A 225,438-nucleotide genomic window follows, 5' to 3' on the forward strand; every position below is an offset into this window, starting at 1 on the left:
GGGCGACGACTCCTCCGCCGACCCGTCCGCCAAGCTGACCGAGCTCGCCACCGGCACGCACACCCTGCGCGTCGCCGCCGACGGCCCGGACCGGCAGAAGATCTCGCTTCTGGAGAACGCGGCCGAGTACAGCCTCATCCACAACGGCAAGGACATCTGGGGCTACGACAGCCAGTCGAACTCGGTCTACCACTCGACCGCCTCCGACAGCGCGGCCGAGCACAAGAAGGAAGACGTCCCCGCCACGCCCAAGGACCTCACCGAGGACGCCCTGAAGGCGGTCGACGACACCACCTCCGTGACCGTCGAGGGGACCGCGCAGGTAGCCGGCCGGGATGCGTACCGGCTGGTCATCAAGCCGAAGCAGTCCGGGTCGACCGTCGGCCAGATCACCGTGGCCGTGGACTCGAAGACCGGGCTGCCGCTGAAGTTCACGCTCACCCCGTCGAGCGGCGGCGCCGCCGTGATCGACGCCGGTTTCACCCAGGTCAGCTTCGCCAAGCCGGCCGCCTCCACCTTCGACTTCAAGGTGCCCAAGGGCGCCAAGGTCACCGAGGACGACCAGGCCGACCACGCCGACGGCCACTTCGACGGCGGGCTGAAGGGCGACGACAAGAGCGGCAAGCCCGACGAGGACCTCGCCAAGGGCCTCGACGGTCTGAACGTCATCGGCAAGGGCTGGAACTCCATCGCCACCTTCGACACCGGCGGCCAGGGCGTCCCGTCCGGCTCCGACGTCGGCGGCGACTTCGGCGGCTTCCTCGACTCCCTCGGCGACAAGGTCACCGGCAAGTTCGGCTCGGGCACGGTCTTCAAGACCCGCCTGATCAACGCCCTGATCACCGACGACGGCAAGGTCTACGTCGGCGCGGTGAACAAGGACGCGCTGGTGAAGGCGGCGAACGCGGGCTAGCCGGGAATGCTCGCCGGCTGGGAACCTTGCGCGGTGGCCATACGTAATCACTGTACGTAGTCGCCGCACGAGGTCGTACGAGCACGAATCGAGGGAGCCGATGGACGAGCCGTCCGCCACGGAGCCGGAAACGGGAGGCGCCGCCGGGCAGGCCGGTGACGAGAGCGTCATCGCCACCCGCGCGCTCACCAAGCGCTACCGCGGCGGGCAGCTCGCCGTCGACGGCCTCGACCTGACCGTCCCGGCGGGCAGCGTCTTCGGCTTCCTCGGTCCGAACGGCTCCGGCAAGACCACCACCATCCGCATGCTGATGGGCCTCATCGAGCCCACGTCGGGCACGGCCCGTGTGCTCGGCAGCCCCATGCCCCGCGCCACCCGCACCGTCCTCCCGCACGTCGGGGCCCTCATCGAGGGCCCCGCGCTGTACGGCTTCCTCTCCGGCCGCGACAACCTCCTGCGCTACGACGCCGCAGACCCGACGGCCGACCCGCGCACCCGGCGCACCCGCGTCGCGGCGGCGCTGGACCGGGTGGGCCTGACGGCGGCGGCCGGCAAGAAGGCGAAGGCGTACTCGCTGGGCATGAAGCAGCGGCTCGGCCTCGCGGCCGCGCTGCTCCAGCCGCGCAAGCTGCTCGTGCTCGACGAGCCGACCAACGGCCTCGACCCGCAGGGCATGCGCGAAATCCGCTCCCTGGTCCGGGAGTTGGCGTCCGACGGCACCACCGTCTTCCTCTCCTCCCACCTCCTCGACGAGATCGAGCAGGTCTGCACACACGCGGCAGTGATGACCCAGGGCCGCCTGATCACCCAGGGCGCGGTGGCCGACCTGGCGGCGGGAGCGCGCGGCCGGCTGGTCGTCACCACACCCGACACCGGCGACGCGGCCCGCGTGCTGAAGGAACAGGGCGCCGGTGACGTCGTGGTCGCCGACGACCGGGTGACCGCCGAGCCCCCGGACCGCGACCTGGCCGAGGTGAACGCCGCGTTGGTGACGGCCGGCGTCCGCGTCCGCGGCTTCGGCGTCGAACGGGCCTCCCTGGAGGACGCGTTCGTGGCACTGACGGGGGAGGGCTTCGATGTCGCAGGCTGAAGCGGTCGTGACCGAGGTGCGCGCACCGAGTCCGCTGTGGACCTTCGGACTCTTCCGCAGCGAACTGGTCACCACGTTCCGCCGCTGGCGCACCCTCGCCCTCCTCGCCGTACTCGCGGCCGTCCCCGTCCTGGTCGGCATCGCAGTCAAGATCGAGACGAGCGACGGTTCGTCGGCCGGCCCCGGTCGCGGCGGAGGAGGCGGCCCGGCCTTCATCTCGCAGATCACCAACAACGGCCTGTTCCTGGTTTTCACCGCGCTGGCCGCGACGCTCCCGTTCTTCCTGCCGATGGCGATCGGCGTCATCGCGGGCGACGCGATCGCCGGCGAGGCGAACTCGGGCACCCTCCGCTACCTGCTGGTCGCCCCCGCGGGCCGCACCCGCCTCCTGCTCACCAAGTACGCGACCACGATGACCTTCTGCCTGGTCGCCACGCTCGTGGTGGCGGTCTCGGCACTGACGGTCGGCGCCATCCTCTTCCCACTGGGCGACCTCACGACGATCTCCGGCACACAGATCAGCTTCGCCGAGGGCCTGGGCCGGGCCCTGCTGATCGCGCTGATCGTCGCCGCGTCCCTGATAGGCGTAGCCGCCCTGGGCCTCTTCATCTCCACGCTCACCAGCAGCGGCATAGCGGCGATGGCGACGACCGTAGGGCTGCTGATCACCATCCAGATCCTGGACCAGATCCCCCAACTCCACGCGATACAGCCCTACTTCTTCTCCCACTACTGGCTGTCCTTCGCCGACCTGATGCGCGACCCGGTCTACTGGGACGACCTGGTGAAGAACCTCGAACTCCAGGCCCTGTACGCGGCGGTGTTCGGCTCGGCGGCCTGGGCGCGCTTCACGACGAAGGACATCACGGCATAGCCCTCGTCCTGCCTCAGCCGATTTCGTGGGGGAAGCGGGCGAGCGGGGCCTCCTGCGCGAAGAACGTCTTGGCGCGGGCCAGCGCCGCGGTGTCGTTCAGGACGTCACCACGCCTGCTGCCGTTGCCGAGCAGGACTCCGCCGAAGCGCATCTTCAGATAGGCGGCCGAGTTGCTCAGGGTGCCGGTCAGCGGGTCGGCGACCGAGAACTCGGTGTCGGCCAGGGCCGCCACGCCCCAGAGCGTGCGACCGGCCATGGCCGCCTTGAAGTCGATGCCGGGGGTGCGCAGCCAGCCCGACCAGTAGTCCAGGTAGCGCTTGGTGAGACCGGACACCGAGTACCAGTACAGCGGGGAGGCGATCACGATGTCGGTGGCAGCCAGCGTGGCGTCGAGAAGCAGCGCCGGGGTGCTTCCGCCGGGCGGGAGCACATGGTCGCTGTCGCGCCGCAGATCCATGAAGTCGGGCAGCGGGTGCTCGGCCAGACTGATCCACTGCTGTTCCACGTCCGAGGGCAACTGATCGGCGGCCTCGCGGGCGAGCAGCTCGGTGTTGCCTTCGGCACGGCTGCTGCCCAGGACGAACAGGAAGCGGCGGGTCATGGCGTCTCCAGGGTGATGGGCGTACGACGATTACTCGCCCATGCATTATATGCGTGCGCAATTACTTGTCCATGGTGCGCCGACTCGCCGAGCGGTGGTGAAGAGCTCTACGGGTTCTGCGGGGGCCTTACTTGTGCCGCGTCGCGGCCCCGGTGAGGCGGGCCAGTGGTTCCGTCTCCCGTGGTGGCGTTCCGCTCAGGTCGCCGAGGCGCCAGTCGGGCACCCACGGCACGCGGTACACGTCGACCAGCGACTCGATCAGCCGGACCTGCTTCTCGAGCGGCCGCGGCAGCCGCCCCGGCGCGTCCGCGACGAGCACGACGGCGTCGAGGTCGAGCCCGGGCGGCACCTCCCCGAGCCGGAAGACCTCCAGGGCGCGCAGCACGGCCGCCAGTCCGGACGCGTGCGTACGGGCGACGAGCAGTACGGACCGCGGATCGTCGGGGCCGGGCCAGTCGCGGCCGCAGTCGTGACCGCCGTAGACCGCGGCGAGCGTCGAGACGCCGGCGCCGCCGTGAGTGCCGACCCAGGAGTAGCGCCGGGCGGTGGCGGCTGCGTGGGCGGGTTCCTGCGGTCCCGGTTCCGGTACGGCGACCGGCCCCCGGATCCAGATCTCCGGCCCCTGCTGCTCGTCCGTCCGCATGCCCGCTCTCCTCCCTCGTCAGGGCCTCGCGCCCACCGATCCGCACGGTGCCGGTAGGGTCACGCGACGGTGGCGAAGTCCTGGGACGAGTCTGTGACGCCACGGTGACCCGAGGACCGGGAGCGACCGGAGAGACTCAACAGTACGTGCAAGAACGGATCTTGGCGCCGGGGGAGCGGAAACCCGACGGCGGGAGGGAGCACCATGGAACCCGAACGCGCAATCCGCTCGACTCCCGACGCATCCGAGTGAGGGAACCGATGTCTCGACTCAGCCGCGAGAAGAAGCGGGAACAGGAGCGCGCCGCGCGCTCGGCGGCCCTCGTGGCGGCACCGATCGACGTCCGTGTCCCCGCGGACGACGCGGCCGGTGCGGTCGGCGCGTGGATCGGCGGGGTACCGGTCACCGCGGCGGCCGGCGAGGAGATCCAGCAGGCCGTCCTGAACCACCTGCACCGCATCGTGCTCGCCACCGGCCACCCCGTGCAGGTCACGGTCCACGACGAGCGGATCGGCTTCGTCCTGCACCTTCAGGTGGACGCGGACGGGGCCAGCAGTTTCACGGGGGAGCCCGTACGGATGGCTCCGCCGAGGGAGGCGGGCGAGCCGGGTCGGCCGGGGGAGCCGAGGGCCGCGTCGGGCCCACCGCCTGCGCCGCCCGCACTGTCGCCGCCACCGGCACCGTCCGAGCCCTCCCCGTCGCCCGCGCCGGCTGTCTCACCCGCGTCGTCCACGGCACCCTCAACACCCCCACCGCCAGGGGCGGTTCCGGTACCGCCTGCCGAGCCGCAGGCCCCCGCAGCCGCCGTGGAACCGGGGCAGCCCGAGCAGCCGCCCAAGCGTGACAAGCCGACGCATGTCCTCCGCGCGGCGTCGGAACCCGTCCGCGAGACGGCCCCGACCTTCCCCCTTCGTGCGGTGACCGAGCCGCAGCCGCTCGGCGAGAACGTTCCGACGTTCCCCCTGCGGGCCGTTCCCGAGCCGTCGGGCGGTGCTGCGGAAGGGGTCTCGCCGACCTTCGCATTGCGGCAGGTGCCGGAGCCGGCCGAGGACAGGGCCCCCGGCACGGTCGCGGCACCGAAGGGCGAGTTCGGCCCGCCTCCGCCGATGGACGCGGTGCCGCAGCACCGTCCCGAACCCCAGGACGCCCGCCCGCACACCACTGAGCCTCAGGACTCCCGTCCGTACGGCTCCGTACCCGAAGACGCCCGTCCGCAGAGCCCCGCACCAGAAGACGCCCGCCCCCACAGCTCTGCACTTCGCCCGGAACCCGCACCCAACCGTTCCACCAGCCACCCCCTCCTCACCGTCCCCCCGGACCCGGCCCTCGACCCCGACCCCAAACCCACGCCCGCCCGCGGCTTCGACGCCGTGGCCGAAGCCGTGCTCGGTGACGAACCGCCGGTGGCGCCCGCCTTCCTCGCGGAGCCGATGGCGCAGATCAACGAGGCCGTGAAGGCAGGGCGGATCGAGACGGCGGCGGGGCTGGCCGAGAGCACGGTCGGGGAGGCGTCTGCGGCGCTCGGCCCCGAGCACCCCGAGGTGCTGCGGCTGCGTGAACTCACCGCGTACATCGCCTACTTGGCGGGGGACCCGATCCGTTCGTTCCGGCTCTCCCTCGACCTCGCGCAGATCCGCCGCCGCGCCCGGGACGCGGAGGCGGCCTACGGGAACGTCCAGAGCGCGGCCTCCGCCTGGCGCGCCGTGCGCGACCCGCAGCAGGGCCTGGACCTGGGCCGCGAACTGATCGGCCTGTGGACCGAACTCACCGCCGAGGACGGCCCGGCCGCCGACGACATCGAGCAGCTGGAGTCGGCCCGCGCCCGCATGGGCCGACTCACGGAACGCGCCCGCAAGTCGGCCCAGCCGCCGCCGAGTTGACCCAGCGGAATTGAACGGGCCCTAGGAGGACAGCTCCCACACCGCATGCGCGACCGCGTCGCTGTTGCGGTCCAGGGCGGTGTCGTTGATGTTGGCGGTCGTGTCGCAGGACGAGTGGTAGCAGCGGTCGAAGGACTGCCCCGACGTACCGCCCCACTTGGCCGCCTGGGCCGCCGTCTTGACGTAGTCGGCGCCGCTGAACAGGCCGCCGACGGGGACGCCCGCGTTCTTGAACGGTGCGTGGTCGGAGCGGCCGTCGCCCTCGGTCTCGGGCTCGGTGGAGATGCCGAGCCCGGTGAAGTAGTCCTTGAACGTCTTCTCGATCGCGGGGTCGTCGTCGTAGACGAAGTAGCCGGGGTTCGGCGAGCCGATCATGTCGAAGTTCAGATAGCCGCTGATCTTCGAACGGTTGGCGGTGGAGAGGTTGTTGACGTAGTACCGCGAGCCGACCATCCCCAGCTCCTCCGCGCCCCACCAGGCGAACCGGAGGTGCTTGGTGGGCTGGTAGCCGGCCCGCGAAACGGCGAGCGCGGTCTCCAGAATGGCGGCCGAGCCGGAGCCGTTGTCGTTGATGCCGGCACCGGCGGTGACGCTGTCCAGATGGGAACCGGCCATGACGACCTGGTTGGTGTCGCCGCCCGGCCAGTCGGCCACCAGGTTGTAGCCGGTGCGGCCGGAGGACGTGAACTGCTGGACGGTGGTGGTGAACCCGGCGGCGTCCAGCTTGGCCTTCACATAGTCGAGCGAGGCCTTGTAACCGGCGCGGCCGTGCGCACGGTTGCCGCCGTTGGCGGTGGCGATGGACTGCAGCTGGGCGAGGTGGGCCTTGACGTTCGCCACGGGGATGTCGGGCGCGGCGGCCACCGGCGCGGGTGCCGCGCCGGCTATGGATCCTCCGGTCAGGAGCATGACAGCAGAGACGCCGATGGCGACGGCACCGGTGGCCGCCGTACGCCCGGAAACGGAGAGCTTCATGTGGGGGGCTCCGAATTCCTTAGAGTGAATTGGTCCCCGGATGGTGAAGCCTTTACTAACTCTGCGTCAAGAGCGCTATCAGGACAGCGAGTTCGCATTGCGGATCAACCCGGCCCACGGGACCGGGCGCCGCGGGCCTACTGCACGCAGAACTCGTTCCCCTCCGGATCCGCCATGACCACCCACTCCCCGCCCTGCTCCTTGACCCGCCGCAGCACGCTCGCCCCCAGCCCCTCCAGCCGTTCGACCTCGCCGTCCCGCCGCCCCTCGCCGGGGTGCAGATCGAGGTGGAGCCGGTTCTTGACGGTCTTCGCCTCCGGCACCCGCTGGAACAGCAGCCGCCGCCCCAGGCCGGTGCCGCTGTCCTTGTCGTACGGGTCGTCCGGATGCCGTACGGCGATCAGGTCCCGGAAGGCCGGGCGGCCGTGGAACTCGACGGTCGCCGCGGTCGGCAGGGCGCCGAGCTGCAGCAGCCGTTCGACGAGGGCGCTGTTGTCCTCGACCTCGTACCCGAGCGCGGCACCCCAGAAGTCGGCCTGGGCATGCGGATCGGCGGAGTCGATGACGAGCTTCCAGTGGACGGGTGTGGGTGCGGGAGTCTGCGTCATGGACCACTTATAGCTGCCGGCACTGACATCTCGGCCTGTCCGGCGCTCACGTCTCGACGCAGGCCGAGTACTTCCAGCCCGTCCGGGGGAGTTTGAGGACGAGGCCGATCGGGGGTCCGAGGGCGGGTGCCCCCAGGTCAGACGTCCACTGCGGCAGACGCCGACGCAGAAACCGGCAGCACCTCGATCCGGCGGCCGAGCCTGCGCGCAGCGCGCCACGCATCCCACGTGAGCAGGCACAACGCCGCCCACACCAAGGCGAACCCGGCCCACCGCTCCACCGGCATCGACTCGTGGAAGTAGGCGACCCCGAGCAGGAACTGGAACACCGGCGCCAGATACTGCAGCAACCCCAGCGTCGACAACGGCACCCGGATCGCCGCCGCCCCGAAGCAGACCAGCGGCAGCGCGGTCACCACCCCGGTCGCGGCGAGCAGCGCCCCGTGCCCCGCGCCCTCGGTCGTGAACGTCGACTCGCCCCGCGAGGTCAGCCACAGCAGATAGCCGACGGCCGGCAGGAACTGGATCGCGGTCTCCGCGGCCAGCGACTCGATCCCGCCGAGGTTGACCTTCTTCTTCACCAGCCCGTACGTGGCGAACGAGAAGGCGAGCGTGAGGGAGATCCACGGCGGCTGCCCGTACCCGACGGTCAGCACGACCACCGCCGCGAACCCGGTCCCGACCGCCACCCACTGCACGGGCCGCAGCCGCTCCTTGAGGACCAGCACGCCGATCGCGATGGTGACCAGCGGGTTGATGAAGTAGCCGAGCGAGGCCTCGACGACGTGCCCGCTGTTCACGGACCAGATGTACACGCCCCAGTTGACGGTGATCACCGCCGCGGCGACCGCGACCAGCCCCAGCCTGCGTGGCTGCCGCAGCAGCTCGCCGGCCCAGGCCCAGCGGCGTATCACCACCAGCGCGACGCCCACGAAGACGAGCGACCAGGCCATCCGGTGGGCGAGGATCTCGACCGCTCCGGCGGGCTTCAGCAGGGGCCAGAAAAGGGGGACGAGACCCCACATCCCGTATGCCGCGAAGCCGTTCAGCAGACCTATGTGCCGCTCGCCCCTCGACTTCCCGGTCACGGGCCTCCTCCTCGCCTCGTCGCGCACACGTGCCAGGCAGAAGGTAACGCCGAGCACCCCCGCCTGTCATGTCCGTATCGGCATACGGTCATGACAGGCGGGGGTGGTGCTCCCGAGGCCCGGCGGGGGAGTCCGGCGCTCGGGGCCCGTGGGGGGTGTCAGCCCTTGACGGCCACCGCGATCGCGTCGGCGAGCGGCGTGGTCGGACGGCCGGTCAGACGGGACAGATCGCCGGTGGAGACCACCAGCTCGCCCTTCTCGATGGAGGCGTCGACGCCCGCGAGGACGGCCGCGAGCGGACCCGGCAGCCCGGCGCCGGTCAGGATTCCGGTGTAGGCCTCGACGGAGACGGGGCTGTAGGCGATCTCCTTGCCGGTCGCCTTGCTGACCTCGGCCGCGTACTCGGCGAAGCTCCACGCCTCGTCGCCGCCCAGCTCGTACGTCTTGTTCTCGTGGCCCTCGCCGGTCAGGACGGCGACGGCGGCGGCCGCGTAGTCGGCGCGCGAGGCGGAGGAGACCCGGCCGTCGCCGGCGGCGCCGACGACGGCGTTGTGCTCCAGCACGGGGGCCAGGTTCTCGGTGTAGTTCTCGTGGTACCAGCCGTTGCGCAGCAGCGCGTACGGCAGGCCGGAGGCGAGGAGCGCCTCCTCGGTGCCGCGGTGGTCGTCGGCGAGCGCGGCCGTCAGGCTGCCCGGGGCGCTGGTGTAGGCGAGCAGCGCGACACCGGCCGCCTTGGCGGCCTCGATGACCACCTTGTGCTGGCCGACGCGGCCCTTGTCGAACTCGTTGCCCGAGATGAGCAGGACCTTGTCGCCGGCCGAGAAGAGGCTGCCGAAGCTCTCGGGGGTGTTGTAGTCGGCAACGGCGATCTTCACGCCGCGTGCGGCGAAGTCGGCGGCCTTCGCCTCGTCGCGCACGACCGCGGTGATCTGGTCGGCCGGGACCTTCTCCAGCAGCTGTTCCACTACGTGACGGCCGAGGTGTCCGGTGGCGCCGGTGACGACGATGCTCATGGTTGCGAACTCCTTGTGGGGTGCGGTTGCCACTAACCCTAGGGGCTGCGCTAACTCTTCGAAAGTACCCACTTTGAAGTAAGGTACTGACGCGACGGTAAGTGCCCGGGACGCATGCGGTGGGCGCTCACCGGGCACACGAGTGTCAGGGCGCCGATCGGCATGAGCGGCATGTCCTTCCATGCGCCCCCTCTCCGCCTCCCGCGCCGCCTCACGGCACCGGGCACGCTGGAAGCGGGGTGTCATGCCCTGCCGTGCGCCGGTCCGTGCCACCGGCGGCCGACGCGCGGTCACCTGATCCAGGGGGATTCCTCGAGATGGCTTTACGGCGGAACACGGCCGCGCGAAGTATCGGTTCTGCAGTGGCGGCGGGGCTGGCACTCATGCGGGTGTCCTTCGCCCGGGGCGCCGACCGCCGACGGCTGGAACAGCTGCTGACCGAGCTGGTGCAGCAGCTGGCGCTGATGACCGAGGAGATCCACCGGGCGAACCTGACCCAGTACTACCGCCTCATCGCGGACCAGAACGACCGCAAGCTGGACGACCCCACCCTGGCCGAGGCGTCGAGCACGCTGGGCGGCCTTTCCGATGCCCGGCGGCGACAGATGATCTTCGCCAACCAGCAGTACGGCTCCCTGGTGCTCGCCCACCGGGTCGGAGTGATCGGCTGGGACGAACTCCTCGGCCATCTCAGGGTGTTGTGCATCAACTCGGTCTTCGCCGAGTACTGGGACCGGACCGTGGACCACCGGCGGAGCCTGCCCCCGGACTCGGTGGAGGCGAAGATCGGCGCGACCGTCGACGTGATGATGGAGGAGCTGGCCGAGGAGCCGGACGAGTGGTGGGTGGTGGGTTCCGTGCCCGGGTCCGAGCCGGAGCCCGAGCCCCCGGCGCACGGCTGAGGGCGCATGCCGCATCTGTACTCCAGTGAGTGAGTGTGAGCACGGGCCGCTCGGGTGATGCTCTCGGCGTTGACTGTGACTCCGGGAGGGGACGCTCAGTTGCCTGACGATTCCATGGCCGTCCGGATAAGTCGCCGCCTCGGCGATCCACCCCGCAAAAGAGGCAGTCTCACCTCCGAGACCTGCCCGGACATCTTCGAGTTGACCGACGGCAGCTTCGCCGTCATCGGCACCGAAGCCACCGCCGCCCTCGATCCGCACCTCCCCCCTGACGCAGCCCGGGCCGACTACGAGCGCATCGTCGTCATCACCCGCGAGACCCTCATCCGCGCCAAGAAGGACATCCCCGACGTGTGACACCCATGCGCGGGGCCCGGACGCCGTACCGCATCCGGGCCCCGCGCAGACAGCGGACCGAGGTCAGCCGACGACCGTCCAGGTGTCTCCGCCCGCCAGCAGCGCCCCCAGGTCGCCCTTGCCGTTCTGCTCGATCGCCGCGTCGAGCTGGTCGGCCATCTGCGTGTCGTAGACGGGCCGGTCGACGGAGCGCAGCACGCCGATCGGCGTGTGGTGCAGCGTGTCCGGGTCGGCCAGGCGGGACAGCGCGAAGGCCGTGGTCGGCGACGCGGAGTGGGCGTCGTGGACCAGAATCCGAGACTCGTTGTCCGCGGTCACGTCGACCACCTTCAGGTCACCGGTGACCGCATCCCGTACGACACCGCGCGAACCGTCCGCCCCGAAGCGGATCGGCTGCCCGTGCTCGAGGCGGATCACCGCCTCCTCCGCCTGCTGCTTGTCCTTGAGGGCCTCGAAGGCGCCGTCGTTGAAGATGTTGCAGTTCTGGTAGATCTCGATCAGCGCCGTGCCCGGATGGGCCGCGGCCTGGCGCAGCACCTCCGTCAGGTGCTTGCGGTCGGAGTCGATCGTCCGCGCCACGAAGGAGGCCTCCGCGCCGATCGCCAGCGACACCGGGTTGAAGGGCGCGTCCAGCGACCCCATCGGCGTCGACTTCGTGATCTTGCCGACCTCGGAGGTGGGCGAGTACTGGCCCTTGGTGAGGCCGTAGATCCGGTTGTTGAAGAGGAGGATCTTCAGGTTCACGTTCCGGCGCAGGGCGTGGATCAGGTGGTTGCCGCCGATGGACAGCGCGTCACCGTCACCGGTGACGACCCACACGGACAGATCGCGCCTGCTGGACGCCAGGCCGGTGGCGATGGCGGGCGCACGGCCGTGGATGGAGTGCATGCCGTACGTGTTCATGTAGTACGGGAAGCGGGACGAGCAGCCGATGCCCGAGACGAAGACGATGTTCTCCTTGGCCAGACCGAGCTCGGGCATGAAGCCCTGGACGGCGGCGAGGATCGCGTAGTCACCGCAGCCGGGGCACCAGCGCACTTCCTGGTCGGACTTGAAGTCCTTCATGGACTGGCGGGCCTCGGCCTTGGGAACGAGCGAAAGCGCCTCGATCGTGCCCGTGCCTTCCGTGGACGTCTCAGCCATCGATGGCCTCCTTGAGAGCCGTGGCGAGCTGCTCAGCCTTGAACGGCATGCCGTTCACCTGGTTGTACGAGTGGGCGTCGACCAGGTACTTCGCCCGGATCAGCGTGGCGAGCTGACCGAGGTTCATCTCGGGAATCACCACTTTGTCGTAACGCTTCAACACCGTGCCGAGATTCCGCGGGAACGGGTTGAGGTGACGCAGATGCGCCTGCGCGATGGACTCCCCGGCCGCGCGCAGCCGCCGTACCGCCGCCGTGATCGGTCCGTACGTCGAGCCCCAGCCGAGCACCAGCGTGCGCGCCTCGTGCGGATCGTCGACCTCCAGATCCGGTACGTCGATGCCGTCGATCTTGGCCTGGCGGGTGCGGACCATGAAGTCGTGGTTGGCGGGGGCGTACGAGATGTTGCCCGTGCCGTCCTCCTTCTCGATGCCGCCGATGCGGTGCTCGAGACCGGGCGTGCCGGGGATGGCCCAGGGGCGGGCGAGGGTCTGCGGGTCGCGCTTGTACGGCCAGAAGACCTCGGTGCCGTCCTCGAGGGTGTGGTTCGGTCCCTGCGCGAACTGCACGGTCAGGTCCGGGAGTTCGTCCAGTTCCGGGATGCGCCAGGGCTCCGAGCCGTTGGCCAGGTAGCCGTCGGAGAGCAGCATCACCGGGGTGCGGTACGTGAGTGCGATGCGCGCCGCCTCCATGGCCGCGTCGAAGCAGTCGGCCGGCGTCCTGGGCGCGATCACCGGGACCGGGGCCTCGCCGTTGCGGCCGAACATGGCCTGCAGCAGGTCGGCCTGCTCGGTCTTGGTGGGCAGACCGGTGGAGGGCCCACCGCGCTGGATGTCGATCACGAGGAGCGGCAGCTCCAACGACACCGCCAGCCCGATGGTCTCGCTCTTGAGCGCCACACCCGGACCGGACGTCGTCGTGATGCCGAGCGAGCCGCCGAAGGCCGCGCCCAGTGCGGCGCCGATCCCGGCGATCTCGTCCTCCGCCTGGAAGGTCCGTACGCCGAAGTTCTTGTGCTTGCTCAGCTCATGCAGGATGTCCGAGGCCGGAGTGATCGGATACGACCCCAGGAACAGCGGCAGATCGGCCTGGCGCGAGGCCGCGATCAGGCCGTACGCGAGAGCCAGGTTCCCGGAGATGTTGCGGTAGGTCCCCGGCGGGAAGGCGGTGGCGGCCGGCGCGACCTCGTAGGAGACCGCGAAGTCCTCGGTCGTCTCGCCGAAGTTCCAGCCCGCGCGGAAGGCGGCGAGGTTGGCCTCGGCGATCTGCGGCTTCTTCGCGAACTTGGTCCGCAGGAACTTCTCGGTGCCCTCGGTCGGCCGGTGGTACATCCAGCTCAGCAGCCCCAGCGCGAACATGTTCTTGCTGCGCTCGGCCTCCTTGCGGGAGAGATCGAACTCCTTGAGCGCCTCGACCGTCAGCGTGGTCAGCGGCACCTCGTGGAGGCTGTACCCGTCGAGCGAGCCGTCCTCCAGGGGCGAGGCGGCGTAACCGACCTTCTGCATCGCCCGTTTGGTGAACTCGTCCGTGTTGACGATGATCTCCGCGCCGCGCGGCAGATCGGCGATGTTGGCCTTCAGAGCGGCGGGGTTCATGGCGACCAGCACGTTCGGGGCGTCGCCCGGAGTGAGGATGTCGTGGTCGGCGAAGTGCAGCTGGAAGGAGGAGACACCCGGCAGGGTTCCGGCAGGTGCGCGGATCTCGGCGGGGAAGTTCGGAAGGGTGGAGAGGTCGTTTCCGAAGGACGCCGTCTCGGAGGTGAAGCGGTCACCGGTGAGCTGCATACCGTCACCGGAGTCCCCCGCGAACCGGATGATCACCCGGTCCAGCCGACGTACGTCCTTCGTTCCCGCCGGCTTGCGCTGCTCTCCCACGACGGTTTCTTCGGCCTGTTCCGCTGCCCTGCTGACCTGGCTGGTCACTGAACTGGACCTCCCTCGAGGCGGCTGTCTGGGACCGGCCTTCCCGCAGGCCTTCCCAGGATCAACCCTACGTCCGTTAGGGTCGCCTTCCCTCGGCCATTCGCATGATGGACACGGATTTGAGACGGTGCGACGCCCTGAATTGTCATGATTTCTCGCCCCCCGGCGCTTCCTTTGAAGACGCTCCCCGCAATTCTTCGGTTCTAGGGCTGGACGGACGCTGGACTGACGACTGAGTGAGTGGCTGTTGACTCAGTGTCAGCCCGTCACGAGTTCAGATAGGTGAGGACCGCGAGAACCCGCCGGTGATCCCCGTCACTCTGGGAGAGTCCGAGCTTCAGGAAGATGTTGCTGACGTGCTTCTCGACGGCGCCGTCGCTGACGACCAGCTGCCGGGCGATCGCCGAGTTCGTCCGCCCCTCGGCCATCAGCCCCAGGACCTCCCGCTCCCGCGGGGTGAGTCCCGCGAGCACGTCCTGCTTACGGCTGCGTCCGAGCAGCTGAGCGACGACCTCCGGGTCCAGTGCGGTGCCGCCCCGGGCCACCCGCACCACCGCGTCCACGAACTCACGCACCTCGGCTACCCGGTCCTTGAGCAGATAGCCGACGCCATGGCTGGACCCGGCCAGTAGTTCGGTGGCGTAGCGCTCCTCCACGTACTGCGACAGCACGAGCACACCGAGTCCGGGATGCGCCTTCCGCAGCTGTACGGCGGCCCGCACCCCCTCGTCGGTGTGCGTCGGTGGCATCCGCACGTCCGCCACCACCACGTCCGGCAGCTCGCCCTGCCCGTCCAGCTCCGTGATGGTCTTGATCAGCGCGTCCCCGTCGCCGACCCCGGCGACGACCTCGTGCCCGCGGTCGGTCAACAGCCGGGTCAGCCCCTCCCTGAGCAGCACTGAATCCTCGGCAATGACCACCCGCACCCTGTCCTCCACGATCTCCGGTCCCCCCAGCCCGACGCCACATGCCAGTAGTCCAGCATTCCAGCATTCGGACCGCACTGCGCCCGGCAGACGCGAATCAACGGGAACACGTGCACTGCACGACGGGTTTCGGCCGCGCGAGCGGCAACACGGTGCAACGCCGGTCGGGCATTCTCAGCCCGTCCGGCGCTGCGCCACGGAAGAACCCGGCGCTCAGCCGAGCGCCCGCTCTCCCCGCCACGGCAGCTCCGCGGTCACCCGCGTAGGCCCGCCGACCGGCGAGTCCACCACCAGGATCCCGTCCACCGCGTCCAACCGCTCGGCAAGCCCGCCGAGCCCGGACCCGGCGGAGGCATCCGCGCCGCCCACCCCGTTGTCCATGACCTGCACCATCAGCCGGTTCTCCACCCGCCACACGTCCACCGCCGCCCAGGTGGCCCGCGAGTGCTTGCTGATGTTCTGCAGCAGCTCCGACACCGTGAAGTAGGCGATCCCCTCGATGGCCGGCGCCGGCCGCTCGGCCAGGTCCACCTCCACCTGCACCGGCACGGTGCACCGTGAGGCCACGGCCGACAGCGCCGCATCCAGCCCCCGGTCCGTCAGCACCGCCGGATGAATCCCGCGCGCAAGGTCCCGCAGCTCCTGCAGCGCCGTCTTCACCTCGCCGTGTGCCTCGTCCACCATCCGCGCCGCCGCCTGCGGATCCTCCGTCAGCTTCTCCTTAGCCAGCCCCAGATCCATGGCCAGCGCCACCAGCCGCGCCTGCGCCCCGTCGTGCAGATCCCGCTCGATCCGCCGCAGGTCCGCAGCAGCCGTGTCCACCACGACCCCTCGGTCGGACTCCAGCTCCACCACCCGCGCGGACAGCCGGGACGGCCCGAGCAGCCCGTGCACCATCAGCCGGTCCACCATCGTCAGCGCCCGCACGATCCACGGTGTGGCCAGCGTGAACAACAGCCCCACCAACGCCGTCACGGTGATCTCGAAGGGGTTGTCGAGGTAGATGCTGTGGCTCCCGTCGCCGTACAGCTGAAGCCCGCCCTGACCGCCGTACATCGGGAAGAGCCAGAACCACAGCGGATACGTCAGCAGCGCCCACCCGTACGCCCAGAAGTTCACGGCGACCACGAACGACAGCACCGACCAGGGGAACTGCAGCACCGCGTACAGCAGCGTCCGCCACGACGTGCCGCTCTTGAGCACGGCCCCCATCCAGGCCATCACGCCGGACTTCTTCATCCGCAGCGGCTCGGGCTCGGCGACCTCCAGCCCCAGCAGCGCCCGCGCCCGCGCCCGCTCCAGCGCCCCGAACCCGCGGCAGCCGGCCAGCCCCGCCGCCAGCACCGGAATCCCGAGGAACGTCACCAGCAGGCCCGCCCCGAGCGACACCATCGTGACCGCGTACACGAAGAGCATGATGCCGATGGGCAGGCTGAGCAGCACATATCCGAACTCGCGCCAGCTGCGCGCCTCGAACGGCGCCCGCAGCCCGGCGGGCAGCCGGTGCCGCCGCTGCTCGTCGAGGCCGAGTCCACCGTCGTACCCGTACCCCTGTCCGTACTCCGTGGCCATCGGCGTCGTCCGTTCTACTCGTCCACTCACCCTGCTCGGCGGGGCTGTCCTGCCGTACCTCCACACTGCTGCGCCGCAGGTCCACGGACCATGGAGTCCGTCGGAGTCTTGGAAGGGGGGTTTTCCCTACCCCTCGCCGGCCGGGCGGTCCCGCCAGGGCAGTTCCGCCGTGACGACCGTCGGTCCGCCCTGCGGGGACTCGATGACGAACAGGCCGTCGACGGCGTCCAGCCGGTCGGCGAGGCCCTGCATGCCGGTGCCGCCGTCGAGGCGCGCGCCTCCGCGGCCGTCGTCCTCGACCTGGATGAGCAGCCGGCTGTTCGCCCGCCACACCTCCACGGACGCGGTCTTCGCCGCGCTGTGCTTGCTGATGTTCTGCAGCAGCTCGGAGACGGTGAAGTAGGCGATGCCCTCGATGGCCGCGGCGGGCCTTGTGCCGAGGTCGACCGTCACCTTCACGGGCACGGTGCAGCGCGAGGCGACCGCGGACAGCGCGGCATCCAGCCCCCGGTCCGTGAGTACGGCGGGATGGATGCCGCGCGCCAGGTCCCGCAGCTCCTGCAGTGCGAGCTTCACCTCGCCGTGCGCCTCCGCGACCATCTCCGCCGCCGTGTCGGGGTCCTCCAGCAGCTTCTCCTTGGCCAGGCCCAGCCCCATCGCCAGATTGACCAGGCGGGCCTGCGCCCCGTCGTGCAGATCGCGCTCGATGCGCCGCAGATCGGCGTTGGCCGTGTCGACCACGACTCCCCGGTCCGACTCCAGCTCCGCGATACGCCGCTCCAGCTCGTCGGAGGGCGACAGCAGCCCGCGCACCATCGCCCGGTCGGCGTTGGCGAGGCCCCGCGCGATGAACGGCAGCACCGGCCACAGCACGAACAGCGAGGTCAGCGTGATGGTGAAGGTGAGGACGCCCCAGGGCAGCCGCATGAAGTCGTACAGCACCGTCCGCCAGGCCACCGGGTCCTTCAGCGTCATCCACAGCCGCTGCAGGTACCCGGTCGTGTGTCTGGGCAACGGGCTCGGCTCGTCGATCTTCACCCCGAGCAGCGCCCTGGCCCGCTTCCGCTCCATCCGGCCCAGCAGCCGTGCGCCGAGCAGCCCGAGTGCGAGCAGCGGGAAGCCGATCACCGTGACGGCCAGCCAGAACCCGGTGAACATCACCGTCACGACATAGATGAACCCGAGCAGCGACACCGGGAGGTTCGCCAGGAGATGCGCGATCTCCTTCCAGGTGTGCTTGTCGTAGGCGAAACGGGCGGGCGGCAGGCTGTCGCCGTCCCCTTCCGGGGCCCGAGCCGGGCGCGAGAGTCGTTCGGTCATATGGGCTAGCGTGCCGCGCGCCGGGCGGCTGCGCCATGAGGTCGTCCGCCTCCGTGCACTGGGGAAAACCCCACCCCCGGATCTCGAGGACATCTCAAGCCGTGACGGGCTGCTTACCGTCCCTTTATCAGGGCCTAGACTCCCGTGCGTACAGATCGTCGAACAGCAGCGAAGGGACGGACGTGCGGGAATTGACCGTCGTCGATCCGACCGTCGTCGTCGCGGCGGACTACTTCCGGTCCTACTCGGTCGTCGGACTGCTCGCCGTCGTCGGCGTGCTCTTCGTCGCGGTCGCCTTCGGGGCCGGCCGCCTGCTGCGCCCGGTGGTCCCCACCCCCGAGAAGCTCCTGACGTACGAGTGCGGAGTCGACCCCGTCGGCGAGGGCTGGGCCCACACCCAGGTCCGCTACTACGTCTACGCCTTCCTCTACGTCATCTTCGCCGTCGACTCGATCTTCCTGTTCCCCTGGGCGACGGTCTTCGCCGCCCCCGGATACGGCGCGACGACCCTCGTGGAGATGTTCATCTTCCTCGGCTTCCTGGCCGTCGGCCTGCTCTACGCATACAAGAAGGGCGTCCTGGCATGGACGTGACCCCTGAGCCCGTGATGCTGCCGGAGCCGAAGAGGCTGGGAGCGCTGGCCCGCCTGGCCCCGGAGCCAATGAAGGTCATCCTGAACTGGGGCCGCAGGTACTCCCTCTGGGTCTTCAACTTCGGCCTCGCCTGCTGCGCGATCGAGTTCATCGCCGCGTCGATGGCCCGCCACGACTTCATCCGCCTCGGCGTCATCCCCTTCGCCCCGGGCCCGCGCCAGGCCGACCTGATGGTCGTCTCCGGCACGGTCACCGACAAGATGGCCCCGGCGGTCAAGCGCCTGTACGAGCAGATGCCCGAGCCCAAGTACGTCATCTCCTTCGGCGCCTGCTCCAACTGCGGCGGCCCCTACTGGGACTCCTACTCCGTCACCAAGGGCGTCGACCAGATCATCCCGGTCGATGTGTACGTCCCCGGCTGCCCGCCCCGCCCCGAGGCCCTGCTCCAGGGAATCCTCAAGCTCCAGGAGAAGATCGCCCGCGAGTCGCTGGGGGAGCGGTACGGCAACGGGACGGCACGCCCCTCGGCCGCCGCCCTGCAGAGCGGCCTGGTGCAGCCCCCGGCAGCCGGGTCCCCTTCGGAGGAGGGGCGATGAGCGGGAACGTCGGCTGGCTGCCGGCCCCCGCCGAGGAGCTGTTCGGTACGGAGGCCACGGCCGAGGAGTCGTACGAGGTCCTGACGGTCGACGTCCCGCCGGCGACCTGGCTCGAGGCACTGCGCGTGGCCCGTGACCAGCTGGGCTGCACCTACTTCGACTGGCTCAGCGCGGTCGACGAACCGGGCACGGGCTTCCGCGTCTCGGCCCACGTGGTGTCCCTGTCCCCCCTCCACCGCCTCCTGGTCCGCACGACCGTCCCGCACGAGGCCCCGACGCTCGCCTCGGCCGTCGACGTCTACGCCGGCGCCGCCTGGCACGAACGCGAGACCCACGAAATGTTCGGCGTCGACTTCGAGGGCCACCCGTCCCTGGACCACCTGCTGCTCCCGGAGACCTTCGAGGGTCACCCCCTCCGCAAGGACTTCGTCCTGGCCGCCCGAGTCGCCAAGGCCTGGCCCGGCGCCAAGGAGCCGGGCGAGTCCGACCACGGCGGCCCCAAGCGCCGCCAAATGCTCCCCCCGGGCGTCCCCGACCCGAACGAGTGGGGCCCCCTGAAGGGCCAACTTCCCCCGGCCCCGGCCCGCCCTGCCCGCGGTGCGGGCCGGGCTGCGGGGGAGCGGCCGGTGCGTGGCGCGGGAGAGCGGCCGGTGCGGCGAGCTCGCTCGGCTGCGGAGGGGTCGGCCAGCCAGGGGACGGCCACGCCGGGAGCGGCTGAGGGCGCGACGTCTGCTGAGGGCGCGACCGGGGCTCGGCGTGCACGTTCGGCGGCGGAAGGCTCGGTGAGCCAGGGGCCGGCGACGCCCGCGTCGGGTGAGGGCGCGGCCGGTCCGCGGCGGGCTCGTTCGGCGGCGGAAGGGTCGGTGAGTCAGGCGGCGGCGGCGCCTCCGGGAGCTGGTGAGGCTCCGGCCGGGCCGCGCCGGGCTCGTACGGCGGCGGAGGGGTCGGCCAGTCAGGCGGCGGCGCCTTCGACCGAGGGTGCCTCGGCCGGACCTGCTGCAGCGGAGGCCGCCGGTACCCCGGCGGAGGGGCCGACCGACCAGAAGCCGGGCGCCACCGGCGGTGCCGCTGCGCCGCGACGCGCACGCAGCGCCGGCGAAGGCTCGGCCTCGCAGCGCGCCCGGACCCCGGCGGCAGAGGGCACGGCGCCCAAACCCGCCGCCGCGCCCCGCAGTTCGGATGCCCCCTGGCACCACGCCCGCCCGGCGTTCGACGAGCCGGAGGCGAAGCCGAGCCCGCAGACGGCGCCGGGTGCGGAGACGATGCCGAGCGCAGAGGGGGAGTCGGGTTCCGGTGCGAAGTCGGGCCCGGAGTCGGAGCGGCAGCCCACGGCTGAGCCGAGCAGGGCCGCCGAGCCGGTCGCGGAACCAGCGCGTGAAGCCGAGCCCTCTCCGGAGCAGCCGTCCGCCGGTGCCGGTGCCGGTGCCGGTGCCGATGCCGGTGCCGAGACCGACGCTGGCTCGGGTGAGTCCCAGGCGCGCCCCGGTGAACCGTCCTCCGAAGGGTCCTCCTCCGAGGAGCCGCCTACCGAGGAGCCGCCTACCGAGGAGCACCCGCCGGAGACGCCCGCATCTGAGGAGTCCCCCCAAGCCACCCCCGACGACCCGCCCGCCGAACCCCCGACCCCGAACCCCGACAAGCCCTCAGGAGGCCCGCAGTGAACGGCGCGCTGGACGTCGCCCTGCGACTCCTGGTCGTGTTCGTCGTCTTCCTCACCTTCCCCCTGATCGTCGGCCAGACCGAGCACAAGGTCATGGCCCACATGCAGGGACGTCTCGGCCCGATGTACGCCGGCGGCTTCCACGGCTGGGCCCAACTCGTCGCCGACGGTGTGAAGTTCGCGCAGAAGGAAGACGTAGTCCCGGCGGGTGCGGACCGGCGCATCTTCCAGCTCGCCCCGGCCGTCGCCCTCCTCCCGTACCTCCTCGTCCTCCTGGCCATCCCCATCGGCCCCGGCGAGGGCGCGGTCGGCCAGGTCCTGGACGCCGGCATCTTCTTCGTCCTGGCGGTGATGGGCGTTGGCGTCCTCGGCTCACTCATGGCCGGCTGGGCCTCGGCCAACAAGTTCTCCCTCCTCGGCGGCCTCCGCACCGCCGCGCAGCTCCTGGCCTACGAACTCCCGATGCTCCTCGCCGCCGCCTCGGTGGCGATGGCCGCCGGGACGGTGTCGATTCCCGGCATCCTCGACGCCTTCCACTGGTGGTGGCTGCCCTGGCAGATCGTCGGCGCGGTCGTCTTCTTCGTCGCCGGCCTTGCCGAACTCCAGCGCCCTCCCTTCGACATGCCGGTCGCCGACTCGGAGATCATCTTCGGCGCCTACACCGAGTACACCGGCCTCCGCTTCGCCCTGTTCCTCCTTGCCGAGTACGCCGGAATCATCGTCCTGTGCGGCCTGACCACCGTCCTCTTCCTCGGCGGCTGGCACGGCCCGTGGGGTGCCGACGGCCTCGGCTGGGTCTGGACCCTGCTGAAGACGGCCGTCCTCGCCTTCGTCGTCATCTGGCTCCGCGTGACCTATCCCCGACTGCGCGAGGACCAGCTCCAGAAACTCTCCTGGACCCTCCTCGTCCCCCTTTCTCTCGCTCAGATCGCCCTCACCGGCATCGTCAAGGTGGTGATCCAGTAGCCATGGCCGAGCCTCTCCCGCCCACGCGACCCCGCATCCCCGGTTCCGGTCTGGCCAAGGGCCTGGCCGTCACCCTCCGCACGATGACGAGGAAGACCGTCACCGAGCAGTACCCCGACGTCCAGCCCGACCTCCCACCCCGCACCCGCGGTGTCATCGGCCTGTTCGAGGAGAACTGCACGGTCTGCATGCTCTGCGCCCGGGAGTGCCCGGACTGGTGCATCTACATCGACTCCCACAAGGAGACGGTCCCGGCAGTGACCCCTGGCGGCCGCGATCGCAGCCGTAACGTCCTCGACCGCTTCGCCATCGACTTCTCCCTGTGCATGTACTGCGGTATCTGCATCGAGGTCTGTCCTTTCGACGCCCTGTTCTGGTCCCCGGAGTTCGAGTACGCCGAGACCGACATCCGTGAACTCACCCACGAGCGCGACAAGCTCCGCGAGTGGATGTGGACGGTCCCGGCCCCGCCCGCCCTCGACCCCGCCGCGGAGGAACCGAAGGAGATCGCCGCCGCCCGCAAGACCGCCGAGAAGCTTGCGGCGGCGCAGGCCGAGCCGACCGAGCCTCCGGCCGGACCGACCGCACCCGAGGGAGGCGCGTCGTGACTCTCGCCGCCGCTGCCGCGACGTCGGCGCACGCCGCACTGACCACGGCCGCCCCCGAAACCCACGGCTTCCTCTCCCCGACCGGCGTCGAGATCGCCTTCCTCCTCGTCGGCCTGGCAACCTTCGGTGCCGCCCTGGTCACCGTCACCACCCGGCAGCTGGTGCACGCCGCCCTGTGGCTGGTGGTCACCCTCGGCGGCCTCGCCGTCGAGTACCTCCTGCTCACCGCCGAGTTCATTGCCTGGGTCCAGGTCCTCATCTATGTCGGTTCCGTCGTCGTCCTCCTTCTGTTCGGTCTGATGCTCACCAAGGCCCCCATCGGCCGCTCCCCGGACGCCGACTCCGGCAACCGCTGGGCCGCCCTGACCGTGGCCGTCGCCGCGGCCGCCGCCCTGGTCTGGGTTGTCGTAGACGCCTTCCGCACGACCTGGATCGACCTGGACGGCCCGGCTGCCGGCTCCACCGAGGCCACCGGAGCGAGCCTCTTCCAGAACTGGGTCCTCCCCTTCGAGGCGCTCTCCGTCCTCCTCCTCGCGGCCCTGGTCGGCGCGATCGTCCTGTCCCGCAAGGCGAAGGCGGAGTCGAGCTCTCCCCCTGTGAACTCCCGAGCCACGACCGGTGGTTCCCCATCCGCCCCGGATTCCCGTAATCACCCGATCGAGGGAAACAAGCCGGTCGAGGGAACTCAGGCCGAGCAGGAAGGCGCCCGCTGATGCACCTCGCCTATCCCGCCGTCCTGTCCGCCCTCCTCTTCTGCACGGGCCTGTACGGAGTCCTCGCCCGCCGCAACGCGATCCTCGTCCTCATGTCGGTCGAGCTGATGCTCAACGCCGTCAACCTGAACCTGGTCGCCTTCGACGTCTGGCTCAGCAAGGCCGCCCAGGAGACGCTGCACTCCGGCCAGGCCCTGACCCTGTTCACCATCGCCATCGCCGCCGCCGAGATCGGCATCGGCCTGGCGATCGTCCTCGCCGTCTACCGCAACCGCGGCACCTCGGACATCGACAAGCTCCGCGACACCGCCGAGGGACACGAGACCGACGACCCCGACAGCGACGCCCTCACGGCCGGGCCGGCCGACGGGGCCGGGAAGGCTGAGGCCACCGCGTGACCACGACCACCCTCGCCGTCCTCGTCCCGCTCCTGCCCTTCCTGGGAGCGGCCGCCGGCCTGCTCCTGGGCCGCAGTGCCCCCGGCTTCGTCCGCCCGCTCGCCGTCCTGCCGGCCCTCACCTCCCTCGTGCTGGCCGTGCTGGTCGCCGTACGCCAGGGCGGCAACCAGGCCATCGATGCCCACACCGAGCTCACACCCACCGGCTCGGTACCGATCGAACTCGCCCTGTACATCGACGGCTTCGCCGCCCTCGTCGCCGTCCTGGTCGGCGTCGTCGCCTCCTGCGTGCAGATCTACTCGACGGGCTACCTGCGCGACGACCCGCGCTACCCCTCGTACGCCGCTCTCGTCTCCCTGTTCACCTCCGCGATGCTGCTCGTCGTCTACTCCGGCGACCTGATCGTGCTGCTGGTCGGCTGGGAGATCATGGGCATCTGCTCGTACTTCCTGGTCGGCCACTACTGGGAGACCCCGGAGGCCCGCGCCGCCTCCATCAAGGCCTTCCTGGTGACCAAGCTCGGTGACGTCCCCTTCCTGATCGGCCTGTTCGCCCTCGCCACCGATGCCGGGTCCTTCCAGATCACCAAGGTCCTCGGCACCGTCGCGAGCGGCGGACTCGACCACCCGACGCTGATCGCCCTGCTGCTCCTGGCAGGCGTGGCGGGCAAGTCGGCGCAGTTCCCGCTGCACACCTGGCTTCCCGACGCGATGGCGGGCCCAACGCCCGTCTCCGCGCTGATCCACGCCGCGACGATGGTCGCCGCCGGTGTCTACTTCATCGCCCGTCTCCTCCCGGTCTTCGAGGCTTCCCAGGCCGCGATGGTCGTCCTCGCCGTCATGGCCGCCGTCACGATGCTCGGCTCGGGGCTCGCCGCGCTCGCCCAGGACGACATCAAGCGCGTCCTCGCCTACTCGACGATCGGGCAACTCGGCTACATGACCGGCGCCCTCGCCGTCGGTGACCGCGGAGCCGCCGTCTTCCACCTCCTGTCCCACGGCGCCTTCAAGGCGCTGCTGTTCCTCGCGGCCGGCGTGATCATCCACGCCGCCGGCACCAACTCGCTGGCCGCCATGTCCCGTATGCAGGGCCTGCGCGACCGCGTCCCCGACGCCTACTGGACGATGACCGTGGCGCTCCTCGCGCTCGCCGCGATCCCACCCTTCAGCGGCTTCTTCTCCAAGGAGACCGTCCTCGGCGCCGCCGAACACGTCACCTCCGGCCACACCGAGCACGCCCCCGGCGCTGCCGGCTGGGTCGTCCTCGTCGCCGGAATGCTCACGGCCCTGCTCACCGCGGCGTACGCGATGCGCCTGTGGCTGCTGGCCTTCCACGGCCGGGGCGCAGAGGCCCCCGACCACGGTCGCCAACCGCTCACCATGACCGCCGTGTTGTGGGTGCTCGCGGTCCCGTCCCTCGCCCTGGGCGGCTTCGCCTTCCGCGTGCTGCCCGACTGGTTCGACGGCCGTGACCTCACCCCGACCCTGACGACGTCCGTCCTCGGCACGGGCATGGCCCTGGTCGGCGGCATCGTCACCTACGCTGCCTGGCGGCACACCACCGCCCTCGCGGCCCGCGTCCCCCTGGGTGCGGTCGCGGCCCACCCCGAGGGCGACGCCGCCCAGGTCGAGGCCGAGGCCATCGCCAGCCACGCGCCCGCGTACGGGGGAGTGGCCTACGCACCCGACCCGGCCGACCCCGGACGGCTGCTGCTCGGCCCGCTGCACCGGCACGCGGCCGTCGGCTTCCACCTCGACGCCGTGTACGCGGCCCTCTTCGTCCGCCCGGTCCAGGCCGGAGCAAGTCTCGTCCGGTTCCTGGACCGCGAGGTCGTCGAGACCTACGTACGCGGTGCGGGCGCCCTCCCCCGCCTGCTGGGGGCGGCCGTACGCCGCGCCCAGACCGGCAATGTGCAGACCTATGTGAGCGCGCTGCTCGCCGGCACCGTCGTCCTGGCGGTCGCCGCCCTCCTCGTCGCCACGGGAGCGTGAGCAGGCGTGATCGATATCAACGAGTCCGTGATGCAGTTCCTTCTGGCATTCGTCGTCGTCGGCCCGCTCCTCGGTGCCGCCGCCGCTCTCCTGCCCGCCCCGCCCGGACTGAAGGGGAAGTCGCCCGAGCAGGCCGTGCTCCGCCACGGCGTGACCGTGACCGGCGCGGTCCTCATCGCCGCGATCGCCCTCGGGCTCGGCTTCGACCACGACCACCCGTCGAAGATGCAGGCCACGACCGACATCAGCTGGATCCCCGCACTCGACGTGCGGATCCACCTCGGCATCGACGGCATCTCCCTCCCCCTTCTGGTCCTGACCGCGCTGCTGACCTTCCTCTGCGCGCTCTACTCGTACTTCAAGATGCCTGCGGGCCCGACCCCGAAGGCCTTCGTCGCACTGCTGCTGGTTCTCGAGTCCGGAACCCTCGCGAGCTTCGCCGTCCTCGACCTGCTGCTGTTCTTCCTCGCCTTCGAGATGGTCCTCATCCCGATGTACTTCCTCATCGCCCGCTGGGGCGGCGAGGGCAGGACCCAGGCCGCCTGGCGATTCATCCTCTACACGCTGCTCGGTTCGGTCGTCATGCTGCTCGGCCTGCTCCTGATCGGGATCAAGGCCGGCACATTCGACATGGTGGCACTCGCCACTGACAACGGCCGGTCGCTGACCGCATCCGTGCAGGTCATCGCCGTTCTGGCGATCGGGATCGGGCTCGCTGTCAAGACGCCGATGTGGCCGCTGCACAGCTGGCTGCCCGACGCCCACACCGCCGCGCCGACCGTCGGCTCGGTTCTGTTGGCCGGTGTCCTGCTGAAGATGGGTACGTATGGATTCGTCCGGATCCTCCTCCCCATCGCGCCGGACGGCTTCCGTACCTTCGCGCCCTACCTCGCCGCCTTCGCGGTCGTCGGGATCATCTACGGATCCCTGGCCTGCCTGGCCCTCGCCAAGCAGGGCGCGAAGGGTGACCTCAAGCGCCTCATCGCCTACTCCTCCGTCGGCCACATGGGCTTCGTCCTGCTCGGCATCGCGACCATGACCCCGACCGGCGTGAACGGCGCCTTGTTCGCCAACATCGCCCACGGCCTCATCACCGGCCTCCTCTTCTTCCTGGTCGGCGCGCTCAAGGACCGCACTGGCACGACCGACCTCGACACACTCGCCGAGGAGACCGGCGCCGCCCTCTACGGCAAGGCTCCGCGCCTCGGCGGCCTGCTCGCCTTCGGCGCGGTCGCCTCGCTCGGCCTGCCGGGCCTCGCAGGGTTCTGGGGCGAAATGCTGGCCCTGTTCGGCGCGTTCAAGCCCGCCGCCGACCTCAGCCGTCCGGCGTTCCTCACCTTCATGTCGATCGCCGCCTTCGGCACCCTCCTCACGGCCGCGTACATGCTCGTCGTGGTCCGCCGCGTCTGCATGGGCTCCGTATCGCAGGAAGCACCACAGCTCGCCGACGTCCACACATACGAGTTCGCGGCCTGGACCCCGCTCGTCGCCCTCACCGTCGTAGCAGGCCTGTGGCCGAAGGCTCTCCTCGGTCTGACCGACCCGGCCGTGCAGCAGCTCCTCGCAGGAGGCACCCGATGAGCTCCCTGGCCCAGCCGCTGGCCGAGAACCTCGTCCAGTCCGTCGACTGGCTCGCCATCGCGCCGCCCACCCTCGTCGCGGTCGTCGGACTCGTCGTCCTCGTCGCCGACCTGTTCGTCAGCGACACCAAGAAGGCTCTCCTCGGCTGGGCGTCGGTCGTCGGCCTCGCTGCCTCCGTGCTCCTGCTGCTGCCGCTCTTGGACGGCGACCGCAGCACCTTCTGCGTGAACGGCACGCACGCGTGCAGCTACACCGCGGACCGTTTCACCCTGGTCATCCAGTTCCTGGTCCTCGGCGGTGCCCTCCTCGCCGCCCTCCTGTCGGTGACAGCCCTGAAGGACGCCGACAAACAACTCCCCGAAGGGGAGTACTGGTTCCTCCTGCTCTCCTCCGCGGCCGGCGCCGCCCTCCTGCCCGCCTCCCGCGACCTGGCGACCCTGATCGTCGCCCTGGAGGTCGCCTCCCTGCCGGCCTTCGCCCTCGTCGGCATCCGGCACGGCGACAAGAAGTCCTCCGAAGCGGCCCTGAAGTTCTTCCTGTCGTCGGTCACCGCGACCGCCGTCAGCCTCATGGGCATCAGCTTCGTGTACGCCTCCACCGGCACCCTCTACCTCACCCAGGTCGCCGACCGCATCCAGCACGTCGACGGCCAACTCCACACCCTCGCTCAGACCGGTGTCGTCCTCACCCTGGTCGGCTTCGCTTTCAAGACAGCCGCCGTACCCTTCCACTTCTGGGTTCCCGACACCTACGTAGGAGCTCCGCTCCCGATCGCCGCCTACCTCTCGGTCGTCGGCAAGGCGGTCGGCTTCTCCGGCCTCATCCTCGTCACGGTCGTCGCCTTCCCGTCGTACGCCGACGTCTGGGGCCCGGCGCTCGCGGCGCTGGCCGCGCTCACCATGACCGTCGGCAACGTCGGCGCCCTGCGCCAGCAGGCCACGCGCGCGTACAGCGCGGTACGACTGCTCGCCTGGTCGTCGGTCGGCCAGGCCGGCTACCTCCTCGTACCGATCGCCGCAGCCGCCTACTCCGACAACGCCGAGCACTCCATCGGCTCCACGGTCGCCTACGCCCTCATGTACGCGGCCGTGAACCTCGGAGCCTTCGCGGTGGCCGCACTCGTGGGCCGCACCAATTCCGCGAACCGCATCACGGACTACCGCGGCCTCTACGCGAGGAACCCCCTGGCAGCCCTGCTGCTGGCCTTCTTCCTGCTCTGCCTGGCGGGACTCCCGCCGGGCATCATCGGCCTCTTCGCCAAGGTCACCGTGTTCTCGGCGGCGGTCGACGCGGGACTCGGCTGGCTGGCCGTGGTCATGGCCGCCAACGTCGTCATCGCGCTGTTCTACTACCTCCAGTGGACGGCACTGCTGTTCCGCGCCCCCGAGGGCGAGCCCGTCAAGCACTACCTCCCAGCCCCCCTCACCGCGGCGATCACCCTCACCGGAGTCATCGGCATCGCCCTCTCCGGAGCGCCCCAGCTGGTCCTGCACTTCGCAGACACAGCCCTTTTCTGAGCCGCCGTCGGCCGCCCGGGCCCGCCATCACCCGGTCGGCCCATGCACGTGGCCGTACGCACAAGGGAACTAGTGGCCCTCGCCTGGCGTTGACCAGTACGGGAGGGTCCACTGGACGTGACACCACGGCACCAGTGGCATCGGAGACGACAAGCAAGATCCGCAAGCAAAGGGTTCCCCTGCTGCACGACTTGGAGGGCGTACCGTGCACCGCCGGCACAACGGGCTAAGGACCGCAGTTCTCCTCGGAGGACTGTCTGCCCTCATCATCGTCATCGGCAGCTTCTTCGGCCGAATGGGGCTCGTCGTAGCGGTTGTGATCGCCCTGGGCACGAACGCGTACGCGTACTGGAACAGCGACAAGCTGGCGCTACGCGCGATGCGTGCCCGCCCGGTCAGCGAGTTCGAGGCACCGGTCCTCTACCGCATGGTCCGCGACCTCTCCACCCAGGCCCGCCAGCCCATGCCGCGCCTGTACATCTCCCCGACGGAAGCACCGAACGCCTTCGCAACGGGCCGCAACCCGCGCAACGCGGCGGTGTGCTGCACGGAAGGCATCCTGCACATCCTGGACGAGCGCGAACTGCGTGGTGTCATCGGCCACGAGCTCAGTCACGTCTACAACCGCGACATCCTCATCTCGTCGGTCGCCGGTGCCCTCGCCTCCGTGATCATGTTCCTGGTCAACTTCGCCTGGCTGATCCCGATCGGCCGCTCCGACGACGATGACGGCCCCGGCATCCTCGGCATGCTCCTCATCATGATCCTGGGCCCGCTCGCGGCCACCCTCATCCAACTGGCCATCAGCCGCTCCAGAGAGTACGAGGCCGACGCGTCCGGCGCGCAGCTGACCGGCGACCCCCTCGCGCTCGCCAGTGCCCTGCGCAAGCTCGAAGCCGGCACCAAGCAGCTCCCGTTGCCGCCCGAGCCGCGCATCGAGACCGCGAGCCATATGATGATCGCGAACCCCTTCCGCCCTGGCCAGGGACTCTCCAAGATGTTCTCGACGCATCCGCCGATGGCGGAGCGCATTGCCCGGCTCGAGAAGATGGCAGGTCGCCCCCAGTGAAAACCATTCTGAACGTCATTTGGCTCGTCCTGAGCGGCTTCTGGCTGTTCCTCGGGTACCTGGCCGCCGGCATCGTGCTCTGCATCACCATCATCGGCATCCCATTCGGCATTGCGGCTTTCCGCATCGGCGTCTACGCCCTGTGGCCCTTCGGGTACACGACGGTCGAGCGCCGCGACGCCGGCGCGCCCTCCTGCATCGGCAACGTTCTGTGGCTGGTCCTGGCGGGCTGGTGGCTGGCGCTCACACACATCGTCACCGGCCTCGCCCTGTGCATCACGATCATCGGTATCCCGTTCGGCATCGCCAACTTCAAGCTGATCCCGGTCTCGCTGCTGCCGCTCGGACGCGAAATCGTGCGCACGGACGAGCCGTTCGCGACGCGCTGACCGACCGAGCGGACGAAAGGCGGGGCAGCCTGTCCGGCCCTCACATCCGGCTCACCGCGGCCTCCGGAGCCCGGAGGTTTTCCACAACCCGGCGGTAGTCCACAGGCCGGCCCGATTGTCAGTGCCACCTTGCATCATGAATCCATGACCGAGAACGAGCAGTTGCTGGCACGGGTGACAGCCAAGGCGCACAACACCCGCCCCTGGGGCTGGACTTCCCTCCCCGAGCCCGTCGACGCGGCCACCCTGGCCCGCGCCGAGGCCGCCCTGGGCTTCGTCCTGCCCCCGCTGCTCGCCGACCTCTACCTGCACGTCGGAGACGGCGGATTCGGCCCGGAGTACGGCCTGTTGCCTCTGCTCGACAGCCCGCCCGCCGGTGAGCCCGCCGCCGTAGTGCAGTACCTCGCCAACCGCGAGAGCGGCCGCAGGGATCCCGACTGGCCCTGGCCCGAAGGCGTCCTGCCGATATCCCACTGGGGCTGCGCCATGTACGCGTGCGTGGACTGCCGCTCCCCGAAAGCGACGGTCCTGCTCTTCGAACCCAACCCCGGTGACCCCGACCGGGCCTGGTTCGTGGACACCCCCGGTCTCGCGGACTGGCTGCGCGCCTGGCTCGAGGGCACGGGCTGGTACGACGAGATGGACGACGACTTCCAGATGGCCCCGTGGACCGACTTCCGCATACGTACGACCGAGGCACGGGCCTCCTGACAGCGCGGCTCAGCTCGTACGGCTGCGTGGACAGCGGCACTACTTCGGCGCCGTGGGCCAGTCGCTTGCAGAGGACGCCGAACCCTGTGCGCGCGTCGCCTCCTCGCGCGCCCTACGCCCCTTGCCGCTCGGCCACCCACCGCCGTACGCCGTACGCGACCACGCCCACCGCCAGCACACCCGCCCCCACGACAACCGAAATCCCCGGTAGCGAGAACGCCAGCACCACGCACCCGGCCAGTCCCACCACCGGCAGCACTCGCGTCGCCGGAGCCGGGCTCAGTGTCCAGGCCGAGGCGTTGGCCACCGCGTAGTACGCCAGCACACCGAAGGAGGAGAACCCGATCGCGCCCCGTACGTCCACCGTGGCGGCCAGGGCGGCGACCACCGCACCCACGGCCAGCTCGGCCCGGTGCGGTACCTGGAAACGCGGATGCACGGTTGACAAGGCGTGGGGCAGATGCCGGTCCCGGGCCATGGCCAGCGTCGTCCGCGAGACACCAAGAATCAGGGCGAGCAGCGAACCCAGCGCGGCCACGGCGGCCCCGACGCGGACCACCGGTGCCAGCCCCGGCACCCCCGCAGCCCGCACCGCGTCGGCCAGCGGAGCGCTCGCGTGCCCGAGACCGTCGGCTCCCAGTACGGAAAGGACAGCCACCGCCACACACACGTACACCGTCAGCGCGATGCCCAGGGCCAGCGGGATCGCGCGGGGGATGGTGCGCGCCGGATCCCGTACCTCCTCGCCGAGGGTCGCGATGCGCGCGTACCCGGCGAACGCGAAGAACAGCAGCCCGCCCGCCTGCAGCACCCCTCCCACGCCGCCCGAGGCACCGACGTCCAGCCGTCCGGCGTCGGACGCCCCGGACCCCAGACACACGACCACCACGGAAGCGAGGACAGCCAGCACCACTGCCACGATCGCCCGCGTCAGCCAGGCGGACTTCTGGATGCCGCCGTAGTTCACCGCGGTCAGTGCCACCACGGCCGCGACGGCCACGGCGTGCGCCTGCCCGGGCCAGACGTACGCGCCCACAGTGAGCGCCATCGCCGCACAGGAGGCCGTCTTCCCGACCACGAACGACCAACCCGCGAGATAACCCCAGAACTCCCCGAGCCGCTCGCGCCCGTACACATACGTTCCGCCCGAGGCCGGATACAGCGCGGCCAGCCGGGCCGACGCCGTGGCGTTGCAGTAGGCGACCACGGCGGCGACCGCGAGGCCGAGCAGAAGCCCGGACCCGGCCGCACGTGCCGCGGGCCCCAGGGCGGCGAAGATCCCGGCCCCGACCATCGAGCCGAGTCCGACGATCACAGCGTCCCCGACCCCCAGGGTGCGACGGAGCTCGGAGGCAGGACCGGAGCGTGTCATGTCCCGCACCCTACTGATCAGTGCAACCGAGGAGTGCCACCGTGACGTCCTGTTCATCGACAGAACACCACAAGCGTGCGACGCACAGCGGATCTTGACCGAATTCACACTGTCCGGAAAGTGCAGGCACAGTGCGGAAGGGCAGGTTCACGGCATGACCATCATCAGCTGGATCATCCTGGGGCTGTTGGCCGGAGCCATCGCCAAGTTCCTGCTGCCGGGCCGCGACCCGGGCGGCTTCATCGGAACGACGCTCATCGGCGTCGCGGGCGCGTTCATCGGCGGCTGGATATCGGCCCGCTGGCTGGACCACCCGATCACCAAGAACTTCTACGACGGCGCGACATGGGCCGCGGCGATCGGAGGCTCGCTCGTCCTCCTGGTCGCCTACCGCATCCTGTTCGGCAACTCGCGCAACTGAGCACGACCGAGCACGCCCCCGGACCGCAGCCAGCAGGCGAGAAGGGTGGGCACCCACCAGGTGCCCACCCTTCCTCGTGGTCGCTGATCAGCGACTCCGAATCAGCTGCTCACCGGTAGTTCACGAACTGCAGCGCGAAGTCGAAGTCCTTGCCCTTCAGGAGGGCGATGACCGCCTGCAGGTCGTCACGGCTCTTCGAGCTGACGCGCAGCTCGTCGCCCTGCACCTGGGCCTTGATGCCCTTCGGGCCCTCGTCGCGGATGATCTTCGCCACCTTCTTCGCGTTCTCCTGGGAGATGCCCTCCTCGATCGACGCGAAGATCTTGTACTCCTTGCCCGAAAGCTGGGGCTCGCCCGCGTCCAGCGCCTTCAGCGAGATCCCGCGCTTGATCAGCTTGGACTGGAAGACGTCGAGGACGGCCTTGACCCTGTCCTCGGAGTTCGCCTCCATCAGGATCTTGTCACCGGACCACGAGATCGAGGCACCCACGCCCTTGAAGTCGTAGCGCTGCGAGATCTCCTTGGCGGCCTGGTTGAGGGCGTTGTCGACCTCCTGCCGCTCGACCTTCGAGACGATGTCGAAACTGGAGTCGGCCATGTCCTGTGGCTCCTTGTATCGGTGCGTAATGGGGGTGCGTACGGGTCCGTATCGGCGTACGTGGGGGCGGGCGCCGAGCCCGGCGTGGTCCCGGGCCGCATCCGGACAAGCCTAGCCACCCGCGGTCCTCCGGGCGCAGATCAATCGGGTGGCGAAGCACCCCTCGGCATCGGGTATTGTTTACGTCGTTGCCAGGGAGCACCGCCGAAGAGCGGTTCGACCGGCAGCAACCCCGGCGGTGTGCCCGAGCGGCCAAAGGGAGCAGACTGTAAATCTGCCGGCTCAGCCTTCCCAGGTTCGAATCCTGGCGCCGCCACGCTGAGAGAGACCCCCTCCATTCTGCGGAAACGCAGAGCGGAGGGGGTCTCTTCGTGTATGCGGGCGGTCTCCCCGCAGTGCTCATCTCCGAAGCCCCATCTCCCAACGTACGGAAGGTCTTTGATCATGCGCCGTTACGTTCTCACCGGCACGCCCGGTGCGGGTAAGACGTCGATTCTGCGGTGTCTGGGTGAGCTTGGTTACGGGGTCGTCGAAGAGGCGGCGACCGCTGTCATCGCGCGGGAGCAGGCCCGAGGTGTGGACGCGCCGTGGACGCGGGCGTCGTTCGTCGACGAGATCGTCGAGCTGCAGAGGCGGCGGCAGCTGGAAGCCCCCGTCACCGGTTCCGTTCAGGTGTTTGACCGGTCGCCTGTCTGCACGTACGCGCTCGCGCGTTATCTGGGGCGACCGGTGTCCACGGCGCTGGCCGCGGAGATCGAGCGGATCGTAAGCGAGAAGATCTACGAGCGTCAGGTGCTCTTCGTCCGCAATCTCGGGTTCTGCGAGCCCACCAGCGCCCGGCGGATCAGTTTCCAGGAGTCGCTGGTATTCGAGCGGATCCACGAAGAGAGCTACCACGCGTTCGGCTACGAGCTGATCGACATCCCCGTCGGCGATCTCGCTCAACGCGTTGCCGCGGTCGGCTCGGCGATTGCGCGGCCCGATCTTTGAACGGTCCGGGCCGACTTTGAACGCCCCGAGCCAGCTTGAACGCCCCGAGCCGGTTCCCGCCGACGCCACCCAGGGGACGTACCGCCATGCAGAGCAGCTACGCAGAGCAGCTCCCCAGAGCACATACGCCCCGGGTGCCCCAACGCCGAACTACTCCCCGCTATGCACAAGTTCGACGTCGTGCTCGTCCACCCCGCCCCCCGACACGGAAACGGTCGCCGCCCGCGGCGGATACCCGGTCGCGATGACCGTGTACGCGCCGCTGTCCAGGTCGGAGAAGGCGTACGCGCCGTCGGGGCCGGTCCTGGTCGTGGCGACCACGTTGCCCGCGGCGTCGATCAGGGTCACCCGGGCGTCGCTCAGCGGGGCGCCCGCTCCGCGTACCGTGCCCCGGACATGGGCGCCGGGCCGGAGTTCGACCTCGATGCGCGTGGTTCCGGCGCCGCCTATCTCGACGGGCAGGGCCAGCGGGCGGTGCTTGGGGGAGTTGACGGCGAGCGTGACCGTCCCCGGCACCAGGTCGGTGACGACGAACTCGCCCAGCACATCGGTCCGTCCGGTCGCCAGCACCTCCCCGCGCACGTCCGTCACGATCACCACGGCCTCGGCGACCGGCGCTCCGCTGTCCGCGGACCGCACCAGACCGGCGAGGCCGCTGGTGCCGCTGAGCAGGACGTCGTACGAGACCGGACCGTCGGCGACGACGAGCGTCGAGGCCTGCGGCTGGCAGCCGTCGGCGGAGGCGATCAGGACGTACGAACCGTTGGCGGGCGCCTCGACGCCGTAGGAGCCGTCGGCCCGTGAGACGGACCGGCTCAGTTGCCTGCCGCCGAGTGAGATGAGCGTGACCGCGGCCCCGGCCACGGGGACACGCTCCGCCCCGAAGACATGACCGCTCACCGGGATTCCGCCGCCGACGGAACCGCCCATGCCGGCCGGCTCGGCAGCCGTGACTGAAGCCGACACCGCCGCACGCTCCCGCGCAGCTCCGTCGGATCCCGCACCCGCGACTGCCGGGGCCGACGTTCCCCGCCCCTCCCCGCTCACACCCGCAGACGGCTCCCCAGCGGCAGCCCCCTCCACGGCCCCGGCGGGCTCCGCCGCCCCCGCCACCCGATGCCGCGGAATGAACGACGCGACGACAAAGGCAAGCAGCGCCGCCCCGCCGCCAATGGCAAGCACGGTCTTGAAGCCGTTCTCCGAAGGGAGGGAGACCCCGCCGAGGCTCGTGGTCATCTGCGACAGGATGACGCCGGCGACCGCGCTGGCGGTCGACGTACCGATGGACCGCATCAGGGTGTTGAGGCTGTTGGCCGCACCCGACTGCGACGGCGGCACGGCGCCCATGATGAGGGCCGGCATCGCGCCGTACGTGAAGCCGCTACCGGAACCGATGACGCAGGACACCAGCACGAACTGCCAGACCTCGGACATCAGCAGGATGTTCAGCCCATAGCCCGCGGCCACGATGAGCGAGCCGAGCATCAGGCTGGCCTTCGGGCCCTTGGCCTTGGAGAGGGCCGCGGAGACTGGGGCGACGGCCATCATCACCAGGCCGGACGGGGCCATGACCAGACCAGCGGTGAGCAGCGACTTGCCCAGACCGTAGCCGGTCGCTTCAGGCAACTGCAGGAGCTGCGGAAGCACCAGGGACATCGCGAACATGCCGAAGCCGAGGGCGATCGAGGCGAGGTTGGTGACCAGCACCTGGCGGCGGGCGGTCGTGCGCAGGTCGACCAGCGGCTGTTCGGTGCGCAGCTCGAACCAGCCCCACAGCAGCAGGATCACGACGGATGCCCCGAACAGACCGAGCGTGGTGCCGCTGTCCCAACCCCAGTCGCCGCCCTTGGAGATGGGCAGGAGAAGGCAGACCAGTCCGGCTGCCATCCCGAGCCCGCCGACGACGTCGAAGCGGCCGCCCGTCCTCACCTTGGACTCGGGCACCACGGACACAACCAGCAGCAGTGCTACGACGCCCATCCCGGCCGAGCTCCAGAACAGCACGTGCCAGGCGAAGTTGTCGGCGATGAGGGCGGCGGCGGGCAGGCCCAACGCCGCTCCCACGCCGAGCGAGGCGCTCATCATCGCGGTGGCCGAACCGAGCCGTTCGGCGGGCAGTTCGTCCCGCATGATGCTGATGCCGAGCGGGATCACACCACCGGCCATGCCCTGCAGCACCCGTCCGACGATCATCGGGGTGAGCGAGTCGCTGAGGGCGGCGGTCACCGACCCCGCGATCAGCAGGACCAGGCTGGTCAGGAGCATGCGGCGCTTGCCGTACATGTCGCCGAGCCGCCCCATCATCGGGACGGCCACGGCGGCGGCGAGCAGCGTGGCGGTGACGGCCCAGGCGGTGTCGGACGCCGGGGCGTTCAGAAGCTTCGGCAGCTCCGGGACGATCGGGATCACCAGGGTCTGCATCAGCGAGACCACGATCCCGCCGAAGGCCAGAACCGCCACGACGGCATTGGCCCGCGGCGCTGCGGACACCGCCTCGTCGTCGTCGGCGGGTCGGGGAAGTGCGTGGGACATCGGTCGGCCTCCGTGGGCATGGGGCATCGGGTGTGCGCGACATCCTCAAGTTAAGTCAGTTGATTGACTTAAGCAAGGTCGATCGGCGTGCGCCCGGTCGGATTTCGTAGGGGCACAGTGAAGACTTCGGGACGCCGGGGTATGTACGACGACATGGGACGGATCGACTACCTCCACGACCCCGACGCCCCGCCCGCCAACTCGGTGGTGCCCGCCGTCGTGGCGTTCGTGCAGAACGAGGGGGGGCAGGTGCTCATGGTCCGCCGCTCCGACAACGGTCGCTGGGCACTGCCCGGAGGCGGCCACGAGGTGGGGGAGTTCATCGCCGACACCGTGGTGCGCGAGATCTGGGAGGAGACCGGCATCAAGGCCGAGGTCCTCGGCCTCACCGGGATCTACACCGATCCCGGCCATGTCATGCGGTACGACGACGGCGAGGTCCGCCAGCAGTTCAGCATCTGCTTCCGCGCGCGCCCCGCCGGCGGCGAACTCCGCCCGAGCAGCGAAACGCCCCAGGTCCGCTGGGTGGCCCCGACCGACCTGCCCGAACTGGACATCCACCCGACGATGCGCCTGAGGATCGACCACGCGATGGACCGGACGCGGACATCCCCCTACATCGGCTGACTGCGGGTCTCACACTTTCGCCCGGGGCACACTGACCCCATGTCCACTCGCCGCAGACGCTGCCCCGAATGCCGTCGCGAGATCGCCGTCGTCGCCGGACGCTTCGCCCGGCACGACCCGCCCGGCGCGCGCGAGAACGGCATGCTCGTCTCCTGTCCCGGCTCGCGCCGCCAAGCCCAACTCGATGCCGCCCAGCCGTCGTTGGACGGGTATGTCGTCCCCGAGATCCCCGGCCAACTGCCCCTGTTCTAGGAACGGCCCGACCGCCTCTACGGTTCCCGTGGACGCTCCCGCACATCCATCCGCGTCACCAGCCCGTCCCCGCCGAACCGGTACACGTGCTCGACCGTCTCCTCCGCCCACTGATCACCGGACGCGTCCCGCACCCCGGGCCGTACGGTCGCCGCCACGCCCTCACCGTCCTCGTGGAGCCGCACCCCCTCCAGCCGTACGAGAGGATGCCCGGCCGCGAACTGCCGTGCCCAGTAGGCGCGTACCGCCTCGCGGCCGTGCAGCCGGACCCCGTCCAGGACGTTCGGCCAGTCCACGTCCGGTGCCAGACACAGCAGTACGAAGGTGTCGCGCTCGTCGGTGGAGAAGGCCTCGTACATCCGCCGCAGCAGGGCCTCCTGCGCGGCCGGAACCCCCTCTCCGGCCACCCTCAGTTCCCGGCCACGGACTTGACCGCCACCGACACCGGCGTCGACCCGCCGACCAGCTCCAGGGTCAGGCCGGCCGTCGCCGTCGTGTCCACCAACTCCGCGAGTACGGCGGCCACGTCGTCGCGGGGAATCGCACCGCGGCCGGTGTGGGCCTCCAGCCGTACGAGGCCCGTGCCGACGTCGTTCGTCAGCATGCCGGGGCGCAGGATCGTCGCGTCCAGGGCGTCCAGCCGCAGCACGTGCGCATCGGCCTCGCCCTTCGCACGCAGGTACACGTCGAAGATGTCGTCCCCCTGGTGCGCGGGATCGGCGCCCATCGACGAGACGACCACATGTCGTCGTACGCCCGCTCGAACTGCCGCGTCGGCGAACAGAATCGCCGCTCCCTTGTCCACGGTGTCCTTGCGGGCCGCCCCGCTGCCCGGACCCGCACCCGCGGCGAAGACCGCCGCGTCCGCGCCCTGCAGATGCGCCGCGACCTCCTCGACCGAGGACGACTCCAGATCCAGCAGGACCGGTTCGGCACCGGCCTCCCGCAGATCGTCGCCCTGTTCGGCGTGACGGATGATTCCCGCGACCTCGTCCCCGCGCGCGGCGAGCAGTCGCTCCAGCCGCAGCGCGATCTGACCATGACCACCAGCGATGACAATGCGCATGTTTCCGACCGTACGCCCGGACGGCCGCATCCGCCGCACGACTTGAGCCACGCATCAGGGCGCACAGGCACAGTGCTTGCACCGGGCGTGCGCCTCGGGGGCACCACTCTCCCGGCGTGTGCGCCCCGCGCACGAGCTACTGCCGCGCCCCGCTCATCTTTCGTCCTTCACGACAGCTCTCCCCGCCCCTGCCGAGGGAGCCCCAGCTCCGCCGCCGCGGCCGAGTTGCAGTACTCCCGTACCGCGCTCGTCCGCGCCACCACCCGGCCCCGGTGCACGACGATCCGGCTGTACGCCAGGGACAGCGCCCCCGCGAGCCGGTCCCCGCGTACCGCGAGCAGTTCGGCCGGGAAGCCCGCCTCCACCCGTACCTCGGGCAGGCCGAGTGCCGCTCGGGCCGATGTGCTCACCGCGTCGTAGGCGTCCTCGGGCCGCAATCCGTACCGGGAGGCCAGCAGGTAGGCCGCCTCGAGGGGGTCGCCGCGGCCGACCGGGTTGGACACGTCGCGCAGGGCGCCACTGCCCGCGGCCACCCGCACGCCGGCCGCCCGCAGCAGCCGTACCGGAGCCGTGTCGGACCGGTCGGTGGCACCGCAGCCGCCCTGGGGGAGGCACACCACCGTCACCCCGGCTGCCGCGAGTTGGTCGGCGGTGCGGTGGGCCGTCGCGGCGGGCAGCCGGCCGAGGCCGCCGCACGGACCGAGCGTCACCCCGGGGCGCAGTCCGCCGGCCATCGCGGCGATGCGGGCGAGACGGGCCGGGTCGGCGGCGTCGGTGTGCAGGTCGACGGGGCAGCCGTGTTCGGAGGCGACCTCCAGGACCGCCTCCACGTACCCCGTCGGATCGGGGTCCAGATCCGGGCAGCCGCCCACCACGGACGCGCCCATCTTCACCGCGTCCCGCAGCATCGCGAGCCCGTCCGCCCCGGCCACACCGGTCAGCACCCGCGGCATCGCCACCGCGGTCAGCTCCGTCAGCCCGCGCAGCGCACGCCGCGCCTGCAGTACGGCGACCAGCGCGCCCAGCCCCTGGACGTCGCCCACGCGCACGTGTGCCCGCAGCGCGGTCGCCCCGTGCCCCAGCTGCAGCAGCGCCGCCTCCGTGGCCCGGCGCTGCACGTCCGGGGGGTCGTAGGAGGCCGGGCCGTCGCCGTCCGCCGACAGCGCGGTGTCCCCGTGCGCGTGCGGTTCGGCCGGAGCCGGCAGCAGCAGATAGCCGCTGAGGTCCACGCGCGTGCCGCAGCCCGCCACTCCGCCCGCCGCCAGGCTGCCGGCCGTGCCGACCGCCTCGATGCGCCCCCTGCCGAGCCGTACGTCCACGGTCCTGCCGTCGGTCAGGTGCGCCCCGCACAGCAGCAGAGCTGCCGGGTCACCCGCCTGTCCCGAGGAACCGGACGAACCCGAGGAGCCGGACGAGGACGACGAGTGGGGCGGCTGCGGCTGGCTGTCGGGCATCGCGCTCCAGGGGCTCGGGCGTGGCTGCGCAGGGGACGCAAGATCACGCAGAGTGAGTCGAGCCTAGGCTGGCGATCCCTCCGTGTCGGGGAGGAGCGCAATAGTCGTACCGGTGTGGTCCGTCGTACGGAAGAGGCCTCGGCGACTCCTGGGAGAGCCGGGCGACGGGCCGGAACCAGGGCCGCGACGGACCGTGGAACAGGCCGGGACGGGGGCCGCGAAACGGATTTGGGTGAACGGCGGCCGAGCGTGTAATGTCTTCATCGCTCGCCCCAATAGCTCAGTCGGCAGAGCGTCTCCATGGTAAGGAGAAGGTCTACGGTTCGATTCCGTATTGGGGCTCTGGTGTGTGAGGTTCCCGTCGTAAGGCGGGAACGGATCGCATCACAGCGGTGTAGCTCAGTCGGTAGAGCAAGCGGCTCATAATCGCTGTGTCACCGGTTCAAGTCCGGTCACCGCTACTGACAGTAGCCGATTGTGGGGTCGGTCCTTCGATCGGCTACTCTTCTATGCGTTAAACCGTCCTATCCGTTCGTCAAGGAGCACTCACGTGGCTGCCACCGACGTCCGCCCGAAGATCACGCTGGCCTGCGTGGAGTGCAAGGAGCGGAACTACATCACCAAGAAGAACCGGCGTAACAACCCGGACCGACTGGAGATGAAGAAGCACTGCCCGCGTTGCAACGCGCACACCGCGCACCGCGAGACGCGATAAATCAGGCTCGTACGCGAGGCCGCCCCCACTAGTCGGGGGGCGGCCTCGCGTCGTTTCGGCCCCGGTTACCGACCGGTTCCGGCCGATTACAGGCCACCCGGAGCAGACAGACCAGGCAGACATCAGGAGGTGCCGAGCCATGGCGCTCGACCAGTCCTTCGTGGGGCGGAGCTACCCGCCCACCGAGCCCTACGAGGTGGGCCGCGAGAAGATCCGTGAGTTCGCCGAGGCGGTGGGGGACCCCAACCCGGCGTACACGGACCCGGAGGCCGCCAAGGCACTCGGCCACCCCGATGTGATCGCCCCGCCGACCTTCGTGTTCTCGATCACCTTCAGGGCCGCGGGACAGGTCGTCCAGGACCCGCAACTCGGCCTGGACTACAGCCGCGTCGTGCACGGCGACCAGAAGTTCGCCTACGTCCGTCCGGTGCGCGCCGGCGACCGGCTCACCGTCACCTCGACCATCGAGGCCATCAAGTCCCTGGCGGGCAACGACATCCTGGACATCCGCGGCGAGGTCCACGACGAGGCGGGCGAGCACGTCGTGACCGCCTGGACGAAGCTGGTCGCGCGTGCGGCAGAGGAGGCGTGAGAAACCGATGACGGCGAAGATCGCATACGACGACGTCGAGGTCGGCACCGAACTGCCCGCCCGGACCTTCCCCGTGACGCGCGCCACGCTCGTCCAGTACGCGGGCGCCTCCGGGGACTTCAACCCGATCCACTGGAACGAGAAGTTCGCCAAGGAGGTCGGGCTGCCGGACGTCATCGCGCACGGCATGTTCACCATGGCCGAGGCGATCCGGGTGGTCACCGACTGGACCGGCGACCCGGGCGCGGTCGTCGAGTACGGCGTCCGCTTCACCAAGCCCGTAGTCGTCCCGAACGACGACCAGGGCGCCGTGATCGAGGTCAGCGCCAAGGTGGCCGCCAAGCTCGAAGACAACACGGTCCGCGTGGACCTCACGGCAACCAGCGCCGGCCAGAAGGTGCTGGGCATGTCGCGGGCGGTCGTACGACTGGGCTGAGAGCCGTAAAGGCCGGATGTAAGGGGCGCTCGCCGATGCGGGCGCCCCTTACTCGTAACTCATACGGCCGTCCCCGTCCCCAGACGGCAGCACCCACCCCTTGACGTAGTTAGTGATTGAGTACTAACTTACTCGCATGGCCAGGATGAGCGCAGAAGAGAGGCGCGAGAGCGTCATTCGTGCGGCGACCGAAGAGTTCGCCCGCGGCGGGTACTACGGCACGTCGACCGAGTCGATCGCCAAGCGCGTCGGTGTCTCGCAGCCGTACCTCTTCCGGCTCTTCCCGGGCAAGAAGGCACTCTTCCTCGAGGTGACCAAGCGGTGCACGGAGGACATCCTCCGCACCTTCGAGGAGGCCGCCAAGGGGCTGGAGGGCGAGGAGGCCCTGCACTCCATGGCGAACGCGTACACCAAGCTCATCGTCGAACGCCCCGAGCGGCTGCTGATGCAGATGCAGATGTACGTCACCGTGGGCGCCGCCGAGCAGGCCGGTGACCACGAGCTCGGCGAGGAGGTCCGCGCCGGCTGGATGCGGCTGTGGGACACGGTCCATCTGCCGCTCGGTGCCGACATCGACGAGACGACGACGTTCATGGCGTACGGGATGCTCATCAACTGCCTGGTGGCGATGGGCTTTCCTCCCGAGCACCGGGTCTGGGAAGGGCTCTACCCCGAAGCGCGGCTCAAGGGTCGGCTGGAGGCGTAGCCCACCAAATAAAAGGCACGGAAAATCGCCTTTTCATGATCGCGAAAGTTAGTCATCAATAACTAACCTGCAAACGGAACGATCACCCTCTGGGGGAGCGATGTCACAGCAGACAGCACGTCGCGGGGGAACAGTCTGGGCCCTCGTCATCACCAGCGTCGCCGGATTCATGGCGGCCCTCGACAACCTGGTCGTCACCACGGCCCTGCCCTCCATCCGCAAGGACCTCGGCGGAGCCCTGGGCGACCTGGAATGGACGGTCAGCGCCTACACCCTGACCTTCGCAGTCCTCCTGATGTTCGGCGCGGCACTGGGCGACCGCTTCGGCCGCCGCCGCCTCTTCCTCGTAGGCCTCACCGTCTTCACCGGCGCCTCCGCCGCCGCGGCCATGGCGACAGGCATCAACAGCCTCATCGCAGCCCGCGCGGTCCAAGGCGTAGGCGCGGCGATCATGATGCCTCTCACCCTCACCCTGCTGACCGCAGCCGTACCGGCCGCGAAGCGCGGAATGGCATACGGCATCTGGGGCGCGGTCAACGGCCTCGCGGTGGCCTCCGGCCCCCTGATCGGCGGCAGCCTCACCGAGCACGTCTCCTGGCACTGGATCTTCTGGCTGAACGTCCCGCTCGGCATCGCCCTGCTGCCCCTGGCCCGCCTGCGCCTCGCCGAGTCCCACGGCACCGGCGCCCCGCTCGACATCCCCGGCACCCTGCTCGCCAGCGGCGGCCTCTTCGGAATCGTCTACGGCCTGGTCCGCGGCCCCGCCGACGGCTGGAGCGCCTCCCTGGTCCTGACCGGCCTGTTCGCCGGAGCGGCACTGCTCGTCGGCTTCGTCCTCTACAGCACCCGCGCCAAGAACCCCATGCTGCCGATGCGGCTGTTCCGCTCCAGGGCCTTCTCCGGCATCAACGCAGCGAGCCTGCTGATGTTCTTGGGGATGTTCGGCTCGATCTTCCTCCTGAGCCAGTTCATGCAGGGCGTCCTCGGCTACTCGCCCACCGAGGCGGGCCTGCGGATGCTGCCCTGGACCGGCATGCCGATGCTCGTCGCCCCGATCGCCGGCATCCTGTCCGACCGCATAGGCGGCCGCCCCGTAGTGGCCACCGGCCTCTTCCTCCAGGCCGCCGGCCTCGGCTGGATGGCCACCGTGGTAGCCCCCGGCGTCTCCTACGCCGCCCAGCTCCCCGGCCTGATCATCAGCGGCATCGGCATGGCCCTGTACTTCGCCCCCGCCGCCAACCTGGTCATGTCCAGCGTCCTGCCCAAGGAACAGGGCATAGCCTCCGGCGCCAACAACGCACTGCGCGAGGTCGGCGGCGCGCTCGGCATCGCCATCATGTCGTCGATCTTCGCGGCCCAGGGCGGCTACGAGTCCGCACAGACCTTCGTGGACGGCCTCCAGCCCGCCCTGGTCACCGGCTCGGCAGTGGTCGCCCTCGCAGCAGTGGCCGCCGTCCTGATCCCGAGGAGGCGCGCTGCGCAGACAGCGACATCGCAGTCGGCCGATGAGGCAACGCCGGCACTGGAGCCGATCGCAGGCTGACCCACGACGAACGGTCCCGTCCGAAAGGGCGGGGCCGTTTTCCTGTACCCCTGCGCGCGCACCCGCGCCAGCGGGGTGCCGCCTTTCTTTGGGACGGGAGCCGCCCCACCGACCCGACGGCCCGCAGACTCAGCGGGTGGACGCACCCGCAGCCGCCAACGGCGGAAAGGGGACGTGCCGGGGGGTGTCCGCCCGCAGCGGCCGGCGTCACGACACAGCACAGCCCAGGCCACCAGCACCGCCGGACCGAGGACGGACACCCCCCGGCGCGGCCCCGACCCCAGACACACCGGCAGGCGCGACGCGCACCCCCACCCACCCGCCGCAGGCCGCCGCAGGCATCCGCACCCCGCGCCGGCGGCGTCTCGTACTCTTGAGCCCGTGCAGGAACGACACGACGCCCCCCTCGCCCCCCTGACCACCTTCCGCCTGGGCGGCCCAGCAACCCGCCTGATCACCGCCACCACCGACGCAGAGGTGATCGCAGCCGTAAGCGAGGCCGACGCCACCGGCACCCCCCTCCTCCTGATCGGCGGCGGCTCGAACCTGGTCATCGGCGACAAGGGCTTCGCCGGCACCGCACTCGTCATCGCCACCAAGGGCTTCGAACTCGACGGCACAAACCTGGAGCTCGCCGCCGGCGAGGTATGGACCGACGTCGTCGCCCGCACCGTAGAGGCAGGCCTCGCCGGCATCGAATGCCTCGCCGGCATTCCCGGCTCGGCCGGCGCAACCCCCATCCAGAACGTGGGCGCGTACGGCCAGGAGGTCTCCTCCACCATCACCGAAGTGATCGCATACGACCGCACCACCCACCAAACGGTCACCATCCCGAACGCCGACTGCGCCTTCTCGTACCGCCACAGCCGCTTCAAGGCCGACCCCGACCGCTACGTCGTCCTGCGCGTCCGCTTCGAGCTGGAGGACGCGGCCGGCCTCTCCGGCCCCATCAAGTACGCCGAAACGGCCCGAGCCCTCGGCGTGGAACCCGGCGACCGAGTCCCCCTCACCGCCGCCCGCGAGACCGTCCTCAAGCTCCGCTCCGGCAAGGGCATGGTCCTGGACCCCGAGGACCACGACACCTGGTCGGCAGGCTCGTTCTTCACCAACCCGATCCTCACCGACGCCGACTTCACCGCGTTCCGCGCGCGCGTGAAGCAGAAGCTCGACGCCGACACGGAACCCCCCGCCTACCCCGCAGGCGACGGCCGCACCAAGACCTCCGCGGCCTGGCTGATCGACAAGGCAGGCTTCACCAAGGGCTACGGCACCGGCCCGGCCCGCATCTCCACCAAGCACACCCTGGCCCTCACCAACAGGGGCAACGCCACCACCGAGGACCTCCTCACCCTCGCCCGCGAGGTCGTCGCAGGCGTCCACGAGACCTTCGGAATCACGCTGGTCAACGAACCGGTGACGGTCGGAGTGAGCCTGTAAGGGCGCCTCAGTAGGCCACACCCACCCCCTGCTTCACCGTCCCCGCATCGTCGAGCGCCGCCAGCATCGCGTGTGCCACATCCGCGCGGGCGATGAAGCGGCCATCAGGCGGGAAGCCCCCGACGACCGTGCGGTAGGTGCCGGTGAGCGGCTTGTTCTGCAGACGCGGCGGCCGGACGGACGTCCAGTCCGTGCCACTGCGCGCCAGCTCGGCCTCCATCTCCCGCAGATCCGCGTAGACGTCCCTGAGGAGCGCGGAGACGATGCCGCGCGCGGCACGGTCGACCAACTTCGCGCCCTCCGGCTCGGGGCCGACGGGCCCGGCACTGACCACGACCAGCCGCCGCACGCCCTCCGCCTCCATCGCGCCCAGCACGACACGGGTCAGCCGGGCAGCCACCCCGGCGTCCTTGCGGCTGCGGGCGCCGAGCCCGGACAGGACGGCGTCCCGGCCCGCCACCGCACCCCGCACCGCCTTCGGGTCGGTCAGGTCGGCGCGGCACACCTCCAGCGCGTCGCCGGTGACGCCGAGCCGAGCCGGATCGCGGACCACGGCGGTCACCCGGTGGCCGGCGCCGAGCGCCTGACGCACGATCTCCCGGCCGATACCGCCGGTGGCGCCGAAAACGGTGAGGTTCATGAGTACCCCCGCACTCGAGATAGGTGGGTGAGTATTCACTCACCCCTGCCTCCTCCTAGAGTGGGTATTCACTCACCCACCCGTCAAGTCTGATTGGACCTGCCATGGACCCGAAGCCGGCCCGTGTCCGCATCCTCGATGCCGCTCACGAGCTGATGCTCACCGTCGGGCTGGCGAAGGCGACCACCAAGGAGATCGCCAAGGCGGCCGGCTGCTCGGAAGCCGCGCTCTACAAGTACTTCGCGAGCAAGGAGGAGTTGTTCATCCAGGTGCTCTCGGAACGCCTGCCCCGGCTGACTCCGCTGCTCAGCAGCCTCGCCGCCGAGCCCGGCCGGGCCACGCCGGAGGAGAACCTCACCGAGATCGCCCGCCAGGCCGCCCTCTTCTACGAGCAGAGCTTCCCGATCGCCGCCTCGCTCTACGCCGAGACCCAACTCAAAAGGCGCCACGACGACGCGATGCGGCAGATGGGAACGGGACCGCACAAGCCGATCCAGGGCCTGGACACATACCTGCGGGCCGAGCAGTCACTCGGCCGGATCAGCCCGGACGCGGACACCTTCGCAGCCGCGTCACTCCTGCTCGGCGCCTGCGCGCAACGGGCGTTCGCCTACGACGCCACGGAGACCGGCACCAGACCGCCCGTGGACGAGTTCGCCACCCGCCTCGCCCGCACCCTGCTGAGCGGAATCTCCGTTGCCGACCACACCGCGGGCCCCCGACCCTGATGCCATGAGGCATCGCACATGCGCCTGAGACTGCACGAGTTCCGTCCCAGAACAGGCCCGTACGAACACCGGGTCGTCCAGCCCCGGCACCCCCTGCGCCACACCTCCCTGACCGCTCCCGACCCCATCGGCCTGCTGCTGGGCGACCACGACGGCCTGAACACCCTCGCCGGACTGTTCTCCTTCGCCGCCCACTCCCGCCACACGCTCGTCCATGTGCCGCTGCGCGACGGAGTCCCGCCGGACGAGGGCTGGGGCGAGCGGGTCGACCTCGTGCTGGCCCACCACACCCTCGGTCTGCGCCCCAGCCGGTGGCCCGAACTGCGCCGGAAGCTACGCCGGGCCACCCCACTGACCGCCCGCACCGACGAGGCACGCACCGCCCGCGACGCGGCCTCCTGGCGCGAGCGGCAGAAGCGGGCCGACGGCCGGGACGACCTGCGACACGCCACCCACGCCCGCACCTTCTTCCTCTTCGGCACGCGCGAGGTGTTCGCCGAGACCGCCATGGACTTCGCCCGCGCGGCGGGCTGGGGGCCGCGTCAGAAGCGCGTCGCCGAAGGCCACTCGGCGCTGATGGCGGGACTGCCACTGATCCAGCCGCCCGGCGGCGGACACCCCGTCGAGGTGCTGATCTGCTTCAAGCCCCACCCGCCGTACGCCCACTTCAGGCGACCGGGCCGCTGAGCCACTCGTCGATCCTCGCCAGCAGCTTCGCGCTCACGTCCTCCGGCGCCGCCGAAGCCCGCACCGACTGCCGCGCCAGTTCCGCCAACTCCTCGTCGGTGAAGCCGTGATGGCGGCGGGCGATGTCGTACTGGGCGGCCAGCCGGGACCCGAAGAGCAGCGGGTCGTCGGCGCCCAGGGCCATCGGCACACCGGCCTCGTACAAGGTCCGAAGCGGCACGTCCTCGGGCTTCTCGTACACACCCAGAGCCACATTCGAGGCAGGACACACCTCGCACGTCACCCCCCGCTCCGCCAGCCGCTTCAGCAGCCGCGGATCCTCCGCCGCCCGCACACCGTGCCCGATCCGGTTCGCGTCCAGGTCGTCGAGACAGTCCCGCACCGACGAGGGCCCGGTCAGCTCGCCACCGTGCGGAGCCGACAGCAGCCCGCCCTCCCGCGCGATGTGGAACGCACGGTCGAAGTCCCTTGCCATACCCCGGCGTTCGTCATTGGACAGCCCGAAGCCGACCACACCCCGGTCCGCGTACCGCACCGCCAGCCGCGCCAGCGTCCGCGCGTCCAGAGGGTGCTTCATCCGGTTCGCGGCGACCAGCACCCGCATGCCGAGCCCCGTGTCGCGCGACGTGGTCTCCACGGCATCCAGGATGATCTCCAGCGCCGGGATCAACCCACCCAGCCGAGGCGCGTACGACGTCGGATCGACCTGGATCTCCAGCCACCCCGAGCCGTCGCGCACATCCTCCTCCGCGGCCTCCCGCACCAGCCGCTGGATGTCCTCGGGCTGCCTGAGGCACGAGCGCGCCGCGTCGTACAGCCGCTGGAACCGGAACCAGCCCCGCTCGTCCGTAGCCCGCAGCTTCGGCGGCTCACCGCTGGTCAACGCCTCGGTCAACGCATCGGGCAGCCGTACCCCGTATTTGTCGGCCAGCTCCAGCACGGTGGTGGGCCGCATCGACCCGGTGAAGTGCAGATGCAGATGGGCCTTCGGCAGCTCAGAGACATCACGTACACGCTCCATCCCAGGATCCTGCCGTACGTCCCAGCCGTCCCGGTAGCGGATTCCCCGTACGTGGTCTTGCTCGCACGAAAAAACGGGCCACCCCGTGTGAGGTGGCCCGTTCGGTGCGGCGAGATCAGTCCTGCGCCTCCGCCAGCAGCTTCTGGATCCGGCTGACGCCTTCGACGAGATCCTCGTCACCCAGGGCGTACGACAGCCGCAGATAGCCCGGCGTGCCGAAGGCCTCGCCCGGGACGACCGCGACCTCGGACTCCTCCAGGATCAGCGCGGCCAGCTCGACCGTGTCCTGCGGGCGCTTCCCGCGGATCTCCTTGCCGAGCAGGCCCTTGACCGAGGGGTACGCGTAGAAGGCGCCCTCGGGCTCCGGGCAGACGACGCCGTCGATCTCGTTGAGCATGCGGACGATCGTCTTGCGGCGGCGGTCGAAGGCCTCGCGCATCTTCGCCACGGCGTCCAGGTCACCCGACACCGCAGCCAGCGCCGCGACCTGTGCGACGTTCGACACGTTCGACGTGGCGTGCGACTGCAGGTTCGTCGCGGCCTTGACCACGTCCTTCGGACCGATGACCCAGCCCACGCGCCAGCCGGTCATGGCGTACGTCTTCGCGACACCGTTGACGACGACGCACTTGTCGCGCAGCTCGGGCAGCAGCGCGGGCAGGGACACGGAGACCGCGTCGCCGTAGACCAGGTGCTCGTAGATCTCGTCGGTCAGCACCCACAGGCCGTGCTCGACGGCCCAGCGGCCGATCGCCTCGGTCTCGGCCTCGGAGTACACCGCGCCGGTCGGGTTCGAGGGGGAGACGAAGAGGACGACCTTCGTCTTCTCCGTACGGGCGGCCTCCAGCTGCTCCACGGAGACGCGGTAGCCGGTGGTCTCGTCCGCGACGACATCCACCGGGACACCGCCGGCCAGGCGGATCGACTCCGGGTACGTCGTCCAGTACGGCGCCGGGACGATGACCTCGTCGCCCGGGTCGAGGATCGCGGCGAAGGCCTCGTAGATGGCCTGCTTGCCGCCGTTGGTGACCAGGATCTGCGAGACGTCGGGTTCCCAGCCGGAGTCGCGCAGCGTCTTCGCGGCGATCGCGGACTTCAGCTCGGGCAGACCACCGGCCGGCGTGTACCGGTGGTACTTCGGGTTCTTGCAGGCCTCGATCGCGGCCTCGACGATGTAGTCGGGCGTCGGGAAGTCGGGCTCACCGGCGCCGAAGCCGATCACCGGACGCCCGGCGGCCTTGAGGGCCTTGGCCTTGGCGTCCACGGCGAGGGTGGCGGACTCGGAGATCGCGCCGACTCGGGCGGAGACCCGGCGCTCGGTGGGAGGGGTTGCAGCGCTCATGGACCCCATCGTTTCAGACCGGAAACGACCCCGGCACGCGGGTTTCACAGACTGAACAGCTGTGGGTCGGTCATTGAACAGGAGTCCGGATCCGGGCGATGGCCTGGTGATCTTCCGCCGGTTTCCGGGCGATCTTCCGCCGCCAAGGCCCCTACGGGGGCTTTCTGTTCGACGAGGCGCCCCGGACCACGTACACTCTCACCTCGTTGGCCTTCAGCAGCCGCACCGCAGGCGGTGCACACCGAGCACTCGGTCGGATGCGGTACGTTGGGGGACACACCAAAGGGTCGTAGCTCAATTGGTAGAGCACCGGTCTCCAAAACCGGCGGTTGGGGGTTCAAGTCCCTCCGGCCCTGCTACACACACCTTCGCCAGGATGTGTGCGCATGTACGTACAGCAATGCACCGCCGTGCGGCTCAGACCGGGCGCGGCACGGCCACGACCCGGGAACAGGTGAGGACGAATGGCGGACGCCGTGGGCTCCATCGACACGCCTGATGCCCAGGACGAGGCGCAGGAGACGAAGAAGAAGGCCCGCAAGGGCGGCAAGCGGGCCAAGAAGGGCCCGTTCAAGAGGCTTGCCCTCTTCTACCGCCAGGTCATCGCCGAGCTCCGCAAGGTCGTCTGGCCCACGCGTAACCAGCTGACGACTTACACAACCGTGGTGATTGTCTTCGTCGTCATCATGATTGCCCTGGTGACCGTGATTGACTATGGACTCAGCCACGCCGCCAAGTACGTCTTCGGCTGAGCCGACTGCGAAGGGCGCCGTGGTTACCGGCGCCCCTTTCGCATGTTCCACCCCTATGTATCCAGGAAGAAGCAGCCACCGTGTCTGACACGAACCTGAACGACGACGCCCTCGAGCCGGACGAGTCCGTGGACGACGAACTCGACATCGTCGAGGGCGCGGACGAGCAGGACGAGTTCGAGGCTGCGGAGGCCGAGGCGGGCGAGCCCGCCGAGGAAGAGGCCGTCCACGTCGTGGACGAGGACGTCGAGGAAGCCGACGCCGAGGAAGCCGTCGAGGAGGAGACCGAGCCGGTCGACCCCGTCCAGGCCCTCCGCGAGGAGCTGCGCACTCTGCCCGGCGAGTGGTACGTCATCCACACCTACGCCGGCTACGAGAACCGCGTGAAGACCAACCTGGAGCAGCGCGCCGTCTCGCTGAACGTCGAGGACTACATCTTCCAGGCCGAGGTGCCGCAGGAAGAGGTCGTCCAGATCAAGAACGGCGACCGCAAGACGATCAAGCAGAACAAGCTCCCGGGCTACGTCCTCGTCCGTATGGACCTGACGAACGAGTCCTGGGGCGTCGTCCGCAACACCCCCGGCGTCACCGGCTTCGTGGGCAACGCCTACGACCCGTACCCGCTGACCCTGGACGAGATCGTCAAGATGCTCGCCCCGGAGGCCGAGGAGAAGGCCGCCCGCGAGGCCGCCGAGGCCGAGGGCAAGCCCGCCCCGCAGCGCAAGGTCGAGGTCCAGGTGCTGGACTTCGAGGTCGGCGACTCGGTCACCGTCACCGACGGCCCGTTCGCCACGCTCCAGGCGACCATCAACGAGATCAACCCCGACTCGAAGAAGGTCAAGGGCCTGGTGGAGATCTTCGGCCGCGAGACGCCGGTCGAGCTCTCCTTCGACCAGATCCAGAAGAACTAGTTCTTCCTGGACCATCACGTCCGAGCAGGTCAGAGGGGCTGTCAGAAGCCCGTCTGACCTGCTCGATTTTTGGCCGCGCATCTATACCCGTTATCGTTGTGCGGTATGCCTTCATCTGGGACGCGACCCGGGTGGGGGTAGACCCGAATCGAAAGGACCCGGAGAGCAATGCCTCCCAAGAAGAAGAAGGTCACGGGGCTCATCAAGCTCCAGATCCAGGCCGGCGCCGCGAACCCGGCCCCGCCGGTCGGCCCCGCGCTGGGTCAGCACGGCGTCAACATCATGGAGTTCTGCAAGGCGTACAACGCCGCGACCGAGTCGCAGCGTGGCTGGGTGATCCCGGTGGAGATCACGGTCTACGAGGACCGCTCCTTCACCTTCATCACCAAGACGCCGCCGGCCGCCAAGATGATCCTCAAGGCCGCGGGCATCGAGAAGGGCTCCGGCGAGCCGCACAAGACCAAGGTCGCCAAGATCACCCAGGCGCAGGTCCGCGAGATCGCCCAGACCAAGCTCCCCGACCTCAACGCCAACGACCTGGACGCCGCCGCGAAGATCATCGCCGGCACCGCGCGTTCCATGGGCGTCACGGTCGAGGGCTGAGCCCCAACTCCCCGCAGAAAAAGCAGTAGTGGCAGGGCCTGCTCGGCCCGCACCACGACTCCTAAGAATCCACAGGAGCAGTAGTGAGCAAGCGCAGCAAGTCTCTCCGCGCTGCGGACGCCAAGGTCGACCGGGAGAAGCTCTACGCCCCGCTCGAGGCCGTCCGTCTCGCCAAGGAGACCTCCACGACCAAGTTCGACGGCACCGTCGAGGTCGCCTTCCGTCTGGGTGTCGACCCGCGCAAGGCCGACCAGATGGTCCGTGGCACCGTGAACCTTCCGCACGGCACCGGTAAGACCGCCCGGGTCCTGGTCTTCGCGACCGGCGACCGTGCCGAGGCCGCGCGTGCCGCGGGCGCCGACATCGTCGGCGCCGACGAGCTGATCGACGAGGTCTCGAAGGGCCGCCTGGACTTCGACGCCGTCGTCGCCACCCCGGACCTCATGGGCAAGGTCGGCCGCCTCGGCCGTGTGCTCGGTCCCCGTGGTCTCATGCCGAACCCCAAGACCGGCACCGTGACCCCGGACGTGACGAAGGCCGTCAACGACATCAAGGGCGGCAAGATCGAGTTCCGCGTCGACAAGCACTCGAACCTGCACTTCATCATCGGCAAGACGTCCTTCGACGACGACAAGCTGGTGGAGAACTACGGCGCCGCGCTGGAGGAGATCCTCCGTCTGAAGCCGTCCGCCGCCAAGGGTCGCTACATCAAGAAGGCCGCGGTCAGCACCACCATGGGCCCCGGCATCCCGGTCGACCCGAACCGCACCCGCAACCTCCTCGTCGAGGAGGACCCGGCCGCCGTCTGAGCCGAGCGCTCACCCCGGTAGCCGCGTCAGCGACGCGTCAATACGAAGGCGGGCCCTGCAACCTCCGGGTTGCGGGGCCCGTCTTTGTTGCGTGCGGGTTTTCTCGTACGGCTGTCAGTGCCCTGCGTTAGCGTGCGGGCACAGCAATCGCATAGGGGTGGGACGAATGAAGTGCACGACGGTGCGGCGCGTGATCCTCTCGATAGCGGCGGTGACCGCGCTGTCCGGGGTGGCGGCCTGCAACTCCTCGGACTCCGGGGGCTCCGGCAAGGACGACAAGGCCTCCGGCAAGGGCGCGACGCACCTGAGCCCCATCGCGGCACTGCGCACCGCCGAGAAGTCCACCGACGGCGCGGACTCGGCCAAGGTCGAGTCCACGACGACCATGGGCTCCCTGATGTCCATGACGGCCGACGGCGCGCTCGGCTGGGCCGACGGTCTCACCGGCAACCTGACCATCACCTACACCGGCGGCACCATGGCCGACACCATGAAGCAGCTCGGCACCACGTCGATGCAGGCCCGCTATCTGCCGGACGCCTACTACGCGAAGATGGGCGAGAAGTTCGCCGAGCAGGCGGGCGGCAAGCACTGGATCCGGTACGGCTACGACGACCTCGCCGACCTCGGCGGCAGCTCCGGCGCCTACCTCAAGGACCAGATGCAGAACACGACCCCGAACCAGTCGGTGAAGCTCCTGCTGGCCTCCGGGGACGTCAAGAAGGTCGGCACCGAGAAGGTGCGCGGCGTGAACACCACGCACTACTCGGGCACGGTGGACGTCGCCGACCTGGCCGGCAAGAACTCCAACCTCACCGCGAGCCAGCTCGCCGGCCTGAAGAAGCAGCTGACCCAGGCGGGCGTCAGCACGGAGACCGTCGACATCTGGGTCGACGACCAGGACCTGCTGGTCAAGAAGGTCGAGAAGGGCGAGATGTCGGCCGGCGAGTACACCCAGACCGCGTACTACAGCGACTACGGCGTGAAGGTCTCCGCGACCAAGCCGCCGGCGAGCGACACCGAGGACTTCAAGGAACTGCTGAAGAAGCAGGGCGGGACCGGAACGACGTCCTGACGCTCATGACCTTTCCAGTACGTGCATACGTGCCGCGCCGGGCAGCGGGTGCAGCGGGCGCCGTCCTGCTCCTCGCCGCCGGCGCGGTCGGCTGCGGGGGCGGTGCGGAGCAGTCCTCGGCCGAGTCGGCCGCCGCTGCCGTGGCCCGGGCCGCGAAGAAGACGCAGGCCGTCACCTCCGTGCACTACCGGCTCAGCGGCCGGATCCCGGAGCAGGGGCGGGTCGAGGCCGAGGCGTCGGTCGGTACGAAACCGGCGGTGGCGCGGCTGACGACGTCCACCATCGGCGGCGACCACCCCACCGTCTCCGAACTCCGCCTGGTCGACGGGGTGTTGTACCAGCGCCAGAGCGAGAACGGCGTGGCCCAGCAGGTGCACGGCAGGCACTGGGCCGGCTTCGGCGAAAGCGCCGGTTTCACCGCGGGCGGTGGCCTGAGGATGGACACCGGCGGACTGCGCGACCAGGTCGGGCACAACCCGGCCCGGGACGCCGCCTTCCTGGCCGCCTCCGACGACGTGCGGCAGGCCGGCACCGAGAAGGTCGACGGCGTCGCCACCACGCACTACACGGGGACGGCGAAGCTCGACGACCTCCGCTCCGCCCTGGAGAGCAAGGAGAAGAAAGGGCTCCTCCAGTACGACAATCTGGGCGTCGACGAGCTCACGCTCGACGTCTGGATCGACGGCGAAGACCACGTCAAGCGGCTGCGCACGCAGGGCTTCGGCCGCCACGGGCAGCTGGACCTCACCGTCACCTTCCTCGACTTCGGCAGGCCGGTGACGGTCCGCGCACCGGCCGAGGACGACACGGTGGACCTGAGCAAGCCGTCGAAGCAGGGCCGCGGCTGAGCACCGTACGACCGGATTTGCTTGACGGCGATCCGGTCACGTACCCTCCTGGAGAAGCCAAAGACCGCTGGTCGTTGCCGTGTGCTCGTGAGAGGGCGCGGTGGCCGAAGGATCCGCTGAAATCCGCGGACGACCCGCGCAGGTGATTGTGGAAGTGCTCCCGGAGTTCGCTGCCCAACAGCGTGCGAGTCCCGGTCGAGCTACGCCCCGAGCGCCTGCGCCGGGGCGTTTCGTTTGTCCCAGCCCCTTCCGAGCGGTCGTCATCACCCGGAAGGAGGCCGACGCTCATGGCAAGGCCCGACAAGGCTGCCGCGGTGGCCGAGCTCGCGGAGCAGTTCCGTAGCTCGAACGCCGCCGTGCTGACCGAGTACCGGGGTCTCACCGTGGCGCAGCTCAAGACGCTGCGTCGTTCGCTCGGTGAGAACGCCCAGTACGCCGTGGTGAAGAACACGCTGACCAAGATTGCGGCCAACGAGGCCGGGATCTCGACGCTCGACGACCTGTTCAACGGTCCGACGGCGGTCGCCTTCGTCACCGGTGACCCGGTGGAGTCGGCGAAGGGTCTTCGTGACTTCGCCAAGGACAACCCGAACCTCGTCATCAAGGGCGGTGTCCTTGACGGCAAGGCGCTGTCCGCCGACGAGATCAAGAAGCTTGCGGACCTCGAGTCCCGCGAGGTTCTGCTCGCCAAGCTGGCGGGCGCCCTGAAGGGCAAGCAGACGCAGGCTGCTCAGGTCTTCCAGGCGCTCCCGTCGAAGCTCGTCCGCACCGTGGACGCGCTTCGCGCCAAGCAGGACGAGCAGGGCGGTGCCGAGTAATTCGGCTCGCGAAATGACCGCCGCCTGAGGCAGTACGCCTGAGGCAACGGTCGTAGCGGGCCGAACGTACGCCCGCCAGACATGTACAGACGGCACCAGCCGAATTAGTGGAAGGAAAGCCATCGTGGCTCTCACCCAGGACGAACTGCTCGCCGAGTTCGAGGGCATGACCCTCATCCAGCTCTCCGAGTTCGTGAAGGCGTTCGAGGAGAAGTTCGACGTCACCGCCGCCGCTGCGGTCGCCGTTGCCGGCCCGGCCGGCCCGGCCGCCCCGGCCGAGGCTGCCGAGGAGAAGGACGAGTTCGACGTCATCCTCACCGGCGCCGGCGACAAGAAGATCCAGGTCATCAAGGTCGTGCGTGAGCTGACCTCCCTGGGTCTGAAGGAGGCCAAGGACCTCGTGGACGGCGCCCCGAAGCCCGTTCTCGAGAAGGTCGCCAAGGACGCCGCCGAGAAGGCCGCCGAGTCCCTCAAGGGTGCCGGCGCCTCCGTCGAGGTCAAGTAAGACCTCGCAGGCCCGAGAGGCCTGTAACGCCTAAGCGCTGAAGAGCGATCATCCATTCGGGTGGTCGCTCTTCGGCGTTCCCGGGCGTCGGGTGGCGGCTGCCTTGCAGGCGGGGGTGCGCGGAGTATGGTGATCTTCGTCGTGTCTCCAAGCGCCCCAGGTGACATGTGGTTTGGGCCATGGGGGCCTTGACGAACCGCACGCAGCGCGCAATTCTCAGGACGCGTCGTCACAGGATCCGAATCCGAGGCATGGATCGGCGACGAAGAGGGCAGTATCAACGTGCATCGAGGGCAGGCATGCCAAGGGCGTTGAGGACAACGAGGTACTCAGAAAATCGGGGCTGGACATCAGTGTGCCAAGTGGCTACACTGACCCTTTGCGCTGCCTGTTAGCTGTCCCCTGCCCGTCACCAGGGGCATGCCCTCACTTGAGCACCGACGATCAGATGAGCCCTGACCAGGCCTTTCGGCCAAATCGGGGAGTCTGTCTCTGTGCACGGGAGAGGGACCGGTACGCGCGTAGTGAGTCCGAGCCCTCGGAAGGACCCCCTCTTGGCCGCCTCGCGCACTGCCTCGACCGCGAATACGAACAACGGCGCCAGCACCGCCCCGCTGCGCATCTCCTTTGCAAAGATCAAGGAGCCTCTCGAGGTTCCCAACCTGCTCGCGCTGCAGACCGAGAGCTTTGACTGGCTGCTCGGCAACACCGCCTGGCAGAGTCGGGTCGAGGAGGCTCTGGAGTCCGGTCAGGACGTCCCCACCAAGTCCGGTCTGGAGGAGATCTTCGAGGAGATCTCTCCGATCGAGGACTTCTCCGGGTCGATGTCGCTGACGTTCCGCGACCACCGTTTCGAGCCGCCGAAGAACAGCATCGACGAGTGCAAGGAGCGCGACTTCACGTACGCCGCTCCGCTCTTCGTGACGGCTGAGTTCACCAACAACGAGACCGGCGAGATCAAGTCCCAGACGGTCTTCATGGGCGACTTCCCGCTCATGACGAACAAGGGCACCTTCGTCATCAACGGCACCGAGCGTGTCGTGGTGTCGCAGCTCGTCCGTTCGCCCGGTGTCTACTTCGACTCCTCCATCGACAAGACGTCCGACAAGGACATCTTCTCCGCCAAGATCATCCCGTCCCGGGGTGCCTGGCTGGAGATGGAGATCGACAAGCGCGACATGGTCGGTGTCCGCATCGACCGCAAGCGCAAGCAGTCCGTCACCGTTCTCCTGAAGGCTCTCGGCTGGACGACCGAGCAGATCCTCGAGGAGTTCGGCGAGTACGAGTCGATGCGCGCCACCCTGGAGAAGGACCACACCCAGGGCCAGGACGACGCGCTGCTCGACATCTACCGCAAGCTGCGTCCGGGCGAGCCCCCCACGCGTGAGGCCGCGCAGACGCTGCTGGAGAACCTGTACTTCAACCCGAAGCGCTACGACCTCGCCAAGGTCGGCCGCTACAAGGTCAACAAGAAGCTGGGTGCGGACGCTCCGCTGGACGCGGGCATCCTGACCGTCGAGGACGTCATCTCGACGATCAAGTACCTGGTCAAGCTGCACGCCGGCGAGACCGAGACGACGGGCGACAGCGGCGGCACGATCGTCGTCGAGACCGACGACATCGACCACTTCGGCAACCGTCGTCTGCGCAGCGTCGGCGAGCTCATCCAGAACCAGGTCCGCACGGGTCTGGCTCGTATGGAGCGCGTCGTCCGCGAGCGCATGACGACTCAGGACGTCGAGGCGATCACGCCGCAGACCCTGATCAACATCCGGCCGGTCGTCGCCTCCATCAAGGAGTTCTTCGGCACCAGCCAGCTGTCGCAGTTCATGGACCAGAACAACCCGCTGTCGGGTCTCACCCACAAGCGCCGTCTGTCGGCTCTTGGTCCGGGTGGTCTCTCCCGTGAGCGGGCCGGCTTCGAGGTCCGTGACGTGCACCCGTCTCACTACGGCCGTATGTGCCCGATTGAGACCCCTGAAGGCCCGAACATCGGTCTGATCGGTTCGCTCGCCTCCTACGGCCGCGTCAACGCGTTCGGTTTCGTGGAGACGCCGTACCGCAAGGTCGTCGACGGTCAGGTCACCGACGAGGTCGACTACCTGACGGCCGACGAAGAGGACCGATTCGTCATCGCGCAGGCCAACGCCACGCTCAACGACGACCTGCGGTTCGCCGAGAACCGCGTGCTCGTCCGCCGCCGTGGTGGCGAGGTCGACTACGTCGCCGGTGACGACGTGGACTACATGGACGTCTCGCCGCGCCAGATGGTGTCGGTCGCGACCGCCATGATCCCGTTCCTCGAGCACGACGACGCCAACCGTGCCCTCATGGGCGCGAACATGATGCGTCAGGCCGTGCCGCTCATCAAGTCCGAGGCCCCGCTCGTCGGCACCGGCATGGAGTACCGCTCCGCGGTCGACGCCGGCGACGTGGTCAAGGCCGAGAAGGCCGGTGTGGTCCAGGAGGTCTCCGCGGACTACATCACCACCGCCAACGACGACGGCACGTACATCACCTACCGTCTGGCCAAGTTCGCCCGCTCCAACCAGGGCACCTCGGTCAACCAGAAGGTCATCGTCAACGAGGGCGACCGGATCATCGAGGGCCAGGTCCTGGCCGACGGTCCGGCCACCCAGAACGGCGAGATGGCGCTGGGCAAGAACCTGCTCGTGGCGTTCATGCCGTGGGAGGGTCACAACTACGAGGACGCGATCATCCTGTCGCAGCGCCTCGTGCAGGACGACGTCCTCTCCTCGATCCACATCGAGGAGCACGAGGTCGACGCCCGTGACACCAAGCTCGGCCCCGAGGAGATCACCCGGGACATCCCGAACGTCTCCGAGGAGGTCCTCGCCGACCTCGACGAGCGCGGCATCATCCGCATCGGTGCCGAGGTCATCGCGGGCGACATCCTCGTCGGCAAGGTGACCCCGAAGGGTGAGACCGAGCTGACCCCCGAGGAGCGCCTGCTGCGCGCGATCTTCGGTGAGAAGGCCCGTGAGGTCCGTGACACCTCGCTGAAGGTGCCGCACGGCGAGACCGGCAAGGTCATCGGCGTCCGCGTCTTCGACCGCGAGGAGGGCGACGAGCTTCCCCCCGGTGTGAACCAGCTGGTGCGCGTGTACGTGGCGCAGAAGCGCAAGATCACCGACGGTGACAAGCTCGCCGGCCGTCACGGCAACAAGGGTGTTATCTCGAAGATCCTTCCGATCGAGGACATGCCGTTCCTCGAGGACGGAACTCCGGTCGACATCATCCTGAACCCGCTGGGTGTGCCGTCCCGAATGAACCCGGGACAGGTCCTGGAGATCCACCTCGGCTGGCTCGCCAGCCGCGGCTGGGACGTCTCGGGCCTCGGTGAGGAGTGGGCCCAGCGCCTGCAGGTCATCGGCGCCGACCAGGTCGACCCGGGCACGAACGTCGCGACCCCCGTCTTCGACGGTGCGCGCGAGGACGAGCTCGCGGGTCTGCTCCAGCACACCATCCCGAACCGCGACGGCGAGCGCATGGTGCAGCCGACCGGTAAGGCGAGGCTGTTCGACGGCCGCTCCGGTGAGCCGTTCCCGGACCCGATCTCGATCGGGTACATGTACATCCTCAAGCTGCACCACCTGGTCGACGACAAGCTGCACGCCCGCTCGACCGGTCCGTACTCGATGATCACCCAGCAGCCGCTGGGTGGTAAGGCCCAGTTCGGTGGCCAGCGGTTCGGCGAGATGGAGGTGTGGGCGCTGGAGGCTTACGGCGCCGCGTACGCCCTCCAGGAGCTGCTGACCATCAAGTCCGACGACGTCACCGGCCGCGTGAAGGTCTACGAGGCCATCGTCAAGGGCGAGAACATTCCCGAGCCCGGCATCCCCGAGTCCTTCAAGGTGCTCATCAAGGAGATGCAGTCCCTGTGCCTCAACGTGGAGGTGCTGTCCTCGGACGGTATGTCCATCGAGATGCGCGACACCGATGAGGACGTCTTCCGCGCTGCGGAAGAGCTTGGCATCGACCTGTCCCGGCGCGAGCCGAGCAGCGTCGAAGAGGTCTGACGGGAGTCCGGCCGGAGGACCTGGTGAGGAACCTCCGGCCGGCCCCTGGACCCCCGTTTCAGACCCCAAGACTTACAACCCTGAGAGGGATTGACGCATAGTGCTCGACGTCAACTTCTTCGACGAGCTCCGGATCGGTCTGGCCACCGCTGACGACATCCGTCAGTGGAGCCACGGCGAGGTCAAGAAGCCCGAGACCATCAACTACCGCACCCTCAAGCCCGAAAAGGACGGACTCTTCTGCGAGAAGATCTTCGGTCCGACCCGGGACTGGGAGTGCTACTGCGGCAAGTACAAGCGTGTCCGGTTCAAGGGCATCATCTGTGAGCGCTGCGGCGTCGAGGTCACTCGCGCCAAGGTGCGCCGTGAGCGGATGGGCCACATCGAGTTGGCCGCCCCCGTCACGCACATCTGGTACTTCAAGGGTGTTCCTTCGCGCCTCGGCTACCTGCTGGACCTGGCGCCCAAGGACCTCGAGAAGGTCATCTACTTCGCGGCGTACATGATCACGTACGTCGACGAGGAGCGCCGTACCCGCGACCTGCCCTCCCTGGAGGCGCACGTCTCCGTGGAGCGTCAGCAGGTCGAGAACCGCCGGGACGCCGACCTGGAGGCCCGCGCCAAGAAGCTCGAGTCCGACCTGGCCGAGCTCGAGGCCGAGGGTGCCAAGGCCGACGTGCGCCGCAAGGTGCGCGAGGGTGCCGAGCGTGAGATGAAGCAGCTGCGCGACCGTGCGCAGCGCGAGATCGACCGCCTCGACGAGGTGTGGACCCGGTTCAAGAACCTCAAGGTCCAGGACCTCGAGGGCGACGAGCTCCTCTACCGCGAGCTGCGTGACCGCTTCGGCACGTACTTCGACGGTTCGATGGGTGCCGCGGCGCTGCAGAAGCGCCTGGAGTCCTTCGACCTGGACGAGGAGGCCGAGCGTCTCCGCGAGATCATCCGCACCGGCAAGGGCCAGAAGAAGACCCGTGCGCTGAAGCGGCTGAAGGTCGTGTCTGCCTTCCTGCAGACCTCCAACAGCCCCAAGGGCATGGTCCTCGACTGCGTCCCGGTCATCCCGCCGGACCTGCGTCCGATGGTGCAGCTGGACGGTGGCCGCTTCGCGACCTCCGACCTGAACGACCTGTACCGCCGTGTGATCAACCGCAACAACCGTCTGAAGCGCCTGCTCGACCTGGGTGCTCCGGAGATCATCGTCAACAACGAGAAGCGCATGCTTCAGGAGGCTGTTGACGCCCTCTTCGACAACGGTCGTCGTGGTCGCCCGGTCACCGGTCCCGGTAACCGCCCGCTGAAGTCCCTCAGCGACATGCTGAAGGGCAAGCAGGGTCGATTCCGTCAGAACCTGCTCGGCAAGCGTGTGGACTACTCCGCGCGTTCCGTGATCGTCGTCGGTCCGCAGCTGAAGCTGCACCAGTGCGGTCTGCCGAAGGCGATGGCGCTGGAGCTCTTCAAGCCGTTCGTGATGAAGCGCCTGGTCGACCTGAACCACGCGCAGAACATCAAGAGCGCCAAGCGCATGGTGGAGCGCGGCCGCACGGTCGTGTACGACGTCCTCGAAGAGGTCATCGCCGAGCACCCGGTTCTGCTGAACCGTGCTCCCACCCTGCACCGCCTCGGCATCCAGGCCTTCGAGCCGCAGCTGGTCGAGGGCAAGGCCATCCAGATCCACCCGCTCGTCTGCACCGCGTTCAACGCGGACTTCGACGGCGACCAGATGGCCGTACACCTTCCGCTGTCCGCGGAGGCGCAGGCCGAGGCCCGCATCCTGATGCTGTCCTCGAACAACATCCTCAAGCCCGCCGACGGCCGTCCGGTGACGATGCCGACCCAGGACATGGTCCTCGGTCTGTTCTTCCTCACCACCGACGGCGAGCTGCGTGACACCAAGGGCGAGGGCCGGTCCTTCGGCTCCACGGCCGAGGCGATCATGGCGTTCGACGCCGGTGAGCTCGCGCTGCAGTCGGCGATCGACATCCGCTTCCCGGTGGGCACCATCCCGCCGCGCGGCTGGACCCCGCCGGCGCAGGAGGAGGGCGAGCCCGAGTGGCAGCAGGGGGACACCTTCCGCCTGCGCACCACCCTGGGCCGCGCGCTCTTCAACGAGCTGCTGCCCGAGGACTACCCGTTCGTCGACTACTCGGTGGGCAAGAAGCAGCTCTCCGAGATCGTCAACGACCTGGCCGAGCGCTACCCCAAGGTCATCGTGGCGGCGACGCTCGACAACCTGAAGGCGGCCGGCTTCTACTGGGCGACCCGCTCCGGCGTCACCGTGGCCATCTCCGACGTCGTCGTTCCCGAGGCGAAGAAGGAGATCGTCAAGGGCTACGAGGCGCAGGACGAGAAGGTCCAGAAGCAGTACGAGCGCGGTCTGATCACCAAGGAAGAGCGCACGCAGGAGCTCATCGCGATCTGGACCAAGGCGACCAACGAGGTCGCCGAGGCGATGAACGAGAACTTCCCCAAGACCAACCCCATCTTCATGATGGTTGACTCGGGTGCCCGAGGAAACATGATGCAGATGCGGCAGATCGCCGGTATGCGTGGTCTGGTGTCGAACGCGAAGAACGAGACCATCCCGCGTCCGATCAAGGCGTCCTTCCGTGAGGGCCTGTCCGTGCTGGAGTACTTCATCTCCACGCACGGTGCCCGTAAGGGTCTGGCGGACACCGCCCTGCGTACCGCCGACTCGGGTTACCTGACCCGTCGTCTGGTGGACGTCTCGCAGGACGTCATCATCCGCGAAGAGGACTGCGGCACCGAGCGCGGTCTGAAGCTGCGGATCGCCGAGCGGGGCGCGGACGGTGTGCTGCGCAAGGCGGACGACGTCGAGACCAGCGTCTACGCCCGCATGCTCGCCGAGGACGTCGTCGTCGACGGCAAGGTGATCGCGCCGGCCAACGTGGACCTCGGCGACGTGCTCATCGACCAGTTGGTGCACCACGGCATCGAGCAGGTGAAGACCCGTTCGATCCTGACCTGCGAGTCCCAGGTCGGCACCTGCGCCTTCTGCTACGGCCGCTCGCTGGCCACCGGCAAGCTGGTCGACATCGGTGAGGCGGTCGGCATCATCGCCGCCCAGTCCATCGGTGAGCCCGGTACCCAGCTGACGATGCGTACCTTCCACACCGGTGGTGTGGCCGGTGACGACATCACCCAGGGTCTGCCCCGTGTCGTCGAGCTCTTCGAGGCTCGTACGCCGAAGGGTGTCGCCCCGATCTCCGAGGCGAGCGGTCGCGTTCGCATCGAAGAGACGGAAAAGACCAAGAAGATCGTCGTCACCCCGGACGACGGCAGCGACGAGACGGCGTTCCCGATCTCGAAGCGTGCCCGTCTTCTGGTCAGCGAGGGCGAGCACGTCGAGGTGGGCCAGAAGCTCACCGTGGGTGCCACCAACCCGCACGACGTGCTGCGCATCCTGGGCCAGCGTGCCGTCCAGGTCCACCTGGTCGGCGAGGTCCAGAAGGTCTACAACTCGCAGGGTGTGTCGATCCACGACAAGCACATCGAGATCATCATCCGGCAGATGCTCCGCCGTGTGACGATCATCGAGTCCGGCGACGCCGAGCTGCTGCCCGGCGAGCTGGTCGAGCGCTCGAAGTTCGAGGTCGAGAACCGTCGTGTGGTCCAGGAGGGCGGTCACCCGGCCTCCGGTCGTCCGCAGCTGATGGGTATCACCAAGGCCTCGCTGGCGACGGAGTCCTGGCTGTCGGCCGCCTCCTTCCAGGAGACGACCCGAGTCCTGACGGATGCGGCGATCAACGCCAAGTCCGACAGCCTCATCGGCCTCAAGGAGAACGTCATCATCGGTAAGCTCATCCCGGCCGGTACGGGCCTGTCCCGCTACCGCAACATCCGGGTCGAGCCGACCGAGGAGGCCAAGGCCGCGATGTACTCGGCCGTCGGCTACGACGACATCGACTACTCGCCGTTCGGCACGGGCTCCGGCCAGGCCGTTCCGCTGGAGGACTACGACTACGGTCCGTACAACCAGTAAGCGAGTCGCTTGAGTTGAAGGGCGGTCACCCCACGGGGTGGCCGCCCTTCGGCGTATGCGCGGGCCGTCAGAGCTGCGGCTGCAGATACGGCTGCAGGTGGTGCAGGCGCGTGTAATGGTCCGGGTGCGAGGAGAGCAGTCTGCCGAGCGCGCTCTCCTCCAGCTTCACACCGCCGTTCGCCGCGGTGAGCGCGGCCTCGGCGTGCTGCTCCTGCTGGTGCAGTTTGTCGAGTACGGCGGCGAGCATCGGGGCGAAGCCCAGCGCGGCCGCGTGCTCGTCGGCCCGCAGCTCGGAACGCCGGCCGACGGCGGCGAGCGCGTACGGCACCGCCAGGACCAGCAGCGGCAGCCCGTACAGCGTGCTGATCGTCGCCAGGGCGACGGAGCCGATGACCAGCACGACGACGGCGGTGCCGATGCAGCCGAACGCGCGCGACACCTTGAACACGAAGCCGGAGAACGCCTTCAGGACGCGCCAGGCGATCCGGCCGGGCAGCGCGTACCAATAGCCGAGGAGCCCGGACCAGGCGTGGCCGCCGACGTGGTGGCCCAGCTCGTGCGCCATGACGGCGGCGAGTTCGCCGTTGGGCAGTTCGTTCATGGCGAAGCGGGTGACGCCGACGATGTGGCCGGCCGCGGCGACCGCGTTCAGGTTGTCGCTGTCCTCCACCCACAGCTCGTAGTTGCGGGCCTCTATGCCGGCGCGGGCCGTGACCTCGCGCCAGACCGGCTCGAGTTTGGCTCGTTCCTGTGGAGTGGGGTAGCGCAGACGGAGCAGATGGCGCGCGAGGGCGCTTTCCGTGGGCCGGTGGAACACGAGTGCGCCGCTGGCGAGCCAGGCCAGCACCACGACGATGCCGAAGCCGCCGAAGACGAGCGAGACGAGGCCGACGACGAACAGGCTGCACAGGAAGTTCGGCAGGTGGAGCAGCAGACTGCCGACGGTGGTGGCGTCGGTGCGGCGCTGGTCCCTGCGGATGTGGACGCGGCCGTGGTCGGTGCTGATGTGGTGCGGGTGGGTGGAGGGTGCGGGCGGCACCGGCGGAGCGGGTGGTGTGGGAGGCGCCGTGGGTGCGGGAGGTGGTGTCTGCGGGTACTGCGGGGGCTGGGCGGCCTGCTGCGGGTACGGGGGAGCTGTCCGAGCGGGGTACTGCGATGCCTGCGGGTACTGGGGAGGCTGGGCCGGCTGCGGTGCTGCCTGTGGGTACTGCGGCGGCGCCGACGGCTGGGGCGACTGCGTCGGGTACTGCGGATACTCCGGCGGTTGCTGGGTCATGGCGGTTCCTAGTGGTTGCTTCAGTCGGGGACGGCGGTGCGGCGGTTCAGCCGATCAGCAGTGACGCCGGGAGCAGGACCGTCCCGACGCCGAAGGCGATCAGGCCGGTGCGGATCCACTGGTGCTTGCGGGCGGCCAGGCGGCTCGACTCGGTGAGGGCCACGGTCAGAGCGGTGCCGGGGTCCCGTTCCGTGTCGGCGAGCGCGGACTCCAAGTGGCGCTGTCGTACGGCCTGTTGGATGTCGCCGAAGTAGGTCAGCGGCTGTCCCGGCGTCCACGCTCCGGAGCGGTACCGCGGGAGGACGGCCAGCAGCATGGCGAAGAGGGAGACGGCGAGGGACAGCGTCCCGGACCACCACAGCGCCGTGCCCGCGGTGGACAGGGACGACGGGGTCCAGCCGCGCCCGGCCAGCAGTCCGCTGAACACGCCGGCCGTCATGCCGAGCGCGGCCACCAGCACGGAGGCCTTGCTGTCGGCGCGCGCGATCTCCGTGCGCAGATCGGTGAGAAGACGCTCGCAGAGCCGTATGCGCTCGGCGGAGCCGACGGGCCGCGTGGTGCCGGTGGTGGGCGCGGGGGCCGGGCCGGTGGTCGTCATGTGCCGCTTGCCTCTTGGGAGTTGTTCGCGCCGTCCGAGTTGTTCTGCATGGCCTGGTCGGGCTCGGGCGGTGGCGGCTGCGTGGGCAGGGTCGGGGTGTTGCCGTAGCCGGGTGGCGGTTGCCAGGCCGGAGTCTGCTGCGGGGCGTACGGTGTGGCCGGGGGAGCGTGGGGCGTGGGCGGCTGCCAGGACGGTTGGCCGGCCGGAGGGGTGCCCGGGGCCGCGGCTGCCGGGGGCTGGGCGGACGGAGGTGCAGGAGTCTGCGGCATCTGTGCCGAGGGCTGCGGGGGAGGCGTCTGAGCTGCCGGGTCAGGGGCCTGGGTCCCCGGCATCACCTGTGCCGGAGCCTGATCACCCGGAGACTGGGCGTTCGGCGCGCCCGGGTACGCCGGCCCGTCGCCCTGCGGCGCGATGAGCGGCGGTGTCTGCGGAACCCCCGGAAGGCGTTGGTTCAGGATGTCGCTGACCGTGCGCAGGGCGAGTTGCTTCGGGCCCTCCAGCTCGTAGCTCTCGGCCGTGTCGCCGTTGAGGAGCTGGCTCACCAGGTCCATCTGGGCCTGGATCATGCGGAGTTGGTCCTCCCGCATGCTGGTCATGACCAGACGGGAGTCCTCGGGGTGCTGGGCGAGATGGAGGGCCCAGGCGTGGACGCCGCCCTGCTGCAGGTGCCACTGGTAGAACTCGATCTTCTGCGCCTCGATCCGCTGCAGCTCCAGCATCTGCCGGCCCTGCTGCAGGGCCAGTTGGTGCTGTTGCCCGCTCGCCAGCATCGCCTGTTCGTGCTGCCAGTGCTGCTGCTGGAGGAGCAGCTCCTGCTGCTGGTTGCCGTACGCCATGGCCCGGTCGATCTGCAGTTGGTCCTGCTGCCGGTTGCGGCGGTCCACCTCGACGTCGATCTCCATGCCCCGCTCGGCCGCGCGGATCTGCTCCGTGGCGGAGTGGTCGATGGCCTGGAGCCGGCGCTGGTGGTCGATGTTCTCCTGGTCGCGCCGCACCCGCAGCGTCCAGGTCACCTGCAGTCCCGCGGGCGCCCCGAGCGGCCCCAGCACGGTGACCGCCTGCAGCAACTCCCGTTCGGCGTCCGCGCTGTCGGCGATGGCGAAGCGCCGGGTCACCGGCCGGGCCGCCTGCTGCAGCTCGCCCAGTACCAGCGCCGGCACGTCCCGATGCCCACTGGCCACGAACCGGGCCGGGTCGAGGACCTGCCAGGACAGGTCGACGGCGGCCGTGAACTCGAACGCGTCGTTGTCGCTGGGCAGGGTGAGCTCCGCAGAGAACGGGTGCACGCCCATGTCCACCTCGTACACGGCCGTGTACCGCTTCGCAGCGATCTCGCTGCGCGTGGGCCGGCGAGGGGGCAGACAGCAGTCGTAGCCGCCCTTCGGGGTGGCGAAGACCAGAGCGTGGTCGATGCGGACCAGCGACTTGAGGTTGAAGTCGAAGCGGCCCAGCTGGCGCACGGTGAGCACCGGGTCGACCAGTTCGGTGTGCCGGTCCGCCTGCTGCTGCCACTCGGGCGGGCGGTTGAAAGCGGGCATGGTGCGTGTCTCCTCGGGATGTACGGGTCAGCTGCGGACCGGGAGGACCGTCAGGAGCCGGGCCGCCACCAGCGGCGGGGGGTTGCCGTCCTCGCCGGGCATGGTCCGCAGCAGATGGCTCAGCCGGTCGTGCTCGGCGGGCGTGGTGACGAGCCGGGGCAGCAGGGCGGCCAGCGCCCATTCGGTCGCTTCGGCCCGGTCGGCGATGAGCACCCAGTCCTGCAGGACGGCCAGCGCGAGAGTGGTGGTTCGTGGGTCGGCGAGCGCGGCCCGCCACAGGAAGGGGATGTTGTCGGCCCCGCTCGCGCCCGTCTCCACCGCACGCGAGTACCAGGCGAGAACCAGCGGATTGCCGTACCGCTCGTCCTCCTGTCTGTGCGTGCAGGCGCTCATGAAGCCACGGAGCGAGAGTTCGCGCACGGGCCGACCGTCGTCGATGTGGGCGCGCAGCTCGCCGAGGGCGCGGTTGCCGGTGGGGGAGAGCAACAGCAGGTCCACTGCCTCGGCGAGTTCACGTGCCATCTCGCCGTCGAGGTCGTCCGGATTGTCCTCGTACAGCCTGCGTACGGCGCCACGCAGCGCGGCGAGCGCCTGCTCCGGCCGTTCCGGTCCGATCAGCCCGTATGCCCGTACGGCCACCCAGCGCAGCCGCGGGTCGGGGCCCTCGCACCAGCCGTCGAGGATGCGCGGGACGTAGGGCGTGCCGATGAGATGGGCGAGGGTGAGTGCGTTGACGGCGACCAGCCGGTGCCGGAACAGCTTGGAGGTGCCCCAGGGTTCGACGACCAGTGCCATCGCCGAGGGCAGGTCGGTGCGGGCGAGGACCGCGACGGTGGACGCGGCGCGGGTGCGGACCAGCGGACGGCCGTCGTCGGCCAGGCGGCGCAGCCAGCCGATCAGCGCGGGCCGGGCGGACGGATGGCCGAGCCACACCTCGCGCAGCAGCACGAGGGCGGCCCGCTCGTCGACGAACCTGGCCTTCTGCTGGGGCACCGGCCCCCACTCGGTGTGCTCGTCCTCCTCGAACCTCTCCGCGCGGGCGAGCCGGAGGCGCTTGCCGATGTGTGTGCCGAAGACGGGGACCTCGGGTACCTGGGACCGGTTCCACGTCTCCTGGAGGAGGCGGTAGAGCAGGTCGCTGACCTCGGCGGTGAGGGCGTACGGGCCCCCGTCGAAGGCGGCGAGGGCCACCAGGAACGCCTTGTCCCGCAGGTGGATCGAGGCCTCGTCCTCCTCGAACCACTCCTGGACCTGGTTCTCCAGCGAGACCAGCGAGAACTGTGCCACCGCGTCCGCGCCGACCTCGCCCGCCGAGTGCCGGGCGAGCAGCTGCGCGAAGGCGGCGACCTCGCGCAGCTGGTGGCTGCGGTTCAGGAAGTCGGTGACGTCCGGGAGTTCGAGGAGCTTGGCGGCGGTCTCGGCGTCGGTGCGGGTGCGCAGATGGGCGGCGAGGACGTCGGCGGCGGCGGGCGGGCGCCAGGCCGCGGTGAACGCCACGTCCTCCAGTACGGCAGTGTCGTCGACGGTGACGATCAGGTACCCGTGCTCGCCGAGCCGGTCGCGGGCGGCGAGCAGCTGCGGCTCGCGCAGCGGGCGGTCGCGGCGGGTGGCCAGGTCGCACAGGACGTATCCGCGCGAGGGGTCCTCGTCGGTGTCCGGGGCGGCGACCCGTTCGGCCAGGGCACTCGGCTCGGTGGTGCGGTCCAGGGTGCGGACGCAGGAGAGGCCGAGGCGGTGCAGGAGCATCAGTGCGGCCGTGCGCCGGCCGGTGAAGCGGGCGCCGGACAGGACGAGGACGTGGTCGCGGCGCAGCCGCTCGAGCAGGCCGGCGACGACCTCCTCGTCGGCGACGAAGTACTCGGCCAGCCGCTCCAGGGTGCTTGCCGGGACCTCGCCGGACGCGGACCCCGACGACGCGAACCCGGGTATGGAGAACTGGTAGACCGCCTTGGTCCCCATGATCACGTCGCCGCCGACCTGGTTGCCGGTGACGTTGTTCTGGTCACCGCCCACCGTGCCGCCGCCGAAGCGCGCCTGGGCGCCGATGCTCATGCTCCGCGGACTGTGGTCGACCAGGTCCCGCCGGGCCGCCCAGGCGTCCTGCGGCTGGTCGCGCTCCTCGGACTCGTCGTCCGTACCCTCTCTTCGGGCCTCGTCCTTCGCGTCCGGGTCGGCCTGGGGCTGGTCCGGCGCCGGTCCGGACGCGGGAGGCTGCTGATCGGGCGTGGTCACGAGCCCTCACCGCGCCCGCGGTTCTTGCTGCCGATGGTGAAGTCGCCGCCGATCTGATTGCCGGTGACGTTGTTCTGGTCGCCGCTCACCGTGCCGCCGCCGATGGTGACGGCACCGTTGAAGACAGGACCCGGCGCCGGGGCTCCCCGGTCCGGCGCCGGGCCGCCCTGCGGGGGGACGCGCGGCGTCGGGCGGTCCCCCGAACCGCCCGACGCCTCCCCCGCCCCCGTGTCACCGTGGTCCTCATCCGCCGAACCCGCCGCACCGCCCGGCACCGGGCCGTGCAGCCAGGCCTTCAGCGGTCCGTTCTTGCTGTCCACCGTCACCGCGTGGAACTCCGCCTTGGGGATGCCGGTGTGGTCGTGCCGTACGACTCCTGCGTACAGGGGGTCCGACACGCACAGTGCGAAGTCGTCGGCGCGCTCGCGCAGCGCGGCGCGCAGGACCTGGGCATCCAGCAGACGGCAGGCGTGGTTGAGGTCGGAGCCGACCCAGCCGTCGTACTCGTCCACGGCGACATGGCCGGTGGCGACGACGCCGCGCAGCCGGATCTGGGCGGAGCTCGACGCCATCCTGTTGACGGTCCGCAGCTGCGCCGGCACCTCCGTGAGCAGGCTGCGCAGCAGCGCCGTGACCGGGGCGCTCGCGTCGATGAGCTCCATCACCGAGTCCCCGCGGTCGGCCCGCAGCCGCAGCGTCTCGTCGATGCCGGCGGTCGCCAGCGCGCGGTCGGTGATGTCGTAGAGCATCCGCCGCAGATACGCCTGCTCCACGTCGTCCCGGTCGCTGAACCTCTCGATGTCCAGCAACAGGATCGTGCGGCTCACGGGGTCGGTCATGGTCGCCTCTCCGAGGGGGGTGTGCGGTGCAGGGCAGCAGAGTGGCGTTCGCGTGACCTGGGTGGTGAGGGCGTATGACCCACTCGTTCTGTGACCGTGTGCACAGAAGAGCCGTGCGAGGACGGCGGGATCACTCCTCGCGCGGCCCCTGCGGTGAGGGGATCCCCGACGAGGGGTCGGCCGCCGCGATCCGCCGCAGCACATCGGGCCGCCGTATGAGAAGCGCCCGGCGGCCCGTCACCACCGCCTCCTTGTCGCGCAGTTCCCGCAGCAGCCGCTGCACCATCTCCCGGGACGCGCCCACCGAGCCCGCCAGCTCCTGCTTGCTCAGGGGCACGGCGAGTTCGATGCCTTCGTCGGTACGGCGGCCGTGGGTGCGGGCCAGGTCCAGCAGCAGGACGGCGAAGCGCTCCCGCACGCTCATCGACGCGAACTCCAGCCGGCGCCGGTCGGCCGCGCGGGTGCGGTCCGCGGTCAGGCCGAGGAGGGCGAAGGAGACCGCGGGGGAGCGGCCCAGGAAGTCCTTGAAGCGCTCGTGCTCCACGGCCACCGCCCGCACCGGCTCCAGCGCGGTCACGGTCGCCGACCGCGGCCGCCCGGTGAGCGCCGCCGACTCGCCGACGATGTCGCCGGGGCCGCGCAGCGCGAGCAGCGCCTCGTAGCCGTTGGCCGCCGCGGCCGTCACCTTGGTCCAGCCGTGCACCAGGAAGAGGACGTGGGAGGAGGGCTCGTGCTGGTGGATGAGGATCATGCGCGCCGCGAAGTCCAGCCGGCGGCCGAGCGCCAGCAGCGCAGAGCGGTCCCCGCTCTCCAGACGCGCCAGAAAGGGCACCCGGTCGTCCAGGCCTCCGTCGTCCGGTGAGTACACCGCCGTCCTCGTCACGCTCGTCCCCCGAATCCTTCGCTGCGAACGGATCAACGTACTGAAGGCGCAGGACCGCCGGATCGGAAAGAGCGCGAATCGGCCAACGACGCGAAATGATCTACGACCGGCGCGAACAGGCCGCGGAGCGGAGGGAGAACGCCGGCGCGGACCGTCGTACGACGCACCCTGTGCCGGAATTGCCCCCGCGGCGCATCATGGAGGGACTCGGGGGTTCGGGGAGGTACTCGTGTCGAATCCGTCATGGCAACCCTGGCAGTCGGGGCAGGGCGACCCGCAGCGGGCGCAGGACGTCCCGCAGTCGGGGCAGGACGTGCCGCAGCCCTGGCAGAAGGCCTCGCGGCACGGCCAGAGGCTTCCGCAGCCGTGGGAGACCGCCGCACCTCCCGCGCAGGACTTCGGGCAGTCGTGGCAGGGGCAGAGCGCCCCGGCCATGCTCGCCTCGCACGCCGACCGCGAGCGGGCCGTCGATGTGCTCAGAGCGGGGTACGGGGAGGGGCGGCTGGAGCACGCCGAGTTCGAGAAGCGGGTCGCCCGGGCCTACACGGCGCGGACCGTGGGGGAGCTGGCGCTGCTCGTCGCCGACCTGCCGCAGGGTCCCGTACCGGTCACCCGGCCCGTTCCGCCCGTCCCCGCGACCTTCCTGCCGGTCGCGGCGCCCACCAACGGCAAGGCGGTCGGCTCCATGGTCTGCGGGGTGCTCACGCTCTTCACCGCCGGTCTCACCGGCATCCCCGCGGTCATCCTCGGTCACACCGCGCGCAGCGAGATGCAGCGCACCGGTGAGCGCGGTGAGGGCCTCGCGATGACCGGGCTGGTGCTGGGCTGGCTGTCGGTCGCGGGATGGGCGCTGATCATCACGATCCTCATCGCGGCGGGGCTGGCGTCCGCATAAGGGGTGAGCTGCGATGACGTAGCCCCTCGACGTGTCTGGAACGTGAATTCGAAGATCATGCACGGCGCAGGGTCTTGACATGCTCTGCATGGCGATGCGGGCGCGGCCCATTTGTTTTGACCGTAGCGTTTGAGGTAGGTACGCTCAGACCTTGTGCCTGGGGTGTGCCCTGGCTCTCGTGCGTGCCTTCAACCGCATCGCGAGCTGTGAGCGGCCACCGTAATCTGTGCTCTTTTCGCCTTGCGGCGGGAGTCCGCCGGATTCGACACACCCGACCGCGTGGGTCGGCGATGTTCCAGGTTAGCTGTACCCATCGGCACACAGAAACCGGAGAAGTAGTGCCTACGATCCAGCAGCTGGTCCGCAAGGGCCGGCAGGACAAGGTCGAGAAGAACAAGACGCCCGCACTCGAGGGTTCCCCTCAGCGTCGTGGCGTCTGCACGCGTGTGTTCACGACCACCCCGAAGAAGCCGAACTCGGCCCTGCGTAAGGTCGCGCGTGTGCGTCTGACCAGCGGGATCGAGGTCACCGCTTACATTCCGGGTGAGGGACACAACCTGCAGGAGCACTCCATCGTGCTCGTGCGTGGTGGCCGTGTGAAGGACCTGCCGGGTGTTCGCTACAAGATCATCCGCGGCTCCCTCGACACCCAGGGTGTCAAGAACCGCAAGCAGGCCCGCAGCCGCTACGGCGCCAAGAAGGAGAAGTAAGAATGCCTCGTAAGGGCCCCGCCCCGAAGCGCCCGGTCATCATCGACCCGGTCTACGGCTCTCCTCTTGTCACGTCGCTCATCAACAAGGTGCTGCTGAACGGCAAGCGCTCCACCGCCGAGCGCATCGTCTACGGCGCCATGGAGGGTCTGCGTGAGAAGACGGGCAACGACCCGATCATCACGCTGAAGCGCGCGCTGGAGAACATCAAGCCGACCCTCGAGGTCAAGTCCCGCCGTGTCGGTGGTGCGACGTACCAGGTTCCGATCGAGGTCAAGCCCGGTCGTGCCAACACGCTCGCGCTGCGCTGGCTGGTCGGTTACTCCCGCGCCCGTCGCGAGAAGACCATGACCGAGCGTCTGCTCAACGAGCTTCTCGACGCCTCCAACGGCCTTGGTGCCGCTGTGAAGAAGCGCGAGGACACCCACAAGATGGCCGAGTCCAACAAGGCCTTCGCGCACTACCGCTGGTAGTCGCTACCCACATCGAGACCGAGAGAAGACTGAAGCCTTATGGCTACCACTTCACTTGACCTGGCCAAGGTGCGGAACATCGGCATCATGGCCCACATCGACGCGGGCAAGACGACCACCACCGAGCGGATCCTGTTCTACACCGGCGTTTCGTACAAGATCGGTGAGGTCCACGACGGCGCTGCCACCATGGACTGGATGGAGCAGGAGCAGGAGCGTGGCATCACGATCACGTCTGCTGCGACCACCTGTCACTGGCCGCTCGAGGACAACGACTACACCATCAACATCATCGACACCCCGGGGCACGTCGACTTCACCGTCGAGGTGGAGCGCTCCCTGCGTGTGCTCGACGGTGCCGTGACGGTGTTCGACGGTGTCGCCGGTGTCGAGCCGCAGTCCGAGACGGTGTGGCGTCAGGCCGACCGTTACGGCGTGCCGCGTATCTGCTTCGTCAACAAGCTGGACCGTACCGGCGCCGAGTTCCACCGCTGCGTGGACATGATCTCGGACCGCCTGGGCGCCCAGCCGCTGGTCATGCAGCTTCCGATCGGCGCCGAGGCCGACTTCAAGGGCGTCGTGGACCTGGTCCGCATGAAGGCGCTCGTGTGGTCCGCCGAGGCCGCCAAGGGCGAGATGTACGACGTCGTCGACATCCCGGCCACGCACACCGAGGCTGCCGAGGAGTACCGCGGCAAGCTGATCGAGGGCGTCGCCGAGAACGACGAAGAGATCATGGAGCTGTACCTGGAGGGCGAGGAGCCCACCGAGGAGCAGCTGTACGCCGCGATCCGTCGCATCACCATCGCGTCCGGCAAGTCCAAGGACACCACGGTCACCCCGGTGTTCTGCGGTACCGCGTTCAAGAACAAGGGTGTTCAGCCCCTGCTCGACGCGGTCGTGCGCTACCTCCCGACCCCGCTCGACGTCGAGGCCATCGAGGGCCACGACGTGAAGGACCCCGAGCTGGTCGTGAAGCGCAAGCCGTCCGACGACGAGCCGCTGTCGGCGCTGGCGTTCAAGATCATGAGCGACCCGCACCTCGGCAAGCTCACCTTCGTCCGGATCTACTCCGGTCGCCTGGAGTCCGGCACCGCCGTGCTGAACTCCGTCAAGGGCAAGAAGGAGCGCATCGGCAAGATCTACCGCATGCACGCGAACAAGCGTGAGGAGATCGAGTCGGTGGGCGCCGGCGACATCGTCGCCGTGATGGGCCTCAAGCAGACCACCACCGGTGAGACGCTGAGCGACGACAAGGCCCCGGTGATCCTGGAGTCCATGGACTTCCCGGCGCCGGTCATCCAGGTCGCCATCGAGCCCAAGTCGAAGGGCGACCAGGAGAAGCTGGGCGTCGCGATCCAGCGCCTGGCCGAGGAGGACCCGTCCTTCCAGGTCCACTCGGACGAGGAGACCGGCCAGACCATCATCGGTGGTATGGGCGAGCTGCACCTCGAGGTGCTGGTCGACCGTATGCGCCGTGAGTTCAAGGTCGAGGCCAACGTCGGCAAGCCGCAGGTCGCCTACCGCGAGACGATCCGCAAGGCCGTCGAGCGCGTCGACTACACGCACAAGAAGCAGACTGGTGGTACCGGCCAGTTCGCCAAGGTGCAGATCGCGATCGAGCCGATCGAGGGCGGCGACGCCTCGTACGAGTTCGTGAACAAGGTGACCGGTGGCCGTATCCCGAAGGAGTACATCCCTTCGGTGGACGCCGGTGCGCAGGAGGCCATGCAGTTCGGCATCCTCGCGGGCTACGAGATGACGGGCGTCCGCGTCACGCTCATCGACGGTGGCTACCACGAGGTCGACTCCTCCGAGCTCGCGTTCAAGATCGCCGGTTCGCAGGCCTTCAAGGAGGCCGCGCGCAAGGCCAGCCCCGTGCTGCTCGAGCCGATGATGGCCGTCGAGGTCACCACGCCCGAGGACTACATGGGTGAGGTCATCGGCGACATCAACTCCCGCCGTGGTCAGATCCAGGCCATGGAGGAGCGGGCCGGTGCCCGCGTCGTGAAGGGCCTCGTGCCCCTCTCGGAGATGTTCGGTTACGTCGGCGACCTGCGCAGCAAGACGTCCGGCCGTGCGAGCTACTCCATGCAGTTCGACTCCTACGCCGAGGTTCCGCGGAACGTCGCCGAGGAGATCATCGCGAAGGCCAAGGGCGAGTAACACACCGCGGTCAACGCGCTGCGTTCACACGCCGTAGGCTTGACTCCGGAGCCTGCCGGGGCATTCCTCCCCAATCGTGGGGGAATGCCCCGGGGCCCGGGCACTAACAGCAAAGATCACCTGGCGCCGATGAAGTAAGGCGTACAGAACCACTCCACAGGAGGACCCCAGTGGCGAAGGCGAAGTTCGAGCGGACTAAGCCGCACGTCAACATCGGCACCATCGGTCACATCGACCACGGTAAGACGACCCTCACGGCCGCCATTACCAAGGTGCTGCACGACGCGTTCCCGGACCTGAACGAGGCCTCGGCGTTCGACCAGATCGACAAGGCTCCCGAAGAGCGCCAGCGCGGTATCACCATCTCCATCGCGCACGTCGAGTACCAGACGGAGACCCGTCACTACGCCCACGTCGACTGCCCCGGTCACGCGGACTACATCAAGAACATGATCACGGGTGCGGCGCAGATGGACGGCGCCATCCTCGTTGTCGCCGCCACCGACGGCCCGATGCCGCAGACCAAGGAGCACGTGCTCCTGGCCCGCCAGGTCGGTGTTCCGTACATCGTCGTCGCCCTGAACAAGGCCGACATGGTGGACGACGAGGAGATCCTGGAGCTCGTCGAGCTCGAGGTCCGTGAGCTGCTCTCCGAGTACGAGTTCCCGGGCGACGACGTTCCGGTCGTCAAGGTCTCGGCGCTCAAGGCGCTCGAGGGCGACAAGGAGTGGGGCCAGTCGGTCCTGGACCTGATGTCCGCCGTCGACACCGCCATCCCGGAGCCGGAGCGCGACGTCGACAAGCCGTTCCTGATGCCGATCGAGGACGTCTTCACGATCACCGGTCGCGGTACGGTCGTCACCGGCCGTATCGAGCGTGGTGTCCTGAAGGTCAACGAGACCGTCGACATCATCGGCATCAAGACCGAGAAGACCACCACCACGGTCACCGGCATCGAGATGTTCCGCAAGCTGCTCGACGAGGGCCAGGCCGGTGAGAACGTCGGTCTGCTGCTCCGCGGCATCAAGCGCGAGGACGTCGAGCGCGGCCAGGTCATCATCAAGCCGGGCTCGGTCACCCCGCACACCGAGTTCGAGGCGCAGGCCTACATCCTGTCCAAGGACGAGGGTGGCCGCCACACGCCGTTCTTCAACAACTACCGTCCGCAGTTCTACTTCCGTACGACTGACGTGACCGGTGTTGTGACCCTCCCCGAGGGCACCGAGATGGTCATGCCCGGCGACAACACTGAGATGAAGGTCGAGCTCATCCAGCCCATCGCCATGGAAGAGGGCCTGAAGTTCGCCATCCGTGAGGGTGGCCGGACCGTGGGCGCCGGCCAGGTCACCAAGATCAACAAGTGACCTTGTTGATTTGACCTGGTAGCTCCAGCGCGAGCTCCTGAAGGGGCCCGTACGACTTCGGTCGTACGGGCCCTTTCGCTTGTCCTGCGCCGGACGGGGCCGACGGTTGCGCGGTGAAGTCTCGGCAAACCTTGCGGGACGCGGCGCGGGACTCGTCGTAGAGACTTGGCGCAATTCGCCCCGCCGATGCCCCGAATGCCCCTGTCTTCCATCTGTGGGGCGGTTGTGACGCCCTAGCGTGAGGAACCGGAGCAGCCAGACAGGGGATGATCGCCGATGTCCGTGATGGTCGACCGGCCGACGCAGCAGTTGCGGGCGGTACAGGTCCGCCGTCAGACGGCCCCGCTCCGCCGCGAGCGTCCGCGGCTGTACGCCATCGACGGCATACGGCTCGTCGCCGCGCTGATGGTCGCCGTGCACCACTACGCCGGCAGCTGGCGCGTCGACCAGCCGGACAACCTCGTCTGGGGCAGACCGGCGTCCGAGGTCATGCCGACGGTGTTCCGCTTCGCGACCTACGGCTGGATCGGCGTCGAGATCTTCTTCGTCATCAGCGGCTTCGTGATCTGCATGTCCTGCTGGGGACGCACCCCGCGGCAGTTCTTCGTCTCGAGGGTGATCCGGCTCTACCCGGCGTACTGGTTCGCCATCGCCTTCACCACGGCCGTGGTGGTGGCGGTGCCGGGTGTCTGGGAGCGGCTGAAGCTGCGCGACATTCTGCTCAACTTCACGATGCTGCAGTCGGGTTCGGGTGTGGACAGCGTCGACGGGGTGTACTGGACGCTCTGGTCGGAGCTGCGCTTCTACCTGCTCTTCATGGTCGTCGTCGCCACCGGGCTGACGTACCGCAAGGTCGTCGTCTTCTGTTGTGTGTGGGGTGCGGCGGCCATGCTGGCCCCGGTGGCGAAGTTCCACCTGCTGACGCTGGTGGCCAACCCGGACGGCGCGTGGTTCTTCATCGCCGGGCTGGCCCTGTATCTGATGCACCGCTTCGGGCAGGACCTCCTCCTGTGGGGGATCCTCGCGATGGCGTGGCTGATGGGGCAGCGGCAGCTGGGCCTCAGGATCGACAACAACGAGCATGTGTCGGGGTGGCGGGGGAGTGCCGTCATCTTCACCGTGTTCCTGCTGGTGATGGTCGCGATCGCGCTGGGTGCGACGGACCGGATCCGGTGGAGGTGGCTGGTGACCGCGGGGAGTCTGACGTATCCGCTGTATCTGCTGCACTATGTCGCCGGTACGGCGCTCATCAACCGTCTGCGGGACACCATGGACCCGCGGCTGCTGGTCGCGGTCGTGATCGCCGGGTTCCTGGTGCTGAGCTGGTTGGTGCACCGGTTCGTGGAGGCGCCGGTGGCGCGGATGCTGAAGCGGGGGCTGGACACGTCGTTCGCGCGGCTGCGCAACGTGGGCGCTCCGCTGTAGGTGCCGTGATTCGGCTGCGGGTCGGTGGGGGCTGGTCGCGCCCGCGCGGTGGAGCCGCAAATCGGCACAGACCCGCGCCCCTTGAGGGGCGCGGGTCCGGCGGCTGATGTTCTACCGGCGGCGGGCCGTGGCCTCCAGCGCCGACGTCGCCGTACCCCACATGTTGTCGGCGACGTTGACCGTGTGGCCGGGCGGGACGATCTCGTCGATGCGGTCGAGTACGTCGGTGGGCAGGTCGATGTCGTCGGCCGCGAGGTAGGACTCGAGGTGCTCCATCGTGCGTGGGCCGACAATGGCGGAGGTGACCGCCGGGTGGCGGGTGACGAAGGCGATCGCCATCTGGACGAGGGTCATTCCGGCCTCGTCGGCGAGTGCGCCGAGCGCGTCGGCGGCGTCGAGCTTCGCCGCGTTCGCCGCGGACGTGGCGTCGTAGAGGGCGGCGAAACGGCTCTGCCGGACGACCGAGCCAGGCCCGCCGATCTCCCCGCCCCTGCGGTAGCGGCCCGAGAGCCAGCCGCCGGCCAGCGGGCTGTAGGTCAGGACGCCCAGGCCGTGGCGCCGGCAGGTCGGCAGCACGTCGTACTCGACGGCGCGGGCCAGCAGGGAGTACGGCGGCTGCTCGGTGCGGAAGCGCTCGCGGCCGCGGCGCTCGGCGGTCCACTGCGCCTCGACGATCTCGGACGCGGGGACCGTCGACGCGCCGAACGCGCGGATCTTGCCTGCCCGCACCAGGTCGGACAGCACGCCCAGGGTCTCGTCGACATCGGTGGCCGGGTCGAGGCGATGCACCTGGTAGAGGTCGATCCGGTCGGTGCCGAGGCGGCGCAGCGAGCCCTCGACCGCTTCGGTTATCCAACGCCGTGATGTTCCACGGTGGTTGGGGTCCTCGCCGAACGGCAGCCCGACCTTCGTGGCGAGCACCACGTTGTCGCGCCGCCCGCCGGCGAGCGCCTTGCCGACGATCTCCTCCGACTCGCCGGCGGAGTAGAAGTCGGCGGTGTCGATGAAGTTGATCCCCGCGTCCAGGGCGCGGTGGATGATCTTCGCCGACTCCTCGTGATCGGAGTTGCCGAAGGCGCCGAGCATCATCGCGCCCAGGCACAGCTGGCTGACCGAGACGCCGGTGCGTCCCAGGGGTCGGTAGTCCATGAAGAAGCTCCTTGTACGGCCGCGGGCAGCTCGCGGCGGCAGGGCAGAACTCGCCCCGCAGCTAAACGGATAGCCTGTCCACATCACTGTAGCGGATAGCCTGTCCGCTTAGTGCTGGATAGGCTGCACCCATGTCCCGACCGGCCCCCCGACCACCCGCGAAGCGTGCCGACGCCGAGCGCAACCGCGACAGGATCCTTGCCGCCGCCCGCACCGCGTTCGCCGCGCCCGACGCCCAGGTGTCGATGGCCGAGATCTCGCGCCGCGCGGGCGTCGGCATGGCCACGCTCTACCGCAACTTCCCCGGCCGCCGGGAGCTCCTCGAGGCGCTCTACACCGACGAGGTCAGCGCTGTTTGCGAGGCCGCCCAGGCCGTCGAGGGTGCGACGCCCGGGGCGGTGCTCGCGGCCTGGCTGGAGGCCTTCTTCGCCTTCTCCACCAGGAAGCGGCATGTCGCCGCCGAGCTGCTCAAGCACTCGGACGGCAGCAACCCCGTGTTCGGCCGGAACCGCGACCGGGTGCTCGCCGCCGGCCGTCCACTGCTCGCCGCCGCACAGGACGCGCACGAGGTCCGCGACGACCTCACGCTCGAGCAGATCCTCGACATGGTCATCGCCATCGCCACGATCCACGGCGACGACCGGTATCTCGGGCCGATCCTCCGGACCGCGCTCGACGGACTGCGTCCCCCGGCCGACGCCGCATAGGCAGAGGGCCCGTACGACCGGAGTGGTACGGGCCCCCTTCGTCGGTCCGGCCAGGTTCGGTTACGGCGTGACGACCTTCCCTCCGAAGGTCACCGCGAGCTTCCCGTCCGAGGCGAAGGACCAGCCCAGGCTGCCGCTGTACGAAGAGCAGCGGGAGCCGTTGGTGCCCGTCCAGAACTGGTTCGAACTGTCCGCGTCGCCGACCGTCTTGTCGTTCGAGCCGCTGACGGCGAACCGGCACGAGGTGTTGGTCCGGAAGACCGAAGTGCCCGCGTCGAACGAGAAGTTGCGCTCGGCGTTGTCGACGCCGACGTTGTTGGAGATGGTCATCTTGCCGGGGTTGCTGTTGTACGTGAACCCGTGATGACCGTTGCGGTAGGCGATGCTGTGCTGCACGACGTGGTTGACCGCGATGTCGTCGCCGCCGAGCTTGTAGCCGTTGCGGTCGCCGTTGGAGTTCACGGTGCCGTCGCTGAGCGTGCCATTGCCGTAGGACAGCGAGTACTCGATGGTCACCGGGCCGATGGCGCCGGTGTCGGTCTTGGTGTACAGGTCCCAGCCGTCGTCGATGTTGTTGTGGGAGACGTCGTAGCGGAAGACGTTCCCGGTGCCGGTGGTCAGCTTCGCGGCGAAGCCGTCCGCGTCCTCGCCGTCGGAGTCGGCGTTGTCGTGCGACTCCGAGCTCACGATCAGGTTGTTCGACGGCCACTGGGAGCTCGGGGTGCTGGAGGAGATGCGGCCCAGCTGCAGACCCGTGTCGCGGTTGTACGCCGTCACCACGCGCTCCACGACGTTGTTGCTGCCGCCGACGTAGATGCCGTTGTCGCCGGCGTGCTGGACGGTGATCCCGTAGAGGTGCCAGTAGTCGGCGTTCAGCTGGAGCCCGCGGTTCGACGAACTCTCGCTCTGCGCCGAGAAGTTGAGCACCGGTGTCTCGCCCGGGTAGGCGGACAGGGTGGTGCGGGCACTGGAGGTGCCGTTGCTGCCCGCCGGGACCGTGATCGTCGACGAGTAGTTGTACGTCCCGCCGCGCAGGTAGATCGTGCCGCCGGACGCGATGCGGCTGATCGCGGTGGCGAGCGTCGTCGGGGCGGACTGGGTGCCGGCCGCGCTGTCGGTGCCGCTCGGCGACACGTACTGCGTGGCGCTCGCGGCCTGTGCCGGGGCGCCGCTCAGCGCGACGAGGGCGCCGGCCAGCAGGCTGACTGACGCGAGGACGGATCTCACTTGCATGGTGGTGCCTCCGGTTCGTCCGTGACCAGGGGTGCCGTGCAGGAGAAAGCGCTTTCTCGTGTTCTCGAACGGGAACGTAAGCGCTTGCTATGGACGCGTCAATAGGCGGGTGCTTGATTCTTATTCACGGACATGAACCAAACGGGCGGCGGTCGTCGCGTGGCAGCGGGTGCCGTGGTGGCTGTGGGGGAGATGGTGAATTCGGTACGGACACAGGGCAGTTGGGGTACCAGTGGCGCACACTGAGGGGTGTGCCCCGCTGGATGGGCCCATGACAGGAGGCGGTCATGTCGGATCCCGCCGCGGCTCTCGCGCTCAGCGCCGCGACGACCCTCGTCAACACCATGGCCACATCGGGCTGGGAGGCGACGAAGGCACTTTTCGTACGGCTCTTCAGGCGTCAGGGCGACGGCGACGAACCGGCGGCCGAGCTGGAGCGGGCAGCGGCCCGGGTCGTCGCGGCGGGCGAGGGGGAGCGGGCCGAGCGGGCGCGGCAGTCGCTGGTGGGAACGTGGCAGTACCAGTTGCAGACGCTGCTGGAGGACCATCCGGACGCGGAGGCGGAACTCCTGGAGATCCTCGCGGGGCTGCAGTCCCCGGAGGCCGGACAGCACTGGCAGCAGACCAACATCGCCCGTGACGGCGGCACGACCTACGCGGCCCAGGGCGGCAACGTCATCCACTACTCGGTCGACCAGGTACCCCCCGTCCCGGACCCGGGCGACCACCGGTGACTGAGGCCGACGCGCCCCGGTTCCAGCGGCAGGACGTCCGCGCCGAGGGCGGCTTCGCCTATGGCGTCGTCGGCGCCGACCTGCACGTCTTCGGCGACGGTACCCCGGTCTACCTGCTGTTCGCCCGCCGCGGGGCGCCCGCCGCCGACGCCGAGTGGCTCAGGGCGCAGCCCAGCCGCATGCTCGACGCGCGCGCCGAGGTCGTCGACTTCATCGGACGGGAAGCGGAACTGGGGGAGCTGACCGCCTGGCGCGAGGGGCCCGCACGGTTCGCGGTGCGCTGGCTGCACGGGCCCGGCGGACAGGGCAAGACCCGGCTCGCGGCACGGCTCGCCGCCGACTCCGAGGCGGCCGGCTGGAAGGTCGTCGACGCCGTGCACGGCACGGACACGGCGCCGCCCGCGGAGGGCAGCCAGGACCTGGCCCTCGACGGACACCGCGGCGTCCTCGTCCTCGTCGACTACGCCGACCGCTGGCCCGCCTCCCACCTGAGCTGGCTCTTCCACAACAGCCTGCTCCGGCAGGGCGTGCCCGCCCGGATCCTGCTGATCGCCCGCTCCGCGCACGGCTGGCCGGCGGTCCGGGGCCAGCTCAACCGGCTCCGCGAGAACATCGACACCTCCGACCAGGAGCTACGGCCACTGCCGGCCGACGGCAGCGAACGCGACCGCGTGTTCCGCACCGCCCGGGCCTGTTTCGCCGCGCAGTACCCCGAGGTCACCGCCGCCGACTCGATCCCGCCGCCAAGTCCCCTCGGCCACCCCGACTTCGGGCTGACGCTCGCCGTGCAGATGGCCGCGCTGGTGGCCGTGGACGCGCGGGCCCATGGCCGCCGGCCGCCCGACGACATGGTCGGCCTCACCGCGTACCTCCTCGACCGCGAGCACGAGAACTGGCGGCAGCTGTACGAGAACGCGGCCGCCGGGCTGCCGCACCGGACGCCTGACCACGTCATGGCGCGGGCGGTCTTCACCGCCGTACTGACCGGGCCGGTGAGCGTTGCCACCGGGCGCGGTCTGCTGGGCGGGCTGTTGCCGGAGGCGGAGCCGGACGTGCTGCTCGGGGACCACGCCGTCTGCTACCCGCCCGCCGACCCGGCCCGGACCCAGGTCCTCCAGCCTCTCCTGCCCGACCGCCTCGCCGAGGACTTCCTCGCCCTCAGCCTGCCGGGCAGCCCCGTCACCGGGTATGCCACCGACCCCTGGGCCGCGCTCGGCGTCACCGCGCTGCTGGCACGCGGCGGCGACGGGGCGGCGGCGCCGTGGACGCCCCGCGCGGTGACCTTCCTCGCGGAGGCGGCCGACCGCTGGCCGCACGTGGGGCACGGGCATCTGTTCCCGGTGCTGCGGCAGGACCCGGAGCTGGCCCTGGACGCGGGCAGTGCGGCGCTGACCTCGCTGGCGGGCATCGGCGAGCTGGACTTCGAGATGGTGGAGGGGGTCGAGCGGCGGTTCCGGTCGGTCACGGGGAACACGCGGCACGTGGACATCGACGTCGGGTACGCGGTGCTGACGGAGCGGGTCGTGGAGCGCCTCCTGGCCGAGGGCGCCGACGATCGCGAGCTGGCGGGGGCGCTGCACACCCTGGCCGTCCGGCTGGCGCACGCGGGCCGGAGGGGCGAGGCGCTGGAAGCCGAGTCGCAGGCGCTGGAGTGCAGCCGCGCCGTGGTGGAGGCGGGCAACCCCGACCGGCAGGGCCGTGGGGTCGACCTGCACAACCACGCCATGGCCCTGAACCACCTCAGCGATCTGCTCGCGACCGCCGGCGATCTGCAGGACGCGGCCGAAGCGGCCATGGCCGTGGTGGAGATCATGCGCAACCTGGCGCGGGGCGACGAGGAGCGCTACATGGCGCCCTTCGCCCATGCGACGGGCACGCTCGCGTCGCGGCTCAAACAGCTCGGCCATACGGCGAAGGCTCTGGAGTACGCCGAGATCGCGCTGGTGATGTACGACGAGGTCGTCCGGAGCGACCCTGCCCGGAAGGCGGCGCGGCACCTGTCCGGCTACACGGCGGCGGCCCGGCAACTCGCCTCGCTCCTGGACGAGAACGACCGGCCGCAGGACGCGCTGAAGGTCTACGGGGCTGCCCTGGAGTACGGACGGGTCCTGGCGGACGCGGCGGGGGAGTCCGACCTCCCGGGCCTCGCCGCCGCGTTGAGCGGCGTCGGTCTCACGCTGGCGCGCCTCGGCCGCCACGAGGAGGCGTTGGAGCCCACCACCGAGGCCGCCGAACTGTTCCGACGGCTGGAGAAGACCAACCCCGCCGAGTTCCGCTCCAACCTCGCCGGAGCCCTGCAGAACCTCGGCGAACAGCTCGCGGCCCTGTCCCGCCGCAGAGAGGCGCTGGCCGCCTTCGAGGAGGCGCTGGCCATGTTCCGCCGGCTCGCGGAGGCCGACCCGGACGCGCACCTGCCCAAGGTGGCCGAACTCCTGGGCCGAGTCGCCGACATGCTGTCCGCCACCGGCCGCAGGACCGAGGCTCCCGCTGCCGACGAGGAGTCCGTGGCCATCCTCCGGCGGCTCGCGCGCGACGAGCCCCCGTACCGGGAGATCCTGGCCCCCGCGCTGAACAACCTGGGTCTGCGCCTCGCCGAGGCGGGTCGGCCCGCGGACGCGGTCGCACCCGCCCGCGAGGCCCTGGCACTCCACCGGGACCTCGCGCAGGAGGCCCCGGGCACCTACCTGCCGCTCCTCACCGTCGCCGCCTACAACATGGGTGTGCGGTACGGCGCCGTCGGCCGCTCCGCCGAAGCCGTGGAGGCACTGGTCGAGGCCGTGGGCCGCTTCCGGCAGCTGGCTGCCATGGAGCCCGCGGACCGTACGGGACAGCTGGCCCTTGCCCTGGGCTCCCTCGGTGAGGAGCTCGCCGCCCTCGGGCGGCACGACGAGATGCTCGCCGTCAGTCAGGAGAGCCTCGACCTGCTCCGGCCGCGCTCCACATCGGACGGCGACCGTCTGCTCGAGTTCACCAAGGCGCAGCTGACGTACGCCCTGATGCGGCAGAAAGCCGGTGTGGACCTCGACGCGGCGCTGGCGGAGGCGGTCGACGCCGTGAACACGTACTGGCCGGCGGCCGAGCGCAACCCCGTCTTCATCCCCGCGCTCAAACAGGCGCTCGGTATCCTGGCCGACCTCTGCGAGGCCCTCGGCATGCACTCCGACGCCGCCGACTTCCGGCGCAAACGGGAGGGCATCCCCGAGCCGGATCGGTCCCGTGTTTGACCTGCGTCACTCCCGGGGTATTCTCTCCGGCTCGATTGGCCAGGCCCCCGCCCCATATGGCAGACTGTCGGAGTTGCTCGGTCGAGTGTTGATGCTGCGCGCCTCCCGCCGGGAGGACCGAAAGCGAGTCCCACAGTACTCGTCGTCCTAACTGCCACTACGGCAGCACTGGGGCGGACGTACGGGAATCTTTCGGGAAGTGTCAGTGCGGCACCGGCCAGGCACCCGGTGGACTTCTCGTCCTCGGCCTGCGGTTCCGGAAGGGCCGTGTTTTCCCGGCAGGGATGTTCGGACAAGGGACATCTGTGTCAGCGAAAGCGCGACACGCCCGACCGCGTGGGTCGGAGGAGAAGGATACGGAACCACCGGGTTCCAGAGCTGTATAGAGACAGGACTACTGAGTAGCCATGGCGGGACAGAAGATCCGCATCCGGCTCAAGGCCTACGACCACGAGGTCATCGATTCCTCGGCGAAGAAGATCGTCGAGACGGTGACCCGCACTGGTGCGTCGGTCGCGGGCCCGGTGCCGCTGCCCACTGAGAAGAACGTGTACTGCGTCATCAAGTCGCCGCACAAGTACAAGGACTCGCGCGAGCACTTCGAGATGCGCACGCACAAGCGCCTGATCGACATTCTCGACCCCACCCCCAAGACCGTTGACTCTCTGATGCGACTCGACCTCCCGGCCGGTGTCGACATCGAGATCAAGCTCTGAGGGTCGGTGAGCTGAGAATGGCTAAGCAGATCAAGGGCATCCTGGGCGAGAAGCTCGGCATGACGCAGGTGTGGGACGCGAACAACCGCGTTGTCCCGGTCACCGTCGTCAAGGCCGGCCCCAACGTCGTCACCCAGGTCCGTACGAACGACAGCGACGGCTACGAGTCGGTCCAGATCGCCTTCGGCGAGATCGACCCGCGCAAGGTGAACAAGCCCCTCAAGGGCCACTTCGCCAAGGCCGACGTCACCCCCCGCCGCCACCTCGTCGAGATCCGTACCGCTGACGCCAGCGAGTACACCCTCGGCCAGGAGATCACCGCCGAGGTGTTCGAGGCGGGCGTCAAGGTCGACGTCACCGGCAAGAGCAAGGGCAAGGGCTTCGCCGGTGTCATGAAGCGCCACAACTTCGGTGGCCTCGGCGCCGGTCACGGCACCCAGCGCAAGCACCGCTCTCCCGGTTCCATCGGTGGCTGCGCCACCCCGGGCCGTGTGTTCAAGGGCCTCCGCATGGCGGGTCGCATGGGCAACGAGCGTGTCACCACCCAGAACCTGACCGTCCACGCCGTTGACGCGGAGAAGGGTCTGCTGCTCATCAAGGGCGCGGTTCCCGGTCCGAACGGCGGCCTCGTCCTGGTCCGCACCGCGGCCAAGGGGGCCTGAGGTACCGATGAGCACTGTTGACATCCTTTCGCCTGCGGGCGAGAAGACCGGAAGCGTCGAGCTCCCCGCGGAGATCTTCGGCGTGGAGAAGATCAGCATCCCGCTGATCCACCAGGTCGTCGTCGCGCAGAACGCCGCTGCCCGCCAGGGCACGCACAAGACCAAGCGTCGCGGTGAAGTCCGTGGTGGCGGCAAGAAGCCGTACCGCCAGAAGGGCACCGGCCGCGCCCGTCAGGGCTCGACCCGCGCCCCGCAGTTCGCCGGCGGTGGCGTCGTCCACGGCCCGCAGCCGCGTGACTACTCGCAGCGGACCCCGAAGAAGATGAAGGCCGCGGCCCTGCGCCACGCCCTCACCGACCGGGCCCGCAGCAACCGCATCCACGTCGTCACCGGCGTGATCGAGGGCGAGACCCCCTCCACGAAGGCCGCCAGGACGCTGTTCGGCAAGATCTCGGAGCGCAAGAACCTGCTCCTGGTCGTCGACCGCGCCGACGAGGCCGCGTGGCTGTCCGCCCGCAACCTGCCCCAGGTCCACATCCTGGAGCCGGGCCAGCTGAACACGTACGACGTGATCGTCTCGGACGACGTGGTCTTCACCCAGGCCGCTCTCGAGTCCTTCGTCGCCGGCCCGAAGGCCAACGACACCGAAGGGAGCGAGGCCTGATGGCTACGCGTCACCCGAGCATTGCCTCCAAGGCTGCCAAGGCCGCCAAGGCCGCGCGCGTCGCCAAGGCGCGTCGCCACGCCACCGAGGGCAAGAACACCGTCGAGACGCCGCTGAGCAAGTCGTACACGGACCCCCGTGACGTCCTGCTGAAGCCGGTCGTGTCGGAGAAGAGCTACGCGCTCCTGGACGAGAACAAGTACACGTTCATCGTCGACCCGAACGCCAACAAGACCCAGATCAAGCAGGCCGTCCAGGCGGTCTTCTCGGTCAAGGTCACCGGGGTCAACACGATCAACCGCATCGGCAAGCGCAAGCGGACCCGCACCGGCTTCGGCCAGCGTGCGGCCACCAAGCGCGCGATCGTGACCCTCGCCGAGGGCGACCGTATCGACATCTTCGGCGGTCCGACCGCGTAAGCGGGTCGGATCGTCCGATATCGGACGAGGACTGAGAAATGGGAATCCGCAAGTACAAGCCGACTACGCCGGGCCGCCGTGGTTCCAGCGTCGCCGACTTCGTCGAGGTCACGCGGTCCACGCCGGAGAAGTCGTTGGTCCGCCCCCTGCACAGCAAGGGTGGCCGTAACAACTCCGGTCGTGTGACCGTCCGCCACCAGGGTGGTGGCCACAAGCGCGCCTACCGCGTGATCGACTTCCGTCGTCACGACAAGGACGGCGTGCCGGCGAAGGTCGCGCACATCGAGTACGACCCCAACCGCACCGCGCGCATCGCGCTGCTCCACTACGCGGACGGCGAGAAGCGCTACATCCTGGCGCCGAAGGGCCTGAACCAGGGCGACCGGATCGAGAACGGCCCCGGTGCCGACATCAAGCCCGGCAACAACCTGGCGCTGCGCAACATCCCGGTCGGTACGACGATCCACTCCGTGGAGCTTCGTCCGGGCGGCGGCGCCAAGTTCGCCCGCTCCGCCGGTGCCTCCGTGCAGCTGCTCGCGAAGGAGGGCACGATGGCCCACCTTCGTATGCCGTCCGGTGAGATCCGCCTGGTCGACCAGCGCTGCCGCGCCACGGTCGGCGAGGTCGGCAACGCCGAGCAGAGCAACATCAACTGGGGCAAGGCCGGCCGCAAGCGCTGGCTGGGCGTCCGCCCGACCGTTCGCGGTGTGGCGATGAACCCGGTTGACCACCCCCACGGTGGTGGTGAGGGCAAGACCTCCGGTGGTCGCCACCCGGTCAGCCCCTGGGGCCAGAAGGAAGGTCGTACTCGTTCGCCCAAGAAGGCGTCGAACAAGTACATCGTCCGCCGCCGCAAGACGAACAAGAAGCGCTAGGAGCGGGTTTAGATGCCGCGCAGTCTCAAGAAGGGGCCCTTCGTCGACGAGCACCTCGCCAAGAAGGTGGATGCTCAGAACGAAGCCGGTTCCAAGAACGTCATCAAGACCTGGTCCCGTCGCTCGATGATCGTCCCGGCCATGCTCGGCCACACGATCGCGGTGCACAACGGCAAGACCCACATCCCGGTGTTCGTCACCGAGTCGATGGTCGGTCACAAGCTCGGCGAGTTCTCGCCGACGCGCACCTTCCGGGGTCACGTCAAGGACGACCGGAAGTCGAAGCGCCGCTAGTAGCGGATCGCATTCAGACACGTAAGTAACTGAGAGGGACAACCATGGAAGCCAGGGCCCAGGCGCGGTACATCCGCGTTACGCCCATGAAGGCCCGCCGCGTGGTGGACCTTATCCGTGGCATGGACGCCACGGAGGCTCAGGCTGTTCTGCGATTCGCTCCGCAGGCAGCCTCCGTGCCCGTCGGCAAGGTGCTCGACAGCGCCATCGCCAACGCCGCGCACAACTACGACCACACCGACGCCGACAGCCTCTTCATCTCCGAGGCGTACGTCGACGAGGGCCCGACCCTGAAGCGGTTCCGTCCGCGTGCCCAGGGCCGTGCCTACCGGATCCGCAAGCGGACCAGCCACATCACCGTGGTCGTCAGCAGCAAGGAAGGAACCCGGTAATGGGCCAGAAGGTTAACCCGCATGGGTTCCGGCTCGGTGTCACCACGGACTTCAAGTCCCGGTGGTACGCCGACAAGCTGTACAAGGACTACGTCAAGGAAGACGTCGCCATCCGTCGGATGATGACGTCCGGCATGGAGCGCGCCGGCATCTCGAAGGTTGAGATCGAGCGCACCCGTGACCGCGTGCGTGTGGACATCCACACCGCTCGTCCGGGCATCGTCATCGGCCGCCGTGGCGCCGAGGCCGACCGCATCCGCGGTGACCTCGAGAAGCTCACGGGCAAGCAGGTCCAGCTGAACATCCTCGAGGTCAAGAACCCCGAGACGGACGCTCAGCTGGTTGCGCAGGCCGTCGCCGAGCAGCTCTCCTCCCGCGTCTCCTTCCGCCGCGCCATGCGTAAGAGCATGCAGTCGGCGATGAAGGCCGGCGCCAAGGGCATCAAGATCCAGTGCGGTGGCCGCCTCGGCGGCGCCGAGATGTCCCGCTCGGAGTTCTACCGCGAGGGCCGTGTGCCCCTGCACACGCTCCGCGCGAACGTGGACTACGGCTTCTTCGAGGCCAAGACGACCTTCGGCCGCATCGGTGTGAAGGTCTGGATCTACAAGGGCGACGTCAAGAACATCGCCGAGGTCCGCGCCGAGAACGCCGCTGCCCGTGCGGGTAACCGCCCGGCGCGCGGTGGTGCCGACCGCCCGGCCCGTGGTGGCCGCGGTGGCGAGCGGCGCGGTCGCAAGCCGCAGCAGGCTGCAGGCTCCGAGGCCCCCAAGGCCGAGGCTCCCGCCGCCGCTCCGGCTGAGAGCACCGGAACGGAGGCCTGACCGACATGCTGATCCCCCGTAGGGTCAAGCACCGCAAGCAGCACCACCCGAAGCGCTCCGGCGCTGCCAAGGGCGGCACGCAGGTTGCGTTCGGCGAGTACGGCATCCAGGCGCTCACCCCGGCGTACGTGACGAACCGCCAGATCGAGGCCGCTCGTATCGCCATGACGCGTCACATCAAGCGTGGTGGCAAGGTCTGGATCAACATCTACCCGGACCGTCCCCTCACCAAGAAGCCTGCCGAGACCCGCATGGGTTCCGGTAAGGGTTCTCCGGAGTGGTGGATCGCCAACGTCAAGCCCGGACGCGTGATGTTCGAGCTGTCGTACCCCAACGAGAAGATCGCCCGTGAGGCGCTGACTCGTGCGGCCCACAAGCTGCCGATGAAGTGCCGGATCGTCAAGCGCGAGGCAGGTGAAGCGTGATGTCGGCCGGTACCAAGGCGTCCGAGCTGCGCGAGCTGGGCAACGAGGAGCTTCTGGCGAAGCTCCGCGAGGCCAAGGAAGAGCTGTTCAACCTCCGCTTCCAGGCGGCGACCGGTCAGCTCGAGAACCACGGTCGGCTCAAGGCCGTCCGTAAGGACATCGCGCGGATCTACACCCTGATGCGTGAGCGCGAGCTGGGCATCGAGACGGTGGAGAGCGCCTGATGAGTGAGAGCAACGTGACTGAGCAGACTGCAGAGGCCCGCGGCTTCCGCAAGACCCGTGAGGGTCTCGTCGTCAGCGACAAGATGGACAAGACCGTCGTCGTCGCCGTCGAGGACCGCGTCAAGCACGCGCTGTACGGCAAGGTCATCCGCCGTACCAACAAGCTCAAGGCGCACGACGAGCAGAACGCTGCGGGTGTCGGCGACCGCGTCCTCCTTGCGGAGACCCGGCCGCTGTCCGCGACGAAGCGCTGGCGCGTCGTCGAGATCCTCGAGAAGGCCAAGTAATTTCCTGCGGGCAAACCCGCAGGACAGTTCCGCCAGGCTCCAACCGGGCTGAGGAATCAGCCCGGTTGGGGAACCGGCAGACAAACAGGAGATAGACGTGATCCAGCAGGAGTCGCGACTGCGCGTCGCCGACAACACTGGTGCGAAGGAAATCCTTTGCATCCGTGTGCTCGGTGGCTCCGGTCGCCGCTACGCGGGCATCGGTGACGTCATCGTCGCCACCGTCAAGGACGCGATCCCCGGTGGCAACGTGAAGAAGGGTGACGTCGTCAAGGCGGTCATCGTTCGCACCGTCAAGGAGCGCCGCCGTCCGGACGGCTCGTACATCCGCTTCGACGAGAACGCCGCCGTCATTCTGAAGAACGACGGCGACCCTCGCGGCACCCGCATCTTCGGCCCGGTCGGGCGTGAGCTGCGCGAGAAGAAGTTCATGAAGATCATCTCGCTGGCTCCGGAGGTGCTGTAAGCATGAAGATCAAGAAGGGCGACCTGGTCCAGGTCATCACCGGCAAGGACAAGGGCAAGCAGGGCAAGGTCATTGCCGCTTTCCCGCGCGAGGAGCGCGTCCTGGTCGAGGGTGTCAACCGGGTCAAGAAGCACACCAAGGCCGGCCCGACCGCTCGCGGTTCGCAGGCCGGTGGCATCGTCACGACCGAGGCGCCGATCCACGTCTCCAACGTCCAGCTGGTCGTTGAGAAGGACGGCAACAAGGTCGTCACGCGTGTCGGTTACCGCTTCGACGACGAGGGCAACAAGATCCGCGTTGCCAAGCGGACGGGTGAGGACATCTGATGGCTACCACCACCACTCCGCGTCTCAAGACGAAGTACCGCGAGGAGATCGCGGGCAAGCTGCGTGACGAGTTCAAGTACGAGAACGTCATGCAGATCCCCGGCCTCGTCAAGATCGTGGTCAACATGGGTGTGGGCGACGCCGCCCGCGACTCCAAGCTGATCGAGGGCGCCATCCGCGACCTCACCACGATCACCGGTCAGAAGCCGGCCGTCACCAAGGCCCGCAAGTCCATCGCGCAGTTCAAGCTGCGTGAGGGTCAGCCGATCGGTGCCCACGTCACGCTCCGTGGCGACCGCATGTGGGAGTTCCTGGACCGCACCCTGTCGCTCGCGCTCCCGCGCATCCGCGACTTCCGTGGTCTGTCCCCCAAGCAGTTCGACGGCCGTGGCAACTACACCTTCGGTCTCACGGAGCAGGTCATGTTCCACGAGATCGACCAGGACAAGATCGACCGTACCCGGGGTATGGACATCACCGTGGTCACCACGGCGACCAACGACGCTGAGGGCCGCGCGCTCCTTCGTCACCTCGGCTTCCCGTTCAAGGAGGCGTGAGCGAGATGGCGAAGAAGGCTCTGATTGCCAAGGCTGCTCGCAAGCCCAAGTTCGGTGTGCGTGGCTACACGCGCTGCCAGCGCTGCGGCCGTCCGCACTCCGTGTACCGCAAGTTCGGCCTGTGCCGCGTGTGCCTTCGTGAGATGGCTCACCGTGGCGAGCTGCCGGGCGTGACCAAGAGCTCCTGGTAATCCCCCTTTTAGGGATTCCAAGGGCTCTCGGTAAGCAATGGGCGTGTCAGGCGCCCTCCCTTCCATGGCTTAGGCTTGGAGGGTTGGGCGCCTGACGGTCGCCCGTACGACTTACTACGCCGTAGGTCCACCGCACCGCACCCGCCTCGTCTCGGATCGAGGAGAGGGATGGGCACCTGGAAACCCCGGCGAGAGAGGCCGAAGGCCAATTCATGACCATGACTGATCCGATCGCAGACATGCTTACGCGTCTGCGGAACGCGAACTCGGCATACCACGACTCCGTGACGATGCCGGCATCGAAGATCAAGTCGCACATCGCGGAGATCCTCCAGCAGGAGGGCTTCATCACGGGCTGGAAGATCGAGGACGCAGAGGTCGGCAAGAACCTCGTTCTCGAGCTGAAGTTCGGCCCGAACCGTGAGCGCTCCATCGCGGGCATCAAGCGGATCTCCAAGCCCGGTCTCCGGGTGTACGCGAAGTCCACCAACCTGCCCAAGGTCCTCGGTGGCCTCGGCGTGGCGATCATCTCCACGTCGCACGGTCTTCTGACCGACAAGCAGGCCGGCAAGAAGGGCGTGGGTGGGGAAGTCCTCGCCTACGTCTGGTAGCGGAAGGGAACGGAGGAAACAGCTATGTCGCGTATTGGCAAGCTCCCCATCACGGTTCCCGCCGGCGTGGACGTCACCATCGACGGCCGTACGGTCTCGGTCAAGGGCCCCAAGGGTTCGCTGACCCACACCGTTGCCGCGCCGATCGACATCGCCAAGGGTGAGGACGGCGTTCTCAACGTCACCCGCCCCAACGACGAGCGTCAGAACAAGGCCCTGCACGGCCTGTCCCGCACGCTGGTGGCGAACATGATCACCGGCGTGACCCAGGGTTACGTGAAGAAGCTCGAGATCAGCGGTGTCGGTTACCGCGTCACGGCCAAGGGTTCGAACCTCGAGTTCGCTCTCGGCTACAGCCACCCGATCACCGTCGAGGCCCCCGAGGGCATCACCTTCAAGGTGGAGGCCCCCACCCGGTTCTCGGTCGAGGGCATCGACAAGCAGAAGGTCGGCGAGGTTGCGGCCAACATCCGCAAGCTGCGCAAGCCCGACCCGTACAAGGCCAAGGGCGTCAAGTACGAGGGCGAAGTCATCCGCCGCAAGGTCGGAAAGGCGGGTAAGTAAGCCATGGCATACGGACAGAAGATCCTTAAGGGCGACGCCTACAAGCGCGCCGCGATCAAGCGCCGCCACATCCGGATCCGTAAGCACATCAACGGAACGGCGGAGCGTCCGCGTCTGGTCGTTACCCGCTCGAACCGCCACATCGTGGCCCAGGTGATCGACGACATCAAGGGTCACACCCTTGCGTCGGCGTCCACCCTGGACACCTCGATCCGCGGTGGCGAGGGCGACAAGTCCGCGCAGGCCAAGCAGGTCGGCGCCCTGGTCGCCGAGCGCGCCAAGGCCGCCGGTGTCGAGGCCGTCGTATTCGACCGTGGTGGCAACCAGTACGCCGGGCGCATCGCCGCCCTGGCGGACGCCGCCCGCGAAGCCGGGCTCAAGTTCTGAGCCGCTCGTAGCTAGCGGAAAGAGAGAGGTAATCCAATGGCTGGACCCCAGCGCCGCGGTGGCGGTGCCGGTGGCGGCGAGCGGCGGGATCGTAAGGGTCGTGACGGTGGCGCAGCTGCCGCCGAGAAGACCGCTTACGTTGAGCGTGTCGTCGCGATCAACCGTGTCGCCAAGGTTGTGAAGGGTGGTCGTCGCTTCAGCTTCACCGCGCTGGTCGTGGTGGGCGACGGTGACGGCACCGTGGGTGTCGGTTACGGCAAGGCCAAGGAGGTGCCGGCCGCCATCGCCAAGGGTGTTGAGGAGGCCAAGAAGCACTTCTTCAAGGTCCCCCGTATCCAGGGCACCATCCCGCACCCCATCCAGGGTGAGAAGGCTGCCGGCGTCGTGCTGCTCAAGCCCGCGTCCCCCGGTACCGGTGTTATCGCCGGTGGCCCGGTGCGTGCCGTGCTCGAGTGCGCCGGTATCCACGACGTGCTGTCGAAGTCGCTCGGCTCCGACAACGCGATCAACATCGTGCACGCCACCGTGGAGGCCCTGAAGGGTCTGCAGCGTCCCGAGGAGATCGCGGCCCGCCGTGGTCTGCCCCTGGAGGACGTCGCCCCCGCGGCTCTGCTGCGTGCTCGTGCCGGGGCGGGTGTGTGATCATGGCGCAGCTCAAGATCACGCAGGTCAAGTCCTACATCGGCAGCAAGCAGAACCACCGTGACACCCTGCGCTCCCTTGGTCTCAAGGGCATCAACACGCAGGTCGTCAAGGAGGACCGCCCCGAGTTCCGCGGCATGGTGCGCCATGTCCGTCACCTCGTGACGGTCGAGGAGGTCGACTGATCATGGCGGAGAACAACCCGCTCAAGATCCACAACCTCCGTCCCGCCCCGGGCGCCAAGACCGCCAAGACCCGTGTCGGTCGTGGTGAGGCGTCGAAGGGTAAGACGGCCGGTCGTGGTACCAAGGGTACGAAGGCCCGTTACCAGGTTCCGGAGCGCTTCGAGGGTGGCCAGATGCCCCTCCACATGCGTCTTCCGAAGCTGAAGGGCTTCAAGAACCCGTTCAAGACCGAGTACCAGGTCGTGAACCTCGACAAGCTGGCCGCGCTCTACCCCGAGGGTGGCGAGGTCACCGTCGAGGGTCTGGTGGCCAAGGGTGCCGTTCGCAAGAACAGCCTCGTCAAGGTCCTCGGCCAGGGTGAGATCTCCGTGGCGCTGCAGGTGACGGTCGACTCCGTCTCCGGCTCCGCCAAGGAGAAGATCACCGCCGCCGGCGGCACCGTCACCGAGCTCGTCTGACCCATTCAGGCGTCTCGATGACTTGAGCGATCCCGACCGGGGATATCCCACAAAGGGGTATCCCCGGTTGGTCGTTCCACGGGGAGCTGTGCCGCCGGTAAGGTAGCCAGCACTGTTCTTTTTTTGTATCCGTCGAACCTCAAGACCGTCACCCTTGACGCAGTTGCGCGGGGGTCGCAGGAGGCACCGTGCTCACCGCGTTCGCCCGGGCGTTCAGGACGCCCGACCTGCGCAAGAAACTGCTCTTCACGCTCGCCATCATCGTGGTCTACCGCGTCGGTACCCACATCCCGATCCCCGGCGTCAACTACACCGCCGTCCAGGAGTGTGTGGACCAGGCGTCCGGCAACCAGGGCCTGTTCGGTCTGGTCAACATGTTCAGTGGCGGCGCGCTGCTGCAGATCACGATCTTCGCGCTGGGCATCATGCCGTACATCACGGCGAGCATCATTCTGCAGCTGCTGACCGTCGTGATCCCGCGTCTCGAAGCCCTCAAGAAGGAGGGCCAGGCGGGTACGGCGAAGATCACGCAGTACACCCGTTACCTGACGGTGGCCCTCGCCATCCTGCAGGGCACCGGCCTGGTGGCCACCGCCCGCAGCGGCGCCCTCTTCTCCGGCTGCACGGTGGCCTCGAGCATCGTTCCGGACCAGGCGATCTTCACCACCATCACCATGGTCATCTGCATGACCGCCGGTACGGCCGTCGTGATGTGGCTCGGCGAGCTCATCACCGACCGCGGCATCGGCAACGGCATGTCGATCCTCATGTTCATCTCGATCGCCGCGACCTTCCCGTCCGCGCTGTGGGCGATCAAGAAGCAGGGCACCCTCGCCGGCGGCTGGATCGAGTTCGGCACCGTCATCGCCGTCGGTCTGGTCATGGTCGGTCTGGTCGTCTTCGTCGAGCAGGCCCAGCGCAGGATCCCCGTTCAGTACGCGAAGCGCATGATCGGCCGCCGGTCCTACGGCGGTACGTCGACCTACATCCCGTTGAAGGTCAACCAGGCGGGTGTGATTCCCGTCATCTTCGCGTCGTCGCTGCTCTACATCCCGGCACTGATCGCTCAGTTCTCCGGGAGCAAGGCCGGCTGGAAGACCTGGGTCGAGCAGAACCTGACCAAGGGCGATCACCCGATTTACCTGGTCAGCTACTTCTTGCTGATCGTTTTCTTCGCGTTCTTCTACGTTGCGATCTCCTTCAACCCCGAAGAAGTCGCCGACAACATGAAGAAGTATGGTGGCTTCATCCCGGGCATCCGGGCTGGCCGACCGACCGCTGAGTACCTCAGCTACGTACTCAACCGGATCACCTGGCCGGGTTCGCTGTATCTGGGGCTGATCGCTCTCGTACCAACGATGGCGTTGGTCGGGTTCGGGGCAACCGGTAACTTCCCCTTCGGCGGGACGAGCATCCTGATCATCGTGGGTGTGGGTCTCGAGACGGTGAAGCAAATCGAGAGCCAGCTTCAGCAGCGCAATTACGAAGGGTTCCTCCGCTGATGCGAATCGTCCTCGTCGGGCCGCCCGGTGCTGGGAAGGGCACTCAGGCCACGCGCCTTGCCGGGAAGCTGTCGATCCCGCACATCTCCACGGGTGACCTGTTCCGCGCCAACATCAGCCAGCAGACGGAGCTCGGGAAACTCGCGAAGTCCTACATGGACGCCGGCAACCTCGTCCCCGACGAGGTCACCATCGCGATGGCGAAGGACCGCATGGAGCAGCCCGACGCCGAGGGCGGCTTCCTGCTGGACGGTTTCCCGCGCAATGTCTCGCAGGCCGAGGCGCTCGACGAGCTGCTCAAGACCGAGGGCATCAAGCTGGACGCGGTACTCGACCTCGAGGTCCCCGAGGAAGAGGTCGTGAAGCGGATCGCCGGCCGGCGCATCTGCCGCAACGACTCGGCGCACGTCTTCCACGTGACGTACAGCCCCGCGAAGAAGGAAGGCGTCTGCGACGTCTGCGGCGGTGAGCTGTACCAGCGCGACGACGACTCCGAGGAGACCGTCCGCACGCGGCTCGAGGTCTACCACACGCAGACCGAGCCGATCATCGACTACTACAAGGCACAGGGCCTGGTCGTCACGATCTCGTCCCTGGGCCCGGTGGACGAGGTCACGCAGCGGGCCCTGGAGGCCCTCAAGCGCGAGGACGACGGCAAGTAGCCGTCCAGTCAGTTACGGCCGTGGCACCCGCAGGGGAGTCACGGCCGTACTGTTGTACAGGTAACCGGTTGACGTGAGTGACGGAGAGCGCAGGCCCCCATGGTGCAGATCAAGAGCCCCGAGCAGATCGCCAAGATGCGTGAGGCGGGGCTGGTCGTCGCCGCGATCCACGCGGCGACCCGTGAGGCGGCGGTGCCCGGAGCCACCACCAAGGACCTGGACGAGGTCGCCCGCAAGGTCCTCGCCGAGCACAACGCCAAGCCCAACTTCCTTGGCTACGGCGGCTTTCCGGCCACGATCTGCACGTCCGTCAACGAGGTCGTCGTCCACGGCATCCCTTCCGACGACGTCGTCCTGAAGGACGGCGACGTCATCTCCATCGACTGCGGCGCGATCATCGACGGCTGGCACGGCGACGCGGCGTACACCGCCTTCGTCGGCTCCGGCCACGCCCCCGAGCTGATCGAACTCTCCCGGGTCACCGAGGAGTCGATGTGGGCGGGCATCGCGGCGATGAAGCAGGGCAACCGCCTGGTCGACGTCTCCCGCGCCATCGAGACGTACATCCGCCGCCAGCCGAAGCCCGGCGGCGGCAAGTACGGAATCATCGAGGACTACGGCGGCCACGGCATCGGCACCGAGATGCACATGGACCCGCACCTGCTGAACTACGTCGACCGCCGCCGCGGCAAGGGCCCCAAGCTGGTCCCCGGCTTCTGCCTCGCGATCGAGCCGATGGTCTCCCTGGGCACCCCCAAGACCGAGGTCCTCTCCGACGACTGGACGGTCATCACCACGGACGGCACATGGTCCTCCCACTGGGAGCACTCGGTGGCGCTGACCGAGCAGGGCCCCCTGGTCCTGACGGCTCCGGACGGCGGCAAGGCGAAGCTGGCGGAGCACGGGATCACGGCGGCGCCGGACCCGCTGGCGTGACGGACCCGAGCCACCGCCGCCGGATCCGCTGCCGTAGCCGCCGTATGCGCCTACGACGTGTGGCGGGCTGCTCGCCGTGCGCGACTGCGGGTGCGGCTGTGCCCATCTGTTTCGCCCCAGCAGAACGGCTGCCCGCAGCCGCTGCGGGCGGAGGCCGGCTTAACGATCTCCGCCGTGGGGCAGGCTCTCTCGATTCGTGTTTCCGGGTGCGCTGACGTAGACTGACTCGTCGGCTCTCGTGCACCCGCATGTCCGCATGCGCCCCGCAAGGGAGTCGATCAAGGTAGTCGATTCGAAGGGCGAAGCGTGGCCAAGAAGCAAGGTGCCATCGAGATCGAGGGCACTGTCGTCGAGTCTCTTCCGAACGCCATGTTCAAGGTCGAGCTCCAGAACGGCCACCAGGTCCTGGCACACATCAGCGGCAAGATGCGTATGCACTACATCCGCATCCTCCCTGACGACCGGGTCGTGGTGGAGCTGTCTCCGTACGACCTGACGCGTGGCCGGATCGTCTACCGCTACAAGTAGATCTTGCCCGCATTCCGCTTCGGCGGGGTGGTGGCACTGACCCGGAGAACCTCACCTAATGAAGGTCAAGCCGAGCGTCAAGAAGATCTGCGACAAGTGCAGGGTGATCCGCCGTCACGGTCGGGTCATGGTCATCTGCGAGAACCCGCGCCACAAGCAGCGCCAGGGCTGACGCACGATCGACCGATCCCTCTGCATCGACATCGCAGAGATTCGAGCGACGCGAGCTGAATTTGTTCATACGCAGAGCCCAAGCCGATACGGCTTGACACCCCCGGTTCGGAGGCCGGGGACCCAGTTCGTACCTGGTACGGCGGCTGGGAATCGGTTCTGTGGAAGACCTCCGAGGATCAACTGGAGCCATTGAATGGCACGCGTTTCCGGTGTTGACATCCCGCGCGAAAAGCGTGTGGAGGTCGCCCTCACCTACGTGTTCGGCATCGGCCGGACGCTCTCCCAGCAGACGCTGGCCGAGACCGGTATCGACCCGAACACCCGCGTTCGCGACCTCTCCGAGGAGCAGCTCGTCGCGATTCGTGAGTACGTCGACAACAACATCAAGACCGAGGGTGACCTCCGTCGCGAGATCCAGGCCGACATCCGCCGCAAGGTCGAGATCGGCTGCTACCAGGGTCTGCGTCACCGCCGCGGTCTGCCCGTCCGCGGTCAGCGCACCAGCACCAACGCTCGCACCCGCAAGGGCCCGCGTCGCGCCATCGCCGGCAAGAAGAAGCCGGGCAAGAAGTAGTCCTCAGCGGACAACGCTTCATCAGCGGTCTTCGCTGTAGGACCGACCACCTCCCCGTAGGAGTTACTAGATGCCCCCCAAGGGTCGTCAGGGCGCTGCCAAGAAGGTGCGCCGCAAGGAAAAGAAGAACGTCGCTCACGGCCACGCGCACATCAAGAGCACGTTCAACAACACGATCGTCTCGATCACGGACCCCTCGGGCAACGTGATCTCCTGGGCCTCCGCCGGCCACGTCGGCTTCAAGGGCTCGCGCAAGTCCACCCCCTTCGCCGCGCAGATGGCCGCCGAGTCGGCTGCCCGTCGCGCGCAGGAGCACGGCATGCGCAAGGTCGACGTCTTCGTGAAGGGCCCGGGTTCCGGTCGTGAGACCGCGATCCGCTCCCTCCAGGCCACGGGCCTCGAGGTCGGCTCCATCCAGGACGTCACCCCCACCCCGCACAACGGCTGCCGTCCGCCGAAGCGTCGTCGCGTCTGACGCACGGTTGTCCTGAGGATTCGGGCGGTACGGCTCCGTAAAAGGGCCGTATCGCCCGTACCCTTGCAGTACCCGTCCCTTTTGCCGGGGGCGGTTCCGTCGGGCGTCAAATAGCGGGCGTCCACGAAAGAAGGATCTGATCCACACATGCTGATCGCTCAGCGTCCCTCGTTGACCGAAGAGGTCGTCGACGAGTTCCGCTCCCGGTTCGTGATCGAGCCGCTGGAGCCGGGCTTCGGCTACACCCTCGGCAACTCCCTTCGCCGGACCCTCCTCTCCTCGATCCCGGGTGCGGCGGTCACGTCCATCCGTATCGACGGCGTGCTGCACGAGTTCACCACCGTGCCGGGCGTCAAGGAGGACGTCACCGACCTGATCCTCAACATCAAGCAGCTGGTCGTCTCCTCGGAGCACGACGAGCCGGTCGTGATGTACCTGCGCAAGCAGGGCCCGGGTCTGGTCACCGCCGCCGACATCGCGCCCCCGGCCGGTGTCGAGGTGCACAACCCCGACCTGGTCCTCGCCACGCTCAACGGCAAGGGCAAGCTGGAGATGGAGCTGACGGTCGAGCGCGGCCGCGGTTACGTCTCCGCCGTGCAGAACAAGCAGGTGGGCCAGGAGATCGGCCGTATCCCGGTCGACTCCATCTACTCGCCGGTGCTGAAGGTCACGTACAAGGTCGAGGCGACCCGTGTCGAGCAGCGCACCGACTTCGACAAGCTGATCGTCGACGTCGAGACCAAGCAGGCCATGCGTCCGCGTGACGCCATGGCGTCGGCCGGCAAGACCCTGGTCGAGCTGTTCGGTCTGGCCCGCGAGCTCAACATCGACGCCGAGGGCATCGACATGGGCCCGTCCCCCACGGACGCCGCCCTCGCCGCTGATCTGGCGCTGCCGATCGAGGAGCTGGAGCTCACCGTTCGGTCGTACAACTGCCTCAAGCGTGAGGGCATCCACTCCGTGGGTGAGCTCGTTGCGCGCTCCGAGGCGGACCTCCTGGACATCCGCAACTTCGGTGCGAAGTCCATCGACGAGGTCAAGGCGAAGCTGGCCGGCATGGGCCTGGCCCTGAAGGACAGCCCGCCCGGATTCGACCCCACGGCCGCTGCCGACGCCTTCGGCGCCGACGACGACGCGGACGCGGGTTTCGTGGAGACCGAGCAGTACTGATCGGTCGTTGCCGGTGAGCATCCGCTCATCGGGTTCCTGACCCCGGTACCTGACACGGCCGGGGCAGACACACAGGAGAAAGAAAATGCCGAAGCCCACCAAGGGTGCCCGTCTGGGCGGCAGTGCCGCGCACGAGAAGCTGCTCCTCGCGAACCTCGCGAAGGCGCTGTTCGAGCACGGTCGTATCACCACCACCGAGGCGAAGGCCCGCCGCCTGCGCCCGTACGCCGAGCGTCTGGTCACCAAGGCGAAGAAGGGCGACCTTCACAACCGCCGCCAGGTGCTGCAGGTCATCACGGACAAGAGCATCGTCCACACGCTCTTCACCGAGATCGGCCCGCGCTACGAGAACCGTCCGGGTGGCTACACCCGCATCACCAAGATCGGTAACCGCCGTGGCGACAACGCGCCCATGGCTGTCATCGAGCTGGTCGAGGCGCTGACGGTCGCGCAGCAGGCGACCGGCGAGGCGGAGGCTGCCACCAAGCGTGCGGTCAAGGAAGACGCCCTCAAGAAGGACGAGGCTGTCGAGGCCAAGTCCGAAGAGGTCGTCGAGGACGCCAAGCCGGAAGAGGCCGCCGAGGAGTCCAAGGACGCCTGAGGCTCTGCCTTGCAGTGAACGGGTCCGCCCTTCTGGGCGGGCCCGTTCCGCATTTCTGCGTTGTTGAGAGGATCTAGGGGTGAGTGACGAAGTACAGCCCGGGTTCGTGCGGGTGCGGATGGATCTCTCCTACGACGGGACCGAGTTCTCCGGGTGGGCCAAGCAGGCCGGGGGGCGGCGGACCGTTCAGGGCGAGGTCGAGGACGCTCTGCGTACGGTCACGCGGTCGGGTGGGACGACGTACGAGCTGACCGTGGCCGGGCGGACCGATGCCGGGGTGCATGCGCGGGGGCAGGTCGTGCATGTCGATCTGCCTCGGGAGGTCTGGGGTGCGCACCACGACAAGCTGCTGAAGCGGCTTGCGGGGCGGCTGCCGAAGGATGTGCGGGTCTGGGCCCTCAGGGAGGCGCCCAGCGGCTTCAACGCCCGTTTCTCGGCGATCTGGCGGCGGTACGCGTACCGGGTGACGGACAACCCCGGTGGGGTCGATCCGCTGCTGCGCAATCACGTCCTGTGGCACGACTGGCCGCTCGACGTCGATGCCATGAACGAGGCGGCCGGGCAGCTGCTGGGGGAGCACGACTTCGCGGCCTACTGCAAGAAGCGTGAGGGTGCGACCACCATTCGTACGCTCCAGGGGCTGAGCCTCGTCCGCGGGGACGACGGGATCATCACGGCCACCGTCCGGGCCGACGCCTTCTGCCACAACATGGTGCGCTCGCTGATCGGGGCGCTGCTGTTCGTCGGCGACGGACACCGCGGGCCGGACTGGCCGGGCAAGGTGCTCGCCGCCGGCGTACGGGACTCGGCCGTGCATGTCGTACGACCGCACGGGCTGACCCTGGAAGAGGTCGGCTACCCGGCCGACGACCTGCTCGCCGCCCGCAACAAGGAGGCGCGCAACAAGCGGTCGCTGCCGGGTGCCGGCTGCTGCTGAGGGACTGCTAGCCGTTCGCCGCGGCCGATGCCTGGGCCTCGCCGCGGCGGCGGATCTGGCGGAAGGTGAACTCGGCCAGGTCGTCGCCGACCTTGAAGACCGCTGTGTCCTTCGGCGTGACGTCCTTGCCGCTGAAATGACCGGCGATCGTGAAGTAGGCGTAGCGGCCGTAGGAGTTGGTGGTCGAGCGGCAGATCGCGGCGTTGCAGAAGGGCTTCACGCCCTTGCCGAAGAGCGACTTGATGAGGCCCTTCTTGTCGGTCTGGCTCTTGGCCTTGGTGGCCTGCGCCTCGGTGTCGAAGACGGCCACGCCGACGGTCACCCCGATGCCGTCCTTGAGGTAGGTGACGCGCAGGAAGCGGGTGCAGCCGTTGCCCTCGAGGACCTTCGGGAGGGTGCCCTGGGTGACCGAGGCGCAGTCCTTGGTGTCGGCCGTGGGGCCCTTCTTGTACACGGTCGAGCCCATGGTCAGCTGCGTGCCCGGGAAGAGGGTGGCCGCGCTGAGCGGGGCGGTGTCCTTGGCCTTGCTGGCGATGAAGTCCTTCGGGTCCAGCGGCGGTGGGGCGCTGGTCGGGGCGAAGGACGGGGCCGACGCGCTGCTGCTCGGGATGGAGGCACTCGCCGGCAGGTTGGACGGGTTGCCCGAGGCCTCGCTGTCGCCGTTCGCCGACACCACGGCCATCGCGACGGCGGTGCCTATCGCGATCGTGGCCACTGCGCCGCCACCGATGAACAGCAGCCGGCGCCTCTTGTTGCGCGTCTCGGACGCCTCGGCGAGCGCGGCCCAGTCCGGGGTCCGGCCGTCGCCGCCGCTGTCCCACGGCTGCTGGGAATGCGGTTTCCAGGGATCCCACTGGGACTGGGGTCCCCCCTGCTGCCCAAAGCTCATGGGGCGCATCTTAGACGGGAGACGGGAGGTGCTGTTGGGCCTGTGGACACCGGCCTCGGGGACCTTTCCGGCACCGCCGCACAAAGGCGTCGTCCCGGCCGTGAAGAGGTCGCCGGAGCCCCGTTTTGACCCGTCCGGGCCAGCGCTAGTACTCTTGCGGTTTGTTATGCGTATTGGCTTGGTCGCTCTCAGGCGAGAGGCCCTTACGTAGGTTCCCTGGAGCAGTTACCAGTGGGCGGCATACGGGCAGCGTTCCCGGCACTGTCGTCCCCAGCTGCACGATCGCTTCAAGGATGCCTTGTGTCAGCACCCATCCCTGAAGAAGAAGGCTGAGAAGTGCGTACATACAGCCCTAAGCCCGGCGATGTCACTCGCCAGTGGCACGTCATTGACGCTCAGGACGTCGTCCTGGGCCGTCTCGCCACCACCGCCGCGTCCCTCCTGCGGGGCAAGCACAAGCCGATCTACGCCCCCCACGTCGACACCGGTGACTTCGTCATCATCATCAACGCCGACAAGGTGCACCTCTCCGGCAACAAGCGGACGCAGAAGATGGCGTACCGCCACTCCGGCTACCCGGGTGGTCTGCGCTCCGTCCGTTACGACGAGCTGCTCGACAAGAACCCCGAGAAGGCCGTCGAGAAGGCCGTCAAGGGCATGCTCCCCAAGAACACCCTGGGCCGTCAGATGCTCTCCAAGCTGAAGGTCTACTCGGGCGACCAGCACCCGCACGCTGCCCAGCAGCCGGTGCCGTTCGAGATCACCCAGGTCGCGCAGTAAGTCCGGCCACCCCCTAAGACTGAAGAGAATCTGAGGAGAATCGTGGCCGAGACCACCGTCGAGACGCCCGTCGAGGGCGAAGAGATCGTCGACATCGACAGCTACACCACCGAGTCCGAGGTCCCCGTCGAGGGCGAGTACACCTCGGAGTCCCTCGCGTCCCGCTTCGGCGAGCCCCAGCCGGCCGCCGGCCTGGGCCGCCGCAAGAACGCCATCGCCCGCGTCCGGATCGTCCCGGGCACCGGCAAGTGGAAGATCAACGGTCGCACCCTCGAGGACTACTTCCCGAACAAGGTGCACCAGCAAGAAGTCAACGAGCCCTTCAAGGTGCTCGAGCTCGAAGGCCGTTACGACGTCATCGCCCGCATCGCGGGTGGCGGTGTCTCCGGTCAGGCCGGTGCGCTCCGTCTCGGTGTCGCCCGCGCGCTGAACGAGGCCGACGTCGACAACAACCGCGGCCCGCTCAAGAAGGCCGGCTTCCTCCGCCGCGACGACCGTGCGGTCGAGCGCAAGAAGGCCGGTCTGAAGAAGGCCCGCAAGGCCCCGCAGTACAGCAAGCGCTAAGCGCGCCCGCTGTCTTTGCAACGATCGCCCCGGCGGCACCTATTGTGCTGCCGGGGCGCTTCGTTTACACAACCCCTACCGTCCCCGGACAGTCTCAGGGGATGTACTCGGGAGTGAGCCGCACTCTCTTCGGCAATACGGAGGACACCACAGTGGGACGACTCTTCGGCACGGACGGCGTGCGCGGCGTCGCCAACGCGGACCTGACGGCGGAGATGGCGCTCGGCCTCTCCGTGGCCGCGGCGCACGTACTGGCCGAGGCGGGCACCTTCGAGGGCCACCGGCCGACGGCGGTCGTCGGACGGGACCCGCGCGCCTCCGGGGAGTTCCTGGAAGCCGCCGTGGTCGCGGGCCTCGCCAGCGCGGGCGTCGACGTCCTTCGCGTCGGCGTGCTGCCCACTCCGGCGGTGGCGTATCTCACCGGCGCGCTCGGCGCCGACCTCGGCGTCATGCTCTCCGCCAGCCACAACGCGATGCCCGACAACGGCGTCAAGTTCTTCGCCCGCGGCGGCCACAAGCTCGCCGACGAGCTCGAGGACAAGATCGAGGCCGTGTACGACGCTCATCGGCACGGGGAGCCCTGGGAGCGGCCGACGGGTGCGGGTGTCGGGCGCGTGCGGTCGTACGACGAAGGGTTCGACCAGTACGTCGCCCACCTCATCGCCGTACTCCCGAACCGGCTCGACGGGCTGAAGATCGTCCTCGACGAGGCGCACGGGGCAGCCGCACGGGTGTCGCCGGAGGCGTTCTCGCGGGCCGGGGCCGAGGTCGTCACGATCGGGGCCGAGCCGGACGGGCTGAACATCAACGACGGTTGTGGCTCCACGCACATGGAGAAGCTGAAGGCCGCGGTCGTCGAGCACGGCGCCGCGCTCGGTATCGCGCACGACGGTGACGCGGACCGGTGCCTGGCCGTCGACCACACCGGTGCGGAGGTGGACGGGGACCAGATCCTGGCCGTCATCGCGCTGGCGATGCGGGAGCGTGGCGTTCTGCGGTCGGACACCGTCGTCGCCACGGTCATGTCCAACCTGGGCTTCAAGCTGGCGCTGGAGCGCGAGGGGCTCAGCCTCGTCCAGACGGCGGTCGGTGACCGTTACGTCCTGGAGGAGATGAAGGAGCACGGGTACGCGCTCGGGGGCGAGCAGTCCGGGCACGTGATCATCCTCGACCACGCGACCACCGGTGACGGCACACTGACCGGGCTGATGCTTGCCGCTCGGGTCACGGAGACCGGTCGTTCGCTCAAGGACCTCGCGTCGGTGATGGAGCGGCTGCCGCAGGTGCTCATCAATGTGCCGGACGTGGACAAGTCGCGGGTGACGACCTCCGCCGAGCTGGCGGCCGCGGTCGCCGATGCCGAGCGGGAACTCGGGTCCACCGGGCGGGTGTTGCTGCGGTCCTCGGGTACCGAGCCGCTGGTGCGGGTGATGGTCGAGGCCGCCGACATCGACCAGGCGCGGTCTGTTGCCGGGCGGTTGGCGGATGTCGTGAAGTCGGCGTTGGGCTAGGGCCGACCCGCATCACCCGAAGGTTGTAACACAATGTGCCGAACGGGTTACTGATTGTTTCACTGACGTCGAGACCGCCTGCGCGTGGCGTTCCCCCGACGGAAGTGAGAAAGGCACCATGAAGACAATCAGCAGAACCCTGAAGCGAGCGGCCGTTCCGGCCCTGGTCGCGAGTCTCGCGGTCCCCGCGCTTGCCACCCCGGCCGCGGCCCAGACTCCCGGCTCCACCGCGTTCCGTCTCTTCGGCATGGTGCTGCTCAGCGCCCGTTCAGGCGCAGCCAACCAGGTCACTGCCAGTACCTCCACCGGCCGTGTGATCCTCACGGACACCACGGGTATCGCGGTGGGGCCGGGTTGCGCTCGGCTGTCCGCCACCAGCGTCGACTGCGGCAGCGTCGCCGGCACCTCCCAGCTCTCGATCGGGCTGGGTGACCTGAGCGACAGCTTCGACGGGACGAGCGTGTCGCTGCGCACCCTCGTCGACGCTGGCACGGGCTCCGACACCGTGGCGACCGGCAGCGGCAACGACACGATCGGCGTGAGCGGCGACTCGCCCGCCGTCGACACGGTGTCCTGTGACGGTGGCTCGGCCGACGTGGTGTTCGCCGACCCCGGCGACAGCGTCGCCGCGGACTGCGAAACGCGTCACTAGCCGCCGCCTGCCTTGGCCGTGCGTTCACGCTGCCTGGCCCAGAGCCATTTCTGGGCCAGGAGTGTGAGGGTGCCGGCGAGGACGATGCCGAGCAGGTTCAGCAGGAGTTGCTCCGTGGAGCCCCAGGCCTGTTTGTACTCGTCGTAGGCGAAGGCCACCGCGGCGTTCGCGGCTGCCGGGACCGTGGTGACCGAGATCGCGACGCCCACCAGCAGGCCCGACTTCGCCGACGTCAGCGAGAGGGTGCCGGCGATGCCGGCCAGGACCGCCACGACGAACGAGAACGCGTCGGGGCGGTAGATGAAGTTGGTGTTGGGACGTTCGGCCTCCAACTGGACCTTGGTGAACAGGTTCACCCCGTCCATGAAGTAGGTGAAGCCGACCGTCACCAGCATGGCGACGGCGAAGCCCACGAGCAGCGCGGTCAGGGAGCGCAGGGCCAGCCTGGGGTGGCGTTGCACGGCCGCGGTGCAGATGCCGGCCAGGGGGCCGAACTCCGGGCCCACCGCCATCGCGCCGACGATCAGGATCGCGTTGTCGAGCACCACACCGCAGGCCGCGATCATCGTGGCGAGCGTGATGAAGGCGACGTAGGTGACGGAGAGCGTCGACTCCTCGTGCGTGGCGTCGGTCAGGTGCTCCCAGAGGACCGCGTCCGCGCCCTCGCCCGGCGCCTCCTCCTCCGCCTTGTCGGCGCGCTTGGACAGCGACAGGTCGATGTTCTCCACGGCGATCGAGCCGGTCCTGTCGAGCTCCAACGCCCGTAGCGCGCCGATGAGTTCGTCGCCGGCCTCGCGGGCCACGTCGCACATGACGACGTCCCCGGCGGGGTTGCGCGCGGCGCCGGGGACGACGACGAGGTGTGTGGTGCCGACCGTCTTCTCGATCAGGCGGACCACGTCGTCGGTCTTGTCGGACGGCGTGATCAGGCGCAGGTGCAGCATGGGTTCTTTTTAACAGGCCGGTGTTACGGCTTCACAGCTTGCGCAGGCTCAGGCGCTGGACCTTGTGGTCCGGGCCCTTGCGGACTACGAGGGTGGCGCGGCCGCGGGTGGGGGCGATGTTCTCGACCAGGTTGGGCTTGTTGATGGTGCGCCAGAGGGTGCGGGCGTAGTCGAGGGCCTCCTCCTCGGAGACCTGGGTGTACTTCCTGAAGTACGAGTCCGGGTTCTGGAAGGCGGTCTGGCGCAGCTTCTTGAAGCGGTTGAGGTACCAGCGCTCGATGTCCTCGCCGCTCGCGTCGACGTACACGCTGAAGTCGAAGTAGTCGGCGAGGCCGACGCGGGTGCGGCCGTCCTTGCCGGGCAGGGCGGGCTGCAGGACGTTCAGGCCCTCGACGATCAGGATGTCGGGGCGGCGGACCGTGAGCTTCTTGTCCGGGACGATGTCGTAGATCAGGTGGGAGTAGACGGGGGCCGTGACCTCGTCCTTGCCGGCCTTGATGTCGGCGACGAAGCGGGTCAGGGCACGGCGGTCGTACGACTCGGGGAAACCCTTCCGTGACATCAGGCCGCGGGCCTGCAGCTCCCTGGTGGGGAGCAGGAAGCCGTCGGTGGTGACGAGTTCGACGCGGGGGTGTTCCGGCCAGCGCGAGAGCAGGGCCTGGAGGAGGCGGGCCACCGTGGACTTGCCCACGGCCACGGAGCCGGCGACCCCTATGACGAAGGGGGTGCCGGACTGGGAGCCCTGTTCGCCGAGGAAGGTGTTGAGGGCGCCTCTGAGGCCGTCCGTGGCGCCGACGTAGAGGTTGAGAAGCCGGGACAGCGGGAGGTAGATGTCCCGCACCTCGTCGAGGTCGATGACGTCGCCGAGGCCGCGCAGCTTCTCGACCTCCTCGGCGGTGAGCGGCAGCGGCGTCTTCTCGCGCAGCGCGCTCCACTCGGCTCGGGTGAGGTCGACGTAGGGAGTCGCCTCCGGCCTGTGCCGGTGGGCGCTCCGGGGCATCGAGGAGACCGGAGAGATCACAGTCCATTGTTAACGGAGTTTGAACGGGACGGCGGGTGGGGTGTGTCACGTTCGCTGCGGGGTGCCGTACGGCCGTGGGAATTTCCGAAATCGGGCACGCGGAGGCTCTTTTCGGCGGACGTCGGAACGTAGGCTGCCGCGCATGTGCGGAATCGTGGGATACGTGGGGTCGCAGTCGGCGCTTGATGTCGTGATGGCCGGACTGAAGCGGCTGGAGTACCGGGGGTACGACTCGGCGGGCGTCGCGGTGCTCGCGGACGGCGGGCTGGCCGGCGCGAAGAAGGCCGGGAAGCTGGTGAACCTGGAGAAGGAGCTGGTGGAGCGGCCGCTGCCGACGGGGACGACGGGCATCGGGCACACGCGGTGGGCCACGCACGGAGGGCCGACGGACGCGAACGCGCATCCGCACCTGGACAACGCGGGGCGGGTCGCCGTCGTGCACAACGGGATCATCGAGAACTTCGCCGTGCTGCGCGCCGAGTTGGCGGAGCGGGGGCACGATCTGGCCTCCGAGACCGACACCGAGGTCGTAGCGCATCTGCTCGCCGAGGAGTTCTCCTCGTGCGCCGATCTCGCGGAAGCCATGCGGCTGGTGTGCCGGCGGCTGGAGGGGGCGTTCACGCTGGTCGCGGTGCATGCCGACGAGCCGGATGTGGTGGTGGGGGCACGGCGGAACTCCCCGCTGGTGGTGGGCGTTGGGGAGGGTGAGTCCTTTCTGGCCTCGGACGTCGCCGCGTTCATCGCCCACACGCGGTCGGCGATCGAGCTGGGCCAGGACCAGGTGGTGGAGCTGCGCCGCGACGGGGTGACGGTGACGGGCTTCGACGGCCGCCCCGCCGACGTGCGCTCGTACCACGTCGACTGGGACGCGTCGGCCGCGGAAAAGGGGGGTTATGACTACTTCATGCTCAAGGAGATCGCCGAGCAGCCCAAGGCGGTCGCCGATACGTTGCTGGGGCGCATCGACGCCGGCGGTTCGCTGACGCTGGACGAGGTCCGGATCAGCACCTCGGAGCTGCGGGAGGTCGACAAGGTCGTCATCGTGGCCTGCGGCACGGCTTTCCATGCCGGGTTGATCGCCAAGTACGCGATCGAGCACTGGACGCGGATTCCGTGCGAGGTGGAGCTCGCGAGCGAGTTCCGGTACCGGGATCCGATTCTGGGTGCGCGCTCTTTGGTGATCGCCATTTCGCAGTCCGGCGAGACCATGGACACCCTGATGGCGCTGCGGCATGCGCGGGAGCAGGGCTCCAAGGTGCTGGCGATCTGCAACACCAACGGCTCGACGATTCCACGGGAGTCGGACGCGGTGCTGTACACGCATGCCGGGCCGGAGGTGGCGGTCGCGTCGACGAAGGCGTTCCTGACGCAGCTCGTCGCCTGCTATCTGGTCGCGCTGTATCTGGGGCAGGTGCGGGGCACCAAGTGGGGCGACGAGATCGGTGCCGTGATCCGGGACCTGTCGCAGATCTCCGGTGAGGTCGAGCGGGTGCTGGAGACCATGGAGCCGGTACGGGCGCTGGCGCGGTCGCTCGCCGGCAAGGACACGGTGCTGTTCCTGGGCCGGCACGTGGGCTATCCGGTGGCGCTGGAGGGGGCGCTCAAGCTCAAGGAGCTCGCCTACATGCACGCCGAGGGGTTTGCGGCGGGCGAGTTGAAGCACGGGCCGATCGCGTTGATCGAGGACGACATGCCCGTGGTGGTGGTCGTGCCGTCGCCCCGCGGGCGGTCCGTGCTGCACGACAAGATCGTGTCCAACATCCAGGAGATCCGGGCCCGGGGTGCGCGGACGATCGTGATCGCGGAGGAGGGGGACGAGGCGGTCGTGCCGTACGCCGACCACCTGATCCGGATCCCGGCCACGCCGACCTTGTTGCAACCGCTCGTGGCCACCGTGCCGTTGCAGGTGTTCGCCTGCGAGTTGGCGACGGCTCGCGGCAACGAGGTGGACCAGCCGCGGAACCTGGCGAAGTCGGTGACGGTGGAGTAGGGGGCGTTCGGCCGGGGTCAGCCGTGTCCCTCTTGCCGCGCCCGGTACATCCCGCGGACGGAGCGGATCAGCCAGTACTCCAGCGCGACCCCGGCGATCCCCGGGAATCCGGCTGTGGACGACTCACGGACCGCGTGGACCATGAGGACGACGAGGAGCACGGGCCACAGCACGGCCAGCGCGGTCACGAAGAGGAACGCGGCCGTGCTGTGGCCGGGTGCGGCTGTCGTTCTCGCGGCTTTCCTCCGCTCGCCGTTGGGAACCTGCGGCTTGCGCTTCTTCCGCTCGCGCGGCTGCGGGATCTGCTCCTGCGTACGGGCCGGCAGCGGGACCACCGCGGCGGCGGGTACGGCCGCGTCCAGCACCGCTATCCGGTCCGGCGTGACGTTCCCGAACAGGGTCGGCTCGATCGTCACGCGGAAGCCGTCGAGGCCGGTCAACTGGCGTGCCCCGTCCGGGCGGGTGGTCATCGCGGCGCAGGCGTCGTACCGCACGGTGACCAGGCCGCCCGGCAGCGACAGGGTCACGCCCGTGTCGGCGATGACCAGCGTGACGTGCTCGTCCTCCAGCGAGGGGTGCAGGGTGCCGGAGACCCCGGTGGCCGAGTACTGCGGGGCGTGGGTCAGGCCCGCCCAGTCGGCGCCAAGGGTCGGCACCTGGAGCAGCCCGTCGTCCCACGCCTCGCGGGCGACCGCGCGCAGGTCCGCGACCGTGACCGCCTGCAGCTCGGCCCTGTGCTGCTCGGGCGTCAGCAGCCGGTGGCCGAGCAGCAGGCTGAGCGCGTACGACGGCAGCATGGCGGCGCCGAGGTCGGGGGTGTCGTACGGCTTGAGCAACTTGCCGCGTGCGGAGTCCAGTTCGGCCTGCTCGATGCGGCCCGCGCGCAGCCGGGCGAACGTGTCGACGAAGCCGCCGACCACCGCGTCCTGCTTCTGCGGCAGGGCGTCGGCGTACGCGGTCAGGGTGGCGAAGTCGGCGTCGCGCGGGGTGTAGTCGGCCTCCGCCGAGTACGAGTAGCCGCCCTGCTGTCGCAGGTCCTTGAAGAGGGCGCGGCCCAGCACCTCGGCGAAGACGGCGGCCGTGGTGGAGCGGCGCAGGACGGAGGTGAAGACCAGGTGGCCGTCGTCGCCCCGGATGTAGGCGGGCGTGACGGGCAGCGCGCTGGTCGGGGCGGGCGCGGGGAAGCGGCGGCCGGCGGGCAGGGTGAGATCGAGGCCCTCCGGCACGTGGTCGCTGGTGAGCCACAGCACCGCGTTGTCCCGGGTGAAGCGGGTCTCGGCCCAGTGCCGTACCTGGTCGGCGGTCAGGCTGTGGGTGCCGAGTTCGTCGTAGCTGGACAGACCGTAGCCCTGGGCGCCGTAACGCCACAGCGGCAGCTGGGAGTTGGGGCCGTTCGAGCGGCCCGCGGCCTCGGTGCGGAGGATCCCCTTCTCCGTCTCGAGCCGGTCCAGCGGCAGGTCGCGCAGGGCGGCGCACACGCTGTTGAGGTACGTGACGACCTCGTCCTCGCTGCCGGTGACGTGGAAGAGGGTGTACGCGTTCGCCGTCGCGCCGTTGTAGTGCAGGTCGGACAGGCCCAGGTGGTGCAGGGCGAGGTGCTCGACGAGGTGGGTGAGGCCGGCGGTGGCCAGGGTCTCGTCGGCGCGGCCCACGCGGAAGAACAGACCGGCGGTGATCTCGCCGGGGCGTGGGGCGTAGAGGGTGGGGATGCCCTGGACGGTGGTGTGGTCGATCAGGCCGTCGAGGGTGGCCGAAGTGGCGCCGGTAGCGGTCGTGTCGCTCGTTGTCATTGGTGTACGTCCCCCGTCAGAGCGTCGCCAGCGCGGCAGTGCGGTACTTGGTGAACTGGTTCTTCCAGTCCGGCAGGTACTGCCAGCAGGACTCCGAAGCCGTGTTGCCCAGGGCGGCGAAGTGCCGGGCGGCGTCCTCGAGATGGCCGCCGAGCGAGAAGGCCAGGGCGAAGGCGCTGTGGCCGTTGATCCAGTGCCAGCCGGGGCGGTGGTCGGGGTGCAGCACGGACACCTGGGCGGCGTGGCGCAGGTCGTCGCGGACCGGGACGCCTCGCAGGTACGCGATGTCCTCGTCGCCCGGCAGATCCAGCCAGTGCTCGATGTGGGCCTCGGCGACCAGGACTGCGGAGTGCGAGCCGTCCGGCGCGGCGCTCGCGGACTCCCGGGCGAAGCCGTGCGCGGCCTCCCAGGAACCGCCCCACTTGGGGCACAGCTGCTGCAGCAACTGCGACTGGGCGCGGAAATGGTGCGGGTGGTGCTCCGACAGCCGGTCGTAGCGGCGCCGGGCCTCGGACTGCCCCAGCTCCAGGCCGCGGGCGGTCAGCAGGCGGGCGGTCCAGGCGGGGGCGTACCCGGGCTGCTCCGCGCACACCTCGATCAGCAGTCCTTCGGCCTTGCGCAGCCAGGCGTGGAACTCCTTGAACTGCTCCCGCGTGACGTCCTGGGCACGGGCGGCGCTGCGGGCCTTCCAGCCGAGGCGGATGTACCGCTCGGCGAGGAGGGTGCGGGGGAGCGGGTCGGCCGGGCGGTCCTCGGCGGCCTGCTGCAGGTACTTCTCCGTCCCCCAGATGTCGGCGAGGGCGCCCGAGGCGAAGGAGACCTTGTCGACGGAGTCGAGCCCCGCGAAGAAGGCCTTCGTGGCCGCCCAGTCGCCGTTCTCCCCGGCGGTGCGCAGCGGGGTGAGCTCGGGCAGGGCGTCGAAGGGGTCGGTTGTCGGTGCCGACGATTCGACGGATCTGCCGCCGTCCTTTTTCGCGGTGCGTCTACCGCTGGTGGCGCTCATACGGACGTCCCCCTGGCGTCTCTCGTACGGCGCGCTGCCGGCCCCCCGGGCGCGCGAGTCCCGGCAGGTTAGCAGGGGGGTGGGGCGGGAGGGGACTCGGTTTTGGGGGTGCTCGAGGGCGTCGGAGCGGAGCCTGCCGGAGGCGGCCGGATCGTAGAGTGCGCGGATGAGCATCATCGGGGTCGGTATCGACGTGGCCGAGATCGAACGGTTCGAGGCATCGCTGAAGCGGACGCCTGGGATGGCTGAACGGCTTTTCGTGGAGAGCGAGTTGCTGTTGCCCAGCGGGGAGCGGCGAGGGGTTGCCTCGCTTGCCGCGCGGTTTGCCGCCAAGGAGGCGTTGGCCAAGGCGCTCGGCGCGCCGGCCGGGCTGCTGTGGACCGACGCCGAGGTCTATGTCGAGGACAGTGGGCAACCGAGGCTGCGGGTGAAGGGGACCGTGGCGGCGCGGGCGGCGGAGCTGGGGGTGCGGGCGTGGCATCTGTCGCTCAGCCATGACGCCGGCGTGGCCTCGGCCGTGGTGGTCGCGGAGGGGTGAACCCTCGTCAGAGTGGCGTGGCCCACCCGACTTCACCGTCTCCACGTCGCGATCAGGTCGCCGTGGCGGGGTCCTGCCTTGACGGCCCCTGCGGACCGGCCGGAGTAGCCGTGGATGACTCCCGTACGGCCGATCACGGCGGCCGCCGCTGACAGTCGGTCCGCCCGGCGACGCGTCGGGGGTGCGGCCCCGGGGCCGGCCGGGAGAGACTCGGCCCCATGCGTACTGCGTACAGCGTGGAGACGGTAAGGACGGCCGAACGGGCGCTGATGGCGCGGCTTCCGGAGGGGGCGCTGATGCAGCGCGCCGCCGCCGGACTCGCCGCCGCGTGCGCCGAGTTGCTCGGGCGGGTGTACGGCAGCCGCGTCGTGCTGCTCGTCGGCAGCGGGGACAACGGGGGTGACGCCCTGTACGCCGGCGCCCGCCTCGCCCGGCGCGGGGCCGGGGTCGCCGCCGTGCTGCTCGCGCCCGAGCGGGCGCATGCCGGAGGGCTCGCGGCGCTGCTGCGGGCGGGAGGACGGGCCGTTGCCGCGGGTGCGGACGCGGGGCCGGCCGTCGGTGCCGCCGCGGAGGCCGGGGTCGGTGTCGTCGAAGAGGCGATCCTGCGGGCCGATCTCGTCGTGGACGGGATCGTGGGGATCGGCGGCAAGGGCGGACTCAGGCCCGAGGCCGCGCAGTTGGCGGCATGCGTCGCCGAGTCCCGTGCCGCCGTCGTCGCCGTCGACCTGCCGAGCGGGGTCGACGCCGACACGGGGGAGGTGCGCGGGGATGCCGTACGGGCCGATCTGACCGTGACCTTCGGGACGCACAAGCCCGGGCTGCTGATCGACCCCGCGCGCGAGTACGCCGGGTCCGTGCGGCTCGTCGACATCGGGCTCGGGGCCGAACTGCCCGCCGAAGCCGAGCTGGAGGCCCTGCAGCACGCCGACGTGGCCCGGCTGCTGCCGGTGCCGGGCGCCGAGAGCGACAAGTACCGGCGGGGCGTCGTCGGGATCGCCGCCGGGTCGGCCCGGTACCCCGGGGCGGCCGTGCTCGCCGTGTCCGGGGCGCTGCGGGGCGGGGCGGGAGCGGTGCGGTACGTCGGGCCCGCCGGGGACGCCGTGATCTCCCGCTTCCCCGAGACGCTGGTGTCGGACAAGGGGCCGAAGCGGGCCGGGCGGGTGCAGGCCTGGGTGGTCGGGCCGGGCGCCGGGGACGACGCGGCGACCGTGGCCGAGGTGCTGGCGGCGGACGTACCCGTGCTGATCGACGCGGACGGGCTGCGGCTGGCGGACCGGGATGCCGTACGAGGCCGTGGGGCGCCGACGCTCATGACCCCGCACGCCGGTGAGGCCGCCGCGCTGCTCGGGGTGGCGCGGGAGGAGGTCGAGGGGGCGCGGCTGGCCTCGGCCCGCGAACTCGCCGCCCGCTACGACGCGACCGTACTGCTCAAGGGGTCGACCACGCTGGTCGCGGACGCACGGGGCGGCGCCGTCCGGGTCAACGCCACGGGGACGCCCTGGCTCGCCACGGCCGGGAGCGGCGACGTGCTGTCGGGGCTCGCCGGGTCACTGCTGGCCTCCGGGCTGTCCGCGCTGGACGCGGGGAGCGCCGCGGCGTATCTGCACGGGCTGGCCGGGCGGTTCGCGGCCGACGGGGCGCCGGCCGGGGCGCACGACGTGGCCGAGGCGGTTCCGGCGGCCTGGCGAGACGTACGGGACTGAAAAGGTGCTGTACAGGAGGCGCTAGCGCAGGTCCTGCACCACGCTGAGGATGTTCCCCTCGCTGTCCTTGAACCAGGCACCGCGCATGCCCGAGTCCTCCACCACGCCGTTCACCGTCTTCAGGCCGGGCAGGTCGTACTCCTCGAAGGTGACGCCGCGACCCCGCAGCTCCGTCATCTCCGCGTCGAGGTCCTCGACCGTCCAGCCCGCCAGCGTGTGGGCGGCCTGGCCGCCGCTCGGTGTCCGGTACACGTGGAACCGGGTGTCGCCGGACTCGAAGAGCACGACTTCCTTGCGGTCGTCGATCAGCTTGAGGCCGAGCGTGTCGCCGTAGAAGCGCTTGGCCCTTTCGATGTCACTGGCCGGGATCACGGCGGTCAGCGGTGCGTCAGCCAACATGTCCTCCACCTCCTGTCACCAGCCTAGGCCCGGGTCCGAAACGGGCAATCCGGATGACTGCTCCGCCATGGCGGCCGCTCCCCAATAAGGGTGACCCCGCCGCGCGGCACACTCGGGCCACCATCCCCGCGCGTTTCTCTGATTGCATGATTAGTAGACGTATTGCGTGCGGAGGTGTCGCCGCGCTGCTCGCCGCGGCCACCGCCCTCCCCGTCGGCACCGCCGCGGCCGACCCCGCGCCCCCCGCTCCCGCCCCCGGGCTCGAGGCCGAGCAGCTCGTGCCCGGTGTCGCTCCGGGGCCGTACCAGCCCTGGCAGATCGACACGCCCGACCAGATGCTGGCGCCGAAGGTGTACACGCCCACCGCCGAGGAGGACGCCGTCGAGCCCCGGGACGCGGCGGAGGGGACGTACGACCTCGTCGAGTACGTGCCGCTCGAGGACGCCGTCGGCAAGGTGGCGTGCAGCAAGCGGACCGGGCCTTACCAGAAGGCGGTCGAGCGGTGGCTGAAGCTGAAGGTGGACGGGAAGCAGTCGGCGGCCGACTGCCGGGCCATCCGCAACTTCCAGGTGAAGCACCGGATCAAGGCCGCGACCGGGTTCGCCGGGCCCGTCACCTGGGCCACCATGCAGCTCATCTCCGCGAAGAAGAACCCGAACGCGGCCAAGAAGTGTCCGGTACGGAAGTACCGCGTCGCCTGTGTCGATCTCAGCGGGCAGCTGACCTGGGTGCAGAAGGGGAGCAAGGTCCTCTACGGGCCCGTCCCCATGCGCAGCGGACGGGCCGGGCACCGGACCCGGACCGGGTGGCACAAGATCTACTGGAAGCACAAGAACCACTGGTCGACGCTCTACAACTCGCCCATGCCGTATGCCCAGTTCTTCAGCGGCGGCCAGGCCTTCCACGCCGTCTACGGCAGCATCTACACCACCGTCGGCTCATGGGGCTGCGTCAATCTGCGCCTCGACGACGCGCGGCAGTTGTGGGGCGTCCTGAAGAAGGGCGACCAGGTGTACGTGTGGGGGAGCAGGCCCGGGGCGTAGCCGTCCGCGGGGTCTGTCGGACCCCTCTGAGACACTGGGGGCGCCATGACTGAGACAGCTACTGCCCCGACCGCGCCCCTGCGCGCCCGCGCCGAGATCGATCTGGACGCGCTGCGGGCCAATGTGCGGACCCTGCGCGCCCTCGCGCCGGGTGCGGCTCTCATGGCCGTCGTCAAGTCCGAGGCGTACGGCCACGGGGCCGTGCCGTGTGCGCGGGCGGCCGTGGAGGCGGGGGCGAGCTGGCTGGGTACGGCCACGCCCCAGGAGGCGCTCGCGCTGCGCGCCGCCGGGCTGCCCGGGCGCATCATGTGCTGGCTGTGGACGCCAGGCGGGCCCTGGCGGGAGGCGATCGAGGCCGACATCGACGTGGCCGTGAGCGGCATGTGGGCCCTTCAGGAGGTCACCGCGGCGGCTCGGGCGGCGGGAGTCCCCGCGCGCGTGCAGCTCAAGGCCGACACCGGGCTCGGGCGCAACGGGTGCCAGCCCGGGGAGGACTGGGCCGAACTGGTCGGGGCCGCCCTGCGGGCCGAGGCCGAGGGGATCGTCCGCATCACGGGCCTCTGGTCGCACTTCGCCTGCGCCGACGAACCCGGGCACCCCTCCATCGCCCACCAGCTCACCCGCTTCCGGGAGATGCTCGCCTACGCGGAGCAGCAGGGCGTCCGCCCGGAAGTGCGCCACATCGCCAACTCCCCGGCCACGCTCACCCTTCCCGAGGCCCACTTCGACCTCGTACGGACGGGGATCGCCCTGTACGGGATCTCGCCGAGCCCCGAGGTCGGCACCCCGGCCGACTTCGGACTGCGCCCGGTGATGACACTCGCGGCGTCCATCGCCCTGGTGAAGCACGTCCCCGGGGGTCACGGCGTCAGTTACGGGCATCACTACATCACCCCCGGTGCGACGACCCTCGGACTCGTGCCCGTCGGATACGCCGACGGCATCCCGCGGCACGCCTCCGGCACCGGTCCCGTCCTGGTCGACGGCAAGTGGCGGACCGTGGCGGGACGGGTCGCGATGGACCAGTTCGTCGTCGACCTCGGGGGCGACGAGCCCGCGGTCGGTACCGAAGCGGTCCTGTTCGGGCCCGGCGACCGCGGCGAGCCCACTGCCGAGGACTGGGCGCAGGCAGCGGGCACCATCGCATACGAGATCGTCACACGGATCGGAACGCGCGTTCCTCGCGTCTACGTGAATGAGCAACAAAGCGGGTAACCGCACTGAGGCGCGACCGTCCGACAGAAGTGCCGCACCTGTAATTGGGGCAACATCGGGCAGTCGATCAACAGCGGTATCAACACAGCAACACCTGTTTCACCCGAACCGGCGAACAGCAGCAATCCGGCGAAGAGGAGCGGTACGTGAGCGAGAGCAGTGCGGAGGCCGTCGCAGCCGTCGCGGCTGCCGCCTCCGCCACGGGGGCGGCCGGAAACTGGCGCCGGGCGACCGGCATCGCGGGCGCCGCGATAGGCGTGGTCGCCGCGGGCGCGGCGGCCGGCGTCGCCATCGAGCGGCTCACCGTCGGCCGCGGCATGCGCAAGAAGGCACGGCTGGCCCTGGACTCGACGGGCCCGTACGGCTCGCTGCGCGGCACACCCGGCAGGGCGTACGCCGACGACGGCACCGAGTTGTACTACGAGGTCGACGACGTCGACCCCGAGGCCGTGCCCCCGCTCAGCCCGCGCCGCCGGCGGCTGTTCGGGCGGAAGGCGCCCGCGCCCGTCACCGTGGTCTTCAGCCACGGCTACTGCCTCAACCAGGACTCCTGGCACTTCCAGCGGGCGGCCCTGCGGGGCGTCGTACGGACCGTGCACTGGGACCAGCGCAGCCACGGGCGGTCCGGGCGGGGTGTGCAGCAGGTGCAGGACGACGTGCCGGTCACCATCGACCAGCTCGGGCGGGACCTGAAGGCCGTCATGGACGCGGCGGTGCCGCAGGGGCCGATCGTGCTGGTCGGGCACTCGATGGGCGGGATGACCGTGATGGCGCTCGCCGACCAGTACCCCGAGCTGATCCGGGACCGGGTCGTCGCCACCGCCTTCGTCGGTACGTCGTCCGGGCGGCTCGGCGAGGTCAACTTCGGGCTGCCCGTCGCGGGCGTGAATGCCGTACGGCGGGTGCTGCCCGGGGTGCTGAAGGCGCTGGGGCAGCAGGCCGCGCTGGTGGAGAAGGGGCGGCGGGCGACCGCCGACCTGTTCGCCGGGATCATCAAGCGGTACTCGTTCGCGTCGCGGGACGTCGACCCGGCGGTCGCGCGGTTCGCCGAGCGGATGATCGAGGGCACGCCGATCGACGTGGTCGCCGAGTTCTACCCGGCGTTCACCGACCACGACAAGACCGAGGCGCTCGAGTCCTTCGCGGACATGCCGGTGCTCGTGCTGGCCGGGATCGGCGACCTCGTCACGCCCAGCGAGCACAGCGAGGCCATCGCCGACCTGCTGCCGGACGCCGAGCTGGTGCTGGTCCCGGACGCCGGGCACCTGGTGATGCTGGAGCACCCGGAGGTGGTCACCGACCGGCTGGCGGACCTCCTCACCCGTGCGGGTGCCGTCCCGGCAGGGGCTACCGTGGGTGGCTATGGAAGCACCAGCAGCACCGCACAACCCGGTTGAGACCCGGCTGACGGTCACTTCTCCCGAGCAGATGCAGGACCTGGGCCGCCGCCTGGCCAAGCTGCTGCGCGCCGGGGACCTCGTGATGCTCAACGGGGAGCTCGGCGCCGGCAAGACGACACTCACCCGCGGCCTGGGCGAGGGCCTGGGTGTGCGGGGCGCGGTCACCTCGCCGACCTTCGTCATCGCCCGCGTGCACCCCGCCCTGGGCGACGGTCCGCCGCTGGTGCACGTCGACGCATACCGGCTCGGCGGCGGGCTCGACGAGATGGAGGACCTCGACCTCGACGTCTCGCTGCCCGACTCGGTGATCGTCGTGGAGTGGGGCGAGGGCAAGGTCGAGGAACTGACCGACGACCGGCTGCACGTCGTCATCCACCGGGCCGTCGGAGACACCACCGACGAGGTGCGGCACGTGACCGTGACCGGGCTCGGCGGGCGCTGGGCGACGGTGGACCTGAGCGTCCTGTCGGCCTGACGGCGATCGTTTTCGGTGAACGTTCCGACAAGACGTCGGCAAGATATTGCATTCGGCGTCTTGCGCGTGGTCACATGGTACCCAGTCCGTAGTTAGGTCTACCTAACTACGCCCGCCCCCGCTCTTCAGGAGGCGCTCATGTCGGCCACGGAACGAGACGAGACGCTGCCGCGCGTGGTGTCCGCGGTGTCGATGCGCGATCTGCTGGCGTCGTGCGCCGCCGCGAACGTGATCTCCACACCGCCGCGCCTGCCGGACCCCGAGGTGTCCCGGCCGCCGGCCGGGCACAGCCATCGGGAAGCCGCGTAGCCGTAAGAGGAAGAGGCCTCAGCGGATCACGACGACCTGCGCGCCGATCGTCGCGAACTCCCACATCGCGTCGCCGTCCTGGCGGGACTCGCGGATGCCGCCCGTGCGCACACCCGGGTCGGGCGTGCGCGCCGCGTCGTCGACGGCGGCGCTGAAGCCGATGGCCACGCCGTCCACGGCGGCGAAGCGGACCACGTGCTCGACGGGGGTGCCGTCGGTGCCGGTGACCGAGTTCGAGCGGGACGTGACCGTGTAGGCGCCCGGGACCGGGTCGACGGAGCCCGGGGTGACCGCGAACGTGCGGGTGACCCTGTTGCTCGCGGCGACCAGCCACACCCGGTCGTCGTCCACCGAGTACACGACCCGCTCACCCGCGCCGGACCCGGAGGGCAGGGCGGTGGGGTCCTGCTGGTCGCGGGGTGCCTTGGAGGCGACCACCGTGGGGGAGGCGCTCGCGGCCGGCTGGGCCAGAGCCGCCGGGACGGTCGTGTGAGCCTGGTAGCCGAGGAAGCCGACGGTCGCCAGGGCCGCCACGGTGAGCCCGAACACGAATCCGGAGCTGCTGCTTGCCACCGTCGTCCACCTGACCCATCACGTCGTACGTCCTGCTTTGCGGCGACCGTAGCAGCCACAACGGGCCCGACCTTGGCGGCAATGCCCGAGGCGCAGGAGCCGTAGGCTGTTTGCGTGCTCTTGCTCGCTCTGGATACCGCCACCCCCGCCGTCACCGTCGCGCTGCACGACGGCACGGACGTCATCGCCTCCTCGAGTCAGGTGGACGCGCGCCGGCACGGGGAGCTGCTGCTGCCGGCCGTCGACCGTGTGCTCGCCGAGGCCGGGCTCAGGCTCGACGCCGTCACCGGCATCGTCGTGGGCATCGGACCCGGCCCCTACACGGGGCTGCGCGTCGGCCTGATGACCGCGGACACCTTCGGGCTCGCGCTCGGCGTCCCCGTGCACGGCGTGTGCACGCTCGACGGTCTCGCCTACGCCTCCGACATCGACAGGGGCCCCTTCGTCGTGGCGACCGACGCCCGGCGCAAGGAGGTCTACTGGGCGCGCTACGCCGACTCCCGGACCCGGCTGACCGACCCCGCCGTCGACCGGCCCGCCGACATCGCCGACCGGGTGGCCGGGCTGCCCGCCGTCGGCGCGGGCGCGCTGCTGTACCCGGACACCTTCCCGAACGTGCACGAGCCGGAGCACGTGTCGGCCGCCGCGATCGCCGCGCTGGCCGCCGAGAGACTGGGCAAGGGCGAGGAACTCCCCGCGCCTCGGCCGCTGTACCTGCGCCGCCCCGACGCGCAGGTCCCCAAGAACTACAAGGTGGTCACCCCCAAGTGACCGTGAGCGAACCCGTGACGCCTCGACTGCGCGAGATGCGCTGGTGGGACATCGATCCCGTACTGGAGCTGGAGAAGGACCTCTTCCCCGAGGACGCCTGGTCCCGGGGCATGTTCTGGTCCGAGCTGGCGCATGCGCGCGGCTCCGAGGCGACGCGCCGATACGTGGTCGCGGAGGAGGGGGAGCGGATCGTGGGATACGCGGGTCTCGCCGCCTCCGGAGACCTTGGCGACATCCAGACGATCGCCGTCTGCCGGGACCACTGGGGCACGGGCCTCGGCGGCCGGCTGCTGACCGAACTGCTGCGGGCCGCCTCGGCGTTCGAGTGCGCCGAGGTGATGCTGGAGTGCCGGATCGACAACGTCCGCGCCCAGAAGCTGTACGAGCGCTTCGGCTTCGAGGCCATCGGTTTCCGACGCGGCTACTACCAGCCGGGCAACGTGGACGCCCTGGTGATGCGACTGACCACGGAATCCGGCAGCGGCCCCGCCGCGGATTCCACCTCCGAACAAGGAACCGAGATCCATGGCTGACTCACGCGACGAGCCTCTCGTACTGGGGATTGAGACCTCCTGCGACGAGACCGGCGTCGGCATCGTCCGCGGCACCACCCTCCTGGCCGACGCCGTCGCGTCCAGCGTTGACGAGCACGCCCGCTTCGGCGGTGTGGTGCCGGAGGTCGCGAGCCGCGCGCATCTCGAGGCGATGGTGCCGACGATCGACCGCGCGCTGAAGGAGGCGGGTGTCAGCGCCCGCGACCTGGACGGCATCGCGGTCACCGCGGGCCCCGGTCTCGCCGGTGCGCTCCTGGTCGGCGTCTCGGCGGCGAAGGCGTACGCCTACGCGCTCGGCAAGCCCCTCTACGGCGTCAACCACCTCGCCTCCCACATCTGCGTGGACCAGCTGGAGCACGGCGCGCTGCCCGAGCCGACGATGGCGCTGCTGGTGTCCGGCGGGCACTCGTCCCTGCTCATGTCGACGGACATCACTTCGGACGTACGGCCCCTGGGCGCGACCATCGACGACGCGGCCGGCGAGGCCTTCGACAAGATCGCCCGGGTGCTGAACCTCGGCTTCCCCGGCGGCCCGGTCATCGACCGCTACGCGCGCGAGGGCGACCCGGAGGCGATCGCGTTCCCGCGCGGCCTGACCGGCCCGCGCGATCCGGCGTACGACTTCTCCTTCTCCGGTCTGAAGACGGCGGTGGCCCGCTGGATCGAGGCCAAGCGGGCGGCGGGGGAGGAGGTGCCGGTGCGTGACGTGGCGGCTTCCTTCCAGGAGGCGGTCGTCGACGTGCTGACCCGGAAGGCCGTACGGGCCTGCAGGGACGAGGGCGTCGAGCACCTGATGATCGGCGGCGGTGTGGCCGCCAACTCGCGGCTGCGCGCGCTGGCGCAGGAGCGGTGCGAGGCGGCCGGGATCCAACTGCGGGTGCCCCGGCCGAAGTTGTGCACCGACAACGGCGCGATGGTGGCGGCGCTCGGCGCCGAGATGGTCGCCCGGGGCCGGGCCGCCTCCAGCTGGGACCTGTCGGCGGACTCGTCGCTGCCGGTGACGGAAACGCACGTGCCCGGGCACCACCACGACCACGATCACGTGCACGAGGTCAGCAAGGAGAACCTCTACTCGTGACCGTCGCGTTGATGTGGGAGGCGCGGGCGGTCGAGGGGCGGGGGGCCGAACTGCTCGCCTGGGCGCGGGCGCAGGAGCTGCCGTCGCACCCCCTGCGCCGGGAGACCTTCCGCGCCCCTCAGGACCGCGTCCTCGTCATCACCTGGTGGGACGCCGACCACGACGCCGAGCTGCCCGAACTGCCCGAGCCCGACGCCGAGTTGGTCATGCGGACGGTGCATCGGTGGCGGTTCGAGTCGACGGCGGTGGAGTGACGGGGAAGTAGGCGAGCCTTCAGGGCTCGTCGTGGTCGTGGCCCAGCCACAGCCGGCGGCCGTTGCGGCGCTCCCAGCGGGCGCCCACCGCAGCCTTGACCGACCAGTCCACCACCATCGCCAGCGCGATCATGAGCGCCGTGGTGAACCCCAGCAGGCCCAGGACCACACTCGGCACCAGGAACAGCGAGAACCGCAGCCCCCTTTGGAGCGTGCGGCTGCGCCGGGCCGGGTCGCCGCCCGTCGCCGGTACCGCGGCCTCGAACTCCCGCACCTCGCCGACCCACTTGAGCCGGGAGGACCGCAGAGCCGCCGACAGCGCGAAGAAGACGAGTCCGGAGCCGGCCAGCCAGGCCACCTCGCCGGCTCCGACCGATGCCGTGTCGTCCACGGCGAACGCCACCGCCACACCGACCGCGGTGGCGATCACCAGTGCCACCGCGGCCAACAGCTCATGGTGTACGTACCTGACCATCCGCAACCCCCGTTGCTCCGGCGCAGGGGTCACCCCACCCCCGTCACCTCCGTCTCGCACCGCAGTCGCCGGTCGACGCCGAGCACCCTCACCGGTCCCGTGAGGCTCAGTCGCGCCGTGTGCCGTACGTCTGCGCTCGATGCCGCCAACCGTAGTTCCAGCGCGCCCGGTTCGACCACCCTTGCGCCGGAACGGTCGGTGAAGGCCGACAGGTCCGCGTGGAAGCGGAAGGTGACACGGGCCGCCTCGCCCGGCTCCAGCTCCAGCCGTCGGTAGCCGATCAGTCGGACGTCCGGGCGGGTCACCGAGGCCACCGGGTCGTGCAGGTACAGCTGCACGATCTCGGCGCCCGCGCGCTCGCCCGTGTTGCGGACCGTGACCGACACGTCGTAGGAGCCGTCCGTGGTGATCTCCGCCCCGGCGGAGTCGGACTCCCAGGCGAACGTCGTGTACGACCGCCCGTGCCCGAAGGCGTACAGCGGCGTGGGGTCGAGGTTGCTGACCTCGCCCGCGAGGCCCAGCGGGGGCTGGAGGTAGGTCCAGGGCTGGCCTCCCGGGACCCGCGGGACGCTGACCGGGAGGCGGCCCGCGGGGTTGACGCGGCCCGACAGCACGCCTGCCACTGCCGGGCCGCCCTCCTCCCCCGGGAAGAACGCCTGGACCACGGCGGCCAGCCGGCCGTGCCAGCGGCCCAGGGCGTACGGGCGGCCGGTCAGCAGGACCAGCACGACCGGGACGCCCGTCGCCACCAGGGCGTCCAGCAAGTCGCCCTGTACGCCCGGCAGTTGCAGGTCCGTCACATCGCAGCCCTCGCCCGAGGTGCCCCGGCCGAACAGGCCCGCCCGGTCGCCGAGGACCGCCACGCACACGTCCGCCTCGGCGGTCCGCGCCACCGCCTCCTCGAAGCCCGACGGGTCCGGGTCCGAGGTGTCGCAGCCCTCCGCGAACGTCACCTTGGCGTCCGGGAGTTCGGCCCGCAGCGCCTGGAGGACGGTCGGGATCTCCACGCCCATCGGCACCTCGGGGTGGTGCGTGAGGACGTGCGACGGGAAGGAGTAGCAGCCGAGCATGGCGAGGGCATCGGCCGCGCGGGGTCCGACCACCGCGATCCGGGTGTCGGGGGACAGTGGCAGGATCCCGTCGGGGTTGTCCAGCAGGACCACCGACTCCTCGGCCAGGCGGCGGGCCAGGGCCCGGTTCGCGGCCGAGTCGAGGTTGATCGTGGTGTGCGGCTCGGGGTCCCAGTCCTCGTCCAGGAGGCCCAACTCGCACTTCTGGAGCAGGACCCGGCGGGCCGCGCGGTCGATCAGCGACTCGGGGACCTCGCCCGCCCGTACGGCCTCGGTCAGCGGTCTGCCGTAGCACTTCAGGGTGGGGAGCTCGACGTCGAGGCCGGCCGCGAGCGCCGCGTGGGCCGCCTGGGCCTCGGTACCGGCGACCCGGTGCTGGGTCTGCAGGAAGCCGACGCCGAAGTAGTCGGCGACCACTGTGCCGGTGAAGCCCCACTCCTCGCGCAGGAGTTCGGTCAGCAGGCCCGGGTCCGCCGAGGCCGGGACGCCGTCCGTGTCCGTGTACGCCGCCATCACCGAGCGGGCCCCGGCCTCCCGCAGCGCCATCTCGAAGGGCGGCAGGGTGATGTCCGCGAACTCCCGCACGCCCGCCCGCACGGGCGCGAGGTTGCGTGCGCCCGCCGAGGAGGCGTACCCGGCGAAGTGCTTGAGGGTGGAGACGATCCCGGCCGACTCCAGGCCCCGTACGTACGCGCTGCCGATCGTGCCGACCAGGTACGGGTCCTCGCCGACGGTCTCCTCGACGCGCCCCCAGCGCGGATCCCGTACGACGTCGAGGACCGGGGCGAGGCCCTGGTGGACGCCGACCGAGCGCAGGTCGCGGCCGATGGCTGCCGCCATCTCCTCGACCAGCACGGGGTCGAAGCTCGCACCCCAGGCGAGCGGCACCGGGTAGGCGGTGGCCTGCCAGGTGGTGAAGCCGGCCAGGCACTCCTCGTGGGCGAGGGCGGGGATGCCGAAGCGGCCCGCCGCAGCGATACGGCGCTGGGCGCGGGCCAGTGCCTGCGCGCCCAGCGCCGGGTCCACGGGGGCGGTGCCGAAGGGGCGGGTGAGCTGGCCGAGGCCCTGGGTGATCAGCTCGTCCCAGTCGTAGTCGGAGCTCATCTCGCGCTGCAGCGGGGCGACTCCGTCGCCGTCGGTGTCGGCGCCCACCCACACGCCGTAGAGCTGGGCGGTCTTCTCCTCCAGGGTCATCCGGGAGAGCAGGTCCTCGACACGGGCGGCGGCGGGCAGGGCGGGGTCACGCCAGGGAGCGGTGGTCATGAAACTCCTGCTCTGGTCGGATGGCCTTCAGGGCGAGTCGGCGGTGTCCCGCTCGCGAATGTTTCGCTGCACACTTCGAATGTTCCGGGAACCTAGGGCGGACCGGAGGGTTCGTCAAGAGGTCGTGCAGCGATACGATCGCCGCCATGACACCCCCGGAGCCCGTTGAAACGCGGACGACAACCCCGACGACAGGCCGGTCGGCGCAGACCGCGACGCTCGCCGAGATCGCCCGCGAGGCCGGCGTGTCCGCGCCGACTGTTTCGAAGGTCCTCAACGGCCGCGCCGACGTGGCCCCGGCCACCCGCAGCCGGGTCGAGGAACTGCTGCGTGCGCACGGTTATCGCCGCCGGCGGGCGGAGGCCAGCCGGTCGCCCCTCATCGACCTCGTCTTCCACGAGTTGGAGAGCGCCTGGGCGATGGAGGTCATCCGGGGCGTGGAGAACGTGGCCCGGGACGCGGGCCTGAGCGTGGTGCTGAGCGAGAGCGCCGGGCGGCTGACGCCTGGGCGGACCTGGGCGGACCAGGTCGCCGCCCGCCGTCCGCACGGCGTGATCCTCGTCCTGTCCGGCCTCGACGAGTCCCAGCGGGCGCTGCTGACCAGCCGCTCCATCCCGTTCGTGGTGATGGACCCGGCCGGCGACCCCGGTGTCGACGTGCCCTCGATCGGCGCCACGAACTGGCAGGGCGGGCTCGCCGCCACCCGGCACCTGATCGACCTCGGCCACACCCGCATCGGCGCCATCACCGGCCCGTCCCGCATGATGTGCAGCCGCGCCCGCGTCGACGGCTACCGGGCCGCCCTGGAGACGGCCGGGCTGCCGGTGGACCCGTCGCTCGTCGCGAGCGGCGACTTCCACCACGAGACCGGCTACCGGCAGGGCCTGGAGCTGCTGCGCCGCCCGGACCGGCCCACCGCCGTCTTCGCCCTCAACGACCTCCAGGCGCTCGGGCTGTACGAGGCCGCGCGCGAACTGGGGCTGCGCATCCCGGAGGACCTGAGTGTGGTCGGGTTCGACGATCTGCCGGTGGCGCGCTGGGTGGGGCCGCCGCTGACGACCGTACGGCAGCCGCTGACGGAGATGGCCGAGGCGGCGGCCAAGCTGGTGCTCGACCTGGGGCGGGAGGACCAGGCGCCGGTGGCCACGCGGGTGGAGCTGGCGACGAGTCTGGTGGTGCGCAGCAGTACGGGGGCGCCTCCGGCGTGATGCATGTGTCCGGGGTGGCCGGAAGTTGACGTATTGACGCGTGGTGCGGGCGCCACGACACTCCTCCGAAGTCAATCGGTTGCACGACCGAAACTTTCGGAGGCACCCGCAATGAGAACCTCCAGAACATCGTTACGTGCCCGGCTCGGCGCCCTGTGCGCCGGACTCACCGCTGTCGGCGCCCTCCTCGCGGCCGGCACCGCCACCGCGCACGCCGCCGACACCCCCCTCCGCGACCTTGCCGCCGCCAAGGGCAAGGTCATCGGCACGGCGGTCACCGGCTCCAAGCTCACGGGGACGTACGGCGACATCGCGGGGGCGCAGTTCAACTCCCTCACCCCCGGCAACGCCATGAAGTGGGGCTCGGTCGAGCCGGCCCAGGGCAGCTTCAACTGGACCGAGGCCGACCAGATCGTCGCCTTCGCGCAGGCCCACAACCAGCAGGTGCGCGGCCACACCCTGGTCTGGCACAGCCAGAACCCGAGCTGGCTGACCAACGGCAGCTGGACCTCCGCCCAGCTCAGCAGCCTGCTCCAGAACCACATCAGCACCGAAGTCGGCCGCTACAAGGGCAGGATCGCCGCCTGGGACGTGGTCAACGAGCCCTTCAACGAGGACGGCACCTACCGCTCCACCCTCTGGTACAACGGCCTCGGCGCCGACTACATCGCGAACGCCCTGACCTGGGCAAGGGCAGCCGACCCGGACGCCAGGCTGTACATCAACGACTACAACGTGGAGGGCGTCAACGCGAAGTCCACGGCCCTGTACAACCTGGTCAAGGACCTCAAGAGCCGCGGTGTCCCGATCGACGGCGTGGGCCTGCAGGCCCACCTGATCCTCGGCCAGGTCCCCGCCACCCTGCAGCAGAACATCCAGCGCTTCGCCGACCTCGGCGTCGACGTGGCGATCACCGAGCTGGACGTACGGATGGCGCTGCCGTCCGACAGCACGAAGCTCGCCCAGCAGGCCGCCGACTACAAGTCGGTTCTCGCCGCCTGTGTGGCCGTGACCCGCTGCGCGGGCGTCACCGTGTGGGGCTTCACCGACTCCGACTCCTGGGTGCCGAGCACCTTCCCGGGATACGGGGCTGCGACGCCGTACGACGAGAACTACGCGCCGAAACCGGCGTACTACGCGATCGCGGAGGCGCTCGGCGGCACGCCGACCAGCCGCCCACCGGTGCCTGCTCGGCGACGTACAGCGTGACGAGTCAGTGGAACACCGGGTTCACGGGGCAGGTGAAGATCGCCTGCTCGGGCGCCTCGCTCTCCTCCTGGAAGGCGAGTTGGACGTTCGGTGCGGGCCAGCAGATCACGCAGGCGTGGAACGCGACGTGCACGCAGAGCGGTTCGGCGGTGACGTGTGCGAACGCCTCCTACAACGGCTCGGTGCCGGACGGCGGTTCGGTGACGTTCGGGTTCAACGGGTCATGGAGCGGCAGCAACCCCGTACCGACCGTCACGCTGGGTTGAACGTGAGAATTTCCGAAGAAAACCGCTTCACACCGTCGCCACTAACAATCCCCTAATAATTCGGACTTACGTTCCTGCCCGTGACGGGACACGACGAGAACGGCGACGCGGGCAGACCAAGGGGCCGGCGATCGACCGTACTGAAGATCGCCGGCCTGACCATGGCGGGCCTGCTGGTGCTGGGTGCGGGCGCTGCGGGCTGGGCGTACTGGCACCTCGACAACAACATCAAGAGCGTCGACATCAACCAGGCGCTCGGCGACGACCGCCCGGCGAAGGCGGTGACGACACCGTCGGCGTCGGCCTCCGCGTCACCGCTGCCCACCGGTTCGCTGAACATCCTGGTCCTGGGCTCGGACTCGCGCAGCGGCAAGGAGAACAAGGCGCTCGGCGGGGGCGACAGTTCCGGGGCCCGTTCCGACACGGCGATGGTGGTGCACATCGACGCGGGCCGTAAGAAGGCCACGGTCGTGAGCATCCCGCGCGACACGCTGGTCACGCGTCCGTCCTGCCCGCTGAAGCCGGGCGGTTCGACGGCGGTGGCGTACAACGCGATGTTCAACAGCGCGTACTCGGTGGGCGGCGCGGTCTGTGCCGTGAAGACCGTCGAGTCGATCACGGACATCCGCATGGACCACTACCTCGAGATCGACTTCTCGGGCTTCGCGAAGCTGGTGAACGCGCTGGGCGGCGTCACGGTCACCACGGACGAGGACATCGACGACGACGACAGCCATCTGCACCTGAAGGCGGGCACCCACGAGCTGAACGGCAAGCAGGCCCTGGCCCTGGCCCGCACCCGGCACGGCATAGGCGACGGCAGCGACCTCGGCCGCATAGGCCTGCAGCAGAAGCTGGTGAAGGCCCTGCTGGAACGGATCGCCTCGACAAACCTGTTCACCAGCCCCGCCAAGCTCTACGACGTGGCCGAGGCGGTGACCAGCAGCCTGACCACGGACAGCGGCCTGGACTCGCTGAGCGAACTCGTGGAACTCGGCCGGAGCCTGAAGGGCCTGTCGTCGGCCGACGTGAAGACGGTGATGATGCCGGTGGTGACGGCACCGTCGGACCCCAACCGGGTGGTGGCGAAGGAACCGGCGGCGAGCAAGCTGTGGGAGTCGCTGCGCTGAGCGCGGCGCGGGCGCCGGCCGTGCGCCCGTTACAACCCCTGTGCCGGGTGACGAGTCTTCAGTGGTGTCACCGTAACCAAGGGGGTCCCCCGGTGTTTTCCCTTGCTTTGTCGCGCCGTTGGGCGGTCCCGGTCGTGGCGGGCGTGGTCGCACTGGGAGTTGCCCCGCCGCAGGAACTGAGCCGGGCGGAGGCCGCCACCCGCGCGCCCGTCCGCTTCGACTTCAACGGCGACGGCTACGGGGACCTCGCGGTCGGCGCTCCGGGGGCCACGGTCGGCGGGGCGGCCAAGGCGGGGTACGTGACCGTGATGTACGGCGGCCCGCACGGGCTGTCGGCGAGCCGACGGACCGTCATATCCCGTTCCACGAACGGTATTCCGGGCAGCCCGGTGAAGGACCAGGGCTTCGGGAACCAGCTCTCCAGGGGCGACCTGGACGGGGACGGATACGCGGACCTGGTCGTCGGCCTGCGCGGGACGGGCGACGCGGTGATCGTGTGGGGCGGCCGGGGCGGCCTGTCCGGCAAGGCCACGTCGATCCCGACCAGCCGCACGGTGACCGGCGACTACAACGGCGACGGCCGCCTCGACCTCGCCGCCTTCCGCACCTCGCACTCCCCGGGCGACGACCCCCTCCCCACCGACGCCGCCGTCTGGACCGGCCCCCTCACCCGCGCCGGAAAGCCTGCCGCCTCCGGCGCCCTGGACCCGGACGCACTGTCGAACCACGAGGTCCTCGACGGCACGACCGGGGACGTGAACGGCGACGGCCGCGACGACCTCGCGCTCCGCGTCTACATCGGGGACGGCGGCTTCGGGACGAGGCTCTACGTCACGACCGCCACGGCCCTCACACCCGTCAAGCCCGATGCCCTACCGCAGGGGAACGGCGGCGACGTCGCGCTGGGCGACTTCGACCACGACGGTTACGACGACCTGGCCGTCGGCTTCTTCTACGACGCGAAGATCGAGGTCGCCCGGGGCTCGGCGGCGGGAGTGCGGCCGAGCGCCACCTGGAAGTCGTACAGCCTCGACACCCCGGGCGTGCCGCGCACCGCGGAGCCGAACGACTGCTTCGGCTGCGCTCTGTCCGTCGGTGACATCACCGGCGACGGCATCGACGACCTGGCCGTCGGTGTGAGCGGCGAGGAGATCGGTTACGACGACGCCGCGGGCGCCGTCACCATCCTGCACGGCAGCCGCGGCGGCCTGACCGGCACCGGCGCCCAGACCCTCACCCAGGACACCGCCGGCATCGTCGGCACATCGGAACCCGGCGATGCCTTCGGCGCCGCCGTCCGCCTCCTCGACATCAACGGCAACGGGTACGCCGACCTGGCGGTCTCGGCGGTCGGGGAGGACGAGGGCACCGGGCGGGTCTGGGAGCTGCGGGCGCGGCCGAGCGGGATCGTGACGGACGCGGCGCTGCGGTTCGGGCCGAAGTCGATCGGGGCGCCGTACGCGAAGGCCGCGTTCGGCGCCGAGATCGGGTAGCTCACCTGCGGAAACGTACCCACGGAAAAGATCTTCGAAGAAATCCGACGACCTTGTCGATCCGGTGGGGTCTCGTTCGACGCACGGGTGAAAGCCCGGGAAGGACCCGGCGTCAATCCACCGAGGAGTCACCATGCCCCGCTACCTCTCCCTCGTTCAGATCGACGAGGCCACCATGCCCGCCGAAGGCCCCAGCCCCGAGCTGATGCAGCGCATGGGCGAGCTGATCGAGGAGGTCACCAAGGCCGGTGTCATGCTCGACACCGCCGGGCTCACCCCGTCCGCCCAGGGCACTCGCGTGCACTGGCAGGGCGGTCAGATCTCCGTCACCGACGGGCCCTTCACCGAGTCCAAGGAGGTCGTCGGCGGCTACGCGATCATGCAGTGCAAGGACCTGGCCGAGGCGATCGAGTGGACCAAGAAGTTCCTGAAGGTGCACGAGGACCACTGGACCGTCACCTGCGAGGTGCGGGAGATCGCGGAGGGCTGAGCCACCCGCTTCCTTGGCCGTACGCCGGTACGGGTGTTGCATGGAGGGCTGTGAGCTCACAGCCCTCCGCCGACGCCTCCGGCGACCCCCGCCACGCCATCGAGACCGTCTTCCGCATCGAGTCCCCCCGCATCATCGCCGGCGTCACCCGCATCGTCCGCGACGTCGGCATCGCCGAGGAGCTCGCCCAGGACGCGCTGGTCGCCGCGCTCGAGCAGTGGCCGCGGGACGGCGTCCCCGACAACCCGGGCGCCTGGCTCATGGCCACCGCCCGCCACCGCGCCGTCGACCTGATCCGCCGCCGGGAGAACTACGCCCGCAAGCTGCAGGAGATCGGCCGCACCCTCGACCCGGCGGCGCCCCCCGAGGAGCCCGCCGACCCGGACGACATCGACGACGACCTGCTCCGCCTGGTCTTCACCGCCTGCCACCCCGTCCTGTCCGCCGAGGCCCGCATCGCCCTCACCCTGCGCCTGCTCGGCGGTCTGACCACACCCGAGATCGCCCGCGCGTTCCTGGTCCCCGAGGCCACCGTCGCCCAGCGCATCGTCCGCGCCAAACGCACCCTCGCCACCAGGAACATCGCCTTCGAGGTCCCTTACGGCCCCGAGCGCGAGGCCCGGCTGGGCTCGGTGCTCGACGTCATCTACCTGATCTTCAACGAGGGTTATGCCGCCACCACCGGCGACGACTGGCTGCGCCCGGCACTGTGCGAGGACGCCCTCCGCCTGGCCCGCGTCCTGTCGTCGCTGATGCCGAAGGAACCGGAGGTCCACGCCCTGACCTCCCTCCTCGAGTTCCAGGCCTCCCGCACCGCCGCCCGCACCGGACCGAACGGCGAGCCCGTCCTCCTCAAGGACCAGAGCCGCCGCCGCTGGAACCGCATGCTCATCGCCCGCGGCATCACGGCCCTGCACCGCGCCGACGCCACCGCCACCGGAGCCCCGGGCCCGTACGCCCTCCAGGCCGCCATCGCCGCCTGCCACGCGCACGCGTACACCTACGAGGAGACCGACTGGCGGAGCATCGCCACCCTGTACGGCCTGCTCGCCGCCCGCGCCCCCTCCCCGGTCGTCGAGCTCAACCGCGCGGTCGCCGTGTCCATGGCCGAGGGCCCGGCGGAGGCGCTCGCGATCGTCGACGGCCTCGCCGCCGAGCCCGCCCTGGCCGGCTACCACCTGCTGCCCAGCGTCCGCGGGGACCTGCTGGAGCGGCTCGGGCGGACGGCGGAGGCCCGCGCGGAGTTCGTACGGGCCGCCGACCTGGCGCGCAACGAACGCGAGCGGCAGCTGTTGCTGGCGAGACTCCATTCCCTTCCTGGTCAGTAAGGGTTTACAGTTGCGCGGCTGCCGCGCAACCGGCGTGACACCTTCCGCGGTGCGGGCAGCGCTCCGATACCTGTGGGGGGTACAGCCTTGCGATCTTCCAGATCCGCGAGATCGGCCGCATCGGCCAGATCTTCCGCGCGCCGCAAACTCGTCGCGCTCACCGCCGCCGGTGCCCTGGCCGCCGGCGCCATCGCCCTGCTCGCGCCGGGCGCGTCCGCCGACACCACCGGCTGGGCCGCGACCGACGGCATCCTCACCGGCGACCTGGACGGCTCCGTCTCGCAGATGTACGAGAACGGCACCGCGCCCGTCCAGCGCCTCAAGAACGCGATGAAGCCCGACTGGTCGCCCGACGGCAGCCGCATGGCCTACGTCAACCAGACCACGGGCCGCGTCAACGTGGTCCGCTACGACTTCACGGGCGCCGTGGAGCTCCCGGTCAAGACGACCAACACGATCCTCGCCGACGACCCGACCTTCTGGGGGCGGGGCAGCCAGGTCGTGTTCACGCTCAACGGGCGCCTGCGCGTCGCGCCGCCGGACGGCACCCGTGAGCAGCAGCACCTGTTCGCCACCGCGCAGGAGGGCTGCGACACCCAGCCCAGCGGCGCCATCGACGGCAAGCTGGTGTTCATCCGCTCGGGCAGCACCTGCAGCGGCGACTACCGCTGGGGCGCCGTATGGCTCTACGACGGTGCGACCGGCGCCTTCACCAAGCTGGTGGACGGCAAGGCCAACGGCCCGGCCATCTCCCCGGACGGCACCAAGGTCGCCTACACGCTCGACGGCAAGCTGTACACCGTCGGCACCGACGGCACCGGCGCGACCCAGGTGGCGACGGACGAGACCGGTTACCTCTGGAAGCCCGCCTGGTCGCCCGACGGCACCCGGCTGGCGTACCACCTGCAGACGCCCTCGCCCGACTTCGCGACGGAGGACCACGTCCTCGACGTCGCCACCGGCACCGCCAAGGTCCTCTACGACACGCCCACCACGGCCAAGTACGACCTCGCCTGGCAGCCGCTGCGCAAGAACGGCGTCGGCCGCGTCTGGGGCGCCGACGTCTACGGCAGCAACATCGCCGCGTCCCGCTGGACCTGGAACACCGTCGGCCAGAGCGACGCGGGCCTGATGAACGCCTCGTCGGCCGTGCTGGTCTCCAAGGACAGCTCGGCGTACGCGCTGACGGCCCCCGCCCTCGCGGGCAAGAAGCACGGGCCGGTCCTGCTGACCTCGGGCAGCTCGCTGTCCTCGTCCGTGCAGAGCGAGCTCAAGCGGATCCTCAAGCCCGGCGCGAACGTCTACCTCGTCGGCGGTACGTCGATCCTGAGCAGCAGCGTCGCATCGAAGGTCTCCTCGCTCGGCTTCACCCCGAAGCGGCTGGCCGGCACCTCCCGCTACTCGACCTCGGTCGCCGTCGCCAAGTCCATCACCGGTGCGCCGGACTACGTCTTCATCGCCACCGGCAACGACTACCACTCGGCGCTCGCCGCCGCGTCGGCCGCCGGTGCGGACGGCACGAGCAGCAAGGCGGTCGTCGTGCTCAACGACGGCAATTCGCTGACCTCGTCCGTGAAGTCGTACCTCAACGGCCTGGACCCGCGCGACACCTACATGATCCCGGTCGGCGGCTCGGCGAAGTACGCCCTGACGCACACGTCGTTCTCCAACTGGCCGTCGACGTACACCTATTACCCCGTCACGGCGAGCACCAACGAGGGCACCGCCGCGGCGCTGGCCCGCTTCTGGTGGGGCGGCCCGGCCAACGCCGCGCTCGCCTACACCGACAGCTGGCGCGGCGGCACCTCGGCCGCCGCGGCGATGAACGTCTTCGGCCCGCTGCTGTGGACGGACGCCGGCACCCTCTCCACCGACACCAGGAACTACCTCGTCAGGGGCGCCGCCAACCTCAACTACCTGGCGGTCTTCGGCGGCACCGGCTCGGTGTCGACCGCGGCGCTGAACTCCGCGGGCGCGGCGATCAGCGCGAGCAGCAGCCAGTGGGACTACACGCCGTACTACAACGGCCTGGAGCCGACGACGACTTCGTCGTACTCGACGACACCGTCCACGCAGACCGGAGCCCACCCGGACCTCGGTTCGCTGCGGACGACGGTCACCCGCTAGCCGACCGTGCGGGGGCGCCGACGAGCATGGTCGGCGCCCCCGCCACCCGAGTCAGAAACACCGTCGCGGAGCCCGGCCCCTGCGGCTTGACCTTCCTCCGCAACTCCTCCGGCTCCACCGCCGACCCCCGCTTCTTCACGGTCAGGATCCCGACCCCCCGCTCCCGCAGCAGCGCCTTCAACTTCTTCACGTTGAAGGGGAGTTGGTCGGTGATCTCGTACGACGACGCATACGGCGTCGGCCGCAGCTCGTCCGCGGTGACGTACGCGATGGTCGGGTCGACCAGCCCGCCGTCGAGCTCCTCGGCGACCTCGGCGACCAGATGGGCCCGGATGACAGCGCCGTCGGGCTCGTACAAGTAGCGGCCGACGGGCCGGACCTGGGGGTCCGGGAGCCCTCTTCCGAGCAGGGTCCGCGGCCCCGGCAGCAGCGTCGCCCGCACCGCCCTCGGCTCCGTCCCGAACCACAGCACCGCCTCCTTCACGTCCCCGCCGTCCGAGATCCACTCGGCCTCGGCGTCGCCGGGCACGGCCTCGTGCGGAATGCCGGGCGCGACCTTCAGGGCGGCATGAGGCGCCTTGCGAGCGGCTTCGACCGCCCACGACAAGGGCGGCGAGTAGGCCTCCGGATCGAAGATGCGCCCGCGCCCACCGCGCCGGGCGGGGTCGACGAACACGGCGTCGTACCCGTCCGTACTCACCTCCATGACGTCCGCCTCGCGCACCTCGATCAGCTCGCCCAGCCCGAGCGCCTCGGCGTTCGCGCGCGCCACGGCCACCGTCACCGGATCCCGGTCGACGGCGAGGACCCGGATCCCGGCCCGCGCGAGGGCGATCGCATCCCCGCCGATGCCGCAGCACAGGTCGGCCAGGGAGGTCACCCCGAGCGCCTTCAGCCGCTCCGCCCGATACGCGGCGACACTCGCCCGAGTCGACTGCTCCACCCCGTTCGGCGTGAAGAACATCCGCTCCGCGTCCTCGGCCCCGAACTTCGCCGCCGCCCGCTGCCGCAGCCGCGCCTGCCCGAGCGCCGCCGACACCAGCTCGGCGGGGTGCTCACGGCGCAGCCGGGTGGCGACGGCGAGCTCGTCGGCCGGGGCCGTGCCGCGCACCTGGTCGAGGAGGGCGCGGCCTTCGGGGGTGAGGAGGTCAGCGAGGTCGTTCACCGGCTCATTGTGGGCCAGTCGGTGGACGGTGCGCCTCCGGCCGCGGTGTCGGGCCGGGATCCGCGCGGGGTCCTGCGAAGATCCGGCACCATGCGAGTAGTCGTACAAAATGACAAAAAGGGGACGTTGTACGGGGCCCGGCTCCGCGTCGGAATCGCCGTGCTCGCGGCCGCCGCCATCGCCTCGGCCTGTGACCGGCCCGGCGGCGGCGAGGTGCAGCCGGCCCCCGGTCAGCAGGCCCTGAAGGCACCCCCGGCCCGCGCCCTCGACTCGTACGCCACCAAGCTGCGCGCGGTGTACGCGGCCCGGGTCGCCGCGGCGAAACGCTGGCGCCTGGCGGACGTTCCGCTGCTGGCCCCGCCGCCCCCCGCCAGGAAGCCGAAGATCAAGGCTCGCAGGGGCTTCGAGGTGGACGACCAGGAGGAGATGAACCTCCCGCCGGTCTTCACCACGATCCCCACCAGGCGGAAGGTCGTCTTCCTCACCATCGACGACGGCGCCGAGAAGGACCCGGCATTCCTGCGCATGATGAGCGACCTGAAGATCCCCTACACCGCCTTTCTCAGCAACTTCCTGATCAAGGACAACTACGGTTACTTCAAGAAGATGCAGGCCGAAGGCATCACGCTGAACAACCACACGCTCACCCACCCGTACCTGCCGGCGCTGTCGTACCGACGGCAGAAGCGCGAGATCTGCGGCATGCAGGACGTCATGGAGAAGCACTTCGGCAAACGCCCCAGGCTCTTCCGCCCGCCCTACGGCAACTACAACCAGGACACCCTGCGCGCCGCCAAGTCCTGCGGCATCAAGTACGCGCCCATCTGGGACGAGGAGGTCTTCGTCGACCACTGGGAGTACCGCGAGGACGACCGGGACCTGCACCCCGGCGACATCGTCCTCACGCACTTCCGTGGCCGTTCCGAGTGGAAGGGCACGATGGTCGACGACATGCGCCGGTTCCTGAACAAGGTCACCGCCGAGGGCTACGCCGTGGCCCGCCTGGAGGACTACCTGTGAGGCTCCGGTCCCTGACCGCCGGCGTCCTGGCGCTCGCGCTGCTCACCGGCTGCGCCCAGTCCGTCGACCCCATCGAACGGCTGGGCAAGAAGGCGGCCCAGCGCGTACGGCCGCACGGCCCGGCCGAGCTGCCGTACCGCGCCTGGGGCCTCAGGGCCCCGCTGCCGCACGCCCCGAACCGGCCCTCCGGCCTGTCCGCGCCGGTCCGCACGGCGGGCCCGGGCCTCCCACCCGTGGTCTCCCGCATCCCGACCCGCGACAAGGTCGTCTTCCTGACCTACGACGACGGCGCCGAGAAGGACCCGCGGTTCGTCGACATGATCCGCGAACTGCGCCTGCCGGTCAGCATGTTCCTCACGGACAGCGTCGTCGGCCCGGGCTACGGCCACTTCGCGCGCCTGCAGACGGTCGGCGCGACCATCCAGAACCACACCCTCGACCACCCCGCCCTGCGCGGCCTGCCCTACGCCGGCCAGCGCGCCGAGATCTGCGGCCAGCAGGACAAGCTCCGCTCCCGCTTCGGCCGCCGTCCCCGCCTCTTCCGCCCGCCCTACGGCACGTACGACACCACCACCCTCCGGGCGGCCGCCGACTGCGGACTCTCGGCGGTCGTCCTGTGGCGCGTGTCGATGACGGGAACCGGCGAACTGACCTACCTCCACGGAGGCCACCGTCTCCGCCCGGGCGACATCGTGGCGGTCGACCCGGACGAGGACACGGGCCTGACCCTCCGGGACCGGACGCTGCGGCTGCTGCGAAGAGTGCAGCGGGCGGGCCTGACAGTGGGCCGCCTGGAGGACTACGTCTGACATCCTCCGGGGACGCGATTGGCACTCCGCTTGACCGAGTGCTAATCGCGGTCATAGTCTCGGGTCTGGCACTCCCCACTGGAGAGTGCCAACTACGCGACGGGCAGGTCCGGCACCCGCGACGACGGATCCACCTGGTCGCCACCTCAGACAGTTAACCCCGTGAGATCTCCGAAGGGGGAGGTCGGATCGTGACGACCGCCAGCTCCAAGGTTGCCATCAAGCCGCTCGAGGACCGCATCGTGGTCCAGCCGCTGGACGCCGAGCAGACCACGGCCTCTGGCCTGGTCATTCCGGACACCGCCAAGGAGAAGCCCCAGGAGGGCGTCGTCCTGGCCGTGGGCCCGGGCCGCTTCGAGAACGGCGAGCGCCTGCCGCTCGACGTCAAGACCGGCGACATCGTGCTGTACAGCAAGTACGGCGGCACCGAGGTGAAGTACAACGGCGAGGAGTACCTCGTCCTCTCGGCTCGCGACGTGCTCGCGATCATCGAGAAGTAATTCACCTCAAGCACATTTTGCTTGTGAGCTGCGCCCCGGGCCCCCGCGACCTTATGAAGCCGGGCGTCAGGGGCGCAGTTCGTTTCACCCACGTTTTCCGAGAGGGCTGAACCGCTCCCATGGCGAAGATCCTGAAGTTCGACGAGGACGCCCGTCGCGCCCTCGAGCGCGGCGTCAACAAGCTGGCCGACACGGTCAAGGTGACGATCGGCCCCAAGGGCCGCAACGTCGTCATCGACAAGAAGTTCGGCGCGCCCACCATCACCAACGACGGCGTCACCATCGCCCGTGAGGTCGAGGTCGAGGACCCGTACGAGAACCTCGGCGCGCAGCTGGTGAAGGAGGTGGCGACCAAGACCAACGACATCGCGGGTGACGGCACCACCACCGCCACCGTGCTGGCCCAGGCGCTCGTACGCGAGGGCCTGAAGAACGTCGCCGCGGGTGCCTCCCCGGCGCTGCTGAAGAAGGGCATCGACGCGGCCGTGGCCGCGGTCTCCGAGGAGCTCCTCGCGACCGCCCGCCCGATCGACGAGAAGTCCGACATCGCCGCCGTCGCCGGTCTGTCCGCCCAGGACAGCCAGGTCGGCGAGCTCATCGCCGAGGCGATGGACAAGGTCGGCAAGGACGGTGTCATCACCGTCGAGGAGTCCAACACCTTCGGTCTGGAGCTGGACTTCACCGAGGGCATGGCCTTCGACAAGGGCTACCTGTCGCCGTACTTCGTGACGGACCAGGAGCGCATGGAGGCCGTCCTCGACGACCCGTACATCCTGATCAACCAGGGCAAGATCGCCTCGATCGCCGACCTGCTGCCGCTGCTCGAGAAGGTCATCCAGGCGGGTGCCTCCAAGCCGCTGCTGATCATCGCCGAGGACGTCGAGGGCGAGGCCCTCTCCACCCTGGTCGTGAACAAGATCCGCGGCACCTTCAACGCGGTCGCGGTCAAGGCCCCCGGCTTCGGCGACCGCCGCAAGGCGATGCTGCAGGACATGGCGGTCCTCACCGGCGCCACGGTCATCTCCGAGGAGGTCGGCCTCAAGCTCGACCAGGTCGGCCTGGACGTGCTGGGCTCCGCCCGCCGCGTGACGATCACCAAGGACGACACGACCGTCGTCGACGGCGCCGGCAACCACGAGGACGTCGTGGGCCGCGTCGCCCAGATCAAGGCCGAGATCGAGAACACCGACTCCGACTGGGACCGCGAGAAGCTCCAGGAGCGCCTCGCGAAGCTGGCCGGCGGCGTGTGCGTGATCAAGGTCGGCGCCGCCACCGAGGTGGAGCTGAAGGAGAAGAAGCACCGTCTGGAGGACGCCATCTCCGCGACCCGCGCCGCGGTCGAGGAGGGCATCGTCTCCGGTGGTGGCTCCGCGCTGGTCCACGCCGCCAAGGTGCTCGAGGGCGGCCTCGGCAAGACCGGCGACGAGGCCACCGGTGTCGCCGTCGTCCGCAAGGCCGTCGTCGAGCCGCTGCGCTGGATCGCCGAGAACGCCGGCCTGGAGGGCTACGTCATCACCTCCAAGGTCGCCGAGCTCGAGAAGGGCCAGGGCTTCAACGCCGCCACCGGCGAGTACGGCGACCTGGTCAAGGCAGGCGTCATCGACCCGGTCAAGGTCACCCGCTCCGCCCTGGAGAACGCCGCCTCCATCGCCTCCCTGCTTCTGACGACCGAGACCCTGGTCGTCGAGAAGAAGGAAGAGGAGGAGCCGGCGGCCGCGGGCCACGGTCACGGCCACTCCCACTGACAACACGTCAGCAGTAGGGCCCGGCACCCTCGGAGTGCCGGGCCCTCGCGTTTCCCCCTACATCTCGAGCCCTTCGAGCGCGCCCAGCTGCGCCATCAGCCCCAGCCGGTCGTACTGCCACCATCCCTCGACGATCTTCCCGTGCTCGCCGAACCGCTGGATGGTCGTACCCGTCATGGAGACCGCCTTCCCACTGGCGGGAATCCCCATGAACTCGCCCTTCTGGGTCCCCTTCCAGGTCCACCGCGTGCACACGCGGTCCCCCTCGGCGATCTGGTCCCCGACCTCGAAGGTGAAGTCGAAGCCGGCGCGCCACATCCCGACCTCGCGCCGCATCGCGTCCATGCCGATGGTGTCCTGCTCGTTGGCGGGATCGTGGTCGTGGTAGTTCTCCGCGATCACATCGTCGAGCGGCGGCAGCTCCCCCTCGGCGGCCAGCAGCTCGAAGAACCGCCGGGCGTTGGCCGCGTACAACTGCTCGTCCCGTACGACGTCCAGATCCGTGAAGGTCGGCATCTCGTCACAGAGAGCCACCATCTCCCGGAAGATCTTGTCCGTCTCGGGCAGGTTGGAGTTCCGCATCGCCTCCTCGTACGACGGGAACTCCACGATCTCGATGAAGTGCGACGCGTCGGAGTGGTCCTTGCCGACCATCGCGTGCGTCGCCGTCCGCTTCCCCTTGGTCTGTTCGACCCACGCGTCCATCAGCCGGTTGATGTCATCGAACCGGCTCGTCCTGCAGTCGATGAGCTGTACGAACGTCATGGTGATGCCTCCGGTCCGCCTGGTCCGGTCGTACGGCACCATTCTCCTCCTCCGGCGGCACGGCGCCATGCGCCTACTGAGGCCCGTACTTCCGCCCCGTACGCGAGGAGATCCCGCCCAGCAGCCCCCGGGGCGTCACCTTCACGAGTCCCATCAGCACCTTGTAGCGCGGGTCGGGGATGGACAACGACTTCCCCCGCGCGAGATCTCCCAGCGCCGCCGCCACCAGCTTGTCCGCATCCAGCCACATCCAGCCGGGGATGTTGTCCGTCCCCATCCCGGCCCGCTGGTGGAACTCGGTGCGCACGAACCCCGGGCACAGCGCCATCAGCCGCACCCCGCTGCCCGCCAGGTCCTTAGCCGCGCCCTGCGTGAACTGCACGACCCACGCCTTGGAAGCGCCGTACGTCCCGCGCGGCACGAAGGCGGCCACCGACGCGACGTTGACGACCCCGCCGCGCCCCCGCTCCCGCATCGCCTCGGTGGCAGCCGCCGTCAGCCGCAGCACCGCCTCGCAGTGCACCTTGAGCATCTTCAGCTCGTCGGCCATCGATACGTCGAGAAAGCGGCCCTTGTTGCCGAAGCCGGCGTTGTTGACCAGCAGGTCGACGGGGTTCTTGCGATCGGAAACGCGGGCGGCCACCGTCTCGATGCCCTCGTCCGTCGCAAGGTCGGCGGTGAGGACCTCCGCCTCGATGCCGTGCCGGTCGTGCAGTTCGGTCGCCTGTTCCTGCAACCGCTTGGTGTCGCGCGCGACGAGCACCAGGTTGTGCCCGTCGGCCGCCAGCCGCCGCGCGAAGGCGGCACCGATGCCCGCGGTCGATCCCGTAATCAGAGCCGTTGTCATGGGCCAAGCGTAGTTACCCGGACTGTGCGGATCCGATCTCTGCACACGGCCCGACGGTGGTGAAGCATCCGAGGAGAAGGCGCCCCTGAACCCCCGTCAGGAGCCGTACTTCTCCAGGTACCTGCGCGCCGCCTCCCGCCCGTCCGGATGCAGCGCGTCCCCGGCCGCCAACAGCCTTGGCAGCAGCGCCCGTTCGGTGGTGACCGCCCGGAACTGCAGTGCCACCGTCACGTCGTGGTCCGGCCGGTGCACGATCTCGACCGGGTCGCCGGAGCGGATCTCGCCGGGCTCGATCACCCGCAGATACGCGCCGGGCGCACCCTTCTGCGTGAACCGCTTCACCCAGCCCTTCTCACCCAGATGGCCCTGGAAGGTGAGACAGGGAATCCGTCCGCAGGTGACCTCCAGCACGACCTCGGGCCCGATCCGCCAGCGCTCGCCGATCAGCGCGCCCGAGACGTCGAGGCCCTCGGTGGTGAGGTTCTCGCCGAACGAGCCGTTGCGCAGCGAGCGCCTCAACTCGCGCTCCCAGTCGTCGAGATCCTCGCGCGCGACGGCGTACACGGCCTGGTCGTCGCCGCCGTGATGGCGCATCTCGCACACCGCGTCCCCGGCCAGCCCGCTCGCGCCGACCCCCTTGGGCCCGGGCGCCGCCACCCGCACGGGCCCGTCCACCGGCTGCTTGTCGATGCCGGTCACACCCTGGGGCTGGTCCGTGTACGGCACGGGCTTCGGGCGGCCGAGGTTCACAGACAGAAGCTTCATGTCCGCACGGTAAGCGACCTCGGCTCAAAGTGTCGACGCATTATCGGGCCCACTGTCAAAGGATCACTTATCCTCGAACCGTGATCGAAGCCCGTCATCTCCGCGTACTGCGCGCCGTCGCCTCCACCGGCTCCTTCTCGGCCGCGGGCCGCGAACTGGGCTGCACCCAGCCCGCCGTGAGCCAGCAGATGAAGGCCCTGGAGGCCTCGGTCGGCACCCCGCTGCTCATCCGCAGCGGACGCGAGATGCGGCTGACACAGGCAGGCGAGGCGCTCGTCCGGCACGCGAACGGCATCCTCGCCGGGCTCACCGCCGCCGAGGAGGAGGTCGCCGCGATCGCCGGCCTGCGCGCGGGCCGGGTCCGGCTCGTCTCCTTCCCGAGCGGCAGCAGCACCCTCGTCCCCACCGCCCTCGCCGCCCTCCGCGCCGCCCACCCCGGCACCCGCGTCTCCCTCGAGGAGGCCGAACCGCCCGCCTCCGTCGAGATGTTGCGCGAGGGCGACTGCGACGTGGCACTCGCCTTCCGGTACGAGGGTGCGGCCGGCGCCGAGGAGTGGGACGACCTCGTCGTACGACCGCTGCTGACCGACCGCCTCGTCGGGCTCGTGCCCGAGCGGCACCGCCTCGCGCAGGCCGGGACCGTGGCCATCGGCGACCTCGCGCGCGAGCCGTGGATCGCCGGATGCCCGCGCTGCCGCGGACAGTTGGTGGAGGTGTGCGAGACCGCCGGGTTCACCCCGCGCATCGACTTCGCCACCGACGACTACCCGGCGGTCGTCGGCCTGGTCGGCGCCGGCCTGGGCGTCGCGGTACTGCCCCAACTCGCCATCGAGTCCGTACGGCCACGCCACGCGCGCGTGCTGACGCTGGAACCGGCGGTGCGGCGGGAGATCGTGGCGCTCACCCTGCCCGATCTGGCCCAGGTGCCGGCGGTCGCGGCGACGCTGGAGCAACTCGGGCGCGCGGCAGGGCGGTAGAGAAGAAGAAGGGCACGCATGCGTGCCCTTCTCGACGGGAGCTCGGGGTCCGGGAGCTCGGAAACCGGAAATGAAGAAACGTTCCTTCAATTGTTCGAGGCGTTGACCGCGCCGGCCGCCCCCGCCGACACCAGCCGGTTCCGCGCCCGCCCCATGAGCTCTTCGCGCTCGTCCTCGGTCAGGCCGCCCCACACGCCGTACGGCTCGCGCACCGCCAATGCGTGCGCCGCGCACTGCGCGCGTACCGGGCACCTCATGCAGACCTCCTTGGCCGAGTTCTCGCGAGCGCTCCGGGCCGCACCGCGCTCACCCTCCGGATGAAAGAAGAGCGAGCTGTCCACCCCGCGACAGGCAGCCAGCAGCTGCCAGTCCCACAGGTCCGCGTTCGGTCCGGGAAGGCGGGAGAAATCTGCCATTACGTGACCCCTTGTAGCCGTTCTGAGCGGATACGGTGCCAACGACCGTACATCTACGATCTAAGGAGATGAAAATATGACTCATTGCGAATCTAGCCTCAGACACCAGCAGATGGGAAGAAAAGGGGTCTAAATGGGGCATGGGTTGTGATGAAACGTTGAGGGTCCGCCCTGCATGTCTGCATCGTGTCCGTGCCCTCACGTAGAGTGCCGAAGATGGCACACAGCCCCGTAACTCTTTCGAGTGACCGTCGTTGAGAGTGCGGAGGCGGTTGAAGCAACAAGTGCTCGGGCAGGCGTCCGAGACGGTCGACCGCACAGGTGACGATTTCGTACCAGCCTGGAGGCTCAAGGTGACGTGCATCAGCTGCGGAGGGCGGCCATGACATCCGTCCTCGTCTGCGACGACTCCCCGCTTGCCCGAGAGGCGCTCCGCCGCGCGGTCGCGACCGTGCCCGGCGTCGAGCGCGTGACGACCGCGGCCAACGGCGAGGAAGTCCTCCGCCGCTGGGGCGCCGACCGCTCGGACCTGATTCTGATGGACGTACGCATGCCCGGTCTGGGCGGCGTCGAGACCGTGCGCCGGCTGCTCTCCGCCGACCCCGGCGCGCGCATCATCATGCTCACCGTCGCCGAGGACCTGGACGGCGTGGCCCTCGCGGTCGCCGCGGGTGCGCGCGGCTATCTGCACAAGGACGCCTCGCGCGCGGAGTTGCGGGCGACCGTCACGCAGGCGCTTGCCGACCCGACCTGGCGGCTCGCCCCGCGTCGGCTGCGGTCCGCCGAGATGGGTGCGGCGCCGACGCTCACCGCGCGTGAGATCCAGGTGCTGGAGGGCATGAGCCACGGGCGCTCCAACGCGGAGATCGGGCGTGAGCTTTTTCTCTCCGAGGACACGGTCAAGACGCATGCCAGGCGGTTGTTCAAGAAGCTCGGCGCGTCGGACCGGGCGCATGCGGTGGCTCTCGGGTTCCGGTGGGGTCTGGTTCGCTGAGAGCCCGGTCGTGCAGGCCGTCGCCTTGGTGCGTGTCGTTTGTGGCTGGTCGCGCCCCCGCGGCGGAGCCACACGGTGTGTCGCCCCGCGCCCCTTTGGGGGCGCGGATGCACACCCGGTCAAGTGGCGCTGACGGTGCCCGCTGCTCGTTTCGGCGCGGATGCCGCATCCTTGAGATGTGGAGTCTCTCGGGGACGAGTCGGTCGAGCGGAAGGGGAGGGCGCAAGGGATGAGTTCCGGCGCACCTGCTCATAACGCTTCGGTGCACAACATCGGACACGGTGCCACGGGCCGCGCGGCCGCAAGGCACCATGGACCGATGCGCGACGACGAGGCGGCGAGTGCCGCAGGGGCGATCGGTGCACTCGTCCATCGCGCGGTCGACGGAGACGAGCAGGCCACGCATGACCTGCTCGCCCATGTCCACCCCCTGGCGCTGCGCTACTGCCGCACCCGTCTGTCCCGGCTGCCGGGCGACGCCCGGCACTTCGTGGAGGACCTCGCGCAGGAGGTCTGTGTCGCCGTCCTCCTGGCGCTGCCGCGCTACCGGGACACCGGCCGGCCCTTCGAGGCGTTCGTGTTCGCCATCGCCGCGCACAAGGTCGCGGACCTGCAGCGGGCGGCGATGCGGCACCCGGGCTCGACGGCGGTTCCCTCCGACGAGATGCCGGAGCGGCCGGACGACTCGCTCGGCCCGGAGGAGCGCGCCCTGCTCAGCAGCGACGCCGAATGGGCCAAGAAACTCCTGGCCAACCTCCCCGAGAACCAGCGCGAACTGCTCCTGCTGCGCATCGCGGTGGGCCTCACGGCCGAGGAGACGGGCCAGATGTTGGGAATGTCACCCGGAGCGGTCCGGGTGGCCCAGCACCGGGCGCTGAGCCGCCTCAGGGCACTCGCGGAACAGTGACGCCTGCGCCGTAGACGCCTTCCTTGAGCAGGCCGCTCGACAATTCCGTACGAACATACGAAGCCCATGGTCACCCGGAACCGTGGAATTCGAGAGCCGTGCTTCCCGTTAGCATGGACATCCGCACCGATCAAGGCCATTTGGGGAAGGTGTCATGACTGCAAACGTCGACGGAGTGCCCGGTAAATTCGCGACACTCGGGCTGACCTACGACGACGTGCTGCTGCTGCCGGGTGCATCGGAAGTGCTCCCCAACGCGGTCGACACCTCGTCCCGCATCTCCCGCAACGTCCGGGTGAACATCCCGCTGCTCTCGGCGGCGATGGACAAGGTGACCGAGTCCCGCATGGCGATCGCGATGGCCCGCCAGGGCGGCGTCGGTGTGCTGCACCGCAACCTCTCCATCGAGGACCAGGTCAACCAGGTCGACCTCGTGAAGCGCTCCGAGTCCGGCATGGTCACCGACCCGATCACGGTGAACCCGGACGCGACGCTGGCCGATGCCGACGCGCTGTGCGCCAAGTTCCGCATCAGCGGTGTGCCGGTCGTCGACGGCGGCGGCAAGCTGCTCGGCATCGTCACCAACCGCGACATGGCCTTCGAGAGCGACCGCTCCCGCCAGGTGCGCGAGGTCATGACCCCGATGCCGCTGGTCACCGGCAAGGTGGGCATCTCCGGCGTCGAGGCCATGGAGCTGCTGCGCAGGCACAAGATCGAGAAGCTTCCGCTGGTCGACGACGCGGGTGTCCTCAAGGGCCTGATCACGGTCAAGGACTTCGTGAAGGCCGAGCAGTACCCCAAGGCCGCCAAGGACTCCGAGGGCCGGCTGCTGGTCGGTGCCGCCGTCGGTGCCAGCCCCGAGGCGCTGGAGCGCGCCCAGGCGCTCGCCGAGGCCGGTGTGGACTTCCTGGTCGTCGACACCTCGCACGGGCACAACAGCAACGCCCTCAGCTGGATGTCGAAGATCAAGTCGAGCGTGCGCGTCGACGTGATCGGCGGCAACGTCGCCACGCGCGACGGCGCCCAGGCGCTGATCGACGCCGGCGTCGACGGCATCAAGGTCGGTGTGGGCCCGGGCTCGATCTGTACCACCCGAGTGGTCGCCGGCATCGGTGTCCCGCAGGTCACCGCCATCTACGAGGCGTCCCTCGCGGCCCGCCCGGCAGGCATCCCGCTGATCGGTGACGGTGGCCTGCAGTACTCCGGCGACATCGGCAAGGCGCTCGCCGCCGGTGCCGACACGGTGATGCTCGGCAGCCTGCTCGCGGGCTGCGAGGAGTCGCCCGGCGAGCTGCAGTTCATCAACGGCAAGCAGTTCAAGTCGTACCGCGGCATGGGCTCGCTCGGCGCCATGCAGTCCCGGGGCCAGGCAAAGTCGTACTCGAAGGACCGCTACTTCCAGGCCGAGATCGCCTCCGACGACAAGCTTGTGCCCGAGGGCATCGAGGGCCAGGTGCCCTACCGCGGTCCGCTGGCCAACGTCCTGCACCAGCTCGTCGGCGGTCTGCGCCAGACCATGGGCTATGTGGGCGCCGCCAGCATCGATGAGATGGAGACCAAGGGCCGCTTCGTGCGGATCACCTCCGCGGGTCTCAAGGAGAGCCACCCGCACGACATCCAGATGACGGTCGAGGCACCGAACTACAGCAGCAAGTAGTTCTCAGGCTTCCAAAGGGCGGTCCCGGAGCATCCGGGGCCGCCCTTGTCGTACCCGTCGGCGATACTGGAGGCGCTGAAACGCAGAGGGAAAGGCCACAGACGTGACTGAGATCGAGATCGGGCGCGGCAAGCGCGGCCGCCGGGCGTACGCCTTCGACGACATCGCCGTCGTCCCCAGCCGCCGTACGCGGGACCCGAAGGAGGTCTCGATCGCCTGGCAGATCGACGCCTACCGCTTCGAGCTGCCCTTCCTGGCCGCCCCCATGGACTCGGTCGTCTCTCCGGCCACCGCGATCCGCATCGGCGAGCTCGGCGGCCTGGGCGTGCTGAACCTCGAGGGCCTGTGGACGCGGCACGAGGACCCGCAGCCGCTGCTCGACGAAATTGTCGAGCTCGACGCGGAGACCGCGACCCGCCGGCTGCAGGAGATCTACGCCGCCCCCATCAAGGAGGAGCTGATCGGCGCGCGCCTGAAGGAGGTGCGCGACTCCGGCGTGGTCACGGCGGCCGCGCTCTCCCCGCAGCGCACGGCGCAGTTCTCCAAGGCGGTCGTGGACGCGGGCGTGGACATCTTCGTCATCCGCGGTACGACGGTCTCCGCGGAGCACGTCTCCGGCTCGCACGAGCCGCTGAACCTGAAGCAGTTCATCTACGAGCTCGACGTCCCGGTGATCGTCGGCGGCTGCGCCACGTACACCGCGGCCCTGCACCTGATGCGCACGGGCGCGGCGGGCGTCCTGGTCGGCTTCGGCGGCGGCGCGGCGCACACCACGCGCAACGTGCTGGGCATCCAGGTGCCGATGGCCACGGCGGTCGCGGACGTGGCGGCCGCCCGCCGCGACTACATGGACGAGTCCGGCGGCCGGTACGTGCACGTGATCGCCGACGGCGGCGTCGGCTGGTCCGGCGACCTCCCGAAGGCGATCGCCTGCGGCGCCGACTCGGTGATGATGGGCTCCCCGCTCGCGCGCGCGACGGACGCGCCGGGCAAGGGCCACCACTGGGGCATGGAGGCCGTCAACGAGGAGCTGCCGCGCGGCAAGAAGGTCGACCTCGGCACGGTCGGCACGATCGAGGAGGTGCTGACCGGCCCGTCGCATACTCCCGACGGCTCCATGAACTTCTTCGGGGCGCTGCGTCGGGCCATGGCCACGACCGGCTACAGCGAGCTGAAGGAGTTCCAGCGGGTCGAGGTCACGGTGGCGGACTCGCAGCACAAGCGGTAGGTCGTACGGCGTGATGGGGGCCGGTCACCTGATGGGGTGACCGGCCCTTTCGTGTGCCCTGGTGCCTACTCGGGGCGCGCGGCGTGGTGCGGGGGCGCGCGGTTGTGTTCGGGGCGGATACGGGCTGGTCAGCCGGGCCGAGAGCGATAACGTCCGTGTCGGCGCCCCAGGTTGCTGGAGCGCCCCCTTCCAAGGAGTCACCGCAGGCCCACTCGCTGGGATCGGATCCGTCTTCGGATGGTGAAGTGCCGGAGGAGGTGGATCTTGCGGATTTTCGGACGGTGAGCGGCCGCCCCCCGAGCAACTAGGGGCGGACACTCCGTGAACCATCCAGGAGCCTGCCGCAGTGCCACCTGCGGTGGGCTCCACCTTGTTGGCGTGATGGTGAGCGGCTGCCCCCACGACAACTAGGGGCGGACACTCCGTGATCCATCCACGAGCCTGCCGCAGTACCCGCTGCGGCCGACCCCACCTGTCTCCGTAAGGTACCCGCGCCGCGCCTGCCACCAGCCCCCGGAGCCCGTCCACCCGCGCGCCCCCCTTCACAACCGATGGGCCGCCCCCGTAGGCGCAGCTCCCCGCGTGTCCAGCAGCAGCTGTGCCTTCACCGACAGGCCCTGGAGGTCGTACGTGCGGTGGTGCTGGAGCAGGATCGTCAGGTCGGCGTCGGCCGCGGCCTCGTAGAGGGAGTCCGCGCGGGGGACGGGGCGGTCCAGGACGTTCCAGGACGGGACGTGCGGGTCGTGGTAGCTGACGGAGGCGCCGAGTTCCATGAGGCGGACGGCGATCTCCCGGGCGGGGGTGCCGTGTTGGTCGGCGAGGTCGGGCTTGTACGTGACGCCGAGGAGCAGCACGCGCGCGCCGCGCGCCGATTTGCCGTGCTCGTTGAGGAGCGCCGCGGCGCGCTGGACGACGTAACGGGGCATCTGGCTGTTGACCTGCTGGGCCAGTTCGACCATCCGCAGGGTGCGGCCGGCGGCGCGGGTCAGGTCCTGGGGGACGGTGTGGCCGCCGACTCCGGGGCCCGGGCGGAAGGCCTGGAAGCCGAACGGCTTGGTCTCGGCGCAGCGGATGACGTCCCAGAGGTCGACGCCCAGGTCGTGGCAGAGGACCGCCATCTCGTTGACGAGCGCGATGTTGACGTGCCGGAAGTTGGTCTCCAGGAGCTCCACGGTCTCCGCCTCGCGCGGGCCACGCGCGCGTACCACCTTGTCCGTGAGGCGGCCGTAGAACGCGGCGGCGGACTCGGTGCAGGCGGGGGTGAGACCGCCGATCACCCTCGGGGTGTTGGCCGGGGTGAAGGCGCGGTTTCCGGGGTCCACTCGGCTGGGGGAGTAGGCGAGGTGGAAGTCGCGGCCCGCGCGCAGCCCGGAGCCCTTCTCGAGGAGGGGACGGAGGAACTCCTCGGTCGTGCCCGGGGGCACGGGCGACTCCAGGATGACGGTGGTGTGCGGGCGCATGTGCGCGGCCAGGGCGCGCCCGGCCGCCTCCACCTGGCCGAGGTCGAGCGCGGCGTCCGCGCCGCGTGGGGTCGGCGCGCAGATGACCGCGGTGCGCACGCGGCCGAGCTCGCCCGGGCTGGTGGCGTGCCGGAAGCCCCCCGAGAGCATCCGGCGCAGTTCGGCGGGGCTGAGGGAGCCCGTCTCGGGCCCGGTGCGGTAGCCGAGCGTGGGAATGCCGGCGGTGACGGCTGCCTGCGCCAGGGGCAGGCCGAACGGGCCGAGTCCGATGACGGCGAGATCTGCGGGCATGGCGTGGGCCGTCCTTCTCAGTAACCGAAGCGGGACACATGCGCAAGCCCTGTGGACAGGACGGGCGAGGCGCAATGTCAGACTAGGAGTAAATATGCCGATTTGCGGGATTGCTCGTACGTGTTTTCCGGAGGTCACGGGAATGTTGTCCACAGGCTGGGGGTGAGTGGTGGCTGAAGTCGGGCAAGCCGGTCAGAATTTGGGCAGGGGAGGGAGAGGAACCGGGCTTCGCCCGACGGGTGCGGCCGGCGCTACCGACAGCAGGAGGCAGCGGTGAGGACAGCGACACTGGGGCCGGCGCAGCGAGCCGAGTCACTGGCGGGAATGGCCGAGCGAGAGCTGGACGTGCTGGTCGTGGGCGGCGGTGTGGTCGGCGCGGGCACCGCACTGGACGCCGTGACGCGCGGCCTGTCCACGGGCCTGGTCGAGGCGCGTGACTGGGCGTCGGGCACCTCCAGCAGGTCCAGCAAGCTGATCCACGGCGGACTGCGCTATCTGGAGATGCTCGACTTCGCACTCGTACGAGAAGCGCTCAAGGAGCGCGGCCTGCTGCTGGAGCGGCTCGCCCCGCACCTGGTGAAGCCGGTGCCGTTTCTGTATCCGCTGCAGCACCAGGGCTGGGAGCGCCTGTACGCCGGTTCGGGCGTCGCGCTCTACGACGCCATGTCCATGGCCCGCGGACACGGCCGGGGTCTGCCGATGCACCGGCACCTGACCCGCCGGCACGCCCTGCGCGTGGCACCCGCCCTGAAGAAGAACGCGCTGGTCGGAGCCCTGCAGTACTACGACGCCCAGATGGACGACGCCCGCTATGTGGCCACCTTGGTGCGCACGGCGGCGTCCTACGGCGCGAAGGTCGCCAACCGCGCGCGCGTGACGAGCTTTCTGCGGGAGGGCGAACGGGTTGTCGGTGCGCGCGTGCAGGACGTCGAGGCGGGCGGCGAGTACGAGATCCGCGCCAAGCAGATCGTGAACGCGACGGGCGTGTGGACCGACGACACCCAGGCCATGGTCGGAGAGCGCGGGCAGTTCCACGTCCGGGCGTCCAAGGGCATCCACCTGGTCGTACCGAAGGACCGCATCAACTCCTCGTCCGGGCTGATCCTGCGCACCGAGAAGTCCGTGCTGTTCGTCATCCCGTGGGGACGGCACTGGATCATCGGCACGACGGACACCGACTGGGACCTCGACAAGGCGCACCCGGCCGCCTCCAGCGCGGACATCGACTACCTCATAGAGCATGTGAACTCGGTGCTCGCGGTGCCGCTGACGCGGGACGACGTGCAGGGCGTGTACGCGGGGCTGCGCCCGCTGCTGGCCGGCGAGTCGGACGCCACCAGCAAGCTGTCGCGCGAACACACGGTCGCGCATCCCGCGCCCGGGCTGGTCGTGGTGGCGGGCGGCAAGTACACGACGTACCGGGTGATGGCCAAGGACGCGGTCGACGAGGCGGTGCACGGGCTCGACATGCGGGTCGCCGAGTGCGTGACGGAGGACGTGCCGCTGCTGGGGGCCGAGGGCTACCACGCGCTGTGGAACGCGCGGGCGCGGACGGCCGCGCGCACCGGCCTCCATGTGGTGCGCGTGGAGCACCTGTTGAACCGGTACGGGTCGATGGCGGAGGAGGTCCTCGACCTCGTCGCCGCCGATGCGTCGCTCGGCGAGCCCCTGCAGGCCGCCGACGACTATCTGCGCGCCGAGATCGTCTACGCCGCCTCGCACGAGGGCGCCCGGCACCTGGACGACGTGCTGACCCGGCGCACCCGCATCTCCATCGAGACCTTCGACCGGGGGACGCGGAGCGCCCGGGAGGCCGCCGAGCTGATGGCGCCGGTGCTGGGCTGGGACAAGGACCAGATCGAGCGCGAGGTCGAGCACTACGAGAAGCGGGTGGAGGCCGAGCGGGAGTCGCAGCGGCAGCCGGACGATCTGACGGCGGATGCGGCACGGCTGGGGGCGCCGGACATCGTGCCGCTCTGAGCCGGGGCCGATCGTCGCACTGCGCCTGTGCTCCGTGTGCGGCTCGACATCACCCGAACGAGTGTCGTGAACCGGGATCTTCGTTCGGAACCGGGTCGTTCTACGGGGTGCGGGGGCAGAACTCGGCGGCGAGCAGCCGTGGTTCGAGGCCGGGGTCTGCGATCGCGTCCGTGTTCACGCGGAAGGTGAGGACACGCCGGCCGTCGACGGTGGCTGCGGTGCGCACGTAACTGCCGGTGATGCGCCCGTTGTGCCCCCACACCGTGATGCCGCACGGCAGCTTCACGGGAAACAGGCCCATGCCGTACGAGCCGTGTGCGGTACGGGTGTCGCGCATCTCGCGCAGCCGGCGCGGGGGCAGCAGTTCGCCGCCGAGCAGGGCCGCGTAGAAGCGGTCCAGGTCGGCGAGCGTGGTCACCAGCTCGCCCGCAGCTCCGGCCACCCGCGGGTCGAGTTCGGTGACATCGGTCCCGGCGGCCGTGTAGGCGCGGCCGTGCGGGAAGGGCAGGGAGGTGCGGGATCCGGGGAAGGAGGTGCCCGTCAGACCCAGCGGAGCGATGATGCGGCGCTCGGCCTCGGTGGCGTACGAGTGGCCGGTGACCTGCCGGACGACCATGCCGAGCAGGACGTAGTTGGTGTTCGAGTAGCGGAAGCGGCCGCGGTCGGCCGGGGGGTGGGTGAGCGCGATGCGTACGGCCTGATCGGGGGTCAGGGGGACGATGCCCCCGGTGTCCCGGGTGAAGTCGTACAGGCCGCTGGTGTGGGTGAGCAGGGAACGCAGGGTCAGCGCGCGACCGTCGTTGCCCGCTCCGTGCACCAGGCCCGGCAGGTGCTGCTCCACCGTGTCGGACAGGGACAGCCGGTGTTCCGCCGCGAGTTGCAGGACGACCGTCGCGATGAAGGTCTTCGTGATGCTGCCGGCGCGGAAGTGGTCGTCGCGGGCGATTCCCCGGCCGGCCTGGGCGTAGCGGGTGCCGGACTCCTCGCGGGCCAGGAGGGCCGCGGCAGGGGCTCCGCCCCTGGTGACCAGCAGCGGGAGGACCGTGTCCGTGGCCGGTACGGCGGGCGCCGAGGAGGCAGTCGGGGCGAGACCGAGGAGGGCCAGGGACACAGGTACGGCGAGTAGCGTCCGAAGCGGCGTCATCGCGGGGGTCCTCCCTTGTCGGGGCCCATCATGCAGGGCGGCGGAACGTGCGCTTCAGCGGGGCCCCGGGTGCACAGGGCCCCGGTGGGGCCTCACGGGCACCCTGGGCGTCGGGCACTTGTCGGGTGAGGGACAATGGAGGCTCTGTCAGGGCGGGTTGCATGAGGGGACGCATGTCGGAGGCGGAGCGGGCGGGGACATCTCGTCAGGACACTCGTCAGGACAAGAGCGAGCGTCTTCTCGCCGGGCGGTACCGGCTGGGAGGAGTGCTCGGCCGCGGTGGCATGGGCACGGTGTGGCGGGCCGAGGACGAGACCCTCGGCCGGACGGTCGCCGTCAAGGAGCTGCGGTTCCCGTCGAACATCGACGAGGACGAGAAGCGCCGGCTGATCACACGGACACTGCGCGAGGCCAAGGCGATCGCGCGGATCCGCAACAACAGCGCGGTGACGGTCTTCGACGTGGTCGAGGAGGACGACCGGCCGTGGATCGTGATGGAGCTCGTCGAGGGCAAGTCGCTCGCCGAGGTCATCCGGGAGGACGGCCTGCTGGAGCCGAAGCGCGCGGCCGAGGTCGGGCTCGCGATCCTCGACGTGCTGCGGTCGGCGCACCGCGAAGGCATCCTGCACCGTGACGTGAAGCCGTCGAACGTGCTGCTGGAGGGCGAAACCGACCGGGTTGTGCTCACCGACTTCGGCATCGCCCAGGTCGAGGGCGACCCGTCCATCACCTCGACCGGCATGCTCGTCGGCGCGCCCTCCTACATCTCCCCGGAGCGGGCCCGCGGGCACAAGCCCGGGCCCGCGGCCGACCTCTGGTCGCTCGGCGGACTGCTGTACGCGGCGGTCGAGGGCGTGCCGCCGTACGACAAGGGCTCCGCGATCGCGACGCTGACCGCCGTGATGACCGAGCCGATGGAGGAGCCGAAGAACGCGGGGCCGCTGAAGGACGTCATCTACGGGCTGCTGACCAAGGATCCCGCCAAGCGGCTCGACGACGCGGGTGCGCGGGCGATGCTCAACCGTGTGATCCACGCGCCCGAGCCGAAGGAGGCCGAGCCGGAGCCGCCGGCGGACGCGACCAGGGTCGTGCCGATTCCGGTGCAGCCCGACGTGCCCGCGGGCAAGGGGAGTTCGGGGGGCTCCGGCGGAAAGCGGGGCGAGGAGGCGGCGGAGAAGCTGCGCGGGGCGCTGCGTTCCGTGCGGAAGGCCGCCGTGGCTGCGGGGGCGGCGGCCGGTTCGGCGGCTGGCGCTCGGAGCAAGTCGGGGAGTGGTACGGCGGGTTCGGGCTCCGGTGGTGCCGGGGCCGGTGGTACTGCGTCCACCGGAGCGGCTGCCGAGGGCGGGGCTTCGGGGGCTGCCCGTGCGGCCGGTTCTTCGGCTCCGGCCGCTTCGACCACACCGAAGGATTCCAGCCCGCCGACGAAGCCGATGCCGCCCGTGCCTCCGGCGCCTTCCGCACCGTCTTCTGCGCCGACGATTCCCTCGCAGTCCGCGGGGGCGCCGGCGGCTGCCGGCTCCTCGGGAGCCGCGCCTTCCTCGGCCTCTTCGGCGTCCTCGAGTGGAGCGGCCGCCGGGAGCCGGGAGCGAGGGGCGCAGGGGGCGAACCAGCAGGCCGGGGGGCGGAGTTCGGGGTGGCCCGTGATGACTCCGCCGGATCTGCCGCCGCGGCCCGTGCCCAGGGCTCCGCTCACCGACGTGGTGCCGAAGCGGACGCTGGTGATCATCGCGGTGGTCGTGGTGCTCGCCGTGCTCGGGACCGTGCTGGCGCTCACGCTCGGCGGGGACGACGGCAAGAACACCAACGGTGCCAAGGGCAGTGGCGGCAAGGCCTCCGCGAGCGCGTCGGCCAGTGCCGACACCAAGGAGGACAAGAGCGGGAGCGGTACGGACGGTTCGAGCCAGTCCGACGCCGGCTCGTCGGCCGGGAGCACGCCCAGCAACGGCCCGAGCGCGTCCGGCGGAAGCGGTGCGGCGGCGGACGGTTCGTCCGCGGGCGGCAGCGCGGTGAAGACGTACAACGGGAGCCAGGGGTACTCGATCGGGCTGCCCAAGGGGTGGAGCTACCAGTCCACGGGTGCGGCGGGGGACCGGTTCACGGGGCCCGACGGGCAGAAGCTGCTCGTCGCCTGGACGTCCACGCCCAAGGGCGACCCGGTGTCCGACTGGGAGAACCAGGAGCGCTACATGACGCGCTCGCAGTACAAGAAGATCCGCATAGAGAAGGTGAGCTACCGCGGTTGGAACACGGCCGACTGGGAGTTCTCCTATGTGGAGGGCGGGACCAAGTACCGGACCATCGACCGCGGGTTCGTCGTCAACGAGCATCTCGGATATGCGCTGATGTACACGGCAAAAGACGCCAATTGGGACAGTGGTCTCCGCGAGAACACCTGGAAGACGCTCGCGAAGACGTTCGAACCGAAGTCGTAAAGTGACCGGTCCTGTGTTTGAGGCGTGAGATCTGGGATCCCTCTTTGCGGGTTGCCTCCGGCACGTATCGTGAAGGCTTGCGGACCGTACGCATCCGGGTATGCGTTCGGAACGGGGCGCAAGACGAACGGAATTGACCAACCGGGCGGCTGGGGGAGGCAACGTGGACGACTATGCGGGACGGGTACTCGCCGACCGCTACCGCCTGCCGTTGCCGCCGTCCGACGAGTACGAACTCACCGAGACCCGGGCCTTCGACACCTACAGCGGGCAGGAAGTCCTCGTCAGGCAGGTGCCGTTGCCGGAGGTCGTCGAGGCGGAGGTGCTCGACGCGGAGGGGCTGCCCGACGGGTTCACGGCGCGTGATCCGCGGGACCGCGGGGCGCGGCGGCCCTCCGGGCGCGGTGGTCCCCGGCGGCCCACCGATCCGGCCGTACGGCGTGCGGTCGAGGCCGCGCAGGCCGCGGCGCGGATACCCGACCATCCGCGGCTGGACCAGGTCTTCGACGTCTTCGCCGAGGGCGGTTCGCTGTGGATCGTCAGCGAGTTGGTGGCGGCCCGGCCCTTGGCCGCGCTGCTCGCCGAGAAGCCGCTGACGCCGTACCGGGCGGCCGAGGTCGCCTCCGACGTCCTCATGGCGCTGCGTGTGCTGCACGCGCACGGCTGGGTGCACCGGAACATCACGGCCCGTACGGTGCTCGTCTGCGACGACGGTCGGGTGATGCTGACCGGGCTCGCCGTCGGGGCGGCGGAGGAGGCGCTGTGCGGTTACGACCCGGTGCCGGCGCCGGACGACGACGGAAGTGCCGGGACTCTCGGGGCCGGAGGCGACGGCGGCGCCGGTGGGACCGGTGGAGGCAACGGCTCTGGCGGTCCGGGCAGTTCGGGCACCTTCGGCGGTCCGGGTGCCCAAGGCGGTTTCGGGGCACAGGGCGGGCCGGGGGACGCCGACCCCGAGGCGGCGCGGCGTGCCGCCATCAAGGCTCGGGCAGCCGGCGGGCTGCCGAGCGCCGGGACCGAGACGGCGAACGGAGCGGGGGCGACCGGGGGCTTCGCGCCCAAGGCCCTCGAGAGCGGTGGGGACATCCGGGCCGCGCGGGCCGGGGCGATCGCCGCGTATCGGGCGGGAGCCCGGGCAGCGGCCAGGGTTCAGGAGGCGCAGAACGGTCGTGCGGCACTGCCCGGTGCCCGCCCCGCGCCCGAGGGCGGCCCCGCGGCGGGGCCCGGCGGCCCGGCACAGCCGTACGCAACCGGCGACGTCGTGGAGAGCGCGCCCGGCAGCACTGCGCCTCCGGGCCAGATAGCCGACCCCTACGGCGTGAGCGCCACCTCCTGGCACGGGGCCGCGCCCCGCACCTCGACCGGCGGCGCACCGATGGCCGGGGGCAACGGAGCGGCCCAACTCCCGGGCCACAGCGGGCGTTCGGCGCTGCCGCCCGGGGGCGGTGGCGAGGGCGACGGTGCCTCCTTCGCGTCCGGTGTGTCGGCGCCCGGCCTCGACACGGCGCCTCCGGCGGGGGTTCCGACACAGGCCTCCCACGCTGCCGCCCTGCCCGGTCCCGCCTCCGCCGCAACTCCGCCCAGCCGCTGGGACGACCTGGTGGCCGGCACCCCCGCCGCCCCGCGCGGTCCCGCCACCGCGCTCGCCGCCGAGCGGGCGCGGCAGGCGCGGATGGCCGTCGTGGGCCCGGTGACGGAGCGTTGGGCGCCGGAGCAGGCCGGACCCGTGCACGAGAACTGGCAGTTGGCGCCGCCGATCGGGCCCGCCACCGACCTGTGGGCGCTCGGGGCGCTGCTCTTCAGGGCCGTGCAGGGGCATGCGCCGTATCCGGAGGAGTCGACCGCCGAGCTGGTGCAGATGGTGTGCGCCGAGCCGCCCGCCTTCGCCGAGGAGTGCGGTCCGCTCAGGCCGGTCGTCGAGTCGCTGCTGCGTCAGGACCCCACCGAGCGGCTGGACTTCGAGGAAGTGCGCGGCTGGCTGCGCTCCCTCGTGCGGTCCGCGCCGGAGCCCGATGCCGGTGCGCACGTCGTGGCCGCGCCGCCCGTCGAATCCAGCCGGCTGCCGGTCGTACGGCGGCGGGGCGAGCTGGTGCGCAGGCGGCGCGCGGGGCTGCCCGCGACCACTGCGCACGGGCGGCACAAGCGGGCCAAGGAGCAGACGAAATCCCCGCGTCGGCTCGGCCGGACCCTGCTTGTGCTGATACTGCTCCTGCTGGCCGCCGCGGTCGCGTACGCCGTGATGTTCATGCCGAAGGCCGGCGAGGACGGCGCGGCGGGCAGTGGCCGTACCGGCACCGCGGGGGAGGTGAGCCCCGCCCCCGAGCAGTCGGACCAGGAGGCGAGCAGCGAGCCGCGGCCCGACCAGACCTCGCCCAAGTCCGAGAGCAGTCCGTCGAAGTCGGCCGGGGCGACCGAGACGCAGACCACGGGGCCCGAGGTCGCCAAGGGCTTCACGCTGCGCAAGGACCCCGAGGGCTTCCAGGTCGCCGTGGCCAAGGGCTGGTCCCGCGCGGACAAGAACAGCTGGAACCAGATCGTGTACTCGCACGGCGACTTCGAGCTCATCGTCGTCCCCGGACGGGACGGCGCGGTCACCTACGGCAGCGATCCGATGGCGTACCAGCGGGACACGGAGCACGAGTTGCAGCCGTACCGCAGCTCCAGCTGGGCCACCGCGACCGGGCTTCGCACCGTCACCGTGGGGACGCGGACCATGGCCGAGGGGCAGTTCACCTGGACCGACGACGACGGGCAGGACCTCTATGTGCGCAACCTCGCGATGCTCGTCAACGGGCGGTACCACGTGGTGCAGGTGCGCGGGCCGGAGTCGCAGCGGGACGAGGTGACGAAGCTGTACGAGCAGGCTTCGACTACGTATCAGGTGACCGGCTGATGGACTCGGAGTGACCGACTGATGGACGAAGTGACCGACCGATCCGGCCGGTGAACAGCCCGTGACGGGCCCAGGGGTTGACTCGCGTCACAGCGAAGCGACAACCGTCACAGTGCGGTTTCCTTGGGACCCCCGTGGTTCCCTGGCCGTGGGCCAGTACTTAGTCTGACCCTGTCAAGAGCATTGCGGGGCAACGTGAATCAGATGCAGGGCCAGCTTGTCGCGGGCCGCTACCGGCTCGCCGACTCCATCGGCAGCGGGGGCATGGGCCGGGTGTGGCGTGCGCACGACGAGGTGCTGCACCGTGCCGTCGCGATCAAGGAGTTGACCGCCGCGCTCTACGTCTCCGAGAGCGACCAGGAGCGGCTGCTCGCACGTACACGCGCGGAGGCGCGGGCCGCCGCGCGCATCAACCACTCCGCCGTCGTCACCGTCCATGACGTGCTCGAGCACGACGGCCGGCCGTGGATCGTGATGGAGCTGGTCGAGGGCTACTCGCTGGCGGACGCGGTCAAGGAGCGCGGGCGGGTCGAGCCCGCCGAGGCCGCCCGGATCGGCCTGTGGGTGCTGCGGGCGCTGCGCGCCGCGCACTCCGCCGGTGTCCTGCACCGCGATGTGAAGCCCGGCAACGTGCTCATCGGGCACGACGGGCGCGTGCTCCTCACCGACTTCGGCATCGCCCAGATCGAGGGTGATACGACCATCACCCGCACCGGCGAGGTCGTCGGCTCGGTCGACTACCTGGCCCCCGAGCGCGTCCGCGGCCACGACCCGGGCCCCGCCTCCGACCTGTGGGCGCTCGGCGCCACGCTGTACACGGCGGTGGAGGGCCGCTCGCCGTTCCGGCGCACCTCGCCGCTGTCCACCATGCAGGCGGTCGTCGAGGAGGACGCCGGCGATCCGCAGTACGCGGGCCCCCTCGGACCCGTCCTGACCGCCCTGCTGCACAAGGACCCCGCCGCACGTCCGGGCGCGGCCGAGACCGAACAGCTGCTCGCCGAGGCGGCGGAGGGACGGCGGCCGCACGGGGCACAGGTCTACGTCCCGACGCAGCACACCGGGTCCCGCTACGAGACGACGACCGGCACGGGCCCGCACACCGGCCCCCAGACGGGGCCGCAGACCGGCTCCGCGACGCCGTACCCGCCGGTGACCGGACCGACCGCGTACGGCCCGAACGGGATGGGTCCGGGGCACCCGACCACCATCGGCGCCCCTCCCGCTCCCGCGCCGAAGCGCCGCCGACTGCGCGCCTTCGTGCTCGCGGTCGCGCTCGCCGCGATCGTCGCCGGCGGCACGGCCTATGTGCTGCAGAACGAGGGCCGGCCGAGTGGCTCGGCGGGTCCCTCCGCCTCGCAGAGCCCGTCGCCGACGAGCTCGCCCACGCAGGGCGTCGACGGAACCGCTCCCGCCAACTGGAAACAGTACGACGACCAGTGGGGCTTCAGCATCGACCTGCCCAAGGGCTGGAAGCGGAAGGAAGTCGCCGGCACCGGCGTCGACCCCGACCTCAGACAGGTCGACTACACGCCCGATGGCGGTAAGCACTTCGTTCGCATTGCCATCGACACCTCACCCGACTTCAAGGACGCGTACTCGCACCAGCTGGACCTGGAGCAGCAGCTCCAACGGCTGGTCGACTACAAGCGGGTGCGCATGGAGCAGAACAACTACCGCGACCGCGCCGGCTCCCTGTGGGAGTACACCTGGACCGCGCAGGCGAAGGACACGCCCTTCCCCGGGCCGCGCCGCGCCATCGAGGAGACGTACATGGCCCGCGACGGGTCCGAGTACGCCATCTACATGTCCTCGCCGGCGGCGGACTGGGCGAGGACGAGCAAGCAGTTCAAGTCGGTGCTGCAGGGCTGGCAGGAGAAGACTGCCCAGTGACGTCCTGACGGGGTTGGCCGGTCGCCGCCCCGGAGCCGGTCCGTCCGGTGCGGCATGATGGGGCGCATGGGGACCGAGGGGGAGAACGTCCGCGTCATCGCGGGCCGGTACCGGCTGGAGTCCAGGCTCGGGCGCGGTGGCATGGGCGTGGTGTGGCGGGCGACCGACGAGCTGCTCGGCCGGCAGGTGGCGGTCAAGGAGATCCCCCTCGACATCGACGACGCGCTCTCCGTGGACGAGGCCCGGCGCCAGCGCGACCGCACCCTGCGCGAGGCCCGGGCGGTGGCCCAGCTGCGCCACCCGCACATCATCGTCGTCCATGACGTCGTCGAGCACGACGAACGCCCGTACATCGTCATGGAGTTGATCGACGGCGGCTCCCTCGCCGACCGGATCTCCGCGCGCGGGCCGGTCGACGCGGCCGAGGCCGCCCGTATCGGCATCGCCCTGCTCAGCGCGCTGCGCACGGCGCACGAGGCCGGGGTCCTGCACCGCGACATCAAACCGGCCAACGTCCTGCTGGAGTCCGGCTCGGACCGGGTCGTCCTCACCGACTTCGGCATCGCCCAGGTCGCAGGCGCCACGACGCTCACGGAGACCGGCTCCTTCGTCGGCTCGCCCGAGTACACCGCGCCGGAGCGGATGTCGGGGGCCAGGACCGGGCCCGAGTCCGACCTGTGGTCGCTGGGCGCGCTGCTGTGCACGGCGCTGAGCGGTGAATCGCCGTTCCGGCGCGACTCGTTGGGCGGCATCCTGCACGCCGTCGTCTTCGACGAGATCCGCCCGCCCGTGCAGGCCGGGCCGATCCTTCCCGTCGTACGAGGGCTGTTGGAGCGGGATCCGGACCGGCGGCTGGACGCGGCCGAGGCGGAGCGGATGCTGCGCGCCTTCCGCGACACCGGCCGCTCCCCGCAGCTGCCGCCCGGCTACACGCCGACCCAGCGGGACGTGCCCAGGCCGCCCGCGCCCACACCGCCGGCGCCCACCGTCGAGACCCGGCGCTCCACCCGGGGCGTGCTGGTGGCGGCGCTGCTCGTCGCCGCGATGGCCGGGGCGGGCGTGTCGGCGGCCGCCCTGCTCATGAACCGGGACGGCGCGGACGGGGGCCGTACGCCCACGAGTTCGGCACCGGAGACCTCGGTGAGCGCCTCGGCGTCGTCCGGCACGCCGAGTGCGTCGAGCACGCCCAGTGCGTCGGACACGGCCTCCTCCGCCACCGCGACCCACCCGTCCGCGCCCTCCGGCTACCGCGTCGCCGACGACCCGGCCGGCTTCTCCCTCGCCGTACCGGAGGGCTTCACCCGCAAACCGCAGGGGGAGCGCGTCTTCTACATGTCGTCGGGAGAGACGTTCCGCCTCGGCATCAAGGTCACCGAGCCCGAAGCGGGCGGCCCGCTCGCGGTGATGCGGCGCGCGGCCGCCAAGGGACCCGACAGCAACCCCGGTTACCACGACGGCAAGGTCACCGCGACCACCCGGCACGGACATGACGCGGCCCTCTGGGAGTTCACCTGGAACGGCTTCAGCACGGCGGAGGGCCCGCGTCACACGTACGACCTCTGCTGGGAGGAGGGCGGGCAGATGTACGACGTGTGGGTGTCGGCGCCGGTCGGGAAGGTGCGGGAGGCGAAGGAGTACTTCGACGTCGCGGTCGACACGTTCGCACGTACATAAAGCGGAAATAAGCGGCAGGCCGGGTCACGGGTCTGTGACCGGTGTGCCTTCCGTGTGGAAGCGGAGGCGCGTGGCGCGATATGGATGGACGCATGAGCAACAACGGGGGCACCGGCCACGAGTCCGACGAGACGACGAGTTTTGTTCTGCAACCGCCGAATCAGTCGAACCCGTATGCCGCGCCCACCCAGGTCGTCCCGCCGCAGTCCCAACCCGCGCAGGTGCCGCAGGACCCTGGCACCGGGCGCCTCATCGCGGGCCGTTACCGGCTGCTCGCCAAGCTCGGGCACGGCGGTATGGGCACGGTGTGGCGGGCCAAGGACGAGACGGTGGACCGTGAGGTCGCCGTCAAGGAGCCCCGCGTCCCGGAGCATCTTCCCGAACGCGAACGCGCCAACGCCTTCGAGCGGATGCGCCGCGAGGCACGCGCCGCGGCCCGTCTCGACCATCCGGCGGTGGTCAACGTCCACGACGTGGCCGTGGTCGACGGCCAGCCGTGGATCGTCATGGAGCTGGTGCAGGGCCGTTCGCTGGGCAGCGCGTTGCAGGAGGGCACGCTGGGCGCGCGCGAGGCGGCGCGTGTCGGCCTGGACGTGCTCGGCGCGCTGGAGGCGGCGCACGCGGCGGGCATCCTGCACCGCGACGTCAAGCCCGACAACGTGCTGCTCGGCCGCCACGACCGCGTCGTGCTCACCGACTTCGGTATCGCGCAGATCGAGGGCGAGACCAACCTGACGGACACCGGCGGCTTCGTCGGCTCGCCCGAATACATCGCCCCGGAAAGGGTGTTGGGCCAGCGCCCCGGCCCGGCGTCCGACCTGTGGTCCCTGGGTGTGGTGCTGTACGCGGCCACGGAGGGAGTCTCGCCGTTCCGTCGCAGCAACACGCCGGCCACGCTGCAGTCGGTCCTCAACGCCACGCCGGCGCCGCCCGCTTCGGCGTCCGGACCGCTGGCCCAGGTGATCACGGGCCTGCTGCAGAAGGATCCGGCCAGACGCCCGACCGCCGCCCAGGTCCGTGCGCTGCTCGAGGAGACCGCGAACCCGCCGGCTCCGGCGCCCACGCAGGCCGTGCAGATCGTCGCGGGCCGCGGTGTCCGCCTTGGCCGCAAGGCGTGGTTCGGGATCGGCGCGGGAGTCGTCGCGGCGGCGTTGGCGGCGTTCCTGGTGATCGCGGATCCGTTCGCGGGGCCGCTGCCTGACGGTTGGAAGAAGTACGACCTCGGCACGAAGGTCGGCTCCAGCGTCGGACTGCCCACCACCTTCGTGAAGGCGAAGCCGGACAGCGACTCGGACGGCACCATCGTGAGGTACGCCGACCCGAGCGGAACGGTCTGGGTGACCGTGGACCGGGACATCAAGGCCGACGACAAGAACAACGAGATCCCCGAGTCGGCGCCGGCCAGGGCCTTCGCCGAGTGGGCGACGCTCAAGGACGGGGAGTATTCCTGGGGTCTCGCCGACGATCCCGCCCCCAAGGGCGAGCCGAAGGAGACCACGTACAAGGACCACAAGGCCGCCGAGAACACGATCGTCTACACGTCCGAGGACACCCCGCAGCTGCGCGAGGCGCAGGTTCTCTACTACCGCGCGGGCAACGGCGACATGTACCGGCTGTGGATCGACTACCCGGGCAAGGGCAGCTACTTCACCGCGGAGGGCAGGAAGATCGCCAGTACGGTCCTGGCGAACTGGGACGTCCACAACCTCTAACCGGCCCGGTACCGCCCCGGCGTGACCCCGAACTCCCGGCTGAACGCATGCGACAGGGCGTACGGCGTCCCGTACCCCGTCTCCCGTGCCACCGCCGCCAGCGGTGCGTCCGTCTCCCGCAGCCGGGTCGCCGCCAGGGTCAGCCGCCACCACGTCAGGTAGGCCATCGGCGGCCGTCCGACCAGGGCGGTGAACCGCCGGGCCAGGGTGGCCCGGGACACGCCCGCCTCCGCGGCCAGGCGGTCGTTGGTCCAGGCGGCCGCCGGGTCGGAGTGCAGGGCGCGCAGGGCGGACGTGGTCACCGGGTCGCTGAGCACGGAGGGCCAGGCCCCGGCGCTCGCCTCGTCCATCCACGCCCGGACCATGTAGATCAGCAGCAGGTCGAGCAGGCTCGGCAGGGCCAGGCACGACCCCGGGCGCCGCTCGTCGAGTTCGCGCGCCAACAGGTCCACGGCGGCGCGGAGTTCAGGATGCGAGCCGACCCGGTTCGGCAGATGGACGACCTGCGGCAGCTCCTTCAGCAGCGGGTGCACACGGCTGCGGTCGAGCCGGTACTTGCCGCACAGCAGCTCCACCTCGCGCCCGCCCGGCGCCCCCGCCGGCCGCCGCATCTCCTCGAACGGAACCGCACGCGCCGTATCGCTCGGAGCGTCCGCCAGCACATGACCGGCCCCGTGCGGCAGCAGTACGACGTCCCCCGCGCCCAGCGTCACCGGCTCACCGCCCCCGTCGGGCTGCAGCCAGCAGCCGCCCGCGAGGACGACATGGAACCCGGCGCCCTCGTACGGCGCGAGCCGCGTGCACCAGCTGCCGCCGACCCGCAGCCGGTTCGAGGAGGGCTGTCCGATGCGTACGGCGGAGATCGCGTCGCTCACCACGTCCATGACGGCAGCCTACTCCGCGACGCGATCGGGGGTGAGACGCTTACGTATCCGATCGAGCAGATCAGGCATTGGAATGCTCAGCTGCTGCTCCTACCGTCTTTGGCATGGCTGATGAGAACACGCAGAGTTTCGTGATCGGGGACGTCGAGGTCGTCCGGGTCGTCGAGTGGCAGGCGCCGTACGCGCCCGCCCGGGACCTCGTTCCGGGCGTCGGCCCCGAGGTGTGGCAGGGCAACCGGGAGCTGCTGGCCCCCGACCACTGGGAGCCCGACAGCGACCGGGCCGTGGTCGCGCTGCAGACGTGGGTCGTGCGCAGTGGGGGACGCACCGTGCTCGTCGACACCGGGGTCGGCAACGGCCGCGAGCGACCGGGCAACCCCCTCTTCCACCAGCGGGAGGGCGACTTCCCGGACCGACTGGCGCGGACGGGCGTGCGGCTCGAGGACGTCGACGTCGTCGTCAACACGCACATCCACGGCGACCACGTCGGCTGGAACACCCGGGACGCGGACGGGAGTTGGGTGCCCATGTTCGCCGACGCCACCTACCTCCTCCCGGCCGCCGACGACCGCCACTTCGGCCCCGACGGCGGCTACGGCGGCGGAGTGCGCCCGGACGACCGACTGACGTACGAGGACAGCATCGCGCCCGTGCACAAGGCCGGACAGGCCGTGCTGTGGGACGGCGAGTACCGCATCGACGACCACCTGACCCTGGAGTCCGCCCCCGGTCACACGCCCGGCTCGTCCGTCCTGCGCGTCGCCTCCCGCGGTGAACAGGCCGTATTCGTCGGCGACTTGCTGCACAGCCCGGTCCAGATCCTGCACCCCGAGTGCAGCAGCTGCTTCTGCCTGGACCCGCGGCAGGCGGTGGTCAGTCGACGCCGGATTCTGGAACGGGCCGCCGATCAGGGCGAGTTGGTGATCCCCGCGCACTTCGGAGGTTCGGGGGTGGTGGAGGTACGGCGGCAGGGCGCGTCCTTCGACCTCGCCAACTGGACGCCGTAGGCCCTCGTCGACAAGGCCGCGTCCCGCAGGGTACTGATGGGGCATGAGTGCAGGCGGCGAACATACGCGCGACGGTCGGCTGGTCGGCGGGCGCTACCGGCTGGCCGAGCGCGTCGGCTCCGGCGGGATGGGCACCGTCTGGCGGGCGTACGACGAACTCGTGCAGCGCGACGTCGCCGTCAAGCAGCCTCGGCTGCCGGGCGATCCGGAGGACGAGGCCCACCGGCGGGCCGCCGGCCGCCTCTACCGCGAGGCCCGCGCCGCCGCCCGCGTCGACCACCCGGCCGCCGTCTCCATCCATGACGTGGTCGTGGAGGAGGACGGACTCCCCTGGATCGTCATGGAGTTGATCCGCGGCGAGTCCCTCCACCAGGTCCTCGAACGCGGCCCGGTCGACGCCCCCGAAGTCGCCCGTATCGGCCTCGCCGTCCTCGGCGCCCTGCGCGCCGCGCACGCGGTCGGGATCGTCCACCGCGACGTGAAACCCGCCAACGTGCTGCTCGGCCCGCACGGCCGCGTCGTCCTCACCGACTTCGGCATCGCCCACGTCCAGGGCGAGGAATCCCTCACCGTGAGCGGGGAGTTCGTCGGCTCGCTGGAGTTCGTGGCCCCGGAACGGATGTCGGGCCCGGGCGCCGGACCCGCCTCCGACCTCTGGTCCCTGGGCGTGCTCCTCTACGCCGCCGTGGAAGGGGAATCCCCGTTCCGGCGTACGACGCTGGAGTCCACGCTCGCCGCGGTCATCGCCGCCGAACCGCCCGAGCCGAAACAGGCCGGTCCGCTGGGCCCGCTGATCGCCCGTCTGCTGGTGAAGGATCCCGAGCGGCGGCCGGCGGCGGAGGAGACCGCCGCGGCGCTGGAGGCGGTGGCGGAGGGCCGGCCCGTACCGGAGGGCGGTCCGGACGGGAAGGAGACGGAGGCTCAGGACACCTCGGGTCTGCGGGAGTTCGCGGAGGACGTGGGCACCGTACGACTGGCGGCCGAGCCCGTGCCGGACCCACCGGCCGCCGAAAAACCGGAACCCGAACCCGCCGCGGATCCTGTACGGCCCCGCGCACGCCCGCTCCTGCGCCACCCCGCCCCCCTCGCCCTGCTCGGCGCTCTCCTCGTCGGCGGCGGCTGGCTCGGCGCGTCCCACTTCGGCGACTCCGGCGACAGCGCGGTCACCGGGCACACCGCCACCTACAGCTCGGCCCCCGCGACCGCCGCCTGGACTTCGCACCCCGAGAAGGCGATGAAGGCGGTGCTCTACCTGCCCCGTCCGTACACGCGCTCCGCGGGCGAAGGCCCCGGCGACGGCCGCCCGCGCTTCGCCGTGTACACCTCCGGCGACCTCCAGGTCCGGCTCGGCCAGTGGGACGTGGCACCCGGCTCACCCCTGGAGGAGGCGAAGCGGACCGCGGCAACCCTGGGGGAGCTGGGCCGCTCCGAGAGCCAGTACACCGACACCACCTTCCGCGGCGATCCCGCAGTCCAGGCCGACACCACCTACGAGCGGGACGGCACGCCGACACGGGTCATGCAGCTCATCGTCCGCACCGACGACAACCGCATGTACGAACTGCGCGTCGACATGCCCAAGGGCACGGCGGACGAGAAGAAGGGCACGGCGCTCTTCAAGGGCGCGCGTGACCGCCTCGTGATCGGAAAAAGCCGAACCACCTCCGGCCGTACCCGCACAACCCCCTGATCAGCGCAAACCTTGCCAGTGTCCACTGGCGCCGTGTGAGCACCCGGTGAAGCCGCGTTACCGACGGGTACCCAAAGCCTCCGTCGCGTCATACCCTGCGCCTCATGACGGAAGCGCATGCCCAGGCCAAGACCGGCACGAACCCCCTCGCCCCCGCCCCCGAGGGCGTCCGCACCGCCGCCGACGTGGTCACGCCAGAGCTGGTCGCCCAGCTCACCAAGGGCGTGGTCGGCTCCGGGCGTACCGCCAACCACACGCCGTTCACCGGCGAGAAGCTGGCCGACCTGCCGGAGTCCACGCCCGAGGACGTGGCCAAGGCCTACGAGGCGGCCCGCGCGGCACAGGCCGTGTGGGCGCAGACGCCGGTCCGGCAGCGCGCGGCGGTCCTGCTGCGCTTCCACGACCTGGTGCTGGCCCGCCAGGCGGAGGTCCTCGACCTGATCCAGCTGGAGACCGGCAAGGCCCGCCTGCACGCCCACGAGGAGGTCCAGGCCGTCGCGGTCGCGGCCCGCCACTACGGCCGCCGCGCCGCCGCCTACCTGAAGCCGAAGCGCCACGCGGGCGCCATGCCGACGCTGACGAAGGTCACCGAACTCCGCCACCCGCGCGGCGTGGTCGGCCAGATCGCCCCCTGGAACTACCCCCTGGAGCTCTCGGTCGGCGACGCGCTCCCGGCCTTCGTGGCGGGCAACGCGGTCGTCATGAAGCCGGACACCGAGACCTGCCTGACCGCCCTCTGGGCCCGCGACCTGCTCATCGAGGCCGGTCTCCCGGCCGACGTCTTCCAGGTCGTCCTCGGCGAAGGCCCGGTCGTCGGCCCGGAAGTGGTCCGGCACGCCGACTACGTCTCCTTCACCGGCTCCACCCGCACCGGCCGCGAGGTCGCCCAGGGCGCCGCCGCCCGCCTGGTCGGCGTCTCCCTCGAACTCGGCGGCAAGAACGCCATGCTGGTCCTGGAGGACGCCGACATCGAGAAGGCGGCCGCCGGCGCGGTGCGCGCCTGCTTCTCCTCCGCGGGCCAACTGTGCATCTCCATCGAGCGGTTGTACGTCCACGAGTCGATCGCCGACACCTTCCTGGAGCGCTTCGCCACCCGCACCAAGGCCATGCGCCTCGGCAAGTCCCTCGCCTACGGCGCCGACATGGGCTCCCTGGTCGGCGAACGCCAGCTGGAGACGGTCACCCGCCATGTCGAGGAGGCGGTGGCGAAGGGCGCGAAGGTCGTCGCCGGTGGCACCGCCCGCCCGGACATCGGCCCGTACTTCTTCGAGCCGACGATCCTCGACGGTGTCACCGAGCCCATGTCGGTGTGCTCGGAGGAGACCTTCGGCCCGGTCGTCTCGATCTACCGCTTCAAGACCGACGACGAGGCGATCGAGCACGCCAACTCCACGCCGTACGGCCTGAATTCCTCGGTCTGGACGAAGAACGGCAGTCGCGGCCGGGAGGTCGCCGCCCGCCTCCGCACCGGCACGGTCAACGTCAACGAGGGCTACGCCCCCGCCTACGGCAGCGTCCAGTCCCCGATGGGCGGCATGAAGGACTCGGGCCTCGGCCGCCGCCACGGCTCGGAGGGAATCCTCAAGTACACGGAGGCCCAGACGGTCGCCCAGCAGCGCCTGCTGCCCATGGCCCCCTCGCTGGGCATGAACGACGAGAAGTACGCGGAGTTCATGAGCCGCAGCCTCCGGCTGATGAAGGCTTTCCGGTTCCGGTAAATCGCACCCGTTCTCAACGAGGAGAGCACGTGTCCCAGGACGCTTACGACTACGACGTCATCGTCGTCGGCTCAGGCTTCGGCGGCTCGGTGACCGCCCTGCGGCTGACAGAAAAGGGCTACCGCGTAGGCGTCCTGGAGGCCGGCCGCCGCTTCACCCGCGACTCCCTCCCCAAGAACTCCTGGGACCTCAGGAACTACCTCTGGGCCCCCAAACTCGGCATGTTCGGAATCCAGCGCATCCACCTGCTGGGCAACGTCATGGTCCTGGCCGGCGCAGGCGTCGGCGGCGGCTCCCTCAACTACGCCAACACCCTCTACGTACCGCCGAAGCCCTTCTTCGACGACCCGCAGTGGCGTGACATCACCGACTGGCAGGAGGAGCTGAAGCCGTACTACGACCAGGCGCAGCGCATGCTCGGCGTACGGCTCAACCCGACGATGACCCCGTCCGACGTCCACCTGAAGGCGGCGGCCGAGCGGATGGGCGTCGGCGACACCTTCCACATGGCCCCGGTCGGAGTCTTCTTCGGCGACGGGAAAGACGCCGAGGGGAAGTCGAAGGCGGCGCCCGGCGGGCAGGTGGACGACCCCTACTTCGGCGGCGCGGGCCCGTCCCGCAAGGCGTGCACCGAGTGCGGCGAGTGCATGACCGGCTGCCGCCACGGCGCGAAGAACACCCTCAACGAGAACTACCTCTACCTCGCCGAGAAGGCGGGCGCGGTCGTGCACCCCATGACCACGGTGGTCTCGATCACGGACGACTCGCAGGGCGGATACGCGGTCGCCACTCTCCCGACCGACGACCGCCGCAAGTCGTCGAAGGGCCGCACCTTCAAGGCCCGCCGGGTGGTGCTGGCGGCCGGCACCTACGGCACCCAGACCCTGCTGCACCGTATGAAGGCGGGCGGCCAACTCCCGTACATCTCGGAGAAGTTGGGCGAACTGACCCGTACGAACTCCGAGGCGCTGGTCGGTGCCCAGACCGACAACCGCCGCTACCGCAAGGCGACCGGCGAGCCGAAGGTCGACTTCACCCGCGGAGTCGCCATCACCTCGTCCATCCACCCGGACGAGAACACCCACATCGAGCCGGTCCGCTACGGCAAGGGCTCCAACTCGATGGGCAGCCTGTCCATCCTGCAGGTGCCGTACGCGGAAGGCTCGTCGAGGGTCATGGGCTGGCTCGCGAACGCGGCCCGCCACCCCCTCCTCGTGCTGCGCTCCCTCTCCAACCGCCGCTGGTCGGAGAAGACCATCATCGGCCTGGTGATGCAGTCGCTGGACAACTCCCTGACGACGTATCTGAAACCGGACGGCGTCGGCAAGGGCCTGCTCACCGCCCGCCAGGGCCACGGCGCCCCCAACCCCAAGCAGATCAAGGCCGCTTCGGAGAGCGCGTCCGTCATCGCCGCCGACATCAACGGCTTCGCGGGTTCGAACGTCGGCGAGCTCATGGGCACGCCCCTCACCGCCCACTTCCTCGGCGGCTGCCCGATCGGTTCCTCCCGCGAGACCGGTGTGATCGACCCGTATCACCGCCTCTACGGCCACCCCGGCATCTCCGTCGTCGACGGCGCCGCGGTCTCGGCCAACCTGGGTGTGAACCCCTCCCTCACGATCACCGCCCAGGCCGAGCGCGCGATGTCGTACTGGCCCAACAAGGGCGAGGAGGACCCGCGTCCGGAGCAGGGAGCGGCGTACGAGCGCCTGAAGCCGGTCGAGCCGCAGGCTCCGGCGGTCCCGGCGGAGGCGTTCGGGGCACTGAAGCTGCCGTTCCTGGGGATGCCGGCGGTGCCGCCGAAGAAGTGACGGCAAAGAGAGAAGGACCCGCACCCCCCTCCGAGTGCAGGTCCTTCTCTTTCTTGCAGTGAGCTTTGGTTACGCGTTGGCGCCGGCCTTGCGGCGACGCACCGCGAACACCGCGCCGGCACCGGCGACGACGGCGACGCCGCCGACGAGGCCGATCACGGGCAGCGCCGAGCTGGAACCGGTGTCGGCGAGGTTGCCGGTCGGCAGGTCGGAGACCTCACCCTGCGGCTTCTTCACCGAGTCCTTGCTGCCCTTGTCGCTCGGGGTGGCGGAGCCCGGGTCCGGGTTGGCCGAACCGGCCTTCAGCACCTCGAAGTCGTACTGTGCCCATCCCTCGGCGATGCAGTCCTGCCCGTCGACGTTGTCGAGGTAGGCGCCGGAACCGAAGGAGTAGGCGTCGCCCGCCGGGGCCTTGGAGCTGATGCTGACGCGCAGGTCGACCGACTGGCTCTTGCCGGCCTTCAGCTCGTCGACGTAGAAGAAGTAGTCACCGGCCCAGTCGTCCGAGCCGATGCGGTCCCAGGAACCCGTCTCGGGGTTCTTGAACTCCAGGTCGACGTACGGGCTCAGGAACTTCGACTCGTCGACCTCGTAGTTCTCCACCTCGGCGTAGAAGGCGACGCCGTCGATGGTGGTCTTCGCCTCGTTGGTGACGACCAGCTTGAAGTTGTGGAAACCGTCACCCGCGACGATCTTGCCCGGCAGGCCCTTGATGTCCGCGGACACCTTCGCGTCGCTGAAGTCCTCGTCGAGGTCGTCGCAGTACGGGACGTCCGGGTCGCTCGGGTCCTCGCTCGGCTCGGCCGTCTCGGAGGGCTCGGGCGAGCTCGACTCGCTCTCGGTGGCGCTCGGGCTGGGCGTCGTGGACGTCGAGTCGGTCGGCGCGGCAGAGGTGGTGCTGTCGGTCGGCAGACCGGTGTCGGTCGGCGTCGCGGTGGCGGTGTCGCTCGGCGTCTCGCTCGGCGTCTCCGTCGCGGTCTCGCCGGCGGGCGCGGCGGGCGTCTCGCCGTCGGCGAACGCGGCGGGCGCGGACAGCAGCGCGAGGGGAGCGAGGACCGCGGTCGCGGCCGCGACACCCATGGCACGGCGAAGCTTCATGAAAACCTCAAGGGAGTCCAGTGTGGAGGGCTCCGCGTGTGGGGCGCGGGTGTGGCCCTTGGTTCGTCAGGTTGGATCCGTGAAGCCTGTGAATGGTTGTGCCTGCCTTCACAGATTTTTTATGTGCCCTGCATCACGTACGCTCTGCTGCTCGACAGACGCCCCACAGTTCGAGTGACGCAGAAAGGTGCCCGCGCCGTGGTCGACAAACCGTCCGACGAGCCGAGATCCGGTTCCGGCGAGGATCCCTCCATACCCGACGAGGTGTGGGAGCAGTTCCTCAAGGACCACGGCTCCGCGCCCAAGGAGCCTTCCGCACGCGCCCGCATGGTCACCGAGCGGCTGCGGCAGCAGGACGCCCGGGGCGAGTCGCCCGAGGGCTGGCGCACCGGGCCGGCCCGGCAGGACGGCGGGCGCGCGGGACGGCGCCGCAAGGTGTGGGGAGTGCTCGGCGTGCTCGTCGCCGCCGCCGTGGCCGTCGTGGCGATCAAGCCGTCGCTCCTGCCCGGCGACCCCTTCGGCACCGGCAGTCCCGAGCCGGCCGCAGCCTCACCCCTCCCCGCCGAAACGGCCGCCCCCACCGCCCCGCCCTCCTCCGCCGACCCCCAAGTGCCCACCCTGGCCCGTCCGTTCGCCGGTTCCCCGGCCGAACGCTGGGCCGACGGCACTGCGGGCATCGTCCTGCCGAAGGCGACCTCTGTCGGCTCCCTCTCCAAGGCGCAGGTCGAACAAGCCCTCCAGCAGGCCCGCACGCTCCTGACCGACGCGAACCTCAACGCGGCCACCCTGCGCGGCGAACGCCCCGCCACCGCGCTCGGCGTGATCGAACCTCGGCAGAAGGACCTGCTGACCCGGCTGAACACCTCGCTGAAGAAGCCGGACGAGAAGCACGACCCGCTGCTGATGTTCAGCCGCTTCGACCCCGCCGAGATCAAGCTCGTCGGTGACGTGGTCAAGACCCGCGGCCGCATGACCTTCAAGGCCGGCGAACAGGCCTCCGTCGCCGTCCACGCCGACTACACCTTCGTCTATCCGGTGGTGAAGACCGGCGGTTCGAAGGAGGTCACCCGCACCATCGTCCGCCGCGTCCTCGACATCGAGATGTCCGACCCGGCCAAGTACCGGGTCACGCCCGGCCGGATCGCCGTCGTCCGCTACGACCAGGAGATCGGCAACTCCGCCTGCGACGTCTACGACGGCTATCTGCACCCCCACTTCCACTCGGACGGCCCGTCCGGCGCGCCGTCCGGCCCGACGACGGACCCGTACGACCGCAGCAAGGGCATCGACGACAACCGCACCGAGGGCTGCGGGACGGTGTCCCGGGTCTGACCGCAACGGATGTGCGAAGGGCCCCGCGGGACTTGGCCGCGGGGCCCTTCTCCGTCAGCACCGACGTCAGGGCAGCGCCGGTGCCTGGGAGCGGCGCCGGGGGGTTGCGCCGCTTGCCCTGTGTGCCCTGGGTGGCCGCTCCGGCGCGCATGGGGCGCACGGATGGTCTTGACCTCTGGAGGTGCGGAAGTGCAGGGCAATGCAGTTGTCTGCGGGGGGACTTGGGGCTTTCTACGCATCGTGCTGGATGGGCGGGACCTCCGCAACCGTTTGACCCAGAGTTATGCATTTTTGCATTTTCCGCCGGTCGGCCCCGGGCGTCCCCGGAGCCGACCGTTCTCTTGGGTGACCGGGCTGCTGTCCCCTGCCGTCCGGTCACAACCCTGGAGCGAGGTCCCACGACGTACGGCACGACCCGTGCGTCTCATCGCTCCAGCAAGCCACGCGTGGTTCTTTCGGGCCCGCCCCTGGCTGGCACGGACACCACCACCAACGAAGGGGTTCCCGGGGCGGTCACGCGCCGTACGGGTGAGAAGGGGCCCGAACTCAGATGCGACCCCGGCACAGTTCGAGGAGCGTCATGGCCAGGGACGTACCGGGCTTGCCGAGCGCCTCGCTGTAGTGGTTGAGGATGTCCATCTCGCGGGAGAGGTTCACGCGCCGGCCGCCGGAGGTGATCCGCGCCTCCTGGATCACGTCGGAGACGGCCATCCGTTCCTGGATCAGGCCGATGATCCGGTCGTCCAGGGCGTCGATGCGTTCGCGGGCGCCGGTGATCACGTCGGCGGCCTCGGGGGTACGGGCGCCGGTCACGTCGATGGCGGTCATGGGGGCTCCTCGTCGGAAGTGGGTTTCGGGCGGAGGTGCCCCGGAGCGGCAGGATCCGGAGGGAAACGACAGGCGCCCCGGACCTTGTCGGCCCGGGGCGCCTGGGAAGTCGCTTGTCAGTAGCTCAAGCAGCACGACCATGGCAGCCGGCGGGCCGGGTGCCATAGGTAAAGAGGAAGGTCGGGTGCGGAAGCATGGGAGCAGTATGCCGTGCCTTCCGAAGGTGTCCAACCCGGTTCGCATCCTGAGACGGGGCTTGGCCCGGGGGTGGTCCCGCCGAGCCCGGTAGACTCGGCCCCACACACACCCCTCGCTCACCGCCGGAAGGCAACCCGTGTCATCAGCGACCCCCGCCGCCGCCCCCGACACCGTCCTGGTCGTCGACTTCGGCGCGCAGTACGCCCAGCTCATCGCCCGTCGCGTCCGCGAGGCCCGGGTCTACAGCGAGATCGTGCCGAGCACCATGCCGGTCGCGGAGATGCTCGCCAAGAACCCTGCGGCGATCATCCTCTCCGGCGGCCCCTCGTCCGTGTACGAGGAGGGCGCCCCCCGCCTCGACCGCGCGATCTTCGAGGCCGGCGTCCCCGTGTTCGGCATGTGCTACGGCTTCCAGCTGATGGCACAGTCCCTCGGCGGCACGGTGGACAACACCGGCGCCCGCGAGTACGGCCGTACGGATCTGCACGTATCGAAGTCGTCCTCCACCCTCTTCGAGGGCACCCCCGCCGAGCAGGCGGTCTGGATGTCCCACGGCGACGCCTGCTCCGCCGCCCCCGAGGGCTTCTCGGTGACGGCCTCCACGGACGTCGTCCCCGTCGCCGCCTTCGAGGACGACGAGAAGAAGCTGTACGGCGTCCAGTACCACCCGGAGGTCATGCACTCGACGCACGGCCAGCAGGTGCTGGAGCACTTCCTGTACCGCGGCGCCGGCCTCCAGCCGAACTGGACGACCGGGAACGTGATCGAGGAGCAGGTCGAGGCCATCCGCGAACTGGTCGGCGACAAGCGCGCCATCTGCGGTCTGTCCGGCGGCGTCGACTCCGCCGTGGCCGCCGCGCTGGTCCAGAAAGCCATCGGCTCCCAGCTGACCTGTGTGTACGTCGACCACGGTCTGATGCGCAAGGGCGAGACCGAGCAGGTCGAGAAGGACTTCGTGGCCGCGACCGGCGTACAGCTGAAGGTCGTGGACGCGGAGGAGCGCTTCCTGACCGCCCTGAAGGGCGTCTCCGACCCCGAGGAGAAGCGGAAGATCATCGGCCGCGAGTTCATCCGGGTCTTCGAGCAGGCGCAGGCGGAGATCATCGCGGACGCGGGCCCGGCGGTGGAGTTCCTCGTCCAGGGCACCCTGTACCCGGACGTGGTCGAGTCCGGCGGCGGTACCGGCACCGCCAACATCAAGTCCCACCACAACGTCGGCGGCCTCCCCGAGGACCTCGAGTTCAAGCTCGTCGAGCCGCTGCGCAAGCTGTTCAAGGACGAGGTCCGGATGGTCGGCCAGGAGCTGGGCCTGCCGGACGAGATCGTCCAGCGCCAGCCGTTCCCCGGCCCGGGTCTCGGCATCCGGATCGTCGGCGAGGTCACGAAGGAGCGTCTCGACCTCCTCCGCGAGGCCGACGCCATTGCCCGCGAGGAGCTCACGGCCGCCGGCCTCGACCGCGACATCTGGCAGTGCCCGGTGGTCCTCCTCGCGGACGTCCGCTCGGTCGGCGTCCAGGGCGACGGCCGCACCTACGGCCACCCGATCGTGCTGCGCCCGGTGTCCAGCGAGGACGCCATGACGGCCGACTGGTCGCGGCTGCCGTACGACGTCCTCGCGAAGATCTCGACCCGCATCACGAACGAGGTCAAGGACGTCAACCGCGTGGTCCTCGACGTGACGTCGAAGCCGCCGGGCACGATCGAGTGGGAGTAGTCCCCTGTCGGTCTATGTCCGCTTGAGAGTGTGCACCGGCTCTCCGGGCTTCCAGACCTCGACGACCAGGTACTTGTCGTCCTCGACGTAGGTCCGTACGACCTCCGTCAGCTCGGTGCGGAAGAGGTGGAACGGCTCCGGCGGTTCCACCTCTTTCATGTACGCGGCCTTCGCCCCGGCGTCCTCGACCCCGATCGCCCGTCCGCTGATCCGCACGTCACCGCCGCCCAGCCCGGTGCCCGGTCCCGGGTTGGCCTGGAGGGCGAAGCGCGGGTCGCGGTTCAGGTCGAGGGCCTTGAGCGAGTTCGGCATCATGCCGAGCCACAGCTCGCCGTCGAGGAAGCGGACCTCGAGGCCGGTGGTGCGCGGGGAGCCGTCCTTGCGGAGGGTGGCGAGGACGTGGTGGGTGAAGGCGCAGAAGCGGTCCTCGACGGTCCGGGCGAGGTCGGGTTCGGCGGTGGCGAAGGTGTCCCAGTTTGCTGCCATAGGGCGAGTCTGGCGCCGATACCCGACATCTTCTGTCGGGTATCGGAGGCCAAGTCGGGCCCCGGGCCGATTGCGCACGTCTTCTTTGCACAACAACTCTGTTCTCCTGCGCTGACCGACGGTAACTTCCGCCCCGTAAAACAACCCAGTGCTGGAGGAACACATGCACGGCACCCCCGGGGTCGGGCCCACTCCGCCCGTGCCGCTGCCGAGCGACCGGCTGCGGTTCGCGATGCCGCCGATGCACGAATCGGTCGACGACGAGCGCCGCCACCGCAAGGAGCGGCTCGCGGGCGCGCTGCGGATCTTCGGGCGGCTCGGCTTCGAGGACGGCGTCTCGGGGCACATCACCGCGCGCGACCCGGAGTACTCGGACTGCTTCTGGGTCAACCCGTTCGGGATGCCCTTCAAGCACGTCACCGTGAGCGACCTGGTGCTCGCCAACTCGGAGGGCCAGGTCATCGAGGGCCGCTACCACATCAACCAGGCCGCCTTCACCGTCCACGCCCAGGTCCACGCGGCCCGCCCCGACGTCGTGGCCGTGGCCCACTGCCACTCCGTGCACGGCCGCGCCCTGTCCGCACTCGGCGACCTGCTCGACCCGATCACCCAGGAGAGCTGCGCCTTCTACGAGGACCACGCCCTCTACGACGCCTACACCGGCGTCGCCGTCGACTCCGACGAGGGCCGCCGTATCGCCACCGCGCTCGGCTCCCGCAAGGCGCTCGTGCTGCGCAACCACGGGCTGCTGACGGTCGGCGACTCGGTCGACGCGGCCGCCTGGTGGTTCGTGTCCATGGAACGGTCCGCCCAGGTCCAGCTCACCGCCAAGGCCGCCGGCCGCCCCCTCCTCATCGATCACCGGCTGGCGGCGGCGACGCGAGAGCAGCTCGGCGGCGACCTGGTGGCATGGATCAACTACCAGCCGCTGTGGCAGGACATCAGCCGCAGCGAGCCCGACCTGCTGAACTAGAACCCTCTGAGCACGGCCGCCTTCGTCATCGCGAACTCCTCGTCCGTGAGCACCCCGTCCCGATGCAGCTCGCCCAACTCCCGCAGTCTGCGCAGGAGTACGTCGTGGTGGTCGGCCGGCGGCAGTACGGCGCCGCCGAGCTGCCGCCGCTCGGCGTAGTCGCCGCCGTCGGTGCGTGTGGACGGGTGCGGCAGCCGGGCGGTGACGGCCGTGGCGACGAGCGCGGTGAGCAGATCGCGGCGGGCGCTGCCCCACAGGTCCAGGGCGTACGGGTCCTTCTCGGGCGGCAGTTTGGAGAACGCCGTCTCGCGGGTCACGAAGCGCAGGAAACCGTCCTCGTAGCCGGAGTTGGGCAGCCACTCGACCTGCACGAGATCACCGAGAGCCATGATCCGCGGCCCGGTCGCGCGCTTGACGCGGTCGGAGGTGTCGGCCCAGTCGATGCGCACCTGGGTGCCGTCGAAGGAGACGGTGCCGTCGGAGGAACGGACCGAGACCGGGACGGGCGGCCCGGGCAGCAGATAGGCCTTGGTGGGTTCCTTGGGGATCTGGTCCAGCATCAGCGCCCGGCGGATCTCCTCGGCGACGTACTCGGCGACCCCGGCCCGGTCCACGTCCACCACCAGCCGGTACGGATCGGCGGGGTCGGGCAGCCGCCCGCCCGTCGCCTGCAGCAGCGGATCGGCGCCCTCGCGCAGCCGCATCCGCAGCCGTCCGCGTTTTCGTTCGGGTTCGAAGACCACGCCGGCGATCGCTTCGAGGGGCACGGCGACCTCCCCGTAGGTCTGCCGGAACAGTGGCACGGAGCGGTGGAGACCAGGCGTGATCCTGACCGTGGTGCCGTCGAAGGCCCAGGTCCCGTCCCGCTGGATGATCTCGGCCATAGGGAAATTCTCGCAGCAGGGTCAACACGGCGGCCCCGCTTCACCCCGCGCTGACCAGACCTGCCGGACGGAGGCGGGGTGGCGTAGGGCACAATTCGCTGTCATCACACGGGAGTTGCGGGGCGGCGGCCGACTGCTGAAGCAGGGCCGCCGGCCGTCGAGGTCGCGGGGAAGGCGGGCGTCGGCGTGGCGGTGCAGGAGGCGAGAGGCGGCGCGGACGCCGGCGCGCCCGGAGGCGGGCACAGCAGCGGCTGCACCTGCGGGGACTGCCCGCACGGGGCGCGCGAGGGACACCGGCGGGCGGTCGCCGAATTCCTGCTGCTGCGCGACGGGTTCGCGGCCGGAGAGGGGCTGCCCGCCGCGGTGGCCCACTCGGCGCAGGCCTCCCGCCAGTGGGTCTCGGAGGAGCTCACCCAGTCCGCGGAAGTCGTCGCCGAACGCGGCCGCGCCGAGGGCGAGGCCTGGCTCGCCCGGCTGTGGCGCCGTACGGCGATCACCGTGTGGGCCCTGGTCGTCGTACTGCTGCTGGTGCAGGCGCTCACGGCGATCGGCGCGGGCTGGACGGCGGCGCGCACGGCGGGGCTGCTCGCGGCCCTGGTGGCGGCCGGGGCGCTGACGGCGGCGTCGTGGTTCCACCGCGGGCGCGGCGGAGTGCTGGCGCCGGTGATCGGCGAGGACAACCGGCTGTCGACCTCGCGCACCGTGGCCGCGGTCTGGGTGCTGTTCGTCGCGTACGCCGTGCTGGTGCTGGCAGGCCGCCTGGCCGCGGCCTCCGACCACGCCGAGCGCGACGCGCTGCTCTCCGGTCTCGGACTCGCCCGGGGCGCGGGCGTCGTGACCGTGCTGGCCGTGGTGTGCGGGATCGCGGTGCTGGTACGGCGCGTGGTCGGGCTGCGGGTCCTCGGCCAACGGCTGCAGAAGGTACGGGCACACCGGCCGCGGGCCGCCGACCTGCTCACCGACGACGCCGGACGGGGCGCCTTCGCCGACATCCAGTACGTCGCGATCAGCACGGCGGCCGTCCTGTTCGCGGCCGTCCGGCTGGCCCGCCGCCCCGACCAGCTGCCGGACCTGCCGTGGGGCCTCGCGGTGGTGGTGCTGGTCTCGGCGGCGACGTACCTGGCCGGCAAGTACGCCGAGGGCGGTCGTCCGGTGATCCTTTCCGTCGTACGGGCGCGGGAGGCGGGCGACCTCGACGCCCCGATCCGCACGGGCGACGACATCGAGATCCGCGGCGCGGGCTTCGTGCCTCCGGGGGCGCAGGGGGCGGACCGGCTGTCGCGGATGGTGGTCCGCATCGGCGCGGTGAACGTGCACGTCCCGCTGGTCCCGGTGACCCGGGGCTTCAGCAACCCGACGGACGCGGTACTGACGGTGCCGGTCCCGGCGGATGTGGAACCGGGGAGGGTCGAGGTGCAGGTGGTGACGGCCGCGGGGGTCGAGACCAATCGGTACGCGATCGACGTGACGGACTGAATCGGCTTGAATGACCGAGTTGGCGTGACGGATTGAAGTGACTTGGGGTTCAGGAGGGGTGGCGAGCCCCCGTACTGGGCACCAGGTCAGAAAACGGCCCGCACGAATTGAGCGTGCCGTCCTTTACGTACGTATCGTCTTTTGAGGGGTCCCGGCCCAGCGGGCGAGAGGCGACAGTGATGACTCACGGCATGCGCACGGACACGCACACCCCCTATCTGGACGGCGACCGGAGCTGGCGCGACAACGCCACCCGCTTTGCCCTCCTTCCCCTTCGCGTCTTCCTCGGCGTCACGTTCATCTACGCCGGGCTGGACAAACTCACCGACAGCGCGTTCATGAAGTCCTCCGGCTCGGGCTCGATCGGCGAGACGATGCGCTCCGTACGCGACTCCTCCGCCATCCCGGCCCTGGTCGACCTGGCGCTGAAGAATCCCGTCGGCTTCGGCTACGCGATCGCCTTCGGCGAGCTGGCCGTCGGCATCGGCACCCTGATCGGCCTGCTCGCCCGACTGGCGGCCCTCGGCGGCGCGCTCATCTCCTTCAGCCTGTGGATGACGGTGAGCTGGGCCTCCGACCCGTACTACTACGGCAACGACCTCGCCTACATGATGGCCTGGCTGCCCCTGGTGCTCGCGGGTGCCTCCGTGTTCTCCGTGGACGCGGCACTACGCGCGCGGCGAAGGCAGCGGGCGGGAGGTTACCGGTAGCTCCTGGTCGGCGGGGGCTACCGGCGGCGGCACCCGGGGGTGACCCGGTGGGCCGCCGCCGTCATGGTGAGCCGGGGGCGTGCCACCGTCGCCGCAAGGCGTGGAGGCGTCATCCCGGCGCGTCCAACCGCGGCTCCGCCGGGCCCTTCCCCGCCGCCACCGCTCGTCGCCGACGTATGCCCCGGCTCAGCACCCCCACCGCACCGGCGAGGCACAGCCCGCCGATGACGACGGGTATCACCGCGAACCAGGGCGTCTCCCAAAGGCCCCCCGCGTCACCGGCGTAGATGGCACCGGCGAGGGCGAGGAACGCGCCGGCGACGAGCCTCCCGGGCTGGAACTCATGACGCAGCACGGCTCACCTCCGCCTGTCCGAGCCCGACCTGGAGATCTAGGTCGAGCGTGCCCGTGTTCTTGCCGCCCGTGACCGGCGACAGGGTGACGTCCTTGTGCTTGCCCGGCTCCACGTCCACGTCCTTCTTCTCGTCGCCCGGCAACTGGATGTCGCCCACGCCCACGGCGATCGTCAGCTTCACGGTCACGTCCTTCGGCACGATCACCTCCAGCCGGCCCATTCCGACCTCGGCCCCCGTGTGCACCGTCTGCCCCTTGGTCAGCTGCAGCCGGGTCAGATCCAGCGTGCCGACGCCGCTGCCGACGTCGTACTTCTCCTGTACGTCCGCCACCGCGGCGGGTCGCCAGGTGGTGTGCGTCCAGTGGGTGGCGATGTCCTTGGGTAGCGCGGCCGACGCGGCGAGCAGGGCCGCCGTGACGACGGCGAGGAAGATCGACCCCGCCCCCGTACGCCCGAGGAACGAGCTCACCGCGATGCCCAGGCCGAAGACCACGAGCGCGGCGGACAGGCCGGCCTGCAGGCTGGTGCCGAGCGCGTGGTCGTCCCACGTCAGCCCGGTGCCGAGGCCGCCCGCGAGCAGGGCCAGCAGGAAGATCCAGCCGCCTGTCCAGCGGGGGCCGCGCGGCTTGGGCGCGGGCGCGCGCGGGGTCCGTATGTCCGCGCGGTCGGTCCAGGAGTTGCCGAGGCCGATGTTGACCGCCGCCGCGATGTCCCGGTCGCGGGAGTCGTGGGGGCCCCAGAGGTAGCCGGTGCCGCCGACGTGCGTGCCGTCCTTGACGATGGGGTCGCGCCACCAGGAGGGGTAGGCGGCCGGAACCGGCGGCGCCTGGGCCTCCGGCGGGGCGTCGGCGACGGCCTGGGCGGCCAGCGGGTCGGGGTCGGGGGTGCCGCGCTGCCGTGACCAGTACCCGGCGCCCGCGAGGAGCAGGGAGAGGACGACGGAGAAGGCCAGCACCCCGCCGTTCTTCAGCATCGTCAGGAACACACCGCAGCCGACCAGCGCGAACAGCACCGCGGTCAGGGCCTGGCCGTCGACCCGGCCGGTCAGCAGCTTGCGGACCTCGTTCTGCTCCTCGTCCTCGTACGGGACGAGGAGCCAGGCGAAGCCGTAGAAGATCAGGCCGATGCCGCCGGTCGCGGAGAGGACGACGAGCGTGATCCGGAAGATCACCGGGTCCATGTCGCACTGGCGCCCGAGACCGGAGCACACCCCGGCCAGCAGCTTGTACCGCCGGTCGCGCCGGAGCTTGCGGGGGGCCTCGGCGGCCTCCGCCTGTGCACCCCCCTCTTCCCGCGCGCCCGCGGGCGCGGCATCCGCGGCGGGCGCGGCATCCTGCGGCCCGGCGCCCGAAGCGGGGCGCGGGCCGGAGCCGGGTCCCGGACCCGTCGCGGCGCGCTCGTGATCTGTCATGTGTCCATGGTGACGGGCGGGCGGCCCCGGCGGGAGTCGGAACGACCCTGGCCGGACCCTGATATCGCCCCTGAGCCGGCGCCCGGGAAGCGTTCGACGGGCCCGGGCGCCGAAGATCAGGGGAGTATCGGGGGTCGACCCTGATGCCCGTGTCCTCCGGCCGTGTGAGTATCGATGCCATGCCGGAAGCCGCTGCAGCGCCCCTCGTCGAACCGCGGCCGCCGCGCAAGCTCTACCGCAGCAGCGACGGACGCTGGCTCGGTGGTGTGGCGCGGGGGCTCGCCGGACACCTCGGGCTGCCCGTCATCTGGGTACGGCTGGTGTTCGTCGGCCTGTTCATGGCGGACGGCCTCGGCGCGCTGCTGTACGCCGCGTTCTGGTTCTTCGTGCCGCTCGGCGTCGGCGGCGTCGGCGGTCAGAGGGCCCCGTCGTTCGTCAGCACCGAGACCTCGCCCGACGGCCGCCGCAGGCTCGTCGCCCGCAGGCCGGACCGGGGGCAGATCGTCGCCCTGCTCCTCATGGTCGTGGTGGCCATGATCTTCGTGGGCAACGTCAATCTGAGCGGCGGCGCCAAGGTCTATCTCTGGCCCGTCGTCCTCGTCGGCGCGGGCGTCGCCCTCGTCTGGCGCCAGGCGGACAACGCCCGCCGGGCCCGCTGGGCCGAGGTCGGCAGCCGCCGGCGCACGCTGACCCTGCTGCGTGCCGCGGGCGGCGTCCTCCTCGTCACCGCGGGCGCCTCCGGCATCTTCGTCCTGCAGGGCTCCGCCGCCCACCTCGGCTCCGTCCTGCAGGCGGCCCTCGCGGTCCTCGTCGGGATAACGCTCCTCGCGGGGCCGTACCTCGTCCGCATGACCCAGGACCTCTCCGAGGAACGGCTGATGCGCATCCGCGCCCAGGAGCGCGCCGAGGTCGCCGCCCATGTCCACGACTCCGTGCTGCACACCCTGACCCTGATCCAGCGCAACGCGGAGAACGCGAACGAGGTGCGCCGCCTCGCCCGCGCCCAGGAGCGCGACCTGCGCACCTGGCTCTACAAGCCGGAGGGCACGGGCAAGGACGAGGCCGACGAACCCGACAACCTCGCCGACGCGGTGCGGCGCAACGCCGCCGAGGTCGAGGACAAGCACGGCGTCCCCATAGAGGTCGTCATAGTCGGCGACTGCCCGCTCGACGAGAGGGTCGGCGCACAGATGCAGGCCGCGCGCGAGGCGATGGTGAACGCGGCCAAGTACGGTGGCGAGGGCGGCGCGGTGCAGGTCTACGCCGAAGTGGAGGGGAAGACGGTCTTCGTGTCGGTCCGGGACCGCGGCCCCGGCTTCGACCTCGACTCGATACCCGCCGACCGCATGGGCGTCAGAGAATCGATCATCGGCCGCATGGAGCGCCACGGCGGCACGGCGCGGCTGCGCGCGGTGCCGGACGGCGGCACGGAGGTCGAGCTGGAGATGGAGAGGGCGGAGAAGACGTCATGAGCGACCCGACCGAGGCGAACGAGCCCGTGGAGTCGACCGGCGGGAGCGCCGTCGAGCGGCATGTGCGCGTGGTCCTCGTCGACGACCACCGCATGTTCCGTACGGGAGTGCAGGCCGAGATCGGCCGGACCGACGAGACCGGAGTCGAGGTCGTCGGCGAGGCCGCGGACGTCGACCAGGCGGTCACGGTCATCACCGCGACCCGACCCGAGGTGGTCCTCCTCGACGTGCATCTCCCGGGCGGCGGCGGGGTCGAAGTCCTGCGCCGCTGCGCCGCGTTGATGGCCGACGCCGAGCAGCCGGTCCGCTTCCTCGCCCTGTCCGTGTCGGACGCGGCGGAGGACGTGATCGGCGTGATCCGCGGCGGTGCGCGCGGCTACGTCACCAAGACGATCACCGGCACGGACCTCGTCAACTCCATCTTCCGCGTACAGGAGGGCGACGCCGTCTTCTCCCCGCGACTGGCCGGCTTCGTCCTGGACGCCTTCGCCTCCACCGACGCCCCGCCGGTCGACGAGGACCTGGACCGCCTCACCCAGCGCGAACGGGAAGTCCTGCGGCTCATCGCCCGCGGGTACGCGTACAAGGAGATCGCCAAGCAGCTGTTCATCTCGGTGAAGACGGTCGAGTCCCATGTCTCGGCGGTACTGCGGAAGTTGCAGCTCTCGAACCGGCACGAGCTGACGCGGTGGGCGACGGCGCGACGGCTGGTGTGAGTGCCGCGCGGCCCGCTCAGGCCACGCGCGTGGCGCCGGCGAACGGCATCTCGTCGATCGGCGCGATCCGCACCGGCGCCGACGGGTTCGGGGCGTGGATCATCTGGCCGTTGCCGACGTAGATGCCGACGTGGCTGATGCCGGAGTAGAAGAACACCAGGTCGCCCGGCGCCAGTTCGGAGCGGGAGACGCGACGACCGGCACCGATCTGGGCGTAGGTCGTGCGGGGCAGGGAGATGCCCGCGGAGCGGTAGGCGGCCTGGACGAGGCCCGAGCAGTCGAAGGCGTCCGGTCCGGTCGCGCCCCAGACGTAGGGGCTGCCGAGCTTGGCGTAGGCGTACGAGACGGCGGCCGCGGCACGGGAGTCGGGCGCCTGCGCGGTGGCGAAGCCGGGGGCCTCCAGGCCGACGCGCGCGCCTGAACCGGACCGTGAGGCGCGCTCCGTGCCGCCGCCGTCCAACCCGAGCCGCGCGCGCTCCTCGGCCGGCAGCCGGGACATCAGCTGCCGCGCCGCGTCCAGCTTGCCGGTGATCGTCTTCTTCTCGCGCTTCAGCTCCGCCTGCCGCGACTTGAGCGAGGCCAGTTCGATGCGTGCGGCGCCGCGCAACTGCTCGATCTCCCGCAGCTGTTTGCGTACGCTCGCGACCGCGGCCGCCTGCCGGGTGCCCGCCCGGTCGACGAACTCGGCGCCCTCGAGGTAGTGGTCGGGGTCGTCGGACAGGGCGAGCTGCAGCGCCGGGTCGAGGCCGCCGTCGCGGTACTGGGCCGCGGCCATCGAACCCAGCGCGTCCCGCGCCGAGTTGAGCTTGTCCGTCTTGCGTGCCGCCTCGTCCCGCAGCGTCGACAGCCGCTGTTCGGCGGCGTCCGCCTTCTCCTTCGCCCCGTTGTACTTCTCGGTGGCTTCCTCCGCCTCCTGGTACAGCTTGTCCACCTTCGCCTTGACCTGCGCCGGAGTCAGATTCGGCGCGGCCTGTCCGGTCCCGTCGAAGGCCGTCGCGGTCGCCGCCCCTGCCAGGGCGATCGTGAAGGCGGTCCGGGCCGAACTGCCGCCGAGTGAACGCCGACTGGGCTTGCGGTGCGCTGCCACGGACTGCACGTCCTTTCGTACGACCGCCTCGTACCGGGGCGGCGCAGAGGGACACCCCCTCCGCGTCCGGCGGCCGCCCGCACAGGGGGAGCGGGCCGCCGCCGGACCTTCTCGGCGGTGGTGGCCGACTGCCGCCCCTGGCCCGGGCGGCGGTGGGGAGCCGGTCACCTGGTGGAGGACGCTAAACCTGTCCGTGTCGGCCCGGTAACGCGATGTGCGGAAGTGCCGCGAGGGGATCGCCGGGTGACCGCATCGGGCCGTGATCCAGGTACCGCGCCGTCGACTTCGCGCAGTGCGCTGACCGATGTGCCGGTTCCGGGACACGGGTGGGTGACGGAGTGCTATGGGCCGCATTTATGCAAGATCGACCCGCGTGGGATTCATGCACGAACGGCACGAACGGCACGGACGGGGTGGGCCGGTGTCGGGCGCCCCATGCGCCCCTGTTTAAGCTCCGGCCTCATGGACGTACTCATCCATCTCTTCGTCGGTCTGCACATCGTCGGCATCGCCGCGCTCCTCGGCGGCTTCCTCACCCAGATGAAGGCGATGGGCCGCGACGAGGCCCGCTTCGTCCCGGCGATGCTGCACGGCGCGCTGACCATGCTGGTCACCGGCGCGATCCTGGTCGGCCTCAACCAGGCCGACGACCAGCACGTCAACAACATCAAGATCGGCGTGAAGCTGGCCCTGCTGATCGTGATCCTCGGTCTGGTCTATGTGAAGCGGGACGACGAGAAGGTGGACAAGAGCCTGTTCGGCCTGGTGGGCCTGCTCACCACGGCGAACATCTTCATCGCGGTGCTGTGGACGTGACCTCGGCGGCGGTCGGTTCCGTGGCCGCCGCGGCGTAGGCCCGGACCGCCCCCGCGGCGACGGCCAGCCAGGCCGCCACCGCCATCCACAGCAGCACCTCCCCGGGCGTCTCGAGCCACGGGACGTCGAGCGCGGCGGCGACGGACAGCGTGCCCGCCGCCGTCATCCCCATCGGGAACACGGTCGCCCAGCGGCGCACGTCGTAGCGCAGCCGCGGCCGGACCGCCTCCGCGACGAGCAGGACGGCGTACCAGGCCAGGTCCAGCACGAGCAGTGCGACGGTGACGGCGCGCAGGACGCCGCGGTCGTCGTCGTTCCACAGGTACAGGCGCGCGCTGTCGGCGGCGACGAGTTTCGCCCCGGCCAGCGCCGAGATGGCGAGCGCGCCGCCCGCGATCCAGTGGTCCCCGGCCCCTTCGACGACCTGCCTCAGGTCGAAGTGGGCCAGTGCGAAGCCGTAGAGGACGAGCCCGAGCCAGAACAGCACGAGCGCCGTGTGCGCGAGCCACGCCGTCGCCTCGGCCCCGGCGAGCGTGGCCCCGAGCACGGCGAGCCCCTGCGTGGCCACGCAGCACAGGAACACCGCGCCCGGCATACGCCGCCGCCAGTGCCGTACGACGCCCACGAGCAGCGCCGGCCACAGTACGGCCGCCAGCGCGAGCAGGGCCTCGGCGAGGGTCTGCCATCCGAGTGCGGAGATCCGGGTGCCGAGCACACACGTCGCCGCGACGGCGGTGAGCGCCCCCGGCGTCCCCGCCTCCGTCCGCCACCTCTCACGTTCCCGCACCAGCCGCTCGACGAACTCCGCCGCCAGCACGACCCAGGCGGCACCGGCCAGCCCGAGCGTCACGCGCGACAGCACCTCGTACCCGGTCAGATGCAGCCCGACCGACAGGATGGCGGTCGCCATCACGGCAGCCCCGGCCGCCGGCGAACGCCGCGCCCACCAGGCACGGAAAGGGGAGAGGCGGGACGAGAGGAATGTGCGGGAGAGGCCGGACATGGGCCGATGCTAAGGAGCGCGGGGCGCCGCGCGAGCGGGGCACGCGCGCGGGAGCGACGAAATGCGCGCGAGCGCAGGGCACGGGCCCTGCGCCCGCTCCGACGTGATCGTGGGTCCGGTGCCTTACGCCGGCCGCACCACGCTGTGGATGATCGACTCGCCGCCGTAGTAGACCGACTCCTCGCGGACGTACGCGCCCGGCTTCGGGGCGTGGATCATCATGCCGTTGCCGATGTAGAGGCCGACGTGACTGATGTCGTCGTAGAAGAAGATCAGGTCGCCCGGCTGGGCGTCGGCGAGGGAGACCGTGGTGCCGGCGTTCACCTGGTCGTAGGTGGTGCGCGGGAGGGAGACGCCGGCGGCCTTCCAGGCGGCCTGGGTGAGGCCGGAGCAGTCGTAGGAGCCGGGGCCGGTGGCGCCCCAGACGTACGGCTTGCCGATCTGCGCGCGGGCGAAGGCGAGCGCCTTCTCGGCCTTGGTGGAGTAGGAGGAGTCCGAGGTGCCGGTGCTGGAACCGGTGTCGGAGGACGAGCCGCTGTCCTGGGCCGCGGCCTCCTCCTTGGCCTTCTCCTCAGCCGCCTGCTGCTTGGCGAGCTCCGCGGCCTTGCGGGCGGCCTCCTCTTCCTTCTTCTTCTGGATCGCCGCGAGCCGCGCCTTCTCCTCGGCGGTCAGCTTCGACAGCAGATCGCGCGCGTCGGAGAGCTTCTTCTGCACCGTGGACTTGGCGGTCTGCAGGTCGCTCTGCGTCTCGGTGAGCGTCCGGAGGCTCTTGGAGGCCTCCTGGCGCTTCTTCATCGTCGCGGACTGCTCGGTGAAGTAGTCGTCCACCGCAGTCTTCTGACGGGACGTCAGCCGTCCCATGAGCTGCGTCTGGTCGAAGTAGTCCTGCGGGGAGTCGGCGAGCAGGAAGGTCGCCGTGTCGGGCGCGGCGGCGCCGGTCCGATACTGGGCGGCGGCGAAGGAACCAAGCTGCTCCCGCTCTTCGTTGAGCTTCTGCGTGCGCTCGGCGACGTCGTCGAGGAGGGTGTCGACGCGCTTGCGCTGCTTGGTGGTCTTCTCCTTGGCGGCGTTGTACTTCTCGGTGGCCGACTCCGCCTGGCGGTAGAGATCGTCGACCTTCTTCTCGACTTCCTCGAGGCTGGGCTTCCCGTCGGCGGCGGGGGCGGCGTTCGCCGACTGGGACAGCAGGGCCACCGAGGTGAGGGCGGCGGTGGCGAGGGCGGGGGTGCGTATGCCTGCTACGCGCGTACCCGCGGGGCGCGACTTGCGGTGCGACGCCAAGAGTGGCGACTCCTTCCATGTTCCGCCTACCGAGTTAGCTGTCGGGTTCGGGCGGGTGATTCGGAAGGGTTGCCCTACGGCCCTTGCCCCGGAGGGGAGTTAGGCCGATTCACCCCAAGGTCGGTGGGTCCCCGGCTCCGGACGGCGCGGCGGCGCCCCGGACTCGGCGGAGGCCGCGCGGCCCGGCGACGTTCGCCGGTGGGGGTCGTACGGCCTGCTCGGAACGGTAGCCAACTCGTGTGGCCCCTGTGAAGGTTGATGTTCGATATGCCCGATACATTTTCGTGACCTTTGGTCAGAGTGTCGCTCGCCGTCGCCAATACGGAGTGATCTGCGTCAACTTGTACGTATTTTGACCGGAGTGACGACATCCGCCCGCTTTCGACCGCTAACTTCCAGCCAGCCACGGTCCGGTGCCGTGGCGGGTGAGAGGGGTTCGGCCATGAGGAAGCGCACAGCACTCGTCGTCGGCACATCGGTCGCCCTCGCCGCCACCGCGGGCATCGCACCCGCGAGCGCGGCAGGGGGCCACGGCGGAGGAAAGCCCGTGATCCGCGTGATCGCCAAGGGCCTCGACAACCCGCGCCAGCTCTCGTACGACAACGGTCATCTGTACGTCGCCGAAGCCGGCCGCGGCGGCAAGAAGTGCCTCGGGGAGGGACCCGAGGGCCCGACGTGCATAGGTCTCTCGTCGGCGGTCACCAAGATCTTCTGGGACGGGGGCGCCTGGAAGCACTACCGCCTGGTCGACGGCCTCCCGTCGGCGGGCGCACCCGACGGCGGCTTCTCGGTCGGCGTCGACGGCGTCTCGGCCCTGAACGGCTGTGTCTGGGGCGTGGAGACCTGGGCCCCGCCGGAGGCCGGCGTGCCCACCACCCCGCCCTGGAACAAGCTCGGCAAGCTGCTGTCCATCGAGCGGGGCAAGGCCAGGATCGCCGCCGACATCTCCGCCGTAGAACTGAAGTACAACCCGCACAAGGCGTCCGTCGACTCCAACCCGTACGGCGTCCTCGCGCTCCCGGACGGCCGCAGGATCGTCGCGGACGCGGCCGGCAACGACCTCGTCGAGGTCTCCCCGGGTGGCAAGGCCCGTCCCTTCACGGTGTTCAAGAACCACGACGGACACGAGGCCGTCCCGACCTCCCTGGCCCTCGGCCCCGACGGCAACCTCTACGTCGGCGAGCTCAACGGAGAGCCCAAGAAGCCCACCGCGCGCGTGTGGAAGGTCGATCCCCGGAGCGGCAGGATCCTCGGCTGGAAGTCCGGCTTCGGCTCGATCACGGGCATCGCGTTCAACAGCGACGGCGACCTGTACGTCAGCCAGCTCTTCGCCGGCGTCGTGACCAAGGTCTCGGGCGGCAAGCGTACGAACGTGCAGGTGCCGTTCCCGGCGGGCGTGGCCGTCGACCCGTGGGACGGCAAGGTCTACGTCTCGGCCTGGTCCATCGCGGACCGTGACGGCACGGTGCTGGAAGGCAAGAAGACACCGGGCGGCCAGGTCTGGAAGATCCTCGGCTTCTGAGCGCGGGAGGCCGGAGGGCCGGGTTCCGGGAGGCCGGTTCCCGGCCCTCCGGGGCGCTGAATCCGTCGATGTTCTCGGGGTGGCGGCGGGCTGTCAGTGGGGCGCCCTAGACTCGGAAGGCGATGAGCAGCCTCTTTGACGACAGCTTCCTGGCGAACCTCCAGGCCCCTCGCGGGCACGAGGAGGAACTCCCGCCTCCGCCCGAGGACGATCACGTACCGGAGCAGGTTCCGGACGATCTGTTCGGTGGGAAGTTCGACGTGCCGCCGGACCGGGACGCCTATTACCGCGACGGCGCCCCACGCCCGGTGATCGACGCGGCCGCGCTCCTGGACGGGCTGAACGAGAACCAGCGCGCGGCCGTCGTCCACTCCGGCACCCCGCTGCTCATCGTGGCCGGCGCCGGCTCCGGCAAGACCCGCGTGCTCACGCACCGCATCGCGCACCTCCTCGGCGAGCGGAACGTGCATCCGGGCCAGATCCTCGCGATCACCTTCACCAACAAGGCCGCGGGCGAGATGAAGGAGCGCGTCGAGCAGCTCGTCGGCCCGCGCGCGAACGCGATGTGGGTGATGACCTTCCACAGTGCGTGTGTGCGCATCCTGCGCCGCGAGAGCAAGAAGCTCGGCTTCACGTCGAGCTTCTCGATCTACGACGCCGCCGACAGCAAGCGCCTGATGGCCCTGGTCTGCCGCGACCTGGACCTCGACCCCAAGCGCTACCCGCCGAAGTCCTTCAGCGCCAAGATCTCGAACCTGAAGAACGAGCTGATCGACGAGGAGGACTTCGCCGCCCAGGCCGCCGACGGCTTCGAGAAGACCCTCGCCCAGGCCTACGCCATGTACCAGTCGCGGCTGCGCGAGGCGAACGCCCTCGACTTCGACGACCTGATCATGACGACGGTCAACCTGCTCCGCGCCTTCCCGGACGTCGCCGAGCACTACCGCCGCCGCTTCCGCCATGTGCTGGTGGACGAGTACCAGGACACCAACCACGCCCAGTACGCACTCGTGCGCGAGCTCGTCGGCACGGGCGCGCACGACGAGGACGTACCGCCCAACGAGTACGACCTCCTGCCCGCCGAGCTGTGCGTCGTGGGTGACGCGGACCAGTCCATCTACGCCTTCCGCGGGGCGACGATCCGCAACATCCTCCAGTTCGAGGAGGACTACCCGAACGCGACGACGATCCTCCTGGAGCAGAACTACCGCTCCACGCAGACCATCCTGAGCGCGGCCAACGCGGTCATCGAGCGCAACGAGTCCCGCCGCCCCAAGAACCTGTGGACCAACGCGGGCGCGGGCGCGCGCATCACGGGCTATGTCGCCGACACCGAGCACGACGAGGCCCAGTTCGTCGCCGAGGAGATAGACCGACTGACGGACGCGGGCGAGGCGAAGGCGGGAGACGTCGCCGTCTTCTACCGCACGAACGCCCAGTCGCGTGTCTTCGAGGAGATCTTCATCCGCGTCGGCCTGCCCTACAAGGTCGTCGGCGGCGTCCGCTTCTACGAGCGCAAGGAGGTCCGGGACGTCCTGGCCTACCTACGGGTGCTGGCCAACCCCGAGGACTCGGTGCCGCTGCGCCGCATCCTCAACGTCCCCAAGCGCGGCATCGGCGACCGCGCGGAGGCGATGATCGACGCCCTCGCCCAGCGCGAGAAGATCAGCTTCCCGCAGGCGCTGCGCCGCGTCGACGAGGCGTACGGCATGGCCGCGCGGTCGGCCAACGCCGTGAAGCGGTTCAACACGCTGATGGAGGACCTCCGTACGATCGTCGAGTCCGGCGCCGGCCCGGCGACCGTCCTCGAGGCAATACTCGAACGGACCGGCTATCTGGCCGAGTTGCAGGCCTCCACCGACCCGCAGGACGAGACCCGTATCGAGAACCTCCAGGAACTCGCCGCCGTGGCCCTGGAGTTCGAGCAGGAGGCGGGCGAGGGCGAGGAGTCCCCCGGGCTCGCCGACTTCCTGGAGCGGGTCGCGCTCGTCGCCGACTCCGACCAGATCCCCGACGAGGACGAGGACGGCTCCGGCGTCATCACCCTGATGACCCTGCACACGGCCAAGGGCCTCGAGTTCCCGGTCGTCTTCCTGACCGGCATGGAGGACGGCGTCTTCCCGCACATGCGCGCCCTCGGCCAGACCAAGGAACTGGAGGAGGAGCGCCGGCTCGCCTACGTCGGCATCACACGCGCGCGTGAGCGCCTGTACCTGACGCGCTCATCGTTGCGCAGTGCCTGGGGCCAGCCGTCGTACAACCCGCCCTCTCGTTTCCTCGAAGAGATCCCGGCCCAGCACGTCGACTGGAAGCGGACGGGCGCCACGGCACCGGTCTCCGCCGGCCCGGCGTCGGGCGTGGCGGCCTCTCTGTCGTCCTCCCGCTCGCGCTCGTCGGCCTCGGGAGCGTCCGGCTTCGCCACGAGCCGCGCGTCCGACAAGCCGGTGGTCTCGCTGGCCGTCGGCGACCGCGTCACGCACGACCAGTTCGGCCTTGGCACGGTCGTGGCCGTGAAGGGCACGGGCGGGAACGCCGAGGCGACGATCGACTTCGGCGACGCCAAGCCGAAGCGGCTGCTGCTGCGGTACGCACCGGTGGAGAAGCTGTAGCCCGCACGCAGTGAGCCCCCGCTCAACAGCGGGGGCTCACAAGGAAGTTGCAAGGGATCAGGTCGGGTCGAGCCCGTGGCTGCGCAGCCACGGCAGCGGGTCGATCGCCGAGCCGCCGCCCGGCCGTACCTCGAAGTGCAGGTGCGGGCCGGTCGAGTTGCCCGAGTTGCCGGAGTACGCGATCGGGTCGCCGGCCTTCACGGTCGTACCGGAGGCGACGCGGTAGCTGGAGAGGTGGCAGTACCACGTCTCCGTGCCGTCCTTCGCGGTCACGATCATCATGTTGCCGTAGGCGCTGTTCCACTGTGTGCGCACGGTGCCGTCGGTCGCGGACATCACCGTCGTGCCGTACGACACCGGGAAGTCGATGCCGGTGTGCACGGACATCCAGTTGATGCCGGCCTGGCCGAAGTAGGCGCTGAGCCCCTTCTGGGTCACCGGCAGGACGTACTTGGGGCGCAGCCGCTCCTTGCGGGCCGCCTCGGCCGCCGCCTTCTTCTTCTCGGCCGCCTGCTGCGCCTTGAGGTCGATGCGCTCCTGCGTACGGCTGGCCCGGTCGGCGAAGTCGTCGGCGCCGGCGGACAGGCTCTGGATCTGCGTGTCCAGCTTGTTGTTGGCGGCGGACGGTTTCACCGCCTGTGCGTCCGACGCGGTCGTCGAGGTGTCCTTGTCGCCGCTGAACGTGCCCACGGAGGCGGCGGCGATGCCCGCCACTCCCATCACACACGCCGACGGCACGGCGATGGTCAGCAGCGCGGACCGCTTGGGAGGCGTACGGCGACGGGAACGCGCCCCGCCGCGGGAGGCCGCGCGCGGCGCCGGGACCGGCGTGACCTCCTCCTGGTCGTCGAGGAGCGGAGCGTCGTCGAGGAGCGGGGCGACAGCGGGCAGCTCGCCGGTGGCGTCCAACCGGCCGCCGTCCGGGCCGGTCTCGTCGTAGCCGGTTTCGTCGTACGAGACCTGATCGGCCTGCCGCTCGTGGTCGTCGCCCGCGGTCGTGGCGCCGTCGGCCGGACCGTCGGAGTTCCACTGTGTGGCGTCGTACGCCCCGGTGTCGAAGGTCTGCGTGCCCCATTCCCAGTGCTGGGTCTGGTCGGCCGCGCCGCCGGTCCCGTCGGGCTGGAGCCAGGCGCTCGCGTCCCAGTGGCCGGAGGTGTCGTGCCCGGTGGACTGCGGCGGGATGGCGGAGAGCTGCTGGTAGTCGGCGCTCCAGGCGGTCGTCTCGTAGACCCCGGTGTCGTAGGCGGCGTGGTGCTGGGCCGCGTACAGGTCGTAGTTCAGCGTCTGGTGACCGCCCGTCGCCCACTGACCGGAGTCGTACGAGCCGGTGTTCTGGCCCGGGAGGCTGCCGAAGAGGGGGTCCGCGTCGAAGGTCGCGGTGGCGTGGGCGCCGGTCGCAAAACCGCTGGCGTCGTAGTTGCCGTGCGTGGTGAATTCGCCGTACTGGGCTTCCTGGGTGCCGTACGACGCGTAGTGCGCCGAGGCGGCGTCGGAAGCCGGAGCCGGGGTGGTCATGATCCCCGACGGGTGACGGTCGTTCACCAACTTCTCTTTCGCCTCGACAACAGGGGCTGCCAGAGCAGTGCGGTGACTGTACCCGCCGGTATGCGGGCTCGACAATCTTCAACAGGTTTCGTGCGCGCAGGAAACGGGCATTCGGCCGTGTTTCGGGGGAGTGCGGGCACGGGTTTGGCCTTGTGTTCGACAGTCGTTCGATATCGATTGGCTGTCAGTCGGCTGTTCGGGATGCGGTCAGGCCACTGTCAGGCCGCCGGCGTGTGCGGCGGCTTCGGCTCCCGTCCGTTCGGCGTCGAGGGCCTGGCGTATCCCGGTCGCGACCGCGGGGTGCACGGGCAGGGCGAGATGTCCGATCCCGCTCACCCGCACGTTCTGCACCATCAGGTCGGGGTGGTCGATACAGGCGGTCTCCAACGGATCCATCAGGTGGTCGAGGTCGCTCCAGAAACTGATGAAGTGCGTACGGCAGCCGGGCGCCGGCCGGGTTAGTTCCTCGAGCAGGTCGGAGCCGGGGCGCATCTGGCGCACGATCGGGTGAGCGTTGGCCAGCGGCACCACCCGGGTGCCGGAGTGCGGGGTGCCGAGCGTCACCAGAGTGCGGACGCGGAGGTCGCCGCCGAGCCGCTGCACGTAGTACCGCGCTATCAGTCCGCCGAGGCTGTGTCCGACGATGTCGACCTGACTGCTGCCCGTGCGCTCGCAGATCTCCTCTATGTGCCGGCCGAGCAGCTCGGCGGCGGTGCGGATGTCGCAGGTCAGCGGCGAGTAGTTGAGGGACTCGACCTGCTGCCTGCCGTGCTGGGCGAGGCTGCGGCGCAGCAGCACGAAGACCGAGCGGTTGTCTATGAAGCCGTGGAGAAGGACGACCGGGGGTTTGGACTCGGTCGGCAGCTGTGCTGCGCCGTCCGGCGAGGGGAGCGGGGCCGCCGATCCCCGGCGTTCCTGGGTGATGCCGGACGGATAGAGGAGGAGGTGGCCCGCGAGGATCGCGAGCTCCAGGGCGGTCGCCTTCAGCAGGGCCAGGGAGAGACCTGCCAGTCTGCTCGGGAGCAGCCGCTGGCAGAGCGGAAGAAAGGGCAACGCTGCCCTGGTGACCTTCATGGCCGACCTCCTGTCGGCACGCAGGAGGACGGCTCTGTCCCCCGTGTGCCCTCGTGGGAAGTCGCGACGGAGGCGGTCGACGGGGCATGAGGGGGGCGCGTGGGGTGAGTCCGGTGTGCGGCGAATGCGGCGCGGGTGGTACGGGTTGTGCGGGTAGTGCTTCTGGTGCTCGTTGCGCCTGTGACGCCGCTGACCTGCCCTACGTGCCCTTCATGCCTGTATCGACGCGCCGCACCCCCACGGCGCGCGGCCTGCGGCGCGGTGGTGCGGCGACCTCGTTGCGGCTCCCGTTGCGCGTGTTCCCATCGGAACGGTGCGCGGTGAACGTGTCCCACCGTGTGATTTCCCCCTCGGTCCACAGCGCGAAACTGCCGGTTGCGGGATGCTGGGGATAACGTTCGTTCACTTCCCCGGCCGGTGTGGGTACTGCAGTACTTGTCGGTAGGGATGGATGCAGTCGCTTCATGGAGGCAGTGATGGGTGTGGCAGCCGGTCCGATCCGCGTGGTGGTGGCGAAGCCGGGGCTCGACGGCCACGATCGCGGAGCCAAGGTGATCGCGCGGGCGCTGCGCGACGCCGGTATGGAGGTCATCTACACCGGCCTCCACCAGACGCCGGAGCAGATCGTCGACACCGCGATCCAGGAGGACGCCGACGCGATCGGGCTGTCGATCCTCTCCGGTGCCCACAACACGCTCTTCGCCGCGGTGATCGCACTGCTCAAGGAGCGGGACGCCGAGGACATCCTGGTCTTCGGCGGCGGGATCATCCCCGAGGCGGACATCGCGCCGCTGAAGGAGAAGGGCGTCGCGGAGATCTTCACGCCGGGGGCGACCACACAGTCGATCGTGGACTGGGTGCGGGCGAACGTTCGGCAGCCGGCCGGGGCGTAGGCCTCCGGCGGTGCGGCCGTTGTTCAGTGCGGGTGCGCTGGGGTGGCCGCCCCTGGAGGCTCCGCCCCCAGACCCCCGGTCGGCCCGAAAAGCCTCGTCCTCGAACGCCGGACGGGCTGGGTGCAGCCGACCGGCACTGAAGACGTACAGCTCTATGCCTCCAGCTCCTCCGCCATCGCCGCCCGCAAGCGCAACGTCGTGACCAGGCGCTGAAACGCCTCTGCCCAGTAGCCGCCCGCCCCCGGCGACGCATCCTCGGACTCGTCCGGTATTGCCAGCAGACCGTCCAGGCGGCTCGCCTCCGAAGGGTCGAGGCAGCGCTCGGCCAGGCCCATCACTCCGCTGAAACTCCATGGGTAACTCCCCGCGTCCCGCGCGATGTTGAGCGCGTCGACCACCGCCCGCCCGAGCGGCGCGGTCCATGGCACCGCGCACACCCCGAGCAGCTGAAACGCCTCCGACAGCCCGTGCGTCGCGATGAACCCGGCCACCCAGTCGGCCCGTTCGGCCGCGCCGAGCGTGGCGAGGAGCTTGGCGCGCTCCGCCAGCGACACCGCTCCCGGCCCGCCGGCCTCCGGCGCGGAGGGGGCGCCGAGGAGCGCCCGGGCCCACTCGGCGTCCCGCTGCCGTACGGCGGCCCGGCACCACGCGGCGTGCAGTTCGCCCTGCCAGTCGTCCGCCACCGGCAGCGCCACGATCTCCCGGGGAGTGCGCCCGCCGAGCCGCCCGGACCATGTGCCGAGCGGTGTCGCCTCCACCAACTGGCCGAACCACCAAGACCGTTCACCCCGTCCCGCCGGTGCCTTGGACACGACACCGTCGCGCTCCATGCTCGCGTCGCACTCGCGCGGTGCCCCGACGGCGATCCTCGGAGTGCCCCGCGCGTCGTCGACCGTCATACACGCGGCGGCCCTGACCGCCATACGCGCCGCGAGCGCCGAACCCGGCAGGGCGGAGAGCAACTCGGCCGCCGTCGCCCGCACGTTGCGGCTGCGGTCGGACAGCGCCTGTTCCAGGAAGGGCTCGTCCTGTGGGCCGAGTCCCGTGCGCAGTGAGTCGAGGAACATCAGGCGGTCCTCGGCCCGCTCCGTCGGCCAGGTCGTCGTGAGCAGTTCGCGCGCGGCGGCGGGCTCGCGGGAGCGCAGGGCGGACAGAAGCGCGACCCGTTCGGCGAACAGGCCCTCCTCCCAGAGCCGCCGGGTCTGCTCCGTGTCCTCGGGCTGCGGCAGTGCGGCGCCTCCGCCCGGCGTGGCGCGCAGGGCGAACCTCCAGTCCGGGTTCAGCCGGGCGAGCCACACGGCTCGTGGCCCCGCGAACGCCAGCGCCGCCGGGCGGAGGTCCGTACGCCCTCGGGCCGCGTCCAGCAGTGCGGGCAGTGCCTGCGGGGGTGGTGCGAAACCACGGGCGTTCGCCGCCGCGAGCCACTGCGGCAGCAGCTCCATGAGGTCGGGTGCGGTGCCTCTGCGGCCGCCGCCCGTGCCGGGGCGGTCGGCCAGCAGCAGGGCGAGCCTGCGGGCCGCCGCGGCAGGCAGCGCGGGGCGCGGGTCCTCGGCGGCCGGCTCCGGCCGGCCGGCCGCCCGCGCGGGCCGCAGCCCGGCCCGTCTCCGTACGGTCTCCACGGCCGCCGCGTCCAGCAGCGCCACCGGTGCTTCCCGCCCGGACGCACCGCCCGGCGGCGTGCGCCGCTCGGTCCCGAGCAGCGCCGCCGTGACGAGCTCCTCCCAGACGCCCGGCGCGGGCGAATCCACGGGCGTGGACGTGCTGTTCATGCGGTTCCCCTCCGTGAAGTGCCCGTCCCTGCGGGCGTCGTACGGCAGTCCCCGGACCGTCGGCTCAGCACAGCGGCACCGCCTCGCCCGCGCCCTCGGGCCAGGCCGTCAGCGGGGTGAAGCCCCGGTGGCCGCACTCGCCGAAGACCTTGACGGGGGCGCCCCCCGAGAGGGCGACCAGGCGCCAGAGGCCGGGACGGGCCCGGACGGCGGGAGTCAGCGGCAGCGCCGCGTCCTCGTCGGCGTCCGCGAGCTGCCAGGAGTCGCCGTCCGGGACCGGTATGACCCGCTCCAGCGTGACCGGGACGGAGTCCAGCCACGGGTCGTCCCGCAACGCCTCGCCGTATCGCGCGGCCGCCTGGGCCGTCGTCACTCCCGGTGGCCGTGTCACCGCCGGTGCCGGCGGTGCGAACTGCTCGCCCAGGGCTGCCCGCAGCTGCCCTGCACCCGGATAGGCGGACACCTCCGCGTCCAGAGCCAGCCCCATGGGCAGCGCCAGCTCGGGCGCGCGGCCCGCGGCGCCGTAGGAGAGGAGCAGGGCGGTGCGGTCCGACTCCGGGCCGTAGAGCCAGATCCGGCGGGTCGTCAGGCGTGCGTCCGCCGTGTCGTACTGGGCGAGGACCAGCCAGCGGTCGCGCAGCGGCGGGCCGTCCGCCGTGCCGGGCAGGCCGATGCGGGAACGGACCGTCGCCCCGAGGCCGTCCGGCAGCTGCTCACGGCGCAGCCAGCCCTGGTCGAGGAGATGGAGCAGTGCGCACTCCTCCAACAGGCGCACCGGCCAGCCCGGTCCGGAAGACGGGATCGCCCCCAACTCCCGCACCCGCGCGGCCAGTCCGGGCGCCTGGGCGTCGACCATGCGGGCCGCTGTCTCCTCCCACAGCCCGTATCCCGCCTGTTCCGCGCTCGCCAGGCCGCCGCGCAGCAGGTCCGCCAGGCGCTGCTCCAGCTCGGTCGCGCCCGCGGTGACGCGCTCGGCCCGGCGCTCGACCCGCCGTCGCGCCGCTTCCGGATCAGCGGAGGCGGACGAGGCACCGGCCGCGTCCGCCGCCCGCTTCTGCTCCGTGCGCTGCCTTCTCCCCTCTATCCACTGCTCCGCCCAGTCCGGCGCCTGCCTCGCCGGCACCGCACCGTCCTCGCCCGCCCAGAGCAGCAGCAGCCCGAGGGCGTGCTTGCACGGGAACTTTCGGCTCGGACAACTGCACTTGTACGCGGGGCCCGCCGCGTCCGCGATGTCGACGACCGTCTGATACGGCTTGCTGCCACTGCCCTTGCACAGCCCCCACACCGTCCCCTCGTCGGAACTCCCCGCCTCGGACCACGGCCCCGCCGCGCCGAGTTTGCTTCCCGCTTTGCGTGATGCGGCGTCAGGCGCCAGTGCCAGCACCTGATCCGCGCTCCAGCGCACCCCCTGCTGAGTCATGTCTTCGACGGTAGATCCCACCACTGACAATCGGCCTCGCGAACGCGTTTGCGCAGGTCGGAACGCATTGTCAGTGGCGTGGTGCACGGTTGGTGACAGATCCGAACCGGCCGAGCTGGAGGGGGCCTCAGCCATGTCTGTGTCCGTGGAACCGACGTCCGTCGAAGTAGCCGAAGTACTCGCGAAGGAGCCGGCCGAGGCGTTGCGGCCGCACGCCGAGGACGCCTTCGCCGGCGAACTCGCCGCGCTGGCCGCGCAGGACGACCGCCCGCGCCCGGCCCGCTGGAAGCTGTCGCCGTGGGCGGTGGCGACGTATCTGCTCGGCGGCACCCTGCCGGACGGCACGGTCATCTCACCGAAGTACGTGGGCCCGCGCCGCATCGTCGAGGTCGCAGTCACCACGCTCGCCACCGACCGCGCCCTGCTCCTGCTCGGCGTGCCCGGCACCGCGAAGACCTGGGTGTCCGAGCATCTGGCCGCGGCGGTCAGCGGCGACTCGACCCTGCTCGTGCAGGGCACGGCGGGCACGCCGGAGGAGGCGATCCGGTACGGCTGGAACTACGCGCAGCTGCTTGCCAACGGCCCGAGCCGCGACGCCCTCGTGCCCAGCCCGGTCATGCGGGCCATGGCGGAGGGAATGACCGCGCGAGTGGAGGAGCTCACTCGCATCCCCGCCGACGTACAGGACACGTTGATCACGATCCTGTCGGAGAAGACGCTGCCGATACCGGAGTTGGGGCAGGAGGTGCAGGCGGTTGGCGGCTTCAACCTGATCGCCACGGCCAACGACCGCGACCGCGGGGTCAACGACCTCTCCAGCGCCCTGCGCCGCCGTTTCAACACGGTGGTTCTGCCGCTGCCCGAGAGCGTCGAGGCCGAGGTCGACATCGTCTCGCGCCGGGTGGACCAGATCGGCCGCTCCCTCGACCTGCCCGCCGCACCCGACGGCATCGACGAGATCCGCCGCGTCGTGACCGTCTTCCGCGAGCTGCGGGACGGGGTCACGTCCGACGGCCGTACGAAGCTCAAGTCGCCGAGCGGCACGCTGTCGACGGCGGAGGCGATCTCCGTGGTCACAGGCGGGCTTGCGCTGGCCGCCCACTTCGGCGACGGCGTGCTGCGGGCCGGCGATGTCGCCGCGGGCATCCTCGGCGCCGTCGTCCGCGACCCGGCGGCCGACCGAGTCATCTGGCAGGAGTACCTGGAGGCGGTCGTGCGGGAGCGCGACGGCTGGACGGACTTCTACCGGGCCTGCCGGGAGGTGAGTGCGTGAACGACCTGGGGTGGGGGCGTGCGAGCGGCAACAAGGGGTCGGGCGGATCGGGCGGGAACCAGGGGTCGGGCGGATCGGCGCGGATGACGTACGAGGACGGTATGGACGTCGGGTACGGCAGCGGTAGAGAGGGCGTCAGGAAGACGTGCGGCGGCGGCAGTTGGTGGCGGCGATGACCAGGGGGACGGTGTGACGGGGATCGGGAAGGGCGGGAGCGGGGCCACCGGCGGCGGGCCGTTGCTGCTCGGTGTGCGGCATCACGGGCCGGGGTCGGCGCGGGCGGTGCGGGCGGCGTTGGACGCGGCTCTGCCCCGGGTCGTGCTGATCGAAGGGCCCCCGGAGGCCGACGCGCTGATCCCGCTGGCCGCCGAGGAGGACATGCGGCCGCCGGTCGCCCTGCTGGCCCACGCCGTGGACGAGCCCGGCCGCTCGGCCTTCTGGCCGCTCGCCGAGTTCTCCCCCGAGTGGGTCGCGATCCGGTGGGCCGTGGAGCACGAGGTCCCGGCGCGCTTCATCGACCTGCCTGCGTCGCACACGCTGGCGTGGGGGAGCGAAACGGGGGCCGAGCCGCAAGGGGGACCGGACAACGGGCAGGAGGGCGACGCCCATTCGGCAACTGAGGCCGACCCGGACGAGGGGCCGGGCCATGGGCACGGAGGTGATGCCGATGTCCGCGTCGACCCCCTCGCCGTACTCGCCGAAGCCGCCGGTTACGACGACCCCGAGCGTTGGTGGGAGGACGTCGTCGAGCACCGGGGGGCCGGCGAGGGGGACGCGTTCGCGCCGTTCACCGTGCTCGAGGAGGCGATGGGGGCGCTGCGGGAGGTGTACGGGAGCGGGGGCCACGACCGGGACCTCGTGCGCGAGGCGTACATGCGGCTCCAGGTGCGGGCGGCGCAGCGGGAGTTCGAGGACGGGGTGGCCGTCGTGTGCGGGGCCTGGCATGTGCCCGCGCTGCGGCAGAAGACGGCCGTCACCGCCGACCGGGCGCTGCTGAAGGGGCTGCCCAGGGTCAAGACGGACATGACATGGGTGCCGTGGACGTACCGGAGGCTGTCGCGGTTCAGCGGGTACGGGGCGGGGATCGACTCGCCGGGCTGGTACGGGCATCTGTTCGGTGCGCCGGACCGGCCGGTCGAGCGATGGATGACCAAGGTGGCCGGACTGCTGCGGGACGAGGACCGGATCGTCTCCTCCGCGCATGTCATCGAGGCGGTGCGGCTGGCGGAGACCCTCGCAGCGATGCGCGGCCGTCCGCTGGCCGGGCTGAGCGAGACGACCGACGCGGTGCGGGCGGTGATGTGCGAGGGCTCGGACGTGCCGCTGTCCCTGGTGCACGACCGGCTGGTCGTCGGGGACGTGCTGGGGGAGGTGCCGCAGGCGGCGCCCGCGGTGCCGTTGCAGCGGGACCTCGACCGGATCCAGCGCCGACTGCGGCTCAAACCGGAAGCCCTGGAGCGGGAGTTGGAGCTCGACCTGCGCAAGGAGACCGACGCCGGGCGCAGCAGGCTGCTGCACCGGTTGCGGCTGCTGGGCGTCGAGTGGGGCGAGCCGGTGGCCTCGCGGGGCAGCACAGGCACGTTCCGGGAGACGTGGCGGCTGCGCTGGGAACCGGAGCTGTCCGTGCGGGTCGCCGAGGCCGGGGTGTGGGGGACCACGGTGTCGGCCGCGGCGACGGCCAAGGCGGAGGCGGACGCCGTCGCCGCGCAGGGGCTCGCCGACGTCACCGCACTCGCCGAGCGCTGCCTGCTGGCCGAACTGCCGGAGGCGTTGCCCGTGGTGATGCGGGTCCTCGCCGACCGGGCGGCCCTCGACGCGGACGTCGGCCACCTCGCCCAGGCCCTGCCGGCCCTGGTCCGCTCCCTGCGCTACGGCGACGTTCGGGGCACGGACACCGGGGCGCTGGCAGAGGTTGCGGCGGGCCTCGCCGAGCGGATCTTCGTCGGCCTGCCCCCGGCCTGCGCCGCCCTGGACACGGACGCGGCCGAGGAGATGCGCCGCCATGTGGACGCGGTGCACGGGGCGGTGGGCCTGCTGGGCGAGGTCTCGGCACGGACGCACCGGGCGGCTGCCTCGCCAACTGACGCCGTGGCAGCGGGACATGGGGCAGGGGCGCCTTTGGCGGCCGACACCTCAGGGAAGGGGCACGCGGCTGCGGAGTCGTCCGGTGATGCTCGTGAGGCCGGGCACCCGGGGGAGGAGCCCTCGGCGACTGAGGCCTCCGCACCGGAGCACGCGACGATCAGGCCGCCGGCTGAGGGCCCCGCGTCGGGGCGCGTGGCTGCGGAGTCGGCGGATGGTGCTACCACGCCGGGCCACGTGGCTGGGGAGTCGGCGGATGCTGTTCCCGCGTCGGGGCACGCGGCATCGGAGTCGGCGGATGGTGCTACCACGCCGGGCCACGTGGCAGAGGAGCCTGCGGATGGTGCCCCCTCGTCGGGGCACGCGACACCGGAGTCGGCGGCAGATGTCCCCGCGTCGGCCCCCGGCGACCTGCGGCGGCGCTGGCAAGGTGTGCTGCGGGTCTTGTCCGGGCGGGACACCGTGCCCGGCGTTGTCCGGGGGCGGGCCGTGCGGCTTCTGCTGGACGACGGGGAGTTGGGGCAGGACGAGGCCGCGCTGCTCATGGGGCTCGTGCTGTCGCCGGGGACGCCGCCGGGCGACGCGGCCGCGTGGATCGAGGGCTTCGTCGGCGGCGGCTCCGGCGGCGGGATGCTGCTCGTGCACGACGAGCGGCTGCTCGGGCTGGTCGACGCCTGGCTGACCGGGGTTCCGGCGGCGGCGTTCACCGACGTGCTGCCTCTGTTGCGGCGCACGTTCTCGGCGTACGAGCCCGGGGTGCGTCGCACCCTCGGCGAACTCGTCCGGCGCGGACCGGGGCAGCGCAGCGGCGTGACGGCGGCCGGCTCCGGCATACCCGGCTTCGCGGCCGATCTCGACCCCGGGCGCGCGGACGCCGTGCTGCCGGTGGTGCGGCTGCTGCTGGGGCTGGGATTGGACGGAGCGGAACAGAACACAGAGAAGAACGACGTCGACAACGACCTTGTGGGGGTGGCGGGATGACGAACGACGAGCTGAGGGAAGCGCACAAGAGGCCGGGCGTGGTGGCCACAGGCAGGGAGGGGAGCGGAGCCCGTGCGGAGGACCGTCCAGCCGCTGCCGTCGCGGTGATCCCGCTCTGGGCTCGGCCGCACACGGGGGCGCGTCGATGAACAACCACACCACGACCACCGAACCCCTCGCCACCGCCGTGATGGACCCCGCCCAGGAGCGGCTGCGGCGCTGGCGGCTGGTGCTCGGGGGTGACTCGGCCGACGGCACCGGGTGTGGGCTGTCGGGGCGGGACGCCGCGATGGACGGGGCGTTGAGCGCGCTGTACGGGAAGGGGGACAGGCAGGGGCAGGCGGGGCGGGACCGTTCGGCGGGGCTCGGTGCTTCGGCGCCGTCCGTGGCGCGTTGGCTCGGGGACATCCGGACGTACTTCCCCTCCTCCGTCGTACAGGTCATGCAACGCGACGCCATCGACCGGCTCGGGCTGTCCGCGCTGCTGCTCGAGCCGGAGATGCTGGAGGCGGTGGAGGCCGACGTGCACCTCGTCGGCACGCTGCTCTCCCTCAACAAGGCGATGCCGGAGACGACGAAGGAGACGGCACGCGCGGTCGTGCGCAAGGTCGTCGAGGACCTCGAGAAACGGCTCGCCACCCGCACCCGGGCCACCCTCACCGGCGCCCTCGACCGCAGCGCCCGTATCAACCGGCCGCGCCACCACGACATCGACTGGAACCGCACGATCGCGGCCAACCTCAAGCACTACCTGCCGGAGTACCGGACGATCGTGCCGGAGCGGCTCATCGGCTACGGGCGGGCCTCCCGGTCCGTGAAGAAGGAGGTCGTCCTCTGCATCGACCAGTCGGGGTCGATGGCGGCATCCGTGGTGTACGCGTCCGTGTTCGGCGCGGTGCTCGCGTCCATGCGGTCGATCGACACACGGCTCGTCGTCTTCGACACGGCGGTCGTGGACCTCACGGACCAGCTCGACGACCCGGTGGACGTCCTGTTCGGCACGCAGCTCGGCGGCGGTACGGACATCAACCGGGCGCTCGCCTACTGCCAGTCGCAGATCACCCGGCCCGCGGAGACGGTCGTCGTGCTCATCAGCGACCTGTACGAAGGCGGGATACGCAACGAGATGCTGAAGCGGGTCGCGGCGATGAAGGCGTCGGGAGTGCAGTTCGTGACATTGCTCGCGCTGTCGGACGAAGGGGCGCCCGCCTACGACCGGGAGCACGCGGCTGCGCTCGCCGCGCTGGGGGCGCCGGCGTTCGCCTGCACGCCCGATCTGTTCCCGGAGGTGATGGCGGCGGCGATCGAGAAGCGGCCGCTGCCGATACCGGACACGGCGTGACGGCGACGCGGGAACGGCGTGACGGGGACGTGGGAACGTCGTGAGGATCGGGCCGACAGGGAGCGTTCGCTGACGATTTGTCGACCAGTCGTCGTCCGACTTGGCCCAGCAAAACGGACATGACTACCCATCGGTAACAGAGGGCTTGCGCAACCTCGGGAGTGCCGTGCGAGGATCGACGCCTCGTCAGCGGTGCGCCGTTGCTCCGCTCACCCGTACCGCGTCGCGCCGACTCGTAGCTCGTTGCGCGAAGTTCGCTCAACCCGTTCCGCCGCACGGGAGGACCTCCTCTTGACCTGGCCGGCAGCCTTGCCTGTTGCCGCTCTGCGCGTGATGCGCACGGCGGCCGGACGGCGTGCGCTGCAAGTGGCGGTCGTGGTGGGCGGGTTGTTCGCGCTCGGCTTCCTCTGCGGGGAGCAGGCGCATGCGGCGGAGGGGGCGCCGGTCGTCTCCTCGTCCGAGGTCGTGTCCGCGGTTTCGACGGATTCGGCGGTCGGCGTCAGGTCGTTGACGGACGGTACGGTCGGCCGGCCGGCGAACGCTCCAGTGGCACCGTCCGGGCATCAGGCGGCGTCCGCGGCCGAGCCGAAGCCGGACACTCCGGCCGAGCCGAAGCCGACGCCTCCTGCCACCCCGGCACCGGCTGACGCCAAGCCCGACGCAACCGCTCCGGCCCAGGCCTCCGTCTCCACCGCCCTGAACGACGTCACCGGTGCGGTCGGCGCGGTCGAGCAGCAGGTCGTCGGCACGGTCAAGGGCGTTCCCGGCAAGGTCGGCCCGGTCGGTGACCTGGTGGAGACCGTGACCGAGGGCCTGGGCAAGGCGACCGCGCAGATACCGCCGCTGTCGTCCCTGCCTTCCTTCCCGACGTTGCCGTCGCTGCCCACCTCACCCGGCTTGCCTGTCCTCCCGGGCCAGACCCTGCCGGCGCCGGTCACGCAACCGGGCTCGGCGGGGCAGTCGTCGACGGGCGGCGGTTCCTCGGGGGGCCATGACGGGGCAGCCGGGGCAGAGGCGAGCGGCACGGCATACGGGCCGCGGTTCGGCACGGAGTTCGACGCCGTCCACAACCTGACACAGAGCGGTGGACATCAGGCCACCGGTCCCCGGACCGCCCCCGCCCACCCGGCCCCCGACGGTGACCCGACCGGCGCGCTCGGCAGCCCGTCCGCCGTCGACAACGGCACGCAGAGGCACGGTGACGGACACGCCGTCGCCCTGAACCACCGGGCGCCCCTGCGGCTCCTGCCCGGCGCCGCCGCGCGCGCAGCCGCGGCCGAGACCCGGGACAGGCACCGGGACATTCCCGTTTCCCCCGCCTAGGGCAGGCACTTCCCCCGCCACCGGACCTGCCGCGCGGGGGCGGAACAGGTCTGCCCGACCGTCCGGACACCCCTGACGAAGTCCGGACGCAAGCCGCCGACTCCACTGGTCCTCCGGTCCTCAACTCCCCGGACCACCACACCGGAGCCCGGCGCCGGAAATGTCACCAAGCCCTCCCAAGAAGCCCCGGAACTCCCCGGATCTCCCCTGAGATCGCGGAGCTTCGGCGCCTCCGAGGTTCCGAAGGATCTGACGCAAGCATGAACAAGAACATCCGCCGCTCCATCGTCATAGCAGCCGGCGTGACCGGCGCATGGGCGCTCGGTTCCGCCGCGGCCAGCGCGGACGAACTGCCCTCCTCCTCCCTCTCCGTGTCGGACACGACGACCGACACCGACAGCACCCTCGGCACGCTCACCGACTCCGTCACGAACACGGTCGACGGCGTCGTCACCGGCGTGCAGGACACCGTCTCGGGTGTCACCGGAACGGTCGACGGCACCGCCGCCAAGGCGACGTCCACGGCCACCGACACCGCCGGCACCGCGCAGAAGACGCCGGCCGCAGGCACCGCCGAGCAGGCCCGCAAGTACGTCGACGCCAAGGTCCCCGTCCCGCAGGCCGCCAAAAAGGCCACCAAGATCAAGGGCGCCGCCGCGATCCAGGGCGCCAAGGCCGCCCGCGCCGCGCAGGCCAAGGCCGCCGATGCCACCGACCAAGCTCACAGCACCGTCTCCGACGCGACCGGCGGCGCCCCGCAGGGCGACATCGACTACCTCTTCGGCCCCCTCGCCGCCTTCGCGCCGGAGCTCGAGCAGGTCCTTGCAGCCGCCCAGACGAAGCTGCAGGGCGTGCAGTCGGCGGCCCGCACCCAGACGCAGGGCGTCGACGGCGTCGTACGGACGAAGGCGCAGCAGACCGTCGCGGGTGCGGGACGCACGGCGGCCGGTGTCACCGGTGTCACGCAGACCGCGGCGACCGGCGCCCAGGGCCGGGCCGCCGGAGTCGCAACCCTCGCGCAGGGCGAGGCAGGCACCGTCGCCTCCGCCGCCCAGGCCTCCGTCGCGGCCGTCCCGAGCCATGTCACGGGCACGGTCGGCGGGGTCGCGCAGCAGGTCGTCGGCACCGTCAAGAGCGTTCCCGGCACGGTCACCCCGATCGTCGAGGAGACGGCCGCGGCAGCGGTTCCGCCGGTCGTGACCTCGGCAGTGAACGGCGTGACCCCGGTCGCCGCCCAGGCGGTCGCGGGCGTCGTCCCGGTCGCCGGCCAGGCAGTCGGCGGGGTCGCGCCCACCGCAACGCACGCCCTGGACGGCGTGGCACCGGTCGCCACGGGCGCCGTCAGCGGCGTGCTGCCCGTCGCGGGCGGCGCCGTGACCGGGGTCCGGCAGACCGCCGGTCACACGGTCGACGCCGCGACGGCGCTGGCGTACGGCGTCGTGGCCGACGTCCGGCCGGTCGCGGGCGGGGTCGTCCAGGGCGTCCAGCCGGTCGCCGCAGGCGTGGTCCAGGGCGTGGTGCCGGTCGCCGGTGGCGCGGTGTCCGACGTGCAGTCCACCGCAGGGGACACCGTGTACGGCGTGGCGCCGGTCGCGGCCGGCGTCGTCGCCGACGTTCCGCCGTACGCCACCGGTCTGGTCGGTCAGGTCACCGGCGATGTCACGGGCACCGTGCTGCCGCCGGTGGCCGACACCGCCGTGCACGGCGTGCTGCCGGTCGCCGGGCAGGCCGTGGCGGACGCGGGCGGGCTGGCGTACGGCGTCACGGGCGACGTGCGGCCGTTCGCCGGCGGGATCGCCGACGACGTGGCACCGCTCGCGTACGGCGTGGCCGGGGATGCCACCGGCCTGGCGTACGGCGTCACCGGCCAGGTGCCGCAGTTCGCGCAGGGCGTCACGCAGGCCGCCCGGCCCGTCGTGGACCTCGTCGAGCCCGTCGTCCAGGGCGTCGGTGGCAGCGCGACGACGCTGGCGTACGGCGTCGCGGGCGATGTCACGCCCTTCGCGTACGGCGTCGTCGGCGACGTCGACCCCTTCGCCCACGGCGTCGTGAGCCAGGTGGCGCCCTTCACCGGCGACCTGACCGACACCGTCCGCTCCACCGGCGGCCCCCTCGCCGGCCACGCCGTCACCGGCGTCGAGGGCGTCACCGAGTCGGTCACACCGGGCTACGCGCAGCACCTGCACCACGGCAACCCGTACGGCGTCTGACCGCATCGACTCCGCGGGCCCAAGGACCCGGACGGCCGAAAGCCGTCGGTTCGTCCGGACGCACGCCCGCGGACGGAGCCAGGTGATCCCCATTGGGGTGGGGATCAACTGCTCCGAGCCCCCTTCGGGGCTTTACAGGGGGCCTCACCGGGTAAACCCCAGCCCGGTGAGGCCCTTCCTCTGTGCCCGTCCCACAGCTCCCCGGCGCCTCACATTCGGCACGCCGTGCCAGTGAGCGCGGCATCATGTGACAGGTATCACCGCTCAGGTGTGACCCGCGATTTAGAGGGCTCCCGCAAGCAGCGATAACCTGCGAGACGGACATGCCGCGCGCTCGGACACCGTGTGCGCCTCCCTTGTGACCAGCGGACGTCACGTTGCCCTTCGCGGCACGCCCACGCATCCAACGAACCGCGAGATCACTGATAGGGACGGAAGCGCGTGGACCTGTTCGAGTACCAGGCGAGGGACCTCTTCGCCAAGCACGATGTACCGGTGCTGGCCGGTGAAGTCATCGACACGCCTGAGGCGGCCCGCGCAGCCACCGAGCGCCTCGGTGGCAAGTCTGTCGTCAAGGCCCAGGTGAAGGTCGGCGGCCGTGGCAAGGCCGGTGGCGTGAAGCTCGCCGCCACCCCGGACGAGGCCGTCGCCCGCGCGACGGACATCCTCGGCATGGACATCAAGGGCCACACGGTCCACAAGGTGATGATCGCCGAGACGGCCCCGGAGATCGTGGAGGAGTACTACGTCTCCTACCTCCTGGACCGTGCCAACCGCACCTTCCTCTCCATCGCGTCCGTCGAGGGCGGCATGGAGATCGAGGAGGTGGCGGAGACCCGCCCCGAGGCCGTCGCCAAGACCCCGATCGACGCCAACGAGGGTGTCACCGAGGAGAAGGCCCGCGAGATCGTCGCGGCCGCCAAGTTCCCGGCCGAGGTCGCCGACAAGGTCGTGAACGTCCTCGTCAAGCTGTGGGACACCTTCATCAAGGAGGACGCCCTCCTCGTCGAGGTCAACCCGCTGGCCAAGGTCGCCTCCGGTGACGTCATCGCCCTGGACGGCAAGGTCTCCCTGGACGAGAACGCCGAGTTCCGCCAGCCGGAGCACGAGGCCCTCCAGGACAAGGAGTCGGCCAACCCGCTCGAGGCCGCGGCCAAGGAGAAGAACCTCAACTACGTCAAGCTCGACGGCGAGGTCGGCATCATCGGCAACGGCGCGGGTCTCGTCATGAGCACCCTGGACGTCGTCGCGTACGCCGGTGAGAACCACGGTGGCGTGAAGCCCGCCAACTTCCTCGACATCGGCGGTGGCGCCTCCGCCGCCGTCATGGCGAACGGCCTGGAGATCATCCTCGGCGACCCGGACGTCAAGTCCGTCTTCGTCAACGTCTTCGGCGGCATCACCGCGTGCGACGAGGTCGCCAACGGCATCGTGCAGGCCCTGAAGCTCCTGGAGGACCGCGGCGAGGACGTCACCAAGCCGCTGGTCGTGCGTCTGGACGGCAACAACGCCGAGCTGGGTCGTCAGATCCTCTCCGACGCCAACCACCCGCTGGTGCAGCGCGTGGACACCATGGACGGCGCGGCCGACAAGGCCGCCGAGCTCGCGGCTGCGAAGTAAGGGAAGAGGGACTCAGACAGCCATGGCTATCTTCCTCAACAAGGACTCCAAGGTCATCGTCCAGGGCATGACCGGTGCCACGGGCATGAAGCACACCAAGCTCATGCTGGCCGACGGCACGAACATCGTCGGTGGCGTGAACCCCCGCAAGGCGGGCACGTCGGTCGACATCGACGGCAACGAGATCCCGGTCTTCGGCACGGTCGCCGAGGCGATCGAGAAGACGGGCGCGAACGTATCCGTCCTCTTCGTACCGCCGGCCTTCGCCAAGGCCGCCGTGGTCGAGGCGATCGACGCCGAGATCCCGCTCGCGGTCGTCATCACCGAGGGCATCGCGGTCCACGACTCGGCCGCGTTCTACGCGTACGCCGTGTCCCAGGGCAACAAGACCCGGATCATCGGCCCGAACTGCCCCGGTCTCATCACCCCGGGTCAGTCGAACGCCGGCATCATCCCGGGCGACATCACCAAGCCGGGCCGTATCGGCCTGGTCTCGAAGTCCGGCACGCTGACGTACCAGATGATGTACGAGCTGCGTGACATCGGCTTCTCCTCCGCCGTCGGCATCGGTGGCGACCCGGTCATCGGTACGACGCACATCGACGCGCTCGCCGCGTTCGAGGCCGACCCCGACACCGACCTGATCGTGATGATCGGTGAGATCGGCGGCGACGCCGAGGAGCGGGCCGCGGCCTTCATCAAGGAGAACGTGTCGAAGCCGGTCGTCGGCTACGTCGCGGGCTTCACCGCGCCCGAGGGCAAGACCATGGGCCACGCCGGTGCCATCGTCTCCGGCTCCTCCGGTACGGCCGCCGCGAAGAAGGAGGCCCTCGAGGCCGCCGGCGTCAAGGTCGGCAAGACGCCGACCGAGACGGCGAAGCTGGCTCGCGAGATCCTGGCCGGCTGAACAACAGCAGGCTCAACAGCGGCTTTCCAGCTGTGAGTCGACGGGCCCGCTCCCTTCCCGGGGGCGGGCCCGTCGGCATCACAAAGTCGATCATCCCGTCAGCGGTACGAGCCGCTGCGGTCCGGGCACCATCTCCTGCCGCAGTTTCGCGCGCAGCTCCACCTCCATCGCGGACAGCGCGCCCTGCGCCGCCCGCGGTGGAACCCCCTCGATCCTCGCCCCCGGGGCCACCGGAGGCTCGTAGTGCGTCGGAGCCGTCCGCAGCGTGAGCGTCGTCGTGCCGATCAGGGCCACGGTGAAGGCGATGGCGGCCCGCGCCCAGAAGCGGGCCCGGCGCTCGCCTCCGGTGCGCACGGTCGGCGGCCTGGCCGCGCGCAGCCGCTCGGTGGAGGCCAGTTCGGTCAGCCGCCGGTGGAGGACGTCCGGGTCGCCCAGTTCGGGCAGACGCGCGGCGATCGCCTCGCGCGCGTGCAGCAGCCGGCCCGCCGTCGCCGGTGTGCTCGCCTCCGCCTCGGCCGCCGTCTCCGGCAGATCGAGGCCGACACCGTCGTAGAGCAGAAGCGTGCGGCGGTACGGCGGCGGGAGTTTCAGCAGGACGTCCAGCAGCGTGCGCCTGTCCCTGTCGGCGGGCGGCGGGTCGGGCTGCCGGAAGCGCGGGCGGAACCGGTGCCAGGGGGAGAGGGCGTACTCGTACGCCGTCGCCCGCACCCACCCCGCCGGATCCCGGTCCACGGCCACCTCGGGCCAGCGCTGCCAGGCGAGTTGGAAGGCCCGCTCGACCGACTCGCGCGCCAGTTCGCGCCGCCCGGTGAGCAGATACGTCTGCCGTACGAGGGCGGGGGCGCAGAACGCGTACAGCGCGTCGAAGGCCTGAGCGGGCGTCAGGGGAGCGGCCGGTGCGGGAAACGGACCCGCCGGCTGCCTGTCCGGACACACCGTCACCTTGGCCTCGGCCCGGGAGAGTTCGGCCAGAAGCGCCAGGTAGGCCGCCCGTTTCCGGCCGCGCGGGGTCGTACGGCCGGACTCCCATGAGGCGACGGTCTTGCCGGCGATGCCGAGCCGTGCGGCGACCTGATCCTGGGTCAGTGCGCCTGCCTCACGCAGGCGTCGGCGTTCCGTGGGGGGCGGCAGCGGGCTCGAAGCGATCGGCGTCACGGGGCGCCCTTCCGTGCGAAAAAGAACATAAACGTATATTGAGCGACACTTCGGAGGTTCGCCTGTTACGACGGGAAAGCGCGTGTCGTTGGGAGCATGGCCGTCGTGACGCAGATGACCGCCCGCCGCTCGCCGTTGTCCCCTCTGATCGCCCGCGTGCGCGACCGGCCGCCCGGGCTGGGTGCCGGCGTCCTGAGCGGCGCACTGGCCGCCGGGCTGGGGCTCGGGTCGTTCGCGGTGCTCGTGATCGCGCTGTGGATCAGCTCGCCGTATCCCGACAGCGGGCCCGGCAGCGCACTGCATGTCGCGGCGGCGCTGTGGCTCCTCGCCCACGGCGCCGAACTCGTCCGCACCGACACGCTCTCCGGCGTCCCCGCACCCGTGGGCGTCACGCCGCTACTGCTGCTCGTGCTGCCGGCGTGGCTGATGCAGCGGGCCGCGCGGGACGCGGTGGACGGCGGCGCGGAGGACGGGTCGGACGCACCGCTCGTCCCGGCCGGTACGGCATGGGCGGGCGTCGTCCTCGGTTACCTCGGCGTCGGCCTGGCCGCGGCGCTATACGCCTCGGGCGGTGAGCTGCGGCCGTCGTGGGTGTGGACCGTGGTGTCCCTGCCGCTGGTCGTCGCGGGGGCGGCCGGGGTCGGGGTGTGGAGGGCGTACGGGCGCCCGCGCGAGGCCGTGGACGCGGTGCTGGCGCTGCTCCCCGCCGGAGCGCGGTGGCTGGTGGTCGGCCCGGACGCCGGCGTCCGCCCGGGCACGGCGGCGCGGGCCGCGGCGGCCGGGACGGCGGTGCTGGTCGGGGGCGGGTCGCTGCTGGTGGGGGTCTCGCTGGTGTGGCACGGCACGGCGGCACGGGGCTTCTTCCTGCAGCTGACGGAGGGCTGGTCGGGCCGTTTCGCGGTGCTGATGCTGTGCCTGTCGCTGGTGCCCAACGCGGCGGTGTGGGGGGCGGCTTACGCCCTCGGCCCGGGGTTCGCGCTCGGCACGGGGCATGCGGTGGGGCCGCTGTCCTCGGCGCCGGCGCCCCTGCTGCCGCCGGTTCCGCTGCTCGCGGCGGTGCCGGAGGCGGGGCCCGGGGGCTGGATCAACTGGGCCGCCGGGGCGGTGCCGGTGGCCACCGGACTGACCGTCGGATGGTTCGTGGGCGCGCTGGACGGAGGGCGGCCGGGGCGTGGTCCCGGGAGGGACGCGGGCGACGGAGCCCGCATCGGGCGGACCGCCGCAACCGTCGCACTTGCGGCCCTGCTGTGCGCGGGCGCCATCGGCGTCCTCGCGGGCTCGGCGGGCGGACCGCTCGGCGTCGCGGCGCTCGCCCGGTTCGGCCCGGCGTGGTGGGAGACGGGCGGCGCGGCCTTCGCATGGATCACGGTGGTGGGCACCCCGACGGCGGTGGTCCTGCGGGCCTGGCGGTGCCGGAGGCGCCGGGCGGGCGGGCCGAAGGCCGCGGAGAGCGGAGCGAAGAGCGGGACCAAGGTCGTGGAGCCGAGGACGGAGAAGTCCACGCCGGAGAGTTCCACGCCGGAGAAGACCAGGTCGGAGAAGAGGTCCAGGTCGGACAAGCCCGGTTCGCAGGCGTCGAAGTCGGAGGCGCCGGAGGAGAAGGGTTCGGTCGGCCGGTGGTTCGGGAACCGGAAGCGCGCCGGGAGCAAGGACGCGGCGGCGAAGGCGGCGGACACGGCGGCCTCCGTGACCCATGATCAGGACACGGTGCCCTACGACCAGGACGCCGTGCCCTACGTCCGGAGCGACAAGCACCGCGCCGGCCAGGACGACGACACGTTCGAGCCGTACGACTTCCCGCCCGTCGAGCCCTTTCCGGAGCCGCTGTCTCTCTGGCACGACGACGACGCCACCCGGGAGGCCCGTTGGGCGGCGCTGAAGAAGGCGTCCGACCCGCAGCCGGAGCCGCCGGAACAGCCGTGAACGACGGCCGCCGCGCGCGGCGGCCGTTCGTCAGCCGCTCGTCAGCCGTTCGTCCCCAGCAGCCCCCGCAGCTCCTTCGGCAGAAGCTGCGTGCAGGACTGCTTCGCCGCGTTCGTCAGGGCGTCGTTGGTGCAGGTGTAGTAGTCGCTGTAGACCAGCTGCGCGGTGAAGCTCGCGGCGACCAGGACGATGGCCAGGGAGGCCGTCACCAGACCGCTCACCGCCGCCGTCGTCTGGGGGCGCGCGGACGGATCGTGGGTCGAGGACGAGTTGTCCGGGGTGCGGGACTTCGATCGCAGGGCGCTGCCGCCCCAGTACAGGGAGAGCGCGCCGAGCAGCAGGGCCACGTACGGCCAGCTGAAGAGGGCGAAGAAGAAGGCCCACATGCCGCACAGCAGTGAGTAGCGCGCGCGGCGCTGGGCGGGGTCGGCCGGGTCCCAGCGCATGCCCGAACCGGGGGTGTTGCCGCCCTGGCCCTCGGGGCCGGGGGCCGGACCGCCGGGGCGCTCGCCGAAGCCGCCGGGGGAGCGGCCCGGCTGGCGGTCGCTCCACTGGCTGCCCCAGGGCGAGTCGTTCTCTGAGCCCTCGCCGTCCTCACCGCTTGCCGGACGGCGCGGCTTCCAGGGGCGGTCCGGTGTGCCCGCAGGCGGCGGCGCGAACGGGTTGTCGTCCTGCGGGGTGCCGTCCTGCCCGTCGTCCTTGCGGTCCGAGGGCGCGTCCGGCGGCGAGGCCGGCCGCTCCCGCAGCAGCACGGCGTCCCGCTCCCCTCCCTGTGCCGGGAGCGGGGGGAGCGTGAGGAGTCGCAGGCTGCGGTCCGACATCAAGAGAGCGTCTTCCCCTTGGTGAACGTGGCTTGGTGAACTTGGCGAACGTGGTGGATACGGCTGGTCCTGCAAGAGCTGTCACACCGTGAACGCACCGCACGACAAGCGCGTTCCCGATCCGGCTCCTCCCAGACGCTACCTTCCGGCCACGCCCCCGTCCCGAGGGGGCCGTCCGGTGTGCCGGTATCGTTGCTGACGGTCGGCCGCTTCGTAGACTTCCCCGTATCCCGGGGCGCGAAGCATTCGTACGAATGTACAACCGCACGGCGTACGCCGGCCGTACGGAAACGCTCCCCCGAGAAAGGGCCCCACCGTGGCCGCCAAGCCCGTGGTCAAGCGCCTCGTCGTGCTGGTCTCCGGATCCGGCACCAATCTGCAGGCGCTCCTCGACGAGATCGCGGCCACCGGAAGTGAGGCCTACGGCGCCGAGATCGTGGCCGTCGGCGCCGACCGCGGCGGTATCGAGGGGCTCACGCGCGCGGAGCGTGCCGGGCTGCCGACCTTCGTGTGCCGGGTCAAGGATCACGAGACGCGCGACGAGTGGGACGCCGCCCTCGCCGAGGCCGTCTCCGCGTACGAACCGGATCTGGTGGTCTCCGCCGGGTTCATGAAGATCGTGGGCAAGGAGTTCCTGGCCCGCTTCGGCGGGCGGTTCGTGAACACCCACCCCGCCCTGCTGCCCAGTTTTCCCGGAGCCCACGGTGTGCGTGACGCGCTCGCGTACGGCGCCAGGGTCACCGGCTGCACCGTCCACTTCGTCGACGACGGCGTCGACACCGGGCCGATCATCGCTCAGGGCGTGGTGGAGGTCCGGAACGAGGACGACGAGAGCGCTCTGCACGAGCGCATCAAGGAAGTCGAGCGAAGGCTGCTCGTCGATGTCGTGGGGCGGCTCGCCCGCAACGGCTATCGCATTGAGGGACGAAAGGTAGTTATCCAGTGACCGCCGACATCAACAAGCGGCCCCTTCGCCGGGCGCTCGTCAGCGTCTACGACAAGACCGGGCTCGAGGAGCTCGCGCGCGGGCTGCACGAGGCCGGTGTCGAGCTCGTCTCCACCGGCTCCACGGCCGCGAAGATCGCCGCCGCGGGCGTCCCCGTCACCAAGGTCGAGGAGCTCACCGGCTTCCCCGAGTGCCTGGACGGCCGGGTCAAGACCCTGCACCCCAAGGTGCACGCGGGCATCCTCGCCGACCTGCGGTTGGAGAGCCACCGGCAGCAGCTCGACGAGCTGGGCGTGGCCCCCTTCGACCTCGTCGTCGTCAACCTCTACCCCTTCCGCGAGACCGTCGCCTCGGGGGCGTCCCCCGACGAGTGCGTCGAGCAGATCGACATCGGCGGTCCGTCGATGGTCCGCGCCGCCGCCAAGAACCACCCGTCGGTCGCCGTGGTCACCAGCCCGGCGCGGTACGCGGACGTCCTCGCCGCGGTCAAGGACGGCGGCTTCGACCTCGCCACCCGCAAGCGGCTCGCGGCGGAGGCCTTCCGGCACACGGCCGAGTACGACATCGCGGTCGCGAGCTGGTTCGCGAGCGCCTACGCGCCCGCCGACGACTCCCAGTTCCCCGAGTTCATCGCTGCCGCCCTGGAGCGCAAGAGCACCCTGCGCTACGGCGAGAACCCGCACCAGCCCGCCGCGCTCTACGTCGACGGCACCGGTGTCGGTCTCGCGGAGGCCGAGCAGCTGCACGGCAAGGAGATGTCGTACAACAACTACACGGACACGGACGCCGCCCGCCGTGCCGCGTACGACCACGACGAGCCGGCCGTCGCGATCATCAAGCACGCCAACCCCTGTGGCATCGCGACCGGTTCGGACGTCGCCGAGGCGCACCGCAAGGCCCACGCCTGCGACCCGCTGTCGGCGTTCGGCGGCGTCATCGCCGTCAACCGCCCGGTCTCGAAGGAGATGGCCGAGCAGGTCGCCGAGATCTTCACCGAGGTCATCGTCGCGCCCGACTACGAGGACGGCGCCCTCGAGGCCCTCGCCAAGAAGAAGAACATCCGCGTGCTGAAGGCCCCGGCCGCGCCCTCCCACCCCGCCGAGGTCAAGCCCATCGACGGCGGCGCGCTCCTCCAGGTCACGGACCGCCTCCAGGCGGACGGCGACGACCCGGCCAACTGGACGCTGGCGACGGGTGAGGCGCTGTCGGCCGACGAGTTGGCCGAGCTGTCCTTCGCCTGGAGGGCATGCCGCGCGGTCAAGTCCAACGCGATCCTGCTCGCCAAGGACGGCGCCTCGGTCGGCGTCGGCATGGGCCAGGTCAACCGCGTCGACTCCGCGAAGCTCGCCGTCGAGCGGGCCGGCGCCGAGCGCGCACAGGGCTCGTACGCCGCCTCGGACGCGTTCTTCCCCTTCCCGGACGGCCTGGAGATCCTGATCGAGGCCGGCGTCAAGGCCGTTGTCCAGCCCGGCGGTTCGGTCCGCGACGAGCTGGTCGTGGAGGCCGCGAAGAAGGCGGGCGTCACGATGTACTTCACGGGGACGCGGCACTTCTTCCACTGATCCCCGGCAGCGCGTGCGGCGGCCTCCGGCCCTCCCCCGAGGGAGCCGGAGGCCGCTCGTCTTCGGTGGCGCGACTACAGGAGGCCGGTCACGCGGGTGCCGTCCGGGGTGGCGGCGGATGCCGCGGCCGCGGAGCCGGCGATCAGGGCGGCGGTCGCGAGGAACAGTGCGGCGGGCCTTGCGATGTTCATGTTGTCCCCCATGAACTCCATGGACGCTGGTGGTCGCTCCACCGTGGCGCGGGACCGGAGTCACGGGTACCTGAGAACTCTCAGGGTCACTCCTTGCCGTCGGGGGCGTACTCCTTGAGGTAGTGGGCGACGCGGGCGGCGTAGGTGCGGTACTTCGGGGGAACACCGCCCGCGGCGTTCACCTTCTTGTACGAGGTGCGGTAGGCGGCGGCGAGCAGGACGCGGCGGTCGCCCGGCAGGGAGGTCTCAAGACGGGGTTCGATGGCGCACAGGTAGCGGCCCATGGCCGGGATGGACACGGCGGGGGACAGAGGCGGGGTCGGGGTCGCCGACGCGGCCACGCCGTCCGGGCGGATCCACCAGCGCAGCACGCTCGGGGTCCAGCGGGCGATGCCGTACTCGCCCTCGGCGCCTGCGGAAGGGTCGGAGAGGTTCGGGTCGAAGTCGCTCTCGACCTTCAGCATCGCCGCGAGGAGGACCGGGGAGACCTCCCGCTGCAGGCAGTCGTGGGCGGAGTCGACGATCAGGCGGCGGTACTGCACCGGGACGCCCTTGTCCGTACGGAGTTCGGAGGCGCCGTAGGCCGACACGGCCCCCGAACCCTTGCCGCCCCTCGTCCCCGAGTCGGCCCAGCTGCTGATGCCGTAGCCGAGCGCGGCCATCGCCACCGTCGCGACCGCCGAGCCCAACGCCACCGCGGCGCGGCGCCGGCGGGGCAGCACGGTGCGGGGCAGTCGGGGCGAGCGGCCCGTCCCGGCCGCCCGCTCGACGCGCCGCAGCAGCGCGTCCGTGCCGATGCGGTCGGCGTGCGTACGGGCCAGGCAGTCCCGCACGATCTCCCGCCAGGCGTCGGGGAGCCCGGGCGACAGGCGCAACTCCTCGGTGCCGCGGGCGTAGGCGGCGGCCGCGTCGCGGCGGGCCGTCGGGGTGCCCCCGGGCAGCGGGAAGGAGTCGGTCAGGACCAGGTGGGCCAGGACGCCGAAGGCCCAGACGTCGGCGGAGGGGCGGATCTGGCGGCCGCGTGCGCCGATCTCCGACCACAGCAGCTCCGGCGGGGTGTAGTCCGGCGTGGAGAAGGCGGGCGTGTACGCGTGCGTGCCCTCCAGTTCCGCGGCCATGTTGAAGTCCGCAAGCCGTGCCGAACCGTCCTTCATCAGCAGCACGTTGGCCGGTTTCAGATCGCCGTGCACCCACCCGGCCCGGTGCAGCTGGGCCAGGCCCTCGCAGATCTGCGCGAGCAGCGCGGGCCCGGCGGCCGGGCGGGGCGCCGCGGACAGCTGCGCGGACAGGGAGCGCTCCGCCTTCTCCAGTACGAGGACGGTGGCGCCGTCGAGGGCGGGGCGGGAGGGGTCGTCGACGGTGAGGGTGTCGTACATCCGGATCAGCCGGGGGCGGCTGAGACGGCGGTGCAACTCGACCTCGCGGTCGACGAGTTCGCGCAGATGGGCCAGTTGGCGCGGGGTGCCGGTGCCGGTGGGCAGGAACTTCAGGGCGGCCGTGCGGGGGAGCTCCTCGCCGACGAGGTCGCCGGTGCGGCGGCCCTCGTACACGCTGCCGAACGCGCCCGTCGCGATCGGCTCGCGCACCTCCCAGACACCGACCCGGTAGCCCTTGGGCACCGGCACGGCGTACGGCTCGGTCACCGGGCCGCCCGGCGGCCGGACGTCGCGGCGGCCAGGACGATCAGGTCGTCCTCCCGGACCAGGTCGAAGCGGAGCGCCAGCGAGACCAGCGACTCCTTCTTGCCGTTGAGGCGCGGGCCCTGGTCGGCCTCCTCCGGGCCGGGTTTCAGACGCAGCTTCACCGCCAGGTAGTCGATGTTCCACTGCACCGAAGTGCGGGACGCGGCGGGCCAGTTCGGGCGCAGCCGGTCGACGACCTGGTCCACGGTGGGCAGCGGCGCGTGCGGTTCGCCCCGCAGCCGTGGTTCGCACAGCGCGGCGAGGACCGCGAAGTAGCGCTTGGTGCGGTCGACCGAGAAGGCGGGCGCGGTGGTGGCGCCGTCCAGGCCGCCCTCGGAGTGCAGATAGTCGTGGCGCGGCGCCCACACCTCGATGGGCAGCAGATCGCCGGCCGCCGGCAGCACGATCCGCGAGAACTCGAAGGGGACGGGGGCGTCCAGGCGGCCCGGCCCCACTTTGATGTGCTCGCCCGCGCCCTCCGGGTTCTCCACCACGTACGTCTGCTCGCGGCTGAGGTTGCTGAGTATCCAGAAGGCGCCCTGCGCGGTGATCTCACCGGCTCTGCGGGACACCCCCTCGTGCGGGATCGTCACGTCCACGTCCTGCGCGGATCGCCCGAAGGTGAGCCTTTCGCCGGGCGCGAGCCGGAACTGGTTGCGGTTTCGCTCGTCCTCCGTGGTCGGCGGAGGTACCACGATGATGCTGTACAAGGTGCGTCTCCCCGTGCCTCACAGCTACCCACGTCAGAGTAGGGGGACGCACCAGGGCCGTGTCCCCCTCGTACGGGTGAGACACGGCCCTGGAAGATTTATGGCGCGAACGCGACGCCCGCGAGGTCAGTTCTGGACGACCATCGTGGACGCGGCCTTGTCGTGCCAGCCCTGCTGGCGGCCCGACTTGTCCCAGAACGGGGACAGGTAGACCACGAGCTGGCCGATGCCGCAGGCGAAGCTGCCGACGACCGGGATGATCCAGCGGATGAACGCCGAGCCCAGGCCGGGCTTCTGGCCGGTGTCGGCCTTCACGACGCGCAGGCCGACGGCCATCTTGCCGAGGGTCGCGCCGACCAGACCGGTCATCAGCCACTCGTAGAGGAGGCTGAGGATCGCGAGGGCGCCGAAGATCGCGCCGAACTTGGCCGCGAAGTCCGAGCTGGCGTTGTTGACGCACGTGGTGTAGTCGGCGGCGTTCGGGTCGCAGTCGTTGACCGAGTTCACGGCGCCCGCGATGCCGGCGAAGGCGAGGACGCCGTAGATCACGCCGAGGATCAGCCCGTCGATCACACGGGCACCGAAGCGGCGGCCCATCGAGGCGACCCGGGGACCGGGGCCGCCGGGGAAACCGGGCTGCTGCGGGTAGCCATAACCCTGCTGCGGGGGGATGCCCTGCGGGGCCTGCGGGTAGCCGTAACCGGGCTGACCGGGCTGGCCGCCGGGCTGCTGCGGGTAGCCGTAGCCCTGCTGCGGGTTTTGCGGCTGCTGGCCGTACGGGTTCTGGGGAGAGCCGAAACTCATGGCCTGTTTTCCTCCGTTGCACTGCGGGGACGATGCGGATGGCGCGGAGGAACGTCAGAAAATGAGCGGTTTGCCCCCCAACACGGACCGCGATACTGCGCCGTTCATCGTCGTTGGTGGGGTAAGGCCTTGTCCAGCCGCATTCGGCAGGCGTTGTGCAAGTGCAACCTGGGCGATCATGGAGGAACGAAGGGCAAAGGGCACGGGCGGCCCCGGATTGGAACCGGGGGGCGGTCATCCGCGAGGATGGGGACATGACCGCCCAGATTCTCGATGGCAAGGCCACCGCAGCCGCGATCAAGTCCGATCTGACCGTCCGCGTGGCGGCGCTGAAGGAGAAGGGCGTCACGCCCGGCCTCGGCACGATCCTCGTGGGGGACGACCCCGGCAGCCAGAAGTACGTCGCCGGAAAGCACCGCGACTGCGCCGAGGTCGGCATCGCCTCCATCCAGCGCGAACTGCCGGACACGGCCACGCAGGAGGAGATCGAGGCCGTCGTACGGGAGCTCAACGAGGACCCGGCGTGCACCGGTTACATCGTCCAGCTGCCGCTGCCGAAGGGCATCGACGAGAACCGGATCCTGGAGCTGATGGACCCGGACAAGGACGCGGACGGCCTGCACCCGATGAACCTCGGGCGGCTGGTGCTCAACGAGCCCGCCCCGCTGCCCTGCACCCCCAACGGTGTCCTCACCCTCCTCCGCCGCTACGGCGTGGAGATCAAGGGCGCCGAGGTCGTGGTCGTCGGCCGCGGTGTCACCATCGGGCGCCCGATGCCGCTGCTGCTGACCCGCCGCAGCGAGAACGCGACCGTGACCCAGTGCCACACGGGCACGCGTGACCTGTCCTCGCATCTGAAGAGTGCGGACATCATCGTCGCGGCCGCCGGTTCGGCCCACCTGATCCGGCCCGAGGACGTGAAGCCGGGCGCGGCCGTCCTCGACGTCGGCGTCTCGCGCAGCGCCGAGGGGAAGATCGTGGGCGACGTCCACCCGGGCGTCGCCGAGGTCGCCGGCTGGATCTCGCCGAACCCCGGCGGTGTCGGCCCGATGACCCGCGCCCAGCTGCTCGTCAACGTGGTCGAGGCGGCGGAGCGCAGTGCCGGCTGAGGCGAAGGACCCCGAGCGGACCGCGAAGGACGCCGAGCACGAGGTGCCGGACCCCGAGGAGCAGGCGGAGGAGACCGTCCGCGACGCGATCAGCGCGCCGGACGCCGAGGGGAAGCCGCGCCGCACCACGCGCCGCTTCCCGCTGTTCACCAAGGACACCGCACGCCCCGAGGGCGGCGGCCGGGCCGCTCCCGGCGACGCCCCCGCGCCCGCCCGGCAGTGGCCGATCCTCTCCGTCTGCGGGCTGGTCGCCATCGGCCTGCTGTTGACCGCGCTCGACGCCTTCCGGGTCGGCACCCTGCTGATCGGCGTCGCCCTGGTGGCCGGCGCACTGCTGCGCTGGATCCTGCCCGACGTCGGCATGCTCGCCGTACGCTCCCGCTTCACGGACATCGCCACCTACGGCGTGCTGGGTCTGGCGATCGTGCTGCTGGCGATGATGGTGCAGCCGAACCCCTGGCTGGTGATCCCGTTCCTGAAGGACACACTGCACCTGACGGTGAGCAGCTGACGCGGCGACGACGACGGCCCGTCCTCTCCCCCGAGCAAGGACGGGCCGTCGCCGAGAACCACCTTCCTGCACCGTGAAGTGCCTGTTCAACGGCTGTCAGAGCGCTGTGGCACGGAGGTGACCGTTCCGCAACGCGGGAACCAACGGACGTCCGGCGTCGTCACCTGCTCAGGGCGGGCAATGCGAGGGATTCGTGGAGGTGGGCGATGGGCGGCTGGCAGCCGCTGCCGGACGATCTGCCGCCGGAGGTGAGGCACTTCGTGGAGCAGCTGCGGCTCCTCAAGGACCGGACGGGGCTCAGCCTCGTCGCGCTCGGCGCCCGCACCGCGTACAGCAAGTCCTCCTGGCACCGCTACCTCAACGCCACCCAGCCGCCGCCCCGGCAGGCCGTCACCGCGCTGTGCCGGAT

General features: G+C 70.4%; 210 protein-coding genes, 4 tRNA genes, 1 pseudogene and 1 riboswitch (2 of these 216 only partly in view). Of the genes and pseudogenes, 152 read left to right on the forward strand and 63 right to left on the reverse strand.

From position 1 onward, the window contains the following. From ACFY1L_RS07305 to ACFY1L_RS07315, 3 genes are all read left to right on the forward strand, one after another. Positions 1-913, forward strand: partial view of an outer membrane lipoprotein carrier protein LolA gene (locus ACFY1L_RS07305; protein ID WP_388819584.1) — the 3' portion only. It extends 314 nt beyond the left edge of the window; the window shows 913 of its 1,227 coding nt (coding positions 315-1,227); its start codon lies off the left edge, out of view; it ends in the stop codon at positions 911-913. 100 nt (positions 914-1,013) lie between these two features. Further along, positions 1,014-2,003, forward strand: coding sequence for an ABC transporter ATP-binding protein (locus ACFY1L_RS07310; protein ID WP_388819587.1), 990 nt, complete (start codon positions 1,014-1,016; stop codon positions 2,001-2,003). Beyond that, positions 1,990-2,877, forward strand: a complete 888-nt coding sequence (locus ACFY1L_RS07315; RefSeq protein WP_388819590.1) for an ABC transporter permease — start codon at positions 1,990-1,992, stop codon at positions 2,875-2,877. The genes ACFY1L_RS07310 and ACFY1L_RS07315 overlap by 14 nt, the downstream gene beginning before the upstream one ends. A 13-nt stretch (positions 2,878-2,890) precedes the next feature. Here ACFY1L_RS07315 and ACFY1L_RS07320 read toward each other — a convergent pair whose 3' ends face one another. Together ACFY1L_RS07320 and ACFY1L_RS07325 are read right to left on the reverse strand one after the other, a co-directional pair. Further along, on the reverse strand, positions 2,891-3,478 hold the full coding sequence (locus ACFY1L_RS07320; protein WP_388819593.1) for a flavodoxin family protein: 588 nt from the start codon (positions 3,476-3,478) through the stop codon (positions 2,891-2,893). A 127-nt stretch (positions 3,479-3,605) separates the two neighbouring features. Beyond that, entirely contained in the window at positions 3,606-4,121 is a 516-nt protein-coding gene (locus ACFY1L_RS07325; protein WP_388819596.1) for a hypothetical protein, read from the reverse strand. Between the two features lie 260 nt (positions 4,122-4,381). Here ACFY1L_RS07325 and ACFY1L_RS07330 point away from each other — a divergent pair, with 260 nt between their 5' ends. After that, on the forward strand, positions 4,382-6,001 hold the full coding sequence (locus ACFY1L_RS07330; protein ID WP_388819599.1) for a tetratricopeptide repeat protein: 1,620 nt from the start codon (positions 4,382-4,384) through the stop codon (positions 5,999-6,001). A gap of 21 nt (positions 6,002-6,022) precedes the next feature. Here the strand turns inward: ACFY1L_RS07330 and ACFY1L_RS07335 are convergent, their stop codons facing one another. From ACFY1L_RS07335 to ACFY1L_RS07350, 4 genes are all read right to left on the reverse strand, one after another. Further along, positions 6,023-6,976: a M28 family metallopeptidase gene (locus tag ACFY1L_RS07335; RefSeq protein WP_388819602.1), complete on the reverse strand. Its 954-nt coding sequence runs from the start codon at positions 6,974-6,976 to the stop codon at positions 6,023-6,025. Positions 6,977-7,113: 137 nt separating this feature from the next. Next, on the reverse strand, positions 7,114-7,584 hold the full coding sequence (locus ACFY1L_RS07340) for a VOC family protein (RefSeq protein ID WP_388819605.1): 471 nt from the start codon (positions 7,582-7,584) through the stop codon (positions 7,114-7,116). Between the two features lie 137 nt (positions 7,585-7,721). Then, positions 7,722-8,672 carry an EamA family transporter RarD gene (gene rarD / locus ACFY1L_RS07345; RefSeq protein WP_388819608.1) on the reverse strand — a complete coding sequence of 317 codons (951 nt, stop codon included), beginning with the start codon at positions 8,670-8,672 and terminating at the stop codon, positions 7,722-7,724. Between the two features lie 158 nt (positions 8,673-8,830). Next, positions 8,831-9,685 (reverse strand): SDR family oxidoreductase, encoded by an 855-nt coding sequence (locus ACFY1L_RS07350; RefSeq protein WP_388819611.1) that lies wholly within the window; start codon positions 9,683-9,685, stop codon positions 8,831-8,833. A 317-nt stretch (positions 9,686-10,002) separates the two neighbouring features. Between ACFY1L_RS07350 and ACFY1L_RS07355 the strand changes: the two genes are divergently transcribed. Together ACFY1L_RS07355 and ACFY1L_RS07360 are read left to right on the forward strand one after the other, a co-directional pair. Continuing rightward, on the forward strand, positions 10,003-10,587 hold the full coding sequence (locus ACFY1L_RS07355; protein ID WP_388819614.1) for a DUF6082 family protein: 585 nt from the start codon (positions 10,003-10,005) through the stop codon (positions 10,585-10,587). Positions 10,588-10,701: 114 nt separating this feature from the next. Continuing rightward, the gene (locus tag ACFY1L_RS07360; protein ID WP_388821111.1) at positions 10,702-10,944 is read left to right on the forward strand and encodes a hypothetical protein; all 243 of its coding nucleotides are present in this window, start codon (positions 10,702-10,704) and stop codon (positions 10,942-10,944) included. A 63-nt stretch (positions 10,945-11,007) separates the two neighbouring features. Here the strand turns inward: ACFY1L_RS07360 and ACFY1L_RS07365 are convergent, their stop codons facing one another. From ACFY1L_RS07365 to ACFY1L_RS07385, 5 genes are all read right to left on the reverse strand, one after another. Further along, entirely contained in the window at positions 11,008-12,087 is a 1,080-nt protein-coding gene (locus tag ACFY1L_RS07365; protein ID WP_388819617.1) for a 2-oxoacid:ferredoxin oxidoreductase subunit beta, read from the reverse strand. Beyond that, positions 12,080-14,008, reverse strand: a complete 1,929-nt coding sequence (locus ACFY1L_RS07370) for a 2-oxoacid:acceptor oxidoreductase subunit alpha (protein ID WP_388819620.1) — start codon at positions 14,006-14,008, stop codon at positions 12,080-12,082. The genes ACFY1L_RS07365 and ACFY1L_RS07370 overlap by 8 nt, the downstream gene beginning before the upstream one ends. A 266-nt stretch (positions 14,009-14,274) precedes the next feature. Then, positions 14,275-14,934 (reverse strand): response regulator transcription factor, encoded by a 660-nt coding sequence (locus tag ACFY1L_RS07375; RefSeq protein WP_361265660.1) that lies wholly within the window; start codon positions 14,932-14,934, stop codon positions 14,275-14,277. A gap of 213 nt (positions 14,935-15,147) precedes the next feature. After that, positions 15,148-16,506, reverse strand: a complete 1,359-nt coding sequence (locus ACFY1L_RS07380; RefSeq protein ID WP_388819623.1) for a sensor histidine kinase — start codon at positions 16,504-16,506, stop codon at positions 15,148-15,150. 126 nt (positions 16,507-16,632) lie between these two features. Then, positions 16,633-17,826 (reverse strand): sensor histidine kinase, encoded by a 1,194-nt coding sequence (locus tag ACFY1L_RS07385; RefSeq protein WP_388819626.1) that lies wholly within the window; start codon positions 17,824-17,826, stop codon positions 16,633-16,635. Positions 17,827-18,008: 182 nt separating this feature from the next. On the opposite strand from ACFY1L_RS07385, the gene ACFY1L_RS07390 reads away from it, so the two are divergent. The 13 genes from ACFY1L_RS07390 (at position 18,009) to ACFY1L_RS07450 (ending at position 30,618) form a co-directional block, all read left to right on the forward strand. Further along, a complete protein-coding gene (locus tag ACFY1L_RS07390) occupies positions 18,009-18,419 on the forward strand; it encodes an NADH-quinone oxidoreductase subunit A (protein ID WP_361265182.1) in 411 nt (136 codons plus the stop codon). Next, complete coding sequence (locus ACFY1L_RS07395; protein WP_388819629.1) at positions 18,410-19,015, forward strand: NADH-quinone oxidoreductase subunit B; 606 nt, start codon at positions 18,410-18,412, stop codon at positions 19,013-19,015. The genes ACFY1L_RS07390 and ACFY1L_RS07395 overlap by 10 nt, the downstream gene beginning before the upstream one ends. Further along, on the forward strand, positions 19,012-20,676 hold the full coding sequence (locus ACFY1L_RS07400) for an NADH-quinone oxidoreductase subunit C (protein WP_388819632.1): 1,665 nt from the start codon (positions 19,012-19,014) through the stop codon (positions 20,674-20,676). Before ACFY1L_RS07395 ends, ACFY1L_RS07400 begins: the two co-directional genes overlap by 4 nt. Continuing rightward, positions 20,673-21,641 carry an NADH-quinone oxidoreductase subunit H gene (locus tag ACFY1L_RS07405; protein ID WP_388819635.1) on the forward strand — a complete coding sequence of 323 codons (969 nt, stop codon included), beginning with the start codon at positions 20,673-20,675 and terminating at the stop codon, positions 21,639-21,641. Before ACFY1L_RS07400 ends, ACFY1L_RS07405 begins: the two co-directional genes overlap by 4 nt. A gap of 2 nt (positions 21,642-21,643) precedes the next feature. Further along, the gene (locus ACFY1L_RS07410) at positions 21,644-22,249 is read left to right on the forward strand and encodes a NuoI/complex I 23 kDa subunit family protein (protein WP_388819638.1); all 606 of its coding nucleotides are present in this window, start codon (positions 21,644-21,646) and stop codon (positions 22,247-22,249) included. Beyond that, complete coding sequence (locus ACFY1L_RS07415; RefSeq protein WP_388819641.1) at positions 22,246-22,962, forward strand: NADH-quinone oxidoreductase subunit J; 717 nt, start codon at positions 22,246-22,248, stop codon at positions 22,960-22,962. Before ACFY1L_RS07410 ends, ACFY1L_RS07415 begins: the two co-directional genes overlap by 4 nt. After that, positions 22,962-23,360: an NADH-quinone oxidoreductase subunit NuoK gene (gene nuoK, locus ACFY1L_RS07420; protein WP_388819644.1), complete on the forward strand. Its 399-nt coding sequence runs from the start codon at positions 22,962-22,964 to the stop codon at positions 23,358-23,360. Before ACFY1L_RS07415 ends, nuoK begins: the two co-directional genes overlap by 1 nt. Continuing rightward, positions 23,357-25,351, forward strand: coding sequence for an NADH-quinone oxidoreductase subunit L (locus ACFY1L_RS07425; RefSeq protein WP_388819647.1), 1,995 nt, complete (start codon positions 23,357-23,359; stop codon positions 25,349-25,351). Before nuoK ends, ACFY1L_RS07425 begins: the two co-directional genes overlap by 4 nt. 6 nt (positions 25,352-25,357) lie before the next feature. After that, positions 25,358-26,932, forward strand: coding sequence for an NADH-quinone oxidoreductase subunit M (locus ACFY1L_RS07430; RefSeq protein WP_388819649.1), 1,575 nt, complete (start codon positions 25,358-25,360; stop codon positions 26,930-26,932). Then, positions 26,929-28,449, forward strand: coding sequence for an NADH-quinone oxidoreductase subunit N (locus ACFY1L_RS07435; RefSeq protein ID WP_388819652.1), 1,521 nt, complete (start codon positions 26,929-26,931; stop codon positions 28,447-28,449). Before ACFY1L_RS07430 ends, ACFY1L_RS07435 begins: the two co-directional genes overlap by 4 nt. Positions 28,450-28,654: 205 nt before the next feature. Continuing rightward, positions 28,655-29,518 (forward strand): zinc metalloprotease HtpX, encoded by an 864-nt coding sequence (gene htpX / locus ACFY1L_RS07440; protein WP_388819654.1) that lies wholly within the window; start codon positions 28,655-28,657, stop codon positions 29,516-29,518. After that, the gene (locus ACFY1L_RS07445) at positions 29,515-29,907 is read left to right on the forward strand and encodes a YccF domain-containing protein (RefSeq protein WP_388819656.1); all 393 of its coding nucleotides are present in this window, start codon (positions 29,515-29,517) and stop codon (positions 29,905-29,907) included. The genes htpX and ACFY1L_RS07445 overlap by 4 nt, the downstream gene beginning before the upstream one ends. 144 nt (positions 29,908-30,051) lie before the next feature. Further along, positions 30,052-30,618, forward strand: a complete 567-nt coding sequence (locus tag ACFY1L_RS07450; RefSeq protein ID WP_388819659.1) for an SMI1/KNR4 family protein — start codon at positions 30,052-30,054, stop codon at positions 30,616-30,618. A 112-nt stretch (positions 30,619-30,730) separates the two neighbouring features. Here ACFY1L_RS07450 and ACFY1L_RS07455 read toward each other — a convergent pair whose 3' ends face one another. Further along, positions 30,731-31,990 (reverse strand): APC family permease, encoded by a 1,260-nt coding sequence (locus tag ACFY1L_RS07455; protein ID WP_388819662.1) that lies wholly within the window; start codon positions 31,988-31,990, stop codon positions 30,731-30,733. Positions 31,991-32,144: 154 nt separating this feature from the next. On the opposite strand from ACFY1L_RS07455, the gene ACFY1L_RS07460 reads away from it, so the two are divergent. Beyond that, positions 32,145-32,411, forward strand: a complete 267-nt coding sequence (locus ACFY1L_RS07460) for a GlsB/YeaQ/YmgE family stress response membrane protein (RefSeq protein ID WP_361265141.1) — start codon at positions 32,145-32,147, stop codon at positions 32,409-32,411. Between the two features lie 109 nt (positions 32,412-32,520). Here ACFY1L_RS07460 and ACFY1L_RS07465 read toward each other — a convergent pair whose 3' ends face one another. After that, on the reverse strand, positions 32,521-33,009 hold the full coding sequence (locus ACFY1L_RS07465) for a YajQ family cyclic di-GMP-binding protein (protein WP_030945172.1): 489 nt from the start codon (positions 33,007-33,009) through the stop codon (positions 32,521-32,523). A gap of 234 nt (positions 33,010-33,243) precedes the next feature. Between ACFY1L_RS07465 and ACFY1L_RS07470 the strand changes: the two genes are divergently transcribed. Further along, a tRNA-Tyr gene (locus ACFY1L_RS07470) sits at positions 33,244-33,325 on the forward strand. Between the two features lie 128 nt (positions 33,326-33,453). After that, positions 33,454-33,999 carry an ATP-binding protein gene (locus ACFY1L_RS07475; protein ID WP_388819666.1) on the forward strand — a complete coding sequence of 182 codons (546 nt, stop codon included), beginning with the start codon at positions 33,454-33,456 and terminating at the stop codon, positions 33,997-33,999. A 150-nt stretch (positions 34,000-34,149) separates the two neighbouring features. Here the strand turns inward: ACFY1L_RS07475 and ACFY1L_RS07480 are convergent, their stop codons facing one another. Beyond that, a complete protein-coding gene (locus tag ACFY1L_RS07480; protein WP_388819669.1) occupies positions 34,150-36,531 on the reverse strand; it encodes an MFS transporter in 2,382 nt (793 codons plus the stop codon). A 153-nt stretch (positions 36,532-36,684) separates the two neighbouring features. Between ACFY1L_RS07480 and ACFY1L_RS07485 the strand changes: the two genes are divergently transcribed. Both ACFY1L_RS07485 and ACFY1L_RS07490 read left to right on the forward strand, forming a co-directional pair. After that, complete coding sequence (locus ACFY1L_RS07485; RefSeq protein ID WP_388819672.1) at positions 36,685-37,158, forward strand: NUDIX domain-containing protein; 474 nt, start codon at positions 36,685-36,687, stop codon at positions 37,156-37,158. 39 nt (positions 37,159-37,197) lie between these two features. Beyond that, positions 37,198-37,410 carry a hypothetical protein gene (locus tag ACFY1L_RS07490; RefSeq protein ID WP_388819675.1) on the forward strand — a complete coding sequence of 71 codons (213 nt, stop codon included), beginning with the start codon at positions 37,198-37,200 and terminating at the stop codon, positions 37,408-37,410. 17 nt (positions 37,411-37,427) lie between these two features. Here the strand turns inward: ACFY1L_RS07490 and ACFY1L_RS07495 are convergent, their stop codons facing one another. From ACFY1L_RS07495 to ACFY1L_RS07505, 3 genes are all read right to left on the reverse strand, one after another. Then, positions 37,428-37,817, reverse strand: a complete 390-nt coding sequence (locus ACFY1L_RS07495) for a nuclear transport factor 2 family protein (protein WP_388819678.1) — start codon at positions 37,815-37,817, stop codon at positions 37,428-37,430. A 2-nt stretch (positions 37,818-37,819) separates the two neighbouring features. Further along, positions 37,820-38,476, reverse strand: coding sequence for an NAD(P)H-binding protein (locus ACFY1L_RS07500; protein WP_388819681.1), 657 nt, complete (start codon positions 38,474-38,476; stop codon positions 37,820-37,822). 167 nt (positions 38,477-38,643) lie between these two features. Further along, positions 38,644-39,930: a hydrolase gene (locus tag ACFY1L_RS07505; RefSeq protein ID WP_388819684.1), complete on the reverse strand. Its 1,287-nt coding sequence runs from the start codon at positions 39,928-39,930 to the stop codon at positions 38,644-38,646. Between the two features lie 269 nt (positions 39,931-40,199). Between ACFY1L_RS07505 and ACFY1L_RS07510 the strand changes: the two genes are divergently transcribed. The 8 genes from ACFY1L_RS07510 to ACFY1L_RS07545 all read left to right on the forward strand — a co-directional run bounded on the left by ACFY1L_RS07510 (position 40,200) and on the right by ACFY1L_RS07545 (position 45,359). Continuing rightward, positions 40,200-40,272: transfer RNA gene (locus tag ACFY1L_RS07510), tRNA-Thr, on the forward strand. A 46-nt stretch (positions 40,273-40,318) separates the two neighbouring features. Next, positions 40,319-40,391: transfer RNA gene (locus ACFY1L_RS07515), tRNA-Met, on the forward strand. A gap of 89 nt (positions 40,392-40,480) precedes the next feature. Then, positions 40,481-40,645, forward strand: a complete 165-nt coding sequence (gene rpmG, locus ACFY1L_RS07520; RefSeq protein WP_003948671.1) for a 50S ribosomal protein L33 — start codon at positions 40,481-40,483, stop codon at positions 40,643-40,645. Positions 40,646-40,784: 139 nt separating this feature from the next. Then, positions 40,785-41,237 carry a MaoC family dehydratase N-terminal domain-containing protein gene (locus tag ACFY1L_RS07525; RefSeq protein WP_361265120.1) on the forward strand — a complete coding sequence of 151 codons (453 nt, stop codon included), beginning with the start codon at positions 40,785-40,787 and terminating at the stop codon, positions 41,235-41,237. A gap of 7 nt (positions 41,238-41,244) precedes the next feature. Further along, the gene (locus tag ACFY1L_RS07530) at positions 41,245-41,673 is read left to right on the forward strand and encodes a MaoC family dehydratase (protein WP_361265117.1); all 429 of its coding nucleotides are present in this window, start codon (positions 41,245-41,247) and stop codon (positions 41,671-41,673) included. A gap of 136 nt (positions 41,674-41,809) precedes the next feature. Continuing rightward, a complete protein-coding gene (locus ACFY1L_RS07535; RefSeq protein ID WP_388819687.1) occupies positions 41,810-42,379 on the forward strand; it encodes a TetR/AcrR family transcriptional regulator in 570 nt (189 codons plus the stop codon). A 100-nt stretch (positions 42,380-42,479) separates the two neighbouring features. Continuing rightward, entirely contained in the window at positions 42,480-43,922 is a 1,443-nt protein-coding gene (locus tag ACFY1L_RS07540) for a DHA2 family efflux MFS transporter permease subunit (protein WP_388819690.1), read from the forward strand. Between the two features lie 381 nt (positions 43,923-44,303). After that, positions 44,304-45,359, forward strand: coding sequence for a UDP-N-acetylmuramate dehydrogenase (locus ACFY1L_RS07545; protein WP_388819693.1), 1,056 nt, complete (start codon positions 44,304-44,306; stop codon positions 45,357-45,359). Positions 45,360-45,366: 7 nt separating this feature from the next. Here the strand turns inward: ACFY1L_RS07545 and ACFY1L_RS07550 are convergent, their stop codons facing one another. Next, positions 45,367-45,999: an NAD(P)-dependent oxidoreductase gene (locus ACFY1L_RS07550; RefSeq protein WP_388819695.1), complete on the reverse strand. Its 633-nt coding sequence runs from the start codon at positions 45,997-45,999 to the stop codon at positions 45,367-45,369. 104 nt (positions 46,000-46,103) lie between these two features. On the opposite strand from ACFY1L_RS07550, the gene ACFY1L_RS07555 reads away from it, so the two are divergent. Together ACFY1L_RS07555 and ACFY1L_RS07560 are read left to right on the forward strand one after the other, a co-directional pair. Next, positions 46,104-46,727 carry a TetR/AcrR family transcriptional regulator gene (locus tag ACFY1L_RS07555; protein ID WP_388819698.1) on the forward strand — a complete coding sequence of 208 codons (624 nt, stop codon included), beginning with the start codon at positions 46,104-46,106 and terminating at the stop codon, positions 46,725-46,727. An 18-nt stretch (positions 46,728-46,745) separates the two neighbouring features. Continuing rightward, positions 46,746-47,414 carry a hypothetical protein gene (locus ACFY1L_RS07560; RefSeq protein ID WP_388819701.1) on the forward strand — a complete coding sequence of 223 codons (669 nt, stop codon included), beginning with the start codon at positions 46,746-46,748 and terminating at the stop codon, positions 47,412-47,414. On the opposite strand, the gene ACFY1L_RS07565 is transcribed toward ACFY1L_RS07560, so the two are convergent. Together ACFY1L_RS07565 and ACFY1L_RS07570 are read right to left on the reverse strand one after the other, a co-directional pair. Next, positions 47,395-48,435 carry an adenosine deaminase gene (locus tag ACFY1L_RS07565; RefSeq protein ID WP_388819704.1) on the reverse strand — a complete coding sequence of 347 codons (1,041 nt, stop codon included), beginning with the start codon at positions 48,433-48,435 and terminating at the stop codon, positions 47,395-47,397. The two genes, ACFY1L_RS07560 and ACFY1L_RS07565, sit on opposite strands and share 20 nt — an antisense overlap. Positions 48,436-48,550: 115 nt before the next feature. Next, positions 48,551-49,777: a pyridoxal phosphate-dependent aminotransferase gene (locus ACFY1L_RS07570; RefSeq protein WP_361265099.1), complete on the reverse strand. Its 1,227-nt coding sequence runs from the start codon at positions 49,775-49,777 to the stop codon at positions 48,551-48,553. Positions 49,778-50,060: 283 nt separating this feature from the next. Between ACFY1L_RS07570 and ACFY1L_RS07575 the strand changes: the two genes are divergently transcribed. The 11 genes from ACFY1L_RS07575 (at position 50,061) to ACFY1L_RS07625 (ending at position 64,138) form a co-directional block, all read left to right on the forward strand. After that, positions 50,061-50,133: transfer RNA gene (locus tag ACFY1L_RS07575), tRNA-Trp, on the forward strand. Positions 50,134-50,241: 108 nt separating this feature from the next. Further along, the gene (gene secE / locus ACFY1L_RS07580; protein ID WP_242772567.1) at positions 50,242-50,529 is read left to right on the forward strand and encodes a preprotein translocase subunit SecE; all 288 of its coding nucleotides are present in this window, start codon (positions 50,242-50,244) and stop codon (positions 50,527-50,529) included. An 80-nt stretch (positions 50,530-50,609) separates the two neighbouring features. Continuing rightward, complete coding sequence (nusG, locus tag ACFY1L_RS07585) at positions 50,610-51,440, forward strand: transcription termination/antitermination protein NusG (protein WP_388819708.1); 831 nt, start codon at positions 50,610-50,612, stop codon at positions 51,438-51,440. A gap of 168 nt (positions 51,441-51,608) precedes the next feature. Beyond that, positions 51,609-52,043: a 50S ribosomal protein L11 gene (rplK, locus tag ACFY1L_RS07590; RefSeq protein WP_007491029.1), complete on the forward strand. Its 435-nt coding sequence runs from the start codon at positions 51,609-51,611 to the stop codon at positions 52,041-52,043. A gap of 83 nt (positions 52,044-52,126) precedes the next feature. After that, positions 52,127-52,852: a 50S ribosomal protein L1 gene (rplA, locus tag ACFY1L_RS07595; protein ID WP_359016946.1), complete on the forward strand. Its 726-nt coding sequence runs from the start codon at positions 52,127-52,129 to the stop codon at positions 52,850-52,852. Positions 52,853-53,018: 166 nt separating this feature from the next. Then, positions 53,019-53,927: a hypothetical protein gene (locus ACFY1L_RS07600; RefSeq protein WP_388819711.1), complete on the forward strand. Its 909-nt coding sequence runs from the start codon at positions 53,019-53,021 to the stop codon at positions 53,925-53,927. Between the two features lie 5 nt (positions 53,928-53,932). Beyond that, positions 53,933-54,775, forward strand: coding sequence for a hypothetical protein (locus ACFY1L_RS07605; RefSeq protein ID WP_388819714.1), 843 nt, complete (start codon positions 53,933-53,935; stop codon positions 54,773-54,775). Between the two features lie 287 nt (positions 54,776-55,062). Beyond that, positions 55,063-55,593 (forward strand): 50S ribosomal protein L10, encoded by a 531-nt coding sequence (gene rplJ / locus ACFY1L_RS07610; protein ID WP_361265086.1) that lies wholly within the window; start codon positions 55,063-55,065, stop codon positions 55,591-55,593. Positions 55,594-55,714: 121 nt separating this feature from the next. Beyond that, a complete protein-coding gene (gene rplL, locus ACFY1L_RS07615) occupies positions 55,715-56,098 on the forward strand; it encodes a 50S ribosomal protein L7/L12 (protein WP_186281297.1) in 384 nt (127 codons plus the stop codon). A 554-nt stretch (positions 56,099-56,652) separates the two neighbouring features. Continuing rightward, on the forward strand, positions 56,653-60,138 hold the full coding sequence (gene rpoB, locus ACFY1L_RS07620) for a DNA-directed RNA polymerase subunit beta (protein WP_388819717.1): 3,486 nt from the start codon (positions 56,653-56,655) through the stop codon (positions 60,136-60,138). 100 nt (positions 60,139-60,238) lie between these two features. Beyond that, positions 60,239-64,138, forward strand: coding sequence for a DNA-directed RNA polymerase subunit beta' (locus tag ACFY1L_RS07625; RefSeq protein ID WP_388819720.1), 3,900 nt, complete (start codon positions 60,239-60,241; stop codon positions 64,136-64,138). Between the two features lie 67 nt (positions 64,139-64,205). On the opposite strand, the gene ACFY1L_RS07630 is transcribed toward ACFY1L_RS07625, so the two are convergent. The 6 genes from ACFY1L_RS07630 to ACFY1L_RS07655 form a co-directional block, all read right to left on the reverse strand. Then, a complete protein-coding gene (locus tag ACFY1L_RS07630) occupies positions 64,206-65,414 on the reverse strand; it encodes a M48 family metalloprotease (protein ID WP_388819723.1) in 1,209 nt (402 codons plus the stop codon). 46 nt (positions 65,415-65,460) lie between these two features. After that, positions 65,461-66,012, reverse strand: a complete 552-nt coding sequence (locus ACFY1L_RS07635) for a Pycsar system effector family protein (RefSeq protein ID WP_388819725.1) — start codon at positions 66,010-66,012, stop codon at positions 65,461-65,463. Continuing rightward, positions 66,009-67,550: a hypothetical protein gene (locus ACFY1L_RS07640; protein ID WP_388819728.1), complete on the reverse strand. Its 1,542-nt coding sequence runs from the start codon at positions 67,548-67,550 to the stop codon at positions 66,009-66,011. Before ACFY1L_RS07640 ends, ACFY1L_RS07635 begins: the two co-directional genes overlap by 4 nt. Positions 67,551-67,577: 27 nt before the next feature. Further along, on the reverse strand, positions 67,578-69,782 hold the full coding sequence (locus ACFY1L_RS07645) for a hypothetical protein (protein ID WP_388819731.1): 2,205 nt from the start codon (positions 69,780-69,782) through the stop codon (positions 67,578-67,580). Further along, complete coding sequence (locus ACFY1L_RS07650; protein ID WP_388819734.1) at positions 69,779-70,621, reverse strand: hypothetical protein; 843 nt, start codon at positions 70,619-70,621, stop codon at positions 69,779-69,781. Before ACFY1L_RS07650 ends, ACFY1L_RS07645 begins: the two co-directional genes overlap by 4 nt. A 130-nt stretch (positions 70,622-70,751) precedes the next feature. Further along, a complete protein-coding gene (locus tag ACFY1L_RS07655) occupies positions 70,752-71,504 on the reverse strand; it encodes a Crp/Fnr family transcriptional regulator (protein ID WP_388819737.1) in 753 nt (250 codons plus the stop codon). A 229-nt stretch (positions 71,505-71,733) separates the two neighbouring features. On the opposite strand from ACFY1L_RS07655, the gene ACFY1L_RS07660 reads away from it, so the two are divergent. The 6 genes from ACFY1L_RS07660 to ACFY1L_RS07685 all read left to right on the forward strand — a co-directional run bounded on the left by ACFY1L_RS07660 (position 71,734) and on the right by ACFY1L_RS07685 (position 78,537). After that, positions 71,734-72,399: a DUF1707 and DUF4190 domain-containing protein gene (locus ACFY1L_RS07660; RefSeq protein ID WP_388819740.1), complete on the forward strand. Its 666-nt coding sequence runs from the start codon at positions 71,734-71,736 to the stop codon at positions 72,397-72,399. Positions 72,400-72,737: 338 nt separating this feature from the next. After that, complete coding sequence (gene rpsL / locus ACFY1L_RS07665; RefSeq protein WP_003948652.1) at positions 72,738-73,109, forward strand: 30S ribosomal protein S12; 372 nt, start codon at positions 72,738-72,740, stop codon at positions 73,107-73,109. 2 nt (positions 73,110-73,111) lie between these two features. Beyond that, positions 73,112-73,582 (forward strand): 30S ribosomal protein S7, encoded by a 471-nt coding sequence (rpsG, locus tag ACFY1L_RS07670; RefSeq protein WP_003992340.1) that lies wholly within the window; start codon positions 73,112-73,114, stop codon positions 73,580-73,582. 39 nt (positions 73,583-73,621) lie between these two features. After that, positions 73,622-75,748 (forward strand): elongation factor G, encoded by a 2,127-nt coding sequence (fusA, locus tag ACFY1L_RS07675; protein ID WP_361265056.1) that lies wholly within the window; start codon positions 73,622-73,624, stop codon positions 75,746-75,748. A gap of 170 nt (positions 75,749-75,918) precedes the next feature. Beyond that, positions 75,919-77,112 carry an elongation factor Tu gene (gene tuf, locus ACFY1L_RS07680; RefSeq protein WP_361265053.1) on the forward strand — a complete coding sequence of 398 codons (1,194 nt, stop codon included), beginning with the start codon at positions 75,919-75,921 and terminating at the stop codon, positions 77,110-77,112. Positions 77,113-77,388: 276 nt separating this feature from the next. After that, positions 77,389-78,537, forward strand: a complete 1,149-nt coding sequence (locus tag ACFY1L_RS07685) for an acyltransferase family protein (RefSeq protein WP_388819743.1) — start codon at positions 77,389-77,391, stop codon at positions 78,535-78,537. 111 nt (positions 78,538-78,648) lie between these two features. Here ACFY1L_RS07685 and ACFY1L_RS07690 read toward each other — a convergent pair whose 3' ends face one another. Beyond that, entirely contained in the window at positions 78,649-79,686 is a 1,038-nt protein-coding gene (locus ACFY1L_RS07690) for an aldo/keto reductase (RefSeq protein ID WP_388819746.1), read from the reverse strand. 131 nt (positions 79,687-79,817) lie between these two features. Here ACFY1L_RS07690 and ACFY1L_RS07695 point away from each other — a divergent pair, with 131 nt between their 5' ends. Then, positions 79,818-80,393: a TetR/AcrR family transcriptional regulator gene (locus ACFY1L_RS07695; RefSeq protein WP_388819748.1), complete on the forward strand. Its 576-nt coding sequence runs from the start codon at positions 79,818-79,820 to the stop codon at positions 80,391-80,393. Between the two features lie 60 nt (positions 80,394-80,453). Here the strand turns inward: ACFY1L_RS07695 and ACFY1L_RS07700 are convergent, their stop codons facing one another. Beyond that, the gene (locus ACFY1L_RS07700) at positions 80,454-81,626 is read right to left on the reverse strand and encodes a right-handed parallel beta-helix repeat-containing protein (RefSeq protein WP_388819751.1); all 1,173 of its coding nucleotides are present in this window, start codon (positions 81,624-81,626) and stop codon (positions 80,454-80,456) included. Between the two features lie 287 nt (positions 81,627-81,913). On the opposite strand from ACFY1L_RS07700, the gene ACFY1L_RS07705 reads away from it, so the two are divergent. The 33 genes from ACFY1L_RS07705 (at position 81,914) to truA (ending at position 103,309) form a co-directional block, all read left to right on the forward strand. Next, complete coding sequence (locus ACFY1L_RS07705; protein WP_388819754.1) at positions 81,914-82,360, forward strand: hypothetical protein; 447 nt, start codon at positions 81,914-81,916, stop codon at positions 82,358-82,360. Further along, complete coding sequence (locus ACFY1L_RS07710) at positions 82,357-85,584, forward strand: tetratricopeptide repeat protein (protein WP_388819757.1); 3,228 nt, start codon at positions 82,357-82,359, stop codon at positions 85,582-85,584. The genes ACFY1L_RS07705 and ACFY1L_RS07710 overlap by 4 nt, the downstream gene beginning before the upstream one ends. A gap of 407 nt (positions 85,585-85,991) precedes the next feature. Beyond that, positions 85,992-86,300, forward strand: a complete 309-nt coding sequence (gene rpsJ / locus ACFY1L_RS07715) for a 30S ribosomal protein S10 (RefSeq protein ID WP_003948644.1) — start codon at positions 85,992-85,994, stop codon at positions 86,298-86,300. A 17-nt stretch (positions 86,301-86,317) separates the two neighbouring features. Continuing rightward, complete coding sequence (rplC, locus tag ACFY1L_RS07720; RefSeq protein ID WP_124439903.1) at positions 86,318-86,962, forward strand: 50S ribosomal protein L3; 645 nt, start codon at positions 86,318-86,320, stop codon at positions 86,960-86,962. Between the two features lie 7 nt (positions 86,963-86,969). Beyond that, positions 86,970-87,626, forward strand: coding sequence for a 50S ribosomal protein L4 (gene rplD / locus ACFY1L_RS07725; protein ID WP_388819760.1), 657 nt, complete (start codon positions 86,970-86,972; stop codon positions 87,624-87,626). After that, the gene (rplW, locus tag ACFY1L_RS07730) at positions 87,626-88,045 is read left to right on the forward strand and encodes a 50S ribosomal protein L23 (RefSeq protein WP_361265030.1); all 420 of its coding nucleotides are present in this window, start codon (positions 87,626-87,628) and stop codon (positions 88,043-88,045) included. Before rplD ends, rplW begins: the two co-directional genes overlap by 1 nt. Positions 88,046-88,083: 38 nt before the next feature. Further along, the gene (gene rplB / locus ACFY1L_RS07735) at positions 88,084-88,920 is read left to right on the forward strand and encodes a 50S ribosomal protein L2 (protein ID WP_361265027.1); all 837 of its coding nucleotides are present in this window, start codon (positions 88,084-88,086) and stop codon (positions 88,918-88,920) included. A 12-nt stretch (positions 88,921-88,932) separates the two neighbouring features. After that, complete coding sequence (gene rpsS / locus ACFY1L_RS07740) at positions 88,933-89,214, forward strand: 30S ribosomal protein S19 (RefSeq protein ID WP_030930516.1); 282 nt, start codon at positions 88,933-88,935, stop codon at positions 89,212-89,214. 44 nt (positions 89,215-89,258) lie between these two features. Beyond that, a complete protein-coding gene (gene rplV, locus ACFY1L_RS07745; RefSeq protein WP_003974262.1) occupies positions 89,259-89,606 on the forward strand; it encodes a 50S ribosomal protein L22 in 348 nt (115 codons plus the stop codon). Further along, entirely contained in the window at positions 89,606-90,427 is an 822-nt protein-coding gene (gene rpsC / locus ACFY1L_RS07750; RefSeq protein WP_015658463.1) for a 30S ribosomal protein S3, read from the forward strand. The genes rplV and rpsC overlap by 1 nt, the downstream gene beginning before the upstream one ends. A gap of 5 nt (positions 90,428-90,432) precedes the next feature. After that, positions 90,433-90,852: a 50S ribosomal protein L16 gene (rplP, locus tag ACFY1L_RS07755; protein ID WP_009327094.1), complete on the forward strand. Its 420-nt coding sequence runs from the start codon at positions 90,433-90,435 to the stop codon at positions 90,850-90,852. After that, positions 90,852-91,076 carry a 50S ribosomal protein L29 gene (gene rpmC, locus ACFY1L_RS07760; RefSeq protein ID WP_003974259.1) on the forward strand — a complete coding sequence of 75 codons (225 nt, stop codon included), beginning with the start codon at positions 90,852-90,854 and terminating at the stop codon, positions 91,074-91,076. The genes rplP and rpmC overlap by 1 nt, the downstream gene beginning before the upstream one ends. After that, complete coding sequence (gene rpsQ / locus ACFY1L_RS07765; protein ID WP_007384073.1) at positions 91,076-91,363, forward strand: 30S ribosomal protein S17; 288 nt, start codon at positions 91,076-91,078, stop codon at positions 91,361-91,363. Before rpmC ends, rpsQ begins: the two co-directional genes overlap by 1 nt. Before the next feature lie 97 nt (positions 91,364-91,460). Next, positions 91,461-91,829, forward strand: coding sequence for a 50S ribosomal protein L14 (rplN, locus tag ACFY1L_RS07770; protein ID WP_003998823.1), 369 nt, complete (start codon positions 91,461-91,463; stop codon positions 91,827-91,829). 2 nt (positions 91,830-91,831) lie between these two features. Next, a complete protein-coding gene (gene rplX / locus ACFY1L_RS07775; RefSeq protein ID WP_037929577.1) occupies positions 91,832-92,155 on the forward strand; it encodes a 50S ribosomal protein L24 in 324 nt (107 codons plus the stop codon). After that, the gene (rplE, locus tag ACFY1L_RS07780) at positions 92,155-92,712 is read left to right on the forward strand and encodes a 50S ribosomal protein L5 (protein WP_020135807.1); all 558 of its coding nucleotides are present in this window, start codon (positions 92,155-92,157) and stop codon (positions 92,710-92,712) included. Before rplX ends, rplE begins: the two co-directional genes overlap by 1 nt. Before the next feature lie 5 nt (positions 92,713-92,717). Next, complete coding sequence (locus tag ACFY1L_RS07785) at positions 92,718-92,903, forward strand: type Z 30S ribosomal protein S14 (RefSeq protein WP_003948630.1); 186 nt, start codon at positions 92,718-92,720, stop codon at positions 92,901-92,903. A gap of 212 nt (positions 92,904-93,115) precedes the next feature. Continuing rightward, on the forward strand, positions 93,116-93,514 hold the full coding sequence (gene rpsH / locus ACFY1L_RS07790) for a 30S ribosomal protein S8 (protein WP_007494756.1): 399 nt from the start codon (positions 93,116-93,118) through the stop codon (positions 93,512-93,514). Between the two features lie 24 nt (positions 93,515-93,538). Then, positions 93,539-94,078 carry a 50S ribosomal protein L6 gene (rplF, locus tag ACFY1L_RS07795; protein ID WP_269661073.1) on the forward strand — a complete coding sequence of 180 codons (540 nt, stop codon included), beginning with the start codon at positions 93,539-93,541 and terminating at the stop codon, positions 94,076-94,078. A gap of 3 nt (positions 94,079-94,081) precedes the next feature. Continuing rightward, positions 94,082-94,465 (forward strand): 50S ribosomal protein L18, encoded by a 384-nt coding sequence (gene rplR / locus ACFY1L_RS07800; protein WP_007494754.1) that lies wholly within the window; start codon positions 94,082-94,084, stop codon positions 94,463-94,465. A 36-nt stretch (positions 94,466-94,501) separates the two neighbouring features. Next, the gene (gene rpsE / locus ACFY1L_RS07805; RefSeq protein WP_004984517.1) at positions 94,502-95,107 is read left to right on the forward strand and encodes a 30S ribosomal protein S5; all 606 of its coding nucleotides are present in this window, start codon (positions 94,502-94,504) and stop codon (positions 95,105-95,107) included. 2 nt (positions 95,108-95,109) lie between these two features. Next, the gene (rpmD, locus tag ACFY1L_RS07810) at positions 95,110-95,292 is read left to right on the forward strand and encodes a 50S ribosomal protein L30 (protein WP_129307387.1); all 183 of its coding nucleotides are present in this window, start codon (positions 95,110-95,112) and stop codon (positions 95,290-95,292) included. 2 nt (positions 95,293-95,294) lie between these two features. Continuing rightward, entirely contained in the window at positions 95,295-95,750 is a 456-nt protein-coding gene (gene rplO, locus ACFY1L_RS07815; RefSeq protein ID WP_388819769.1) for a 50S ribosomal protein L15, read from the forward strand. A gap of 188 nt (positions 95,751-95,938) precedes the next feature. Further along, positions 95,939-97,252, forward strand: a complete 1,314-nt coding sequence (secY, locus tag ACFY1L_RS07820; RefSeq protein ID WP_361265017.1) for a preprotein translocase subunit SecY — start codon at positions 95,939-95,941, stop codon at positions 97,250-97,252. Beyond that, positions 97,252-97,914: an adenylate kinase gene (locus ACFY1L_RS07825; protein ID WP_361265014.1), complete on the forward strand. Its 663-nt coding sequence runs from the start codon at positions 97,252-97,254 to the stop codon at positions 97,912-97,914. The genes secY and ACFY1L_RS07825 overlap by 1 nt, the downstream gene beginning before the upstream one ends. 99 nt (positions 97,915-98,013) lie before the next feature. Continuing rightward, positions 98,014-98,850, forward strand: coding sequence for a type I methionyl aminopeptidase (map, locus tag ACFY1L_RS07830; protein WP_388819772.1), 837 nt, complete (start codon positions 98,014-98,016; stop codon positions 98,848-98,850). A 306-nt stretch (positions 98,851-99,156) separates the two neighbouring features. Continuing rightward, on the forward strand, positions 99,157-99,378 hold the full coding sequence (gene infA / locus ACFY1L_RS07835; RefSeq protein WP_003948620.1) for a translation initiation factor IF-1: 222 nt from the start codon (positions 99,157-99,159) through the stop codon (positions 99,376-99,378). Positions 99,379-99,436: 58 nt separating this feature from the next. Beyond that, positions 99,437-99,550, forward strand: coding sequence for a 50S ribosomal protein L36 (rpmJ, locus tag ACFY1L_RS07840; RefSeq protein ID WP_003998809.1), 114 nt, complete (start codon positions 99,437-99,439; stop codon positions 99,548-99,550). Positions 99,551-99,745: 195 nt separating this feature from the next. Next, complete coding sequence (gene rpsM, locus ACFY1L_RS07845; RefSeq protein WP_020135802.1) at positions 99,746-100,126, forward strand: 30S ribosomal protein S13; 381 nt, start codon at positions 99,746-99,748, stop codon at positions 100,124-100,126. Between the two features lie 70 nt (positions 100,127-100,196). Then, positions 100,197-100,601 (forward strand): 30S ribosomal protein S11, encoded by a 405-nt coding sequence (gene rpsK / locus ACFY1L_RS07850; protein WP_003956432.1) that lies wholly within the window; start codon positions 100,197-100,199, stop codon positions 100,599-100,601. Between the two features lie 147 nt (positions 100,602-100,748). Further along, entirely contained in the window at positions 100,749-101,771 is a 1,023-nt protein-coding gene (locus tag ACFY1L_RS07855; RefSeq protein WP_003966937.1) for a DNA-directed RNA polymerase subunit alpha, read from the forward strand. Positions 101,772-101,856: 85 nt separating this feature from the next. Beyond that, a complete protein-coding gene (rplQ, locus tag ACFY1L_RS07860; RefSeq protein ID WP_388819775.1) occupies positions 101,857-102,372 on the forward strand; it encodes a 50S ribosomal protein L17 in 516 nt (171 codons plus the stop codon). Positions 102,373-102,451: 79 nt separating this feature from the next. After that, complete coding sequence (gene truA / locus ACFY1L_RS07865) at positions 102,452-103,309, forward strand: tRNA pseudouridine(38-40) synthase TruA (protein WP_388819778.1); 858 nt, start codon at positions 102,452-102,454, stop codon at positions 103,307-103,309. Positions 103,310-103,316: 7 nt separating this feature from the next. Here truA and ACFY1L_RS07870 read toward each other — a convergent pair whose 3' ends face one another. Beyond that, entirely contained in the window at positions 103,317-104,198 is an 882-nt protein-coding gene (locus ACFY1L_RS07870) for a hypothetical protein (RefSeq protein ID WP_388819781.1), read from the reverse strand. A gap of 336 nt (positions 104,199-104,534) precedes the next feature. Between ACFY1L_RS07870 and rplM the strand changes: the two genes are divergently transcribed. From rplM to ACFY1L_RS07890, 4 genes are all read left to right on the forward strand, one after another. Continuing rightward, a complete protein-coding gene (gene rplM, locus ACFY1L_RS07875; RefSeq protein ID WP_275775501.1) occupies positions 104,535-104,978 on the forward strand; it encodes a 50S ribosomal protein L13 in 444 nt (147 codons plus the stop codon). Between the two features lie 42 nt (positions 104,979-105,020). Beyond that, positions 105,021-105,542, forward strand: a complete 522-nt coding sequence (gene rpsI / locus ACFY1L_RS07880) for a 30S ribosomal protein S9 (protein ID WP_361277864.1) — start codon at positions 105,021-105,023, stop codon at positions 105,540-105,542. A gap of 152 nt (positions 105,543-105,694) precedes the next feature. Continuing rightward, positions 105,695-107,053 carry a phosphoglucosamine mutase gene (glmM, locus tag ACFY1L_RS07885; RefSeq protein WP_388819785.1) on the forward strand — a complete coding sequence of 453 codons (1,359 nt, stop codon included), beginning with the start codon at positions 105,695-105,697 and terminating at the stop codon, positions 107,051-107,053. Between the two features lie 118 nt (positions 107,054-107,171). Next, the gene (locus ACFY1L_RS07890) at positions 107,172-107,705 is read left to right on the forward strand and encodes a hypothetical protein (RefSeq protein WP_388819788.1); all 534 of its coding nucleotides are present in this window, start codon (positions 107,172-107,174) and stop codon (positions 107,703-107,705) included. Here ACFY1L_RS07890 and ACFY1L_RS07895 read toward each other — a convergent pair. After that, a complete protein-coding gene (locus ACFY1L_RS07895) occupies positions 107,702-108,649 on the reverse strand; it encodes a DUF389 domain-containing protein (protein ID WP_388819791.1) in 948 nt (315 codons plus the stop codon). The genes ACFY1L_RS07890 and ACFY1L_RS07895 overlap by 4 nt on opposite strands. A 31-nt stretch (positions 108,650-108,680) precedes the next feature. Next, entirely contained in the window at positions 108,681-109,649 is a 969-nt protein-coding gene (gene coaA, locus ACFY1L_RS07900; RefSeq protein WP_388819794.1) for a type I pantothenate kinase, read from the reverse strand. Between the two features lie 163 nt (positions 109,650-109,812). Here coaA and glmS point away from each other — a divergent pair, with 163 nt between their 5' ends. Next, the gene (glmS, locus tag ACFY1L_RS07905; RefSeq protein ID WP_388819797.1) at positions 109,813-111,660 is read left to right on the forward strand and encodes a glutamine--fructose-6-phosphate transaminase (isomerizing); all 1,848 of its coding nucleotides are present in this window, start codon (positions 109,813-109,815) and stop codon (positions 111,658-111,660) included. Positions 111,661-111,677: 17 nt separating this feature from the next. On the opposite strand, the gene ACFY1L_RS07910 is transcribed toward glmS, so the two are convergent. Together ACFY1L_RS07910 and ACFY1L_RS07915 are read right to left on the reverse strand one after the other, a co-directional pair. Next, complete coding sequence (locus ACFY1L_RS07910) at positions 111,678-113,450, reverse strand: M16 family metallopeptidase (protein WP_388819800.1); 1,773 nt, start codon at positions 113,448-113,450, stop codon at positions 111,678-111,680. 16 nt (positions 113,451-113,466) lie between these two features. After that, positions 113,467-114,453 carry a hypothetical protein gene (locus ACFY1L_RS07915; RefSeq protein WP_388819803.1) on the reverse strand — a complete coding sequence of 329 codons (987 nt, stop codon included), beginning with the start codon at positions 114,451-114,453 and terminating at the stop codon, positions 113,467-113,469. A 166-nt stretch (positions 114,454-114,619) separates the two neighbouring features. Here ACFY1L_RS07915 and ACFY1L_RS07920 point away from each other — a divergent pair, with 166 nt between their 5' ends. Further along, the gene (locus tag ACFY1L_RS07920) at positions 114,620-114,991 is read left to right on the forward strand and encodes a holo-ACP synthase (RefSeq protein WP_361277850.1); all 372 of its coding nucleotides are present in this window, start codon (positions 114,620-114,622) and stop codon (positions 114,989-114,991) included. A 218-nt stretch (positions 114,992-115,209) separates the two neighbouring features. Further along, a complete protein-coding gene (locus ACFY1L_RS07925; protein WP_388819806.1) occupies positions 115,210-116,694 on the forward strand; it encodes an NAD(P)H-hydrate dehydratase in 1,485 nt (494 codons plus the stop codon). A gap of 21 nt (positions 116,695-116,715) precedes the next feature. Here ACFY1L_RS07925 and ACFY1L_RS07930 read toward each other — a convergent pair whose 3' ends face one another. Further along, positions 116,716-117,093, reverse strand: a complete 378-nt coding sequence (locus tag ACFY1L_RS07930; protein WP_388819809.1) for a VOC family protein — start codon at positions 117,091-117,093, stop codon at positions 116,716-116,718. A 146-nt stretch (positions 117,094-117,239) separates the two neighbouring features. Here ACFY1L_RS07930 and ACFY1L_RS07935 point away from each other — a divergent pair, with 146 nt between their 5' ends. The 5 genes from ACFY1L_RS07935 to ACFY1L_RS07955 all read left to right on the forward strand — a co-directional run bounded on the left by ACFY1L_RS07935 (position 117,240) and on the right by ACFY1L_RS07955 (position 121,535). Further along, positions 117,240-118,136, forward strand: coding sequence for a L,D-transpeptidase family protein (locus ACFY1L_RS07935; RefSeq protein WP_388819812.1), 897 nt, complete (start codon positions 117,240-117,242; stop codon positions 118,134-118,136). A gap of 45 nt (positions 118,137-118,181) precedes the next feature. After that, on the forward strand, positions 118,182-119,351 hold the full coding sequence (alr, locus tag ACFY1L_RS07940; protein WP_388819815.1) for an alanine racemase: 1,170 nt from the start codon (positions 118,182-118,184) through the stop codon (positions 119,349-119,351). 146 nt (positions 119,352-119,497) lie between these two features. Further along, positions 119,498-120,748 carry an alpha/beta fold hydrolase gene (locus ACFY1L_RS07945; protein ID WP_388819818.1) on the forward strand — a complete coding sequence of 417 codons (1,251 nt, stop codon included), beginning with the start codon at positions 119,498-119,500 and terminating at the stop codon, positions 120,746-120,748. Then, positions 120,714-121,226: a tRNA (adenosine(37)-N6)-threonylcarbamoyltransferase complex ATPase subunit type 1 TsaE gene (gene tsaE / locus ACFY1L_RS07950; RefSeq protein WP_388819821.1), complete on the forward strand. Its 513-nt coding sequence runs from the start codon at positions 120,714-120,716 to the stop codon at positions 121,224-121,226. Before ACFY1L_RS07945 ends, tsaE begins: the two co-directional genes overlap by 35 nt. Positions 121,227-121,364: 138 nt before the next feature. After that, the gene (locus ACFY1L_RS07955) at positions 121,365-121,535 is read left to right on the forward strand and encodes a hypothetical protein (RefSeq protein WP_388819824.1); all 171 of its coding nucleotides are present in this window, start codon (positions 121,365-121,367) and stop codon (positions 121,533-121,535) included. 18 nt (positions 121,536-121,553) lie between these two features. On the opposite strand, the gene ACFY1L_RS07960 is transcribed toward ACFY1L_RS07955, so the two are convergent. Next, positions 121,554-122,108: a hypothetical protein gene (locus ACFY1L_RS07960; RefSeq protein ID WP_388819826.1), complete on the reverse strand. Its 555-nt coding sequence runs from the start codon at positions 122,106-122,108 to the stop codon at positions 121,554-121,556. 114 nt (positions 122,109-122,222) lie between these two features. On the opposite strand from ACFY1L_RS07960, the gene tsaB reads away from it, so the two are divergent. From tsaB to ACFY1L_RS07980, 4 genes are read left to right on the forward strand one after another with little or no spacing between them, the layout of a single operon-like run. Further along, positions 122,223-122,879, forward strand: coding sequence for a tRNA (adenosine(37)-N6)-threonylcarbamoyltransferase complex dimerization subunit type 1 TsaB (gene tsaB, locus ACFY1L_RS07965; RefSeq protein ID WP_388819829.1), 657 nt, complete (start codon positions 122,223-122,225; stop codon positions 122,877-122,879). Positions 122,880-122,881: 2 nt separating this feature from the next. Then, positions 122,882-123,412 (forward strand): ribosomal protein S18-alanine N-acetyltransferase, encoded by a 531-nt coding sequence (gene rimI, locus ACFY1L_RS07970; RefSeq protein WP_388821115.1) that lies wholly within the window; start codon positions 122,882-122,884, stop codon positions 123,410-123,412. Next, positions 123,405-124,511, forward strand: coding sequence for a tRNA (adenosine(37)-N6)-threonylcarbamoyltransferase complex transferase subunit TsaD (tsaD, locus tag ACFY1L_RS07975; RefSeq protein ID WP_388819832.1), 1,107 nt, complete (start codon positions 123,405-123,407; stop codon positions 124,509-124,511). The genes rimI and tsaD overlap by 8 nt, the downstream gene beginning before the upstream one ends. After that, a complete protein-coding gene (locus ACFY1L_RS07980; protein WP_388819834.1) occupies positions 124,508-124,765 on the forward strand; it encodes a hypothetical protein in 258 nt (85 codons plus the stop codon). The genes tsaD and ACFY1L_RS07980 overlap by 4 nt, the downstream gene beginning before the upstream one ends. Positions 124,766-124,784: 19 nt before the next feature. Here ACFY1L_RS07980 and ACFY1L_RS07985 read toward each other — a convergent pair whose 3' ends face one another. Together ACFY1L_RS07985 and ACFY1L_RS07990 are read right to left on the reverse strand one after the other, a co-directional pair. Further along, complete coding sequence (locus ACFY1L_RS07985) at positions 124,785-125,240, reverse strand: hypothetical protein (protein WP_388819837.1); 456 nt, start codon at positions 125,238-125,240, stop codon at positions 124,785-124,787. A gap of 29 nt (positions 125,241-125,269) precedes the next feature. Beyond that, positions 125,270-127,573, reverse strand: coding sequence for a glycoside hydrolase family 3 N-terminal domain-containing protein (locus tag ACFY1L_RS07990; protein WP_388819840.1), 2,304 nt, complete (start codon positions 127,571-127,573; stop codon positions 125,270-125,272). 146 nt (positions 127,574-127,719) lie between these two features. Here ACFY1L_RS07990 and ACFY1L_RS07995 point away from each other — a divergent pair, with 146 nt between their 5' ends. The 7 genes and pseudogenes from ACFY1L_RS07995 (at position 127,720) to ACFY1L_RS08025 (ending at position 136,824) form a co-directional block, all read left to right on the forward strand. Next, positions 127,720-128,781, forward strand: a complete 1,062-nt coding sequence (locus ACFY1L_RS07995) for a LacI family DNA-binding transcriptional regulator (RefSeq protein WP_388819843.1) — start codon at positions 127,720-127,722, stop codon at positions 128,779-128,781. A 111-nt stretch (positions 128,782-128,892) separates the two neighbouring features. Beyond that, positions 128,893-130,256, forward strand: a pseudogene (locus ACFY1L_RS08000) (endo-1,4-beta-xylanase). Between the two features lie 80 nt (positions 130,257-130,336). Next, positions 130,337-131,386, forward strand: coding sequence for an LCP family protein (locus ACFY1L_RS08005; protein WP_388819846.1), 1,050 nt, complete (start codon positions 130,337-130,339; stop codon positions 131,384-131,386). 92 nt (positions 131,387-131,478) lie between these two features. Beyond that, the gene (locus ACFY1L_RS08010) at positions 131,479-132,879 is read left to right on the forward strand and encodes an FG-GAP-like repeat-containing protein (RefSeq protein WP_388819848.1); all 1,401 of its coding nucleotides are present in this window, start codon (positions 131,479-131,481) and stop codon (positions 132,877-132,879) included. A 133-nt stretch (positions 132,880-133,012) separates the two neighbouring features. Beyond that, positions 133,013-133,369: a YciI family protein gene (locus tag ACFY1L_RS08015; RefSeq protein ID WP_388819851.1), complete on the forward strand. Its 357-nt coding sequence runs from the start codon at positions 133,013-133,015 to the stop codon at positions 133,367-133,369. Between the two features lie 50 nt (positions 133,370-133,419). Beyond that, positions 133,420-134,697 carry an RNA polymerase sigma factor gene (locus ACFY1L_RS08020; RefSeq protein WP_388819854.1) on the forward strand — a complete coding sequence of 426 codons (1,278 nt, stop codon included), beginning with the start codon at positions 133,420-133,422 and terminating at the stop codon, positions 134,695-134,697. Positions 134,698-134,784: 87 nt separating this feature from the next. Further along, entirely contained in the window at positions 134,785-136,824 is a 2,040-nt protein-coding gene (locus tag ACFY1L_RS08025; RefSeq protein ID WP_388819857.1) for a cell wall-binding repeat-containing protein, read from the forward strand. On the opposite strand, the gene ACFY1L_RS08030 is transcribed toward ACFY1L_RS08025, so the two are convergent. Further along, complete coding sequence (locus ACFY1L_RS08030; protein WP_388819859.1) at positions 136,814-137,989, reverse strand: methyltransferase domain-containing protein; 1,176 nt, start codon at positions 137,987-137,989, stop codon at positions 136,814-136,816. The two genes, ACFY1L_RS08025 and ACFY1L_RS08030, sit on opposite strands and share 11 nt — an antisense overlap. A gap of 90 nt (positions 137,990-138,079) precedes the next feature. On the opposite strand from ACFY1L_RS08030, the gene ACFY1L_RS08035 reads away from it, so the two are divergent. The 4 genes from ACFY1L_RS08035 (at position 138,080) to groL (ending at position 142,063) form a co-directional block, all read left to right on the forward strand. Beyond that, positions 138,080-139,009, forward strand: a complete 930-nt coding sequence (locus ACFY1L_RS08035; RefSeq protein WP_388819862.1) for a polysaccharide deacetylase family protein — start codon at positions 138,080-138,082, stop codon at positions 139,007-139,009. Beyond that, positions 139,006-139,818, forward strand: a complete 813-nt coding sequence (locus ACFY1L_RS08040; protein ID WP_388819864.1) for a polysaccharide deacetylase family protein — start codon at positions 139,006-139,008, stop codon at positions 139,816-139,818. Before ACFY1L_RS08035 ends, ACFY1L_RS08040 begins: the two co-directional genes overlap by 4 nt. A gap of 191 nt (positions 139,819-140,009) precedes the next feature. Next, entirely contained in the window at positions 140,010-140,318 is a 309-nt protein-coding gene (gene groES, locus ACFY1L_RS08045; RefSeq protein WP_055493212.1) for a co-chaperone GroES, read from the forward strand. Positions 140,319-140,437: 119 nt separating this feature from the next. Then, the gene (gene groL, locus ACFY1L_RS08050) at positions 140,438-142,063 is read left to right on the forward strand and encodes a chaperonin GroEL (protein WP_388819866.1); all 1,626 of its coding nucleotides are present in this window, start codon (positions 140,438-140,440) and stop codon (positions 142,061-142,063) included. 57 nt (positions 142,064-142,120) lie between these two features. Here groL and ACFY1L_RS08055 read toward each other — a convergent pair whose 3' ends face one another. From ACFY1L_RS08055 to ACFY1L_RS08065, 3 genes are all read right to left on the reverse strand, one after another. Continuing rightward, a complete protein-coding gene (locus ACFY1L_RS08055; protein ID WP_388819868.1) occupies positions 142,121-142,828 on the reverse strand; it encodes an ester cyclase in 708 nt (235 codons plus the stop codon). Positions 142,829-142,901: 73 nt separating this feature from the next. Next, positions 142,902-143,675, reverse strand: a complete 774-nt coding sequence (locus tag ACFY1L_RS08060; protein WP_388819870.1) for an SDR family NAD(P)-dependent oxidoreductase — start codon at positions 143,673-143,675, stop codon at positions 142,902-142,904. Between the two features lie 96 nt (positions 143,676-143,771). Continuing rightward, on the reverse strand, positions 143,772-144,440 hold the full coding sequence (locus ACFY1L_RS08065; RefSeq protein ID WP_388819873.1) for an MOSC domain-containing protein: 669 nt from the start codon (positions 144,438-144,440) through the stop codon (positions 143,772-143,774). A gap of 80 nt (positions 144,441-144,520) precedes the next feature. On the opposite strand from ACFY1L_RS08065, the gene ACFY1L_RS08070 reads away from it, so the two are divergent. Next, entirely contained in the window at positions 144,521-145,417 is an 897-nt protein-coding gene (locus ACFY1L_RS08070) for a LysR family transcriptional regulator (RefSeq protein WP_388819876.1), read from the forward strand. 86 nt (positions 145,418-145,503) lie between these two features. Here the strand turns inward: ACFY1L_RS08070 and ACFY1L_RS08075 are convergent, their stop codons facing one another. Continuing rightward, a complete protein-coding gene (locus ACFY1L_RS08075; RefSeq protein ID WP_388819879.1) occupies positions 145,504-145,833 on the reverse strand; it encodes a WhiB family transcriptional regulator in 330 nt (109 codons plus the stop codon). A 382-nt stretch (positions 145,834-146,215) separates the two neighbouring features. Between ACFY1L_RS08075 and ACFY1L_RS08080 the strand changes: the two genes are divergently transcribed. The 4 genes from ACFY1L_RS08080 to ACFY1L_RS08095 all read left to right on the forward strand — a co-directional run bounded on the left by ACFY1L_RS08080 (position 146,216) and on the right by ACFY1L_RS08095 (position 150,619). Continuing rightward, a complete protein-coding gene (locus ACFY1L_RS08080; RefSeq protein WP_003948568.1) occupies positions 146,216-146,827 on the forward strand; it encodes a response regulator transcription factor in 612 nt (203 codons plus the stop codon). Between the two features lie 319 nt (positions 146,828-147,146). Continuing rightward, complete coding sequence (locus ACFY1L_RS08085) at positions 147,147-147,734, forward strand: sigma-70 family RNA polymerase sigma factor (RefSeq protein ID WP_093905211.1); 588 nt, start codon at positions 147,147-147,149, stop codon at positions 147,732-147,734. A gap of 154 nt (positions 147,735-147,888) precedes the next feature. Then, positions 147,889-149,391, forward strand: coding sequence for an IMP dehydrogenase (gene guaB, locus ACFY1L_RS08090; RefSeq protein ID WP_388819882.1), 1,503 nt, complete (start codon positions 147,889-147,891; stop codon positions 149,389-149,391). Positions 149,392-149,494: 103 nt separating this feature from the next. After that, a complete protein-coding gene (locus ACFY1L_RS08095; protein ID WP_388819885.1) occupies positions 149,495-150,619 on the forward strand; it encodes a GuaB3 family IMP dehydrogenase-related protein in 1,125 nt (374 codons plus the stop codon). Between the two features lie 542 nt (positions 150,620-151,161). On the opposite strand, the gene ACFY1L_RS08100 is transcribed toward ACFY1L_RS08095, so the two are convergent. Beyond that, positions 151,162-152,370 (reverse strand): nucleotide sugar dehydrogenase, encoded by a 1,209-nt coding sequence (locus ACFY1L_RS08100; RefSeq protein WP_388819888.1) that lies wholly within the window; start codon positions 152,368-152,370, stop codon positions 151,162-151,164. A 273-nt stretch (positions 152,371-152,643) separates the two neighbouring features. On the opposite strand from ACFY1L_RS08100, the gene ACFY1L_RS08105 reads away from it, so the two are divergent. Beyond that, a complete protein-coding gene (locus tag ACFY1L_RS08105) occupies positions 152,644-154,350 on the forward strand; it encodes a glycerol-3-phosphate dehydrogenase/oxidase (protein ID WP_388819891.1) in 1,707 nt (568 codons plus the stop codon). A 100-nt stretch (positions 154,351-154,450) separates the two neighbouring features. Here ACFY1L_RS08105 and ACFY1L_RS08110 read toward each other — a convergent pair whose 3' ends face one another. Then, the gene (locus tag ACFY1L_RS08110) at positions 154,451-155,494 is read right to left on the reverse strand and encodes a serine hydrolase domain-containing protein (protein ID WP_388819894.1); all 1,044 of its coding nucleotides are present in this window, start codon (positions 155,492-155,494) and stop codon (positions 154,451-154,453) included. A 173-nt stretch (positions 155,495-155,667) separates the two neighbouring features. Between ACFY1L_RS08110 and ACFY1L_RS08115 the strand changes: the two genes are divergently transcribed. The 5 genes from ACFY1L_RS08115 to ACFY1L_RS08135 all read left to right on the forward strand — a co-directional run bounded on the left by ACFY1L_RS08115 (position 155,668) and on the right by ACFY1L_RS08135 (position 166,095). Further along, positions 155,668-157,926, forward strand: a complete 2,259-nt coding sequence (locus ACFY1L_RS08115; RefSeq protein WP_388821118.1) for a serine/threonine-protein kinase — start codon at positions 155,668-155,670, stop codon at positions 157,924-157,926. 163 nt (positions 157,927-158,089) lie between these two features. Beyond that, positions 158,090-160,819 (forward strand): protein kinase, encoded by a 2,730-nt coding sequence (locus ACFY1L_RS08120; protein WP_388819897.1) that lies wholly within the window; start codon positions 158,090-158,092, stop codon positions 160,817-160,819. Positions 160,820-161,023: 204 nt separating this feature from the next. Beyond that, positions 161,024-162,709, forward strand: coding sequence for a serine/threonine-protein kinase (locus tag ACFY1L_RS08125; RefSeq protein ID WP_388819900.1), 1,686 nt, complete (start codon positions 161,024-161,026; stop codon positions 162,707-162,709). A 66-nt stretch (positions 162,710-162,775) separates the two neighbouring features. Next, positions 162,776-164,383: a serine/threonine-protein kinase gene (locus ACFY1L_RS08130; RefSeq protein ID WP_388819903.1), complete on the forward strand. Its 1,608-nt coding sequence runs from the start codon at positions 162,776-162,778 to the stop codon at positions 164,381-164,383. Positions 164,384-164,475: 92 nt separating this feature from the next. Next, a complete protein-coding gene (locus ACFY1L_RS08135; RefSeq protein WP_388819905.1) occupies positions 164,476-166,095 on the forward strand; it encodes a serine/threonine-protein kinase in 1,620 nt (539 codons plus the stop codon). On the opposite strand, the gene ACFY1L_RS08140 is transcribed toward ACFY1L_RS08135, so the two are convergent. After that, positions 166,092-166,979 (reverse strand): AraC family transcriptional regulator, encoded by an 888-nt coding sequence (locus ACFY1L_RS08140; RefSeq protein ID WP_388819908.1) that lies wholly within the window; start codon positions 166,977-166,979, stop codon positions 166,092-166,094. The two genes, ACFY1L_RS08135 and ACFY1L_RS08140, sit on opposite strands and share 4 nt — an antisense overlap. A gap of 104 nt (positions 166,980-167,083) precedes the next feature. Between ACFY1L_RS08140 and ACFY1L_RS08145 the strand changes: the two genes are divergently transcribed. From ACFY1L_RS08145 to ACFY1L_RS08160, 4 genes are all read left to right on the forward strand, one after another. Beyond that, positions 167,084-167,986 (forward strand): MBL fold metallo-hydrolase, encoded by a 903-nt coding sequence (locus tag ACFY1L_RS08145; RefSeq protein WP_388819910.1) that lies wholly within the window; start codon positions 167,084-167,086, stop codon positions 167,984-167,986. Between the two features lie 43 nt (positions 167,987-168,029). Next, positions 168,030-169,676 carry a serine/threonine-protein kinase gene (locus ACFY1L_RS08150; protein WP_388819913.1) on the forward strand — a complete coding sequence of 549 codons (1,647 nt, stop codon included), beginning with the start codon at positions 168,030-168,032 and terminating at the stop codon, positions 169,674-169,676. A 104-nt stretch (positions 169,677-169,780) separates the two neighbouring features. Continuing rightward, positions 169,781-171,394 (forward strand): succinic semialdehyde dehydrogenase, encoded by a 1,614-nt coding sequence (locus ACFY1L_RS08155; RefSeq protein ID WP_388819916.1) that lies wholly within the window; start codon positions 169,781-169,783, stop codon positions 171,392-171,394. Positions 171,395-171,423: 29 nt separating this feature from the next. Further along, complete coding sequence (locus tag ACFY1L_RS08160; protein WP_388819919.1) at positions 171,424-173,205, forward strand: GMC family oxidoreductase N-terminal domain-containing protein; 1,782 nt, start codon at positions 171,424-171,426, stop codon at positions 173,203-173,205. A gap of 69 nt (positions 173,206-173,274) precedes the next feature. Here the strand turns inward: ACFY1L_RS08160 and ACFY1L_RS08165 are convergent, their stop codons facing one another. Beyond that, on the reverse strand, positions 173,275-174,303 hold the full coding sequence (locus ACFY1L_RS08165; protein WP_388819922.1) for an LAETG motif-containing sortase-dependent surface protein: 1,029 nt from the start codon (positions 174,301-174,303) through the stop codon (positions 173,275-173,277). A 198-nt stretch (positions 174,304-174,501) separates the two neighbouring features. On the opposite strand from ACFY1L_RS08165, the gene ACFY1L_RS08170 reads away from it, so the two are divergent. Beyond that, positions 174,502-175,635, forward strand: coding sequence for a hypothetical protein (locus ACFY1L_RS08170; protein ID WP_388819925.1), 1,134 nt, complete (start codon positions 174,502-174,504; stop codon positions 175,633-175,635). Between the two features lie 546 nt (positions 175,636-176,181). Here the strand turns inward: ACFY1L_RS08170 and ACFY1L_RS08175 are convergent. Beyond that, positions 176,182-176,463 (reverse strand): chorismate mutase, encoded by a 282-nt coding sequence (locus ACFY1L_RS08175; protein ID WP_388819928.1) that lies wholly within the window; start codon positions 176,461-176,463, stop codon positions 176,182-176,184. 334 nt (positions 176,464-176,797) lie between these two features. On the opposite strand from ACFY1L_RS08175, the gene guaA reads away from it, so the two are divergent. Further along, positions 176,798-178,375 carry a glutamine-hydrolyzing GMP synthase gene (guaA, locus tag ACFY1L_RS08180; protein ID WP_388819931.1) on the forward strand — a complete coding sequence of 526 codons (1,578 nt, stop codon included), beginning with the start codon at positions 176,798-176,800 and terminating at the stop codon, positions 178,373-178,375. A 12-nt stretch (positions 178,376-178,387) separates the two neighbouring features. Here the strand turns inward: guaA and ACFY1L_RS08185 are convergent, their stop codons facing one another. Further along, on the reverse strand, positions 178,388-178,861 hold the full coding sequence (locus ACFY1L_RS08185; RefSeq protein WP_388819934.1) for a pyridoxamine 5'-phosphate oxidase family protein: 474 nt from the start codon (positions 178,859-178,861) through the stop codon (positions 178,388-178,390). Between the two features lie 163 nt (positions 178,862-179,024). On the opposite strand from ACFY1L_RS08185, the gene ACFY1L_RS08190 reads away from it, so the two are divergent. Continuing rightward, the gene (locus tag ACFY1L_RS08190) at positions 179,025-179,834 is read left to right on the forward strand and encodes a class II aldolase/adducin family protein (RefSeq protein WP_388819937.1); all 810 of its coding nucleotides are present in this window, start codon (positions 179,025-179,027) and stop codon (positions 179,832-179,834) included. Here the strand turns inward: ACFY1L_RS08190 and ACFY1L_RS08195 are convergent. Next, positions 179,831-180,718 (reverse strand): DUF4429 domain-containing protein, encoded by an 888-nt coding sequence (locus tag ACFY1L_RS08195; RefSeq protein WP_388819939.1) that lies wholly within the window; start codon positions 180,716-180,718, stop codon positions 179,831-179,833. The two genes, ACFY1L_RS08190 and ACFY1L_RS08195, sit on opposite strands and share 4 nt — an antisense overlap. Before the next feature lie 186 nt (positions 180,719-180,904). Between ACFY1L_RS08195 and ACFY1L_RS08200 the strand changes: the two genes are divergently transcribed. Both ACFY1L_RS08200 and ACFY1L_RS08205 read left to right on the forward strand, forming a co-directional pair. After that, positions 180,905-182,194: a hypothetical protein gene (locus ACFY1L_RS08200; protein ID WP_388819942.1), complete on the forward strand. Its 1,290-nt coding sequence runs from the start codon at positions 180,905-180,907 to the stop codon at positions 182,192-182,194. Between the two features lie 179 nt (positions 182,195-182,373). Continuing rightward, entirely contained in the window at positions 182,374-182,904 is a 531-nt protein-coding gene (locus ACFY1L_RS08205; protein ID WP_388819945.1) for a DoxX family protein, read from the forward strand. 109 nt (positions 182,905-183,013) lie between these two features. On the opposite strand, the gene ACFY1L_RS08210 is transcribed toward ACFY1L_RS08205, so the two are convergent. Beyond that, positions 183,014-183,259 carry a hypothetical protein gene (locus ACFY1L_RS08210; protein WP_388819947.1) on the reverse strand — a complete coding sequence of 82 codons (246 nt, stop codon included), beginning with the start codon at positions 183,257-183,259 and terminating at the stop codon, positions 183,014-183,016. After that, positions 183,246-184,670, reverse strand: a complete 1,425-nt coding sequence (locus ACFY1L_RS08215) for a PspC domain-containing protein (RefSeq protein WP_388819949.1) — start codon at positions 184,668-184,670, stop codon at positions 183,246-183,248. Before ACFY1L_RS08215 ends, ACFY1L_RS08210 begins: the two co-directional genes overlap by 14 nt. 143 nt (positions 184,671-184,813) lie before the next feature. Here ACFY1L_RS08215 and ACFY1L_RS08220 point away from each other — a divergent pair, with 143 nt between their 5' ends. Further along, a complete protein-coding gene (locus tag ACFY1L_RS08220; RefSeq protein ID WP_388819952.1) occupies positions 184,814-186,142 on the forward strand; it encodes a PspC domain-containing protein in 1,329 nt (442 codons plus the stop codon). Next, the gene (locus ACFY1L_RS08225) at positions 186,139-186,858 is read left to right on the forward strand and encodes a LuxR C-terminal-related transcriptional regulator (RefSeq protein ID WP_388819955.1); all 720 of its coding nucleotides are present in this window, start codon (positions 186,139-186,141) and stop codon (positions 186,856-186,858) included. Before ACFY1L_RS08220 ends, ACFY1L_RS08225 begins: the two co-directional genes overlap by 4 nt. A gap of 16 nt (positions 186,859-186,874) precedes the next feature. On the opposite strand, the gene ACFY1L_RS08230 is transcribed toward ACFY1L_RS08225, so the two are convergent. Then, positions 186,875-187,945 (reverse strand): NlpC/P60 family protein, encoded by a 1,071-nt coding sequence (locus ACFY1L_RS08230; protein WP_388819958.1) that lies wholly within the window; start codon positions 187,943-187,945, stop codon positions 186,875-186,877. A 462-nt stretch (positions 187,946-188,407) separates the two neighbouring features. Between ACFY1L_RS08230 and ACFY1L_RS08235 the strand changes: the two genes are divergently transcribed. After that, positions 188,408-188,761: a hypothetical protein gene (locus tag ACFY1L_RS08235; RefSeq protein ID WP_388819960.1), complete on the forward strand. Its 354-nt coding sequence runs from the start codon at positions 188,408-188,410 to the stop codon at positions 188,759-188,761. Here ACFY1L_RS08235 and ACFY1L_RS08240 read toward each other — a convergent pair. Next, positions 188,739-189,764 carry a tellurite resistance/C4-dicarboxylate transporter family protein gene (locus ACFY1L_RS08240; protein ID WP_388819962.1) on the reverse strand — a complete coding sequence of 342 codons (1,026 nt, stop codon included), beginning with the start codon at positions 189,762-189,764 and terminating at the stop codon, positions 188,739-188,741. The two genes, ACFY1L_RS08235 and ACFY1L_RS08240, sit on opposite strands and share 23 nt — an antisense overlap. A gap of 123 nt (positions 189,765-189,887) precedes the next feature. Beyond that, on the reverse strand, positions 189,888-191,045 hold the full coding sequence (locus ACFY1L_RS08245) for an NlpC/P60 family protein (protein WP_388819965.1): 1,158 nt from the start codon (positions 191,043-191,045) through the stop codon (positions 189,888-189,890). 8 nt (positions 191,046-191,053) lie between these two features. Beyond that, positions 191,054-191,202: riboswitch (cyclic di-AMP (ydaO/yuaA leader) on the reverse strand. A 285-nt stretch (positions 191,203-191,487) separates the two neighbouring features. On the opposite strand from ACFY1L_RS08245, the gene ACFY1L_RS08250 reads away from it, so the two are divergent. Beyond that, positions 191,488-192,567, forward strand: a complete 1,080-nt coding sequence (locus ACFY1L_RS08250; protein WP_388819967.1) for a ScyD/ScyE family protein — start codon at positions 191,488-191,490, stop codon at positions 192,565-192,567. Between the two features lie 122 nt (positions 192,568-192,689). Then, complete coding sequence (gene pcrA, locus ACFY1L_RS08255; protein WP_388819970.1) at positions 192,690-195,176, forward strand: DNA helicase PcrA; 2,487 nt, start codon at positions 192,690-192,692, stop codon at positions 195,174-195,176. Between the two features lie 57 nt (positions 195,177-195,233). On the opposite strand, the gene ACFY1L_RS08260 is transcribed toward pcrA, so the two are convergent. Together ACFY1L_RS08260 and ACFY1L_RS08265 are read right to left on the reverse strand one after the other, a co-directional pair. Beyond that, a complete protein-coding gene (locus ACFY1L_RS08260; RefSeq protein ID WP_388821120.1) occupies positions 195,234-196,691 on the reverse strand; it encodes a M23 family metallopeptidase in 1,458 nt (485 codons plus the stop codon). Positions 196,692-196,928: 237 nt separating this feature from the next. Beyond that, positions 196,929-197,795, reverse strand: a complete 867-nt coding sequence (locus ACFY1L_RS08265) for a lipase family alpha/beta hydrolase (RefSeq protein WP_388819973.1) — start codon at positions 197,793-197,795, stop codon at positions 196,929-196,931. Positions 197,796-198,271: 476 nt separating this feature from the next. Between ACFY1L_RS08265 and ACFY1L_RS08270 the strand changes: the two genes are divergently transcribed. Next, positions 198,272-198,688: a cobalamin B12-binding domain-containing protein gene (locus ACFY1L_RS08270; protein WP_388819976.1), complete on the forward strand. Its 417-nt coding sequence runs from the start codon at positions 198,272-198,274 to the stop codon at positions 198,686-198,688. A 152-nt stretch (positions 198,689-198,840) separates the two neighbouring features. Here the strand turns inward: ACFY1L_RS08270 and ACFY1L_RS08275 are convergent, their stop codons facing one another. Then, positions 198,841-200,457, reverse strand: a complete 1,617-nt coding sequence (locus ACFY1L_RS08275; RefSeq protein WP_388819978.1) for a DUF5691 domain-containing protein — start codon at positions 200,455-200,457, stop codon at positions 198,841-198,843. A gap of 64 nt (positions 200,458-200,521) precedes the next feature. Continuing rightward, positions 200,522-201,877 (reverse strand): SWIM zinc finger family protein, encoded by a 1,356-nt coding sequence (locus ACFY1L_RS08280; RefSeq protein ID WP_388819981.1) that lies wholly within the window; start codon positions 201,875-201,877, stop codon positions 200,522-200,524. Between the two features lie 133 nt (positions 201,878-202,010). Here ACFY1L_RS08280 and ACFY1L_RS08285 point away from each other — a divergent pair, with 133 nt between their 5' ends. The 8 genes from ACFY1L_RS08285 to sucD all read left to right on the forward strand — a co-directional run bounded on the left by ACFY1L_RS08285 (position 202,011) and on the right by sucD (position 213,615). Next, on the forward strand, positions 202,011-203,150 hold the full coding sequence (locus ACFY1L_RS08285) for an AAA family ATPase (protein ID WP_388819984.1): 1,140 nt from the start codon (positions 202,011-202,013) through the stop codon (positions 203,148-203,150). Further along, a complete protein-coding gene (locus ACFY1L_RS08290) occupies positions 203,147-203,326 on the forward strand; it encodes a hypothetical protein (protein WP_388819986.1) in 180 nt (59 codons plus the stop codon). The genes ACFY1L_RS08285 and ACFY1L_RS08290 overlap by 4 nt, the downstream gene beginning before the upstream one ends. A gap of 13 nt (positions 203,327-203,339) precedes the next feature. Beyond that, on the forward strand, positions 203,340-206,213 hold the full coding sequence (locus tag ACFY1L_RS08295; protein WP_388819988.1) for a DUF5682 family protein: 2,874 nt from the start codon (positions 203,340-203,342) through the stop codon (positions 206,211-206,213). Positions 206,214-206,358: 145 nt separating this feature from the next. Continuing rightward, positions 206,359-207,555, forward strand: coding sequence for a VWA domain-containing protein (locus tag ACFY1L_RS08300; RefSeq protein ID WP_388819991.1), 1,197 nt, complete (start codon positions 206,359-206,361; stop codon positions 207,553-207,555). A gap of 291 nt (positions 207,556-207,846) precedes the next feature. Then, positions 207,847-208,878 (forward strand): hypothetical protein, encoded by a 1,032-nt coding sequence (locus ACFY1L_RS08305; protein WP_388819993.1) that lies wholly within the window; start codon positions 207,847-207,849, stop codon positions 208,876-208,878. Positions 208,879-209,138: 260 nt separating this feature from the next. Continuing rightward, complete coding sequence (locus ACFY1L_RS08310; protein ID WP_388819996.1) at positions 209,139-211,088, forward strand: hypothetical protein; 1,950 nt, start codon at positions 209,139-209,141, stop codon at positions 211,086-211,088. 441 nt (positions 211,089-211,529) lie between these two features. Then, the gene (sucC, locus tag ACFY1L_RS08315) at positions 211,530-212,708 is read left to right on the forward strand and encodes an ADP-forming succinate--CoA ligase subunit beta (RefSeq protein WP_388819999.1); all 1,179 of its coding nucleotides are present in this window, start codon (positions 211,530-211,532) and stop codon (positions 212,706-212,708) included. A 22-nt stretch (positions 212,709-212,730) separates the two neighbouring features. Next, entirely contained in the window at positions 212,731-213,615 is an 885-nt protein-coding gene (gene sucD / locus ACFY1L_RS08320) for a succinate--CoA ligase subunit alpha (protein WP_388820002.1), read from the forward strand. Between the two features lie 90 nt (positions 213,616-213,705). Here sucD and ACFY1L_RS08325 read toward each other — a convergent pair whose 3' ends face one another. Next, positions 213,706-214,770: a helix-turn-helix domain-containing protein gene (locus tag ACFY1L_RS08325; protein ID WP_388820005.1), complete on the reverse strand. Its 1,065-nt coding sequence runs from the start codon at positions 214,768-214,770 to the stop codon at positions 213,706-213,708. 114 nt (positions 214,771-214,884) lie between these two features. Here ACFY1L_RS08325 and ACFY1L_RS08330 point away from each other — a divergent pair, with 114 nt between their 5' ends. After that, on the forward strand, positions 214,885-216,693 hold the full coding sequence (locus ACFY1L_RS08330; RefSeq protein WP_388821123.1) for a DUF6350 family protein: 1,809 nt from the start codon (positions 214,885-214,887) through the stop codon (positions 216,691-216,693). A gap of 41 nt (positions 216,694-216,734) precedes the next feature. On the opposite strand, the gene ACFY1L_RS08335 is transcribed toward ACFY1L_RS08330, so the two are convergent. Further along, positions 216,735-217,514 (reverse strand): hypothetical protein, encoded by a 780-nt coding sequence (locus ACFY1L_RS08335; protein WP_388820007.1) that lies wholly within the window; start codon positions 217,512-217,514, stop codon positions 216,735-216,737. A gap of 316 nt (positions 217,515-217,830) precedes the next feature. On the opposite strand from ACFY1L_RS08335, the gene purN reads away from it, so the two are divergent. Beyond that, on the forward strand, positions 217,831-218,460 hold the full coding sequence (purN, locus tag ACFY1L_RS08340) for a phosphoribosylglycinamide formyltransferase (RefSeq protein WP_388820010.1): 630 nt from the start codon (positions 217,831-217,833) through the stop codon (positions 218,458-218,460). Further along, positions 218,457-220,022 (forward strand): bifunctional phosphoribosylaminoimidazolecarboxamide formyltransferase/IMP cyclohydrolase, encoded by a 1,566-nt coding sequence (gene purH, locus ACFY1L_RS08345; RefSeq protein ID WP_388820013.1) that lies wholly within the window; start codon positions 218,457-218,459, stop codon positions 220,020-220,022. Before purN ends, purH begins: the two co-directional genes overlap by 4 nt. A 277-nt stretch (positions 220,023-220,299) precedes the next feature. On the opposite strand, the gene ACFY1L_RS08350 is transcribed toward purH, so the two are convergent. The 3 genes from ACFY1L_RS08350 to ACFY1L_RS08360 all read right to left on the reverse strand — a co-directional run bounded on the left by ACFY1L_RS08350 (position 220,300) and on the right by ACFY1L_RS08360 (position 223,409). Next, a complete protein-coding gene (locus tag ACFY1L_RS08350; protein ID WP_388820016.1) occupies positions 220,300-221,856 on the reverse strand; it encodes a protein kinase in 1,557 nt (518 codons plus the stop codon). Continuing rightward, positions 221,853-222,605 carry an FHA domain-containing protein gene (locus ACFY1L_RS08355; RefSeq protein ID WP_388820019.1) on the reverse strand — a complete coding sequence of 251 codons (753 nt, stop codon included), beginning with the start codon at positions 222,603-222,605 and terminating at the stop codon, positions 221,853-221,855. The genes ACFY1L_RS08350 and ACFY1L_RS08355 overlap by 4 nt, the downstream gene beginning before the upstream one ends. Positions 222,606-222,731: 126 nt before the next feature. Further along, a complete protein-coding gene (locus ACFY1L_RS08360) occupies positions 222,732-223,409 on the reverse strand; it encodes an RDD family protein (RefSeq protein WP_388820021.1) in 678 nt (225 codons plus the stop codon). 254 nt (positions 223,410-223,663) lie between these two features. Here ACFY1L_RS08360 and ACFY1L_RS08365 point away from each other — a divergent pair, with 254 nt between their 5' ends. The 3 genes from ACFY1L_RS08365 to ACFY1L_RS08375 all read left to right on the forward strand — a co-directional run. After that, the gene (locus ACFY1L_RS08365; protein ID WP_388820024.1) at positions 223,664-224,518 is read left to right on the forward strand and encodes a bifunctional methylenetetrahydrofolate dehydrogenase/methenyltetrahydrofolate cyclohydrolase; all 855 of its coding nucleotides are present in this window, start codon (positions 223,664-223,666) and stop codon (positions 224,516-224,518) included. A gap of 43 nt (positions 224,519-224,561) precedes the next feature. Beyond that, positions 224,562-225,029 carry a DUF3017 domain-containing protein gene (locus ACFY1L_RS08370; RefSeq protein ID WP_388821126.1) on the forward strand — a complete coding sequence of 156 codons (468 nt, stop codon included), beginning with the start codon at positions 224,562-224,564 and terminating at the stop codon, positions 225,027-225,029. A gap of 206 nt (positions 225,030-225,235) precedes the next feature. After that, positions 225,236-225,438, forward strand: partial view of a helix-turn-helix domain-containing protein gene (locus ACFY1L_RS08375; protein WP_388820027.1) — the start only. Its footprint extends 256 nt past the window's final position; only the first 203 of its 459 coding nucleotides appear in the window; the start codon lies at positions 225,236-225,238; its stop codon lies off the right edge, out of view.

Origin of the sequence: Streptomyces sp. NPDC001663 (assembly GCF_042893105.1) — a bacterium.
Taxonomy (GTDB): Bacteria; Actinomycetota; Actinomycetes; order Streptomycetales; family Streptomycetaceae; genus Streptomyces.

Bases quoted from the DNA above. Each gene is read 5' to 3' on its own strand.
- ACFY1L_RS07310 (WP_388819587.1), top strand. From the start codon at position 1,014: ATGGACGAGCCGTCCGCCACGGAGCCGGAAACGGGAGGCGCCGCCGGG.
- ACFY1L_RS07315 (WP_388819590.1), top strand. From the start codon at position 1,990: ATGTCGCAGGCTGAAGCGGTCGTGACCGAGGTGCGCGCACCGAGTCCG.
- ACFY1L_RS07320 (WP_388819593.1), bottom strand. From the start codon at position 3,478: ATGACCCGCCGCTTCCTGTTCGTCCTGGGCAGCAGCCGTGCCGAAGGC.
- ACFY1L_RS07325 (WP_388819596.1), bottom strand. From the start codon at position 4,121: ATGCGGACGGACGAGCAGCAGGGGCCGGAGATCTGGATCCGGGGGCCG.
- ACFY1L_RS07330 (WP_388819599.1), top strand. From the start codon at position 4,382: ATGTCTCGACTCAGCCGCGAGAAGAAGCGGGAACAGGAGCGCGCCGCG.
- ACFY1L_RS07335 (WP_388819602.1), bottom strand. From the start codon at position 6,976: ATGAAGCTCTCCGTTTCCGGGCGTACGGCGGCCACCGGTGCCGTCGCC.
- ACFY1L_RS07340 (WP_388819605.1), bottom strand. From the start codon at position 7,584: ATGACGCAGACTCCCGCACCCACACCCGTCCACTGGAAGCTCGTCATC.
- ACFY1L_RS07350 (WP_388819611.1), bottom strand. From the start codon at position 9,685: ATGAGCATCGTCGTCACCGGCGCCACCGGACACCTCGGCCGTCACGTA.
- ACFY1L_RS07355 (WP_388819614.1), top strand. From the start codon at position 10,003: ATGGCTTTACGGCGGAACACGGCCGCGCGAAGTATCGGTTCTGCAGTG.
- ACFY1L_RS07360 (WP_388821111.1), top strand. From the start codon at position 10,702: ATGGCCGTCCGGATAAGTCGCCGCCTCGGCGATCCACCCCGCAAAAGA.
- ACFY1L_RS07365 (WP_388819617.1), bottom strand. From the start codon at position 12,087: ATGGCTGAGACGTCCACGGAAGGCACGGGCACGATCGAGGCGCTTTCG.
- ACFY1L_RS07380 (WP_388819623.1), bottom strand. From the start codon at position 16,506: ATGGCCACGGAGTACGGACAGGGGTACGGGTACGACGGTGGACTCGGC.
- ACFY1L_RS07385 (WP_388819626.1), bottom strand. From the start codon at position 17,826: ATGACCGAACGACTCTCGCGCCCGGCTCGGGCCCCGGAAGGGGACGGC.
- ACFY1L_RS07395 (WP_388819629.1), top strand. From the start codon at position 18,410: ATGGACGTGACCCCTGAGCCCGTGATGCTGCCGGAGCCGAAGAGGCTG.
- ACFY1L_RS07400 (WP_388819632.1), top strand. From the start codon at position 19,012: ATGAGCGGGAACGTCGGCTGGCTGCCGGCCCCCGCCGAGGAGCTGTTC.
- ACFY1L_RS07410 (WP_388819638.1), top strand. From the start codon at position 21,644: ATGGCCGAGCCTCTCCCGCCCACGCGACCCCGCATCCCCGGTTCCGGT.
- nuoK (WP_388819644.1), top strand. From the start codon at position 22,962: ATGCACCTCGCCTATCCCGCCGTCCTGTCCGCCCTCCTCTTCTGCACG.
- ACFY1L_RS07435 (WP_388819652.1), top strand. From the start codon at position 26,929: ATGAGCTCCCTGGCCCAGCCGCTGGCCGAGAACCTCGTCCAGTCCGTC.
- ACFY1L_RS07450 (WP_388819659.1), top strand. From the start codon at position 30,052: ATGACCGAGAACGAGCAGTTGCTGGCACGGGTGACAGCCAAGGCGCAC.
- ACFY1L_RS07455 (WP_388819662.1), bottom strand. From the start codon at position 31,990: ATGACACGCTCCGGTCCTGCCTCCGAGCTCCGTCGCACCCTGGGGGTC.
- ACFY1L_RS07460 (WP_361265141.1), top strand. From the start codon at position 32,145: ATGACCATCATCAGCTGGATCATCCTGGGGCTGTTGGCCGGAGCCATC.
- ACFY1L_RS07465 (WP_030945172.1), bottom strand. From the start codon at position 33,009: ATGGCCGACTCCAGTTTCGACATCGTCTCGAAGGTCGAGCGGCAGGAG.
- ACFY1L_RS07475 (WP_388819666.1), top strand. From the start codon at position 33,454: ATGCGCCGTTACGTTCTCACCGGCACGCCCGGTGCGGGTAAGACGTCG.
- ACFY1L_RS07480 (WP_388819669.1), bottom strand. From the start codon at position 36,531: ATGTCCCACGCACTTCCCCGACCCGCCGACGACGACGAGGCGGTGTCC.
- ACFY1L_RS07485 (WP_388819672.1), top strand. From the start codon at position 36,685: ATGGGACGGATCGACTACCTCCACGACCCCGACGCCCCGCCCGCCAAC.
- ACFY1L_RS07490 (WP_388819675.1), top strand. From the start codon at position 37,198: ATGTCCACTCGCCGCAGACGCTGCCCCGAATGCCGTCGCGAGATCGCC.
- ACFY1L_RS07500 (WP_388819681.1), bottom strand. From the start codon at position 38,476: ATGCGCATTGTCATCGCTGGTGGTCATGGTCAGATCGCGCTGCGGCTG.
- ACFY1L_RS07505 (WP_388819684.1), bottom strand. From the start codon at position 39,930: ATGCCCGACAGCCAGCCGCAGCCGCCCCACTCGTCGTCCTCGTCCGGC.
- ACFY1L_RS07525 (WP_361265120.1), top strand. From the start codon at position 40,785: ATGGCGCTCGACCAGTCCTTCGTGGGGCGGAGCTACCCGCCCACCGAG.
- ACFY1L_RS07530 (WP_361265117.1), top strand. From the start codon at position 41,245: ATGACGGCGAAGATCGCATACGACGACGTCGAGGTCGGCACCGAACTG.
- ACFY1L_RS07535 (WP_388819687.1), top strand. From the start codon at position 41,810: ATGGCCAGGATGAGCGCAGAAGAGAGGCGCGAGAGCGTCATTCGTGCG.
- ACFY1L_RS07540 (WP_388819690.1), top strand. From the start codon at position 42,480: ATGTCACAGCAGACAGCACGTCGCGGGGGAACAGTCTGGGCCCTCGTC.
- ACFY1L_RS07550 (WP_388819695.1), bottom strand. From the start codon at position 45,999: ATGAACCTCACCGTTTTCGGCGCCACCGGCGGTATCGGCCGGGAGATC.
- ACFY1L_RS07555 (WP_388819698.1), top strand. From the start codon at position 46,104: ATGGACCCGAAGCCGGCCCGTGTCCGCATCCTCGATGCCGCTCACGAG.
- ACFY1L_RS07560 (WP_388819701.1), top strand. From the start codon at position 46,746: ATGCGCCTGAGACTGCACGAGTTCCGTCCCAGAACAGGCCCGTACGAA.
- ACFY1L_RS07565 (WP_388819704.1), bottom strand. From the start codon at position 48,435: ATGGAGCGTGTACGTGATGTCTCTGAGCTGCCGAAGGCCCATCTGCAT.
- ACFY1L_RS07570 (WP_361265099.1), bottom strand. From the start codon at position 49,777: ATGAGCGCTGCAACCCCTCCCACCGAGCGCCGGGTCTCCGCCCGAGTC.
- secE (WP_242772567.1), top strand. From the start codon at position 50,242: ATGGCGGACGCCGTGGGCTCCATCGACACGCCTGATGCCCAGGACGAG.
- rplK (WP_007491029.1), top strand. From the start codon at position 51,609: ATGCCTCCCAAGAAGAAGAAGGTCACGGGGCTCATCAAGCTCCAGATC.
- ACFY1L_RS07600 (WP_388819711.1), top strand. From the start codon at position 53,019: ATGAAGTGCACGACGGTGCGGCGCGTGATCCTCTCGATAGCGGCGGTG.
- ACFY1L_RS07605 (WP_388819714.1), top strand. From the start codon at position 53,933: ATGACCTTTCCAGTACGTGCATACGTGCCGCGCCGGGCAGCGGGTGCA.
- rplJ (WP_361265086.1), top strand. From the start codon at position 55,063: ATGGCAAGGCCCGACAAGGCTGCCGCGGTGGCCGAGCTCGCGGAGCAG.
- ACFY1L_RS07630 (WP_388819723.1), bottom strand. From the start codon at position 65,414: ATGACCCAGCAACCGCCGGAGTATCCGCAGTACCCGACGCAGTCGCCC.
- ACFY1L_RS07635 (WP_388819725.1), bottom strand. From the start codon at position 66,012: ATGACGACCACCGGCCCGGCCCCCGCGCCCACCACCGGCACCACGCGG.
- ACFY1L_RS07640 (WP_388819728.1), bottom strand. From the start codon at position 67,550: ATGCCCGCTTTCAACCGCCCGCCCGAGTGGCAGCAGCAGGCGGACCGG.
- ACFY1L_RS07650 (WP_388819734.1), bottom strand. From the start codon at position 70,621: ATGACCGACCCCGTGAGCCGCACGATCCTGTTGCTGGACATCGAGAGG.
- rpsG (WP_003992340.1), top strand. From the start codon at position 73,112: ATGCCTCGTAAGGGCCCCGCCCCGAAGCGCCCGGTCATCATCGACCCG.
- fusA (WP_361265056.1), top strand. From the start codon at position 73,622: ATGGCTACCACTTCACTTGACCTGGCCAAGGTGCGGAACATCGGCATC.
- ACFY1L_RS07685 (WP_388819743.1), top strand. From the start codon at position 77,389: ATGTCCGTGATGGTCGACCGGCCGACGCAGCAGTTGCGGGCGGTACAG.
- ACFY1L_RS07690 (WP_388819746.1), bottom strand. From the start codon at position 79,686: ATGGACTACCGACCCCTGGGACGCACCGGCGTCTCGGTCAGCCAGCTG.
- ACFY1L_RS07695 (WP_388819748.1), top strand. From the start codon at position 79,818: ATGTCCCGACCGGCCCCCCGACCACCCGCGAAGCGTGCCGACGCCGAG.
- ACFY1L_RS07700 (WP_388819751.1), bottom strand. From the start codon at position 81,626: ATGCAAGTGAGATCCGTCCTCGCGTCAGTCAGCCTGCTGGCCGGCGCC.
- ACFY1L_RS07705 (WP_388819754.1), top strand. From the start codon at position 81,914: ATGTCGGATCCCGCCGCGGCTCTCGCGCTCAGCGCCGCGACGACCCTC.
- rpsJ (WP_003948644.1), top strand. From the start codon at position 85,992: ATGGCGGGACAGAAGATCCGCATCCGGCTCAAGGCCTACGACCACGAG.
- rplC (WP_124439903.1), top strand. From the start codon at position 86,318: ATGGCTAAGCAGATCAAGGGCATCCTGGGCGAGAAGCTCGGCATGACG.
- rplD (WP_388819760.1), top strand. From the start codon at position 86,970: ATGAGCACTGTTGACATCCTTTCGCCTGCGGGCGAGAAGACCGGAAGC.
- rplW (WP_361265030.1), top strand. From the start codon at position 87,626: ATGGCTACGCGTCACCCGAGCATTGCCTCCAAGGCTGCCAAGGCCGCC.
- rplB (WP_361265027.1), top strand. From the start codon at position 88,084: ATGGGAATCCGCAAGTACAAGCCGACTACGCCGGGCCGCCGTGGTTCC.
- rpsS (WP_030930516.1), top strand. From the start codon at position 88,933: ATGCCGCGCAGTCTCAAGAAGGGGCCCTTCGTCGACGAGCACCTCGCC.
- rplV (WP_003974262.1), top strand. From the start codon at position 89,259: ATGGAAGCCAGGGCCCAGGCGCGGTACATCCGCGTTACGCCCATGAAG.
- rpsC (WP_015658463.1), top strand. From the start codon at position 89,606: ATGGGCCAGAAGGTTAACCCGCATGGGTTCCGGCTCGGTGTCACCACG.
- rplP (WP_009327094.1), top strand. From the start codon at position 90,433: ATGCTGATCCCCCGTAGGGTCAAGCACCGCAAGCAGCACCACCCGAAG.
- rpmC (WP_003974259.1), top strand. From the start codon at position 90,852: ATGTCGGCCGGTACCAAGGCGTCCGAGCTGCGCGAGCTGGGCAACGAG.
- rpsQ (WP_007384073.1), top strand. From the start codon at position 91,076: ATGAGTGAGAGCAACGTGACTGAGCAGACTGCAGAGGCCCGCGGCTTC.
- rplX (WP_037929577.1), top strand. From the start codon at position 91,832: ATGAAGATCAAGAAGGGCGACCTGGTCCAGGTCATCACCGGCAAGGAC.
- rplE (WP_020135807.1), top strand. From the start codon at position 92,155: ATGGCTACCACCACCACTCCGCGTCTCAAGACGAAGTACCGCGAGGAG.
- ACFY1L_RS07785 (WP_003948630.1), top strand. From the start codon at position 92,718: ATGGCGAAGAAGGCTCTGATTGCCAAGGCTGCTCGCAAGCCCAAGTTC.
- rpsH (WP_007494756.1), top strand. From the start codon at position 93,116: ATGACCATGACTGATCCGATCGCAGACATGCTTACGCGTCTGCGGAAC.
- rplF (WP_269661073.1), top strand. From the start codon at position 93,539: ATGTCGCGTATTGGCAAGCTCCCCATCACGGTTCCCGCCGGCGTGGAC.
- rplR (WP_007494754.1), top strand. From the start codon at position 94,082: ATGGCATACGGACAGAAGATCCTTAAGGGCGACGCCTACAAGCGCGCC.
- rpsE (WP_004984517.1), top strand. From the start codon at position 94,502: ATGGCTGGACCCCAGCGCCGCGGTGGCGGTGCCGGTGGCGGCGAGCGG.
- rpmD (WP_129307387.1), top strand. From the start codon at position 95,110: ATGGCGCAGCTCAAGATCACGCAGGTCAAGTCCTACATCGGCAGCAAG.
- rplO (WP_388819769.1), top strand. From the start codon at position 95,295: ATGGCGGAGAACAACCCGCTCAAGATCCACAACCTCCGTCCCGCCCCG.
- ACFY1L_RS07825 (WP_361265014.1), top strand. From the start codon at position 97,252: ATGCGAATCGTCCTCGTCGGGCCGCCCGGTGCTGGGAAGGGCACTCAG.
- map (WP_388819772.1), top strand. From the start codon at position 98,014: ATGGTGCAGATCAAGAGCCCCGAGCAGATCGCCAAGATGCGTGAGGCG.
- rpmJ (WP_003998809.1), top strand. From the start codon at position 99,437: ATGAAGGTCAAGCCGAGCGTCAAGAAGATCTGCGACAAGTGCAGGGTG.
- rpsM (WP_020135802.1), top strand. From the start codon at position 99,746: ATGGCACGCGTTTCCGGTGTTGACATCCCGCGCGAAAAGCGTGTGGAG.
- rpsK (WP_003956432.1), top strand. From the start codon at position 100,197: ATGCCCCCCAAGGGTCGTCAGGGCGCTGCCAAGAAGGTGCGCCGCAAG.
- ACFY1L_RS07855 (WP_003966937.1), top strand. From the start codon at position 100,749: ATGCTGATCGCTCAGCGTCCCTCGTTGACCGAAGAGGTCGTCGACGAG.
- rplQ (WP_388819775.1), top strand. From the start codon at position 101,857: ATGCCGAAGCCCACCAAGGGTGCCCGTCTGGGCGGCAGTGCCGCGCAC.
- ACFY1L_RS07870 (WP_388819781.1), bottom strand. From the start codon at position 104,198: ATGAGCTTTGGGCAGCAGGGGGGACCCCAGTCCCAGTGGGATCCCTGG.
- ACFY1L_RS07890 (WP_388819788.1), top strand. From the start codon at position 107,172: ATGAAGACAATCAGCAGAACCCTGAAGCGAGCGGCCGTTCCGGCCCTG.
- ACFY1L_RS07895 (WP_388819791.1), bottom strand. From the start codon at position 108,649: ATGCTGCACCTGCGCCTGATCACGCCGTCCGACAAGACCGACGACGTG.
- coaA (WP_388819794.1), bottom strand. From the start codon at position 109,649: ATGCCCCGGAGCGCCCACCGGCACAGGCCGGAGGCGACTCCCTACGTC.
- glmS (WP_388819797.1), top strand. From the start codon at position 109,813: ATGTGCGGAATCGTGGGATACGTGGGGTCGCAGTCGGCGCTTGATGTC.
- ACFY1L_RS07910 (WP_388819800.1), bottom strand. From the start codon at position 113,450: ATGACAACGAGCGACACGACCGCTACCGGCGCCACTTCGGCCACCCTC.
- ACFY1L_RS07915 (WP_388819803.1), bottom strand. From the start codon at position 114,453: ATGAGCGCCACCAGCGGTAGACGCACCGCGAAAAAGGACGGCGGCAGA.
- ACFY1L_RS07920 (WP_361277850.1), top strand. From the start codon at position 114,620: ATGAGCATCATCGGGGTCGGTATCGACGTGGCCGAGATCGAACGGTTC.
- ACFY1L_RS07925 (WP_388819806.1), top strand. From the start codon at position 115,210: ATGCGTACTGCGTACAGCGTGGAGACGGTAAGGACGGCCGAACGGGCG.
- ACFY1L_RS07930 (WP_388819809.1), bottom strand. From the start codon at position 117,093: ATGTTGGCTGACGCACCGCTGACCGCCGTGATCCCGGCCAGTGACATC.
- ACFY1L_RS07935 (WP_388819812.1), top strand. From the start codon at position 117,240: ATGATTAGTAGACGTATTGCGTGCGGAGGTGTCGCCGCGCTGCTCGCC.
- alr (WP_388819815.1), top strand. From the start codon at position 118,182: ATGACTGAGACAGCTACTGCCCCGACCGCGCCCCTGCGCGCCCGCGCC.
- tsaE (WP_388819821.1), top strand. From the start codon at position 120,714: ATGGAAGCACCAGCAGCACCGCACAACCCGGTTGAGACCCGGCTGACG.
- ACFY1L_RS07955 (WP_388819824.1), top strand. From the start codon at position 121,365: ATGTCGGCCACGGAACGAGACGAGACGCTGCCGCGCGTGGTGTCCGCG.
- tsaD (WP_388819832.1), top strand. From the start codon at position 123,405: ATGGCTGACTCACGCGACGAGCCTCTCGTACTGGGGATTGAGACCTCC.
- ACFY1L_RS07985 (WP_388819837.1), bottom strand. From the start codon at position 125,240: ATGGTCAGGTACGTACACCATGAGCTGTTGGCCGCGGTGGCACTGGTG.
- ACFY1L_RS07990 (WP_388819840.1), bottom strand. From the start codon at position 127,573: ATGACCACCGCTCCCTGGCGTGACCCCGCCCTGCCCGCCGCCGCCCGT.
- ACFY1L_RS07995 (WP_388819843.1), top strand. From the start codon at position 127,720: ATGACACCCCCGGAGCCCGTTGAAACGCGGACGACAACCCCGACGACA.
- ACFY1L_RS08015 (WP_388819851.1), top strand. From the start codon at position 133,013: ATGCCCCGCTACCTCTCCCTCGTTCAGATCGACGAGGCCACCATGCCC.
- ACFY1L_RS08035 (WP_388819862.1), top strand. From the start codon at position 138,080: ATGCGAGTAGTCGTACAAAATGACAAAAAGGGGACGTTGTACGGGGCC.
- groL (WP_388819866.1), top strand. From the start codon at position 140,438: ATGGCGAAGATCCTGAAGTTCGACGAGGACGCCCGTCGCGCCCTCGAG.
- ACFY1L_RS08055 (WP_388819868.1), bottom strand. From the start codon at position 142,828: ATGACGTTCGTACAGCTCATCGACTGCAGGACGAGCCGGTTCGATGAC.
- ACFY1L_RS08060 (WP_388819870.1), bottom strand. From the start codon at position 143,675: ATGACAACGGCTCTGATTACGGGATCGACCGCGGGCATCGGTGCCGCC.
- ACFY1L_RS08065 (WP_388819873.1), bottom strand. From the start codon at position 144,440: ATGAAGCTTCTGTCTGTGAACCTCGGCCGCCCGAAGCCCGTGCCGTAC.
- ACFY1L_RS08075 (WP_388819879.1), bottom strand. From the start codon at position 145,833: ATGGCAGATTTCTCCCGCCTTCCCGGACCGAACGCGGACCTGTGGGAC.
- ACFY1L_RS08080 (WP_003948568.1), top strand. From the start codon at position 146,216: ATGACATCCGTCCTCGTCTGCGACGACTCCCCGCTTGCCCGAGAGGCG.
- ACFY1L_RS08085 (WP_093905211.1), top strand. From the start codon at position 147,147: ATGCGCGACGACGAGGCGGCGAGTGCCGCAGGGGCGATCGGTGCACTC.
- guaB (WP_388819882.1), top strand. From the start codon at position 147,889: ATGACTGCAAACGTCGACGGAGTGCCCGGTAAATTCGCGACACTCGGG.
- ACFY1L_RS08100 (WP_388819888.1), bottom strand. From the start codon at position 152,370: ATGCCCGCAGATCTCGCCGTCATCGGACTCGGCCCGTTCGGCCTGCCC.
- ACFY1L_RS08110 (WP_388819894.1), bottom strand. From the start codon at position 155,494: ATGACGCCGCTTCGGACGCTACTCGCCGTACCTGTGTCCCTGGCCCTC.
- ACFY1L_RS08115 (WP_388821118.1), top strand. From the start codon at position 155,668: ATGTCGGAGGCGGAGCGGGCGGGGACATCTCGTCAGGACACTCGTCAG.
- ACFY1L_RS08125 (WP_388819900.1), top strand. From the start codon at position 161,024: ATGCAGGGCCAGCTTGTCGCGGGCCGCTACCGGCTCGCCGACTCCATC.
- ACFY1L_RS08130 (WP_388819903.1), top strand. From the start codon at position 162,776: ATGGGGACCGAGGGGGAGAACGTCCGCGTCATCGCGGGCCGGTACCGG.
- ACFY1L_RS08135 (WP_388819905.1), top strand. From the start codon at position 164,476: ATGAGCAACAACGGGGGCACCGGCCACGAGTCCGACGAGACGACGAGT.
- ACFY1L_RS08140 (WP_388819908.1), bottom strand. From the start codon at position 166,979: ATGGACGTGGTGAGCGACGCGATCTCCGCCGTACGCATCGGACAGCCC.
- ACFY1L_RS08145 (WP_388819910.1), top strand. From the start codon at position 167,084: ATGGCTGATGAGAACACGCAGAGTTTCGTGATCGGGGACGTCGAGGTC.
- ACFY1L_RS08150 (WP_388819913.1), top strand. From the start codon at position 168,030: ATGAGTGCAGGCGGCGAACATACGCGCGACGGTCGGCTGGTCGGCGGG.
- ACFY1L_RS08155 (WP_388819916.1), top strand. From the start codon at position 169,781: ATGACGGAAGCGCATGCCCAGGCCAAGACCGGCACGAACCCCCTCGCC.
- ACFY1L_RS08165 (WP_388819922.1), bottom strand. From the start codon at position 174,303: ATGAAGCTTCGCCGTGCCATGGGTGTCGCGGCCGCGACCGCGGTCCTC.
- ACFY1L_RS08175 (WP_388819928.1), bottom strand. From the start codon at position 176,463: ATGACCGCCATCGACGTGACCGGCGCCCGTACCCCCGAGGCCGCCGAC.
- ACFY1L_RS08185 (WP_388819934.1), bottom strand. From the start codon at position 178,861: ATGGCAGCAAACTGGGACACCTTCGCCACCGCCGAACCCGACCTCGCC.
- ACFY1L_RS08190 (WP_388819937.1), top strand. From the start codon at position 179,025: ATGCACGGCACCCCCGGGGTCGGGCCCACTCCGCCCGTGCCGCTGCCG.
- ACFY1L_RS08195 (WP_388819939.1), bottom strand. From the start codon at position 180,718: ATGGCCGAGATCATCCAGCGGGACGGGACCTGGGCCTTCGACGGCACC.
- ACFY1L_RS08205 (WP_388819945.1), top strand. From the start codon at position 182,374: ATGACTCACGGCATGCGCACGGACACGCACACCCCCTATCTGGACGGC.
- ACFY1L_RS08215 (WP_388819949.1), bottom strand. From the start codon at position 184,670: ATGACAGATCACGAGCGCGCCGCGACGGGTCCGGGACCCGGCTCCGGC.
- ACFY1L_RS08220 (WP_388819952.1), top strand. From the start codon at position 184,814: ATGCCCGTGTCCTCCGGCCGTGTGAGTATCGATGCCATGCCGGAAGCC.
- ACFY1L_RS08225 (WP_388819955.1), top strand. From the start codon at position 186,139: ATGAGCGACCCGACCGAGGCGAACGAGCCCGTGGAGTCGACCGGCGGG.
- ACFY1L_RS08235 (WP_388819960.1), top strand. From the start codon at position 188,408: ATGGACGTACTCATCCATCTCTTCGTCGGTCTGCACATCGTCGGCATC.
- ACFY1L_RS08240 (WP_388819962.1), bottom strand. From the start codon at position 189,764: ATGTCCGGCCTCTCCCGCACATTCCTCTCGTCCCGCCTCTCCCCTTTC.
- ACFY1L_RS08250 (WP_388819967.1), top strand. From the start codon at position 191,488: ATGAGGAAGCGCACAGCACTCGTCGTCGGCACATCGGTCGCCCTCGCC.
- pcrA (WP_388819970.1), top strand. From the start codon at position 192,690: ATGAGCAGCCTCTTTGACGACAGCTTCCTGGCGAACCTCCAGGCCCCT.
- ACFY1L_RS08260 (WP_388821120.1), bottom strand. From the start codon at position 196,691: ATGACCACCCCGGCTCCGGCTTCCGACGCCGCCTCGGCGCACTACGCG.
- ACFY1L_RS08265 (WP_388819973.1), bottom strand. From the start codon at position 197,795: ATGAAGGTCACCAGGGCAGCGTTGCCCTTTCTTCCGCTCTGCCAGCGG.
- ACFY1L_RS08270 (WP_388819976.1), top strand. From the start codon at position 198,272: ATGGGTGTGGCAGCCGGTCCGATCCGCGTGGTGGTGGCGAAGCCGGGG.
- ACFY1L_RS08275 (WP_388819978.1), bottom strand. From the start codon at position 200,457: ATGAACAGCACGTCCACGCCCGTGGATTCGCCCGCGCCGGGCGTCTGG.
- ACFY1L_RS08280 (WP_388819981.1), bottom strand. From the start codon at position 201,877: ATGACTCAGCAGGGGGTGCGCTGGAGCGCGGATCAGGTGCTGGCACTG.
- ACFY1L_RS08285 (WP_388819984.1), top strand. From the start codon at position 202,011: ATGTCTGTGTCCGTGGAACCGACGTCCGTCGAAGTAGCCGAAGTACTC.
- ACFY1L_RS08300 (WP_388819991.1), top strand. From the start codon at position 206,359: ATGAACAACCACACCACGACCACCGAACCCCTCGCCACCGCCGTGATG.
- ACFY1L_RS08310 (WP_388819996.1), top strand. From the start codon at position 209,139: ATGAACAAGAACATCCGCCGCTCCATCGTCATAGCAGCCGGCGTGACC.
- sucD (WP_388820002.1), top strand. From the start codon at position 212,731: ATGGCTATCTTCCTCAACAAGGACTCCAAGGTCATCGTCCAGGGCATG.
- ACFY1L_RS08330 (WP_388821123.1), top strand. From the start codon at position 214,885: ATGACCGCCCGCCGCTCGCCGTTGTCCCCTCTGATCGCCCGCGTGCGC.
- ACFY1L_RS08335 (WP_388820007.1), bottom strand. From the start codon at position 217,514: ATGTCGGACCGCAGCCTGCGACTCCTCACGCTCCCCCCGCTCCCGGCA.
- ACFY1L_RS08360 (WP_388820021.1), bottom strand. From the start codon at position 223,409: ATGAGTTTCGGCTCTCCCCAGAACCCGTACGGCCAGCAGCCGCAAAAC.
- ACFY1L_RS08365 (WP_388820024.1), top strand. From the start codon at position 223,664: ATGACCGCCCAGATTCTCGATGGCAAGGCCACCGCAGCCGCGATCAAG.